Annotated in this window: 212 protein-coding genes, 1 tRNA gene, 1 other RNA gene and 3 pseudogenes (2 of these 217 cut by a window edge); 130 read left to right on the top strand and 87 right to left on the bottom strand. The window is 50.8% G+C overall.

Translation table 11 applies throughout. The annotated features are described in order from the left end of the window. From GFB57_RS22745 to GFB57_RS22650, 20 genes are all read left to right on the top strand, one after another. Positions 1 to 314 carry the 3' end of a hypothetical protein gene (locus GFB57_RS22745; protein WP_003031363.1) on the top strand. 364 nt of this gene lie to the left of the window's left edge, so 314 of the gene's 678 nt are visible here — the last part of the coding sequence; the start codon falls outside the window, past its left edge; its stop codon occupies positions 312 to 314. 58 nt (positions 315 to 372) lie between these two features. Next, entirely contained in the window at positions 373 to 2,865 is a 2,493-nt protein-coding gene (locus GFB57_RS22740; protein ID WP_008324497.1) for a CS1-pili formation C-terminal domain-containing protein, read from the top strand. A 4-nt stretch (positions 2,866 to 2,869) separates the two neighbouring features. Beyond that, on the top strand, positions 2,870 to 4,486 hold the full coding sequence (locus GFB57_RS22735; protein ID WP_008324500.1) for a hypothetical protein: 1,617 nt from the start codon (positions 2,870 to 2,872) through the stop codon (positions 4,484 to 4,486). Then, positions 4,483 to 5,178 carry a fimbria/pilus periplasmic chaperone gene (locus tag GFB57_RS22730; RefSeq protein WP_003031358.1) on the top strand — a complete coding sequence of 232 codons (696 nt, stop codon included), beginning with the start codon at positions 4,483 to 4,485 and terminating at the stop codon, positions 5,176 to 5,178. Before GFB57_RS22735 ends, GFB57_RS22730 begins: the two co-directional genes overlap by 4 nt. Before the next feature lie 144 nt (positions 5,179 to 5,322). Then, the gene (locus GFB57_RS22725; protein ID WP_003031356.1) at positions 5,323 to 6,054 is read left to right on the top strand and encodes a winged helix-turn-helix domain-containing protein; all 732 of its coding nucleotides are present in this window, start codon (positions 5,323 to 5,325) and stop codon (positions 6,052 to 6,054) included. Next, entirely contained in the window at positions 6,029 to 6,502 is a 474-nt protein-coding gene (locus GFB57_RS22720) for a hypothetical protein (protein ID WP_003031354.1), read from the top strand. The genes GFB57_RS22725 and GFB57_RS22720 overlap by 26 nt, the downstream gene beginning before the upstream one ends. 341 nt (positions 6,503 to 6,843) lie before the next feature. Next, positions 6,844 to 8,292 (top strand): EAL domain-containing protein, encoded by a 1,449-nt coding sequence (locus tag GFB57_RS22715; protein ID WP_003031352.1) that lies wholly within the window; start codon positions 6,844 to 6,846, stop codon positions 8,290 to 8,292. A 192-nt stretch (positions 8,293 to 8,484) separates the two neighbouring features. Continuing rightward, positions 8,485 to 8,949, top strand: a complete 465-nt coding sequence (locus GFB57_RS22710; RefSeq protein ID WP_003843778.1) for an isoprenylcysteine carboxylmethyltransferase family protein — start codon at positions 8,485 to 8,487, stop codon at positions 8,947 to 8,949. Between the two features lie 164 nt (positions 8,950 to 9,113). Further along, a tRNA-Thr gene (locus GFB57_RS22705) sits at positions 9,114 to 9,189 on the top strand. Positions 9,190 to 9,364: 175 nt separating this feature from the next. Further along, on the top strand, positions 9,365 to 10,579 hold the full coding sequence (locus GFB57_RS22700) for an integrase arm-type DNA-binding domain-containing protein (RefSeq protein ID WP_003029571.1): 1,215 nt from the start codon (positions 9,365 to 9,367) through the stop codon (positions 10,577 to 10,579). Positions 10,580 to 10,905: 326 nt separating this feature from the next. Continuing rightward, the gene (locus tag GFB57_RS22695; protein ID WP_003029568.1) at positions 10,906 to 11,106 is read left to right on the top strand and encodes an AlpA family transcriptional regulator; all 201 of its coding nucleotides are present in this window, start codon (positions 10,906 to 10,908) and stop codon (positions 11,104 to 11,106) included. Positions 11,107 to 11,228: 122 nt separating this feature from the next. Next, positions 11,229 to 11,504 carry a hypothetical protein gene (locus tag GFB57_RS22690; RefSeq protein ID WP_003029566.1) on the top strand — a complete coding sequence of 92 codons (276 nt, stop codon included), beginning with the start codon at positions 11,229 to 11,231 and terminating at the stop codon, positions 11,502 to 11,504. 1,291 nt (positions 11,505 to 12,795) lie between these two features. Beyond that, positions 12,796 to 13,083 (top strand): hypothetical protein, encoded by a 288-nt coding sequence (locus tag GFB57_RS22685; RefSeq protein WP_043085804.1) that lies wholly within the window; start codon positions 12,796 to 12,798, stop codon positions 13,081 to 13,083. An 11-nt stretch (positions 13,084 to 13,094) separates the two neighbouring features. Beyond that, positions 13,095 to 13,370 carry a hypothetical protein gene (locus GFB57_RS22680; RefSeq protein ID WP_071883434.1) on the top strand — a complete coding sequence of 92 codons (276 nt, stop codon included), beginning with the start codon at positions 13,095 to 13,097 and terminating at the stop codon, positions 13,368 to 13,370. A 496-nt stretch (positions 13,371 to 13,866) separates the two neighbouring features. Then, the gene (locus GFB57_RS22675) at positions 13,867 to 14,241 is read left to right on the top strand and encodes a hypothetical protein (RefSeq protein WP_048231822.1); all 375 of its coding nucleotides are present in this window, start codon (positions 13,867 to 13,869) and stop codon (positions 14,239 to 14,241) included. After that, the gene (locus tag GFB57_RS22670; protein ID WP_020231151.1) at positions 14,238 to 14,414 is read left to right on the top strand and encodes a hypothetical protein; all 177 of its coding nucleotides are present in this window, start codon (positions 14,238 to 14,240) and stop codon (positions 14,412 to 14,414) included. The genes GFB57_RS22675 and GFB57_RS22670 overlap by 4 nt, the downstream gene beginning before the upstream one ends. Beyond that, a complete protein-coding gene (locus tag GFB57_RS22665; RefSeq protein ID WP_048231821.1) occupies positions 14,411 to 14,704 on the top strand; it encodes a hypothetical protein in 294 nt (97 codons plus the stop codon). Before GFB57_RS22670 ends, GFB57_RS22665 begins: the two co-directional genes overlap by 4 nt. After that, complete coding sequence (gene mobC, locus GFB57_RS22660) at positions 14,671 to 15,060, top strand: plasmid mobilization relaxosome protein MobC (RefSeq protein WP_045138452.1); 390 nt, start codon at positions 14,671 to 14,673, stop codon at positions 15,058 to 15,060. The genes GFB57_RS22665 and mobC overlap by 34 nt, the downstream gene beginning before the upstream one ends. Beyond that, positions 15,041 to 16,516 carry a relaxase/mobilization nuclease domain-containing protein gene (locus GFB57_RS22655; protein ID WP_048231820.1) on the top strand — a complete coding sequence of 492 codons (1,476 nt, stop codon included), beginning with the start codon at positions 15,041 to 15,043 and terminating at the stop codon, positions 16,514 to 16,516. The genes mobC and GFB57_RS22655 overlap by 20 nt, the downstream gene beginning before the upstream one ends. Before the next feature lie 300 nt (positions 16,517 to 16,816). Next, on the top strand, positions 16,817 to 18,976 hold the full coding sequence (locus tag GFB57_RS22650; RefSeq protein WP_290366917.1) for an SEC-C metal-binding domain-containing protein: 2,160 nt from the start codon (positions 16,817 to 16,819) through the stop codon (positions 18,974 to 18,976). A gap of 146 nt (positions 18,977 to 19,122) precedes the next feature. Here GFB57_RS22650 and GFB57_RS22645 read toward each other — a convergent pair whose 3' ends face one another. After that, positions 19,123 to 19,776: an AbiV family abortive infection protein gene (locus GFB57_RS22645; RefSeq protein ID WP_048231818.1), complete on the bottom strand. Its 654-nt coding sequence runs from the start codon at positions 19,774 to 19,776 to the stop codon at positions 19,123 to 19,125. A 620-nt stretch (positions 19,777 to 20,396) separates the two neighbouring features. Here GFB57_RS22645 and GFB57_RS22640 point away from each other — a divergent pair. Further along, positions 20,397 to 21,875: a hypothetical protein gene (locus GFB57_RS22640; RefSeq protein WP_008321031.1), complete on the top strand. Its 1,479-nt coding sequence runs from the start codon at positions 20,397 to 20,399 to the stop codon at positions 21,873 to 21,875. Positions 21,876 to 22,040: 165 nt separating this feature from the next. Here the strand turns inward: GFB57_RS22640 and GFB57_RS22635 are convergent, their stop codons facing one another. The 4 genes from GFB57_RS22635 to GFB57_RS22620 all read right to left on the bottom strand — a co-directional run bounded on the left by GFB57_RS22635 (position 22,041) and on the right by GFB57_RS22620 (position 26,461). After that, the gene (locus GFB57_RS22635; protein ID WP_003838744.1) at positions 22,041 to 23,222 is read right to left on the bottom strand and encodes a MalY/PatB family protein; all 1,182 of its coding nucleotides are present in this window, start codon (positions 23,220 to 23,222) and stop codon (positions 22,041 to 22,043) included. A 12-nt stretch (positions 23,223 to 23,234) separates the two neighbouring features. After that, entirely contained in the window at positions 23,235 to 24,686 is a 1,452-nt protein-coding gene (nhaC, locus tag GFB57_RS22630) for a Na+/H+ antiporter NhaC (RefSeq protein WP_003838742.1), read from the bottom strand. 153 nt (positions 24,687 to 24,839) lie between these two features. Beyond that, positions 24,840 to 25,844, bottom strand: a complete 1,005-nt coding sequence (locus GFB57_RS22625) for a LacI family DNA-binding transcriptional regulator (RefSeq protein ID WP_003838740.1) — start codon at positions 25,842 to 25,844, stop codon at positions 24,840 to 24,842. A 167-nt stretch (positions 25,845 to 26,011) separates the two neighbouring features. After that, the gene (locus GFB57_RS22620; RefSeq protein ID WP_003838738.1) at positions 26,012 to 26,461 is read right to left on the bottom strand and encodes a GNAT family N-acetyltransferase; all 450 of its coding nucleotides are present in this window, start codon (positions 26,459 to 26,461) and stop codon (positions 26,012 to 26,014) included. Positions 26,462 to 26,584: 123 nt separating this feature from the next. Here GFB57_RS22620 and GFB57_RS22615 point away from each other — a divergent pair, with 123 nt between their 5' ends. Together GFB57_RS22615 and GFB57_RS22610 are read left to right on the top strand one after the other, a co-directional pair. Continuing rightward, on the top strand, positions 26,585 to 28,054 hold the full coding sequence (locus GFB57_RS22615) for a PLP-dependent aminotransferase family protein (protein WP_290366916.1): 1,470 nt from the start codon (positions 26,585 to 26,587) through the stop codon (positions 28,052 to 28,054). Positions 28,055 to 28,246: 192 nt separating this feature from the next. Continuing rightward, positions 28,247 to 28,960, top strand: a complete 714-nt coding sequence (locus GFB57_RS22610) for a GNAT family protein (RefSeq protein ID WP_008321024.1) — start codon at positions 28,247 to 28,249, stop codon at positions 28,958 to 28,960. 52 nt (positions 28,961 to 29,012) lie between these two features. Here the strand turns inward: GFB57_RS22610 and cbdX are convergent, their stop codons facing one another. From cbdX to puuD, 13 genes and pseudogenes are all read right to left on the bottom strand, one after another. After that, positions 29,013 to 29,102, bottom strand: a complete 90-nt coding sequence (cbdX, locus tag GFB57_RS22605) for a cytochrome bd-II oxidase subunit CbdX (protein WP_003838732.1) — start codon at positions 29,100 to 29,102, stop codon at positions 29,013 to 29,015. A 13-nt stretch (positions 29,103 to 29,115) separates the two neighbouring features. Next, positions 29,116 to 30,252 (bottom strand): cytochrome d ubiquinol oxidase subunit II, encoded by a 1,137-nt coding sequence (gene appB, locus GFB57_RS22600; RefSeq protein WP_003838730.1) that lies wholly within the window; start codon positions 30,250 to 30,252, stop codon positions 29,116 to 29,118. 11 nt (positions 30,253 to 30,263) lie between these two features. Further along, positions 30,264 to 31,806: pseudogene (gene appC / locus GFB57_RS22595) on the bottom strand (cytochrome bd-II oxidase subunit 1). Positions 31,807 to 31,894: 88 nt separating this feature from the next. Then, positions 31,895 to 32,752 (bottom strand): hydrogenase expression/formation protein, encoded by an 858-nt coding sequence (locus GFB57_RS22590; protein WP_008321017.1) that lies wholly within the window; start codon positions 32,750 to 32,752, stop codon positions 31,895 to 31,897. Next, positions 32,749 to 33,153, bottom strand: coding sequence for a hydrogenase-1 operon protein HyaE (gene hyaE / locus GFB57_RS22585; protein ID WP_008321015.1), 405 nt, complete (start codon positions 33,151 to 33,153; stop codon positions 32,749 to 32,751). The genes GFB57_RS22590 and hyaE overlap by 4 nt, the downstream gene beginning before the upstream one ends. Positions 33,154 to 33,158: 5 nt before the next feature. Next, the gene (gene hyaD, locus GFB57_RS22580; protein ID WP_003838722.1) at positions 33,159 to 33,740 is read right to left on the bottom strand and encodes a hydrogenase 1 maturation protease; all 582 of its coding nucleotides are present in this window, start codon (positions 33,738 to 33,740) and stop codon (positions 33,159 to 33,161) included. Then, entirely contained in the window at positions 33,737 to 34,471 is a 735-nt protein-coding gene (hyaC, locus tag GFB57_RS22575; protein WP_008321013.1) for a Ni/Fe-hydrogenase b-type cytochrome subunit, read from the bottom strand. Before hyaC ends, hyaD begins: the two co-directional genes overlap by 4 nt. Before the next feature lie 18 nt (positions 34,472 to 34,489). Beyond that, a complete protein-coding gene (gene hyaB / locus GFB57_RS22570; RefSeq protein WP_008321012.1) occupies positions 34,490 to 36,283 on the bottom strand; it encodes a Ni/Fe-hydrogenase large subunit in 1,794 nt (597 codons plus the stop codon). Next, entirely contained in the window at positions 36,280 to 37,407 is a 1,128-nt protein-coding gene (gene hyaA / locus GFB57_RS22565) for a hydrogenase 1 small subunit (protein ID WP_071524462.1), read from the bottom strand. The genes hyaB and hyaA overlap by 4 nt, the downstream gene beginning before the upstream one ends. Positions 37,408 to 37,617: 210 nt before the next feature. Then, on the bottom strand, positions 37,618 to 38,898 hold the full coding sequence (locus tag GFB57_RS22560) for an FAD-binding oxidoreductase (RefSeq protein WP_046669776.1): 1,281 nt from the start codon (positions 38,896 to 38,898) through the stop codon (positions 37,618 to 37,620). Positions 38,899 to 38,900: 2 nt separating this feature from the next. Next, positions 38,901 to 40,388 carry an aldehyde dehydrogenase PuuC gene (gene puuC, locus GFB57_RS22555; protein ID WP_008321006.1) on the bottom strand — a complete coding sequence of 496 codons (1,488 nt, stop codon included), beginning with the start codon at positions 40,386 to 40,388 and terminating at the stop codon, positions 38,901 to 38,903. 138 nt (positions 40,389 to 40,526) lie between these two features. After that, positions 40,527 to 41,084, bottom strand: coding sequence for an HTH-type transcriptional regulator PuuR (gene puuR / locus GFB57_RS22550; protein ID WP_003830877.1), 558 nt, complete (start codon positions 41,082 to 41,084; stop codon positions 40,527 to 40,529). A gap of 25 nt (positions 41,085 to 41,109) precedes the next feature. Beyond that, entirely contained in the window at positions 41,110 to 41,874 is a 765-nt protein-coding gene (gene puuD, locus GFB57_RS22545; RefSeq protein WP_003838709.1) for a gamma-glutamyl-gamma-aminobutyrate hydrolase, read from the bottom strand. Between the two features lie 212 nt (positions 41,875 to 42,086). Here puuD and GFB57_RS22540 point away from each other — a divergent pair, with 212 nt between their 5' ends. Together GFB57_RS22540 and GFB57_RS22535 are read left to right on the top strand one after the other, a co-directional pair. After that, positions 42,087 to 43,505: a glutamine synthetase family protein gene (locus GFB57_RS22540; protein WP_008321000.1), complete on the top strand. Its 1,419-nt coding sequence runs from the start codon at positions 42,087 to 42,089 to the stop codon at positions 43,503 to 43,505. 343 nt (positions 43,506 to 43,848) lie between these two features. Further along, positions 43,849 to 45,237, top strand: a complete 1,389-nt coding sequence (locus GFB57_RS22535; protein WP_003838705.1) for an APC family permease — start codon at positions 43,849 to 43,851, stop codon at positions 45,235 to 45,237. A gap of 172 nt (positions 45,238 to 45,409) precedes the next feature. Here GFB57_RS22535 and GFB57_RS22530 read toward each other — a convergent pair whose 3' ends face one another. Together GFB57_RS22530 and GFB57_RS22525 are read right to left on the bottom strand one after the other, a co-directional pair. Continuing rightward, on the bottom strand, positions 45,410 to 47,632 hold the full coding sequence (locus GFB57_RS22530; RefSeq protein ID WP_048219570.1) for an EAL domain-containing protein: 2,223 nt from the start codon (positions 47,630 to 47,632) through the stop codon (positions 45,410 to 45,412). A gap of 504 nt (positions 47,633 to 48,136) precedes the next feature. Next, positions 48,137 to 49,249 carry an agmatine deiminase family protein gene (locus GFB57_RS22525; protein ID WP_008320995.1) on the bottom strand — a complete coding sequence of 371 codons (1,113 nt, stop codon included), beginning with the start codon at positions 49,247 to 49,249 and terminating at the stop codon, positions 48,137 to 48,139. Positions 49,250 to 49,652: 403 nt separating this feature from the next. On the opposite strand from GFB57_RS22525, the gene GFB57_RS22520 reads away from it, so the two are divergent. Further along, positions 49,653 to 50,216 (top strand): DJ-1/PfpI family protein, encoded by a 564-nt coding sequence (locus tag GFB57_RS22520; RefSeq protein WP_008320993.1) that lies wholly within the window; start codon positions 49,653 to 49,655, stop codon positions 50,214 to 50,216. 56 nt (positions 50,217 to 50,272) lie between these two features. On the opposite strand, the gene GFB57_RS22515 is transcribed toward GFB57_RS22520, so the two are convergent. After that, the gene (locus GFB57_RS22515; protein ID WP_003021251.1) at positions 50,273 to 51,019 is read right to left on the bottom strand and encodes a class I SAM-dependent methyltransferase; all 747 of its coding nucleotides are present in this window, start codon (positions 51,017 to 51,019) and stop codon (positions 50,273 to 50,275) included. A gap of 10 nt (positions 51,020 to 51,029) precedes the next feature. After that, positions 51,030 to 51,287 (bottom strand): YjhX family toxin, encoded by a 258-nt coding sequence (locus GFB57_RS22510; RefSeq protein WP_003021255.1) that lies wholly within the window; start codon positions 51,285 to 51,287, stop codon positions 51,030 to 51,032. A 1,317-nt stretch (positions 51,288 to 52,604) separates the two neighbouring features. Between GFB57_RS22510 and pepT the strand changes: the two genes are divergently transcribed. The 4 genes from pepT (at position 52,605) to GFB57_RS22490 (ending at position 56,504) form a co-directional block, all read left to right on the top strand. Next, positions 52,605 to 53,861, top strand: coding sequence for a peptidase T (gene pepT / locus GFB57_RS22505; protein WP_003021259.1), 1,257 nt, complete (start codon positions 52,605 to 52,607; stop codon positions 53,859 to 53,861). Beyond that, positions 53,858 to 55,219: a C4-dicarboxylate transporter DcuC gene (gene dcuC, locus GFB57_RS22500; RefSeq protein WP_003021260.1), complete on the top strand. Its 1,362-nt coding sequence runs from the start codon at positions 53,858 to 53,860 to the stop codon at positions 55,217 to 55,219. The genes pepT and dcuC overlap by 4 nt, the downstream gene beginning before the upstream one ends. A gap of 322 nt (positions 55,220 to 55,541) precedes the next feature. Further along, positions 55,542 to 56,171, top strand: coding sequence for a DUF2913 family protein (locus GFB57_RS22495; protein WP_008320988.1), 630 nt, complete (start codon positions 55,542 to 55,544; stop codon positions 56,169 to 56,171). A gap of 96 nt (positions 56,172 to 56,267) precedes the next feature. Continuing rightward, positions 56,268 to 56,504, top strand: coding sequence for a hypothetical protein (locus tag GFB57_RS22490; protein ID WP_003021266.1), 237 nt, complete (start codon positions 56,268 to 56,270; stop codon positions 56,502 to 56,504). Positions 56,505 to 56,605: 101 nt separating this feature from the next. On the opposite strand, the gene GFB57_RS22485 is transcribed toward GFB57_RS22490, so the two are convergent. Beyond that, positions 56,606 to 57,235 carry a LysE family translocator gene (locus GFB57_RS22485; RefSeq protein WP_003021269.1) on the bottom strand — a complete coding sequence of 210 codons (630 nt, stop codon included), beginning with the start codon at positions 57,233 to 57,235 and terminating at the stop codon, positions 56,606 to 56,608. 109 nt (positions 57,236 to 57,344) lie between these two features. On the opposite strand from GFB57_RS22485, the gene GFB57_RS22480 reads away from it, so the two are divergent. The 3 genes from GFB57_RS22480 (at position 57,345) to foxA (ending at position 61,588) form a co-directional block, all read left to right on the top strand. Next, positions 57,345 to 58,250, top strand: coding sequence for a LysR substrate-binding domain-containing protein (locus GFB57_RS22480; RefSeq protein WP_003021270.1), 906 nt, complete (start codon positions 57,345 to 57,347; stop codon positions 58,248 to 58,250). Positions 58,251 to 58,374: 124 nt separating this feature from the next. Next, a complete protein-coding gene (locus tag GFB57_RS22475) occupies positions 58,375 to 59,358 on the top strand; it encodes a helix-turn-helix transcriptional regulator (RefSeq protein ID WP_290366915.1) in 984 nt (327 codons plus the stop codon). A 121-nt stretch (positions 59,359 to 59,479) separates the two neighbouring features. Continuing rightward, the gene (gene foxA, locus GFB57_RS22470) at positions 59,480 to 61,588 is read left to right on the top strand and encodes a ferrioxamine B receptor FoxA (protein ID WP_085952509.1); all 2,109 of its coding nucleotides are present in this window, start codon (positions 59,480 to 59,482) and stop codon (positions 61,586 to 61,588) included. A 99-nt stretch (positions 61,589 to 61,687) separates the two neighbouring features. Here foxA and GFB57_RS22465 read toward each other — a convergent pair whose 3' ends face one another. Together GFB57_RS22465 and GFB57_RS22460 are read right to left on the bottom strand one after the other, a co-directional pair. Then, positions 61,688 to 62,236 carry a hypothetical protein gene (locus tag GFB57_RS22465; protein WP_008320983.1) on the bottom strand — a complete coding sequence of 183 codons (549 nt, stop codon included), beginning with the start codon at positions 62,234 to 62,236 and terminating at the stop codon, positions 61,688 to 61,690. A 138-nt stretch (positions 62,237 to 62,374) separates the two neighbouring features. Further along, the gene (locus GFB57_RS22460; RefSeq protein WP_003021283.1) at positions 62,375 to 64,537 is read right to left on the bottom strand and encodes a TonB-dependent siderophore receptor; all 2,163 of its coding nucleotides are present in this window, start codon (positions 64,535 to 64,537) and stop codon (positions 62,375 to 62,377) included. A gap of 446 nt (positions 64,538 to 64,983) precedes the next feature. On the opposite strand from GFB57_RS22460, the gene GFB57_RS22455 reads away from it, so the two are divergent. Genes GFB57_RS22455 through GFB57_RS22435 form a run of 5 tightly spaced genes read left to right on the top strand, consistent with a single transcriptional unit; the run spans position 64,984 to position 69,729 of the window. Next, entirely contained in the window at positions 64,984 to 65,811 is an 828-nt protein-coding gene (locus GFB57_RS22455) for an ABC transporter ATP-binding protein (protein ID WP_003021286.1), read from the top strand. Further along, positions 65,808 to 66,821 (top strand): iron ABC transporter permease, encoded by a 1,014-nt coding sequence (locus tag GFB57_RS22450; RefSeq protein ID WP_003021289.1) that lies wholly within the window; start codon positions 65,808 to 65,810, stop codon positions 66,819 to 66,821. The genes GFB57_RS22455 and GFB57_RS22450 overlap by 4 nt, the downstream gene beginning before the upstream one ends. Further along, positions 66,818 to 67,870 carry an iron ABC transporter permease gene (locus GFB57_RS22445; RefSeq protein WP_003021292.1) on the top strand — a complete coding sequence of 351 codons (1,053 nt, stop codon included), beginning with the start codon at positions 66,818 to 66,820 and terminating at the stop codon, positions 67,868 to 67,870. Before GFB57_RS22450 ends, GFB57_RS22445 begins: the two co-directional genes overlap by 4 nt. A gap of 15 nt (positions 67,871 to 67,885) precedes the next feature. Then, the gene (locus GFB57_RS22440) at positions 67,886 to 68,833 is read left to right on the top strand and encodes an ABC transporter substrate-binding protein (protein WP_003021295.1); all 948 of its coding nucleotides are present in this window, start codon (positions 67,886 to 67,888) and stop codon (positions 68,831 to 68,833) included. Positions 68,834 to 68,835: 2 nt separating this feature from the next. Further along, positions 68,836 to 69,729 (top strand): MurR/RpiR family transcriptional regulator, encoded by an 894-nt coding sequence (locus tag GFB57_RS22435; RefSeq protein ID WP_003021298.1) that lies wholly within the window; start codon positions 68,836 to 68,838, stop codon positions 69,727 to 69,729. 73 nt (positions 69,730 to 69,802) lie between these two features. On the opposite strand, the gene GFB57_RS22430 is transcribed toward GFB57_RS22435, so the two are convergent. The 3 genes from GFB57_RS22430 to GFB57_RS22420 all read right to left on the bottom strand — a co-directional run bounded on the left by GFB57_RS22430 (position 69,803) and on the right by GFB57_RS22420 (position 73,220). Then, positions 69,803 to 70,900: a 4Fe-4S binding protein gene (locus GFB57_RS22430; RefSeq protein WP_003021301.1), complete on the bottom strand. Its 1,098-nt coding sequence runs from the start codon at positions 70,898 to 70,900 to the stop codon at positions 69,803 to 69,805. A 219-nt stretch (positions 70,901 to 71,119) separates the two neighbouring features. Next, positions 71,120 to 72,508, bottom strand: coding sequence for a diguanylate cyclase (locus tag GFB57_RS22425; protein ID WP_003021304.1), 1,389 nt, complete (start codon positions 72,506 to 72,508; stop codon positions 71,120 to 71,122). Positions 72,509 to 72,587: 79 nt separating this feature from the next. Further along, on the bottom strand, positions 72,588 to 73,220 hold the full coding sequence (locus GFB57_RS22420) for a LysE family transporter (protein WP_003021307.1): 633 nt from the start codon (positions 73,218 to 73,220) through the stop codon (positions 72,588 to 72,590). A gap of 266 nt (positions 73,221 to 73,486) precedes the next feature. On the opposite strand from GFB57_RS22420, the gene yahO reads away from it, so the two are divergent. After that, positions 73,487 to 73,762: a DUF1471 family periplasmic protein YahO gene (yahO, locus tag GFB57_RS22415; protein WP_003021310.1), complete on the top strand. Its 276-nt coding sequence runs from the start codon at positions 73,487 to 73,489 to the stop codon at positions 73,760 to 73,762. Positions 73,763 to 73,794: 32 nt separating this feature from the next. Here the strand turns inward: yahO and prpR are convergent, their stop codons facing one another. Then, positions 73,795 to 75,405 carry a propionate catabolism operon regulatory protein PrpR gene (prpR, locus tag GFB57_RS22410; protein ID WP_003021313.1) on the bottom strand — a complete coding sequence of 537 codons (1,611 nt, stop codon included), beginning with the start codon at positions 75,403 to 75,405 and terminating at the stop codon, positions 73,795 to 73,797. Between the two features lie 252 nt (positions 75,406 to 75,657). On the opposite strand from prpR, the gene prpB reads away from it, so the two are divergent. From prpB to prpE, 4 genes are all read left to right on the top strand, one after another. After that, positions 75,658 to 76,539: a methylisocitrate lyase gene (gene prpB / locus GFB57_RS22405; RefSeq protein ID WP_003021316.1), complete on the top strand. Its 882-nt coding sequence runs from the start codon at positions 75,658 to 75,660 to the stop codon at positions 76,537 to 76,539. Positions 76,540 to 76,619: 80 nt separating this feature from the next. Then, entirely contained in the window at positions 76,620 to 77,789 is a 1,170-nt protein-coding gene (gene prpC, locus GFB57_RS22400) for a 2-methylcitrate synthase (RefSeq protein ID WP_003021319.1), read from the top strand. Positions 77,790 to 77,829: 40 nt separating this feature from the next. Then, positions 77,830 to 79,281, top strand: coding sequence for a bifunctional 2-methylcitrate dehydratase/aconitate hydratase (locus GFB57_RS22395; RefSeq protein WP_003021322.1), 1,452 nt, complete (start codon positions 77,830 to 77,832; stop codon positions 79,279 to 79,281). Between the two features lie 40 nt (positions 79,282 to 79,321). After that, positions 79,322 to 81,208, top strand: coding sequence for a propionate--CoA ligase (prpE, locus tag GFB57_RS22390; protein WP_003021327.1), 1,887 nt, complete (start codon positions 79,322 to 79,324; stop codon positions 81,206 to 81,208). A 90-nt stretch (positions 81,209 to 81,298) separates the two neighbouring features. Here the strand turns inward: prpE and lacA are convergent, their stop codons facing one another. The 4 genes from lacA to GFB57_RS22370 all read right to left on the bottom strand — a co-directional run bounded on the left by lacA (position 81,299) and on the right by GFB57_RS22370 (position 87,531). Continuing rightward, the gene (gene lacA / locus GFB57_RS22385; protein ID WP_003021330.1) at positions 81,299 to 81,910 is read right to left on the bottom strand and encodes a galactoside O-acetyltransferase; all 612 of its coding nucleotides are present in this window, start codon (positions 81,908 to 81,910) and stop codon (positions 81,299 to 81,301) included. Positions 81,911 to 81,938: 28 nt separating this feature from the next. After that, entirely contained in the window at positions 81,939 to 83,192 is a 1,254-nt protein-coding gene (locus tag GFB57_RS22380; RefSeq protein WP_003021333.1) for an MFS transporter, read from the bottom strand. Positions 83,193 to 83,243: 51 nt separating this feature from the next. Then, complete coding sequence (locus tag GFB57_RS22375; protein ID WP_003021337.1) at positions 83,244 to 86,327, bottom strand: beta-galactosidase; 3,084 nt, start codon at positions 86,325 to 86,327, stop codon at positions 83,244 to 83,246. A gap of 121 nt (positions 86,328 to 86,448) precedes the next feature. After that, positions 86,449 to 87,531 (bottom strand): LacI family DNA-binding transcriptional regulator, encoded by a 1,083-nt coding sequence (locus GFB57_RS22370; RefSeq protein WP_003021340.1) that lies wholly within the window; start codon positions 87,529 to 87,531, stop codon positions 86,449 to 86,451. A 110-nt stretch (positions 87,532 to 87,641) separates the two neighbouring features. On the opposite strand from GFB57_RS22370, the gene GFB57_RS22365 reads away from it, so the two are divergent. After that, a complete protein-coding gene (locus GFB57_RS22365; protein ID WP_003021343.1) occupies positions 87,642 to 88,304 on the top strand; it encodes a class I SAM-dependent methyltransferase in 663 nt (220 codons plus the stop codon). On the opposite strand, the gene GFB57_RS22360 is transcribed toward GFB57_RS22365, so the two are convergent. Together GFB57_RS22360 and GFB57_RS22355 are read right to left on the bottom strand one after the other, a co-directional pair. Beyond that, positions 88,301 to 89,251, bottom strand: a complete 951-nt coding sequence (locus tag GFB57_RS22360) for a helix-turn-helix domain-containing protein (RefSeq protein WP_003021344.1) — start codon at positions 89,249 to 89,251, stop codon at positions 88,301 to 88,303. The two genes, GFB57_RS22365 and GFB57_RS22360, sit on opposite strands and share 4 nt — an antisense overlap. 18 nt (positions 89,252 to 89,269) lie before the next feature. Next, entirely contained in the window at positions 89,270 to 90,046 is a 777-nt protein-coding gene (locus tag GFB57_RS22355) for an MBL fold metallo-hydrolase (protein WP_003021347.1), read from the bottom strand. A gap of 377 nt (positions 90,047 to 90,423) precedes the next feature. Here GFB57_RS22355 and GFB57_RS22350 point away from each other — a divergent pair, with 377 nt between their 5' ends. Both GFB57_RS22350 and GFB57_RS22345 read left to right on the top strand, forming a co-directional pair. Continuing rightward, positions 90,424 to 90,669, top strand: coding sequence for a YmjA family protein (locus GFB57_RS22350; RefSeq protein ID WP_003021350.1), 246 nt, complete (start codon positions 90,424 to 90,426; stop codon positions 90,667 to 90,669). 86 nt (positions 90,670 to 90,755) lie between these two features. After that, complete coding sequence (locus GFB57_RS22345) at positions 90,756 to 91,232, top strand: cold shock domain-containing protein (protein ID WP_003021353.1); 477 nt, start codon at positions 90,756 to 90,758, stop codon at positions 91,230 to 91,232. Between the two features lie 126 nt (positions 91,233 to 91,358). Here the strand turns inward: GFB57_RS22345 and GFB57_RS22340 are convergent, their stop codons facing one another. Both GFB57_RS22340 and GFB57_RS22335 read right to left on the bottom strand, forming a co-directional pair. Next, positions 91,359 to 91,667 carry a putative quinol monooxygenase gene (locus GFB57_RS22340; RefSeq protein WP_003021356.1) on the bottom strand — a complete coding sequence of 103 codons (309 nt, stop codon included), beginning with the start codon at positions 91,665 to 91,667 and terminating at the stop codon, positions 91,359 to 91,361. Between the two features lie 134 nt (positions 91,668 to 91,801). Continuing rightward, positions 91,802 to 92,614 carry a DNA-binding transcriptional regulator gene (locus GFB57_RS22335; RefSeq protein WP_003838640.1) on the bottom strand — a complete coding sequence of 271 codons (813 nt, stop codon included), beginning with the start codon at positions 92,612 to 92,614 and terminating at the stop codon, positions 91,802 to 91,804. Between the two features lie 191 nt (positions 92,615 to 92,805). Between GFB57_RS22335 and GFB57_RS22330 the strand changes: the two genes are divergently transcribed. From GFB57_RS22330 to mmuM, 9 genes are all read left to right on the top strand, one after another. Continuing rightward, a complete protein-coding gene (locus GFB57_RS22330; RefSeq protein ID WP_003021363.1) occupies positions 92,806 to 94,470 on the top strand; it encodes a bifunctional 3-(3-hydroxy-phenyl)propionate/3-hydroxycinnamic acid hydroxylase in 1,665 nt (554 codons plus the stop codon). 1 nt (position 94,471) lies between these two features. Beyond that, on the top strand, positions 94,472 to 95,416 hold the full coding sequence (mhpB, locus tag GFB57_RS22325; protein WP_003021366.1) for a 2,3-dihydroxyphenylpropionate/2,3-dihydroxicinnamic acid 1,2-dioxygenase: 945 nt from the start codon (positions 94,472 to 94,474) through the stop codon (positions 95,414 to 95,416). Positions 95,417 to 95,444: 28 nt separating this feature from the next. Beyond that, a complete protein-coding gene (mhpC, locus tag GFB57_RS22320; protein WP_016149676.1) occupies positions 95,445 to 96,311 on the top strand; it encodes a 2-hydroxy-6-oxonona-2,4-dienedioate hydrolase in 867 nt (288 codons plus the stop codon). A 9-nt stretch (positions 96,312 to 96,320) separates the two neighbouring features. Further along, positions 96,321 to 97,130: a 2-keto-4-pentenoate hydratase gene (mhpD, locus tag GFB57_RS22315; protein WP_086503754.1), complete on the top strand. Its 810-nt coding sequence runs from the start codon at positions 96,321 to 96,323 to the stop codon at positions 97,128 to 97,130. Continuing rightward, the gene (gene mhpF / locus GFB57_RS22310) at positions 97,127 to 98,077 is read left to right on the top strand and encodes an acetaldehyde dehydrogenase (RefSeq protein ID WP_003021377.1); all 951 of its coding nucleotides are present in this window, start codon (positions 97,127 to 97,129) and stop codon (positions 98,075 to 98,077) included. The genes mhpD and mhpF overlap by 4 nt, the downstream gene beginning before the upstream one ends. After that, positions 98,074 to 99,087, top strand: a complete 1,014-nt coding sequence (mhpE, locus tag GFB57_RS22305; protein WP_003021379.1) for a 4-hydroxy-2-oxovalerate aldolase — start codon at positions 98,074 to 98,076, stop codon at positions 99,085 to 99,087. The genes mhpF and mhpE overlap by 4 nt, the downstream gene beginning before the upstream one ends. A gap of 68 nt (positions 99,088 to 99,155) precedes the next feature. Continuing rightward, the gene (mhpT, locus tag GFB57_RS22300; RefSeq protein ID WP_008320943.1) at positions 99,156 to 100,370 is read left to right on the top strand and encodes a 3-(3-hydroxy-phenyl)propionate transporter MhpT; all 1,215 of its coding nucleotides are present in this window, start codon (positions 99,156 to 99,158) and stop codon (positions 100,368 to 100,370) included. Between the two features lie 274 nt (positions 100,371 to 100,644). After that, positions 100,645 to 102,048 (top strand): S-methylmethionine permease, encoded by a 1,404-nt coding sequence (gene mmuP, locus GFB57_RS22295; RefSeq protein ID WP_003021384.1) that lies wholly within the window; start codon positions 100,645 to 100,647, stop codon positions 102,046 to 102,048. Beyond that, positions 102,035 to 102,967, top strand: a complete 933-nt coding sequence (gene mmuM / locus GFB57_RS22290) for a homocysteine S-methyltransferase (RefSeq protein ID WP_003021387.1) — start codon at positions 102,035 to 102,037, stop codon at positions 102,965 to 102,967. The genes mmuP and mmuM overlap by 14 nt, the downstream gene beginning before the upstream one ends. Before the next feature lie 108 nt (positions 102,968 to 103,075). Here the strand turns inward: mmuM and fbpC are convergent, their stop codons facing one another. The 6 genes from fbpC to GFB57_RS22260 form a co-directional block, all read right to left on the bottom strand. Continuing rightward, the gene (gene fbpC / locus GFB57_RS22285) at positions 103,076 to 104,122 is read right to left on the bottom strand and encodes a ferric ABC transporter ATP-binding protein (RefSeq protein ID WP_003021390.1); all 1,047 of its coding nucleotides are present in this window, start codon (positions 104,120 to 104,122) and stop codon (positions 103,076 to 103,078) included. Positions 104,123 to 104,133: 11 nt separating this feature from the next. Next, positions 104,134 to 106,212: an ABC transporter permease subunit gene (locus tag GFB57_RS22280; RefSeq protein WP_003021393.1), complete on the bottom strand. Its 2,079-nt coding sequence runs from the start codon at positions 106,210 to 106,212 to the stop codon at positions 104,134 to 104,136. A 69-nt stretch (positions 106,213 to 106,281) separates the two neighbouring features. After that, positions 106,282 to 107,313 carry an ABC transporter substrate-binding protein gene (locus GFB57_RS22275; RefSeq protein ID WP_003021397.1) on the bottom strand — a complete coding sequence of 344 codons (1,032 nt, stop codon included), beginning with the start codon at positions 107,311 to 107,313 and terminating at the stop codon, positions 106,282 to 106,284. Next, on the bottom strand, positions 107,310 to 108,614 hold the full coding sequence (gene uhpC, locus GFB57_RS22270; RefSeq protein ID WP_003021400.1) for an MFS transporter family glucose-6-phosphate receptor UhpC: 1,305 nt from the start codon (positions 108,612 to 108,614) through the stop codon (positions 107,310 to 107,312). Before uhpC ends, GFB57_RS22275 begins: the two co-directional genes overlap by 4 nt. Positions 108,615 to 108,699: 85 nt before the next feature. Further along, positions 108,700 to 110,241, bottom strand: coding sequence for an MASE1 domain-containing protein (locus GFB57_RS22265; protein WP_003021403.1), 1,542 nt, complete (start codon positions 110,239 to 110,241; stop codon positions 108,700 to 108,702). Then, positions 110,241 to 110,870, bottom strand: coding sequence for a response regulator transcription factor (locus GFB57_RS22260; RefSeq protein WP_003021406.1), 630 nt, complete (start codon positions 110,868 to 110,870; stop codon positions 110,241 to 110,243). Before GFB57_RS22260 ends, GFB57_RS22265 begins: the two co-directional genes overlap by 1 nt. Before the next feature lie 335 nt (positions 110,871 to 111,205). Here GFB57_RS22260 and tauA point away from each other — a divergent pair, with 335 nt between their 5' ends. Genes tauA through tauD form a run of 4 tightly spaced genes read left to right on the top strand, consistent with a single transcriptional unit; the run spans position 111,206 to position 114,622 of the window. Continuing rightward, positions 111,206 to 112,168, top strand: coding sequence for a taurine ABC transporter substrate-binding protein (tauA, locus tag GFB57_RS22255; protein ID WP_290366914.1), 963 nt, complete (start codon positions 111,206 to 111,208; stop codon positions 112,166 to 112,168). 14 nt (positions 112,169 to 112,182) lie between these two features. After that, positions 112,183 to 112,950: a taurine ABC transporter ATP-binding subunit gene (gene tauB / locus GFB57_RS22250; RefSeq protein ID WP_003021412.1), complete on the top strand. Its 768-nt coding sequence runs from the start codon at positions 112,183 to 112,185 to the stop codon at positions 112,948 to 112,950. Then, the gene (gene tauC, locus GFB57_RS22245; RefSeq protein WP_003021414.1) at positions 112,947 to 113,777 is read left to right on the top strand and encodes a taurine ABC transporter permease TauC; all 831 of its coding nucleotides are present in this window, start codon (positions 112,947 to 112,949) and stop codon (positions 113,775 to 113,777) included. The genes tauB and tauC overlap by 4 nt, the downstream gene beginning before the upstream one ends. Next, positions 113,774 to 114,622 (top strand): taurine dioxygenase, encoded by an 849-nt coding sequence (tauD, locus tag GFB57_RS22240; protein WP_003021417.1) that lies wholly within the window; start codon positions 113,774 to 113,776, stop codon positions 114,620 to 114,622. The genes tauC and tauD overlap by 4 nt, the downstream gene beginning before the upstream one ends. 59 nt (positions 114,623 to 114,681) lie before the next feature. Here tauD and hemB read toward each other — a convergent pair whose 3' ends face one another. Next, complete coding sequence (gene hemB / locus GFB57_RS22235) at positions 114,682 to 115,656, bottom strand: porphobilinogen synthase (RefSeq protein ID WP_003021420.1); 975 nt, start codon at positions 115,654 to 115,656, stop codon at positions 114,682 to 114,684. A gap of 508 nt (positions 115,657 to 116,164) precedes the next feature. Between hemB and ehaB the strand changes: the two genes are divergently transcribed. Continuing rightward, positions 116,165 to 119,089, top strand: a complete 2,925-nt coding sequence (gene ehaB, locus GFB57_RS22230; RefSeq protein WP_003021423.1) for an autotransporter adhesin EhaB — start codon at positions 116,165 to 116,167, stop codon at positions 119,087 to 119,089. Positions 119,090 to 119,178: 89 nt separating this feature from the next. After that, on the top strand, positions 119,179 to 119,802 hold the full coding sequence (gene iprA / locus GFB57_RS22225; RefSeq protein WP_290366913.1) for a hydrogen peroxide resistance inhibitor IprA: 624 nt from the start codon (positions 119,179 to 119,181) through the stop codon (positions 119,800 to 119,802). Position 119,803: 1 nt separating this feature from the next. Here iprA and ampH read toward each other — a convergent pair whose 3' ends face one another. Beyond that, on the bottom strand, positions 119,804 to 120,961 hold the full coding sequence (gene ampH / locus GFB57_RS22220) for a D-alanyl-D-alanine-carboxypeptidase/endopeptidase AmpH (protein WP_003021428.1): 1,158 nt from the start codon (positions 120,959 to 120,961) through the stop codon (positions 119,804 to 119,806). Positions 120,962 to 121,345: 384 nt separating this feature from the next. Between ampH and sbmA the strand changes: the two genes are divergently transcribed. Together sbmA and GFB57_RS22210 are read left to right on the top strand one after the other, a co-directional pair. Then, entirely contained in the window at positions 121,346 to 122,566 is a 1,221-nt protein-coding gene (gene sbmA, locus GFB57_RS22215) for a peptide antibiotic transporter SbmA (protein ID WP_003021430.1), read from the top strand. 15 nt (positions 122,567 to 122,581) lie between these two features. After that, positions 122,582 to 123,685 carry a DUF1615 domain-containing protein gene (locus GFB57_RS22210; RefSeq protein ID WP_008320928.1) on the top strand — a complete coding sequence of 368 codons (1,104 nt, stop codon included), beginning with the start codon at positions 122,582 to 122,584 and terminating at the stop codon, positions 123,683 to 123,685. On the opposite strand, the gene GFB57_RS22205 is transcribed toward GFB57_RS22210, so the two are convergent. Beyond that, positions 123,670 to 123,993, bottom strand: a complete 324-nt coding sequence (locus tag GFB57_RS22205) for a DUF2755 family protein (RefSeq protein ID WP_003021437.1) — start codon at positions 123,991 to 123,993, stop codon at positions 123,670 to 123,672. The two genes, GFB57_RS22210 and GFB57_RS22205, sit on opposite strands and share 16 nt — an antisense overlap. 263 nt (positions 123,994 to 124,256) lie before the next feature. Between GFB57_RS22205 and GFB57_RS22200 the strand changes: the two genes are divergently transcribed. After that, positions 124,257 to 124,475 carry a DUF2754 domain-containing protein gene (locus GFB57_RS22200; protein ID WP_003021440.1) on the top strand — a complete coding sequence of 73 codons (219 nt, stop codon included), beginning with the start codon at positions 124,257 to 124,259 and terminating at the stop codon, positions 124,473 to 124,475. 23 nt (positions 124,476 to 124,498) lie between these two features. Here the strand turns inward: GFB57_RS22200 and ddlA are convergent, their stop codons facing one another. Next, entirely contained in the window at positions 124,499 to 125,593 is a 1,095-nt protein-coding gene (gene ddlA / locus GFB57_RS22195; protein WP_003021442.1) for a D-alanine--D-alanine ligase, read from the bottom strand. A 301-nt stretch (positions 125,594 to 125,894) separates the two neighbouring features. On the opposite strand from ddlA, the gene GFB57_RS22190 reads away from it, so the two are divergent. From GFB57_RS22190 to adrA, 5 genes are all read left to right on the top strand, one after another. Continuing rightward, complete coding sequence (locus tag GFB57_RS22190; protein WP_003021445.1) at positions 125,895 to 127,091, top strand: multidrug efflux MFS transporter; 1,197 nt, start codon at positions 125,895 to 125,897, stop codon at positions 127,089 to 127,091. A gap of 248 nt (positions 127,092 to 127,339) precedes the next feature. Beyond that, on the top strand, positions 127,340 to 127,582 hold the full coding sequence (locus GFB57_RS22185; protein WP_003021448.1) for a sigma-S stabilization anti-adapter protein IraP: 243 nt from the start codon (positions 127,340 to 127,342) through the stop codon (positions 127,580 to 127,582). Between the two features lie 104 nt (positions 127,583 to 127,686). After that, entirely contained in the window at positions 127,687 to 129,102 is a 1,416-nt protein-coding gene (gene phoA / locus GFB57_RS22180) for an alkaline phosphatase (protein ID WP_003021451.1), read from the top strand. 97 nt (positions 129,103 to 129,199) lie between these two features. Beyond that, positions 129,200 to 129,520: a phosphate starvation-inducible protein PsiF gene (gene psiF, locus GFB57_RS22175; RefSeq protein ID WP_003021454.1), complete on the top strand. Its 321-nt coding sequence runs from the start codon at positions 129,200 to 129,202 to the stop codon at positions 129,518 to 129,520. A 91-nt stretch (positions 129,521 to 129,611) separates the two neighbouring features. Continuing rightward, positions 129,612 to 130,727: a diguanylate cyclase AdrA gene (adrA, locus tag GFB57_RS22170; RefSeq protein WP_085951537.1), complete on the top strand. Its 1,116-nt coding sequence runs from the start codon at positions 129,612 to 129,614 to the stop codon at positions 130,725 to 130,727. Positions 130,728 to 130,744: 17 nt separating this feature from the next. On the opposite strand, the gene proC is transcribed toward adrA, so the two are convergent. Continuing rightward, positions 130,745 to 131,554, bottom strand: coding sequence for a pyrroline-5-carboxylate reductase (gene proC, locus GFB57_RS22165; protein WP_003021462.1), 810 nt, complete (start codon positions 131,552 to 131,554; stop codon positions 130,745 to 130,747). Between the two features lie 189 nt (positions 131,555 to 131,743). Here proC and GFB57_RS22160 point away from each other — a divergent pair, with 189 nt between their 5' ends. The 5 genes from GFB57_RS22160 to ppnP all read left to right on the top strand — a co-directional run bounded on the left by GFB57_RS22160 (position 131,744) and on the right by ppnP (position 134,429). Further along, positions 131,744 to 132,199, top strand: a complete 456-nt coding sequence (locus GFB57_RS22160) for a YaiI/YqxD family protein (RefSeq protein ID WP_003021467.1) — start codon at positions 131,744 to 131,746, stop codon at positions 132,197 to 132,199. A 186-nt stretch (positions 132,200 to 132,385) separates the two neighbouring features. Then, complete coding sequence (gene aroL / locus GFB57_RS22155) at positions 132,386 to 132,931, top strand: shikimate kinase AroL (RefSeq protein WP_003021470.1); 546 nt, start codon at positions 132,386 to 132,388, stop codon at positions 132,929 to 132,931. 26 nt (positions 132,932 to 132,957) lie between these two features. Further along, positions 132,958 to 133,149 (top strand): protein YaiA, encoded by a 192-nt coding sequence (yaiA, locus tag GFB57_RS22150; RefSeq protein ID WP_003021472.1) that lies wholly within the window; start codon positions 132,958 to 132,960, stop codon positions 133,147 to 133,149. A gap of 246 nt (positions 133,150 to 133,395) precedes the next feature. Continuing rightward, the gene (locus GFB57_RS22145; protein ID WP_290366912.1) at positions 133,396 to 134,073 is read left to right on the top strand and encodes an AroM family protein; all 678 of its coding nucleotides are present in this window, start codon (positions 133,396 to 133,398) and stop codon (positions 134,071 to 134,073) included. Between the two features lie 71 nt (positions 134,074 to 134,144). Beyond that, entirely contained in the window at positions 134,145 to 134,429 is a 285-nt protein-coding gene (gene ppnP, locus GFB57_RS22140) for a pyrimidine/purine nucleoside phosphorylase (RefSeq protein WP_003021477.1), read from the top strand. 49 nt (positions 134,430 to 134,478) lie between these two features. Here the strand turns inward: ppnP and rdgC are convergent, their stop codons facing one another. Beyond that, on the bottom strand, positions 134,479 to 135,390 hold the full coding sequence (gene rdgC / locus GFB57_RS22135; protein ID WP_003021479.1) for a recombination-associated protein RdgC: 912 nt from the start codon (positions 135,388 to 135,390) through the stop codon (positions 134,479 to 134,481). Between the two features lie 91 nt (positions 135,391 to 135,481). On the opposite strand from rdgC, the gene mak reads away from it, so the two are divergent. Continuing rightward, positions 135,482 to 136,390 (top strand): fructokinase, encoded by a 909-nt coding sequence (gene mak, locus GFB57_RS22130; protein ID WP_003021482.1) that lies wholly within the window; start codon positions 135,482 to 135,484, stop codon positions 136,388 to 136,390. Between the two features lie 7 nt (positions 136,391 to 136,397). Here the strand turns inward: mak and araJ are convergent, their stop codons facing one another. The 3 genes from araJ to sbcD all read right to left on the bottom strand — a co-directional run bounded on the left by araJ (position 136,398) and on the right by sbcD (position 142,105). Then, entirely contained in the window at positions 136,398 to 137,570 is a 1,173-nt protein-coding gene (gene araJ / locus GFB57_RS22125; protein ID WP_003021486.1) for an MFS transporter AraJ, read from the bottom strand. Between the two features lie 192 nt (positions 137,571 to 137,762). After that, positions 137,763 to 140,906 (bottom strand): exonuclease subunit SbcC, encoded by a 3,144-nt coding sequence (sbcC, locus tag GFB57_RS22120; RefSeq protein ID WP_008320904.1) that lies wholly within the window; start codon positions 140,904 to 140,906, stop codon positions 137,763 to 137,765. Next, positions 140,903 to 142,105: an exonuclease subunit SbcD gene (gene sbcD, locus GFB57_RS22115; RefSeq protein WP_003021493.1), complete on the bottom strand. Its 1,203-nt coding sequence runs from the start codon at positions 142,103 to 142,105 to the stop codon at positions 140,903 to 140,905. The genes sbcC and sbcD overlap by 4 nt, the downstream gene beginning before the upstream one ends. A 190-nt stretch (positions 142,106 to 142,295) precedes the next feature. Here sbcD and phoB point away from each other — a divergent pair, with 190 nt between their 5' ends. From phoB to malZ, 5 genes are all read left to right on the top strand, one after another. Then, positions 142,296 to 142,985: a phosphate response regulator transcription factor PhoB gene (gene phoB / locus GFB57_RS22110; RefSeq protein ID WP_003021496.1), complete on the top strand. Its 690-nt coding sequence runs from the start codon at positions 142,296 to 142,298 to the stop codon at positions 142,983 to 142,985. A 50-nt stretch (positions 142,986 to 143,035) separates the two neighbouring features. Further along, the gene (gene phoR, locus GFB57_RS22105) at positions 143,036 to 144,331 is read left to right on the top strand and encodes a phosphate regulon sensor histidine kinase PhoR (protein WP_003021498.1); all 1,296 of its coding nucleotides are present in this window, start codon (positions 143,036 to 143,038) and stop codon (positions 144,329 to 144,331) included. Between the two features lie 405 nt (positions 144,332 to 144,736). Next, the gene (brnQ, locus tag GFB57_RS22100) at positions 144,737 to 146,056 is read left to right on the top strand and encodes a branched-chain amino acid transporter carrier protein BrnQ (RefSeq protein WP_003021501.1); all 1,320 of its coding nucleotides are present in this window, start codon (positions 144,737 to 144,739) and stop codon (positions 146,054 to 146,056) included. An 81-nt stretch (positions 146,057 to 146,137) separates the two neighbouring features. Beyond that, the gene (proY, locus tag GFB57_RS22095; protein WP_003021504.1) at positions 146,138 to 147,511 is read left to right on the top strand and encodes a proline-specific permease ProY; all 1,374 of its coding nucleotides are present in this window, start codon (positions 146,138 to 146,140) and stop codon (positions 147,509 to 147,511) included. 138 nt (positions 147,512 to 147,649) lie between these two features. Then, the gene (gene malZ, locus GFB57_RS22090; protein WP_008320900.1) at positions 147,650 to 149,467 is read left to right on the top strand and encodes a maltodextrin glucosidase; all 1,818 of its coding nucleotides are present in this window, start codon (positions 147,650 to 147,652) and stop codon (positions 149,465 to 149,467) included. Here the strand turns inward: malZ and GFB57_RS22085 are convergent. Further along, on the bottom strand, positions 149,461 to 150,363 hold the full coding sequence (locus GFB57_RS22085; RefSeq protein ID WP_003021510.1) for a LysR family transcriptional regulator: 903 nt from the start codon (positions 150,361 to 150,363) through the stop codon (positions 149,461 to 149,463). The genes malZ and GFB57_RS22085 overlap by 7 nt on opposite strands. Before the next feature lie 273 nt (positions 150,364 to 150,636). Here GFB57_RS22085 and GFB57_RS22080 point away from each other — a divergent pair. From GFB57_RS22080 to GFB57_RS22070, 3 genes and pseudogenes are all read left to right on the top strand, one after another. After that, a pseudogene (locus GFB57_RS22080) lies at positions 150,637 to 151,279 on the top strand (hydrolase). A 165-nt stretch (positions 151,280 to 151,444) separates the two neighbouring features. Continuing rightward, positions 151,445 to 151,990, top strand: a complete 546-nt coding sequence (locus GFB57_RS22075; protein ID WP_003021516.1) for an antibiotic biosynthesis monooxygenase — start codon at positions 151,445 to 151,447, stop codon at positions 151,988 to 151,990. 21 nt (positions 151,991 to 152,011) lie between these two features. Further along, a complete protein-coding gene (locus GFB57_RS22070) occupies positions 152,012 to 153,880 on the top strand; it encodes an amidohydrolase (RefSeq protein WP_003021520.1) in 1,869 nt (622 codons plus the stop codon). 121 nt (positions 153,881 to 154,001) lie between these two features. On the opposite strand, the gene GFB57_RS22065 is transcribed toward GFB57_RS22070, so the two are convergent. Together GFB57_RS22065 and acpH are read right to left on the bottom strand one after the other, a co-directional pair. Next, positions 154,002 to 154,604: a peroxiredoxin gene (locus GFB57_RS22065; protein ID WP_003021524.1), complete on the bottom strand. Its 603-nt coding sequence runs from the start codon at positions 154,602 to 154,604 to the stop codon at positions 154,002 to 154,004. Between the two features lie 167 nt (positions 154,605 to 154,771). Beyond that, positions 154,772 to 155,353 carry an ACP phosphodiesterase gene (gene acpH / locus GFB57_RS22060; RefSeq protein ID WP_003021527.1) on the bottom strand — a complete coding sequence of 194 codons (582 nt, stop codon included), beginning with the start codon at positions 155,351 to 155,353 and terminating at the stop codon, positions 154,772 to 154,774. 90 nt (positions 155,354 to 155,443) lie between these two features. Between acpH and queA the strand changes: the two genes are divergently transcribed. The 7 genes from queA (at position 155,444) to GFB57_RS22025 (ending at position 162,160) form a co-directional block, all read left to right on the top strand. Further along, a complete protein-coding gene (gene queA, locus GFB57_RS22055) occupies positions 155,444 to 156,514 on the top strand; it encodes a tRNA preQ1(34) S-adenosylmethionine ribosyltransferase-isomerase QueA (protein ID WP_003021529.1) in 1,071 nt (356 codons plus the stop codon). A 55-nt stretch (positions 156,515 to 156,569) separates the two neighbouring features. Further along, entirely contained in the window at positions 156,570 to 157,697 is a 1,128-nt protein-coding gene (gene tgt, locus GFB57_RS22050; RefSeq protein ID WP_003021535.1) for a tRNA guanosine(34) transglycosylase Tgt, read from the top strand. 22 nt (positions 157,698 to 157,719) lie between these two features. Next, positions 157,720 to 158,052: a preprotein translocase subunit YajC gene (gene yajC, locus GFB57_RS22045; protein ID WP_003021544.1), complete on the top strand. Its 333-nt coding sequence runs from the start codon at positions 157,720 to 157,722 to the stop codon at positions 158,050 to 158,052. Positions 158,053 to 158,079: 27 nt separating this feature from the next. After that, the gene (gene secD / locus GFB57_RS22040; protein WP_003021547.1) at positions 158,080 to 159,927 is read left to right on the top strand and encodes a protein translocase subunit SecD; all 1,848 of its coding nucleotides are present in this window, start codon (positions 158,080 to 158,082) and stop codon (positions 159,925 to 159,927) included. Between the two features lie 10 nt (positions 159,928 to 159,937). Next, positions 159,938 to 160,909 carry a protein translocase subunit SecF gene (gene secF, locus GFB57_RS22035; RefSeq protein WP_003021550.1) on the top strand — a complete coding sequence of 324 codons (972 nt, stop codon included), beginning with the start codon at positions 159,938 to 159,940 and terminating at the stop codon, positions 160,907 to 160,909. A gap of 169 nt (positions 160,910 to 161,078) precedes the next feature. Next, positions 161,079 to 161,444 carry a VOC family protein gene (locus GFB57_RS22030; protein WP_003021554.1) on the top strand — a complete coding sequence of 122 codons (366 nt, stop codon included), beginning with the start codon at positions 161,079 to 161,081 and terminating at the stop codon, positions 161,442 to 161,444. A 23-nt stretch (positions 161,445 to 161,467) separates the two neighbouring features. Further along, complete coding sequence (locus GFB57_RS22025; RefSeq protein WP_003021558.1) at positions 161,468 to 162,160, top strand: YafY family protein; 693 nt, start codon at positions 161,468 to 161,470, stop codon at positions 162,158 to 162,160. Between the two features lie 45 nt (positions 162,161 to 162,205). Here GFB57_RS22025 and GFB57_RS22020 read toward each other — a convergent pair whose 3' ends face one another. Both GFB57_RS22020 and GFB57_RS22015 read right to left on the bottom strand, forming a co-directional pair. Then, a complete protein-coding gene (locus GFB57_RS22020) occupies positions 162,206 to 163,069 on the bottom strand; it encodes a nucleoside-specific channel-forming protein Tsx (protein WP_003021561.1) in 864 nt (287 codons plus the stop codon). Between the two features lie 298 nt (positions 163,070 to 163,367). Beyond that, on the bottom strand, positions 163,368 to 163,907 hold the full coding sequence (locus GFB57_RS22015; protein WP_003021567.1) for a DUF3251 domain-containing protein: 540 nt from the start codon (positions 163,905 to 163,907) through the stop codon (positions 163,368 to 163,370). 153 nt (positions 163,908 to 164,060) lie between these two features. Between GFB57_RS22015 and nrdR the strand changes: the two genes are divergently transcribed. The 6 genes from nrdR to pgpA all read left to right on the top strand — a co-directional run bounded on the left by nrdR (position 164,061) and on the right by pgpA (position 168,168). Further along, a complete protein-coding gene (nrdR, locus tag GFB57_RS22010) occupies positions 164,061 to 164,510 on the top strand; it encodes a transcriptional regulator NrdR (RefSeq protein ID WP_003021571.1) in 450 nt (149 codons plus the stop codon). Positions 164,511 to 164,513: 3 nt separating this feature from the next. After that, positions 164,514 to 165,617 carry a bifunctional diaminohydroxyphosphoribosylaminopyrimidine deaminase/5-amino-6-(5-phosphoribosylamino)uracil reductase RibD gene (gene ribD / locus GFB57_RS22005; protein ID WP_003021573.1) on the top strand — a complete coding sequence of 368 codons (1,104 nt, stop codon included), beginning with the start codon at positions 164,514 to 164,516 and terminating at the stop codon, positions 165,615 to 165,617. Positions 165,618 to 165,707: 90 nt separating this feature from the next. Continuing rightward, positions 165,708 to 166,178: a 6,7-dimethyl-8-ribityllumazine synthase gene (gene ribE, locus GFB57_RS22000; RefSeq protein ID WP_003021575.1), complete on the top strand. Its 471-nt coding sequence runs from the start codon at positions 165,708 to 165,710 to the stop codon at positions 166,176 to 166,178. A 19-nt stretch (positions 166,179 to 166,197) separates the two neighbouring features. Then, on the top strand, positions 166,198 to 166,617 hold the full coding sequence (nusB, locus tag GFB57_RS21995) for a transcription antitermination factor NusB (protein ID WP_000801129.1): 420 nt from the start codon (positions 166,198 to 166,200) through the stop codon (positions 166,615 to 166,617). A gap of 77 nt (positions 166,618 to 166,694) precedes the next feature. After that, the gene (gene thiL / locus GFB57_RS21990; RefSeq protein ID WP_003021577.1) at positions 166,695 to 167,672 is read left to right on the top strand and encodes a thiamine-phosphate kinase; all 978 of its coding nucleotides are present in this window, start codon (positions 166,695 to 166,697) and stop codon (positions 167,670 to 167,672) included. Then, a complete protein-coding gene (gene pgpA, locus GFB57_RS21985) occupies positions 167,650 to 168,168 on the top strand; it encodes a phosphatidylglycerophosphatase A (protein WP_003021578.1) in 519 nt (172 codons plus the stop codon). The genes thiL and pgpA overlap by 23 nt, the downstream gene beginning before the upstream one ends. 69 nt (positions 168,169 to 168,237) lie before the next feature. Here the strand turns inward: pgpA and yajO are convergent, their stop codons facing one another. Genes yajO through xseB form a run of 4 tightly spaced genes read right to left on the bottom strand, consistent with a single transcriptional unit; the run spans position 168,238 to position 172,298 of the window. Next, a complete protein-coding gene (gene yajO / locus GFB57_RS21980; RefSeq protein ID WP_003021580.1) occupies positions 168,238 to 169,212 on the bottom strand; it encodes a 1-deoxyxylulose-5-phosphate synthase YajO in 975 nt (324 codons plus the stop codon). Between the two features lie 56 nt (positions 169,213 to 169,268). Further along, a complete protein-coding gene (gene dxs / locus GFB57_RS21975; RefSeq protein WP_003021581.1) occupies positions 169,269 to 171,131 on the bottom strand; it encodes a 1-deoxy-D-xylulose-5-phosphate synthase in 1,863 nt (620 codons plus the stop codon). Positions 171,132 to 171,155: 24 nt separating this feature from the next. Continuing rightward, the gene (ispA, locus tag GFB57_RS21970) at positions 171,156 to 172,055 is read right to left on the bottom strand and encodes a (2E,6E)-farnesyl diphosphate synthase (protein ID WP_003021584.1); all 900 of its coding nucleotides are present in this window, start codon (positions 172,053 to 172,055) and stop codon (positions 171,156 to 171,158) included. Next, complete coding sequence (xseB, locus tag GFB57_RS21965; protein ID WP_003021586.1) at positions 172,056 to 172,298, bottom strand: exodeoxyribonuclease VII small subunit; 243 nt, start codon at positions 172,296 to 172,298, stop codon at positions 172,056 to 172,058. A 196-nt stretch (positions 172,299 to 172,494) separates the two neighbouring features. Here xseB and thiI point away from each other — a divergent pair, with 196 nt between their 5' ends. Continuing rightward, positions 172,495 to 173,943 carry a tRNA uracil 4-sulfurtransferase ThiI gene (gene thiI / locus GFB57_RS21960; protein ID WP_003021587.1) on the top strand — a complete coding sequence of 483 codons (1,449 nt, stop codon included), beginning with the start codon at positions 172,495 to 172,497 and terminating at the stop codon, positions 173,941 to 173,943. A 65-nt stretch (positions 173,944 to 174,008) separates the two neighbouring features. On the opposite strand, the gene GFB57_RS21955 is transcribed toward thiI, so the two are convergent. The 3 genes from GFB57_RS21955 to panE are packed head-to-tail and all read right to left on the bottom strand — an operon-like array spanning position 174,009 to position 176,588. Further along, on the bottom strand, positions 174,009 to 175,091 hold the full coding sequence (locus GFB57_RS21955) for a hypothetical protein (RefSeq protein WP_008320751.1): 1,083 nt from the start codon (positions 175,089 to 175,091) through the stop codon (positions 174,009 to 174,011). A gap of 32 nt (positions 175,092 to 175,123) precedes the next feature. Then, the gene (gene yajL / locus GFB57_RS21950; protein ID WP_003021591.1) at positions 175,124 to 175,714 is read right to left on the bottom strand and encodes a protein deglycase YajL; all 591 of its coding nucleotides are present in this window, start codon (positions 175,712 to 175,714) and stop codon (positions 175,124 to 175,126) included. Beyond that, positions 175,677 to 176,588: a 2-dehydropantoate 2-reductase gene (gene panE, locus GFB57_RS21945; protein ID WP_290366911.1), complete on the bottom strand. Its 912-nt coding sequence runs from the start codon at positions 176,586 to 176,588 to the stop codon at positions 175,677 to 175,679. The genes yajL and panE overlap by 38 nt, the downstream gene beginning before the upstream one ends. Before the next feature lie 174 nt (positions 176,589 to 176,762). Between panE and GFB57_RS21940 the strand changes: the two genes are divergently transcribed. Further along, the gene (locus GFB57_RS21940) at positions 176,763 to 177,254 is read left to right on the top strand and encodes a YajQ family cyclic di-GMP-binding protein (RefSeq protein WP_003021595.1); all 492 of its coding nucleotides are present in this window, start codon (positions 176,763 to 176,765) and stop codon (positions 177,252 to 177,254) included. A gap of 80 nt (positions 177,255 to 177,334) precedes the next feature. Here the strand turns inward: GFB57_RS21940 and GFB57_RS21935 are convergent, their stop codons facing one another. Beyond that, entirely contained in the window at positions 177,335 to 178,699 is a 1,365-nt protein-coding gene (locus GFB57_RS21935; RefSeq protein WP_003021596.1) for an MFS transporter, read from the bottom strand. 182 nt (positions 178,700 to 178,881) lie between these two features. Here GFB57_RS21935 and tssD point away from each other — a divergent pair, with 182 nt between their 5' ends. From tssD to GFB57_RS21920, 3 genes are read left to right on the top strand one after another with little or no spacing between them, the layout of a single operon-like run. Then, a complete protein-coding gene (gene tssD / locus GFB57_RS21930; protein WP_003021598.1) occupies positions 178,882 to 179,364 on the top strand; it encodes a type VI secretion system tube protein TssD in 483 nt (160 codons plus the stop codon). Positions 179,365 to 179,375: 11 nt separating this feature from the next. Next, positions 179,376 to 179,825 (top strand): STM2901 family protein, encoded by a 450-nt coding sequence (locus GFB57_RS21925; protein ID WP_003021601.1) that lies wholly within the window; start codon positions 179,376 to 179,378, stop codon positions 179,823 to 179,825. Beyond that, entirely contained in the window at positions 179,825 to 180,184 is a 360-nt protein-coding gene (locus tag GFB57_RS21920) for a DUF1493 family protein (protein WP_003021603.1), read from the top strand. Before GFB57_RS21925 ends, GFB57_RS21920 begins: the two co-directional genes overlap by 1 nt. A 63-nt stretch (positions 180,185 to 180,247) precedes the next feature. Here GFB57_RS21920 and cyoE read toward each other — a convergent pair whose 3' ends face one another. From cyoE to GFB57_RS21885, 7 genes are all read right to left on the bottom strand, one after another. Then, the gene (gene cyoE, locus GFB57_RS21915) at positions 180,248 to 181,138 is read right to left on the bottom strand and encodes a heme o synthase (RefSeq protein WP_003835956.1); all 891 of its coding nucleotides are present in this window, start codon (positions 181,136 to 181,138) and stop codon (positions 180,248 to 180,250) included. 11 nt (positions 181,139 to 181,149) lie between these two features. Next, a complete protein-coding gene (locus tag GFB57_RS21910) occupies positions 181,150 to 181,479 on the bottom strand; it encodes a cytochrome o ubiquinol oxidase subunit IV (protein ID WP_003021607.1) in 330 nt (109 codons plus the stop codon). Continuing rightward, positions 181,479 to 182,093, bottom strand: coding sequence for a cytochrome o ubiquinol oxidase subunit III (locus tag GFB57_RS21905; RefSeq protein WP_003021608.1), 615 nt, complete (start codon positions 182,091 to 182,093; stop codon positions 181,479 to 181,481). Before GFB57_RS21905 ends, GFB57_RS21910 begins: the two co-directional genes overlap by 1 nt. After that, complete coding sequence (gene cyoB, locus GFB57_RS21900; RefSeq protein ID WP_003021610.1) at positions 182,083 to 184,074, bottom strand: cytochrome o ubiquinol oxidase subunit I; 1,992 nt, start codon at positions 184,072 to 184,074, stop codon at positions 182,083 to 182,085. The genes GFB57_RS21905 and cyoB overlap by 11 nt, the downstream gene beginning before the upstream one ends. 19 nt (positions 184,075 to 184,093) lie before the next feature. After that, positions 184,094 to 185,041, bottom strand: coding sequence for a cytochrome o ubiquinol oxidase subunit II (gene cyoA / locus GFB57_RS21895; RefSeq protein WP_003021613.1), 948 nt, complete (start codon positions 185,039 to 185,041; stop codon positions 184,094 to 184,096). A gap of 458 nt (positions 185,042 to 185,499) precedes the next feature. Further along, positions 185,500 to 186,975, bottom strand: a complete 1,476-nt coding sequence (ampG, locus tag GFB57_RS21890; protein ID WP_003021615.1) for a muropeptide MFS transporter AmpG — start codon at positions 186,973 to 186,975, stop codon at positions 185,500 to 185,502. Positions 186,976 to 187,019: 44 nt separating this feature from the next. Beyond that, positions 187,020 to 187,598 carry a lipoprotein gene (locus GFB57_RS21885; RefSeq protein WP_003021617.1) on the bottom strand — a complete coding sequence of 193 codons (579 nt, stop codon included), beginning with the start codon at positions 187,596 to 187,598 and terminating at the stop codon, positions 187,020 to 187,022. A gap of 305 nt (positions 187,599 to 187,903) precedes the next feature. Here GFB57_RS21885 and bolA point away from each other — a divergent pair, with 305 nt between their 5' ends. The 9 genes from bolA to fadM all read left to right on the top strand — a co-directional run bounded on the left by bolA (position 187,904) and on the right by fadM (position 198,319). Then, the gene (gene bolA / locus GFB57_RS21880) at positions 187,904 to 188,221 is read left to right on the top strand and encodes a transcriptional regulator BolA (protein WP_003021619.1); all 318 of its coding nucleotides are present in this window, start codon (positions 187,904 to 187,906) and stop codon (positions 188,219 to 188,221) included. Positions 188,222 to 188,564: 343 nt separating this feature from the next. Further along, positions 188,565 to 189,863 (top strand): trigger factor, encoded by a 1,299-nt coding sequence (gene tig / locus GFB57_RS21875; RefSeq protein ID WP_003021622.1) that lies wholly within the window; start codon positions 188,565 to 188,567, stop codon positions 189,861 to 189,863. Positions 189,864 to 190,110: 247 nt separating this feature from the next. Continuing rightward, entirely contained in the window at positions 190,111 to 190,734 is a 624-nt protein-coding gene (gene clpP / locus GFB57_RS21870; RefSeq protein ID WP_003021624.1) for an ATP-dependent Clp endopeptidase proteolytic subunit ClpP, read from the top strand. 126 nt (positions 190,735 to 190,860) lie between these two features. Continuing rightward, positions 190,861 to 192,135, top strand: coding sequence for an ATP-dependent protease ATP-binding subunit ClpX (gene clpX, locus GFB57_RS21865; RefSeq protein ID WP_003831013.1), 1,275 nt, complete (start codon positions 190,861 to 190,863; stop codon positions 192,133 to 192,135). A gap of 184 nt (positions 192,136 to 192,319) precedes the next feature. Beyond that, positions 192,320 to 194,674 carry an endopeptidase La gene (gene lon / locus GFB57_RS21860; protein WP_290366910.1) on the top strand — a complete coding sequence of 785 codons (2,355 nt, stop codon included), beginning with the start codon at positions 192,320 to 192,322 and terminating at the stop codon, positions 194,672 to 194,674. 190 nt (positions 194,675 to 194,864) lie between these two features. Next, positions 194,865 to 195,155: a nucleoid-associated protein HU-beta gene (hupB, locus tag GFB57_RS21855; protein ID WP_219352570.1), complete on the top strand. Its 291-nt coding sequence runs from the start codon at positions 194,865 to 194,867 to the stop codon at positions 195,153 to 195,155. A gap of 267 nt (positions 195,156 to 195,422) precedes the next feature. Then, positions 195,423 to 197,297, top strand: coding sequence for a peptidylprolyl isomerase (gene ppiD, locus GFB57_RS21850; RefSeq protein WP_003021631.1), 1,875 nt, complete (start codon positions 195,423 to 195,425; stop codon positions 197,295 to 197,297). 146 nt (positions 197,298 to 197,443) lie between these two features. After that, entirely contained in the window at positions 197,444 to 197,818 is a 375-nt protein-coding gene (locus tag GFB57_RS21845; protein ID WP_003021633.1) for a helix-hairpin-helix domain-containing protein, read from the top strand. Between the two features lie 102 nt (positions 197,819 to 197,920). Further along, a complete protein-coding gene (gene fadM, locus GFB57_RS21840) occupies positions 197,921 to 198,319 on the top strand; it encodes a long-chain acyl-CoA thioesterase FadM (protein ID WP_003021636.1) in 399 nt (132 codons plus the stop codon). 117 nt (positions 198,320 to 198,436) lie between these two features. Here the strand turns inward: fadM and queC are convergent, their stop codons facing one another. Beyond that, on the bottom strand, positions 198,437 to 199,132 hold the full coding sequence (gene queC / locus GFB57_RS21835; RefSeq protein ID WP_003021638.1) for a 7-cyano-7-deazaguanine synthase QueC: 696 nt from the start codon (positions 199,130 to 199,132) through the stop codon (positions 198,437 to 198,439). 65 nt (positions 199,133 to 199,197) lie between these two features. After that, positions 199,198 to 200,898 (bottom strand): SgrR family transcriptional regulator, encoded by a 1,701-nt coding sequence (locus GFB57_RS21830; RefSeq protein ID WP_003021640.1) that lies wholly within the window; start codon positions 200,896 to 200,898, stop codon positions 199,198 to 199,200. A gap of 226 nt (positions 200,899 to 201,124) precedes the next feature. On the opposite strand from GFB57_RS21830, the gene cof reads away from it, so the two are divergent. Next, positions 201,125 to 201,943, top strand: a complete 819-nt coding sequence (gene cof, locus GFB57_RS21825; protein ID WP_003021643.1) for an HMP-PP phosphatase — start codon at positions 201,125 to 201,127, stop codon at positions 201,941 to 201,943. Positions 201,944 to 201,994: 51 nt separating this feature from the next. On the opposite strand, the gene GFB57_RS21820 is transcribed toward cof, so the two are convergent. Continuing rightward, complete coding sequence (locus GFB57_RS21820; protein ID WP_008320733.1) at positions 201,995 to 203,050, bottom strand: PLP-dependent cysteine synthase family protein; 1,056 nt, start codon at positions 203,048 to 203,050, stop codon at positions 201,995 to 201,997. A 116-nt stretch (positions 203,051 to 203,166) separates the two neighbouring features. Between GFB57_RS21820 and GFB57_RS21815 the strand changes: the two genes are divergently transcribed. From GFB57_RS21815 to amtB, 5 genes are all read left to right on the top strand, one after another. Further along, positions 203,167 to 203,625, top strand: a complete 459-nt coding sequence (locus GFB57_RS21815; RefSeq protein WP_003021649.1) for an Lrp/AsnC family transcriptional regulator — start codon at positions 203,167 to 203,169, stop codon at positions 203,623 to 203,625. A 44-nt stretch (positions 203,626 to 203,669) separates the two neighbouring features. Continuing rightward, positions 203,670 to 205,442, top strand: coding sequence for a SmdA family multidrug ABC transporter permease/ATP-binding protein (locus GFB57_RS21810; protein ID WP_003021651.1), 1,773 nt, complete (start codon positions 203,670 to 203,672; stop codon positions 205,440 to 205,442). Further along, a complete protein-coding gene (locus GFB57_RS21805; protein ID WP_003021654.1) occupies positions 205,435 to 207,213 on the top strand; it encodes a SmdB family multidrug efflux ABC transporter permease/ATP-binding protein in 1,779 nt (592 codons plus the stop codon). The genes GFB57_RS21810 and GFB57_RS21805 overlap by 8 nt, the downstream gene beginning before the upstream one ends. Before the next feature lie 256 nt (positions 207,214 to 207,469). Beyond that, on the top strand, positions 207,470 to 207,808 hold the full coding sequence (gene glnK, locus GFB57_RS21800) for a P-II family nitrogen regulator (protein ID WP_003021657.1): 339 nt from the start codon (positions 207,470 to 207,472) through the stop codon (positions 207,806 to 207,808). A gap of 31 nt (positions 207,809 to 207,839) precedes the next feature. After that, positions 207,840 to 209,126: an ammonium transporter AmtB gene (gene amtB, locus GFB57_RS21795; RefSeq protein ID WP_003835936.1), complete on the top strand. Its 1,287-nt coding sequence runs from the start codon at positions 207,840 to 207,842 to the stop codon at positions 209,124 to 209,126. A gap of 50 nt (positions 209,127 to 209,176) precedes the next feature. Here amtB and tesB read toward each other — a convergent pair whose 3' ends face one another. After that, positions 209,177 to 210,037 carry an acyl-CoA thioesterase II gene (gene tesB, locus GFB57_RS21790; RefSeq protein WP_003021663.1) on the bottom strand — a complete coding sequence of 287 codons (861 nt, stop codon included), beginning with the start codon at positions 210,035 to 210,037 and terminating at the stop codon, positions 209,177 to 209,179. A gap of 212 nt (positions 210,038 to 210,249) precedes the next feature. Between tesB and GFB57_RS21785 the strand changes: the two genes are divergently transcribed. After that, positions 210,250 to 210,819: a YbaY family lipoprotein gene (locus GFB57_RS21785; RefSeq protein WP_003021666.1), complete on the top strand. Its 570-nt coding sequence runs from the start codon at positions 210,250 to 210,252 to the stop codon at positions 210,817 to 210,819. 31 nt (positions 210,820 to 210,850) lie between these two features. Here the strand turns inward: GFB57_RS21785 and GFB57_RS21780 are convergent. Then, positions 210,851 to 211,174: pseudogene (locus GFB57_RS21780) on the bottom strand (MGMT family protein); the annotation flags it as partial. A 150-nt stretch (positions 211,175 to 211,324) separates the two neighbouring features. Here GFB57_RS21780 and ffs point away from each other — a divergent pair. From ffs to GFB57_RS21760, 4 genes are all read left to right on the top strand, one after another. Then, positions 211,325 to 211,421, top strand: an RNA gene (ffs, locus tag GFB57_RS21775) — signal recognition particle sRNA small type. A 225-nt stretch (positions 211,422 to 211,646) separates the two neighbouring features. Then, positions 211,647 to 212,621, top strand: a complete 975-nt coding sequence (locus GFB57_RS21770; RefSeq protein WP_233591806.1) for a site-specific integrase — start codon at positions 211,647 to 211,649, stop codon at positions 212,619 to 212,621. Positions 212,622 to 212,813: 192 nt separating this feature from the next. Beyond that, entirely contained in the window at positions 212,814 to 214,529 is a 1,716-nt protein-coding gene (locus tag GFB57_RS21765) for a retron Ec67 family RNA-directed DNA polymerase/endonuclease (protein WP_290366909.1), read from the top strand. A gap of 15 nt (positions 214,530 to 214,544) precedes the next feature. Beyond that, a complete protein-coding gene (locus GFB57_RS21760) occupies positions 214,545 to 215,030 on the top strand; it encodes a hypothetical protein (protein WP_148741991.1) in 486 nt (161 codons plus the stop codon). A 113-nt stretch (positions 215,031 to 215,143) separates the two neighbouring features. Here GFB57_RS21760 and GFB57_RS21755 read toward each other — a convergent pair whose 3' ends face one another. Together GFB57_RS21755 and GFB57_RS21750 are read right to left on the bottom strand one after the other, a co-directional pair. After that, entirely contained in the window at positions 215,144 to 215,719 is a 576-nt protein-coding gene (locus GFB57_RS21755; protein ID WP_148741992.1) for a recombinase family protein, read from the bottom strand. Between the two features lie 239 nt (positions 215,720 to 215,958). Continuing rightward, positions 215,959 to 216,309, bottom strand: a complete 351-nt coding sequence (locus tag GFB57_RS21750; protein ID WP_290366908.1) for a hypothetical protein — start codon at positions 216,307 to 216,309, stop codon at positions 215,959 to 215,961. 186 nt (positions 216,310 to 216,495) lie between these two features. On the opposite strand from GFB57_RS21750, the gene GFB57_RS21745 reads away from it, so the two are divergent. Then, positions 216,496 to 216,702, top strand: a complete 207-nt coding sequence (locus tag GFB57_RS21745) for a hypothetical protein (RefSeq protein WP_032104252.1) — start codon at positions 216,496 to 216,498, stop codon at positions 216,700 to 216,702. A 768-nt stretch (positions 216,703 to 217,470) separates the two neighbouring features. Here the strand turns inward: GFB57_RS21745 and GFB57_RS21740 are convergent. Then, positions 217,471 to 218,004: a hypothetical protein gene (locus tag GFB57_RS21740; RefSeq protein ID WP_290366907.1), complete on the bottom strand. Its 534-nt coding sequence runs from the start codon at positions 218,002 to 218,004 to the stop codon at positions 217,471 to 217,473. A 261-nt stretch (positions 218,005 to 218,265) separates the two neighbouring features. Here GFB57_RS21740 and GFB57_RS21735 point away from each other — a divergent pair, with 261 nt between their 5' ends. The 4 genes from GFB57_RS21735 to GFB57_RS21720 all read left to right on the top strand — a co-directional run bounded on the left by GFB57_RS21735 (position 218,266) and on the right by GFB57_RS21720 (position 220,985). Then, positions 218,266 to 218,469 (top strand): hypothetical protein, encoded by a 204-nt coding sequence (locus GFB57_RS21735; RefSeq protein ID WP_032623932.1) that lies wholly within the window; start codon positions 218,266 to 218,268, stop codon positions 218,467 to 218,469. A 104-nt stretch (positions 218,470 to 218,573) separates the two neighbouring features. Then, a complete protein-coding gene (locus GFB57_RS21730) occupies positions 218,574 to 220,034 on the top strand; it encodes a DEAD/DEAH box helicase family protein (protein WP_290366906.1) in 1,461 nt (486 codons plus the stop codon). A 484-nt stretch (positions 220,035 to 220,518) separates the two neighbouring features. After that, positions 220,519 to 220,770: a hypothetical protein gene (locus GFB57_RS21725; RefSeq protein ID WP_003021699.1), complete on the top strand. Its 252-nt coding sequence runs from the start codon at positions 220,519 to 220,521 to the stop codon at positions 220,768 to 220,770. Further along, a complete protein-coding gene (locus tag GFB57_RS21720) occupies positions 220,767 to 220,985 on the top strand; it encodes a hypothetical protein (protein ID WP_003021701.1) in 219 nt (72 codons plus the stop codon). Before GFB57_RS21725 ends, GFB57_RS21720 begins: the two co-directional genes overlap by 4 nt. 59 nt (positions 220,986 to 221,044) lie before the next feature. Here the strand turns inward: GFB57_RS21720 and GFB57_RS21715 are convergent, their stop codons facing one another. Beyond that, positions 221,045 to 222,472, bottom strand: coding sequence for a PLP-dependent aminotransferase family protein (locus GFB57_RS21715; RefSeq protein ID WP_003021704.1), 1,428 nt, complete (start codon positions 222,470 to 222,472; stop codon positions 221,045 to 221,047). A gap of 87 nt (positions 222,473 to 222,559) precedes the next feature. Between GFB57_RS21715 and GFB57_RS21710 the strand changes: the two genes are divergently transcribed. Together GFB57_RS21710 and GFB57_RS21705 are read left to right on the top strand one after the other, a co-directional pair. Beyond that, on the top strand, positions 222,560 to 223,189 hold the full coding sequence (locus GFB57_RS21710) for a membrane protein (protein ID WP_003021707.1): 630 nt from the start codon (positions 222,560 to 222,562) through the stop codon (positions 223,187 to 223,189). Positions 223,190 to 223,253: 64 nt separating this feature from the next. Further along, positions 223,254 to 223,607, top strand: a complete 354-nt coding sequence (locus tag GFB57_RS21705; RefSeq protein WP_003831033.1) for a DUF1428 family protein — start codon at positions 223,254 to 223,256, stop codon at positions 223,605 to 223,607. Positions 223,608 to 223,658: 51 nt separating this feature from the next. On the opposite strand, the gene GFB57_RS21700 is transcribed toward GFB57_RS21705, so the two are convergent. After that, the gene (locus GFB57_RS21700; RefSeq protein WP_003835927.1) at positions 223,659 to 225,212 is read right to left on the bottom strand and encodes an EAL domain-containing protein; all 1,554 of its coding nucleotides are present in this window, start codon (positions 225,210 to 225,212) and stop codon (positions 223,659 to 223,661) included. Between the two features lie 188 nt (positions 225,213 to 225,400). Between GFB57_RS21700 and GFB57_RS21695 the strand changes: the two genes are divergently transcribed. Then, a complete protein-coding gene (locus GFB57_RS21695; RefSeq protein ID WP_003021719.1) occupies positions 225,401 to 225,661 on the top strand; it encodes a type B 50S ribosomal protein L31 in 261 nt (86 codons plus the stop codon). Position 225,662: 1 nt separating this feature from the next. Further along, positions 225,663 to 225,803, top strand: coding sequence for a type B 50S ribosomal protein L36 (ykgO, locus tag GFB57_RS21690; RefSeq protein WP_005125190.1), 141 nt, complete (start codon positions 225,663 to 225,665; stop codon positions 225,801 to 225,803). Positions 225,804 to 225,881: 78 nt separating this feature from the next. On the opposite strand, the gene GFB57_RS21685 is transcribed toward ykgO, so the two are convergent. The 5 genes from GFB57_RS21685 to acrB form a co-directional block, all read right to left on the bottom strand. Further along, on the bottom strand, positions 225,882 to 226,352 hold the full coding sequence (locus tag GFB57_RS21685; RefSeq protein ID WP_003021724.1) for a YlaC family protein: 471 nt from the start codon (positions 226,350 to 226,352) through the stop codon (positions 225,882 to 225,884). 116 nt (positions 226,353 to 226,468) lie between these two features. Beyond that, positions 226,469 to 227,020, bottom strand: a complete 552-nt coding sequence (maa, locus tag GFB57_RS21680; RefSeq protein WP_003021728.1) for a maltose O-acetyltransferase — start codon at positions 227,018 to 227,020, stop codon at positions 226,469 to 226,471. 306 nt (positions 227,021 to 227,326) lie between these two features. Then, on the bottom strand, positions 227,327 to 227,545 hold the full coding sequence (locus GFB57_RS21675) for an HHA domain-containing protein (RefSeq protein ID WP_002892050.1): 219 nt from the start codon (positions 227,543 to 227,545) through the stop codon (positions 227,327 to 227,329). Between the two features lie 27 nt (positions 227,546 to 227,572). After that, a complete protein-coding gene (tomB, locus tag GFB57_RS21670) occupies positions 227,573 to 227,947 on the bottom strand; it encodes an Hha toxicity modulator TomB (RefSeq protein ID WP_003021733.1) in 375 nt (124 codons plus the stop codon). Positions 227,948 to 228,434: 487 nt separating this feature from the next. Further along, positions 228,435 to 230,686, bottom strand: the 3' portion of a protein-coding gene (acrB, locus tag GFB57_RS21665) for an efflux RND transporter permease AcrB (RefSeq protein ID WP_003021736.1). 898 nt of this gene lie beyond the right edge of the window; the window shows 2,252 of its 3,150 coding nt (coding positions 899-3,150); its start codon lies off the right edge, out of view; the stop codon is at positions 228,435 to 228,437.

The following is a 230,686-nucleotide window of genomic DNA, read 5'->3' as shown; positions in this document are numbered from 1 at the left end:
CGGAAACCCGGGCGAATAAAATGGCGGTAGCAACAGCGTCGGCAGAAATTGGCACTATTCTGGTGGTCGCGCCGCGAAAAGAACGTTTTGAATATAGCCGAAATGGCGATGTTATTACCAATACTGGCAATGTTTCGTTTCGTGTGATCGCCTATGGCGCCTGTAAGGATAAGGCTCGCGATCAGGGACGAGGTTGTCGCGAACGCTATTACATTATGCCAGGTACAAAAATAAAACTGCAGTTCACCGACATTAGTAATAGCCGCTCACGCATTGGTATCTGGCACGGTAAGCAGTTTATTACAGTGAAGTGATGGTCAATAGCAGCCATCTGTACGGGATAAATAAAAATACCGGATTGTAAGGATGCATATGACAACAAAATATATTGTCGGCGGTAGCATTTGTCTTTTTCTTGCGCTGACACCAGGAACTTCACATGCAGCCCCAGTAAAAGTGGGTAATTACGTTATTCCCAGCGCTTTCGCCCGTTCACTGGAGCAGGGAATGACGGTGCCGGTATATATTCGTTACAACGAGACTGACGAGAAAAGTCAGCAAAAAATTGCCGATGCGATGATTTCGCTTGTTGATGGCAATATTACAGTTAAAGCCCTGACTCTTGCTGAATTGCCTAATAATGCCGTGTTATCTGGAAAAACTCGTGCGTTGGTAGAAAAAATTCGTGATGTGAAATTTCACGATAACACCAATATCGAGCTATCGGACAATGCACGCCTGCAACTCAACGTCTCTTCATTTCACCTGGAGATGATAGTCAGCAAAGATGCGTTAACTGAAGCGATTGTCGCACGCAGTAGCCTGCTTGGACCTTCCAGCGTGGAGTCTCTCTCTAACGTCCTGAATTATAACTTTGGTACCTACTACAACGATTATCATAATGGCAGCAGTACCCGCAGCTATCTGACGGTGGACAATACAACATCGCTGCGTGAGCACCATATCAATATTAACGGTTCGTTTTACGGCATCGGCGACAGCAACGGCACCAGTAAACTCTATCGTGCGATGTATGAGCGTGATTATGACGGGTATCGACTGGCGCTCGGGATGCTCGACACCTGGAACGTGCAGTCTATTGCTAGTTTGAATGCGTTGAATGGTGGGAAAATTTACGGTGTGAGCTACGGAAACAAAGGAAGTACGGTTGTTGAGAATACCGCGCTTTCACTCACGCCGATTACCGTATTTTTGCCAGCCGCTGGCGAGGTTCATGTCTTCCGTGATGGGCGTTTGCTCAGCGTGCAGAACTTTAATATGGGCAGCTATGAAATTGATACCAGTCGCTTTCCGTATGGTGTTTATGACGTCACGGTAGATATCGTGGTCAATGGCCGGACAATTAATAGTCGTATTAGCAGGGTTAATAAAATCTTTGCCCGCCAACAAGCCGCCGGGATTGATCAGCTTTCGTGGCAACTGTTTGGTGGCTCACTGGATTATGACCGTGTGAGTTACAAGCGAAATCATTATCAAGATTTGGGCAACGAGCAGACCTGGATTGCCGGGGGGGCCGCATCGGTGACGCTGGCGATATTATCGGGGCTGGGCCTGAAATCCACGCTCTACGGTTTTGACAACAATGCGGTTAATGAAACGGATGTCACGCTCAATGTGAATGAATACGTAAGTATTGGCAATCAGACGCTAGTGGCGAACGATTCGTCATGGCGAAATATCAGTAACATCAACCTTAATGTCCCTGAGGGATACGGTTCCCTATGGGCATCTCGTGAAGACAGTAAAATTGGCGATCGTCTGCCTTTACAGGAGCGTGATAATTATTCCATTGGCGGGACTCTTAACCTCGGAAAGTTTATTCCTCATGGCGGCTCGCTCACCGTGAGTCAGACGGAGAATCGCTACTCGGGAAATAAATATCGTAATCTGGACTACAGCACGACCCTTTATTCAGGCAGGTATGCCACGGTTGGGTTGCGTGCAGGTATTCAGCGTTATTACTACAACAATCGGAATGACGATGGGCGACAGGAACGTTATGTCAGTCTGGATTTATCGTTGCCGTTGGCGACCTGGTTGAGCATGGGCGTCTCCCGGGATCGTTATGGCAGTACTCAGGGTAATCTCAGCGCGCGTAAGCAGTATGCTGAGGGCCCGATTAAATCGGTCGGATTGTCGGCATCAACGCGTCTGAGTGGCGAACAATATTACGACAATAATTATTCGGTAAACGGCAATTTGAGTTATGACACGAAATATAACGCCGGCACCGTATCGGTAACGCGTTCTGCTGACAACTCCACCAATATGAACTTCTCTTCTCAAGGTTCTCTGGCGTGGGCAGGTAAAGATTTCGGCCTGAGTAAAGAGCGGCAGCGGTCCGGCATCATTGTGAAAACAGATTTGACCGGTGAAGGGAAACTAGCTGCGAAGATTAATAACCGCAATTATCTTCTCAGCGGTAAATCAAATTTCATTGCACTGCCGCCCTATGCTCAGTACAAGCTGGAAATCCTCAATGATAAAAACTCTGAGGACAGCTTCGATATTGTTTCAGGACGCAAACAGGAGCTGACGCTATATCCGGGTAACGTGGGTGTTATCAATCCTGAAGTGAAAAGCATGGTCACTGTATTCGGGCGCATTCGTTATCCCGATGGACAATTGGCTGCAAATACCGATATCCATAACCACATCGGTAAAACGCGTACGGATGAAAAGGGTGAGTTTGCTATCGATATCGATAAAAAGTATCCGGTCATCACTTTAATTTCAGCCAATGGCAGCATATGCGAAGCCGATCTTGATTTGGAAAAAGCACGCGGCGCAGCGTGGGTTGGCGATGTGAAATGTGCAACGCAAACCACGATGGCGCAGAGGTAATAAAATGAAAGTATTAATTAAATTAGCTACTGTAATCTGTGCCGTAGGGAGTTTTTCACCTGTGCCTGCTTTGGCGTTGAATGCAATCTCTTCCGGCTCAGTCAGCAATAACTATTTGTTTATCGAAAATGCCATTGATAGTGAATACTTTATTACCCCATCGGCACTTGATCCGCGTTTCAGCGGGTCAAACACGTGGATAAAATACGGTACCTCTCAGGTGAGTCTCGGGTATTTAGGTTTTGTCGGCTGGACTGCGCCTGGAAATTATTATCAGGACATGTGGATTGATAACTCCCCGATTAACGGGCCTTTCCGGGGAATCCGTTGTTATAGTGGCACCCAATGCCCATCAACCGGGTTTATTGCCGGATTGGGCACTGACAAAAACGGTTTTTATCATGCGCAGGTCGGCTCTGTCGCAGGCGTTATTGGTGGCGCCTACGGATTCGCTTCCCTGACCGATACTGCTTATGAGTACTTTCGCAATGTGCCTACCGGTAGCAGCGAAACCTACGTGTTCAACCGCTGTTATACTTCTGTAAATTATGATTATTCTTCCGGGCAACGGTGCAAAGACCAATCGACAGGATCATGGAATTACGTCAATTACACGTTAACTAAACGCGGTCATCTGTCACTTGTCTCGACTAACGCATTTCAGGAGCTTTGGGTTGCCAGCGACGGTACGCCGAGCATCACCAAAGACTCTGGTTATTGCGAACTTGGCGTGGTAGGCGGTACTGACGGTGTGATTTGCAAAATGGTGAGTTATAACCTGCAACAAACGGCCAATCTGACCGCCTCCTTGACGTTTCGCGCTTTTGTCGATACGGCGATGCTTGGTTTTACGCCCGGAGCGGCCACCGTGAGATACTCCGGGAATGGTTCAAACTGGTATAACTATGGTACTTCAACTGCTTATTACAACGTTTTTACGACCTCCGGAGAATACATTTATATTTTTCTGTCAAAAGCATTTTTGAAGAATCTTGTCGATTCAGGGATCAGCATTACTAACAGTCAGCCCTTTACCTTCGGCTTTTATAATGGCTTAACACCAGAGTCAGGACACTACCAGTTTACCCCTTCGCTACAGCTCAATATTGTGCCGAAGGAGTATGGGATCAGTATCGTCTCTTCGGACAACACAGCTTCTGCGAGCGGTAGTGGCACGATTGGCGATGCCGCTCCTATAGAAATGGAGTACACCGTAACCGTCTCAGGTCCCCGTCAAGCAGACAGTATTACCGCGCAAGTTATTGGGGAAAGTACGACGATAAACAGTGTCCCTTACTGTCTGTTTACGTCTGCGCAAGGCGGGCTGTCCGTCCCCATTCCCGCTTTTCTGCAGTACAACAGTCAGTCGGGGGGCGTGGTGCAAAAACGAAATAGCTGCAGTGAAGCGGCAGTCAGTATGAGAGATGCGCAGTGGCAACAGACGCCCTGGGACGCAAATAACAATGACGATGGAAGCTATTATGCTACTGATTTGAAATTGCTTTTCCCAATGAATGATTCACGTTCGATGTTAACCGTTTCCGGCGCTGACTGGGAAGGTGTCGTCAGCGCCAGTGGAGAGATAAAAGTCACGGCGAATTGGGTGGGAGTGACGCCATGAACCGCCGTCGTCTGGCGCTTAGATGGGTATTTATTCTACTTTCCGGTCTGACAGCATTCTCTACACAGGCAGTCTACCTGGAGTCGACCATTTATGAGATGCCATCGGATAAAGCATTTATCAGTAAACGAATCTATAACGATAGCCAGAAACAGAATTTATACAGTATCGGCGCAGTAAAAATTGATAAGCCGGGACCGGGAGGTGAAAACAGAAGTGCTATTGCTGAAGGCGAACTTCTGTTTACTCCGCTGAATTTTTCACTGGCTCCGCAGGCGAGTGAGTTTTTTAAGATTTTCTACCGCGGGCCGCAGGATGATAAAGAACGCTATTACCGAATTCTGTTTCGTGAAATGCCGATCACGCTGTTTACCGAACGTAATCAAGGGAAAGGCGGGCAGGCTCTCCCGGTGATCGCTATGGACACCATATTGGTTGTTCGCCCGAGAAACATAAATCTGGCCTACACCATTGATGAGGCTAACGGAACACTGAAAAACACTGGGAATACTTTTTTTAAAATCATCGTACACCAAGGGTGCAATTCAACCGATGATGAAGCCACCATGCGTTATGTGTTGCCGGGTGAAACCTGGCGTAGTAGTGAGCTCAAAACAAAAAACCGAAAGTTTATCGTAGCGTTGCAGAAATACATCCCAGTAGGTCAGGGGTGCTTCAAACTCAATCAATAGTAAGCATTGAGTCTGATCCGATATGTCATGGTTAGATATCGAACCTATACTGTAACTATCTTTATACAATGCAGTATTCAGCTCAGCACAGATGAAACTTTGGTCATTTGTACTCCATGTCACGGTATTCAAGAGTCAGGTAGTATGAAAAGTATAATTAATGATCAGGTTGAGTACGATTCCACCAGAAAAAGCCTGAAACATCGCGATACTACAATAATCCTTTCGGCATCTACAGCGAGACTACTTGAGCTATTCATTGCCCATAAAAATCAACAACTCCATCGTGAGTTTATCATTGAAGAAGTATGGAAAAAGCATGGCATGGCCCCATCGGGTCATAGCCTTAATAAAAGTATCAGTATATTGCGAAAAGCATTTAGTGAGTTGGGGGCCGATAATCCCATTGAAACATTGCCCCGGCAGGGATTTTTGTTCCATGCTTCGGTCAATGATGAACAGTCATCTTTCAGTGGAGATGTACCTGTTCGTTCGGTAACAGAAACGGTGAACTCACCCGCAACACCGAAACGCAAAAATATTGTTCTGTTCATTTTATTGTTTGCCTTTCTTGGGAGCTCTGTTTTGATATTGCCAGCTCTTACTTCAGGTGCCACGAATTTTATCTATATCAGGGCAATAGGTGATTGTGAACTTTATACTGCCGATGACAATAATGCTGATAAAACGAAAGCGTTTTTATCTTCTGATATGTGGCGAAAAATAAATGCGACTTGTCATGATGGCAAGAAAACAATTGTTTTTTATGATGATAATAATTTATCGGCAGGTAATGATCTTAAAGAGAATTTTTTGGGGATCTGTACGCTGGATAAAGGAGGGGCTGCCCGTGAATGCGAAAATTATCTTTATTAGCGGGGCGATCTTTCTTGCGGTGATAACAGCATACTTTTTTTATCTCCATCAAGAACCTGAGACGCTGACCTGCTCTGCCAAGAATTACCTGCATCTGGAGGCGCAAACTCAGGGCGTAAAAATTGAAGGTGAAGTTCTGTTGGTTTTTCGTATTTCTTCCGCTACCGAAGGGCGGGTATCCCAGATAGGGAGCCTTAATATTCAGGGTAAGCACTATGCTGTAGATCGTAATGTTGTCCTGAATTTTATTGGCAAAGACCGTGACGGATATCTGCAGACTCGTCGCTTGGCTATTGTCAAAAATAAAAATGACAATGTTCCCGATGACATTACCGAACTGCTTATGTCTCAACAGGATATTTTCTATTATAAGGTCATCCGTATCGCAGGAAATGTCTATGCAATAAGAGATCTGCGACGTACGCTCATGGTTTGTCGGGCAGCATAAATCAAGGTAATGTGTTAGTATTTTGATTTTTGTGGTTGTATATTTTGTTGTTTCTTGCATTCGTGGTTTTTTGTTTTGCCTTGTAGTGAAAATGAGTAAAAGGATTTGTACTGATGAAAATTAGGAATTTTCCTTTTTTGATATTTAAAATGGATTTACCATTTAATGGGAATACGCATATGGATAATTGTGATTATAAACTCTGAAATTACGTGATATGGCTTATGGATAAAGTTAATTCACGAACCGCCTTATAATTGCTGGAGGCTGAAGGTGTTGTATATTCTCTCGTGTATATAACGAGGGACCTGCTATGCCATAAATTTAAGTTGGTGGTAACTATGAATACGAAAAAGGTTTTTCTGCTCAGTTATGATATTTTTCTTTTCTCAGGGATAAAAGCGTGGCTGCCAAATCTGGTACTGGTTGATGCGCGATCATTTATTTCTGGTACACAGTCAGTTATTCCACGATACCCGTCCTGTTTGCTGGTGATCGATAACCGGTTACCATTGCTACTGGTCAGGAAATGGTTTCAGAGAAATAGCACGCAGTTTATCAACATCAACTGTATTGTTCTTCGGATGAATGAAACTCGTTCTATTAATCGAGGGTACGAGGAGTATGCTTTCATTAATGGACGAGAATTATCTGATCAATTGATTTCTCAGCTAAGAGCCAATTTAATGGCACCCAATGAGGTTGTGGAGGTCACTAAAGGTTCGACGATTTTTAATTTTCATTTGACTGAATTTGAAGAGGAAATGTTGTATTCATCATTCACAAAAGAAAAATTGCACGACTTTTGTATTGCTAACTCACTAACAACTAAGTCAGTTTATCGATATCGGGAGCGGATAACCGCTCGTCTGGGATTTTCTCATTTTAATGAAACTATCATTTTTTTAACCAGGAATAATTTATTGCATGAAGGCTACCCGACAAACAGTCATTCTGGTGAGAATGTAATTTATGGCGATGCATATGATGTTTCAGATTCTGGCCGACTGAGTATGGCAATAAGGAATGAAGAAATCATTCCTTATTTTCAGCCCATCGTAAATATCAATGGGGACGTCTGTGGTGTTGAGGTTTTAGCTCGGTGGCCACAAGGCCATAATTATGCGATTTCTCAGCGTGAGTTTATACCTCTGGCTGAAAAAAGTGGCTTAATGAATGAGTTAACGAGTTATTTAATGACCACCGTCGCGCGTAATCTGGTCGACGGAAGCGAGGATATTAATAAAACGCTATTCGTCTCCTTTAATGTCAGTCCATCAGGTTTAAGTAATCCTGTTTTTTATTGGGAATGCCTTAACTTTATGGAGATAACGCAAAGACTACCGATAAAATTAATGATTGAAATAACCGAAAATCAGACTCTAACTATCACTCCAGCTCTCAAAGAGCTGATACGATCGTTGCGAAACAGAGGGGTGCTGTTTGCTTTAGATGATTTTGGCACGGGATACGCTAATCTCTGCTATCTCAATGAGTTAGACCTGGATTTAATCAAAATTGATAAAACGTTCATCAAGGCTATTAAAGAAGTTGAGCAACATATCCCTATGCTCGAGTCAATCATTCATCTTTCCGGACTCCTGGGGTTACGCATGGTGGCGGAAGGCGTTGAATATGGCTATCAGCAGCAATGGTTGCGGAAAAATAATGTGGATTACCTGCAGGGTTATCAATTTTTACCGCCAGTGATGTTTGATGATTTTATGCGTTTTTACAAGCAGTCTGTAGGGCTGTTTGAATCAGCGTCGGATTCAACTTTTTCAGCGTAAACTTGTCGGGAACATCAGGGGCGGATGCCTCTGATGCCGGTTTTTTTGCCGAGGTTAGTACTACAGATCCTGCCTGTCTGGTGAGGACGATAGCCTGTTCTGAGTGAAACATTGTTTGTTTATGTGTCTTTTACAGGGTATTTATAGCGGTATCAGCGTTAATCAAACCGCTTCCGAGGTTAGTCTATAGCCATGCGTCATTTCCTGACAAAATTAAGAGTCTGGCTTCCACCACCACTCATCTTAATATTATTCCTCATCGCGGATGCGTTGACGGCGATCCCGCGTTTCACATTTGGCGCGGCGACTATTGTAATAAGTGCATTGTTGGCTAGCGCCAGTTTGGCGATGATACTGCATACCGCGTGGCAGATGCGGAAGAAACGTACGACGCTAAACCCACTGCATGCAGAGAAATCGACCACGCTTGTTACTGGCGGATGTTATGCCTGGAGCCGCAATCCAATCTATCTTGGAATGAGTGGACTCCAGTTAGCTTTTGCTCTCTACGTCGGTAGCCTGATTGGAATATTGGTTGCACCACTGTTTATGCTGGCGGTTGCCAGATTGCACATTGATTTTGAAGAGGAACAACTGCGAAAACATTTCGGGCTGGAATGGAAACACTATGAGCAGCGTGTTCGCCGCTGGTTATAGAGTTCCCTTGCCGCGTACAGGATGCCTGTGACGACACGATTCGTGCGTAATTGAATCCGGATGATGCAAAAATAGGCGTTTGATTCGCAAGGCCATTGACGCGTCGCCCGGTTAGTTTTAACCTTCTACCCCGTGCTCACATTCGTGGACATGTCCTTTTCAGGGCCGATATAGCTCAGTTGGTAGAGCAGCGCATTCGTAATGCGAAGGTCGTAGGTTCGACTCCTATTATCGGCACCATCCTACCTATTTTAACGTCTCCCCAAGTCTACTCAAACACCCTTTAAACCCTTATAATACGCGGTGTCACGGCCCTTATTGTCTCTGCTCGTCTACTCACGTTCACAGAAATCTACGGTGAGTTGGGGGTATCAATGGGGGTATTCGCTGTTCGGTCTAAAGGAGATACCCCCAGATGAAGCTCAATGCCAGACAGGTCGAGACTGCCAAGCCCAAAGAGAAACCCTACAAGATGGCTGATGGTGGTGGCCTCTACTTATTGGTTAAAACCAACGGGTCACGCTACTGGCGTTTGAAGTATCGTATCGATGGAAAGGAAAAGTTATTGGCTCTGGGGGTATATCCCGATGTGTCTTTGGCTGATGCCAGAGCAAAACGTGATGACGCTCGAAAAGGTATCGCTGGGGGTATCGATCCCTTAGAGCTTAAGAAAGAACATAAAGCTGAACGTGAAGCGCAGGTCAAAAACACCTTTCAGCAAATTGCGCTCGAATGGCACAGCATGAAAGTGAAAAAATGGTCAGTGGGGTATGCCTCTGACATTCTCGAAGCTTTCAATAAAGATATTTTTCCTTTTCTTGGTCAACGGCCTGTTGCGGACATTAAGCCATTAGAGCTTCTTAATGTGCTTAAAAAAATTGAAGCCAGAGGTGCAACAGAGAAAGCAAAGAAAGTGCGCCAACGATGTGGTGAAGTGTTTCGCTATGCCATCGTGACAGGCAGAGCCGAGTATAATCCCGCGCCTGACCTCACCAGTGCCATGCAGGGGCATGAATCTACACATTACCCGTTCTTGACCACCGAAGAGCTTCCTGCCTTTTTTAAAGCCCTTGCTGGCTACTCTGGTAGTGAATTGATGGTGCTGGCAGCGAGATTGTTGATCCTTACTGGCCTAAGAACGGGTGAATTGCGTGGTGCCTTATGGTCGGAAATCGATTCCGAGAAAGCGCTATGGGAAATTTCTGCTGAACGCATGAAAATGCGCCGTCCTCATATCATCCCGCTATCTACCCAAGCGTTAGACATTATCGAACAGATCAGAGCAATGACGGGGCAATTTCCTTTACTGTTTCCGGGCCGCAATGACCCAAGTAAGACCATGAGCGAAGCCAGTATCAATCAGGTATTTAAGCGAATTGGCTATACAGGCCGGGTTACGGGTCACGGCTTCCGTCATACCATGAGCACCGTTCTTCATGAACAGGGCTATAACACCGCATGGATTGAAACCCAACTGGCGCATGTTGATAAGAATGCTATCCGTGGCACCTACAACCATGCGCAATACCTCGATGGTAGACGTGAGATGCTGCAATGGTATGCCGACTACATGGTAAGCCTTGAGAACGGAAGCAATGTGGTGCAGGGAGCGTTTGATCGGCGTGGGTAAGGATAACTGCTGATGAAAGAAGGGTTATGTCTTAACGGGCATAGCCCTTTTTCTTGGCTAATGCAGATAAGAATTAAGTCAGAATTTAAACTGATGTTTGTTAACTAATTGATTAATATAAAAATTATAAAATACCTTAAAACAGGAAAATAAATAGCACTTATTGCTAAATCGCTCTACACCCCGCCCAGTGACAGCTCTCCCGTCATTTCATCTGTTTTTGTATGAAAAACACTCAATCCGAGTTCAATTCTGATTTTCCGAGGGTTGAACGTCATAAGCGATCTGCAGATACTACATTCATCAAAACAACAACGGAGAAATATATGACAACAAGAAGATTTATTCGCCTACCGGAAGTGATGGATAAAACAGGATTTAGTAAAGCATGGATCTATAAACTTATTAGTAAAGGTGATTTTCCTAAGCCGATTAAGGTTGGAATAAGAGCTAGCGCTTTTGTAGAAAGTGAGATCGATGAATGGATTGAACAAATGATCTTTTCATCACGCAATGCGGCAGCTTAATAATATATGGGTAGTATGTAAAAGCAATATAAACATATATTTATAAAATATAACAATCCCTATTAAATAATACATGAAAGTGTAGGGGGATATTTACTTAACGATTAAATAAGGAACCAAAAATGAAAAAAGAAAATAAATGTAATAGTCAGAACTCAGCAGAACTTACAGCATTGTTAGAATACTCTCGCTTTACCAAGAAAGTGCTTGCGAAGCCTGCTAATGAAGTATTCGATCTATTTACTGACAAGTATTATATGGAAACTGTTTACGATGATATTATTGATAAAACGAAGAAAAGTATTGATCAAAGTCAGCATAGATTCATAGATTTTGAAGAGGTTAGAATAAATATAATGTGCATGCATACAAAAGCCATTATGATTTGTTATATGTGAAAATAAAATAGCTCAAAATGGATTGTTTAGCGTTTAGAGATTTTATATGAGTAATATAGATATCATAAGCAAAAGGTCAGAGATATATCTGACCTTTATTAGGTTTGCTATCATTAATCAATAATGATTTTGTGAAATATTTTCTTTATTTCTATTGACTATTAAAATATAAGTTTTATAAAAAGTAAAGATACAAAAAAAGCCAGATGATAAATCTGACTTTTTAAGGACTAAAAAAGTTTTCGCTGACTTTTTTAAGTCTTGTAATCAGTTAGAGGAATAACGCGATTACAAATATAATAAAGTATTAAATAATCTTTTCATATTTGTCAAATCTAAATCTGAGCTTTTTACAAGTCTTTTAAATACCACTACCAGAATCTTTAATGTCCTCGAAAGCAATCAAATTATAAACCTTTGTATCAGGTCTGCATATGTGGAGCAATTGAGCGCGAGTCGCTAATAAGAGATGTCCGTATGTTTTGTTGGTTGTAGGTATAGAAGGGGAAGCGACGTAATACCAACCCGAAGCGAAGTTCTAAACAGATAAGTGAAGTTGTATATGGAATAGCTATGAGAAAGCCCTACCTTTGTTGACAGCATAAATAGGGGATAACAATACATTAATCTGCATGAACGAATCTGGGGGTGTCGTAGGGTGTCCTACATTGGAAACGATGTAGAGCTTTAAGCCAGATCAACTTGGGTGAAGTCATATTTTTCATCTTGGTTTTCGCCAATCTTGATACATTTTCAACAAAATAAGTTGAAAATTTCAGGAGGCGAAGCCTTGGATGAAGTCCCCTTTTCGGGGGCGAACACAAGGCAGTATATAACTCTCAGTAAGGTTGTTTATGTTTATAGCAAAGGTGCCTTGTTTTATGGCACCAATAAAATATAAAGTAGAACTAGATCTAAAAAATATATAGGGCGAAGCCTAATAAAGTAAAAAGAAAACCATATCTAAAAAAATAAAAAAAAACAGTCTCGCGCCAGATATCCCACCATAGAACTTTTCCCGTTGTTATCCCTTCAAGATCCAAATCCTAAACAGAAATCGATCGTTATAAAAGATCGATATGTACATATCGATAGGTTTTATCAATCAAAAGGTGCTTAATCGATCGTTATTAATTGTTTTTAACGATCGATATTTATCATATGATAGTCTATGGCTATCAGCGTCCATTTTTTCGATCGGTACAAACGATATGACTAGACATAAAAATAATTGAATTCTAAGGCGTTTACAGATCAATCGTAGGTCTGTGCTATTGGTGAAGGAAAAGGTATGCGTAAATTTATGTTAGTGGCAGGTCTTGTCGTCCTGCTGGCAGGGTGCGGTGATGATGGCATCTATGGCAACTACACCAATCAACAGTATGGCGTCAGGCTTGATATTCAGAAAGACGTCATCAAGTTCAGGAATGGCGTTTTTACTGTTAAAAACTGGGATGAAAGCCAAAAACCTATTTATATCGCTAGAACTCAAAACAAAGATCTAGGTTCATGGACTTTTAAAATAGAAAAAGTCAAAGGCGGTGTAGTTTACCAAGGTGCGGTTTTTAAGAAAGATTAAAGGATTAGGAAATGGAAAACAATACCATTCAATGCCCCTACTGTCTAAAAGAAAGTCAGAAAGGGGTTCGCGTATGCACGGGATGTCAAGCAACTATATTATACGGTGCTCCTCCGGGTTGGTGCGTATTTTTAGTTATATTAGGGACTTTAACATTGTCGATTTTGATCGGGTTGAATGCAGGTATAGTTGCATTTAATATAAGTTTGTTTGTCATTGGGATTTTTGGATTTATTATTAGCAAGTTGGCTTTCTCTGAACGGATTTCTTTTAGACGAAGAATGTAAAACTGCCCTGTCTTTCAAGGTGATGGCTCGCAGTGCGAACCATCACATATCTAAAGTTTATTTTCTTCATTGCGTCATCAAGTAATAAATCGGAACCCACTGACATAAAAGCTGTCAGCGGGACCCCGCGATCTATTACTTGACGATTTGACCCCTGTTGCAAATTTACGCAAAGCTACCAGAAAGGCAATATATTATTCATCCTATCTTTTATTTGCATTTTATTCGATGTGCAGTGTATTTATTTATGTAGCCGCTATTGACAAGTATTTTAGATCGGTTATCTATTTAAATATAAGTGTAGTTCAGCTTTGATTTTTTGTTTTTCGGAAACTGAGGCAAGGTGTAATCCCGTAGCCGGTATTATACCCAACCTTTCAGGTTGCCCCCTCTCACTTCGTTCGGAGGGTTGTTAAAAGCTCTACCCTTCCGCCTATTCCCCTTGTCAAAGGGGAGGCGGTAAACCATACAGTTTAATATTATAGGAGTATTTAAAATGAATGATGATTTAGGTTTTATAAATAACATAGATGGGAAGATTTTATTTGAGCATTATCAATATTTAACTAATGCCATACTGGGTAATGATGACACAAAAAAAGAATTTGTGAAATATGAACATTATGACTTGGATTATTTAAGGTATTATCTTGAAGCGAGTATCTATTTTTTAGGTGAGGCAAGAGATGAAGCAAATAGAGATGTTGAAATAAAAGATTTAAACGAAGCAGTGGAGATAATAAATAAATTATCAAATAGGGCTAAGGTTGCTTTAGCTGAACATATTATATTGTGGTTTGAAGATATTTCATTGGTAGGTTCTTATAATACACTATTTAGATTTTTAGGCAGGGAGAAAAGAATATTATGATGATTATGTCTGTAGCAATGGTAATACTTTGTATTATGTTGGGAGGTTTTATGATCCGTAGCTGTACTGGAAAAACAAACTCTTCAAGCGAAGCAAAGCAAGCAATATCAGAAGTTAGAAAAATGATAGATAAAAAAGCACTGATTAAATACAAAAGGAATAATAGAACATGAATGTAGAAAACTTAATGAATAGTATGACTATAGAATATAAGCTCGAAATACTGGCAAGATTTTTTTATTACATAGAACAAAACAAAGAGATACCATTTAATGAAATCAATAGTGATGAGCGAGATTTATGTTATTTTGTGGCTCATAGATATATACAAGAGAATAAAGCTGATGAGCTTATTGAAGCATTAATTATTGAAAATGATAACGACTACATAAGAGCAACAGATGATTACATTATTATGAGGAATAAAAAATGCCAACAACAGACAGAAAACGAGGGCGTATAAATTTAAATGCTGACGAACGCCGAGACATATCGATACAGTTCAGAGTAAACAAAGAAGAGTTCGAATATTTAAAGTCATTGGTTGAAGCATCCGGCCTTGAACGAGGCCATTATATAAGAAGAGAAATATTAAAAGCTGAACCGGTGGTAAAAAGAAAAATGCCGGAAGTAAATCAGAAGACTTATATACAACTGTCAGCCATAGGCAATAATATAAACCAAGCAACAAAGAAACTAAATGGTAATGAGTATTTTGATAAAAATGAAGTTGATAAAGTTATGTTTAATATAAAGCAAGTTAGCAGAAGGATATTAGAAATAAACAAGGATCTAAATTATGAAGGGATACGTAGCTAAATCAGGTAAATCATTTAAAAACAGAGTTAAGTATATATTAAAAGATGATCATGATTTCATTTGTAGCAATATGGCAAGTGATTATAATAATGTTAGTGATTTAACTGATGAGTTTAAAACTGTAAGCAGTTTTAGGCAAGATATAAAAAAACCAGTGTTTCATGCGTTTTTATCTCTTCCAAAAGATGAAAAATTAACAGATGAAAAATGGCAGGAGATAGCAAAAGACTATTTGAAAGAAATGAATATCGATATAGAAAAACATCAATATATTTGTGTGCGCCATAAAGATACAGATCAAGACCATATTCATATTGTAGCAAATAGGGTTGGCTTAGATGGTTCTGTATGGCACGGTCAGCACTCAGCATTTAATACAATAGCAGCTTGTGAACGTTTAGAAGTAAAGCACAGCTTAACCATTACACAAAGTCTCAAAGGCCGAAAATCAGACATATCAGCACCAACCAAAGCAGAGATCGAGCAAGCCTTGAGGACAGGTGAGAAACCAGCCCGTTTAGTGATACAGAACGCACTACAAGCGGCTTTAGTCGATAAGCCTGATTTGTCTACGTTCTTGGAACGTCTGCAGGCTGTAGGCATTGAGCCGGCCTTTAACGTTGCTTCTACTGGCAACGTCGCCGGAGTGTCATTTGGTATCAAAAATAATGAAAAAAATATTTTCTTCAAGGGATCATCTCTTGGTAAAAAATTCAGTTGGAACACAATTAAGGCAAAGGTGAAATATGACAAAAATAGAGATGATGAACTCGTTAGAAGATTCTCAGCAAGAAAAACAGATGACGAAAATAGTATTAGACGATCACCTACTGAATCAGATTTCAATGACAGTAGAGCCGTTGACGGAATCGATGATGATATTATCCGAATCAGTCAGCACAGCACTAAATCAGACGCAACAGACATTAACAAGGGTGAACAACTCATTAGAAACAACAACCACAGCTTTAAACTCAGCGAAAAATATAATAGACCAACAGGCCCAAAAGTTAGAAGAACAACACAAAAAGCTGCACAAATACTCAACAGAGTTAAAAAACAACACAATAAAGAACCAATCAAAACTTATAATAAAAGTGGCCTCGGTGGTAGGAGTAATACATATATTGGTGGCTCTATCAGTAGGATACTTTATCATGCAGAAACAGCAACAACAGCTACCCATCAATTTAGACTCAAAGGCCGTAGCAATTTCAATAGTAGAGCAGTTAAGATCGAAGAGGTAAGAGAACGTTTAGGTATAAAAAAAACTGTTATTCAGCCAAGGAATAAAGAAAAAGTGATTGAAGAAAAAATAATGAAAAAACCGTCATATATAGTGGACTATGAAAATAGATTTAAATCTAAATTAAAAGGAAATCTAAAAAATGGATATCTAGAACAAAAAAATCAGGACAAGTTTATACTTTTAAATCAAAGAGGTTTTAAATCATGAGTTAATCTGCATTTAGTATCATCAAGAAATTATCATATGCATTAACTTTAAATGTTTGTGGTCATTTCTAAAATTACATTTTACCGCACATTCATCGATGATGAATTAAAGGAATAAGTATTCCTTTAAAAAAAATTTGTCTAATTAATTACTTTCTATGAGTATATATCAATATAGTCTAATTTAGTTGTCATTTTAAACTTGACTAAATTTATCAAAAGTTACATAGTTTCTTGAAAAAACCACGCCCCTGCTGTTTATAATCGTTGGCATTGCTGAATAAAATATTTGGAGACAATAATGAATAGTGAGCAAGCGAAATTTTTAGAGTTAGAAGAACTTTGTAAACAAGACGGTTTTATTCATGCGTATTCATATTTATGCCTAAGAGACTGTACAATAGGTTTTAAAGGAGGATTGGAAACTGATGATTTGAACCATCTGACTTCATCTGACCGATTGATTAAAACTGAGTTATCACTACTGCATGGGTTGATGCTCAAGTCCGGTTATAATGCAGTAGAAATAAGCAGCGATAAGCTAACTCAATATGTTGATTCTGCTGAGCAAATTTTAAAAGATATTCATGAGGCCATAAAAACTTCAGGAATGAAAAATTTCTCTCTTGAGAATCCGAAACTTTCATTTGAAAGTTTTTTTACGGAAAAAGATGTTGTTCGTGAGTTTATATTTTATAGTGCTGAACAGGCATTTGAGTTTCAATTTGCATCATTCGCAAGAGAACGTTATATAGAAGATGAAGTATGGCTCCGTGATCATGTTGGTTTCGATATGAATGATGCTTATACAATATATCGAGCTATTAATGAAATGCTTAATGAAAATCTTAACTCCATTGCATCACGTAGCGAATTAATAAGTCATAAAGAATCCCGCCTTCAGTTTCATGAAATAAATGTTGATGAGCTAACTCGTTTATCTAAACAGTCAAAGGAAATAGTAATTTCTTTTTTGACTATTTTTAGTACAAGTTCAAACGATGATAACAAATCGTTTAGCTCAATAGATGATTTTAATATTATTAATGCAAAGCCTATTGTATATCTAAATGAAAAATATTATTTATTCCAGTTAACATCACTTGCTCAATCAATGTATGAAAGCCCAATATTTTGGATGCGTGAAGATAAATCGTATCGCAAGTTTGCTGATGAGCATAGAGGAAATTTCACTGAGGCATTCACATATAATAAATTAGTATCTGTTTTTGGAAGAGAAAACGTCTATGTAAATATTGATATTTTTAAAAATGCGGCAGAGAAAATTGGTGAGATCGATATACTCGTTAAATTCGGGAGTAAATATTTAATCGTACAAGCAAAATCTAAAGGTATGACGCTTTCCTCAAGAAAAGGACATGCTGAGATTGTTAAAGATGATTTCACTAAGGGATTTCAGAACGCTTATGATCAGGCGATAGAATGCTCCAATGCTCTTATGGAAGCGGGGGTTCACTTTAAGGATGCAAGTGGAAATTTGGTAGAATTTAAAGATCGGCCTACATCTTGCTACCCAGTTTGTATAACATCTGAGAGTTATCCGTCCTTAGCTTTTCAGTGTCGACTTCATCTTAAATATGAGAAAACAGAACATTTAAAAGCACCATATATTATGGATGTTTTTTTCTTAGATATTCTTACTGAGTTTCTTTCGGAGCCTTTATTTTTCTTGAGTTTTGTTGATCGCCGTACTGGTTATCATGACGCTCTAATGGCGAGCACAGAAATTGTTCTTCTATCCATGCATCTAAAATATAATTTATGGATTGAGAATGATATGACCTTTATGCATCTAGCGGATGATATTGCTTCTGACTTAGATGCTGCTTTTATGGTAAGAAGATTAGCACTGCCCGGTAGTGGAACACCAAAAGGCATTTTGCAAAAATATACATCAGGATTCTTTGGTAGGCTTCTTTTTAAAATTCAACGACTGGCTAATGATGATTTAACAGATCTGGGCCTGACCCTTTTAAAAGGAAATGGTAAGTTTGTCGATATGCTTAATGAGGCAGTAGGTAGGATACAATACTTAACCATACAGGATAACCTTACTCATGATTTTACTATTCAGCTAGAAAATGGGGTTGGTGGTCTAACCGTTCATACATTAGCTGGTGATTTAGAATCAGCTCAAAATAAATTGATGGCCCATGTTAATGCAAAAAAATATTTAGCAAAGCAAAATCAATGGTTTGGGGTTTTGGTTGAGGCTGATCGACTTGGTATGGTGGCTTCGATATGTAAGTTATCCTTTCCTTGGCAAAAAGATACAAAAATGGATCTTGCAGTTAAAGAAGCAAAAATGGATAAGCCAATGATTTATGATTCGAAGGAATTAAGGGGAAAATTTAAAGTTAAGCTTGGAAGAAATGATAAGTGTTTATGTGGAAGCGGTAAAAAATATAAAAAATGCTGTCTTATAAAAAATAATCTATGATGTTAGAATTACTCTTGATATAATTTGTAGGTTTGATAGGTGTTTTTGTATGGACAATAAAAGGGCAGATAATTATATCTGTCCATGTCTCGCTATTTATTCCGATAAGCCGTATGTATTTTTCAACCAAAATTCGAAAGTGTTTATTATTTTTGTGGAAAATTTTTATTTCTCCACCCTTCGTTTTTTATTCCACTTTTGTGTGGCCATGTTAATAGGTTGTTGTAAATTTTGTAATCGAATACATCGTCCATGTTTTTTCCTCCTTCAAAGTAGAATTCATCTTCTTCAATTCTTTTACATATTTTTATTAACTCATCATTGATTATTGAAATAATTTCCTTTGCATCTCCTTGTTTTATTCTCCAAGGAGTGGATATTCTACTGTCTGTATCTATTTTCCCCTTGCTACGAGATAGTCCAACATATATAGAGTTTTGTTTTTTTTCTTCCAGTTTTCTACTTTGTATTAATGATATAAATTTTGGTGAATAATCATTTGTTTCTCTTGCTACAAAATTCCATTGTTTTTTAGGATGTTGATATAGGAGCTTAAGCCATTCCTGCTCAAAATCTGCTTTTGGATAGCCTTCATTTGTTTCAGATGTCCAGATATAGTGATCCACCCAGTTAGCCTTTGAAAACTCTTCAAGAGCTAACACGGAAAGCTGAAATGCGCTGGGATATGATCCATTTCTATAAAGTAAAATAGAGTCAAAATGAAGTCGTATAGTATTTCTTAACGATTCGGTGGCTATTTTGTTGAGCTTATATTTTGAGATACCATCTTCTTTCTTCATAGAAACTCCATTCCATAGGTTAACTCGCTATACAAACATATATTATCATAGAGTATGGAACTTCCCCACCATCCGCTATAGCGAGTGATGTTCAAAAGGAACTATCATTAAATAATAATCTCACATCATGAACACAAAAAATCTATTGGGGGTATCTTCGGGGGTATCACCAAAGATGAAACATATAATTTTCATTAATAATCAACAAATTAATGCATAGGTGTTGTTCCTATTATCGCACCACCTTTTCTCGTAAAATCATCAAGTTACTATTGCAGTGTTTTGCTTTGTTCAGCACTAATGTGCATTTTGCGCGTTGCGGATGTGACAAAATTGAGGCAACTGATGATCAATATATTTGTTTCAATGAGTTGAACAATGCAAAGTGGGAGCTTTGTAAGACGTGCAATCGCAGGTCCTCGCCATTCTGTGAGCGGAGATTTTAGCTCCGAATTACATGAAAACCACAATTTTACTTAGGGATGGGGTGATTTTACATGAATAAGAACATTTACCTAGAAAAAACAAGCGACTAACATAAACTTATTGGCAGAAATCCTTGTCATCTTGCGCTGTATTTTTTAATCTATCTTCAATATCTACCAGAAGATAGGCCCCTCATGAAATTCCAGGACATTGCTACTTTTTCCGGAAGTATTATCACCTTTTTGGGATTGCCAGCACTGATTTTTTTTAATTTTCCCTCCTTTTTGTTTTTTCTGAATGAATGGAAGATTCCTTTCATATGTGGTTCTGTTGCCATTCTAATAACTATATTAATTTATCATCTAAAAAAAAGAAGTTATCCCAACAAGTCGAGTTGTTTCTCATTGCTTGTGTTGTTTTTTGCAATGGGTTGTGCGATTTTCTACCAACCATATCCTGAATTTGCACAGATAAGCATTTCTGGCTTCTATAATGAAAAAGATGGGGGGTGGAACAGTAGTAATACAGATGAAAATGCTTATGACATCACTCACCAGATGGAGGAGACATGGAAAAGGGCCACATCTAAAGAGAATCCTTCATTCCAATTTGTGCCCCCGTTTGCGGTTGAGAACTGGCAATTTCCGACATTGTTTTTGACTCATCGTTCTAAACAGCAAATAATTAATTTGGCTGAAGCGAATTCTCGCTCAGTCGTAACGTTGGTAGGGTTTACACGTGATAATAAAATAGAGAAAATCCACTATAGTTTGAACGGGAAGTTGTTATCACCCAATGCGCATAGCATTAATTTAGAGAGTAGATGGTTTAATCAGATTTTTGATAAAATTATTTCGCAATCACAGTTAACTGATGCTCAAAAGCGAGAGATAATAGCTAAGATCCTCTTCATTGATACAAATGCCCGTACACTAAGTGCCCGAAAAGATGAAATGGACGCTATTGGTATGGCTAACCTGGTCGTTAAGATAAGGAGTGAGGTCATTGATTTAAAAGGGAGATATCCTTTTATAGACGATGAGCTCAACTTTTTGATGGCTGGTCTGACAGCTTCTTTCGTAGATGTTTATAGTGCAGAATTATCTGATGACGTCGCTGCTGGGTTTTTAGTGCATGCACTCAGCTTTCATCCTTATTATCCTTATCCAGATAAGGAGAGTTTTCAACGCGCTTATGTCAAAAATAGTTATGATAAATGGAAACTAACTAATGACGCTGAAAATGATGTGACTTTATTGAGCCACCTTGCGCAGTTGACATATTTTATCGAAGATACTAAGGAAAAAGAAAAGATCATTGATGAATTTAAAAATCAGGTTTTTCTTCAAAACCAATCGCCTACGATTTTTTATTCAATGTTAGAAATGATCAAAACCAGTAATTCACTGCTTGATATACCAGTTAAACAAATTCATGAAATTAAAGAAATAGAAGATTATACGGATGATTTTCTTTATCAACATCCAGGCATGGATGATGAATTCATTGAGTTAAAAAGCGCATTGTTATACGGTGTATGCCATACTTGGTATGTTAATCATAATCGAAAAAAAGATGCTTCAAGGTTATTGAGGAAATTCACAAATATTGTGGATAATAATCCTAATGTGTTGCATTTTTTAATGAAAATGAAACAAGAAGATAGTGAATGAAAATAATAGTGCCTGAATCCTCGTTTTAGCTTGTAATAGCAAAAACGCGCTTAGACGCCCCTGTCTGTTGGTGGCTAACTGGTACTATATCACTTGGTTTTTCATTAAAATGGCTGATAATATCGAGCGGCCCTGCGCCAGGGCCGATTCGTTTACTGAGCAGATTTAGCAAGATGTAAATGCAATACGCTTCAACCCCTCTACCGCTTTTTCGAGGTAGGCGCGTGGACATCCCATGTTCAGGCGGATAAAACCTTTTCCAGCAGGACCAAAGCTATTTCCCATTGAAGGCGCAATACCGGCAACATCAAGCATTACCCATTTGAGCTGCTCATCATCCAGTCCAAGCGCTTTGCAATCTATCCACAGTAGATAAGTTGCCTGGGAAGGAACAACCCGAGCCCACGGGAGATGTTCATCAATTTGTTGAATAAACCAGCGTCGATTTTCAGCCAGATAGCCAAGTAACTCGTCTAACCATGGTGCACCATGTTGCCATGCTGCCGTACTCGCTTCGACGGATAGCGCATTGAATACATCCAGCCCATGTGCATCCAGACGGCGTAAAAAGTGTTCACGCAATGCCGGTGCCGGTATCAGAAAATTAGCAATACGCAATGTCGACAAACCAAACGTTTTACTGGCTGAAGTGGCTGAAATTACACGCGAATGCCAGCGTTCTCCCAGATGCAGAACTGAAGTAAATTGTTCTCCAGGAAGCAATAAATCTGCCCATATTTCATCAGACAGCAACGTCACATCATAGGTTTCGCACAGCGTAAGTAGCTGTTCCAGCTCCTGAACAGACCAACAACGGCCGGTTGGGTTATGCGGATTACATAAAATCATCAACGGTGGACGTTCAGTCCGGAATAACATTTCCAGGTGAGCAAAATCCATTTGATAACCGGTAGCCGGGTCCTCATACAACGGATTTTCCAGCAACTGTCTGCCGTTCAAAGAGATAATTTTAGCGAATGAGCCATAATAAGGCCCCTGAACGACTACGCCTTCACCGGGTTGGCTCAGCATTTGTACGAGTAGCGATAATCCCGGAACAACACCTTCAATACTGCAGATCCACTCTTGCTTGATTTCCAGCTGATGCCGGGTTGAGAGCCATGAGATTAATGAATCAAAGTAGCTTTGTGGCCGTTCGCTGTAACCAAAAATACCGTGCCCGACGCGGTGAGTTAAAGCCTCCTGAACAGCGGGCGGGCAAGTAAAGTCAAAATCAGACACCCACATTGGCAACAGTTGATGTGTATCCTCGCCGAAATATCGCGCCATAAAGTCCCATTTCAGCGATGCGGTATCGTGGCGATCGATAATCTTATTAAAATCCATTACATGCTCTCCCTATTCTGTTGCCGTAATATTTTTTTCTGTTTCTGTCACTGATGGCGCCTTCGCAATACCGATTCCCGTGAAGCCGTAAATCAAGGCGAAGAAGATTGCGGCATAGCACTGAATCGCCCATGGCAATAAATCCAGTGTGCTCACTCCTAATGTTGTGGCCATATAAACTCCGGCGGCGGTCCATGGCAACAACGGCTCAATGACGGTGCCAGCGTCTTCAATTGTGCGGGACAGATTTTTGGTATCCAGTCCCATGCGGCGGTATGCGTCTTTAAATAATTCAGCTGGAACCAGAAGAGCCAGCTTGCCGTCGCTTGTCGCTCCGGTAACAAGAAGGGTGGTACCAATGGTTGCCGCAATTAACTGACCGACGCTGTGAATGACCGTCAGTAAGCGGTTAATGATAATGTTGAGTGCGCCCGTTAACGTTAAGGCACCGGCAAAAGAAAATGCGCAAAATACCAGAAGAATAGTGCTCATCATTGAGAACATTCCGCCACGGTTCAGCAGGCGCGGAACATCAGCAATAATGCCCTCACTCCCTTGCGGGAACATAGTAATGTTGAACCCATCTATAAAGGCATCCAGCCCCTGCTTGATGCTGAGTCCTTGCATGACAACGCCCAGAATCAGGGCTAATACGCATGCGCTCAGCATTAAAGGAATGACCGGCTTTTTACGAATCGCGCCCCACAACACAATAACCGGTGGCAAAATCAGAATGATATTGAAGTGGTATAGCGACTCCAGAGCGTTGACAATATCGGTAACCCGTTGCGGCGTGGCGACCTCGCCGAGCATATTGCTGTGGCCCGCAATAAGATAAACCACAGCGGCAAGCAGAAAGCTGGGAATAGTGGTCCACAATAAGTGCTGGATATGCTCGAAAAGGGTGGTATCTGCGACAATGGCCGCAAAGTTGGTGGAGTCTGACAGCGGCGATATCTTGTCACCGAAGTAAGCGCCAGAAACAACGGCACCTGCCGCTGCTGCCAATGAGACATCCAGTCCTGCGGCAACCCCCATCAGCGCTACGCCAACCGTTCCGGCGGAACCCCAGGAGGTTCCGGTACACACCGATACGACGCTGGTCAAAAAGAACGCGGCGATGAGAATGTATTCGGGGCTGATGAGTTTAAGTCCCCAGTACACCATGTAAGGGATGGTGCCGCTGAACATCCATGTACCAATCAGGCCGCCAACACAGATAAGAATCATGATAACCGGCATTGCTTTGGCGAGTTTATCCACCACCGAATTAATGATGTCTTCCCAGCAATACCCTTGCCACCAGGCCATGCCCGCGGCGACTGCAGCAGAACAAAGCAATAAAGGCTCAATACGTAGCCCCATGATGCCGTAGCCAATAATTAACAGCAGTAGCATGGCTAAAATAGGGATCACTGCCAGTCCAAATGAGAGTGCTTTTTTCTGATTTTGAGAGGCATTCATTCATGAATCTCCAGTCTGTAAGGTCGCTCAAGAGTAGAGAACACTCTTTTGTCTGACTGTGATCGTTCATTGGCCCTCATGTAAGCGATTACATGAGGGCGCTAAATTTGAAGTTGATCACAACTCAGGGGCTTGACGATTTACGCATTGATTTCAGAGAGAGGGGGGAAGAACAGAATCGCGGATCACCAGCTCTGCAGTGAAACTATTCACGCTGGGACGCTGAGTTGCGCCCTTAAAAAGCTGTATCGCCAGTTGCGAAGCGCAGCGAGCCATGCGCTCAACGGGATAATGCATTGTTGTGAGTGCAGGGTAGAGATAGCGGGCCATCACCACATCATCAAATCCAACGATCGAAAGCTGTTGCGGAAGTGTAATTCCCTGCTGATGGAGGATGCGCATAATCCCGGCGGCCATCACATCATTAAACGTCACCGCTGCGGTGAAAGGAATGCCGCAATTAAGCAGCTGATGTGCAGCGCGTTCGCCACCTTCTTCATTAAAGGGCACGCTAATCACCCAATTTTTATCTGGCGTAATACCATATTCAGCCAGCGCCTGGCGATAACCTTCCAGCCGCTCACGGCGATCGATAATCGGTAAGTCACTTGTCACGCAGGCAATACAACGGTGTCCTTGCTCCAGGAGGTGTAGCGTGGCTGTTTTAGCTGCTTGACTATTTTCCAGCCACACGCAGCGATTGGCCATCCCGGCAATATAGCGATTTACGACCACCATGGCAGGAAAATGAGCGGCATATCGCAACAGTTCCTTTTCAGACAGTCTACTGGCATGGACCACAATAGCTTCACAGCCCTGGTTTATCAGGAAATCGAGTCCTGATTTTTCCATTCCTTCATCGTGGCCACCGCTGCATACCATCAGCCGAAATTGCTGCTGGCGTGATACTTCTTCTACGCCTCGTGCAAGCCTGGCAAAAAAGGGATCGGCAAGATTGCCGGTCAATAACCCGAGCATGTCACCGCTACGTTTCGCTAATGCAATAGCGGCGGCATTGCGATGATAGTTCAGTTCGCGCATGGCTTTTTCAACACGCTCACGCGTCACGGGTTCAACCCATGCGGTTTGATTAATAACACGTGAAACTGTTGCGGTGGACACTCCCGCTAACTCTGCAACATCCTTTATCGTTGCCATGCTGGCTCTTTACCTTTTTAATTCTTAAGAATTTGCTTATCGCTGGTTTTATTCCTTATCTTATTCAGGTTGGGGGGATTTGTCACCGATACATCCTCTGAGTAGATATACTCAGAGGCTTATTTTTAGTGTTTAATTATTCAATACTATCCTGCGTATTATTACACTTACATGCGATATTCGATCATTCCGCTCTTTTTGGCCACCCAGTCATACAGACGTTGCCCACGGAGGTTGGTTTCATGCGTATGCCAGTATAATCTTGACGCGTGATGTTTTTTGGCTTGTTGTTGGACATATTCGATAAGTTGTTTACCGATGTGTTGGCCGCGTACATCTTCGCTAACAAATAAATCTTCGAGATAGCAATAGTTTGATTCTGCCCAGGTTGAGCGGTGAAAGAGATAATGAACCAGTCCCACTATTTTCCCATCATATTTTGCAACAGCACAATAAACAGGTTCGCTCGGGGTAAAGAATCGCTCCCACGTTAATTTTGTTACTTCATCTGAAATTATAGTGCGGTAAAATGTTTGATAGTTTATCCATAAAGGAAGCCAGCTGGCGTAGTCTTTTTGTTCTGCACTTTCAATAGTAACGGCATTCATGTTAATCATATATATCCTGATATTTTATACGAGTAATGTGTTAGTATGATGATACTAAGAATTTTATAAACTCTCGTAAAGAGACACTTTCGATATATTGATAGGATCCACTTTAGTATAAAGGTTAATACAATGAAGAAAAACAATGCGCCTTTATTTCAAGTATTTGTTTTAGGAAAAGGTGCGGTTAAGGAGCAGGTTTACCAAATCCTCCGCGATCACATCCTCGAAGGGCGATTGCCGCCAGGAACAAAAATGCCGTCAACCAGGGCGTTGTCCGAAATGATGTCAATTTCACGAAACTCAGCGATCGCCGGTTATGACCGGCTATTAGATGAAGGGTATATCCTGACTCGTAAAGGGTCTGGAACATATGTCTCACATAATATTCCGGATCGGAGTATCAGCAATAGCTATCCAGAGATGGCGTTGGGGGACGTCGTATCACCTGATGATCAGGTTCACAGCCGAAATAATCCTGCTCGCGATTTATGGTCAAATGAGTATGAAGGGCGCTGCATGAACCGTCTATTTGCGGTTGGTGTCGGGTGTACGGATCTCTTCCCGCATGCGTTATGGGGAAAGCTACTGCAACGAGTCTGGAGACAATCCCGGCATCAACTGGGAGCTCACACTCATCCTTGCGGGTACCTTCCTTTGAGAAAAGCGATTTGCCGCTACATTAAAACAACGCGTGGAGTGAACTGTAACGAAGATCAAATAATCATCGTAAATGGTATTCAGCAGGCATTGAACATTACTGCACGAGCATTGCTGTCGGCAGGAAATGACGTTTGGCTGGACGACCCGGGTTACAAAGGCGCCCGCGGAACCTACATGTCTGTTGGTGCTATGGTGAGGCCGGTACCGGTAGATAGCGAAGGAATGAACGTCCGCTATGGTATTGATCATTTTCCTGACGCCAGGCTGGCCTATGTCGTCCCGTCGGATCAATATCCATTAAGTGGAACGTTGAGTTTATCCCGGCGTTTTGAGTTGCTGGAATGGGCGAAGTCGAATCAGGCATGGATATTTGAAGATGATTATAATAGTGAGTTCCGTTATGCCGACCGTTCTTTACAAGCTCTGCAAGGATTAGATCAGAATCAACGCGTAATCTATGCCGGAACATTTTCTAAAATGATGTACCCGGAATTCCGTTTAGGTTTTTTAGTTGTTCCGCCGGGTTTACAAGAACAGATTATGGTGACCAAATATTATTCCGATCTCGGCACCAGCTATCTTGAACAAGCAGTGATGGCAAATTTTATTGAGGAGGGGCACTATGCCAGTCATGTGCGTCGAATTCGCAAAGCATGCTATGAAAGAAGAACAGCGTTGGTCAATGCTATTCAATACTATCTTGCTGATAAAATGATTATTCAACCTTCAGACTCAGGCGTTCATATCGTATGTTGGTTGCAAAATGGGATGACTGGGAGTGAAGTTGAAGAGAAAGCCAGATTACTAGGGATGGGAATACTATCACTAAGTCGTTATTACCAGAGCGATGTCTCACGACAGGGGATTTTGATTGGTTTTGCAAATCATCCGGTAGAGGCAATTGTTGATGGGATTCGCCGTCTGGCTCAGGTTATTTAACTTATAATTTATTCAGCTCTTAGCATTAATGCAGTAAATACGTTTCTTTTGCTACGTGTAAAAATATTGTGCCTGTTTTTTGTACTATTAAATAGTGTGGATCTGTTAAAAACACGCATTGTGGTTCTTTTGGACTGCCCTGTTTGATCATACTCTGCGCTGGTTTAGCCCTGTTTTGTAAGAGGTATGGATATGTCGGGCATCTTTAATCAATTTCATCAACCCGTTGGTATGACTTTGTCTGACTGGAAAGGCGCACCCTTTCCACAGGCTCAGCAAATTACAGGTCGCTATTGTAAGCTTGAACGTATTAACGCCGAACGCCATGCAAAAGAGTTGTATGAAGCGTACTGCGAAGCAAACGATTGTCGTGACTGGACATATCTGGCGGTCGGGCCTTTTGAGACCTTCGATACCTTCCTGGATTATGTAAAAAAGATGGAAGAACAGACCGATCCGATGCATTTTGCTGTGATCGATTTAACCAGTATGAAACCTGTTGGTACGTTTGCACTGATGCGGATTGATACCTCAAATGGCGTGATCGAGGTTGGCCATGTTTCCTACTCCGTACGCATGAAACGTTCGCGAATCTCAACAGAAGTCATCTCATTGCTTTTAAAGTACGTTTTTGAGGATCTGGCCTATCGCCGTTTTGAATGGAAATGCGATGCTCTCAATGCTCCTTCCCGTGGGGCGGCGGAGCGATTTGGCTTCAGTTTTGAAGGCATATTTCGTCAGGCTGTCGTCACGCGGGGGCGTAATCGAGATACCGCATGGTACTCAATCATTGACGGTGAGTATCCGTCACTTCGACCGGCCTACGATATGTGGCTCGATGAGCGTAATTTCGATAACCAGGGACGGCAAATTAGGCGTCTTGGCGAGCTGATGGAAAGGGGATAAAAAAGCTCCCCGAATAAACCGGGGAGCCAGAAAGCGTAGCGCCCGTGTAGAATTATCTCTGCCGCGACTCAAGCCAGACCAGCGCCAGCGTGGAGAGTCCGCACATCAGCAGAATGCCGACAAACCAAAACAGATACCACATCGTACAGTCCTCCTTAATAAAGTTCGTGGTTGTGGCGGCGGATCGTTTCTACATTGATGCGCCCGAGCATTTTGTAATAACTCCACACGGTATAAAGCAGAACGATCGGTAGAAAAATCAGCACAATAACCAGCATGATACTGAGTGTCATCTGGCTGGAGGTGCTGTCCCACACCGTCAGGCTGGAGAGCGGATACGCGCTTGAAGGCATCACAAACGGAAACAGGGTGATTCCAGCGGTGAAGATCACGCAGGCCTGGCCCAGTGAAGCAAACAAAAATCCCCATACGGCCCGACGTTGTCCGCAGGCATAGATCGCGAGCATCGGGAAAATCATGCCAAGCAGCGGAATAATTAACAGCAGTGGTGACTGATAAAAGTGCGCCATCCACGCGCCCGGCGAGGTAGTTACTGCTTTTAATAGCGGGTTGGAAGGACCATTAGGATCCTGGCTTAGCAACACATAGCCATCGATCCCCGTCCATAGCCAGTAACCGGCTAACAGAAAGCAGAGCACGACCAGCATCGCGCTGCGGCGGGTAGCAGACAGCGCACGTTGGTGAAGAATGCCGTCGGTCTTCAACTGGAGCCACACGCCTCCTTGCAGAATAACCAGCATCAGGCTTAATGCGCCGCACAGCAGGGCAAAGGGTGAGAGTAACTGCCAGAAGGTGCCCAGGTATTGCACATGAAGCTGTGGTGTGAAGATAAAAGGCACGCCCAAAAACAAGTTACCGAATGCAACGCCGAAGATAACTGGAGGGACCAGACTGCCAATCACCAACCCGGTATCCCACATGGCGCGCCAGCGTGCATTGGCTATTTTTCCACGATAATCAAAGGCCAACGGGCGAAAGAAAAGGGCGCACAACACCAGAATCATCGCCACATAAAACCCTGAAAATGCCGCGGCATAGACCCGCGGCCAGGCCGCGAATAATGCACCGCCCGCCAGAATGAGCCACACCTGGTTACCTTCCCAGTGCGCTCCGACGCTATTGATTAGTACCCGACGCTCATCATCGTTACGCGCGATCAGCGGCAACAGGCAGCCAACCCCCATATCAAACCCGTCGGTGACCATAAATGCCACCAGGATGATGCCAATCAGCAGCCACCAGATGAGCCGTAACGTTTCATAATCCAACATGATTATCTCCTTTATCCCTGTTGTTGCGCTGGTTGTTGGTTATGCATTGCATCCGGGCCAAGGCGCGTATTTCTGCATCAGGTAGACTTCGGCAATTAAAAACAAGGTGTAAAGCGTGAGAATTAGCCCCATGGAGAAGGCCAGTTGGCCTGCGCTTAACGCGGAGTGGGCGTACCAGGTCGGCAAAATATCCTGAATCGCCCACGGCTGGCGGCCAAACTCCGTCATAAACCAGCCGGCTTCAATGGCAATCCACGGTAGCGGCAGGCTCCACAGCGTCATGTGCAGTACCCAGCGATGCTGGTCGATACGCCAGCGTAAGGTCTGTATCAGGGCAATCGCCATCACCAGCAGCAGAAGTGAACCGCATGCAATCATGATGCGAAAACTCCAGAATACCGGTGCTACTTGCGGGATCGCACCGCGTTGCGCGGCCTGATATTGCTCCGGAGTGACATGGTTCATATCAGGCGCGTAGTTCGCCAGCAGGATGCCGTAACCCAGATCTTTCTCCACAGCGTGAAAAGCGTTCAGTACCTGAGGCGTGCGGTTACCTTTGGCGATTTCCTGCATCAGCAGCCACGCTTCCCGACCTCGTTGCAGGCGGGGGAGAGCATCCTCCATCAGATTTTTCAGCCCCGGAACCGGCGTGTCTAAAGAGTGCGTGGCCAGGATGCCCAGCAGAGCCGGTATCTTCACAGCAAAGGCGTTACGTTCTTGCTCCTGCTGCGGCCAGGCGATGACATGAAAGGGCGCGGGTGCCGGTTCGGTTTGCCATTCGCCTTCCATTGCCGCCAGTTTTACCGGCTGGCGTTGGGCAACCTCATAGGCTGAGCTGTCACCCAGTTGTAGAGTGCCGAGGATAGCCAGCGTGCCAAAAACGGAACCCACCGCGAAGGAACGCCGGGCGAACTCGCGATTGCGACCGCGCAGCAAATACCAGGCGCTGATGGACATAACAAACATGGCGCCGGTGACATAACCGGACATCACGGTATGCACAAATTTCACCTGGCTGATGGGGTTAAAGACCAGCTCGCTAAAGCTGCTCATCTCCATACGTAGGGTATCAATATTAAAGTGAGCGCCGGTTGGATATTGCATCCAGCCGTTGGCGTTGAGGATCCACAGGGCCGAGATATTGGAACCAAACGCGACCAGCCAGGTGACCATCAGGTGTTGGTATTTGGTTAAGCGTTGCCAGCCGAAGAAGAACAGACCAACGAACGTGGATTCGAGGAAGAAGGCCAGCAGGGCTTCCATTGCCAGAGGCGCGCCAAAAATATCGCCCACATAGTTAGAATAGAGCGACCAGTTAGTACCGAACTGAAACTCCATGGTCAGGCCGGTTGCCACGCCGAGCGCAAAGTTAATCCCGAATAACTTGCCCCAGAAACGCGTCATGTCGCGGTAGACTGTTTTGCCCGTCACCACATAAATGGTTTCCATGATGGCCAGCATAAAAATTAGCCCCAGCGTCAGGGGAACAAACAGAAAATGGTACAGCGCGGTCAGCGCAAACTGCCAACGCGATAAGTCAATGACGTCCCACATGCGAACTCCATCAGGCATTAGAGAGTGAATAGATAAGGAAGAAAACGCCAGACCCGCAGCATAAAAGCATGCGGGCCGGGAGAGGGGGTCAGGCCGGTGGACCGGATGCCAGCCAGCCGCAGACTTCATCTAGGCGCTGGAGCGAGTCGCGAAGATCTTCCGGCGCAGCCTGCACCAGTTCCGGTAATGGACAGATCTCATAACTTTCGAGCAGAAGCCCTTTCAGGGTATCCAGACAGCGCACATGCCAGACATGGCGCAGCGCCGTGGCGTCGATTTGGCTCTCGCCGTAGCCGATAGTGCGGATCTGGATGTGTCCTTCGCCACATAACCGAGCAAGAAACAGGCGATCCGCATCGCTAATCGGAAGTTGGGTGAGGTTAATGCTATGGGGTTGCAAGGCCGGATCGCGCACGTGCGCCAGCAGTTCCTGAGCCAGCGTCAGGCCATTCATTAGCCCGTCCACCGGCGGGGGCAACAGGCTGTCGTCCGGCAGTGTATTGAACGTTGCCGCCAGCCACAGTGCCCGCGGCGCGCTGCCTGCTTCCAGATGCTCCTCCCACTGCCCGTTGTCATTCTGACAACGCACCCGCCAGATACCGCAGAAAATCGACTCCTGGATCTCGCATGCTCTGCCGTCAGCATGCTGGATGCGCACTGAAACTTCGCCTTCGCCGAGCAGCGTATTCAAAAACGTGAGATCGTCTGCGTTGAGCGCGGATAAATCCCATCCCAGCACGTCCTGTTTGGCGGGAATGCGCCTCCTGAGCTGCTGGCGCACATCGGCTAACAATGCCATCACCGCCGGACTGTGCGGGCAGTTTTCCAGTGATGCCATGCTGGGGTCGCTGTTGACCTGGCAGGTGAGGGGTAAGGGATTCATGCTGAAGCTGTCATCGTCCGGCTGCGTTCCCGGCCCCAGCAGATGAAAAAAAGTGTCGCTCATCGTTCAGACTCCGGCGGCGTGCGTGGTTCAACTAAGGGGCGCATCAGGTTGAGCAGATCGGCCCACGGGTGGATGCCGCTGAGAATGCCGCTCAGTTCGCCGTGGATAAACACCAGTGTGGCCGGGAAGCGGAATACGCCATAACGATCGCCAATCGCCTCGCTATGCTCGAGATCCGCCATGGCGATGTGCCAGTCAAACTGAGGAAACTCGCGGAGCAACTCGGCAATCATCACCGGATTATCGCTGACTTCCGGTGTACGGCGGGGATCGCTACTGAGTAACACCACACCGTCGCGAACGTGGGTTATCCAGTCATCCAGTTCGGGCGCGGTTAGCGGCTGCCAGCCTCGTGCCAGCATACGTTGCCATAGAGCAGGAAAAGGGTTGTCATTCAACATGTTGCTTATCTCTCCAGCGTTACGCGATACTGGCGAATATGCACGCCTTCATAGTTTTCCATCGACAGGCATTCATAGTTCAGGCAACGCGTTTCATCGTTGGTCTGTGGCACAATCCCCCACGCAGCCAGTTGCGTAAGTGCGGCCTGCTCCGCCGCCGGAAGCTGAGCACGCGCGATGTCGGTCAGGCTGCCGCCATAGTCGTCCAGCTGTACCGGTTGAAGTCCTACAAGGGCGATGTGCGGGGGCAGATGGCCGCGAATGTCCGCCAGCGCCAGCACTTCGGAGAAGCTGTTCTGATGCAGACTCATTTTTTTGGCGCTGAGGTAACTGGGGACTTTTTCACCGGCGTAGGTTTGCAGGGTGCCCGGCGCGAGACCGTAGTCGATGGCGTCCAACAGCAGCAGATGACTGGCCTGCTCAACGTAGCCCAGCAGATTCAGCCCCTGCGTGCCGCCGTCGACGATCTCAACGTATTCCGGCCAGTGATAATGGGCGTACAGGCGTTCGGCGACGCGAATACCAAAGCCTTCGTCTGCCCACAGCAGGTTGCCTAGACCCATCACGATGACGTGTGGTTCGCTCATGACGCCTCCTTGTCGTGCTGACGTCGGGTAAATTTGTGGCTACGGTAGCCATTGACCATGGTGGAGATGACGGTATCGTCAGACATGATGTCCTCACGAATCGCCATATACACATGGCCTACGATGAAGGCGGCGATGAACCACATCCCCAACCGATGCCAGCTGTGGATATCGAGAGAGTTCCCGCCGGTCCAGTAGAAAAACTCCGTCACATAGCGGAAAGGGGTAAAAATGGCGTACTGGCTATGTTCGCTGTATAAGGCAAAACCGGTGAGGATCATAAAAACGGAGAGCAGGAAATAACCGCACATCGCCACCTGCGCGATGGGGTTATGACCGATATCATCTCCCGGTTTTTTTTCCAGAAACAGATACCAGCGCACGACCGAAAACGCGCCTCGCCACCAGCTGCGCCGCCAGACCGGCACGATAAAAAGTTCTCGTGAATAGCGATTACCGACGAAGGCCCAGTAAATGCGCATCAGCAGGATCACCGTGAACACCATGGCGGCGGAGAAATGTATCAGCCGGATGTCGCCCATATAGAACAGATAAGTGGCCTCACCGCTGACCGACGGCAGCGGTCGGCCAATGAAGTATCCGGTCACCATCAACACCAACATGCAGCCGACCGTCAGCCAGTGCCACAAGCGCACAGGCGCTTCAAACACATAGTGGCTGATAGCGGTATCACGCGCCTCCCCGACGCGTGGGGATGTTTTTCCAGTCATCGTTCCGTTCCTTAACGCTTAGCGAACCTGGACGGCGATAAGTTCGCTGCCGTCGTCGCCGAGTACGTGGGTTGAACATGCCAGGCAGGGGTCGAAGCTGTGCAAGGTGCGCAGGATCTCCAGCGGTTGATCCGGTATCGCCATTTGGGTGCCCATCAGCGCCGCCTCGTAAGCACCAATTTGTCCCTTCGGATCGCGCGGGCTGGCATTCCAGGTGGTCGGCACCACACACTGATAGAGATCGATTTTCCCGTCGCGAATCGATGCCCAGTGACCTAACGCGCCGCGCGGTGCTTCGGTAAAACCGATCCCGCGGCACTGCTGTGGCCAGCTTTCAGGCTCCCATTTTTCGGTGTTTGCGGTCGCCAGATTACCGTTTTTCAGGTTGGTCATTAGCTTGTCGAAGAAATATTGCAGTTTGCTCACGGCCCACTGGGCTTCGTGCGCGCGGCACAGAATACGCCCCAGCGTCGACTGCATACCCGAAAGCGGCAGCTTGAGGGCAGACATCATGCGATCGACGGATTCAATCGTGGCGGCATCCCCTTTGTGATAGGCAATCAGCGTGCGCGCCAGTGGTCCAACTTCCATGGCGTGTCCGCGCCAGCGCGGGGCTTTAATCCACGAATAGCGTTCCTGTTCGTTGAGCTGTTTGATATCAATATCGCTGCCTTTGACATCGCCCGGGTTATACCAGGGTTCAGTAATCCCTTCGAACGGGTGACGACCTAATTGATCGTCCGGATAACGGTACCAGGCATGATCGACAAACTCCTGAATTTGTTGCTGATCGGCCAGATCCACTGGCAGCACGTTTTTAAAATCACCGTTAATCACCGCGCCGCCTGGCATCAACAGGCTCTTCGCGCTGAAGTCATTGGCGATATCCGGGAACGCGCCGTAGCTCAAGACGCACTTATCAGAAAGCCCGGTGCCAATCTGGCTCCAGGACTTATTGAACTGACCGATAGCCAGCGCGTCAGGCACCATGACGTTGTTGATGAAATCAGCGGTGCGGGTGATGATCGACTGCACCAGGTTCAGGCGTTCCATATCGACTGCGCCAACCGCGCCGCGCTGATCGATATTAATCGCGCACGGCATACCGCCGACAATCCAGTTAGGATGCGGGTTCTTACCGCCAAACACCGTATGGATTTTGATGATCTCGCGCTGAAAATCGAGTGCTTCCAGATAATGGGCAAAGCCCATCAGGTTAGCCTCAGGCGACAGTTTGTACTGCGGATGACCCCAATAACCGTTGCGGAAAATCCCCAGTTGACCGCCGTCGACAAATTTCTTCAGGCGATTTTGGACGTCAAAAAAGTAGCCAGGGGAGGACTTCGGCCAGGCAGAAAGGCTTTGCGCCAGCTGTGATGTGGCGCGCGGGTCTGCTTTCAGGGCATTCAGCACGTCAATCCAATCCATTCCGGCTAACTGGTAAAAGTGCACCAGATGGTCGTGGCACCACAGCGTCGCCAGCATAATATTGCGAATGATGTTGGCGTTGTCGGGCACCTTGATGCCAATGGCATCTTCAATGGCATACACCGATGCCAGGGCATGTACGCCGGTGCATACTCCGCAAATACGTTCGACAAATGCCCAGGCATCGCGAGGGTCGCGCCCCTGCAGAATGATCTCCAGTCCGCGGAACATGGTGCCGCAGGAAACCGCGTTGGTGATGATATTCTGCTCATCAATGTTCACTTCACAACGCATATGGCCTTCAATGCGGGTTATGGGGTCCACAACCAGGCGGCGACCCGCATTGTTTAACGTATATCCCTGGGTTTGATACGAGTTGCTCATGCCTGGTTATCCTCTTTGTCCGGCTGCGGTTGTTCGGCTTTAGTTAACTGCTGTTTGTGGCGGTTATGTTGATTGACGGCGCTGGCGACTGCGTGGACGCCGACACCAGCCGCCACTACGCCAAGCGCGGTGAGGCCCACGGTGTCAGCGGTAGAATGCGTTCCCATCTGTGGAATATCGACCACGCGGCTGTAGAACGAACCGCGATCCCAGAAGCCGTTCTCCGAACATCCCAGACAACCGTGACCGGACTGGATGGGGAAGGAAACGCCGCCATTCCAGCGGGTGGTGGAACAGGCGTTATAGGTGGTTGGCCCCTTGCAGCCCATTTTGTACAGGCAATAGCCTTTGCGGGCAGCGTCATCGTCCCAACTTTCAACGAACTCCCCGGCGTCAAAGTGGGCGCGGCGGTAGCATTTGTCATGAATACGCTGACCATAAAACATCAGCGGACGCCCCAGACGATCGAGTTCCGGCAGCCTTCCAAAGGTCACCATGTAGGTAATGATGGCGCTCATGACGTCTGGAATCGGCGGGCAACCGGGCACTTTCACGATAGGCTTATCGGTAATCACTTTATCGATCGGTGTTGCCTGAGTTGGGTTAGGCCGGGCAGCCTGCACGCAGCCCCAGGAGGCGCAGGTGCCCCAGGCGATAATCGCGCTGGCACCGGCGGCGGCTCTTTTAAGCTTTTCAATAAACGGTCGCCCGCCACTAATGCAGAACATCCCTTGTTCTCCCAGCGGAGGATTACCTTCGACGGCCAGAATGTATCGGCCGTGGTAGCGGCTTAGAATGTCTTCAAAGACCTCTTCGGCCTGTGTTCCGGCGGCGGCCATCAGTGTGTCGTCGTAATCAAGGGAAATCAGAGAGAGGATGACGTCTTTGGCGAGTGGGTGAGAGGAGCGGATAAATGATTCGGTACAGCAGGTGCATTCCAGACCGTGGATCCAGACGACCGGGATCCGGGGTTTGTTTTCCAGCGCCCAGGCGATTCTGGGCGTCATTCCAGCTCCCAACCCTAGCGATGTTGCCGCGAGGCTACAATATTTAAGAAAACTGCGTCTGCTCACGCCCTTGCGGCGCATCGCCTGATAAAAGGTCTCCTCGTTATTCGTATTCATAACACGCGTTTCTTCCCCCGTTGAGTTCTGGCGCACGCCGCCAGCGATAATCTAAAAAAGCCTATCCGATTAGCGGGGAGAAACAATGCAAAGTGTGTGGTTATGTCCTATTGCGATATTTTCGTGCCTGTTATCTGTTTTTCGCTTATTCGGCAATAAAAAAACGCACAGGGGGGACCGCCCTGTGCGTCGGGTTTATCGCGGAAGAACTTAAACCCCAAGGCGATCACGTAAGCTGTAATAGGCCGCGCCCATGGCGGTAAACGGAATGCGCAGGCTGCGGCCTCCCGGGAACGGGTAATGCGGCAGTTTGGCGAAAGCGTCAAAACGCTCGGCATCCCCGCGCAGCAGTTCCGAAATCAGCCGTCCTGCCAGGTGGGTACAAGTCACGCCGTGGCCGCTGTAGCCCTGCATATAGTAAATGTTGGTATCAAGACGGCCGAACTGCGGCATGCGCGACAGCGTTAACAGGAAATTACCGGTCCAGCGGTAATCAATTTTTACCCCCTGCAATTGCGGGAAGGTCTTCAGCAGTTTCGGCATCACCAGACGCTCAATATCGTCCGGATCGCGAGCGCCGTAGACTACACCGCCGCCGTACAGCAGGCGGTTATCGCCGGTCAGACGGTAGTAATCCAGCAGGTAGTTACAATCTTCAACGCAGTAGTTTTTCGGGATCAGCGAGCGCGCCATCTCCGCCGACAGCGGTTCGGTGGTTAACACCTGCGTGCCACACGGCATGCTGCTTTTTGCCAGCGCAGGTTCCAGTTTGTCGCCGAGGTAGGCGTTGCCCGCGACAATCACAAAACGTGCCGTAACCTGACCTTTTTCGGTGCTGACCACTGCCGGGCTGGTGTGCTGAATACGGGTGACTGGCGACTGTTCGAACACGCGCCCGCCGTTCAGACGAATGGCGTTAGCCTCGCCAATCGCCAGGTTTAGCGGATGAATATGACCACCGCTGTGGTCGAGTAGCGCGCCGACATAACGATCGCTGCTGACTTCGCGGCGAATTTCGCTGCTATCCAACAGTTCAAGCTGCGTATTGCCGTAGCGTTCCCAGTTCGATTTCTGCTCCTCCAGCGTTTCCATCTGTTTGTGGTTCAGGGCCACAAACAGCCCGCCAGGACGATAGTCGCAGTCGATCTGATAACGTTTGATACGTTCGCGAATGATATTGCCGCCTTCAAACATCATACTGCCAAGCATTTTAGCGGCGTCCGGGCCGTAGGTGCGTTCAATGACGTCGATATCGCGACTGTAGGAGTTCACCAACTGGCCACCGTTGCGCCCGCTGGCTCCGAAGCCAATTCGTGCGGATTCCAGTAGCACCACGTCGTAACCCATTTCTGATAAATGCAGGGCGGAGGAGAGTCCGGTATAACCACCGCCCACGACGCAAACATCACAGCTTACCGATTCGCTAAGGGTCGGGAACGGTTCGTATTGATTGGCGCTTGCGGCGTAATAACTGCTGGTATGTTCAGTCATGATTAAGACTCCAGGGAGATCCAGATGGTTTTTAATTCGCTAAATTTTTCCAGCGCATGCAGGGATTTATCGCGTCCGTTACCGCTTTGCTTATAGCCGCCGAATGGCACGGTCATATCACCGTCGTTGTAGTTATTCACGAAGACCGAACCGGCCTTCAGGCGGCGACTCATGCGGTGCGCGCGCGACAAATCGCGGGTCCAGACCGCGGCGCCCAGACCGTAGTCGCTGTCGTTGGCCAGCGCCAGAGCTTCGGCTTCACTGCTAAAACGGATGATGACCAGTACTGGCCCGAAAATCTCATCGCGGCTGACGTGGGCTTGCGGCGCGGTGTCGACAAAAATAGTCGGGCCGATGGCCGCCGGGTGTACGTGGCTGCGGCCATCCAGCGCCAGCGTGCCTTGCGCTTCACCGTCGCGAATAAAACTGTGTACGGTGTCGGCATGCGTGTTGTCGATAAGCGTGCCCATCGTGGTTTCCGGATCCAGCGGGTTGCCCGGCTGCCAGTTTTTCGCCTGCTCTTTTAAAAGCGCGATAAACTCGTCGGCAATACTTTCTTCCAGCAGCAGACGCGTACCGGCGATACAAACCTGGCCCTGGTTATAGAAAATACCTGCCGCTGCATTAGCGGCGGCTTTCGGCAGATCCGGGCAGTCGGCAAATACGATGTTGGCACTTTTACCGCCGGCCTCCAGCCAGACGCGTTTCATGTTGCTGTCGCCAGCATCTTTGAGCAGTTGCTTGCCGGTGCGGGTCGAACCGGTAAAGGTGATCACATCAACATCCGGATGCAGCGACAGTGCCTGGCCCGCCTCGTGACCGTACCCGCTCACAACGCTGAGCACGCCATCGGGCAAACCTGCTTTTTTAGCCAGTGCGGCCAGGCGAATCGCGGTCAGCGGTGATTTTTCGGAAGGCTTGAGGATCACGCTGTTACCCGCAGCCAGAGTCGGGCCGAGTTTCCAGCAGGCCAGCAGCAGGGGAAAATTCCACGGCACGATGGCCGCAATCACGCCCACCGGTTCGCGGACAATCAGCGCTAAATCGTTCACCGAGGTAGTGGCAACTTCACCATAGACTTTATCTATCGCCTCGGCGTACCAACGGATGGCGCGTGCCGCGCCGGGAATATCATCACGCAGGCTATGGCGAATCGGTTTACCGGTGTCGAGCGTTTCCAGTAGCGCCAGCTCCTCGTGATGCTGCTCCATTAAATCGGCGAGTTTGTGCAGCACCGCTTTGCGCTCTGCGGGTGATGCCTGCGACCAGTCCCCGCGTTCAAACACGGTGCGGGCTGCGGTGACCGCGCGGTCAACATCCGCTTTTTTGCCGCGGGCGACTTTGGCGAGCGGGCGTTGTCCTGCCGGATCCTGGGTAATAAAGGTTTCGTTATCGGTGGCGGCACAATATTCGCCGTTAATAAATAAACGGGTTTCCGGTGAATAATGGCTGGCTTTTTCACGCCAATATTTAAGATTCTGAAAGTTCATAGCTACTCCTTTTATATCAATAAGATAAAGTTCGTTGCTGATCTTTTTCAGGCAAAATCAGGCTGCACGATGCCCCAGGGATGTACCCTGTTAATGCGCGTTATTTAAGAAGGCCTGAGAAACTCAGGCCGCTACTTATTAGAACGTGGTGGGAGTGTGGGCACTGATGATGCGGCAGATCCCCGCCGAGGTGTTGCTGAAGCTGTGTGGTATGCCGGTGTTAATGGCATAGCTTTGCCCTGCAACAAGAGGATACGTTTGACCGTTGATGGTCAGTATCACTTCACCTTCCAGTATTGTGCCAATCTCTTCACCCTGATGTTTAATTCTCTCCCCGGTTGTCGTGCCTGGCTGATAGGTTTCAAACATCATTGCCAGCGTACGATTCGGATTTCCGTTGTGTACCAGCTTCATGGATACTCCCTGACTCCCGATCTCAATCAAATCATCCTGATTGATAACCACCTGCGGTTCGTCAGGCTTTTCCGGTTCCGCGAAGAACTCGGAGAGCGACAGCCCATATACTTTCAATAGCTTTTGCAGCGTACTGATGGCAGGACTGACTTTATCCTGCTCTATGGTGCTGATGGCGCTATGCGTTAACCCAGACAGTTCGGCGGCACGACGCTGCGAAAGACCCAATTGCTGGCGGATCTCTGACAAACGTTTACCCGGCGCCAGGCCGTCATCGCTCATAATTGCATTTCCTTAACTGTAGTGGTCAGAGTCGCTGTTTTTCAGCGAGGTGGTTCTGACAAGCGGTGATAAAACCTTCAAGTAACAAACGCGACAGGGCGTATTCGCTACTGTTCCATTCCGGGTGCCACTGCACGCCGAGCGCGAAAGGATGGTCATGGACGCTGGCAGCTTCCACTAATCCATCCTGCGAGCGTGCTTCCACGCGCAGCTGCGGGCCAAGGGTTTTTGCGCCCTGACCATGCAAGGAGTTAACCCAAAACGTGCTGCAACCTGGTATTAACTGAGATAGCAATCCTCCCTGTTGAACCTGGACTTCATGAGATGGCGCATATTGCTGCTCCACCGGGAGTTCCGCATCTTCACGATGTTCCAGGAACTGTGAGTGATCGCACAGGCGACGATACAGAGTCCCGCCAGTGGCGACAACTAATTCCTGTAAGCCCCGGCAGATGGCGAAAATGGGAATGCGCCTTTCGAGCCCGGCGGTAATTAGCGCCATGCTCAGAAGATCACGCCCGGGATCGGCGTCAGACTCATCGCCATTTTCACCATAGAGGTGCGGCTGCACATTGCTTGGGCTTCCTGGCAGGAAGATACCATCCAGTTTCGGTAACAGCGCGTTCAGCAATTCGGGTTCCGCGAGCGCATGGGGCAGCGCTATCGGTAATCCACCGGCATTTAATACCGCATTCAGGTACTTTTCTTGCAGAGTCTGGGTCTCATGACCCTTAAGCCTGTTCCTACACATCACTACACCAATAACTGGCTTGTCAAATATATTGCCCATGATCGACCTCACGTTTTGGAATAAATTATTGCCAAACGGTTCCTTGTTGTGCAATTCCGTTCATTATTTTCTCAATCTAGCAGCGGAATAACCTTCTAGCAAACTTAATTTAACATTTGACAAACAATTTGTTTGCATCCAGAGTCGAATGGTGGACATTATATTTAACAGTCTAATCACAGAGCAGCTTACCAGGCCAACGGCGGTGAATCATGGAAACCAATATCGTAGAAGTTGAGAATTTTGTTCAGCATTCTGAAGAGAGACGAAGTAGCGCGTTTGCGCGCGAAGTTAAGCAGTATCTGGAACGCTATCCTAATACGCAGTATGTGGATGTGCTGTTAACCGACCTTAATGGTTGTTTTCGCGGTAAGCGCCTTCCGGTTGCTGGATTGCATAAGTTAGAGAAAGGCTGCTATTTCCCGGCATCTGTTTTCGCGATGGATATTCTTGGCAATGTGGTCGAAGAGGCGGGATTAGGCCAGGAGCTTGGCGAACCGGATCGGACTTGTGTACCGGTGGCAGGCACGTTAACCCCTTCGGCCGCCGATCCTGAATTTATTGCACAGATGATGCTGACGATGCTGGATGAAGATGGCGCTCCCTTTGACGTTGAGCCGCGGAACGTACTGAACCGACTCTGGCAGAAACTTCGCCAGCGCGGTCTGTTCCCCGTCGTAGCGGTAGAGCTGGAGTTCTATTTACTCGATCGTAAGCGCGATCCCGAAGGTTATCTGCAGCCGCCGTGCGCGCCGGGTACGGACGATCGCAATACCCAAAGTCAGGTTTACTCGGTTGATAACCTGAACCATTTTGCTGATGTGTTAAACGATATCGATGAACTGGCCCGTTTACAGCTGATCCCGGCTGACGGCGCAGTGGCTGAAGCCTCCCCTGGGCAGTTTGAAATCAACCTCTACCATACCGATAACGTGCTCGACGCCTGCGATGACGCGCTGGCGTTGAAACGTCTGGTACGGCTGGTGGCGGAGAAACATAAGATGCATGCCACGTTTATGGCAAAGCCTTATGAGGAGCATGCCGGTAGCGGGATGCATATCCACATCAGCATTATGAATAATAAAGGCGAGAACGTGCTGGCCGATGCGAATGGCGATGATTCCATGTTACTTAAGCGTGCGCTTGCCGGGATGATTGATCTGATGCCAGCATCAATGGCGCTGCTGGCGCCGAATGTGAACTCTTATCGCCGCTTCCAGCCGGGTATGTATGTGCCGACTCAGGCTTCCTGGGGGCATAACAACCGTACGGTGGCGCTGCGTATTCCCTGCGGCGATCGTGATAACCATCGGGTTGAATATCGCGTGGCAGGGGCGGATGCCAACCCGTATCTGGTGATGTCGACCATCCTGGCGGGGATCCTTCACGGTCTGGATAACGATCTGCCGCTGCAGGAAGAGGTGGAAGGCAACGGACTGGAGCAGGAAGGGCTACCGTTTCCTATCCGCCAGAGCGATGCGCTGTGGGAGTTTATGCAAAACGACAGTCTGCGTGAATTATTGGGTGAGCGTTTTAGCCACGTGTATCACGCCTGTAAAAACGATGAATTAATCCAGTTTGAACGTCTTATCACCGACACTGAAATTGAGTGGATGTTGAAAAACGCCTGACAGTCGTACAGGTCATTTAAAAAGAAGTCGCATCATGCGGGCTGAGCGGAGCCAGCCCGTCAAAATTGCAGGAATACCTGCCATTTCCCGGATGTCGCGTAATGGAGCGCGGGCGACAACGGGTCTTCAGATAACCGACAGAGTTTGTGACGAGGAAATGTGATGATGCCAATGTTTAAAAACCAGCCCCGCGTGAGCATCCATGGCTCCCGCAGTAAGTACGGACCGCATCTGTGCCGTGCAACATTGACGCCTTTCTTATGGCTTTCTACCCCGATACGACCCAGGTCTGCTGTTCCCACATTTCGAACGCAGATCTGGGCTCGTCGCGGGGAGGAAAGCTATGTCGACTAATTCTTCTGTGGATCTTGCAGCCCAGCCGGGCAAAGCACAGCTGCGTAAATCTCTCAAGCTGTGGCAGGTAGTGGTGATGGGGCTGGCCTATCTCACGCCGATGACAGTGTTTGACACCTTTGGCATTGTTTCGGGTATCAGCAATGGCCATGTTCCAGCCTCCTACCTGCTGGCCCTGGCAGGCGTACTGTTTACCGCCATCAGTTACGGAAAGCTGGTGCGCCAGTTTCCACAGGCCGGTTCGGCCTATACCTATGCGCAAAAAGCGATTAATCCGCATGTGGGGTTTATGGTCGGCTGGTCTTCACTGCTTGACTACCTTTTCCTGCCGATGATTAACGTACTATTGGCGAAAATTTACCTTTCCGCGCTATTCCCGGGGGTTGCGCCATGGATTTGGGTGGTGCTGTTCGTGGCGATCCTTACCGCGGCCAATTTGAAAAGCGTTAACCTGGTGGCGAACTTCAATGCCCTGTTCGTCCTGGTGCAGGTGGCGATCATCGTGGTGTTTATTTTCCTCGTGGTGCAGGGGCTGCACAAAGGCGAAGGGGTCGGGACCGTCTGGTCGTTGCAACCGTTTATCAGTCAGAATGCGCATTTGATTCCGATTATCACCGGGGCGACCATTGTCTGCTTCTCGTTTCTCGGCTTTGACGCGGTAACGACCCTCTCTGAAGAGACGCCAGATGCTGCGCGCACCATTCCAAAAGCCATTTTTCTTACCGCGCTGTACGGTGGACTGATCTTCATTGCCGCTTCGTTCTTTATGCAACTGTTCTTCCCGGACATTAGCCGATTCAAAGACCCGGATGCGGCGCTGCCGGAGATTGCGCTGTACGTCGGCGGCAAGTTGTTCCAGTCTATTTTTCTGTGCACCACCTTTGTGAATACGCTGGCGTCAGGTCTGGCGTCGCATGCCAGCGTTTCTCGCCTGCTGTATGTGATGGGCCGCGATAACGTCTTCCCGGAGAAGTACTTTGGTTATGTCCATCCCAAATGGCGTACTCCCGCGTTGAACGTCATCATGGTCGGGATTGTGGCGCTGTCGGCCCTGTTTTTTGATCTGGTGACCGCTACGGCGCTGATTAACTTTGGCGCGCTGGTGGCCTTTACCTTCGTTAATCTGTCCGTGTTTAACCACTTCTGGCGTCGTGAAGGACGTAAGCATACCTGGCAGGAAAAGTTGCACTATCTGGTATTGCCAATGGTCGGTGCCGCCACGGTAGCCGTACTGTGGGTGAATCTGGAAGTGACATCGCTGACGCTGGGACTGGTATGGGCCGGCGTCGGGCTGGTGTATCTCGCGTACCTGACCGGACGCTTTCGTAAACCGCCTCCGCAGTTTGACGCCGCGAAATCTGAGCGCGCCTGGGAGTGATGGAAACGGAATCGATCGACGTGTTTGGTTGAGTTGGGTTAAAAATGAAATACGGTATGTCGCGGCAAACGGTCGCGGCATACCTGATTTAAATGATGTACCACTTGCTTTAGGGAATAAAAAAACCGGCACGGGAGCCGGTAAGTGGAACAATGTAGGAATATAATTATTATTATAATTCAGCCAACTCAATAGGAACGGGTTTCCCTATATGGTATCCCTGTAACCAACCAATACCCATCGTAATTAGCATCTTTTCAATTTCCTCATTTTCAACAAACTCAGCTACTACTTCCATGTTTTTGAGTTTTGCTACTTCGCAGAAGGATCTGACGGCGCATCGACTAAATTCATCGGTCAGTATATTACGGATGAAGGAGCCATCAATTTTCAGAATATCTGCGTCTAATGTTCTGAGTCGTGAATAGCTTGACGCCCCTGTGCCAAAATCATCAATAGCAATTTTAGAACCGGCTTTACGTAATGCTCTCAGAACATCAGTGACATTAGCGTTGTCAATGATATCTGATTCAATGACTTCAAAAATTATACGTTTAGGTGCGATGGAATATTTTCTAAACAATGTGAAAACATTATCAAGAAAATCAATTTTATTAAGCGAGTCAGGTGTCAGATTAATGGAGAAATGACTGTTCGGGTCAGATTTCTGCCGTGACTGTATAAAACGAAATGTTTGCTCAATAACAGTGATATCCAGTGCAGGAAGTAATCCTGCCTCGCGAGCAACCGGTAGGATGGTGTCTGGAAAGATTAACTTACCATCAACCATTTTTATCCGAATAAGTATCTCGTGATAACGTGTCAGTCCCGTAGTTGAAACGATAGGCTGAACAACCAGCATCGTTGATACGATGGGTTGAGCCATAAGCTCAAACGATTTTCTGTCAATTGCTTTTTGCAACATATGACGAATGACAGCCTGACTGACAATTTTATCACCTGGCACCTGCGGGCTGAGTAACAACGGTTGTCCCTGCATTAACGAGATGTAGCTTTGGGTATTAAGATGTTTAATTGCTTGTGATAAATTTTTAATCAGGTTTTTCTCGGTGGTATATGCCACACCACAAGATAGTCCCAATTGGTAATCCTTCCAGATAAAACGAAAAGAGTTTAGGTCTTTGTAAAGAGCAGGAATGTCAGGGACAGTATTAAGGCGAAGAATTATTCCATGACCTGGTGCGTAATAAATGTTACCTGTATCCTTAATCAATTTACGTACATATGCGCTTAGCGCTTTTACAAATTCAAAACGGAATTCTATTCCATGAGTTTGCTCCAGCGTATTCAACTCTGTACAACGGATGTAACACAAGCACTCTGTTGCGTGTTTACGGATGTCCATTTGCAGGGCCTGAAAGTTAGGCAGTCCGGTATTAGGCTCTGATCTAAAAAGTTGTTTGAGGCGGCGGAGATATTTTCGGTTACGGACCACAAGTACACCGGTAACAACAATCGTAAGAGAAAAGACAAACACTATCGTGGAGGAAATCACGAGACTATGTAAATAATTATTATAGTTATCCGGCGAAATATAACTGTTTATATAATATCCCAACAGGATGAGCATTGTTACCCATACAGGGGATATAAAAGCATGGCCAATGCAGATCACTCCCCACAGCATTACTGGAAGTAACCACAGTAATGAATAGTCTGTAAATATAAGAATATCTTCTCTGATGACGATCAAAGCGGACATAATGCAGAGTAACAGCACCAGCCATAATACTTGATACAGAATAGGAGGGCCGGATTTTATCAGCGTCTTCACTTGTCTGATGTATAAAATGCACCATGCAGGGTTTTGAACGCTTCTAAGCAACAGATAACAAAAAGGGATGCCAGTCAGGCAAGAGTTCATCAACCACTGTAAGTTAATTAGTGTTTGTAGTGTAAAAAGGTTTGTGATCGGTACAGAGGCAGTGTTCGACTGGAGCCAGTGATCAATCGAGATGAATAGTAAGGCGTTGCAACACACGAGCCAGACAATACGCAGGGTTGTAAGCTGGCTACGACCAAAGCTAACCGCGCCTCGTTTACCTGTCGAGAAAAAGTAGAGTGTCTGGCTAATGAGAGCAGCCAGTAGCTGAGCCGTTAGCGTGAATACCGAAGATAAAGAGTAAGAGTAAAGGGCATACAAGAAAAAGGCACCCAAAATTGGCAGCGCCTTTTGCCGGTATAAAACCAGCAGTGCAGAAATAAGAGGTAAAGTGAGATCGTAAAAATGCAGGGTTATACCCGCAACATCCTCTTGCTTACTGAGATGACCAGCGATCAGCTGTAATGCAAAAAACGCGATGCCTACACAAAAATAGTCTCTAAATGTATTAATAAAATTTATATTTTCAGTTTTTCTTAGCAATATCATCATTCGCAATTCTCAGTGAGTTATCACCGTTCTCGATTTAAGTCATCTACTTAAAACAGGTTAGACTGGAGGTTTGAAATGTGTATTTTTGGATGTTTTCGCTAATTGAAAACCATTCTAAAATATGTTATGTAAATTTTTTAAAGGTAACCCTCGATAATTTCCGTGTGTTTCACAACGCAGGGAAGAACAATCTTTATGGCTGTGCTGATAATAAAAATTCCGTCAGTAGCCATTATTTAAGACAGAATAGACGATCGATAAAAACGATCAATATAAATCTTTTGATAGATTTTATCGATAGGTTTGGCAGATCATAAATACCACGAAAGATCGATAAAAGCTATTAAAATGTTATTTTTTAATGGTGTTTATTTCATAAATGTTAATTGAGCACTTTGTTTATTAAAAATTAACCTATGCAGGCATCCTTCTAAAGGAATTATTATAATATTGGCGGGAAAGTGAGTTTCCCCACCTTCCCACAATACACTCAATTGTTAATCATTAACGAGGTTGCTGCTGTGTCGCGCAGTGAATGCCGCCGCCGCCAGCCGCAATGCCATCAATATTCAGTTGTATAATTTCACGATCGATAAACAGCTCCTGCAAAATAGCATGGGTATTACGATCGGTGCGCTTATCGCCAAATTGTGGTGCAATGACGGCATCATTACACAGATAAAAATTGATATACCCTGCGGCAAAATCATCACTCGCATAAGTCTGGCGGATGGTAGAAGGTCCTTCCAGCGTGACGACCTTCAACCGTCGGCCTTTGGCATCCGTGGCGGCTCGTAATATGTCCAGATGACGTCGGGTGATCGCGTAATCAAAGGACGACGGATCCTGCTCAAGACCTGTCACCACCGTACCCGGATGCGTGAACCTGGCATAAAAATCTGTATGGCCGTCGGTAATATCCTTGCCGGCAATACCCGGCAACCAGATGATTTTCTCCAGACCTAGCAGTCGCTTAAGTTCTTCTTCGCATTCGGCTTTGCTGACGCCGGGATTACGGTTGGAGTTAAGCACGCAGCTCTCGGTAATAATCGCCGTGCCTTCGCCGTCTACCTCAATACCGCCACCTTCCAGAGTCAGCGCCGAGCGGATGAACTCGGTATGAACGTAATCAGTAACGAATTCAGCCACATCGGCATCACGTTCGTGCTCTTGCTTATTGCCCCAGCCGTTAAAATTAAATCCCACACCGCCGAGCGCACCGCTGGAGCTTTTCACAAACACCGGCCCGGTGTCGCGGATCCACAGATCGTCTATCGGGTGAACCAGAAGATTGACCGACGGTCCGCACAGACGCGCGGCGAGTTCGCCGTCTTCTTCGCGTACCAACATATTTACGGGTTCAAATGCGGCGATGGTTTTAGCAACTAGCGCCAGGTTTTCCTGCACCACCGGTAGCAGATGAGGCTCCCAGATCTCCGCACTGGCACCAAACGCCATCCAGGTTGCCGCATGCGGTGCGCCTTCATCCGGCATTTGCCAGCGGCGGTCCTCTGTTGCGCGGGCAAATTGGCTAAAACTGATGCCTGTCATACCGGCGAGTAGCATACTCGTTGAAGTCACCAGACCTTGCCAGACGAACGAACGTCTTGTCATCATAGGATTAACCTTTGCGTATATTTATCTGATATTGGATGAATAAAATAATAATAGATAATTAATGTTCTGCGTATTTTAAATATTGAATAACAAATGAATTGATTGCGGATAAGTTTCATGCGGAATATATCACAGGAGATATTCGTTGCAATCTCTTCGTTTTATATTATGAGTGAAATTGACTACTATTAAAATTTCTCAACTATATATTTATATATAATTTATATTTATCAGCATGAACATGTGTCACACCGTTGGCTCTGAAGCCCCGTCTGACGGGCCTTGCCGCGGATTGTGATCTGGCCGATTGTTCTGTTGTATTTATTAATGCCATGAACCGTGTGGACTATAGTAAAGATGGCCGTTATTTCTCATCATTAATAACCGTGAGTGGGGGATGTGAATGAAGAAGATACTGATGCTGGTCGGAGATTATGTCGAAGATTATGAAACAATGGTGCCTTTTCAGGCTTTGCAAATGCTTGGGCATCGTGTGGATGCCGTCTGTCCGGAGAAAAGTCAGGGTGACTACGTTCAAACCGCCATTCACGATTTTGATGGGGCGCAGACATACAGTGAAAAGCCGGGGCATCGTTTTACGTTGAATGCGAATTTTGCCGAGGCGCGGGCCGCCGATTACGACGCTCTGTTGATCCCCGGCGGGCGTGCTCCGGAATATCTTCGACTGAATCCAGATGTCATTAAGCTGGTGCAAGATTTCAACACTGCCGATAAGCCTATCGCTGCGGTTTGTCATGGGCCCCAACTATTAGCGGCGGCGGGAGTGTTAGAAAACCGGACCTGTAGCGCTTATCCGGCCTGTGCGCCTGAGGTCCGTCTGAGCGGTGGACATTATGCCGATATTGGCATTGATCAGGCCCACGTTGATGGCAATCTGGTGACGGCACCAGCATGGCCCGCGCATCCGCAATGGTTAGCTAAATTTGTTGAAGTATTAATGAAGTAAGCGACGATGAGATGAAAAAGTCGGTATAACCAGCCTGGCTATACCGACAGGAGATATTACCTCCGCATGAGTGCGAACACGCCCCACCCGATATATTCCCGGGTGAAGGTAACGTGGCGTGCTGGTGAACTTCTCAGTTGCTCTCTGACTTCGACGGCAAACTCATCGTCCGGATTTGCCTTCAGCCACCGGCGCATCGTCAACCATTTTGCCGCCTCGTATCTGTCCCAACCCTCCTGGTCCGCCAGTACCATTTCAACCACGTCATAACCGAGCTGGTCGAAAGACGAAACGCGTTCTGGCAGAGAGAGGAAATCAGTCACTGAGGTCGCGCCGCAAGACTTAGCGATCTCCTCCGTTGCGGGTATCTGACGCCAGTACGGTTCGCCGATGAGCAGCATCCCGCCTGATTTGAGACTTTGTTCCAGCTGTTTGACCGTTCCGGCAACGCCGCCGGCAATCCAGGTTGCACCAATGCAGGCGGCAATATCGAATTTTTCTTCGGCGATATAACCTGTTGCATCGGCATGAATAAAACGCACGTGCTCAGTGACGCCCAATTCACTTGCCCGCAGGGTGGCTTGCTCGCTGAATAACTGGCTCATATCGATACCAACACCGGAAATTCCATGATCGCGTGCCCAGGTGCACAACATCTCGCCAGAGCCGCTGCCGAGATCCAGGATGCGGGTTCCTGGGGCCATCCGTAAAACCTGACCTAACGTTGCATATTTCTGCGCGGTGAATGGATTATGAATGCGATGTGCGCTTTCGCTGATTGTAAAAATCTTCGGGATATCCATCTCTCTCTCCTTAGCGATTATCCAGTTGGGCGCGAACGTTGTTCAGCCCAGTGGTATTGATGCGGTAGGGCTGACCATTGACGGATTTGATCAGTTTTTTCGTTCTGAGCTTTTTGAATACATCGAGCGTGCAGTCGCAGAGCAGTAACCCTTCGCGGCTATAGCATTCGACGGAAGTGACACGACCTGATGCATCACGGACGTGAGCAATACGGCCACCTTTGGCGAGTACGTGTAAGGTACGTTGTTCCTGACGGGATAAATTCATACTGGAAAACCTGTTTAATCATCATGTGCAAAACGTGCAAACACACAGTGGTGTCCGCATTCGATTTCGGCGCATTGATAACCAGTCCGGCCTGAAAAGGTCGGTAAGCTGATTATCTGATGATTACATTCTCCAGCATCAAAGCCTCGGGTTGAGTTGATAGATATTTACCTGCTGAATCATACCAGCCTGGACAAGTAGGGGAATCGTCCTGTCGGGAAAATGTGATCTATGACTAAGAATTGCGTTTAGCTTATTTTATAATTTTTTAACTCTCAGCTAGCTGAGCGGTGTATGAATGTATTAAATTTATTGAATTTTCAGACATCGTCAGTAGCGGTATTGGTCGTAATGATGTGTAGTTGGTCTCACTTGCGCCACACTATAGATTAGTGATATTTAATATTTTCTTATCTTAATTTTGTTTTATTTGATAAACAGGTCTTTATTATAAAAAGAATTTTTAATGGTGTTTGTGTTTAATTCCATTTAGGAATTTTCTTAACGTCATGAAGTGTGTATACTCAATCCTGCAAGAAGCTCTTCTGTTATCATCAAAACTATAAAAATGTCCTTAACACCCGTATTACCTCTGCCCTGTATCTCTTCTCAGGGGAGAGGTTTTTTTTCTGTATATTATTTTGATAGTCATCATAAATAGATAATTTAATATTATTGTTCTTGTTGCTTTACATTAGTGATGACGACAGATTTTTTTCTGTGAATCATACGTTACTATTGAAATAGTAACGCTATGAATCTATTTTATAGTGAATAGTGTAATTTTATATTTATTTATAGCGGTATTATATAATTTTTCTTATAACTGCCTGTTTTTCAGCGTTATGTTAATTCTCGCTTTTGAAATAATTGTGATTTTGTTCACGGATTTTAGTGCGTTAAGTGGCTATTTGTAGAGAGGTGCAAACGGTTGCATTTTGCTGTTACAGCATTCGTTCATTAAAAAATATAGCGATGGTATATCTTGTGTCGGTATTGGGTGCAAGAATCTAAATGATTTTTATTATCTCTTGGATATACGAATACCGTTTATGACTTCTGTTAGCTTAACACCATGGAAAATGCAGTAAAAACAGACAGGGAATATGATTTTATCAATCAAAATGGAGCTTTTAATCACTGGCGTAATTACTGGCTTTTTATCTTCCTTTTTATAAATCGTTGTCGTAATGCCCATAAAGTCAGCATTCTGGGATGAGTGCTGATTTTATTTTGTTCTCAGATTATTCAACCCACGCTGTATGCAGGTCTTCTCTTGCAGTACCTCGTAAATGATACATTAAAGGATCTCCTGGAATGGATATTGTTGAACGCTTTATTAACTACACGAAAATCAATACCACGACCTCAAGGGAAAATGGTGCTAATGGGATAATGCCTTCTTCACCTGGTCAAATGGAACTGGCAAAACTGCTGGCAGTAGAACTTGAAGCATTAGGAATGGAAAACATTGAGGTCAGGGATACCGCTATTGTGACAGCGACATTACCTGCAAATACGGACGACGCGATCCCTGTCGTTTCCTTTTTTGGTCATCTCGATACCAGTGCGGAACAGACTGCGGACACAAAAGCACAACGTCTTCACTACAGCGGTGGGGATTTGTGTCTGAACCAGGAGCTAAAAATTTATCTGCGCGAAAGTGAATTTCCAGAACTGAAAAATTATATCGGTGATGACCTGCTGGTGACGGATGGTACCAGTCTGTTGGGGGCAGATGATAAAGCCGCTATCGCCGCGATTATGAATGCCCTGGAGTACCTTGTCGCACATCCGGAGATTAAGCATGGGCCGGTGAAGGTCGGTTTTGTTCCTGATGAAGAGCAGGGATTACGAGGTGCAAAAGCATTTGATGTTGCGGCGTTTGGGGCTGATTTTGGCTATACCCTGGACTGCTGCGGCATTGGAGAATTTGTCTATGAGAACTGGAACGCGGGTGATGCGGAAATCATCTTTACCGGCCAGTCCGCACACCCTATGTCGGCCAAAGGTAAGCTGAAGAACTCTCTGCTGATGGCGCATAAGTTTATTGCGATGCTGCCCGGAGGAGAGGCGCCTGAGTATACGGAAGGACGCGAAGGGTATTACTGGGTAAAACAACTTCAGGGTAACAGTGCCCGTACGGTACTTAAGCTGGATATCCGGGATTTTACCGAAGAGGGGTATAAGGCGCGTATGGCATATATCCGCCAGCTGGCCGTCAGCACCTGCGCGCTGTGGGGAGAAAACAGCGTGGTCTGCCATTTAACCGATCGCTATGCCAATGTGTTCAATAGCTTGCAGGGCGATGCTCACTACCCGATTGATATTGCGTTACGCGCGTATCAGAAGTGTGGCATTACCCCGCAACCTGTCGCCATGCGTGGTGGATATGATGGCGCAGTGTTATCGCAGAAAGGACTACCTTGCCCGAATATTTTTACCGGTGCCCATAACTTTCATTCGATTTATGAATACCTGCCGGTGCGTTCACTGCGGGCCGCCAGCGATGTCGTGGTAGCGGTCATTGAGGAAACCTTTGCTGAGTTCGCGCAGGGGAGAGCTCAGTCATGATTCAGGTGTTAATTGCCCTACTGGTGATCGTGGTGGTCGCGCGTCTGATCCTGAAAGGTTATCGCGCTGAACCCGTGTTGTTCATTGCTGGCCTGGTGTTGATGATTTGTACGGCGTTAACCGGATGGGGTTCTGTATTACCGAAGGGGGTTGCCAGTACGGGGATTTCATTTCTCGATCCTTTCGAGGTGATGCGCGATCTCTTTAGTACGCGTGCCGCCGATCTCGGCCTGATGATCATGGCGCTCATGGGATTTGCGCATTACATGGATCATATCGGGGCAAATGAAGCGGTTGTGCGGGTTGTGACGAAACCTTTGCGCGCGCTGCGTTCGCCCTATGTGCTTCTATTTTTCTCCTATCTGCTCGCCAGCCTCCTGCAGTTGGCCATTCCATCCGCCACCGGGCTAGCCGTATTGCTGATGGGGACGATGTTCCCCATTATGCTGGGGTTAGGGCTTTCTGCGGCCTCAGCCGCTGGGGTTATTGCCACATCGCTTGGTGTGGCATATACCCCGACGGCCATCGATGCTATCAGGGGATCTAAAGCGGTCAATATGGATGTGGTGGAATACATTGTTTACCACCAGGGACCCGCAGCGCTGGCAACCGTGCTGGTCGTCGGCGTCTGCCATTTCTTCTGGCAGCGGCATTGCGACCGTAAAGCGGGGACGCTTCCAAGAGAAATCGGTAGCGCTGAGGTGACTGATTCAGGAAAAGCCCCGGCTTTTTATGCGCTGCTCCCGATGCTTCCGATACTGATGGCGGTGGGATCATCGGAAATGTTTGTCAGTGGTATTAACCTGAATATTATCACCATTGTGCTCATTTCGATGGCTGTCTGTATGTTGATTGAATGGCTGCGGGTGCGTGATTTAAAGTCAGTATGCGAAGGATTCAGCCATTTCCTTAAAGGCATGGGCACTGCCTTTACCGGGGTAGTTGGGCTGCTGGTTGCGGCAGGTGTTTTTGCTCACGGGATTAAAGTTATTGGTGCCATTGATCAATTAATCCTGATGGCGGAGCACGTGGGATTACCCCCATTTGCTATGGCGGTGGTGTTTGCGCTGGTGACGCTGGCGGCAGCAATTATTATGGGATCGGGTAATGCGCCATTCCTTGCTTTCGTTGAGCTGATCCCGCAAATCGCGGCAAGTATGGGCGCTAACGCTGTTGCCATGATCCTGCCGATGCAGCAGGCATCACATATGGGGCGGGCAATTTCACCGGTTTCCGGCGTGGTGATTGCCGTTTCCAGTGGGGCGAAAATAACGCCATTTGATGTGGTTAAACGTACCGCCGTACCGCTGATTGTGGGCTTTGTAACTCATACCCTGATCATCGGTATTTTCTATTAACTTCGTTTGTAACAAGCAAACTTCCGGCCTGCTAAATGTCCGGTAGTTTGCTTTTTCTGATTACAGCTCTCATCACCGCAGATGATATTGATTACTGGTGATTATTATTAACTTTTATCTTTATCGCATTATTCTTATTGGACATTGTTGAGCTATTCTGGATTAATGATTAATAAGTATGATGTATTGTATTTGCACGTTTATTACATAGGGATAAGTTAACCTGGATCATATTTTGGCGATTTTAGTTGTAGTAATTTTTTAATAGAGTAATACAAGAATAACGTGGAATAACAATGACGATTTATTTGGGCAGGTTTAAGTGGTAAGGGATTCTGGAAGAGTTAGTACATTACGACATCATTATCAGGATGATCTGGAAACATTTACCTGGAGTGCGTTAGTTGCAATTGGTATCGCAATAAAGGATCATAAGATCTACTCCAAAATGTCAGAGCATCTATTCATTATGCATTGGCTGGCTATTGCCAAAAAAAGAAAAATATTTTCGAAGAGCATTGTCAGTGAGCTTCAGTGGCTAATTGATGAGGGGAAGAAAAAAAGCATCAATGCACAACTTAAATTTAAAATAGAATATTTGTACGCCACGTCGAGTGGTGACGTGACAATGCAAAACGACTATTTTAAATTTACTCATACGATTGAAATATTGAGAAATAATGGATGGGAGAGCTTTCTGCTCACTCCAGAGAAGTGGCAAGGACTTCATGAAAGTATTAAGGTCAGAAAAGGTGACTTTATCTTTATGGATGATGCCCGGCTTCAGGAGTGCTTTGGCGTGCAGGGCGAGATTGTCAAACCTTTCTGTATTCGAGTGTACGGCGATGTTGAGTTTGCAAAGTTAACGTTCATCAAACATAACCTGCCGGTTGAATTTGTGAAACACATTTCGAATGAGTTTCATTATTTCAATTTTCTTTCTGTTAAGTAATGCTTAATTGATATAGAGGAAAAATTTCTGTTTGTTCAAAGAGTAGTGATCTACTTGTGAAAGTATCGGATATATACCACGCGCAAAGGATAGCGAATGTTTACTCGAAAGTTAGTGATTACAACCGAATGGATAAGGTTGTCGGATACGTCAGACAATATGTCCATTTCTTTTCGGGGCATTCTTGAGATCGGTGAAAGCACAGTTGTGCCAGATGACAATACACCTCTACTTCGTTTAGAAAATGACATGGCACCTATCGCCGTTGATGCGTTATCATGGGTGAGGGTGCCAGTTGAACGCCATGAAAATGTTATCGTCTATATTTTCTGAATCCGGGCTTATTAATCCATTAATAATATTAATGTCGATTTGTTCTTATTTTGTCCTTCCCGGTGCAAGATGAGATGTCTGGCTGAACAATTTGTTGAGGATCACATCACGGGTGAGAGCATTTGTAGTGCGTGTACATTATAAATAATGCCAAACACCGCCACCGCGAGCAGAAAAAGAGAGGAGATAAAACCGCTGCATCTGGCAAAGCGCGCTGGTATCCAGCGTTTGAAAACCACGATGTAAAAAGACAGCACCGTCACATCAAAAATAACCCACACCAGCGTTAGCGTCAGAATGCTGGTGGTGAAATCTTGCGTAATGGCAATGAACTGGGGGAAAAACGCTACGAAAAACAAAATGTCTTTTGGGTTGGCGACCCCGGTCAGAAATCCGTGGATAAGCCCGCTGTTATCGCGTTTTCGTGCACCCAGTCCGGGGTTTGAGGCCCTGGCCCGCAGGCCGTTAATCGCCATCACTCCGATATACAACGATCCCACAAGACCCAGTACGCCAAGCCATATCGCAGAGATTGAAACCACGCCAGCTAGCATCAGTGCAGCCAGAGCAATCAGTACTAAAGAAGCGCCGTTAGTGCCAATCAGCGTGAGAAAAGCCCGGCGATAGCCGTGCTGCGCCGCGGTGGTGGTAATCAGCGCCACGACAGGACCCGGCGTTAACAACAGGGTTACTACGCTGAGGCTATAGGCAGCCAGTAAAGTGAAATTCATACCTGATTATCCTGATGATATTTTCCACCAGTATTCCGTTTACGTAACGCATTGAAAAACGAATAAAACTGCGCTCTACTGTGAGTAAAACTCAACATAGAAACTCACGATGACGCTACCTCCGTTGTATGCCCTGAGGGCTTTTGAAGCCGCAGCCCGTCTGGGATCGTTCAGCAAAGCCGCTATTCAACTTAACGTGACGCCGGGCGCGGTAAGCCGTCATATTCGCACGCTGGAGGCATGGTTTGGCTGTGAGCTATTTATCCGCAGCGGCCCGCGTATCGAGATAACACCTTCTGGCCAAGGGTTAGCGCAGCAGTTGACGGCTGGGTTTCAGAGTCTGGAACACGCGTGTCAAGCCTTTCGCAGCAGTAGTCATGAGCTACGGCTGAAAGCGCCGTCTACGTTGACAATGCGCTGGCTTCTGGATGTGCTGCGTCTTTTCCGTGAAGCGCATCCGACTCCGGTGATCGAAATTTCCAGCGTCTGGATGGATACCGATTCGGTATCCTTCAGTCGTGAACCGTATGACTGTGCGATCCTGTTAGGGAATGGCCATTTTGGTGACGATACCGACAGCCGGTTGCTGTTTCAGGAGTGGCTTATCCCAGTGTGTTCACCCGCACTGCTGGTGCAGGCGCAGCGCGATCTTTCTGCCTGTGAACTGATTCATCCCTCAGCGGATCGCCGAGACTGGCGTCGGTGGCTGCAACGCACTGGGAAGTTTCCGGCGTTGAATCTTGCGCGAGGCAAAGTGTTCGACACCCTGGAGCAGGGTAGTCTTGCCGCGATGAGTGGTCATGGCGTGTCTGTTGCCGACCTGCTGCTAAGCCTGGCGGCCATTCAGGCAGGGATGTTGGCGTTACCGTTTAAAGATGCTGTGGCGACTGGCGAGGGGTATTACCTTGTCTGGCCAAAGGCTTCAACACGGCTCAGAAATATTGAGCTGCTGTATCGCTGGTTAAAAGAGGCTGCGCCGTGTGCCTCCTCGGCAGATCTAAACTGGCTGGATTAAGCGGTTTATTTTGCTGACTACCCATACTGATAATGGTTCTCATTATTATTGTCGTATTGTGCAGGTAATGGTAATGTTGCTTCAGTTATAAACCGCTAATTCCATTTCCTGTGCAGAAGACAGCATGAACAACACCACCGCCCTGAATGCCTCCGGACGCGTCGCTCGCACTTTCTCCGTAAGCGAGTTTATGGATTTTGGTGAGCGCTACGGGATCGATTACCGCTTTCCCCTGTTGGTACAAAGACCGGATTTGCCGTCTGGCAGCCCTGTTCTGCAAGGTGAAATTGAGGAGATGACTCTCCCCTGCGGGATGTGCGTGACGCACTCCGACGTACAGGTATTGCAACCCTACGAAACCACCTCTCGCCACGACAGTCCTCTGTATATGCTGGTGGTTCTGGAAGGCTGCGTGATCCTGACGCTTAACGGACAGGAGCATGTGGTGCGCTCCGGCATGGCGTTTAGCTCACGCCTGAGTGAGCACCAGACGATGCGTGCCCGTCATCATGCTGATTGTAAACTCCGGACATTATCGCTCGGTTTATATCCCGACGGCGCGTATCGCACGGGGTTGCTTGAATCGTTGATGCGCGAGTGGGAAAGGTGCCAGACGCCGACGCTTATCTGGCAGGTACCGGGGTTTTTACTCAGCGGACTGCAGTACGCGCAGCAGAGTACGATTAGCCATGTTTCTCGTCAGCTGATGCTGGAAGGGCTGATATTACAACTGTTCGGTCATGGTCTCAGCATGTGTCAGGTCGAGAGCGGTAAACGTCTTGCGACGAGCGGTGAGCAGCAGCGGCTGGAGGTCGTTCGCCGACTGCTGGAGGAGAGTCCCGAAAATGACTACACCCTTAATGAACTGGCCCAACGCGCGGCGATGAGCCCCAGCAGCCTGCGCAGTAAGTTCCGTGCAGCCTATGGCTGTTCGGTATTCGACTACCTGCGCGATTGCCGTCTGGAACATGCGCGCGGCTATCTACTGGAAGGATATAGCGTACAGCAGGCGGCCTGGATGTCGGGTTATCAGCACGCCACCAACTTTTCTACCGCTTTTCGTCGCCGTTACGGCTTTTCGCCCGGCGAGTTGCTCAAACCTTGCTAATCCATATTTGCGTTTTACGCACGTGATTTCCTGACAATTTGGCACTGCGCATAGGCAACCTGGCATCCGGCATAGCTATCTCCGTCAGCAAAAAGGTAATAATTCTCACTTACAATTAGACATGCCTTTGGAGATATTCATGTTCGCGAAGACTCGCTTGGCGCTGCTGGTGGGATGGGTGACCGGCAGCGTGGCTTTTCCTCTGCTGGCGCAGGAAACAACAAAAAACGATACGGTGGTTGTCACCTCGCAGATGCAGAGCGGGGCCACGAAGCTTGCCACGCCGGATATTGAAACGCCGCAGTCGGTATCGATCGTTACCCGTGAACAGTTTGAAGAGCAAGGCGCAACCAGCGTGCGCCAGGCTGTCAGCTATACGCCGGGGGTGTACAGCAATCAGATTGGCGCCTCCAACCGCTTCGACTACATCGTGCTGCGTGGCTTTTCTGACGGGAGCCTGGATAACGTCTATCTCGATGGTCTGAAGATGATGGGCGACACCAACTCACACAGCTCGCTGGTGGTTGATCCGTGGTTCCTCGAAGATATCGAAGTCGTACGTGGCCCGGCTTCCGTACTGTATGGCCGTTCCTCCCCGGGCGGTATTGTGGCGCTGACCTCACGCAAGCCGTCGTTTGATGCGGGCGGTGAAGTGAAGCTGTTTGCCGGCAACAATAACCAGCGCGGCGCGGCGTTTGACGTCACCGGGGCGCTGGATGATAACGATCGAGTGGCGGCGCGATTGAGCGGGATGACGCGTTACGCAGACTCGCAGTTTGGTCCATTGAAGGAAGAACGTTACGCGCTGATGCCCAGCCTGACCTGGCGTATCACCGACCAGACGCGTCTGGATCTGATGGCCTATCTGCACCGTGACCCGGAAGGCGGAAGCCACTCCGGTCTGCCGTATGACGGCACCGTGGTTCCGCATTACGGGCAAAAGATCTCCAATACCTTTTACGAAGGCGAGGATGATTATGACAAATACGATCGCCGTGAAAACATGGTGGGCTACAACATTGAGCATATGTTTGATAGCGGTTGGTCGGTGCGGCAAAAGCTGCGCTATCTGCATACCGACGTTGAGCTGAACCAGGTGTATGCGGCGGGCTGGTTGAATGAAACCGAGCTTAATCGCGGCTACTCCGGCTCCGATGAAAAAATGTCGGCGATTACGCTGGATAACCAGCTCGACGGCAGCTTTGATACCTGGCAGGTAAACCACCGTTTGCTGGTGGGGATCGACTATCAGGATCGCAGCAACAATACTACCGGTTACTACGGCGCTTTCCCCCCGATTGACGCCTTTAATCCGGTGTACGGCGCGAAGCCTGATTACATCGACATGTATGCGCGTGAGAAACACAAGCTGCGACAGACGGGTTACTATTTGCAGGATCAGATGTCATGGGATCGCTGGCGTATTACGCTCGGTGGTCGCTACGATCAGGTCAGCGTTTCTAACATTGATAAGATCAAGGATACTCGCAGCGATCTGGATAAAAACAACTTCAGCACCCGCGCCGCGTTGCTCTATTTGTTCGATAACGGCTTTGCGCCGTACGTGAGTTACTCCACTGCCTTTACGCCCACCAGTTTTGCCGATGAGAACGGTAATCTGCTGGACCCGATGAAAGGCAAGCAGTGGGAAGCCGGGCTGAAATATGAGCCGGAAGGACTTAACAGTCAGTTCAGCGCGTCGGTGTTCCGTATCAATCAGACGAATATAGCCACTAAAGAAGAGCCGACCGATCCATACCGCTCGATTGGGGAAATTGAATCTGAAGGGGTGGAGCTGGAGGCAATTAGCCAACTGACGGATAGCTTCCGTTTGCAGGCGGCGTATACCTATACCGACATTCGCTATAAGAAAAGTAGCCCGGAAGAGCAGGGCAAGCGCGCAGTGTACGCCCCGCGTAACCAGGCCAGTGCCTGGCTGAGCTACGATGTAAAAAGTGGTCCGCTGGACGGTCTGACGTTGGGTTCAGGCGTGCGCTACGTTAACGGTATTACCAGCGATCGCCTGAACACTCACACCCTGCCGTCATACACACTGGTGGATATGGTGATTGGTTACGACTTAACGAATATCGGTATTAATGGGTTGAGCGCGCAGCTGAACGTTAACAACCTGACCGACAAGCGCTACGTTGCGGCCTGTAACTCGCTCTCATACTGCTACTTCGGCGCCGAGCGCAGCATTGTCGGCAGTGTGTCCTGGAAATTCTGATGTTTTAGCCGGATGCAGCGCTGGCGCCTTATCCGGCCTGGTGCAGCGTGCAAATTGTATGCCTGATGAGCGCAGCGCATCAGGCATAGTGGATTGCGGTTATTGTGTAAAACCGTTTTGCATACAAATCTGCGCGCTGGTTCTCAGAGTAAAGGCGACTTTGTCTGGGTACTGACTGTAATAGTTATGCTCTTCTTCCAGCCCTTTTGCCTGCGCCAGACGTACCGTTTCCAGCGAGCAGGTACGGTAGATCAGGTCTTTATTCATATTGGTCTGCTTCTCGCGCTGTTTATCTGCGGAAAGCGCCAGCCAGTTTTCGGACAGTGAGTAATCGTAGACCACCCGATTTCCTTTCGCCTGTACGTTCTCAATGGTAATAAATTCGTCGATTTTCAGTCTTGGCTGCCCACGCATTTTTTTCTTATCTTCTGCGGCGGCGTATTGGGCCAGCGCATGAATATCCATACTGGCTATTTTCTGTTTATAAGCATCTACATAGGCGGTAGGTTGCTGATAATGCTGAGCGTAAGCGTTTCTTAATTCCCCGTCACTCATCGTACAACCTGCCAGAAACAGAGGTAATAGCAGTGCCAGTTTTATTTTAGTCATGATGTTATCCCGTTCATTATTTTGATCCCAGTCGCCCATAACAAAATAGAAAAATTATTACGGATGATATTTAAGGTTGTATAAACGAGAGCACGATGGCACAAGTTCAATTGTCTTAAAATGGCAGGACAGACGGGAAACCCTGCCAGAATTGGCAGGGTTAATGGATGAAGAGGATCAGAATTCCATTTTCACCGTGAACTGCACTTCTCGTGGGTCGCCAATCTGATTACCCAGATTATTGGTGGCAATGGATGAAGTGTAATAGGTCTTATCAAACAGGTTTTTCACATTGAGCTGCAATGTGACCGGATACTGCAGCTTCATTTTATAAGCGGCAAAGGCATCGGCGACAAAATAGCCCGGCAGATAATAGTCTGCGCCATTGGTTGCGGAACGGCGGCTCACCCCATGACCCCCACCGCCAATCGTCAGGATATTGCCCATAAAGGCATTCTGAATATCGTAGGTGAGGAATAATGAGCCGGTATGCTTCGGTACATTAGGCAGCGACTTACCTTTGTAATCAGGATCTTCCGTCACTTTCGCGGCGGTATAACCGTAACTGGCGATGATATTGGTGTTGGTGGTCAACGAACCGGCGACATCCACTTCCACACCTTGTGAACGCACGCGACCCGCAGTTTTCGCCACAGTTTCGCCATTGATCATTTCGTTGTACAGCACATTGCGTTTATCAATATCAAACAGGGCAATATTGGCGGTGATACCGTCAAAGATATCGAATTTTGCCCCCACTTCATAAGCCGTTGAGGTTTCAGGTGGCAATTCGCCAATATAACTGGCGATAGAATATTGCGGCATGAAGGATCGCGACACGTTACCGAACAGCGATACCGACGGCGTCAGTTTGTACACCATACCGAATTTGGGCACCCACTGTTGGTCGGTACTGTCGGTGTTGACGTTGAACGGACGGCCTTTGCCAGCGTATTCGGTGTAGTACTGATAACGCATCCCGGCGACGGCGATCCATTTATCGGTCAGGTACAGCGCGTCCTGCACATACGCAGAATAGCTCTCTTGTTGAATAGTCTGATCGCTATCAGCGGCAGAAACGTTAGTACATTTACCCAACGTACCGTAGACAGGATTATAAATATTGAACCCTTTTACGTTCTTGCAGCGGATCATGTCGGTGCGTAGCAGATCGTAGTTCTCATAAGAGATGCCGGTGAGGATCTCGTTATAAAAGCCAGCGATATCGACGTTGCCCTGTAAATCGGCACGTGTGGCGTGCATGCGCTGGGTGGAACCTTGAGTGGCATCAACACGGCGGGTCAGATTTCCGCTTGCAGAATCATAAGCCATCACGCGAGCCTGATTATCGCTGTATTTATCCTGACTAAAGCTGTAGTCGAATTTCGCTGTCCATTCGCTGTTGAAACGGTATTCGGCATTCAGCTGCGCCAGATCCGATTCGCCATCGGTGATATTAAACGGCTCATCAAAACGGGTTTTGCGATCCACATTCACCGCGTGTTTGGTGTTGAGATCGAAAATGGTGCCGCGATCGAACGGGGCTTTATAGTCGCGATGTGAATAGAGCACGTTGACGGTGGCCTTGTCGCCAAACCAGGTAAGGGACGGGGAGATGAAGCTGCTCTGATAGGTGCCGAAGTTACGCCAGTAATCCTCATGCTGATATTCGCCAATCAGGCGATAGGCTAACTGAGTGCCTTCAATCGGCCCGGTCACGTCAAACTGCCCTGTGCCGCCGCCAAAGCTGCTGGAGGTTACTGAAATCGACCCGCCAAACTGCGTTTCCGGACGTTTGGTGACGACATTAATCAGGCCGCCGGGATCGAGAATCCCATACAGGGTTGAGGCCGGGCCTTTCAGCACCTCCACGCGTGAGGTGGCGGCGTTAAAGCTGCGCGGCAACACGGTTTTCAGACCATTGGTCATCACCGAGCCGTCACGGTTTGCGCCGAAGCCACGGCGGACAAACGCATCCTGTGTGCCACCTAATGTGTTGGTTTGCACGACGTTACTAACGTTATACAGCGCTTCGTCCAGCGTCGTGACATGCTGATCTTCCAGAACTTTATCGCTGACAGTGTTCACCACTTGTGGGATATCCAACAATGGCATGGATGTCAGCGTCGCGGTGGACGAACTCAGCGGTTGATAACCCGATGTTACGGCCTGATCGGCAGACGATGCATCTGCCCGAACGGTGATGGTATCTTCTCCTTTAGGCGGAGTCGTCTCTTTCTCCGCTGCAAATACCGCAGGTGTTGTTGTCATGCCCAGAAAGAGAGCAGAGCACAATGCCCGCCCTTTCATCCCCGAAAAGTAAGTCGTTAACTCAGCCATTATTTTATTTATTCCGCAAAAGACCCTGCCAAAAATGGGCAGGGAAACAAGTTGATTCAATTCATTGCCCGGCTTGCCAGCCCTGCATTTATCCATCTGTAAGCCAGCGTTACTGGCGTCAGACGTGTAATTGAGAATCATTCAATCATGGGTGTTTGTAGTAGTAAACGTAAAAATGAAAAAGAAACTACAAGCGATTTGACGCAATTTAACCGTCGTTTTTTTAAGGGTATTTAATTTTCAATGTATTGAAAAAGAATGGTTTTTATTGATTTTTTAGCGTTTTTTATTTGTGCTTTAGTTGTTGGCGACAGGTGATGTAACTACAGGGTGTAATTGCTTGACTACTACAGTGCAAGCCAGCAAGATCACAAAGAGAATGAGTTTTATTTTTATTTAGAGAGTTACGCATGCAGGCTTTGCCATGCGGCGGCGCAGGAGTGAACATGCCACAGCATGTGGAAAATACCGCCCACAGAACGGGCATTGAACTACAACAGCTTTCTGCGGGTTATCGCCATAACACCATTGTCCACGATATCTGTCTCACTATTCCGCAAGGCAAAATGACGGTACTGGTGGGGGCGAACGGCTCGGGTAAATCAACGTTGTTAAGCACTATCGCCCGTATGTTGAAACCGCACGGCGGCAGCGTATTGCTGGATGGCAAAGCCATTTATCAACAGCCTACCAAAGCGGTTTCACGCCAGCTCGGCATCCTGCCGCAATCCCCATTGGTGCCCGAAGGACTTACCGTTTTCGAACTGGTATCGCGTGGGCGTTTTCCCTGGCAGAACATGCTTTCGCAATGGACGGACGATGACGAACGCGCCGTGGAGCAGGCACTCCAGTTAACCGGAACTGCTGATTTTGCGCATTTGCCGGTAGAGAGCCTTTCCGGTGGGCAACGTCAGCGCTGCTGGATTGCGATGGCGCTGGCACAGCAAACGCCGGTCATCTTGTTGGATGAGCCGACTACGTTTCTCGATCTGCGCTATCAGGTGGAGATCCTCGAACTGTTGCATTCACTGACTCGCCATCATGGCCGTACTGTGGTTGTGGTCCTGCATGACCTGAATTTTGCCGTGAATTACGGGGACATGCTGGTGTTCCTCAAACAGGGGACGTTGCAGGGCGTCGTGCATGATGGCGAAAACTGCACGCCCGAGTTGATTAAGCACGTGTTTGACGTCGACGTGCAGATGTCGGTGAATCCTCTCACCGGCAAACCGTTCTTTATGCCGTTCCGCGCGCCGGGCGGGCAAGAGCAATGACGGTCATGGCAAGCACACTGGCTCGTCGCCGTGGCCGGATTATGCTGGCGTTCCCCGTGTTAACGCTGCTGTTGTGTGTTCTGGCAGTGGTGCATCTGGGTGTGGGCGCACGCACTATCAGCCCGCAGACCGTCGTGCAGGCGCTGTTCCACTTTGACGCGAAAAATTTCGACCACCGGATTATTGTCTCCTTACGTCTACTGCGCATGACGGCGGCGATGCTGGTCGGCGCGGCGTTAGGTGTTGCGGGGGTTCTGTTGCAGGCGTTGATTCGTAATCCGCTGGGAGAACCGCATATTCTGGGGCTGAATGCCGGTGCGGCGTTTGTCGTTGTGTTGTGCACCGCGCTTGGCGTGACGGGGGTAAGCCAGCCATTGCTGGCGGCAGGCGGTGCTGCGGCACTCTTTTCGTTGGTGATGGCGCTTGCATCTGCCGGGCGCGGTGGCTTAACGCCGCTGAAGGTCACGCTGTGCGGCGTGGCGCTGTCGGCTATGGTGTCATCGCTTACTGCGGCCATCCTGATTCTGGATGAACAAACCCTGTTGGCAATGCGCACCTGGCTGGTGGGTGATCTCGCGGGTCTGCGTTGGGAAAGTGTCAAAAGTGCCGTTCCCCCGTCGCTTGCCGGTATGGTGCTGGCGATCGCTATCGCGCCGGGCCTGAATATTCTGGCTCTCGGCGACCGTATGGCCTGTGGGTTAGGGGTGAACATTCTGCGCATACGCTTGCTGGCGATGATCGCCATTGCGCTGTTGTGCGGTGCGGCAGTTTCTGTCGTGGGGCCGCTGGGATTTATCGGCCTGTTAGTGCCTAACGTTACCCGCCGTCTGGTAACAAAAGATATTCGTCAGATGCTACCGACGTCGGCATTGCTGGGCGCGGCGCTGCTGCTGCTGGCGGATATTGCCGCCCGCACGGTGCTGGCTCCGCAGGAGCTGGCTACAGGGATCATGACCGCCCTGGTGGGCGCACCGGCGTTTATTTTCATTGCGTCGAGGTTTTTGAAATGAACGATATGCTGCAACGTGCAGGGCTTCGTGCATGGCGGGTGGGTGGATTTTCTCGTGTCATTCGTCCCAAAACCGTGCTGTACAGCCTCAGCCTGACGGTGCTGGCAATCGCATTACTGCTGTTTGGCGTGATGCAGGGGTCGCTCCCGGTTCCGGCTTCCGCTATCGGACGGGCGGTGTTTGACCCTCAGGCGTTGACGGCTCAGCAACAGTATGTCGTTTGGGATGTACGACTGCCTCGACTGCTGATGGCGCTTCTGTGCGGGGCGATGCTCGGATTGGCAGGGGCGGCGATGCAATCTATCACCCGCAACGGGTTGGCCGATCCCGGGCTCATCGGTGTCAAAGAAGGGAGTTGCGTGGTGGTACTGGCCCTGGTGCTGCTTTTCCCGTCAGCAAGTCTGGTTTGGCGGCCCCTGGTGGGAATGGCCGGCGGCGCACTGGTCGCCACACTGGTGATGCTGCTGGCCCGTGATTTCTCCCGGCCTCGCTTTGTGTTGATAGGCATTGGCGTGTCGTGGTTCTTTGCCGCGGGAATGGGCGTATTTATGACCACCGCCGATGTCCGTGACGTACAGACTGCACTGGTCTGGCTGGCGGGGAGCCTTCATGCCGCCACCTGGCCACTGCTGCTGGTGGCACTGGTCTGGACGTTGCCTGCGGCCATCATCTTATTTGCCACGGCGCGCGCTTCGGATGTGGCGCTACTTGGCAATGCGACGGCAACGGGGCTAGGAGTCCATTTACCCCGACTGGCGTTGTTGCGTTTTCTCGCGCCGGTTGTACTCACCGCCGCCAGTGTTGCCTGCGTGGGCAGCCTCGGTTTTGTCGGGTTGATGGCGCCACACATGGCACGATTCTGGCTGCGTGGCGGACAAACAGCGCTGCTGTGGGGAAGTGCGTTGATCGGTGCGTTGCTGGTGCTGGTCACCGATACCGTGGGTCGTCTGGCGTTTGCACCACTGCAAATCCCCGCCGGGATCGTCATTGCCCTGGTCGGTGGACCGTTCTTTTTGCTGTTGCTCTGGCGTCGCCGGGATCGTTTGTAATTGTTAAGAGGGTATATGCGTTTAATCTTTTCATTGCTGCTGCTGGTCGGCTGCACCGTCCAGGCGGCGGAGCCTGTTCAGTCATTTACTGACGATCTCGGGCGAGTGGTGAACGTGCCGCTGCATCCGCAGCGTATTGTGTCATTGCACGATCTCGACATCACTATTCCGCTGATCGAACTTGGCGTGCCTCCGGTGGCCAGTCATGGCCGAACGCGCCCGGATGGCAGCCATTTTTTACGCTCCGGCGTGCTGCTGACCGGCGTGGATTTTGATAATTCGAACATGACGTATATCGGTACGGCAGACATTGATATTGAAGCCATTGTGGCGGCAAAACCGGATTTAATTATCACCGAACCCAGCCGTAACACGCCGATTGAGCAACTGGAAAAAATAGCGCCGACGGTCAGCATCGATCATCTTGATGGCGGTGCGCCGGAAATCTACCGCAAGCTGGCGCAGCTTACCGGTACGCAGAACCGGCTGGCATTGCTGGAACGGCGCTACCGTGAAGAAATAGCCCAGCTCAAGCGGACGGTCGATACGCAGCACATCTCTGTGGCGGTAATACAGGCCAATCAGGGCAAAATCAATGCGTTGCACACCTATCATTCCCTGGGGCGAGTTTTACGCGATGCTGGTTTCACTTTCCCGAAGATTATCGACAGTATTCCGCCGGGTGGGCGCATTGATGTCAGTGCGGAACGTCTGCCTGAACTGGATGCCGATTTTGTCTTCGCGACCTGGCGTGGCGATACCGGCGGTAAACCGCAGGATGAAATCGCGGCGATGGATGCGGTGATGCCTGGCTGGTGTGAGTTCCTGACCGCCTGCCAGCGCGGACATTACGTTTTACTCTCCCGTGAAGAGGCGATATCTAATTCCTATGCCTCGCTCAGTCTGATGGTGGCGCAGGTGCAAACGCACATCGCCGGACGATGGCTACCGGAGGCTAAATAACCATGCTGACGGCGAAAAAAGCCAAAAACCGTATTGATGTCTATGGTGACCGTTTTCGCGCCCGGGCGCATTTACTCTCGCCACGTATGCAGGCCGTGGCGCGTTATATCAACGAAAACCGCGAAGTGGTGCTGGAGTTTACAGCGATAGAAATCGCTGCCGCCACGCAAACATCTGACGCGACGGTGGTCAGGGCAATTCAGGCGCTGGGGTTTGCCGGGTTGCGCGATTTAAAGCAGACCATTGAACACTGGTTTGGCCCTGGCGTGACCTCAGAAGAGAAGATGACCACCACGGTGAATACGCTCTCTTGCGATGTTAATTCCAGTATTGATTTTGTCTTGCAGGGGCATCAGCGTACCTGTGAAGCGCTTTCTACACCGCAAAACCGCTATGCAATTGCCCAGGCGGTGGCATTACTGGTAGAAGCCCGTCAGGTGGGAATTTTTGGTATTGGCGCATCCGGCGTATTGGCGGATTATACCGTTCGTCTGCTCAGCCGTATTGGCCTGCCTGCGGTAGCATTTAATCGCACCGGGATTAACCTCGCGGAGCAACTGATTGCATTGCAGCGTGGAGATGTGCTGATCATGATGGCGCAGAAATCTCCGCACCGGGAAGGGCTGACGACCATTCGCGAGGCCAGGCGGTTGGGGGTCCCGGTTATTTTACTGACGAACGCGCTGGACTCCCGTTTTAGTAAAGAAGCGGATGTGGTGATTAACGTGCCTCGCGGCGGCGAGAATGGGAAAATGCCGCTCCACGGTACGGTGCTGGTGTGTCTGGAAATGATTGTGCTGTCTGTCGCTTCCACTGCGCCGCAGCGATCAATTAAATCCGTGAAGCGGATTAACGAACTGTATCGGGGCATTGGTAAATCCGGGGCGAAGAAATAAACCGGTGATATCCGCTGTGTAGGCCGGGTAGGGTGTTGTCGCCACCCGGCATAAATGAAGACAGTTCAAACCATTAATGGCCGATCATTCTGGCCTTCGGGATCAACTGGAAATACATATGATCCGGCACCGGCGTCTGCCAGACGTTGGCGTACACCGCATAACCTACGGCGGCAAACAGAATACCAAGCACCAGTAGCGCCATGGCAACACCTGACATCGTCCTCTGACGCCATAACGATTTACCACCGTTGCCTTGTGCGCCAGGCGGAGTCTGCAGTGAAAAGCTCAGCGTTGAGGCTACCGGGCAGGATTCAACGCAGGTCATGCAGCCAGTGCATTCCACGGTACGCACCTTAATCAGTCTGTCGACCGGGATATTCGACGGGCAGTTTTTCGCGCATTTTCCGCAGTCGATGCAACTGTCTGCGTTACGGCGGATTTTAAACGGCGAGAATAGCGAGAACAGGCCGAGCAGCGCGCCATAAGGGCACAGATAGCGGCACCAGGCATTGCGAATAAACAGGCTCAGGACGTTGATAACGACAACAAAGATGAGCGTAGCGGGGCCAATATGGCGAAAGAAATCGAGCATCTTCACGTCGATAATCATGCCATAGGCCGACATTAGAAAATACTGAATCCCCTGTGCAGGCATCGACAGGGCAATATATAAAAAGAAACTCAGCAACAGATACTTCAGACTGAGCAGCGGGATATCCAGCCAGCGCGGCAGCGTGAAGTTGCGACCAAAGACTTTTTTCCCCAGATTGCCGAGCAGTTCGGACAGTGTGCCCACCGGACATAACCACGAACAGAAGGCTTTTTTTAACAACAGACTAATCAGGATAAACGCAACTAACAGTAGCATGGAGGCGGCATGGATGGGAGGAAGAAAACCAGTTTCCAGCGTATAGCGGATATTCATCAAACCCGCGATCGGTAGCCATCCCTCAATACCACCAGGCCTTGGAATATAGACGCTGGTGCCGGCGGTTTCGAAATAGCGGACCCAGTAATAGAACGTTACGCCAATATAAATATTAATAGTCAGCAGGAGAAACTGGGTGGCTTTTCGCCAGCTGCTGGCATTGCGCCAGTCATTCCACGGCAGTTTGCCTCCGATCGTGCCAGGACGGCGCTGCCAGCGCGTTCTCTTCTTCCCATTCATGATTTTATACTATCCCTCATATTTCCCCTTCTGCATTCAGAAGGCGTTATCACCGGGATATGCTAGCGCCATTTAGATTTGGTGTATTTGATTTGCATCTTATTACGTGGCTGTTATTTTCATCATGCAAATATACTTGAATAAAAATAACAGCTCGATATTTATCGCAAGCCAGATAAATACCCTGAACGGGGTATTTATTTCTCTGCAAGGCAATGGTTATTCCTGATAAATCTCAACGCGGTCGCGACCATTACTTTTTGCCAGATAAAGTGCGCGATCGGCTTTATCAACCAGCTGTTTGTAGTCGGGATGATAATCATATTCGGCAATACCGATACTGACGGTAATAGAAAACGTTTCTGTCGCAGAGGCTGCCATGCGCATCCCTGCAATTTTCATGCGCAGCGTTTCCAGAATAATACTGGCCTGCGATTCATCTGACTCGACGAGCAGAATCATAAATTCTTCACCACCGTAGCGGAACACGTAATCGCTGCTACGGATATGATCATGAATGACCGCTGCGACATTTTTGAGCGTCAGATCGCCGGTATTATGCCCGAAGTTATCGTTAATTTGCTTGAAGTAGTCGATATCCAGCATCGCCAGGCTAAAAGGCTTACGCGCATGTAACGCTAGCGAGATTTCACGTCGCATGATGGTCGGAATAAAGCGGCGATTAAGCAACTGGGTCAACGAATCTTTACCATTTTCCTGCTTAACCAGCGCCTCAAACATTGAAGCGAGCAGGAAATGGATTTTTGCCGACAGCTGGCGAACATCCTGTAATAAGCTCATCCGCTCGGGTTCTGTCGGCTGATGCTGAGGTGACAGGGTTGTCGTCAGACGGGTGTCGATCTCTGCAATCAGTGATTCCATTTCTTTGAGCAAATTGCTGTTGCCAAGAATATGTTTTCCCTTATGTGAGAACCACATACCAAAATCAGAGTTCGCAAGAAACACCATTTCACCGAAAGGCATTCCGGTGGCAATGTTATAGATAAACTGGTTTTCCCAGTCGGTAAACGAACGGATTTGCCGTTCGCGCTCGACGTTAACGTCATCGTAAATAGTCTGCAGACGATACTGTTCCTGTGTATGCAGGGAGTTTTGGTAGCTTGGGGAATAGGAGACGGTCATGGCCTCCAGTGCAGTATCCATTGCCAGACTGCTAAAACAGATAGCCCTGCTCAGCAGGGAAGACGAGTCGTCAGCTTTGGTTTTCAACACCCGATACAGCTCATCTTTGAGCTTACGCGCACCGCGGTTCACCAGATCGATGGGCAGACCGATACGGGCATGCACTACGCCAATTTTGCGTTGTTTGGCCAGCAACTGTGAGAGATCTTCGTGCGCGCTGCCGAGCACGCTGCGTAACCAGTCAAACATACTGCCGCTGAGGCGGGTACTGACCTGTTCCGTATTGAGGAACAATGCACTTTGGGCATGGGAGAGCATATAGTCATAAAAAACGGTCACTAAATGGTGGATCTCTTCATCGCTTAACGATGTGAGGAGCGTGTGAACGTCAGGCGATGTTTGTCGTATCAGTGCCTGCCATTCTGTAAGGAGTAATGTGTCGTTTTCCGGTTCAATCTGTTCCATCTCGCTGCCACTCAACGTGCGATTAAAAATTCTGGCAGTATTACGGACAATTACCTCACGATGGTCAAGTTAAACTCTCTTATCGATGGCTAATACCCTCATAAATAAGCCTGAGCGCGAAGACACCTATTATTGCGCCAATGACTCGGCTGGCAACGCGTTGGATGCGGCCATATGCACGGCGTACAGCGGGTAACGAAAATGCCTGGCTGAGAAAAATACGCCAGATAACGGAAGACAATACAATACCTGCCCAGGCCATCAGCCTGGCCCACGTAGGTGTGTCTGCGCTTAAGGTGACCGAGAAGATACTAATAAAAAACAGTACGGTTTGCGGGTTCGATAAATCCGTTAGTAATCCTCGGCGGAAAAATACATACCAGGGGGCGGAAATCGGCTGCTGTAGCGTGGGCATTTGCGGCGTGGCCTGATGGCGGATGCTGTTCCAGGCAAACCACAGCAGATAGGCGCCGCCGACAATCTTAATCAATGAAAATATCTCTTCACACTGGGTGATTAGCGTTGCCATACCAAAAAGCCCAAGGCCGGAGTAAAACGCATCACCTAAGGCGACCCCCAGACCGGTCATCACACCTGCGCGTCGTCCGGATGCCAGGCTAGTTTGTACCACTACGAACAGATTTGCGCCGGGGTTAAAAAAGGTTAAAACAAACAGGCTGACGGTGAGTGCAACGGCGTGCAAAGGTTCCATAGACAACATTTCCATTAGTAGGCGCTTGAGTGACAGTTAACACTATAATTTTAGTGTGTCTATCATTCTGCGTATTCACTCACACTGCGCGTTGAAAACGCAGCGCCACTGCGTTTTGCGTAATTAACGATTCGCAAAATCTCTTTATATTTCCGCCTACTCTGGATCTTTTTGTCAGCCTGAACTACTTATTAATCATCCTTGACTCGCATGTCGAATGTTCAGGGGGCGATGATGGCATATATAACAAAATCTGGAGTTTTTATATGAAAACTGGAATTAAAGTACTTATTGGTGCGTTAGCTTTTGTCGTGACCAACGCATATGCCGCGGAGTTTATGACAAAGCTTGAGTTTGAAAAGGTTGAGTCGCAGTACACAAAAATAGGTGATATCTCAACGAGTAATGAAGTTTCTGTCGCAGATGCCAAAGAAGAACTGCTGAAGAAAGCCGAAGAGAAAGGTGCCGATGTTGTGGTATTAACTTCCGGTCAAACGGATAATAAAATCCATGGCACAGCCAATATCTACAAGAAAAAATAATACGCTGCTGTAAAAATCACGATTCCCGTCGGTCATTGTACCGGCGGGTTTTCTTTTAATCGGCGCCAGAACGTGGTTCTGCTAATTCCGAGATAGCGTGCCGCCGCGGTTTTATCACCATTGAATTGTGCCAACACCTGCTGCGGCGTCAGCAATGATGATGATTGTGGTGAGTCTGCAACAATGGCCAGTTCTGGTAATAGCTGTTGTAAAAAATCCACATTCAGCTCCGGCTGCGGCTCGACGCTTAAAAATAGCGCCAGGCGCTCCATCATATTACGCAGTTCGCGGATATTCCCCGGCCAGCCATAATTCAGTAACGTCGGCTGACTTAAACTCAGCCCCTTGCGTACTGGCTCAGAAAACGGCACATCCAGTTCTGCCAGCGACTGTTTTAAAAAACCTTCCGCCAGCGGCAGGATATCGGGCAACCGCTCGCGTAGCGGCGGCAGCTTGAGGCGTAAAATGCTCAGGCGATAAAACAGATCGGTACGAAACTCCCCCTGTTTCATCTCCTGCTCCAGATTACAGTGTGTGGCGCTAATCACCCGGACATCGACCGGAATAGGCTGATGCCCACCGACTCGGGTGACCTCTTTTTCTTCCAGTACGCGCAGCAGCCGGGTTTGTAACGGCAGCGGCATCTCGCCTATCTCATCAAGAAAAAGGGTTCCGCCATGAGCAATTTCAAACAGGCCCGCGCGTCCTCCCCGACGAGAGCCGGTAAAGGCGCCATCTTCATAGCCGAACAGCTCCGCTTCCAGCAATGATTCGGTGATTGCTCCGCAGTTGACGGCAACAAACGGCGGCGAGGGTTTACCGCGCCGATTCTCCTGACGAGTGAAAAACTCACGGTGAATGGCCTGTGCCGCCAACTCTTTGCCCGTACCGGTTTCACCCTGAATTAGCACCGGCGCACGCGAGCGGGCGTAGAGCATAATGGTGTGTCGCACCTGTTCCATCTGCGCAGAGTGACCGCGCATATCACCGAGCGCGTAGCGGGTGCGCAACGTATCGCCAGAAGCATACTGACCGTTTCTACGCAGCGTCAGGCGGGTCATATCAAGCGCATCGACAAATGCCTGGCGCACGGTGGCCGCCGAATAGATAAAGATGCCGGTCATACCTGCTTCTTCTGCCAGATCGGTAATCAATCCCGCACCAACTACCGCCTGCGTGCCGCCGGCCTTCAGCTCGTTGATTTGCCCGCGGGCATCTTCCTCGGTGATATAGCTGCGCTGTTCAAGCTGCAAATTAAAGGTTTTTTGAAAGGCGAGAAGCGCAGGAATGGCTTCCTGATAGGTAATGACGCCAATCGACGAGGTGAGCTTTCCTGCTTTTGCCAGCGCCTGTAGCACGTCAAATCCGCTGGGTTTAATCAGGATCACCGGGATCGATAAACGGCTTTTCAGATACGCCCCGTTGGAGCCAGCCGCAATAATGGCATCACAACGCTCGGTGGCCAGCTTCTTGCGGATATACGCCACCGCTTTTTCGAAACCAAGCTGAATGGGGGTGATGGTCGCCAGGTGGTCGAACTCCAGGCTGATGTCGCGAAACAGTTCGAACAGACGCGTGACCGAAACCGTCCAGATAACCGGTTTGTCGTCGTTCACCCGCGGTGGAAGATGCGTATCAGCCATAACCAACCCAAAAAGTAAGGAACTGAGTATTAGGGTTTAGTTGTGTTTCATAAATGTTGCAATGAAACGTGAAGGAACGTTTCATGAAACGATAGCTGACACGCTTTTGTGCATCAAAGATACAGTAATTTATATTAAAATATTGTTTTTTAAGGGAAATGTATAAATTAATTAAAAATTAAGGTCTTTGGCATACCCCTTGCTTTAAGTAAATCAATGAATGCTAACAAGTTGATAACAAGAGGACGGGATATGTCTCTACACTCCCCAGGGCTGGCGTTTCGCGCCGCGCTCAGCAAAGAAAATCCATTACAAATCGTGGGCACCATCAACGCCAATCACGCTCTGCTGGCCCAACGTGCCGGGTATCAGGCGATTTATCTCTCCGGCGGCGGCGTCGCTGCGGGGTCACTGGGGCTGCCGGATCTTGGTATTTCAACCCTTGATGATGTGCTGACTGATATTCGTCGCATTACGGATGTTTGCCCGCTGCCCTTGCTGGTGGATGCGGATATCGGGTTTGGATCGTCAGCCTTCAACGTGGCGCGTACCGTGAAGTCGATTTCCAAAGCGGGTGCTGCAGCGCTGCATATTGAAGATCAGATCGGCGCTAAGCGCTGCGGCCATCGCCCGAACAAAGCGATCGTCTCTAAAGAAGAGATGGTCGACAGGATCCGCGCCGCGGTGGATGCACGTACCGATCCCAACTTTGTCATCATGGCGCGGACCGATGCGCTGGCGGTGGAAGGGTTAGAGGCAGCCATCGATCGTGCCCAGGCGTACGTCGAAGCAGGCGCGGACATGCTGTTTCCGGAAGCCATCACCGAGCTTGCGATGTACCGCCAGTTTGCCGACGCGGTGCAGGTGCCGATCCTTGCCAACATTACCGAATTTGGCGCTACGCCGCTGTTCACCACCGATGAACTGCGCAGTGCAAACGTCGCGATGGCGCTGTATCCGCTGTCGGCTTTCCGCGCTATGAACCGCGCTGCGGAAAAGGTTTACAACGTGCTGCGTCAGGAAGGAACGCAAAAGAGCGTGATCGACATTATGCAGACGCGTAACGAGCTGTACGAAAGCATCAATTACTATCAGTTCGAAGAGAAACTCGACGCGTTGTATAGCAAAAAGTAACCGTCGTAGGCCGGATAAGGCACAGCCGCCATCCGGCAATAAATTTGTACCCTACATATTATAAAAATGACGAGGACAACATGAGCGACACAACGATCCTGCAAAATAGTACCCATGTCATTAAACCTAAAAAATCGGTTGCGCTGTCAGGCGTTGCCGCCGGAAATACCGCGCTGTGTACCGTAGGCAAAAGCGGTAACGACCTGCACTATCGCGGCTACGATATTCTCGACCTGGCGCAGCAGTGCGAATTTGAAGAAGTCGCGCATCTGCTGATCCACGGGAAATTACCCACCCGCGATGAACTCTCCGCCTATAAAAGCAAACTCAAAGCGCTGCGCGGACTGCCCGCTAACGTACGCACCGTGCTGGAAGCTTTGCCTGCCGCCTCGCATCCGATGGATGTGATGCGCACCGGCGTCTCCGCGCTGGGCTGTACGCTGCCGGAAAAAGAAGGTCATACCGTCTCCGGCGCGCGCGATATTGCCGACAAGCTACTGGCATCGCTCAGTTCAATCCTTTTGTACTGGTATCACTACAGCCATAACGGCGAGCGTATTCAGCCGGAAACTGACGATGATTCCATTGGCGGTCACTTCCTGCACCTGCTGCATGGCGAAAAGCCTTCGCGAAGCTGGGAAAAAGCGATGCATATTTCGCTGGTGCTGTACGCCGAGCACGAATTTAACGCCTCCACCTTTACCGGCCGCGTGATTGCCGGGACCGGTTCCGATATGTATTCCGCGATTATCGGCGCGATTGGCGCACTGCGTGGACCGAAACACGGCGGAGCGAATGAAGTGTCGCTGGAGATCCAACAGCGCTACGAAACGCCGGACGAAGCCGAAGCGGATATCCGTAAACGCGTGGAAAACAAAGAAGTGGTGATTGGCTTTGGTCATCCGGTTTACACCATCGCTGATCCGCGCCATCAGGTGATCAAGCGCGTGGCGAAACAGCTTTCTCAGGAAGGTGGTTCGCTGAAAATGTACAACATCGCTGACCGTCTGGAAGACGTAATGTGGGAAACAAAAAAGATGTTCCCCAACCTCGACTGGTTCTCGGCGGTCTCTTACAACATGATGGGCGTTCCCACCGAAATGTTCACCCCGCTGTTTGTCATCGCCCGCGTCACCGGCTGGGCGGCGCACATTATCGAACAGCGTCAGGACAACAAAATTATCCGTCCTTCCGCCAACTATACCGGCCCGGAAGATCGCGAATTTGTCCCGATTGAAAAACGTTGCTAATTCAAAAACCTCTAAAGATAAAAAACAGGAAATGTACCCTATGTCCGCACATATTTCGAACGTCCGCCCCGAATTTGACCGTGAAATCGTTGATATCGTTGATTACGTCATGAACTACGAGATCACCTCGAAGGTGGCGTATGACACTGCGCATTATTGCCTGCTTGATACCTTAGGCTGCGGCCTCGAAGCGCTGGAATATCCGGCCTGTAAAAAACTGCTGGGGCCGGTCGTCCCAGGTACAGTGGTACCGAACGGCGTGCGCGTACCTGGCACCCAGTTCCAGCTCGACCCGGTGCAGGCGGCGTTTAACATCGGTGCGATGATCCGCTGGCTGGACTTCAACGATACCTGGCTTGCCGCTGAGTGGGGTCATCCTTCTGATAACCTCGGCGGTATTCTGGCCACGGCTGACTGGCTGTCGCGTAATGCGGTGGCGGTGGGGAAAGCGCCGTTGACCATGAAAACGGTGCTGACCGGGATGATCAAAGCTCATGAGATTCAGGGCTGTATCGCGCTGGAAAACTCGTTTAACCGTGTTGGTCTCGATCACGTCCTGCTGGTAAAAGTGGCCTCCACGGCGGTAGTAGCTGAGATGCTTGGCCTGAACCGGGATGAAATTCTCAACGCCGTGTCGCTGGCGTGGGTCGACGGCCAGTCGCTGCGTACTTATCGCCATGCGCCAAATACCGGCACGCGTAAATCCTGGGCCGCAGGCGATGCGACCTCGCGCGCGGTACGTCTGGCATTGATGGCGAAAACCGGTGAGATGGGGTATCCGTCTGCGCTGACGGCGAAAACCTGGGGCTTTTACGACGTCTCTTTCAAAGGCGAATCGTTCCGCTTCCAGCGCCCGTACGGCTCTTATGTGATGGAAAACGTGCTGTTTAAAATCTCCTTCCCGGCCGAGTTCCACTCGCAGACCGCGGTAGAAGCGGCCATGACTCTGTACGAGCGGTTACAGGCCGCAGGTAAGACCGCTGCCGATATCGAAAAAGTGACCATTCGTACGCACGAAGCCTGTATCCGCATCATCGATAAAAAAGGCCCGCTGAATAACCCGGCGGACAGGGATCACTGTATCCAGTATATGGTGGCCATTCCGCTGCTGTTCGGGCGCTTAACGGCGGCAGATTACGAAGACGGCGTGGCGCAGGACAAACGCATTGACGAACTGCGCGAGAAGATCAACTGCTTCGAAGATCCGGCCTTTACCGCCGATTACCACGACCCTGAAAAACGCGCCATCGCCAACGCCATCACTCTGGAATTCACCGACGGCTCACGCTTTGAAGAAGTGGTAGTGGAATACCCAATCGGCCATGCGCGTCGTCGTACTGACGGCATGCCGAAGCTGGTCGAGAAGTTCAAAATCAACCTGGCGCGTCAGTTCCCGACCCGTCAGCAGCAGCGCATCCTGGATGTCTCCCTGGACAGAACTCGCCTGGAGCAGATGCCGGTCAATGAGTATATGGATCTCTTCATTATTTAAACCAGCGTGCAGCAAGGCGTAAGTTCAACAGGAGAGCATTATGTCTTATAGCGAGTTTTATCAACGTTCTATAACGCAACCGGAGTCGTTCTGGGCCGAGCAGGCCCAGCGTATTGACTGGCAGCAGCCGTATACGCAGGTACTGGACCACAGCAACCCGCCGTTTGCCCGCTGGTTTTGCGGCGGCACGACCAATCTGTGCCATAACGCCATCGACCGCTGGCTGGAGAAACAGCCTGACGCGCTGGCGCTGATTGCTGTGTCATCAGAAACTGAAGAAGAACGCACGTTTACCTTTCGTCAGTTGTATGACGAAGTGAACGTCGCGGCGGCGATGCTATTGTCGCTGGGCGTACAGCGTGGCGATCGGGTGCTGGTGTATATGCCGATGATCGCCGAGGCGCACATTACGCTGCTGGCCTGCGCACGCATTGGGGCAATTCATTCGGTGGTGTTCGGTGGTTTCGCCTCGCACAGCGTGGCGGCGCGCATCGACGACGCCAGACCGGTGGTTATCGTCTCGGCGGATGCCGGGGCGCGCGGGGGCAAGATCCTGCCGTATAAAAAGCTGCTCGATGATGCGATCGAACAGGCGCAGCACCGACCGCGTCATGTGGTGCTGGTCGACCGCGGTCTGGCGAAAATGGCGCGGGTCGAGGGGCGAGACCTCGACTTTGCCGCCCTGCGCCAACAGCATCTCGGCGCGAGGGTACCAGTTGTCTGGCTGGAATCGAACGAAACCTCCTGCATTCTCTACACCTCCGGGACAACCGGTAAACCGAAAGGCGTCCAGCGCGACGTTGGCGGCTATGCGGTCGCGCTGGCGACCTCGATGGACACCATTTTCGGCGGTAAAGCGGGCGGCGTGTTCTTCTGCGCGTCGGATATCGGCTGGGTAGTTGGGCATTCGTATATCGTGTATGCCCCGCTGCTGGCGGGGATGGCGACGGTGGTTTACGAAGGTCTGCCAACGTATCCGGACTGTGGTGTATGGTGGAAAATTGTTGAGAAGTATCAGGTCTGCCGGATGTTCTCCGCCCCGACCGCCATCCGCGTGCTGAAGAAATTCCCGACCGCGCAAATCCGTAATCACGATCTCTCCTCGCTGGAGGTGCTGTATCTGGCGGGGGAACCGCTGGACGAACCAACCGCCAGTTGGGTAACGGAAACGCTGGGTGTCCCGGTTATCGATAACTACTGGCAGACCGAATCTGGTTGGCCGATTATGGCAATTGCCCGCGGGCTGGACGACAGGCCGTCGCGTCTGGGCAGTCCCGGCGTGCCGATGTACGGCTACAACGTACAACTGCTCAATGAGGTGACCGGTGAACCTTGTGCGGCGAATGAGAAGGGCATGCTGGTGATTGAAGGGCCGCTGCCGCCGGGCTGTATCCAGACTATCTGGGGGGATGACGCGCGGTTTGTGAATACCTACTGGTCGCTGTTTTCTCACCAGGTGTACGCCACCTTTGACTGGGGCATTCGTGACGCTGACGGCTATTACTTCATTCTGGGGCGTACGGATGACGTGATAAACGTGGCAGGGCACCGGTTGGGGACGCGCGAGATCGAGGAGAGTATTTCCAGCTATCCGAACGTTGCGGAAGTGGCGGTAGTCGGCGTGAAGGACGCGCTGAAGGGGCAGGTAGCGGTCGCGTTTGTTATTCCGAAACAGAGCGACAGCCTTGAAGATCGCGACATCGCACATTCGGAAGAGAAGGCGATTATGGCGCTGGTGGACAGCCAGATTGGCAACTTTGGCCGTCCGGCACACGTCTGGTTTGTGTCGCAGTTGCCGAAAACACGTTCCGGTAAAATGCTCAGACGGACGATCCAGGCGATCTGCGAAGGCCGCGATCCCGGCGATCTGACGACCATTGACGATCCCGCGTCGCTGCAGCAAATCCGTCAGGCGATCGAGGAATAGCGGTTATAACCAGGCCCGGTGGCGCGATGCTCACCGGGCCTGGTCGCCGGATAAGCCGCAATGCGGCACCATCCGGCGTTATGCCCAGTATCAAAGAGCATCTTCTAATTTATAGTTTTTATAATAATATTGCTTATCTCTGTCATTTATCTCGCGGATAACCCGACAGGGAACTCCCACAGCCACGACATTTGCCGGAATGTCTTTTGTGACGACACTCCCTGCGCCAATCACGGAATTATCGCCAATCGTTACGCCTGGATTGATGACCACATTACTGCCAATCCATACGTTATTGCCGATGGTGACCGGAAAGGAAAACATCTCTCCGGATTTCCTTAATTCATGATGAACAGGGTGACCTGTTACCGAGATAGTGACGTTTGGCGCAATTAATACGTTATCGCCAATGGTGACCGTGTAATCATCCACAATGGTAAAGTTAAAATTGGCGTAGAAGTTTTTGCCAATGTGAATATTGCTGCCGTAAGAGAAATAAATGGGAGGCTCGATCCACGCATTCTCTCCCACGGTGGCAAACATTTCACGAATCAGTTTTTCCCTCTTTTTAATCTCCGATGGACGCGTGTGGTTAAATTCATACATTAACTCCTTTCCGCGCAGTCTCTCTTCCGGCAGCCCCTCGCACATATCAGTAAACAGCTTGCCTGCTTTCATTCTGTCTCTCATAGACATGCTCATCGAAGATATTCCTTCTTGTTATTTGTCTTCAGACTTGTTTACTTGCCGGGGTGAAAACGCGGGAAAACGGCCCCGGTCCACTTAGGGTAAATACGGAAATCAACGTGAAGCTCAGCGCAATAATCCCCAGCACCAGATAAGCTCCCTGGAAACCAATACTTTCATACATTTTCCCGGCCAGAACTGACATGAAAATCATTGCTAACTGTTTGAAGAAGCAGAAACACACCAGATAAATCGTCGCCGAGAAACGCACTTCAAACTGACTGGTGATGTATTTGAAGCAACCGACGATCAGGAACGGTATCTCAAACATATGCAACGTTTTGAGAATAACGACTTCCAGCGCAGTAGTGGCGAATGAGGAGCCAATAATCCTTACCGACATAATCGTACCTGCCAGCAGCAGGGCGTTCTTCCCGCCGATGCGATTCACAATCAGCGGCGCAAAGAACATGATTGAGGCGTTGAGTAATTCTCCCATTGTCGTGACGTAGCCAAACACGCGGGTGCCCTGTTCGCCGGTGGCAAAGAACGAGGTAAAGAAGTTGGCGAACTGCTGGTCAAACACATCGTAAGTACAGGAAACGCCAACTACGTACAGGGAAAGGAACCAAAGTTTTGGTTGTTTAAATAACTCCAGCGCCAGCTTCAGGCTGAATGCCGAGTTATTGGCGCCTACCGCATCCGCGACTTTTGCAGAAGAGGGGGCATCTGTTTTTGAAAATAACAGCAGCAATGCCAAAATGACCGCGCAGCCGGAGCCTAACCAAAAGACAAATTGGTTATTGATGGTGAACATAATGCCGGCAATCGAGGCGCACAGCGCCCAGCCCACGCAACCAAACATGCGCGCGCGACCAAATTCAAAGTTGCTTCGGCGGCTGGCTTTTTCAATATAGGCTTCAATCGCCGGAGCGCCGGCATTGTAAATAAAGCCAAGGTAAATCCCACCGACAATTGAACCCAGTAAAATATTAACTTGTAATAACGGACCAAAAACGTAAATAAAGAACGGGGCAAACATTACCAGCATGCCGGTAATTACCCACAGCAGATGTTTACGCAGGCCAAGCTTGTCGGAGAGCAGTCCGAAAATTGGCTGGAATAACAAAGAAAACAGTGAGATACAGGCGAAGATGATGCCGGTATCGCCTTTGCTGATATGGTTTACCTCGTGTAACCAGATGGGGAAGAAGGGGAAATACGCACCCATAATAAAAAAGTAAAAGAAGAAGAAAAAGCCGAACATCCAAAAGTTAGTGTTTTTTAAATAATACATAACAGACTTCCTATAAATGCGGGCAGGTTTGGGCCTGCCCAACTTATATTATTATTTTTGGCCCCAGATGAACTGGAAGTGGTAGCGTCCGGCGCTCAGCAGAAATTCCGGCGACACGGAAGGGCTCCACGAATCATCGCCGCCAATGCCCATATGGAAGCCATCAATATTGAGCCAGGTGCCCGCCTCAGGCTGCAGCAAATGGCGGTGGCTGGTTGCCATCAGTTGCTGCTGGCTAAAGCGGCTGATGTTGAACAGGAAGTCCCCACGCCACTGGTGCGCGCCGTAGTGCAGTTCGCGCGTGCCGCAGCGCAGACCGTTTTCACTTGGGAAAACATACGGGGTGTACATCTCATCAAGCGACAGATCCCAGCGATCAAAACAGGCGGCGCCCAGACGGTCCGGGTAGTTCTCATGTGGACCGAGACCTAACCAGTTCACTCGCTCTGAGATCTGCACTAACTGGCAGCTCAGGCCGATGCGGGCCGGATGCGGCGTACCGCTGGCAACGTCGACATCCACCGTTATCTGCATTTCACCCTTGCCGTCAATGCGGTAGCTTTTTCGGCTGATGAACAGCGTTTCGCCCTGATACTGCCACGCATGTTCAGTGGTGATCAGTACCGCATCGCTCAGCGTATTGGCAGCACAGTGTAGTAACGTTGCTTCAGCCTGATAGTGACCGGCGGCCTTCCAGCGTTCGACCCAGGCGTTCGGGTCGATGCGGGTTGACTCGCTCACGCCGATGTCGTTGTCCAGCGGGGCGCGGGTGAACTGGTCAGTAAGCGGAGTTAACAGTTGGGCTGAATCGCCAATCCAGTACTGTGTCAGCAGGCCAGACTGACGGTCGAATTGCCAGCGCTTGTTGTCGTTCTCAACAGTAAAGACGTTTTCGCTCACATTGAGCTGTGGCGCGGTGCGGGCAGACGGCAGTTGCGTCAGGCTGAGCTTCTCTTGAAGCTTCCATTGCTGCCAGGCGCTGATGTGCCCGGCGTCTGACCACGCGGTTGCCTGAGGTTGTTCTACGCGTACCGTCAGCCACAGCTGACCTGCGGTTTCCGGCATCGGGACATCTGGCAGGGTAATCACCTGGCGACCCTGTGGAGCGATATCCAGAACGATTTCTCCGGCGGCCAGCGGGTTGCCGTCCTGGGCAATAGACCAGTGCAGAACTTCGTTATCGCTGCGGCGGAACAGATATTCGCTGGTCACTTCAATCTGGCGTTTAGCGCCCGGCAGTAACGTGAACTGGAAAAACTGCTGTTCATGTTTGGCCTCGTATAACGCCGGGTGTGGGGTGCGATCGGCGAACACCAGCCCGTTCATGCAAAACTGACGATCGTTAGGTGTGTCGCCAAAATCGCCACCGTAGGCTGACCATGCTTTGCCGTTCTCATCATATTTGGTCAGCGACTGATCCACCCAGTCCCAGACAAATCCGCCCTGCAGGCGCGGATACTGACGGAACGCTTGCCAGTATTTGGCAAAGCCACCGAAACTGTTGCCCATGGCGTGGGCATATTCACAAAGGATCAGCGGACGCTGTTCGCCGGGCATCGACAGCCACTTTTTAATCGACCATTTTGGGACGGCGGGGAAGGGCTGATCCTGATCGACGCGGGCGTACATCGGGCAAATTATATCGGTCGCTGCGGTATTTGCGCCGCCGCCTTCATATTGTACCGGGCGTGACGGGTCTTCTGATTTTATCCAGCGGTAGAGCGCGTCGTGATTGACGCCATGGCCGGATTCATTGCCCAGAGACCAGATGATAATGCTCGGATGGTTGCGATCGCGCTGCACCATGCGCGTGACGCGCTGGCTCATGGCAGGCAACCATGCGGGATCGTCGGTGAGGCGATTCATCGGCACCATGCCGTGGGTTTCAATATTGGCTTCGTCGACGACATACAAGCCGTAGCGATCGCACAGGGTGTACCACAGCGGGTGATTTGGGTAATGGGAGCAGCGCACGGCGTTGAAGTTATTCTGCTTCATCAGGATGATGTCTTGCACCATCGTCGCCTCATCCATCACCTGGCCGTTGATCGGATGGTGCTCATGACGGTTGGTACCGCGAATCAACAGCGGCTTACCATTGAGTAACAGCAGTCCGTTTTCAATGCAAACCTGACGAAAGCCGACGTCACAGGCCTCCGCTTCTATCAGCGCTCCGTCCGCGGTGCGCAACTGCACAACGGCGCGGTACAGATTGGGCGTTTCGGCACTCCATAGAGCCGGTTTTTTGACGTTCAGACACAGAGTCACCCGGTCATGATAAGCACCGCGTTCATCAATAATCTCACTGCCGAGTGGGGAATTCGTTTCGGCTGTGAGCGTTTCCCCCTCCCACAATTGCAGGGCTACGCGTAAATCTTCGCTCGCGTTGCCCGCTACTCTGACTTCCACTGCCAGCGTGGCGCGGCTGAAGTCGTCGTTAAACCGGGTATTAATGCGCAGGTCGCGAATTTGCGTTGTGGGCTTATGCAGCAAAGATACGTCGCGAAAAATACCGCTCATGCGCCACATATCCTGGTCTTCCAGATAGCTGCCATCGCTCCAGCGCAGCACCATCACCGCCAGACGGTTTTCGCCGTGCTGCAGATAATCGCTAAGATCGAATTCAGATGGCAGGCGGCTGTCCTGTCCGTAGCCGACCCAGCGGCCGTTGCACCACAAATGAAATGCGGAGTTCACGCCGTCAAAAATAATGCGCGTCTGACCCTCATCTAACCAGATATCGTCAATATAAAATGTGAGCGAGTAACATCCTGTCGGGTTCTGTGCCGGAACGTACGGAGGGTTAACCGGGATTGGGTAGGTGACGTTGGTATAAATTGGCGCATCGTAACCGTCCATCTGCCAGTTCGAGGGGACGTTGACAGTATCAGCTTGTGGCAGATCGCTTGTCAACCAGCTTTCCGGCACAGCCTCCGGCGCGGCAAACCAGGCAAATTGCCACTGGCCATTCAGCGAGCGTAACTGACTCGAACGCTGATTCGTACGTGCGTCATCTGCTGAACGCCAGCTACAGAACGGTGGATGCGCCTCCAGGCGGTTGAGCTGCGTGACGCCGGGATTTTCCCAGTCACGGCGGGCCAGAACAGCGGAGAGTGAATCTGTGTTCAGGTTCATAACGGTATCCTGTTTGAATTTGTTATACGCTCACAATTTCAATCAAAATACGGATAAGCGATCCCAACTGTAAAGGCTGGGGCGTTCAATGAGTGAACTGACTCACACAATTGTTGTGCGTTCACAATTTGGGTGCGAGCTGAGAAACTTGCCGCGCGAGCTGGATCAATGAATCGGCCAGCGCCTGGGGTGAGGTGGTTTGGGTGTTGGGGGGCAGAACCGTTTTGCGCTTAACCAGGGTGACGGGCAGCAGTTGATTGCCCACGGTTGATTCGCCACGGGGAAGTTGCAGCAGCCTGTCGACGCTGGTTTCACCCAATAACGGAAAATCTTGCCTGATGGTGGTCAGCGGTGGAATGTAGCAGGCGCTGTCTTCGGTATCATCGTAGCCAATCACCGAGATATCTACCGCCACCCGCAGACCGAACTCGCTGATTGCGCGCATCGCGCCCAGCGCCATTTGATCGTTAGCGACCAGCATGGCGGTAGGGAGGTTACCGTTATTCAGCATATGCATCGTTTGCTGAAAACCAGACATCGCACTCCAGTCGCCTTCCAGCTCCACAACGGGTTGTAGCTGGTAATGTTCCAGATACTTGTGCCAGCCCGCACGGCGAAGCCTTGCCGAAACGGAAGTGTGCGGCCCGCTCAGCAGGGCGATACGCTGATGTCCGTACTGCACCAGATGTTCAACGCCGAGGCGCGCGCCGTCGTCATGCGAGAAAATCACGCTTTTAATTGGCGTCAGGTCAGAGACATCGAGAAACAGCACCGGCACAGTACCGCAGGCGGCGGCCACGGCAATGGCGTCTTCTTCATCCAGTGGATAGTTGATGATAAGCCCGGTTACGCGCTGAGAAAGCAGGTTGTGGACCGCGGCTTTACATGCCTCAACGCCGCTGCGCTCGACCATGGCGATCACCACGCTGGCACCGGACTGGTCGGCACGGGATTTTATGGCGGCAACGATTTGTGAGGGGGCATGCAGGGCAAGGTTCGCCGTCACAACGCCAATCAGCGGCGTCTGTTTGCCAGCCAGCTGCTGTGCGACGCGGTTAGGGATGTAATTGAGTTCCGCCATCGCGGCCTCAACTTTTTGTCGGGTTTTTGCGGAAACGTGGCTGGCCTGATTAACGACGCGCGAGACGGTCTGGTAAGAGACACCTGCATGGTCTGCCACATCGTATAGCGTTACCGGTTTCACGTTTATCACCCCTGTCATGACGTTATCTGCGCGCTATGATGCCACAGCGGGATGGTTTTGGGGGATTTACGCATAGGTTCTGCGAGGCGCATTCCAGGGTTGCGGATCGTGTGCTGGAGGATTTATCGTCGTTCTTCTTAACAGAAGAAAAAAGTGAGGACATTGTGAGCGACTCTGCGGCAAATAATATTCTGTCCATCTACCGACGTCATGCGGATGCCTTTGCCAGCCAGCGCTCGCGCACCTTGTTCGAGAAAAGCTGGCTCGATAAATTCATTTCCGTGATGGGCGGGCAGGGCAGCATTGTGGATATTGGCTGCGGCAACGGTCAGCCGATTGCCGGTTATTTTATCCAGCAAGGTTTTCAGCTTACCGGCGTTGATGGTTCCCCGGCGATGCTGGCGCGGGCCCGAAACACTTTTCCCGTACAGCGCTGGCTGGAGCAGGATATGCGCGAACTGGCACTCAATGAGACTTTCGATGGTCTGATCGCCTGGGACAGTTTTTTCCATTTAACTCAGCAGGACCAGCAAAAGATGTTCCCGATTTTTGACCGCCTCAGCCATCCCGGCAGCGCGCTGATGTTTACCAGCGGTACGGACAATGGCATCGCGATGGGGCAATTTGAGGGTGAGCCGCTGTTTCACGCCAGCCTCGCGCCGGACGAATACCGCGCATTGCTGTTAGCGCATGGTTTTGCGGTAGTCGAGGTGGTGATGGAAGACCCGCACTGCGCCGGGCACACCGTCTGGCTGGCGCAAAAAAGAGGCTAATCGCCGCGAAAGGTTTTACGCCATTCAGACGGGCTAACACCAAAGTGGGATTTAAAATGCTGGCGCCAGGTGACGGGCGACTGAAAACCAACCTGTTCTGCAATGCGTTCAACGGGTAACTGGCTGGACTCCAGCAGCGTCTGGCTACGGCGCAGGCGCTCGGCAATCAACCATTCGGCTACGCTTGACCCGGTGGCCTTCATAAAATGACGAGTGAGGGTACGACGGCTCATCATCACTCGCTGCGCCAGCTCGTCGAGATTATGCGGTTCGTGGAGATGCTGGCGCAAATAGTCGAGCAGGGCGTTGATGCGCTGATCCTGGGTATTTTTCGCTACCGGTTGTTCGATAAACTGTGCCTGACCGCCCTCGCGATGTGGCGGTACAATCATCCGTCGGGCAATCTGATTCGCCACCGTGCTGCCAAAACGCTGGCGGATGACGTACAGGCAGCAATCCAGCGCGGCGGCGGTCCCTGCCGAGGTAATAATACCGTCGTCATCCACGTACAGCGCGTTGATATCCAGATGGGCTGCCGGAAAGCGCGCCTGAAAATCTTGTTCGAATTCCCAGTGCGTAGCCGCCCGTTTGCCATCCAGCAGACCAGCATAGCCGAGAACAAACGCGCCCAGACATAACCCAACAATTTGCGCGCCGTTTTGTCGTGCGCGGTTGAGCGCATCAAGCAGGCTTTGTGGTGGTCGATGTGCCGTGGTGCCCCACCAGGGGATCACTACGATGTCGGCGGCCTCCACCGCTTCATAGCCGTAGGCTGCGGTAATGGCGAAGCCATCCTGCGAGGAAACGATGCCCGGCTGTTCGGCGCACAGTTGCACCTCAAAGCGCTTTTTCGCCGCCACTTTGTCACTGAAAATAATGCACGGCACTGAGAAGTGAAACGGGCTGAAATCTTCCACGGCAACAATGGCGACGTTAAGCGGTTGCATACGATTCCTCTGTGGAGTTTAAAACGTCAGGATTTCGCCATCTTCCGGCACGTTAACGAATTGCGCAATCTGGTTGTCGCGGGCGTACTCTTTCAAGGCCGCGCGGGTCAACAGACAGTGATTAATCGCCTCCATGTGGGTCGCCAAAATTTGTGCCTCGGGTAGTACGAAGTGGGTTTTTAGCACATCTTCTGCGCCCATTATAATTGGGCCAAACCCGATAACGTGGGCAAAGCCTGCGTTCAGAATGACCACGCCTGGCTGAAAAGTCCGCATGTTGGTTTCCACCTCGTCGCGCCAGATGGTGTCCCCTACCAGATACAGCGTTTTTTCCGCCGGATGCTGGAAGATAACCCCGCAGGCATCACCCAGACGCTCAGCCATTTGCGGGATGGCGTACGCGCGATCCGAACCGTGCTGGCCGCCGGTTTTACGCAGGGTGATATCACCAAGCGCGGTGTTTTGCGTCAGTACGGTCAGTTGCGTGAAACCTTGTCCCCGCAGTACCTGCGCATCGCGATCGTTTTGCACATAAATCGGTTTGTCTTTCGGCACGACACGAGCCGCTGCTTCATCCCAGTGGTCTTCATGCAGATGGGTCACGATCAGCGCATCAACGTTGAGCAGCGTGTCGATATCGACAGGCAGATCAACGGTCGGGTTGCGGATCTCGGCGCGAGCCGTTCCGGCAAAGCCCGGATAAGTACCTTTATCCGCCAGCATCGGATCAATCAGAAAAGTTTTACCGCCAAAGGCGATGTGCTGCGTGGCGTTACGGATTTGCGTGATGTTCATGATGTTTGCTCCACGTGTTGGATCAGTGGTGTCATCGTAGAGTGTTGTCCAGAAGATGAATGTGGGCAAATGGGCGACTAGCGATGGGATTGGGCCAATAGCGGATTACAGATATCAATTATGTAATTAAAGTAATTTAATATTTCCTTTGTAGCTCGTTATTTAATTCGCAGCCATTATATCGAAATGAATAAGAGTGCTGTTACTTAAATACGGAAAAATTTATTAAATACGAAGTGGTGCCAGAAAACATTATTGATATATGTAATGCATAGTGACCAATAAAACAGATCGCGAACCATGAAATAAGAATGCTATCATTCACATCAGACGCGGCAGGCAACTGCTGGCACACGCATATCCCCCCGGAGCAACTGATGAACAACGACATTCCGCTTAAATATTATGATATTGCCGACGAGTACGCGACCGAGGCCGCAAAGCCGGTGAGCGACACAGAACGTGACGCGCTGGCGCACTACTTCCAGCAGTTGATTACCCGTTTGATGAACAACGAAGAGATCAGCGAAGAAGCGCAGCAGGAGATGGCAACCGTGGCCGGTGTCGACGCTCAGCGTATCGATGATATCGCGGAGTTCCTCAATCGTTGGGGTAACGAGTAGCCAAAGGTATGGCCTGTGTTTTACACTGCGCGCAAATTGAGTAGGTATACTCTACGAGTAATAGGTTTAATCAGGCGGAAACAGCAATGAACGGAACAATCACAACGTGGTTTAAAGATAAAGGCTTTGGATTTATCAAAGATGAAAACGGCGACAATCGCTATTTTCATGTGATTAAGGTTGCTAATCCTGAGCTGATCAAGAAAGACGCGGCGGTGACTTTTGAGCCCACCACCAATAACAAAGGCTTGTCTGCCTACGCGGTAAAAGTCATACCAGACAGCAAGTACATCTATATCGCAGGCGAGCGTCTGAAGCTCACCTCGATCAAGTCATTCCTGGTCTACAGTGAAGAAGTCCCTGTAGAGACCCGTATCGACAAAGAAAATGCAGTGCTGTCTGTCGGCGTGCTGATGAACAGCATCCGACCAAAATCAGACGTGAAGCCTGGTGAAATGCGCACGCTGAAAAAGCTGGCTATCACCACCTTCCAGGGCACGACGCTGATTTTCTCTGAAGATGAAATCGACATTGACGAGACGGTGAAACTGCTTAAGGTCTGAAGCCCTTCAGAGTCAATGAATGCCGAAACGCTGCTCTTTTCAGAGCGGGTTTCGGTTTTTTTATGGGTATTTTTTGTCAGAAGGGAATATCTATTTGAGCCAAATAGCAAACCCCATTCTGGGTATTTATTCTGACGATATTGTCGGATTTATCACGTTATCCATCAGTATGTAACGTGCTTCCTGGCGCGTGTATTGATCAATTAACGGCACAAGTCGTCGGAAATGCTCACTGGCACAATGTTCATCGAGAGCCGCGTGGTTTGGCCATTCTTCGATAAAAATAAAATGACCCGGATCTTTTTCATCAATATAGAGGTCGTAAGCAATACAATGCGGTTCTTTCTTCGTTGCCGATATTAGCTCACGATACAACGGGAGAACGGTTTCAATAAACTCCAGTTTGATGAAATCTTCGGCAATGACCTTTAACACGCAGCCTCCTGGCAGAAAACGAATGCACACTATGTAATGAAGATTTTTTTGGGCAAGACGTCACAAAGTTATATCGGCCGGTTAGTGAATTATGCCAGCTATCAATCAGATGATCCGCATAACTGTGATCTACTTCACCTCCCGGCCACCAAAATCTCCTGCGACTCGACGCCGTCCTCAATCTGTTTCGCCACCTTTTGTAAGGCCGGAAGATGCTTTTCCGCGGCCTGTTCGATGGTCATGGCGCTTGCCATATACACCAGATTCAGGCAGCCGATCACTCGCTGTTCGCTACGGATGGGGACGGCGATAGAAGCGATTTTCTCCTCCTGATCCCAGCCGCGAAAGTTCTGGCCAAAACCGTCTTTTCGCGCCCGGGTTAAAATGGCATTGAGCTTCAGCGGTTCGCGCGCAAGCTGGAACTCTTCTCCTGGTCGGGAGGCCAGCATTTCAATCAGTTCCTGACGTTCATTCTCCGGACAGAATGCCAGCCAGGTCAGGCCGGATGCGGTTTTCAGCAATGGCAAACGACGCCCGACCATCGCCCGGTGAAACGACAGGCGGCTGAAGCGGTGGGTTGTTTCACGTACCACCATCGCGTCCACATCCAGCGTGGAAACGTCGGTCGGCCAGATGACCTCGCGCAGCAAATCCCCCAGCAGCGGGGCGGCGAGTGCGGAAATCCACTGCTCGTCACGAAACCCCTCGCTGAGCTGGCGGACTTTAATGGTTAAGCGAAAGCTGTCATCGGACAGGCTGCGCCGAACGTAACCCTCATCTTGCAGGGTTTCCAGCAGCCGTCTGACCGTGGTGCGATGCAGGCCGCTTAACTCAGCAAGTAAGCCAACACTGGCCCCACCATCGAGCCGGTTTAACATATTTAATAACATTAATCCGCGCGTTAATCCGCGTACGGTTTTGTACTCAGTGCTCTCGTCATTTTTCATATTCATTGACAAATCTACAGGTAAAACAACGTTGTGCACTTAGTGCACATCCAGGCATGTTTTGATTGTAGCGCAAAAACTCACTCCTATACTGACCGCACAACAAAAAATTATTCACATATTTTTAACAAAACAAGTTGCGCCTCACCAGGGTCCGCAATTGCGTTTTGTCCGAGTCGTGAGGTTCTGAAATGACAACAAAAAACCCGGATATCCAACCCGCTGTGCAGCACACCGTGCAGGTGGCGATTGCCGGTGCCGGCCCGGTGGGGCTAATGATGGCCAACTATCTTGGCCAGATGGGCATTGAGGTATTGGTAGTGGAGAAGCTCGACACGCTGATCGACTATCCCCGAGCCATTGGCATTGACGATGAAGCGTTGCGCACCATGCAGTCTGTGGGGCTGGTCGAGCGCGTTTTGCCGCACACCACGCCGTGGCACGCGATGCGCTTTCTCACGCCGAAAGGCCGCTGCTTTGCTGATATCCAGCCGATGACTGACGAATTTGGCTGGTCGCGCCGTAACGCGTTTATTCAGCCACAGGTGGACGCAGTGATGCTGGAAGGGCTGTCGCGTTTTCCCAATGTGCGCTGCCTGTTCTCCCGCGAACTGGAGGCCCTCAGCCAGCAAAACGGCGAAGTGACGCTGAATCTGAAAACGCCGGACGGTCAACGTGAAACGGTGAAGGCCCAGTGGCTGGTGGCCTGCGACGGCGGCGGCAGCAACGTCAGACGCTCGCTGAACGTGCCGTTTGAAGGCAAAACCGCGCCGAATCAGTGGATTGTGGTGGATATCGCCAACGATCCGCTCAGCACACCGCATGTGTATCTGTGCTGCGATCCGGTGCGCCCATACGTCTCCGCCGCGCTGCCGCATGCAGTGCGCCGTTTCGAATTTATGGTGATGCCGGGGGAAACCGAAGCGCAGCTCAGTGAACCGCAGAATATGCGTCAGCTCTTGAGCAAAGTGCTGCCGAACCCGGACAACGTCGAACTGATCCGCCAGCGCGTGTATACCCATAACGCCCGTCTGGCCGAACGTTTTCGCATTGACCGCGTGCTGCTGGCGGGCGATGCGGCGCACATTATGCCGGTCTGGCAGGGGCAGGGGTACAACAGCGGCATGCGCGATGCTTTCAATCTGGCGTGGAAACTGGCGCTGGTCATTAAGGGCAAAGCCGGTGATGAGCTGCTGGATACCTACCAGCAGGAACGCCGCGACCACGCCAAAGCGATGATCGATCTCTCCGTGACCGCTGGCAACGTGCTGGCGCCGCCAAAACGCTGGCACGGCGCGGTGCGCGACGGGGTTTCCTGGCTGCTGAATTATATTCCGCCGGTCAAACGCTACTTCCTCGAAATGCGCTTTAAGCCGATGCCGCAATACCATGTTGGAGCACTGGTGCGTGAGGGTGACGCGAGAACGTCTCCGGTCGGCAAGATGTTTATCCAGCCGAAGGTGACGCTGGAATCGGGCGAAGTGACGCTGCTCGACAACGTTATTGGACCGAATTTCGCGGTGATTGGCTGGGGCTGTAACCCGCTATGGGGCATGAGCGAGTCGCAGATCCAACAGTGGCAGGCGCTGGGGACGCGTTTTATCCAGGTCGTGCCGGATACGCAGATACATACCGATCAGGATAACCACGACGGCGTTACCCGCATTGGTGATACGCAAAACCGCCTGCGCGCGTGGTTTGCCCAACACAACGCCGCGCTGGTGGTAATGCGCCCGGACCGCTTCGTGGCCGCCATCGCCATTCCGCAAACCCTGGGCAGCACCCTGAATAAACTGGCGTCGGTGATGACACTTACCCGCGCTACTGCCGATATTCCTGTTGAAAAGGTTGCCTGATATGCACGCTTATCTTCACTGTCTTTCCCACTCGCCGCTGGTGGGCTATGTCGACCCGGCGCAGACCGTGCTCGACGAGGTTAACGGCGTGATCGCCAGCGCCCGGGCGCGTATTGCGGCGTTCGACCCGGAACTGGTAGTGCTGTTTGCCCCCGATCACTACAACGGTTTTTTCTACGACGTGATGCCGCCGTTCTGCTTAGGCGTGGGAGCTACGGCGATCGGCGATTTCGGCAGCGCAGCGGGAGAACTGCCAGTGCCGACAGATCTCGCTGAAGCCTGCGCCCACGCGGTGATGAAAAGCGGCATTGATCTTGCCGTGTCCTACAACATGCAGGTCGATCACGGCTTCGCGCAGCCGCTGGAGTTTTTGCTCGGCGGTCTGGATAAGGTGCCGGTGCTGCCGGTGTTTATTAACGGCGTCGCCACGCCGCTGCCGGGCTTTCAGCGTACCCGCATGCTCGGTGAAGCGATTGGCCGTTTCGCCAGCTCGCTGAATAAGCGCGTGCTGTTTTTAGGCTCCGGTGGTCTATCGCATCAACCGCCGGTCCCGGAGCTGGCGAAGGCTGATGCCCATATGCGTGACCGCCTGCTCGGCAGCGGCAAACAGTTACCTGAAAACGAGCGCGAGCTGCGCCAGCAGCGGGTGATCAGCGCCGCCGAGAAGTTCGTGGCCGATCAAAACACGCTGCACCCGCTTAACCCCGTCTGGGATAACCGCTTTATGACCCTGCTTGAGCAGGGGCGTTTGCAGGAGTTGGACGCGGTCAGTAACGAAGAGCTGTCCGTGATGGCGGGCAAATCAACGCACGAAGTGAAAACCTGGGTTGCCGCCTTTGCCGCCATTTCTGCCTTTGGTAGTTGGCGCAGCGAAGGTCGTTATTACCGCCCGATCCCGGAGTGGATCGCCGGATTCGGCTCCCTGAGCGCTACCACACAGAACTGAAACAGAACTGAATATGCAGGAGAACATCATGACTTACCAACCGCAAACCGAAGCCGCTACCAGTCGTTTTCTGGAGGTGCAGGAAGCAGGCGAAACACTACGCGTGCATTTCAATGACTGTGGACAGGGCGAAGAGACCGTCGTGCTGCTGCACGGCTCCGGTCCTGGCGCGACGGGCTGGGCAAACTTCAGCCGCAATATTGATCCGCTGGTACAGGCCGGATACCGGGTGATCCTGCTGGATTGTCCAGGCTGGGGCAAAAGCGATGGGATCGTTAACCGCGGTTCGCGATCTGATCTCAACGCTCGCATTCTGAAAAGCGTGGTCGATCAATTGGATATTCAAACAGTCCACCTGCTGGGTAACTCGATGGGCGGTCACAGTGCTGTGGCGTTTACCCTGAGCTGGCCGGAGCGCGTGGGCAAACTGGTGTTAATGGGCGGCGGAACGGGCGGCATGAGTCTGTTTACCCCGATGCCGACCGAAGGTATCAAGCGCCTGAATCAGCTGTACCGCGAGCCGACCATCGAGAACCTGAAGCTGATGATGGAGATCTTTGTCTTCGACACCAGCGACCTGACCGAGGCATTGTTTGAGGCACGCCTGAATAACATGCTGTCGCGTCGCGATCACCTGGAAAACTTTGTCCAGAGTCTGGAGGCCAACCCGAAACAGTTCCCGGATTTCAGCCCGCGTCTGGGTGAAATCAAAGCCCAGACCCTGATTGTCTGGGGACGCAATGACCGCTTTGTGCCGATGGATGCCGGTCTGCGCCTGCTCTCCGGAATTGCCGGTTCTGAGCTGCATATCTACCGCGACTGCGGACACTGGGCGCAGTGGGAGCATGCGGATGCCTTTAACCAACTGGTGCTGAACTTCCTCGCACGCCCTTAAGGAACGGACATGACGAATCATAATCTTGAGCAGTTGGCCGCCGATTTACGTCAGGCTGAAGAAAAAGGGGAAGCTATCGCCCCACTGCGTGAATTGATTGGTGTGGACAACGGCGAAGCGGCCTACGCCATTCAACGCATCAACGTGCAGTATGAAGTGGCGCGCGGGCGTCGCGTGGTCGGGCGCAAAGTAGGGCTGACACACCCGAAAGTGCAGCAGCAGCTTGGCGTCGATCAGCCGGACTTCGGTACGCTGTTTGCCGACATGTGCTACGGCGATAACGACAACATTGCGTTTGAGCGCGTGCTGCAACCGCGTATTGAAGCGGAAATCGCGCTGGTGCTGAACCGCGATCTGCCCAATGCCGACACTACCTTTGACGAGCTGTATAACGCCATCGAGTGGGTGCTACCCGCGCTGGAAGTGGTCGGCAGCCGTATCCGTGACTGGTCAATCAAGTTTGTTGATACCGTGGCGGATAACGCCTCCTGCGGGGTGTATGTGGTCGGCGGCCCGGCACAGCGTCCGGCAGGATTAGATCTGAAAAACTGCGCGATGAAAATGACGCGCAACAACGAAGAGGTTTCCAGCGGACGCGGCAGCGAATGCCTGGGACATCCGATCAACGCCGCCGTCTGGCTGGCGCGCAAAATGGCCAGCCTCGGCGAGCCGCTACGTGCCGGAGATATCATTCTCACCGGGGCGTTAGGCCCGATGGTGGCGGTGAATGCGGGCGATCGTTTCGAGGCCCATATCGATGGTATTGGTTCAGTTGCCGCCACCTTTTCAGCGGCGGTTACAAAAGGAAGTCAGTCATGAGTAAGCGTAAAGTCGCCATTATCGGCTCCGGCAACATCGGTACCGATTTGATGATAAAAATTCTGCGTCACGGCGTACATCTGGAAATGGCGGTGATGGTCGGTATCGATCCAGATTCTGATGGTCTGGCGCGTGCCCGACGCATGGGCGTTGCCACCACCCATGAAGGGGTGACAGGGCTTATCGCCATGCCGGAATTCGCCGACATCGACATTGTTTTTGATGCCACCAGCGCAGGCGCGCATGTGAAGAACGACGCCGCGCTGCGCGCCGTTAAACCAGCGATCCGCCTGATCGACCTGACCCCCGCGGCAATCGGCCCGTACTGCGTGCCTGTGGTGAATCTGGAGGCCAACGTTGATCAGCAGAACGTTAATATGGTGACCTGCGGCGGGCAGGCGACTATCCCGATGGTGGCGGCAGTTTCTCGCGTGGCAAAAGTCCATTACGCCGAAATTATCGCCTCGATCGCCAGTAAATCTGCGGGTCCTGGCACGCGCGCTAATATCGATGAGTTTACCGAAACCACCTCGAAGGCGATTGAAGTGGTTGGCGGGGCGGCAAAAGGTAAAGCGATTATCGTCCTTAACCCGGCCGAGCCGCCGCTGATGATGCGCGACACGGTGTATGTGCTGAGCGAAGCGGCCTCTGAGGTTGAAGTTGAAGCATCGATTAATGAGATGGCGGCGGCGGTGCAGGCGTACGTGCCGGGCTATCGTCTGAAACAGCGTGTCCAGTTTGAAGTCATCCCGCAGGATAAACCGGTCAATCTGCCGGGCATCGGTCAGTTCTTCGGGCTGAAAACCGCGGTGTATCTGGAAGTGGAAGGCGCGGCGCACTATTTACCTGCCTATGCGGGCAACCTCGACATTATGACCTCCAGCGCGCTGGCGACCGCTGAGAAAATGGCGCAGTCCCTCACTCGTCAGGCAGGAGAAGCAGCATGAACGGTAAAAAACTCTATATCTCTGACGTGACCCTGCGCGACGGCATGCACGCCATTCGTCATCAATATTCGCTGGAAAACGTGCGCCAGATTGCCAAAGCGCTGGACGACGCGAGGGTGGATTCCATTGAGGTGGCGCACGGCGACGGTCTGCAGGGTTCCAGTTTTAACTATGGCTTTGGTGCGCACAGCGACCTGGAGTGGATTGAAGCGGCGGCGGACGTGGTCAAGCACGCCAAGATCGCCACGCTGCTGTTGCCGGGCATCGGCACGATTCATGACCTGAAAAATGCGTATCAGGCTGGGGCGCGCGTCGTGCGCGTGGCGACCCACTGCACCGAAGCGGACGTGTCGGCCCAGCATATTCAGTATGCGCGTGAACTGGGCATGGACACCGTCGGCTTTCTGATGATGAGTCATATGACCACGCCGGAAAACCTCGCACAGCAAGCGAAACTGATGGAAAACTACGGTGCGACCTGTATCTATGTGGTCGATTCAGGCGGGGCGATGAACATGTCTGATATCCGTGACCGCTTCCGCGCCCTGAAAGCGGTGCTGAAGCCGGAAACAGAAACCGGGATGCACGCCCACCACAACCTGAGCCTTGGCGTGGCGAACTCGATTGCTGCGGTAGAAGAGGGTTGTGATCGTATCGATGCCAGTCTGGCCGGTATGGGCGCAGGCGCAGGCAACGCGCCGCTGGAGGTATTTATCGCCGCGGCGGATAAGCTTGGCTGGCAGCACGGCACCGATCTGTATGCGCTGATGGACGCCGCCGACGATCTGGTGCGTCCGCTGCAGGACCGCCCGGTGAGGGTGGACCGCGAAACGCTGGCGCTGGGCTATGCCGGCGTGTACTCCAGCTTCCTGCGCCACTGCGAAGTGGCGGCGGCGCGTTATGGCCTGAGCGCGGTAGATATTCTGGTTGAACTGGGCAAACGCCGGATGGTGGGCGGCCAGGAAGATATGATCGTCGACGTGGCGTTGGATCTGCGCAACAGAAAATAAAAATGATTACGCGGCTGGCAACGTATCAGCCGCGATTCACCTGCATCGTGATTTCAGAGGTACATCTTATGACTACCCGTACCCCCGCATCCTCATCCCGCCTGACGTTGACCGTCGGGCTGTGTTTTTTAGTCGCCCTGATGGAAGGGCTGGATTTACAGGCCGCCGGGATCGCTGCCGTCGGTATCGCCCATGCGTTTGCATTGGATAAAATGCAGATGGGCTGGATCTTCAGCGCGGGCATTCTTGGGCTGCTGCCCGGCGCGCTGGTGGGCGGCATGCTGGCCGATCGCTATGGCCGCAAACGCATTCTTATTGCCTCCGTGGCGCTGTTCGGCCTGTTCTCACTGGCAACAGCGATATCCTGGGATTTCTCATCGCTGGTGTTTGCTCGCCTGATGACTGGTGTTGGGTTGGGTGCGGCGTTGCCGAATCTGATCGCGCTGACTTCTGAGGCGGCGGGCCCGCGTTTTCGTGGTACGGCGGTGAGCCTGATGTACTGCGGTGTGCCGATTGGCGCGGCGCTGGCGGCAGCGCTCGGGTTTAGCGGTCTGGCCTCTGCCTGGCAAACCGTGTTCTGGGTCGGCGGGGTGATCCCGCTGCTGCTGGTTCCGCTGTTAATGCGCTGGCTGCCGGAATCACAGGTTTATACCCAACAAACGCAGGTGGCTGCCGCGCCGCTGCGCGCTCTGTTTGCGCCAACCACCGCGACAGCCACGCTGCTGCTGTGGCTGTGCTATTTCTTCACCCTGCTGGTGGTGTATATGCTGATCAACTGGCTGCCGATGCTGCTGGTCGAGCAGGGCTTTCAGCCCTCGCAGGCAGCAGGAGTGATGTTTGCTCTGCAAATCGGCGCGGCCAGCGGGACGTTAATTCTCGGGGCGTTGATGGACAAACTGCGTCCGGTGGTGATGTCACTTTTGATCTACACCGGGATGCTGGCATCACTGCTGGCGCTGGGCACGGTATCGTCATTGAGCGGCATGCTGATGGCGGGATTTGTGGCGGGGATGTTTGCCACCGGTGGGCAAAGCGTGTTGTATGCGCTGGCACCGTTGTTTTACAGCACGCAGATCCGCGCCACCGGCGTGGGAACCGCCGTCGCCGTCGGTCGTCTGGGCGCGATGAGTGGTCCGTTGCTGGCAGGAAAAATGTTAGCGCTCGGCACCGGAACGGTAGGGGTGATGGCGGCTTCTGCGCCGGGGATATTGCTGGCAGGGCTGGCGGTATTTATTCTGATGAGCCGCAAATCGCAGATGCCGATCCCTGCCAGCGGTGCTTAAGCGCTCATTCGGTAGTATGAGCTGGGAGATACGGTTCCCACTTCCGGGTGAACGCCAGTCGGTGAGGACGTTGCCAGAGTTTACATAAAGCCTGGCAACGGAGGCGTTATGAGCTGGCGGCCCTTTTTGTATTTGATTATTAATCCCCATCCGATATTAAGCGCCCGGCGCGGGCATCTGCGCCTGGTGCAGGGTTGACTTTGCATTCTGTTAACAAACGCGGTATAACAAACCTTCTTTGGGTGTTTAGATGTCCATACGTTTAGAAGGCTATATGCAAACAACACAACAAAATGCGCCACTGAAGCGCACAATGAAAACGCGTCACCTGATAATGCTCTCCTTAGGCGGCGTGATTGGCACAGGGTTATTCTTCAATACCGGGTACATCATCTCCACTACCGGGGCGGCGGGAACGCTGCTGGCTTATCTGATTGGCGCGCTGGTGGTCTGGTTGGTTATGCAGTGTCTGGGCGAGCTGTCGGTCGCGATGCCGGAGACCGGGGCGTTTCACGTCTATGCTGCGCGTTATCTCGGCCCCGCAACGGGATATACCGTGGCCTGGCTCTACTGGCTGACCTGGACTGTAGCGCTGGGTTCGAGTTTTACCGCCGCCGGATTCTGTATGCAGTACTGGTTTCCACAGGTGCCGGTTTGGGTCTGGTGTGTGGTGTTCTGCGCGATTATTTTTGGCCTGAACGTCATCTCCACGCGCTTTTTTGCCGAAGGGGAGTTCTGGTTCTTGCTGGTAAAAGTGGTCACTATCATCGCCTTTATCATCCTCGGCGGGGCGGCGATTTTTGGTTTTATCCCGATGCAGGATGGCTCACCCGCGCCTGGACTGAGTAATATCACGGCGGAAGGCTGGTTCCCACACGGTGGCTTACCGATCCTGATGACGATGGTGGCGGTGAATTTTGCTTTTTCGGGAACTGAGTTTATCGGTATTGCCGCCGGAGAAACAGAAAACCCGCGCAAGGTCATTCCGGTAGCGATTCGTACCACTATCGCGCGACTGATTATTTTCTTTATCGGCACCGTGTTTGTGCTGGCGGCGCTGATCCCGATGCAGCAGGCGGGCGTGGAGAAAAGCCCGTTTGTGCTGGTGTTTGAGAAGGTGGGGATTCCTTACGCCGCCGATATTTTTAACTTCGTGATCCTGACGGCTATTCTATCCGCGGCGAACTCCGGGCTGTATGCCTCCGGGCGCATGCTGTGGTCGCTGTCAAATGAACGTACGCTACCGGCCTGTTTTGCGCGAGTAACGAAAAATGGCGTGCCGCTGACGGCGCTGTCGGTCAGTATGCTCGGTGGTGTGCTGGCGCTGTTTTCCAGCGTGGTGGCCCCGGATACGGTATTTGTCGCGCTGTCGGCAATCTCCGGATTTGCGGTGGTGGCGGTGTGGCTGAGCATTTGTGCTTCACACTTCGTCTTTCGCCGCCGTCATCTGCAGCAGGGTAAGGCATTGAGTGAATTGCATTATCGCGCGCCGTGGTATCCGCTGGTGCCGGTACTGGGATTTGTGCTGTGTCTGGTGGCTTGTGTCGGGCTGGCATTCGATCCAGCGCAGAGAATTGCGCTGTGGTGCGGGTTACCGTTTGTGGCAGTGTGTTATGGTGCTTATTTCCTTACTCAACCGCGTAAAGCCAAACAGGAGCCCGAACATGTCGCAGAATAATCCGTTAAGCGCCATCCTCGATAAACAGGATTTCCTGCTGCTCGATGGTGCGATGGCGACGGAGCTGGAAGCGCGTGGCTGTAACTTAGCTGATAGCCTGTGGTCAGCCAAAGTGCTGGTCGAAAATCCGGAGCTTATCCGCGAAGTCCATCTCGATTACTACCGGGCGGGGGCGCAGTGCGCGATCACCGCCAGCTATCAGGCTACGCCGGCGGGCTTTGCCGCGCGAGATCTGGATGAAGCGCAGTCGAAAGCGCTGATTGGCAAAAGCGTGGAGCTGGCGCGTAAAGCCCGTGAAGCGTATCTGGCAGAGAACCCGCAGGCGGGCACGCTGCTGGTAGCAGGATCGGTCGGGCCTTACGGCGCGTATCTGGCGGATGGTTCTGAATACCGTGGTGATTACCAACGTAGCGCTGAAGAGTTTCAGGCGTTTCACCGCCCGCGCGTGGAAGCCTTGCTGGATGCCGGGGCCGATCTTCTGGCCTGTGAAACCCTGCCAAATTTTGCCGAAATTAGCGCGCTGGCTGAGTTATTGACCGCATATCCGCGTGCGCGGGCGTGGTTCTCATTTACCCTGCGCGACAGCGAGCACCTGAGCGACGGTACGCCGCTGCGTGACGTGGTTGCGTTGCTGGCGGATTATCCGCAGGTGGTGGCGCTAGGTATTAACTGCATTGCGCTGGAAAACACCACCGCTGCGTTGCAGCATTTACACAGTTTAACGGCGCTGCCGCTGGTAGTGTATCCGAACTCGGGCGAGCAGTATGATGCCGTGAGCAAAACCTGGCATCATCACGGTGAGCATTGTGCGCATCTGGCGGATTATCTGCCGCAGTGGCAGGCCACTGGCGCACGGTTGGTTGGCGGGTGCTGTCGCACCACGCCTGCGGATATTGCCGCGCTAAAAGCGCGAAGCTGAGAGTTTATCGGGCTTACATCGTTCAATGTAGGCCCGATAAGCGCAGCGCATCAGGTATTGCCGGATGGTGGCACAAGCGCCTTATCCGGCCTACAAAGCCACAAAACGTTATGCCGCATCCGCCAGAACAAACATGCCGTACGGATGGATTTCGAGATAATACTGCTCGCCTACGTCCGGCTGTAAACGCGTAGCGTTGACCTGCAATAAGATCTCCTGCCCGTGCCATTCCACCGTGACTTCATACTGGGGGCCCATATAGGCCACGTGGCGGATCACGCAGCGCTGACTCTCTTCGCCGCGATCGCTAAGCGTGATCGCTTCCGGGCGCACGCCGACCATGCCTTCGCCTTGCGTATCAAAGTGCAGCGGGCGCGGCAGGTGGTAGCCGTAGATATCAACGTATTGGTCACCGAAGGTGGCCGGGAACAGGTTGGCGTCACCCATAAAACTTGCCATAAAGCGCGAGGCGGGCTGGCGGTATAGATCCTGCGGTGAACCGATCTGCATGATGTGCCCCTTGTTCATCACCAGCACGGTATCGGAAACCGCAAAGGCTTCGCTCTGATCGTGGGTGACGTACAGCGAGGTGATATCAAACTGCTTTTGCAGTTCGCGGATCTTGTCGCGCATGCTGCGACGCAGGTTGGCGTCGAGGTTACTCAACGGCTCATCAAACAGCAGCACTTTCGGCTTGAGGATCAACGCGCGGGCCAGCGCTACGCGCTGCTGCTGACCGCCGGAGATCTGATCAACATAGCGCTCTTCGAATCCTTCCAGATCGACCATCGCCAGTGCCTCTTTGACACGGGTTTTCACCTCAGCGCGGGATACGCCGAGCATCTTCAGGCCGTAACCAACGTTCTCTCCCAGCGACATATGCGGGAACAGGGCATAGGACTGAAACACCATACAGATATCACGCTGCTGAATTGAGCGATGGGTGACGTCTTCGCCATCAATGAAAATCTGCCCTTCGCTCGGTTTTTCCAGCCCGGCGACCAGGCGCAAAATGGTGGTTTTGCCACAACCGGACGGGCCGAGCAGCGTCACCATTTGCCCCTGTGGGATGGTGAGGTTGATATTGTCGATTACCGTATTACTGCCAAATCGTTTGGTGACGTTGCGCAGTTCAACGAAATTTTTCTGAGTCATAGTGCGCTCCATTACGCCTGGTTTTTGGCTTTTGAACGGGAGGTACGTGATTCACCGATCAGCCAGTCAAAGATGAAAATAATCGCCAGCATCACCACGATCAGAATGGAACCGTAGGCAATCGCCACACCGTATTCGCCATCTTCCACGCGGTTCAGGATGTAGGCCGTCGCTACACGGGTATCCGGCGTGACGAGGAATACAATGGCGCTGACGGTGGTAATGGCGCGCACAAAGCTGTAAATCAGCGCCGAAAGGATCGCCGGGCGTAGCAGCGGCAGCAGGATATGCGTAATGGTACGCAGCGAACCGGCGCGCAGGCTGAGCGAGGCTTCATCCAGTGATTTATCGATCTGGCCTAAGCCCGCGATACCCGCCCGAATACCGACCGGGACGTTACGCATTACCATCGAGATAATGACAATCGCCGCCGTACCAGTGAGGTAAACCGGGGCGCTGTTAAAGGCCAGAATGTACGATACGCCCGCGACGGTGCCTGGAACGGCAAAGCACAGCATAGTGGTGAACTCGATGGTCTTTTTGCCCTTAAACTGCTGGCGCACGACTACCCAGGCGATCAGCAGGCCGAAGATGGCGGTGATCGGCGCGGCAATACCGGCGTAGAGCAGGGTGTCGAGCAGTGAAGGCCATGCGCCGTCGCTCATCCCCTGACCGAACAGTTTGGTAAAGTTCGCTAACGTCAGGGTGTAGTCCACGCCCCAGTTAACGGTGAAACTGCCGTAGAAAATGCTGCCGTACAACAGGGCGTTAAAGGCAATCCACACCGCCAGCAGCGCGACCACGCTCCATACCAGCGTCACAGGTAACGGCTGCACGTCGCCCCGGTAGGATTTACCGGAAACGGTGACGTATGAGCGTTTACCAATCCACATATATTGCACGCAGAACACCAGCAGCGAGAACAGCAGCAGGAAGGCACCCAGCGTACTGGCTGCCTGGTAGTCGAGCTGCGAACCGGTGATGTAGAAGTAGATTTGCGTTGCCAGCACGTCGAAGTTTCCGCCGAGCACCAGCGGGTTACTGAAGTCAGCCAGCGATTGCACCACCACAATCAAAAAGGCGTTGGCCAGTGCTGGTTTCAGTAGCGGGACAAACACGCCGTTAAAGGTCTGCCAGCGGCTGGCACGCAGGGTGTATGACGCTTCTTCCAGCGACGGATGAATGGTTTTGATTGCTCCGTCGAGGATCATAAACGCCATCGGAGTGAAGGCCAGCACCTGCGCCAGCCAGATGCCGGTAAAACCGTACAGCCAGTTGGTGTTGGTTAAGCCAAACCATTCGACCATAAATTCGGTGATGTAGCCGGAGCGTCCCATCATCAGCGTGACGCCTAAACCCACGACAAACGGCGGGGTGACGATCGGCAAAATCGAGAAGATACGTCCGATTATGGCGCTGCGTCTGGCGATCCGGGTAGTATAGATAGCCAGTACCAGACCAAAGAAGGTACAGCCGACGCCGACGGCAATCGACAGCATAATCGAGTTGAGGATCACCTGAATGATATGTGCCTGCGACAGCACATTCATAAACGCCAGCGGGGCAAATTCCCCGGCGTCGTTGGTGAACATCGGAATAAAAATAGCGATACTCGGCCAGACGATAAAAATACCGATTAGCGCGACAATCGCGGTGAGCGAACCGATGACGAAACGGTCGCCGCCCAGCCATTCCAGACGGGTGAGCGCCAGGGTCATGATCGCGCCAAGTGCCACAAACAACACAATGGTGGCATAGCCTAAGCCGCGCCCCTCAAGAGTCGCGCTGGCGACGATAAACACCATACAGAAAAAAGCCCAGCCCGCATCAAGATAATGGCGGCCGCGCTGTTCGCGCCTGGCCTCATGGAACGGACGCACCAGTAGCAGGCTCGGCAGCAGATACCATAACCAACTGATATTGAACTGTGACCAGCCGTAGGCGGCGAGTATTTCCTCGCCTGTCGACTCCAGCAGACCGTAGTCCAGGCTCCAGCTTGGCAACAGGGCAAACGCCAGCCAGCCAAGCAAAACCCAAAGAAATATCGCATCCCGTTTTTTCACAGGATGGAGTGCAAGTGTGTGTGACATAGCGGTTCCGGTATTCCAGGCCGGATGCGGTATTTACGCCGCACCCGGCAAATGATCGCCGATGTAGGTTTATTTACCCATCTTCACTTCGCTGACCCACTTATTGATCAACGCTTTACGCACGTCGGTCGAGCCGTACTTATCCATGTCGTAATTGATAAGTTTCAGGTCGTCGAGCTTCAGCGAGTTAGGAGACGTCTCGGCGGTGGTGTTGGTCAGGATCTGATAGGACTTACCTTTCTTCCACGCCAGTTCCTGGGCATCTTTTGACAGTACCCAGTCAACGAACAGTTTGGCGTTATCGAGGTTGCGCGCGCCTTTCAGAATGCTAACGCCGCCGATCTCATAGCCAGTACCTTCGCACGGTGAAATTAGCTCCAGCGGTGCGCCCTGTTCTTTTTCCAGCGAGTAGTCGTGCAGGAAGCCAATGCCAATCGCCGTTTCGCCACGGGCGGCGTTACGCGCTGGGGCAATGCCTGATTTAGTGTATTGAGAGACGTTGGCGTTGAGCTGTTTCAGGTAGTCAAAGGCCTGATCTTCACCCCACAGCTGGGCAAAAGTCGCCAGCGCGGTATAGGCGGTACCGGAGCTTTGCGGGTCAGCAATCTGGATTTCACCTTTGTATTCCGGTTTGGTCAGATCCTTCCAGCATTTTGGCACCGGCAGGTTTTTCTCTTTCAGGCGCTGGGTATTGACGCCAAAGCCCAGAATACCGACGTAAACCGCCGAGGAGAGATTGCCTTTCACCTTCGCGGGATCGCGGAATTTCTCCATGATCTGTTCGAGATTGGGTGATTTATACGGCTGCAGCAGGCCCATTTCCCCGGCCTGGGACTGCGGATCCAGCGTACCGCCGTACCAGACATCCGCCTGCGGATTTTTCTTCTCGGCATCCACTTTCGCCAGCGTACTGCCCGAGCCGTTGCGAATGAATGAGGTTTTCACATCATATTTTTCACCGAAGGCTTTGGTTTCGGTTTCGCACATCTCGTTAGTGGCGCTGCAATACACCACCAGACGGCCCTGCGCCTGAGCTGCGTTGCTGAAGGCTGCCAGCGTCAGAGCAGAGGCAATTAGTGTAGAGGTAAGCGTCAGTTTCATTGTTTTATCCTTTGACTGAGAGAAGGGGTAATGCCTGCAATGAGCAGTGGCATCAGCAATAAACCCATAAAGACAGCGGCGACCGAGAGCAAACTGAACATTCCCGACCAGCCGTAGTGTTCTATGACCAGCGACAGCGGCCAACCCGCCAGCGCGGCCCCCAGATAGGCAAACAGCCCGAGAAAACCGGTAATTGAACCTGCTGCCGCCTTGTGTCCGCACTCCACTGCCGCGAGGCCAATTAGCATCTGTGGGCCAAACACAAAAAAGCCCACCGTAAAGAAACACATTGCCAGTAGCGCGTAGTGGTGCACCGGCGCCAGCCACAGCGCGGCGACGGAGACCATCAGCCCCAGCGTGAACAGCAAAATCATCGGCGCACGCTGACCGCTGAACAGCAGATCCGATCCCCATCCGGCAAACAGCGCCCCCAGCAAACCGCCAACTTCAAACAGCATCACCGTGGCATTGGCGCTGAGCAGATTCACGCCGTGGCTTTCCGTCAGCCAGATGTTGCCCCAGTCGTTGAGCGCAATGCGGATCAAATAGACCAATACATACGACACGCCGAGCAGCCAGATCATCGGGTTTTTCAGCATGGTGGTACGTAACATTTGCCACAGCCCCATCGGCGGACTTTGCTGTTCCTGACGCAGCTCCAGCGGGTCATGCCGCCATTCCCCAACCGTCGGTAATCCCTCTTCCCGGGGCGTGCCTTTCAGTTGCAGAGTGAGCCAAATGCCTAACGCCATGCTGATAATCCCCGGTGCCAGCATCGCTGCCTGCCAGCCCCACCAGTGGGCGGCAAAGGCGCTAATCAGCGGGATAACTGCCCCACCAATGTTGATCGACATATTCCAGCAGCCCCACCAGAATCCGCGTTCGTTGCGCGAGTACCAGTGGGTCAGTAGTCGGGCGCAGGGCGGCCAGCCCCAACCCTGGAAAAACCCGTTCAGCGTCCAGACCACCAGCAGCAGCGTCAGCGATTCACCAAAGGCGAACAGCACATTCAAAACACCGGTGGCGAAAAGGCCAATGCCCATAAATGCGCGTTGTCCGTGGCTGTCGTGCCACAGTCCGGCGGTAAATTTCGACAGGCCATAGGTCAGGTAAAACAGCGACCCCAGCAGGCCGATATCGCCTTTATCCAGACCGAGGTCCGTTTGTAGCGCCGGGAGGACGTAGTTAACGCTTTTGCGCGTCAGATAAAACGCGGCATAGCCAATGACCATACACATCAGCAGTCGGGGGCGTAGCGCCCGGTATTGTTGATCTGTTTCGCTGGCTGAGCGTGTATGCATGGCAGTCTCCGTTTGTGCTGACTATAGGAAAGTGAAAGCAAAAGAGGATGAGAGAAAGTCCAGAGTGGCTAAGACTTTTTCCTGGTTAGCGGCTGATTTGTTGCAAATTTGTGGGCAGGTTAACAATTACCCGTGTGCCGTTGCTTGATTCGAGCGTCAGTTCACCGCCAAGGGCGCTCACCCGCTCACGCATTCCCTGGATACCGAAACCGGGAATTTTTTCTGGCAGAATACCCACGCCATTGTCAGCGACGTCCAGAAACAAGCTATGTTCCTGCTGGCGCAGCGTAATCGACACATCGCTGGCATCGGCATGTTTACAGACGTTATTGAGTAACTCCTGCAACAGGCGATACAGCGTGAAGCGCACCGTTTCGTTTTCTGGCGTATTCTCTAGCTGATAATCAAAGCGACAGCGAATGCCCCGTTCAGCAAAAGCAAATTCATTCACCAGATGATGTAGTGCATCTTTAAAAGACAGTTCATCGAGCGCGGGTGGACGCAGCTGGCGCAGCAACTGGCGGGTGGAGTGGTGAATACGCCGGGCCAGGTCGTTGATCTGATTTGCCGCTTCAAGCGTTTGCTCGCGACCCGGTGCGCGTTTGACCAGTTGTGATTGAATTTGAATGGCGGTGATGTTCTGACCAATTTCGTCGTGCAGTTCCCGCGCCAGGCTTTTGCGCGTGTTTTCTTCGGTGCGGATCAGCTGTTCGGTCAGCACGCGACGCGCCGCCAGTTCAGTTTCCAGACGCTGGCGATAATGGTGCAGGTTTTGCGCCAGATGCTGCTGGCGGCTGATGGCGATCCCCAGCCCTATGCCGAGCAGCGCCTGGGTGGCGAGGAAAATCTCCAGCTCCAGTAAATTACTGAACCCGACGCCGATTTGCCGGGCGATGGTGATCATCATACTGCCGAGCAATCCGGACAACACGCCGCCCTGCCAGCCAAATTTCCACGCCATCACCACGTTCGGTAAGAACACCACGATCAGCAACAGGCGCTCGATCTCCGGCGACAACACCATCTGGGTGCCGATGCCAATAATAAAAAACAGGCTGCACCAGATGATAAGCGAGGTGCGCAGCGGGGGATTGGTGGTATCCAGCCCGAGCAAATGATAGCGGTGCTGCTGGCGCAAAAATTCATAGATCAGATAGACAAACGGCGTCAGCAGCACGCCGCCGGTAAACGACGCCAGGCCAATTAACGTTGCCGGACTTTGGATAAACGGTGAAAGCAGGGCGGTATTGAGCAATGAGGTGAGCGTCACCGCGGCCAGCAGCAGCGTTAAGCGCTGCCAGTAAAGGGGGAAACGGTGCCAGTATGACTGGCCGATGATCGCCGGAATCAGGCTAATTAACGGCGCAGCCAGCAGGATATAGCCATTCAATAATTGCTCACTGTGCAGCCAGAACAACATCAGCACCGGCGGCAGTACCAGCGCGGGCCAGTAACGGCGAGAAAGCAGGATGAGCAGCGCGAGATAGACGCCGTGCGGCAGGAATAGCGCCGCCTGCTGGCCGTTGTGGGTCAGGTAAAACCCCAGCGTCCACAGCATCAACCAGCCTGATCCCCAGGCCAGCAGAATAAACAGAGAAATAACCCAATGCCGAAGGCTACGCGACATTAATGTCCCGTTAATAGCTGGTGGTCGAGGGCAAAATGCACCAGATCGATGGTGCTGTGGCATTGCAGTTTGCCCAGCACGTTTGCCCGATGAACGTGTACCGTCTTGTGGCTGAGGTCGAGCTTGAAGGCGATCTCTTTTACGCTGTCGCCTTTGACCAACAGCTCAAACACTTCGCGCTCGCGTGGGGTCAGTACTTCCAGTACCTGCGCGGGCTGTTCGCCGCCGCGTAGCGCCCGCAGCGCATCGGCGCACAGGTAATGCCCGCCCATACCGACCGATCGTACCGCCTGCACCAGCTCCTCTGGTCCGCAGCGTTTGGTCAGGTAGCCACTGGCGCCGGCATCCAGCGCACTTTGCACAAACGTGGGTGAGTCATAGATGCTGAGAATGATGGCGCGAAAACCGGGCTTCTGTGCCCGCAGTCGTTTTAACAGGCTCAGACCATTTTCATCCGGCATGGCGATATCCATCACCGCAACGTTGACGTCATCATGCAGAAGTGCAGGCCAGGCCTCCGCTGCGCTGCTGTACTGACCGGTAACGTTGAGATCGTCTTCGAGACTGAGTAATTGCGCAAAGCCGGAACGCACCACCACATGGTCATCCACCAGCACAACATGAATCATGATTTTACTCTCTTGCCTGATAATGGCGTCTATGATGCCGGTCAGCGCCGCGCTGGCAATCATCCAGGTGTAGTTATGTAACGAATGTAACAAAATCGCAATAATTTGCCGGGTGTTGTAGGCCGGATAAGGCGCTTGCGCCGCCATCCGGCAACAGTGCCTGATGGCGCTGCGCTTATCAGGCCTACGAATTCCATCTGTAATGAGCGAAATCGCTAACTATTGCCGCTTTTTTTCTAAAAACGCTTTGTTCTTAGCCAGAATTTTTAATTCCTTTATCAAATTGTGCCGCAACGAAATACTGCCTCCATAACAAGACAGGGGAGCAGACAATCATGGCTATTTCATCGCGTAACGCACTTCTCGGTGCACTGGCATTCATCGCATTTCAGGCGCAGGCGGTGAACGTAACCGTCGCTTATCAGACCTCCGCCGAACCCGCCAAAGTGGCGCAGGCGGATAATACTTTTGCCAAAGAGAGCGGCGCTACCGTTGACTGGCGCAAATTCGACAGCGGCGCGAGCATCGTCCGGGCGCTAGCCTCCGGCGACGTGCAGATCGGTAATCTTGGCTCCAGCCCGCTGGCGGTCGCCGCCAGTCAGCAAGTACCCATTGAAGTTTTTCTGCTGGCGTCAAAGCTTGGTAACTCCGAGGCACTAGTGGTGAAGAAAAACATCAGTAAACCGGAAGATTTGATTGGCAAACGCATTGCGGTGCCGTTTATCTCCACCACCCATTACAGCCTGCTGGCGGCGTTGAAACACTGGGGGATTAAACCCGGTCAGGTGGAGATTGTGAACCTGCAACCACCTGCGATTATTGCCGCATGGCAGCGCGGGGATATTGACGGCGCGTACGTCTGGGCTCCTGCGGTCAATGCGCTGGAAAAAGACGGCAAGGTGTTAACCGACTCATCGCAGGTTGGTGAGTGGGGCGCACCGACGCTGGACGTGTGGGTGGTACGCAAAGATTTTGCCGAGAAGCATCCTGAGGTGGTGAAAGCCTTTGCCAAAAGCGCTATCGATGCGCAGCAACCTTATATCGCTAATCCCGATGAGTGGCTGAAGCAGCCGGAGAATATCAGCAAATTGTCGCGTTTAAGCGGCGTGCCGGAAGCGGATGTGCCGGGACTGGTGAAAGGTAACACTTACCTGACGCTGCAACAGCAGACTGCCGAACTGACCGGACCGGTGAACAAAGCCATTATCGACACCGCGCAGTTCCTCAAAGAGCAGGGCAAAGTCCCCGCTGTCGCGACGGATTACAGTCAGTACGTGACCGATCGCTTCGTGCAATAAATAAGGAGGCGCTGATGCTGCAAATCTCTCATCTTGCCGCCAGCTACGGTGGAAAACCGGCGCTGGAGGATATCAACCTGACGCTCGATAGCGGTGAGCTGCTGGTGGTACTCGGACCTTCCGGTTGCGGGAAAACCACATTGTTAAATCTGATTGCCGGATTTGTGCCGTATCAGCATGGCAGCATCACGCTGGCGGGTAACAGGGTTGACGGTCCGGGGGCAGATCGCGGGGTCGTATTCCAGAATGAAGGTCTGCTGCCCTGGCGTAATGTGCAGGACAACGTGGCTTTTGGTCTGCAGCTGGCGGGGGTGGATAAACTACAGCGTCAGCGTATTGCCCTGGAGATGTTGCAGAAAGTCGGGCTGGAGGACGCGGGCAAACGCTTTATCTGGCAGCTTTCCGGCGGACAGCGGCAGCGCGTCGGCATTGCGCGGGCGCTGGCGGCCAATCCTCAGTTGTTGTTGCTGGATGAACCTTTTGGCGCGCTCGACGCCTTTACTCGTGAGCAGATGCAAACCCTGCTGCTGAAGCTGTGGCATGAGACTGGCAAACAGGTGCTGTTGATTACGCACGATATTGAAGAAGCAGTGTTTATGGCGACAGAGCTGGTATTGCTGTCGCCAGGCCCAGGCCGGGTACTGGAGCGTCTGCCGCTGAATTTCGCCCGTCGCTTTGTGGCTGGAGAGTCGAGTCGCAGCATTAAGTCCGATCCGCAGTTTATCGCCATGCGCGAGTACGTGTTAGGTCGAGTCTTTGAGCAACGGGAGGCATTTTCATGAGCGTGGTGATTAATGATAAACCCCGTCGCCAGCGCGCGCTCAACTGGCGCTGGCCGTTCTCGCGGCAGATTACCTTAAGCCTTGGTACGTTGGCCGTCATTTTGGCGTTGTGGTGGACGGTGGCGGCGCTGCAGTTAGTCAGCCCGCTGTTTTTACCGCCACCGGGACAGGTTTTACAAAAGCTGATCGTTATTGCCGGTCCGCAGGGATTTATGGATGCCACCCTGTGGCAGCATCTGGCGGCGAGTCTGACACGTATTGTTATCGCGCTGCTGGCGGCGGTGCTGCTGGGCGTTCCGGTTGGAATCGCTATGGGGCTGAGTCCGACGATGCGCGGCATTCTCGATCCGATCATTGAGCTGTATCGTCCGGTTCCGCCCCTGGCCTATCTGCCGCTGATGGTCATTTGGTTTGGCATTGGCGAAACCTCCAAGATCTTGCTTATCTATCTGGCGATTTTCGCCCCTGTAGCGATGTCGGCGCTGGCGGGAGTGAAAAGTGCGCAGCAGGTGAGAGTGCGCGCCGCGCAATCGCTGGGAGCCAGCCGTGCGCAGGTGCTGTGGTTTGTTATTTTGCCGGGGGCATTACCTGAGATCCTCACCGGATTACGTATCGGACTTGGGGTGGGCTGGTCGACGCTGGTGGCGGCAGAGCTGATTGCCGCCACGCGAGGCTTAGGATTTATGGTCCAATCTGCCGGTGAGTTTCTGGCAACGGATGTAGTGCTGGCGGGGATCGCGGTGATTGCCGTTATCGCGTTTATTTTAGAACTGGGTCTGCGCGCGCTTCAGCGCCGCCTGACGCCCTGGCATGGAGAAGTACAATGAGTGAACGTCTGAGCATAACCCCGCTGGGGCCGTATATTGGCGCACAAATTTCCGGCGCGGATTTGGCGCGTCCGCTGAGCGATAATCAGTTTGAACAGCTTTATCACGCGGTATTGCGCCACCAGGTGGTGTTTCTGCGCGAGCAGGTGATTACGCCGCAACAACAGCGGGCGCTGGCGCTGCGTTTTGGCGATCTGCATATTCACCCGGTCTATCCGCATGCCGAAGGAGTAGAAGAAATTATCGTGCTGGATACCCATAACGATAATCCGCCGGATAACGACAACTGGCACACCGATGTCACCTTTATCGACACGCCGCCTGCCGGGGCGATTTTAGCGGCGAAAGAGCTGCCATCAACCGGGGGCGACACCTTGTGGACTAGTGGGATTGCCGCTTATGAAGCATTGTCTGAGCCGTTCCGTCAGTTGCTGAGTGGCCTGCGGGCAGAGCATGATTTCCGTAAATCATTTCAGGAATATAAATATCGCAAGACCCCAGAGGAGCACCTGCGCTGGCTGGAGGCCGTCGCTAAACATCCACCGTTGCTGCATCCAGTGGTACGCACGCATCCGGTGAGCGGGAAGCAGGCGCTGTTCGTGAATGAAGGATTTACCACACGAATTGTCGATGTCACGGAAAAAGAGAGCGAGGCGTTACTGAGCTTTTTGTTCGCGCATATCACCAAACCGGAGTTTCAGGTGCGCTGGCGCTGGCAGCCCAACGATGTGGCGATTTGGGATAATCGCGTGACGCAGCATTATGCGAATGCGGATTATCTGCCGCAGCGGCGCATTATGCATCGGGCAACGATTCTGGGAGATAAGCCATTTTATCGGGCGTGATGATTACCGGAGACGCTTCACTTGCCGGGCCTACGACCTGTAGGCCCGGTTAGGCGTTATTAACGCAGAATTTTTTTCTCAGCCAGATCCAGTGCGAAGTAGCTGAAGATCAGATCCGCGCCAGCGCGTTTGATCGACCCTAAGCTTTCCAGCACCACTTTCTCTTCATCTATAGCCCCCGCCAGCGCCGCGAATTTGATCATCGCGTATTCACCGCTGACCTGATAAGCGCCAATCGGCAGCTCGGTGCGTTCGCGGATATCGCGCAGAATATCGAGGTACGCGCCAGCCGGTTTGACCATCAGGCAGTCTGCGCCCTGGGCTTCATCCAGCAGCGATTCGCGAATCGCTTCCCGACGGTTCATCGGGTTCATCTGATAGGTTTTACGATCGCCTTTCAGCGCGGTGCCCGCGGCTTCACGGAATGGGCCGTAAAAAGATGAGGCAAACTTAGTGGAGTAGGACATGATAGCGGTATCGGTGAAGCCCGCGGCGTCCAGCGCCTGGCGAATCGCCTGTACCTGACCATCCATTGCGGCGGAAGGCGCGATGAAGTCCGCACCCGCTGCGGCGGCAACCACCGCTTGCTTGCCGAGGTTGGTAAGGGTTAAATCGTTATCCACGCCGTGATCGCATAACACGCCGCAGTGGCCGTGTGAGGTGTATTCGCAGAAGCAGGTGTCGGACATGACGATCATTTCCGGCACGGTCTGTTTGCAGATACGCGACATGCGCGCCACCAGGCCGTCTTCTTTCCAGGCATCGCTACCGGTGTCATCCGTATGGTGGGAAATGCCGAAAGTCATCACCGAGCGGATGCCAGCATTAGCAATGCGTTCAATTTCGCGCGCCAGGTGCTTCTCTGGAATACGCATCACGCCTGGCATGGCGTCGATAGCTTTGTAATCGTCGAGTTCTTCTTCAACAAAGATCGGCAACACCAGGTCATTTAAGCTGAGTGTTGTCTCTTCAAACATAGCGCGCAGCGCGGGAGATTTGCGCAGGCGGCGAGGGCGTTGGATTAGGTCTGTCATGGTATGCCTGATGTTTGTGGAATCGAAGGCCGTAGTATACCCGAACCTGAGGGCGTGTGGTTTACGAAAGTTGGCGTTATATCTGGATTTACTGTAACGAAGGGATGAATCATTAGCGCAATTTATTCACAAGCATAGCAATTTATTCATATTCATTATTTTGTTTATTGTTTTTTTATTATTTTAAATATCTATGCGTTTGCTTTTATAGCGTGGTGTATAGATTGTGTTTATTTATTGTCTATTTATTTGTTTGCGTTCTGATTCATTAGTGAATTATATGCTTTGAATGTTGGCTCTCTTTTAATTGATTGAAACTATTGGTTTTTATATTTATTAGATGACGTGACTTGAATTTATTATGTTGTCCGGTTTCGGACAATGGGCAAAGAATAATTGAACCTTTCCTTAATGAAACCGCATAATCGTCCCTGCGAAACATAAAATGTTTTCTTTGCATTGATAATTGATGGATCAACTATATTACGTCCCTGAGGAGGGATGACAAATGCACATTTGGAAAAAGAAACTTGTAGTATCACAATTAGCATTAGCCTGCACTTTGGCAATCACTTCTCAGGCGAATGCTTCTACTGATATCTCTGGGACCGCCTACACAACGTTTACCCATTATAATGATGCATCTTATGCTGATGGCGTCTATTACGATGGATATGTCGGGTGGAACAATTACGACACCGATAGTATTTATAACGGTGATATTTATCCGGTAATCAATAACGCTACTGTCAACGGCGTTATTTCTACTTATTATCTGGATGATGGGCTGTCTACTAACACCAATAACAACAGCCTGACGATTAAAAACAGTACCATTCATGGTATGGTGACATCCGAATGTATGACCACGGATTGTTCTAACCGTACAGGTACCGACTACTACTACGATCGCCTGGCGATGAACGTTATCAACTCAACGATTGATGACAACTACGAACATTATACCTACAACGGTACGTATAATGACGTGGCTGACACGCACGTTGTCGACGTTTATAACCTGGGGACGGCTATCACGCTGGATCAAGAAGTTGATCTGTCTATCTCCAACAACTCTCACGTTGCGGGTATTACGCTGACTCAGGGTTATGAGTGGGAAGATATTGACGATAATACCGTTAGTACCGGCGTAAATAGCGGCGAAGTGTTTAACAACACCATTGTTGTTACCGATTCTACCTTGACCTCTGGCTCATGGTCTGATGAAGGTACCTCCGGTTGGTTTGGCAACACCAGCAATGCGAGCGACTACAACGGTAACGGCTGGAACGCTAATGATATCGCATTAGCGGTTATTGCTCATCCGAATGCTGATAACGCGATGCAGACCACTGCCACGTTTGATAACGCTACGCTGATGGGCGATGTGCTGTTCTCCAGCAACTTTGACGAGAACTTCTTCCCGAACGGCGCAGATACTTACCGTGATACCGATGCCGATCTGGATACCAACGGATGGGATGGTACTGACCGTCTGGATCTGACTCTGAACAACGGCAGTAAGTGGGTTGGCGCGGCCATGTCCGTACATCAGGTTGATGTTGATGGTGACGGCGTTTACGATAACTATGCTGCAGGTACTGAAGTCACTGCAACGCTGATCGACATCGCTGCCAACAGCCTGTGGCCCTCTTCAACCTATGGTATCGATAGCGACACAACCTCTTATGACGAAAATGGTCATGTGGTTGGCAACTCTGTTTACCAGAGCGGTCTGTTCAACGTCACGCTGAACGGCGCTTCACAGTGGGATACCACCAAAACGTCTCTGATCGACACCCTGAGCATCAACAGCGGTTCCGTCGTTAACGTGGGTGATTCTACCCTGATCTCCGACACAATTGGCCTGACCGGTGGTTCTGCACTGAACATCAACGAAGATGGTCATGTTGCGACCGATACCCTGTCTATTGATAACAGTACCGTCACAATTGCTGATGATGTTGCTGCTGGCTGGGGTGTAGGTAGTGCTGCGCTGTATGCCAACACCATCAATGTTACCAACAACGGTGTTCTGGATGTGGGCAACAGCACAGGTGATGCACTGCAGGTTGATACGCTGAATCTGACCAGCTACACCGACGCTTACAACCATGTTAATGCGGGTGTTTTCGACATCAACAGCACTAACTATGTACTGAATGCTGACCTGACCAACGATCGTACCAACGATACTACCCAGGCTAACTACGGTTATGGCGTGATCGCGATGAACTCTGATGGTCATCTGACTATCAACGGTAACGGCGATTCCGACACCTCAGGCGATCAGTCTGAAGTTGATAACTACGGTGACCATGTCGCGGCAGCAACCGGTAACTATAAAGTGCGTATCGACAACGCGACCGGCGCAGGCTCTGTTGCTGATTACAAAGGTAACGAGCTGATCTACGTTAACGACACGAACAGCAACGCGACCTTCTCTGCAGCCAACAAAGCTGACCTCGGTGCTTACACCTATCAGGCACAGCAGCAGGGTAACACCGTTGTTCTGCAGCAGATGGAACTGACAGACTACGCGAACATGGCGCTGAGCATCCCGTCTGCTAACACCAATATCTGGAACCTGGAACAAGATACCGTTGGTACTCGTCTGACTAACGCACGTCATGGTCTGGTTGATAACGGTGGTGCATGGGTAAGCTACTTCGGTGGTAGCTTCGATGCAGATAACGGCACCATTAACTACGATCAGGATGTTAACGGCATCATGGTTGGTGTTGATTCCAAAATTGATGGTAACAACGCTAAGTGGATTGTCGGTGCTGCAGCAGGCTTCGCGAAAGGTGATATGAGCGACCGTACCGGTCAGGTGGATCAGGATAGCCAGACTGCCTACATCTACTCTTCTGCTCGCTTTGACAACAACATCTTTGTTGACGGTAACTTAAGCTACTCCCACTTTAACAACGATCTGTCTGCTAACATGAGCAATGGTCAGTATGTTGATGGCAGCACCTCTTCTGATGCCTGGGGCTTTGGCTTGAAACTGGGTTATGACCTGAAGCTGGGTGACGCAGGCTACGTAACGCCATACGGCAGCGTATCCGGTCTGTTCCAGTCTGGTGATGATTATAAGCTGAGCAACGACATGAAAGTTGACGGTCAGTCTTATGACAGCATGCGCTATGAACTCGGTGTAGATGCAGGTTATACCTTCGCCTACAGCGAAGATCAGGCGCTGACCCCGTACTTCAAACTGGCCTACGTTTACGACGACTCTAACAACGATTCTGACGTAAACGGCGATTCTATCGACAACGGTGTAGAAGGTTCTGCGGTACGTGTTGGATTGGGTACTCAGTTCAGCTTTACCAAAAACTTCAGCGCCTACACCGATGCTAACTACCTCGGTGGTGGTGATGTAGATCAAGACTGGTCTGCAAATGTTGGCGTTAAATATACCTGGTAAGACATCTCTCGTTGTTAAAGAAAAGATAATCTAACTCAGAAAAATGCCCGTCACGGATTTGACGGGCATTTATTGCAAGGAATGCCCAGATGTTGTCTGCAAATAAACCGCTTGTGGAATTTGGTAAGCTTGATAAATGTTTGTCGAAATATGGCAAACACTTTGAGTGTGATAACGATAAAAAAATAATTTATTCCAGTGATATGAACAGTGACGATACCTTTATCATTTTAAATGGTGTAATTTCCCTGAGGCGAGGGGAGAATGTGCTGGTCGGTATTGCACAGGCGCCATTTATTATGGGGCTTTCAGATGGCGTGATGAAAACAGATATACAATACAGATTAATCACGGAAAGCGATTGTACGGGATACCATCTACCTGCCTCACAAACAATTAATATAATTGAAGAGTGCCAGCTTTGGAGTGAAGCTTTTTGTTGGTTGGCATGGCAAAATTCCATGCTTGAATTGCGAGATCTGCAGTTGATCGGCAATAACTCCTACGATCAGATTCGCGCGACGCTGATATCCATGATGAAATGGGACGACGTACTGCGTTCGCGTATCGGCGTCATGAACTATATTCACCAACGCACGCGAATTTCCCGCTCGGTTGTCGCTGAGGTTCTCGCGGCTTTGCGTAAAGGTGGTTACATTGAAATGAATAAAGGCAAACTGGTGAGCATTAACCGTTTGCCTTTTGAGTATTAACTCAGGATGCGGGAATAACCTGCGGTTTGTTCCCGCTCAACTCTGCAACCAGATCGTTGATACCGTCACTCATATTGGTAAAACGGGTTAGCGGAGAACGGGTCACCACGATAAACGCCCCGACGTTTTGTTGTGGGATCATCGCCATATAGGTGATGAAACCACCACCGCCGCCGGTTTTTTGAATAATTCCCGGTCGGCCATTCTTCGGCGCCATGTAGACCCAGCCCAAACCAAGCGCATCGGCTCTGCCTGGAACATCCATTCCCACCACTTTAGTTAACTGCGTACGCTGATAAATCAGCGTCTGCATCCGGTCGGCCTGCTGGCTACGATGATAAAAGTCAGAAGAGAGATACTGCTGCATCCAGCGCATCATATCGCCGGGCGTAGAATAGACACCGCCGCTGCCCATTGCCGCCAGCGTATTGTTACAGGGGCTGGCGCCTTTTTCCGCGACCATCAGGCGTCGGCATTGATCGGGGGACGGGGTAAAGGTGGTGTCTTTCATCCCCAGCGGACGGGTGATTTTTTCTTCAAACAGCTGCGGATAAGGCTTACCAGAGGCCGCTCCCAGCGCATCGGCCAGCAGGTCAAACGCCAGGTTGGAATAAGATGCCTGTGAACCCGGTGCGGCTTTCAACGTGGCAGTAGAGAGATAGCTCCAGCGCTGCTCGCGGGTTGGCCAGACAAACACCGGGCGCTTTGCCGCGCCGCCAGGCTGCTCGCGCGGCAGCGCGCTGGTATGCGTCGCCAGATTCACCAGCGTAATCGGCGTGCCCTGATAAGTCGGCACGCGTGCACCTGGAGGTGCATATTTACTCAATGGATCGTTGAGTTTGACCGTGCCCTGATCGAGCAATTTCACCAGCATTTCGCTGGTCATTAATTTAGTGATTGAGGCAATTCGAATCACGGAATCAAGCTGTGGATGGACGTTGTTACCGGGACGCGTTTCGCCAAAGCTGCGAAATACGCGCTGATTACCATCAATCACCACGAGCGCCATCCCCGTAGCACCACTGCCGTAAAATATATGGTCGGCATAACGATCGACGATATCGGAGGCGAAAACCGGATCGGTTATAGGCTGTGCCGCCTGGACTGATGTCAATGACGCCGCACACAGCGCGGCAGAAAAAAGCAGACTACGTTTCAACGGTGGTGTCCATGAGTTAGATAAAGTGAAAAAGGATGTCGTGCGTATGCGTATTTATACTACTCATCGGCGTATTGCAAAGCGCTTATCAACCAATGATAGTGGGAAAAACGTAACGATGAGTAAACGTAGGAGTTTCCTGGATTGCGGATGTTCGCTTTTGTGATCTCACGCTGTGATAATCTGCACATACTGGAACGTTGTCGAGTGTGAAAACCACAGAAACAATTCTTCATAACCGAGGTGCGAACTAAGTGCCTCGGTTTTGGTCACAATTGTCGGTTTCAGCTTGTGTTTTTGGGCGTAAGCCGTCTGGCCTCCGCACTCCACGGTGGCAAATGCACAGCAGTCGTCATAACGATAAGAAGTTAGCAGGAGAGCACTATGTTTAAGTCTTTTTTCCCAAAGCCGGGGCCGTTCTTTATTTCGGCATTTATTTGGGCACTAGTCGCCGTTGTATTCTGGCAAGCAGGTGGGGGAGCCTGGGTTGCACATATTACCGGCGCGTCGGGAGACGTACCTATTAGCGCAGCGCGTTTCTGGTCGTTGGATTATCTGATTTTTTATGCGTACTACATTCTTTGTGTCGGGGTGTTCGCGCTGTTCTGGTTTCTCTACAGCCCACACCGCTGGCAGTACTGGTCTATTCTGGGCACATCGCTGATTATTTTTGTGACCTGGTTTCTGGTTGAAGTCGGCGTCGCTGTCAACGCCTGGTACGCGCCATTTTATGACCTAATTCAAACTGCGCTCAGCGCACCACACAAGGTGAAGATTGAGCAGTTCTATCATGAAGTTGGCATTTTTCTCGGCATTGCTCTGATAGCCGTGGTCATTGGCGTGATGAACAACTTCTTCGTCAGCCACTACGTGTTCCGCTGGCGTACCGCGATGAACGAACACTATATGGCGCACTGGCAGCATTTGCGTCACATCGAAGGCGCAGCGCAGCGTGTGCAGGAAGACACCATGCGTTTTGCTTCTACGCTGGAAGATATGGGCGTCAGTTTTATCAACGCGATTATGACGCTGATTGCCTTCCTGCCTGTACTGGTTACGCTCTCTGCCCATGTTCCTGACCTGCCGATTGTTGGACATGTGCCTTATGGCCTGGTGATTGCCGCGATTGTCTGGTCGCTGATGGGAACCGGTTTGCTGGCCGTGGTCGGGATAAAACTTCCTGGGCTGGAGTTTAAAAACCAGCGCGTGGAAGCGGCCTATCGTAAAGAACTGGTCTATGGCGAAGATGATGGCAACCGTGCGACGCCACCGACGGTGCGTGAACTGTTTCATGCGGTACGCCAAAATTACTTCCGTCTCTATTTTCACTATATGTACTTCAATATCGCCCGTATTCTTTACCTGCAGGTTGATAACGTTTTCGGCTTGTTCCTGCTGTTTCCGTCGATTGTTGCCGGTACGATTACGCTCGGCCTGATGACGCAAATCACCAACGTGTTTGGCCAGGTGCGCGGCTCGTTCCAGTATCTGATTAACTCCTGGACAACGTTAGTGGAACTGATGTCTATTTATAAGCGTCTGCGCAGCTTTGAACGAGAGCTTGATGGTCAGGACATTCAGGAAGTTACCCATACGCTGAGTTAATAATAAGGAGATGTTATGTCGACGGTTTCCCGTCTTTACCCCTTGTCTGGTCTGGCAGCACTGGTGCTGGTGGGGTGTAGTAGCCAACCCGCGCAGCCGCTAAAAAAGGGGGAGAAAGCCGTCGATGTGGCGAGCGTGGTGCGCCAGAAAATGCCCGCCAGCGTGAAAGACCGGGACGCATGGGCGCAGGATTTGGCAAAGACTTTTGAAAGCCAGAAGCTGGCACCGACGGTTGAAAATATCTGTTCGGTGCTGGCGGTCGCGCAACAGGAGTCAAATTATCAGGCGGATCCAGCCGTGCCGAACTTAAGTAAAATCGCCTGGAAAGAGATCGATCGTCGTGCCGAGCGTATGCACATCCCGCTATTTGTGGTGCATACCGCGCTGAAGATTAACTCGCCAACGGGGAAAAGCTACAGCGAGCGCCTGGATACGGTGAAGACGGAAAAACAGCTTAGCGCGATCTTTGATGATTTTATCAACATGGTACCGATGGGGCAGACGTTATTTGGTTCGCTTAATCCGGTGCATACCGGTGGGCCGATGCAGGTTAGCATCGCCTTTGCTGAGCAGCATGCCAGCGGCTACCCGTGGAAAATGGCGGGAACCGTGCGCCAGGAAGTATTTAGCCGCCGCGGTGGGCTGTGGTTCGGTACGTATCATCTGCTTAACTACCCGGCGAATTACAGTGCGCCAATTTTCCGCTTCGCCGATTTCAATGCCGGGTGGTATGCCAGCCGCAATGCAGCTTTCCAGAATGCGGTCAGTAAAGCCAGCGGCGTGAAGCTGGCGATGGACGGTGATTTAATTCTCTATGGCAGCAGCGAGCCGGGCAAAACGGAGCTGGCGGTACGTAAACTGGCCGGGAAGCTGGACATGAGCGAGAGTGAGATCCGCCGTCAGCTGCAAAAAGGCGACAGCCTGGCCTTTGAAGAGACCGCGCTGTACGAGAAGATTTATAAGCTGGCGGAAGCGAAGGCCGGGAAAACGCTTCCCCGTGAAATGCTGCCTGGCATTCAACTGGAAAGCCCGAAGATCACACGTAATCTGACTACCGCGTGGTTTGCTAAACGCGTGGACGATCGTCGGGCGAAATGTATGGGTCAGTCATCGTTATGATGACGGCGGCGCCAGCGCGCGAATGCCGCGATGGCGCCAAGAATCAGGCTTCCGGCGAGAAAAGGGACCAGCCCAAAAAGGGTTCCGACGCCCAGGCCGATTTCAACTCGCGGGCGCCCTGTCTCTTGCATTTGCAACTGCATCAACTGCTCATAGATGCCGGGAGCGTGGGCCAACAGATTTAAAATCTGCGCGCCTGCCCAGAAGCAAAACAGCACAAATACGGCATACGCAATGTTGCCGGGCAGGGAGGAGGGATCCCGATGCTTGCCCTTAAAAAGGGATTTTGAGAGCGTAAAATCAGCCATAAAGACCTCCGGAAATAACCTGCTTTTTTGACGTAATGCCTGTAACTGAAAGTGAGTCTGACAGGTGATCGGCAATGTCAATATCAGAATGATGGTAATTTCAGGTAGAGATTATTCCTGGATTTCGGTTTTTTGCTTAACGTCACAATTACGCAACCTTAAGTGAAATTAATTTACATTTCAGAAATTCCGCACAGGCCACAGACGTGTATGAGGAAATGTGCGAGGATGCGTTTTCATGTTGTATATCCACCGGAGCCGTTATGAACCTGCCTGTTAAAATCCGCCGAGACTGGCACTATTATGCCTTCGCTATTGGGCTTATCTTTATTCTCAACGGCGTGGTGGGCTTACTCGGTTTTGAAGCGCAGGGGTGGCAAACCTATGCGGTGGGGCTGGTGACCTGGGTGATTAGCTTTTGGCTGGCCGGATTAATCATCCGTCGCCGCGTTGAAGATGATGAAGTAAAGGATGCCCAATAGCTATATCAGGCATCCTGGCGGGTTTACATACTGGTTTTCAGCGCGCTATCCGCAGCATGGCGTTCCAGCGCCAGTTCGATCAGGCGAGTGATCAAATCGGTATAGCCTAAACCGCTCGCCTGCCACAGCTTCGGATACATACTGATGTTGGTAAAGCCTGGCAGCGTGTTGATCTCATTGATCACAACGTTGTTTTCAGCAGTTAAGAAAACGTCCACGCGCGCCATGCCGGCACAGCCCAGTGTCTGGTAGGCCTGAATGGCGATTTCGCGGATCTTATCGTTAATCTCTGGTGCAATTGCTGCCGGAACGACAACTGTGGCACCGTTATCGTCAATGTATTTAGTGTCGTAAGCGTAAAAATCGCTGTTCAGCACAATCTCTCCACAAGTACTGGCCTGCGGATGATCGTTGCCCAGTACAGCACATTCGATCTCGCGGCCTTTGATCCCTTGCTCCACCACGACTTTATGATCGAATTCAAATGCCAGCGCGACGGCCTGATCGTATTGGGCTTCGCTGGTTACTTTGCTGACGCCAACGGACGATCCCTGGTTGGCCGGTTTTACAAACAACGGCAGACCCAGGCGGGATTCCACTTCGCTAAAGCTGATGCTGTTGCGATTGGCGCGAGTTAGCGTGATAAATGGCGCGATGTTTAATCCGGCATCACGCAGCAGACGTTTGGTCACGTCTTTATCCATACAGGCCGCAGAACCCAGCACATCAGAACCTACGAACGGTAGGTTTGCCACGCGCAGCATGCCCTGCAGAGAGCCATCTTCACCCAGAGTGCCATGTACGATCGGGAAAATAACATCGACCGTCGGCAGCGGTTGACCGTTTTGTGCATCGATCAACTGGTGCGCTTGTTTACCCGGTACCTGCGCCAGGCTGGTCTCAGAAGGTCGCAATGCAATATGCGCCGGGTCGTCTGAATTGAGCAGATAATTACTGGCATCGCTGACGTGCCATTGCCCTTGTTTATCAATACCTAACAGCACAACGTCAAAGCGAGTCTTGTCGATGGCATCGACAATATTTTTTGCCGATTGCAATGACACTTCATGTTCCGCTGATTTACCACCAAATACGATTCCTACCCGCAACTTTGCCATCTTAAAAACCCATTCCATGAATGCAAAGCACATACATTACCACGACAAAACGCAGGTTTCCTCGGCTTCTGGCAGATTGTTTTGGCTGACGACAGGGGAATAGAACACAACAAACAAGCGGCCCGCACGCGAAGCATAATCCCCTGCTTATATTATGGGTTTGATGTGAGCTGTATCACAAATATGATGAGCGGGAAGATAAAATACTAAACTGTGATTTATCGCACCAGTGGACCCTTATTCAGCTAAGTAATTTGTTAAGCTGCTCGCAGTTTTCAGCTACTTATCGTTATGAGTCCTTATGGAATCCTGGAGAGTTAACCTTATTTCCGTTTGGTTCGGGTGCTTTTTTACCGGACTGGCGATTAGCCAAATCTTGCCTTTTTTACCACTCTATATCTCCCAACTGGGCGTGACCTCACATGAAGCGCTCTCAATGTGGTCCGGATTAACGTTCAGCGTCACCTTCCTGATTTCAGCTATTGTCTCTCCAATGTGGGGCAGTTTAGCCGACCGCAAAGGACGCAAGCTAATGCTGCTGCGGGCCTCACTGGGTATGGCCATTGCGATTTTGCTACAGGCATTTGCTACTAACGTCTGGCAGCTTTTTCTGCTGCGCGGGGTGATGGGGTTAACCTCCGGTTATATTCCTAATGCGATGGCGCTGGTCGCGTCACAGGTTCCGCGTGAACGCAGCGGCTGGGCGCTGAGTACGCTGTCGACGGCGCAAATCAGCGGTGTCATTGGTGGACCGTTAATGGGGGGCTTTATTGCCGATCACGTTGGCTTACGGGCGGTATTCTGTATTACCGCCGCTTTGCTGGTGGTGAGTTTTCTGGTCACACTGTTTTTGATCAAAGAGGGCGTTCGTCCGACGATTAAAAAAAGTGAACGTCTGAGTGGGAAGGCCGTATTTGCCTCGCTTTCACATCCGGCGCTGGTGATCAGCCTGTTTTTTACCACCATGGTGATTCAACTGTGTAACGGTTCAATTGGGCCAATTCTGGCGCTGTTTATTAAATCAATGGTCCCAGATAGTTCGAATATTGCCTTTCTCAGCGGGCTGATAGCCTCTGTACCGGGCATTTCTGCTCTGATTTCCGCGCCTCGACTTGGTAAATTAGGCGACCGTATTGGTACTGAGCGGATTTTAATGGCGACGTTAATCTTCGCGGTGGTGCTGTTTTTCGCTATGTCGTGGGTCACCACGCCGTTGCAATTGGGAGTTCTCCGTTTTCTGCTTGGCTTTGCCGACGGTGCGATGTTGCCGGCGGTGCAGACGTTGTTAGTGAAATACTCCAGCGACCAGATAACCGGGCGCATCTTTGGTTATAACCAGTCATTTATGTATCTCGGCAACGTCGCCGGGCCATTAATGGGGGCGACGGTTTCGGCAATGGCGGGGTTCCGTTGGGTGTTCATTGCTACAGCAAGCATTGTGCTTATCAATATCTGGCAATTGGCTATTGCGTTGCGACGTCGGCGCGGGGGGCGTTGAGTTCCTGATTAACAACGCTGCCTGTCAGCGTTGTTAATCTATAATTGTGTATTATATATTTGTGTGATTATTAATTTTCTTACCTTTTTATATTGAATCATTCTGCGTCAAGACGCATTTACCCTTATTTTGTGTTGTGATTGTTTTCGCAAATCGTTTTATTACTTATAAAAATACAACTTTCATCCTCTAGGCAGTCGTGAGCCTTAATGATAACGTGACCCATATTTTGTTAAGGGAATAGGCAAATGAAAAACCTCGTCACTGAGTTGTTACTTAAACTCGCGCAAAAAGAAGAAGAGTCGCAAGATCTGGCGGTACAGGTCGAAACGTTAGAGCGGGTAATCATCGAAATGCTGCGCAATATGGCGTGGAACGATCGGCAAATATTTATTCGTCAAATTGAGGGGGCGCTGGCTGATGTAAACCGCATGCCCGCGTTTCTGACGAACATACATAACGCTTGCGAGATCGTACCAAAAGCGTTTTGAACCATCTGTGGCGGGGCACCCACAAATTATCATAAAAGTGTCACATCAAATACTTATAGTCGCTTTGTTTTAATTTTACCGTATTTATACATGGAGAATATAAAGTGAAACAAAGCGCACTCGCTATTGCCCTGTTACCTTTGCTGTTTACCCCGGTTATTAATGCAGAAACATCTACTGTAGCGGTTTTGGATAATCGTGCCGCTCAAGGTGATATCTCCACGCCGGGTGGCGCTCGCCGATTGTCTGCCGACCAAACCGCGGCTCTGCGCGAATCCCTGAACGACAAACCGGCCAAAAATATTATTTTACTGATTGGCGATGGGATGGGTGATTCCGAAATAACGGCAGCGCGAAATTATGCTGAAGGCGCGGGCGGCTTTTTTAAAGGTATTGATGCTTTACCGTTGACCGGACAATACACCCATTATGCGTTGGATAAGAAAACCGGCAAGCCCGATTATGTGACAGATTCTGCAGCATCGGCGACGGCGTGGACGACCGGTGTTAAAACTTACAATGGTGCTCTGGGCGTTGATATTCATGAGAAAGATCACGCTACTATTCTGGAAATGGCCAAAGCGGCGGGTCTGGCGACAGGCAACGTTTCCACGGCTGAATTGCAGGATGCCACGCCGGCCGCGCTGGTTGCCCATGTCACTTCGCGTAAATGCTATGGCCCGAGCGTGACGGCTGAAAAATGCCCAACGAACGCGCTGGAAAAAGGCGGTAAAGGGTCGATTACCGAACAATTATTGAATGCCCGTGCGGATGTTACGTTAGGTGGCGGGGCAAAGACTTTTACTGAAACCGCTACGGCAGGTGAGTGGCAGGGTAAAACGCTGCGTGAACAAGCACAGGCCCGTGGTTACCAGATGGTGAGTGATACCGCGACGCTGGCGGCGATTACCGAAGCGAATCAGGATAAACCGCTGTTGGGTCTGTTCTCTGACGGTAATATGCCAGTGCGTTGGGAAGGCCCGAAAGCGTCTTATCACGGAAATCTGGATAAGCCGGTAGTGACCTGCACGCCAAATCCAAAACGTAACGACAGCGTGCCGACTCTGGCACAGATGACGGATAAAGCGATTGAGCTGTTAAGCAAAAATGAGAAAGGCTTCTTCCTGCAAGTGGAAGGCGCGTCAATCGACAAACAAGATCACGCCGCTAACCCGTGTGGACAAATTGGTGAAACTGTCGATCTGGATGAAGCGGTGCAGCGTGCGCTTGCTTTTGCGAAGAAAGATGGCAACACCCTGGTCGTGGTAACCGCTGACCACGCGCATGCCAGCCAGATAGTCGCACCGGATACTAAAGCACCCGGTTTAACGCAAGCGCTGAACACCAAAGATGGCGCGGTGATGGTCATTAGCTATGGCAACTCTGAAGAAGAGTCCCAGGAGCACACCGGCAGCCAACTGCGTATTGCAGCCTATGGCCCTCATGCGGCGAATGTGGTTGGCCTGACCGATCAAACCGACCTGTTCTACACCATGAAAGCGGCGTTAGGACTGAAATAACCCGACGCCCGGCGGCAATACTTTTGCCGTCGGGTGGTATTTTTATCGTTAGCAGCCAAACTTACCTGTGTGTCGTCGTTCAGAAAAGGATGGAGCTATGAAAATTACATTATTAATGACGTTGCTTTTTGGTCTTATTTTTTTAACTACCGTCGGTGCTGCCGAGAAGACATTAACCCCGCAACAACAACGTATGACCACCTGCAATCAGCAGGCAACGGCGCAAACCTTAAAAGGGGATGCGCGTAAGACGTATATGAGTGATTGCCTGAAAAACAGTAAATCTGGGCCTGAGGAAAAGAGTCTGACGCCGCAGCAGCAGAAAATGCGTGAATGCAACGTCAAGGCGACGGAGCAGTCTCTGAAAGGCGATGATCGTAATAAGTTTATGAGCGCTTGCCTGAAAAAATCTGCTTAGCACTTCCGGGTGAGCAGATAAAATCGCTCACCCGAAATATCATACTTCCGCCGCCAGACCCCTTCCTATAATTTGGGAAATTTGTTTCAGAATATTCCCAAATACGATGAATGATGAAAATTTTTATCAAAAGAAGGTCGTCCCGAATGAAGCATTTATATTGCTTCATCAAAATGACCACCAACGTTCCGGTCTGCGATTTGCCCGACGAATCAGGCTGCCGCGAGCGGTGGGACTGGGGGGAATGTTTTTCCCTATCGCGTCGGTATTAGTTTCTCAGCCAATAACCGGAGGCTGGTGGCTTTTGCTGGTGGGATGGGCATTTGTCTGGCCACATCTGGCATGGCAACTGGCAAGTAAAGCTGTCGATCCACTGCATAGCGAATATACCAACTTAAAAGCCGATGCCATCCTCGCCGGGATGTGGATGGGGATTATGGGGATAAACTTGCTGCCATCCACGGCGCTGTTGATGATTATCTGTATCAACCTGATGGGCGCAGGAGGTATGCGAGTCTTCATCGCAGGCGCCGTGTTGATGGTGGTTTCCTGCCTGGTGACGTTACAGTTAACGGATATCCCCGTGGCTTTTAGCAGTACGCAGCTGAGCGTGCTGCTGTCACTGCCAGTGTTAGTGGTTTACCCGTTGCTGTTTGCCTGGGTGAGTTATAAGACGCTCATCCGGCTGGCAGAACATAAACGTCGCTTACAGGTTATGAGTACGCGAGATGGGATGACCGGTGTGTATAACCGACGTCATTGGGAACTGTTGCTGCGTAATGAGTTTGATAATTGCCGCCGCCATCAGCGTGATGCCACGCTCCTTATCATCGATATCGACCATTTTAAGAGTATCAATGATACCTGGGGCCATGATGTAGGGGATCAGGCCATTGTTGCACTGACCCGCCAGTTACAGATGACCTTACGCGGTAGCGATGTGATTGGGCGTTTTGGCGGTGATGAGTTTGCGGTAATCATGTGTGGCACGTCGGCGAGCAGCGCGATTGCAGCGATGTCTCGTGTTCACGAACGGCTTACCCAACTGCGTTTATCTTGCGCGCCGCAGGTTGACCTGCGCATTAGCGTGGGCGTTGCGCCGCTGACATCTGAAACTGAACACTATAGAGAATGGTTAAAATCAGCAGATATGGCGCTCTATAAAGCAAAGAATTCCGGACGTAACCGCACTGAAGCGGCGGCATGACGTCCGGCGGTGTTAACTCAGGAGCGGCTGAGTTTTTCCGACTGCTCCATGCACTTAATCATCGCTTCAATTACTGATGAACGGAAACCGCGTTCTTCCAGGACGCGTACCGCCTCAATGGTGGTTCCACCTGGTGAGCACACCATATCCTTTAATTCGCCAGGGTGTTTACCCGTTTCCAGCACCATCTTCGCCGAACCCATTACCGCTTGTGCCGCAAATTTATAAGCCTGCGCACGGGGCATCCCCCCCTGAACGGCGGCATCTGCCATTGCTTCGATAAACATAAATACATAGGCCGGTGCTGAACCGCTGACACCAACGACCGGATGAATCATTGCCTCCGCAATGACTTCAGCTTCGCCAAAGCAGCGGAAGATATTCAGCACGTCAGCCGTATCTTCCGGCGTGACTAAGGCGTTTGGCGTGACGGAGGTCATTCCGGCGTTCACCAGCGACGGCGTGTTTGGCATTGCGCGAATGATTTTACGGTCGTGACCCAGCGCGCGGGCAAGCTGATCGAGGGTGACGCCTGCGGCAATTGAGACGACCAGGGAGTCTTTGTTCAGGCTGGAGGTAATTTCGCTCAGCACCTTAATCATAATGCCTGGCTTTACGGCCCCAAAAACAATATCAGCGATCTGCGCGACTTCTTGTGCAGACTGCGCCGCATTAATGCCGTACTGGTCGTGTAGCGCGGCGACCTTATCGGGGGAAGGGGTATAGACCCAGATTTGTCCGGGGAGAACCTGACCGCTGGCGATCATGCCGCCAAGAATGGCTTTGCCCATATTACCGCAGCCGATAAAACCAATTTTCTTGTCCATCTTGTTACTCCCTATGGATGATATTCATTGTTTTATACCCTAATTACTTCAAGTAACTTGAATTATTTGGGGTAAATCTGGGAAAGCTAAGCTTAGCGCGGAATGAATATGTTCAGAAGGAGAAACAGCACTTTGCCTGAAAGTAAAAGCACGCGACAATGTGCGGCAGCACAACAGTGGGGAGAAGTTATGACAATATGGGTGGATGCCGATGCGTGTCCGAATGTGATTAAAGACATTTTGTACCGCGCTTCTGAGCGCATGCAAATGCCGCTTGTTTTGGTGGCCAACCAAAGCCTGCGCGTCCCGCCTTCGCGTTTCATCAGCACATTACGTGTGCCTGCGGGCTTTGACGTGGCTGATAACGAGATTGTGCGTCAGTGCAGCGCTGGTGATTTAGTGATAACGGCCGATATTCCGCTGGCGGCTGAAGTGATTGAAAAAGGTGCGGCGGCGCTTAACCCGCGTGGCGAACGTTATACCGAAGCCACGATCCGCGAGCGTCTGATGATGCGTGATTTTATGGATACGCTACGCGCTAGCGGTATTCAGACCGGGGGGCCGGACAGCCTTTCGTCCCGTGACAGACAGCATTTTGCGGCTGAACTTGATAAATGGTGGCTGGAAGTTCAGCGTAGAAAATAGTATGTGTAATTTATTATTTACACTTTATTCGTTGTGAATTCTTGTTATAGTAGGGATTAACTCATCTCGCCATTCTTTATGTAATTTTTTCTTTACGATTTTGGCGGCGTACTAGTTTGATGATATGATTATATTTTTAACCGCATCAGATCCCGCTTGTTGGCGGCTCTCTGGGGAAATTCTGTGATGACGCAACCTCTTTTTCTTGTTGGCCCCCGGGGGTGTGGTAAGACGACAACCGGTATGGCGCTGGCAAAGGCTATTGATTTCCAGTTCGTTGATACCGATCGCTGGTTGCAATCGCACGTGCAAATGACCGTGGCGGAAATCGTCGAAAGAGAAGGATGGGAAGGGTTTCGTGCCCAGGAAACGATCGCTCTGCAGGCTGTCACAGCACCAGCAACGGTTGTTGCGACTGGCGGCGGTATCATTCTTACCGAATTTAACCGCCACTACATGCGCAGCCACGGCGTGGTTATCTATTTAAGCGCACCGGTATCGGTACTGGTTGATCGTCTGGAGGCGACGCCTGAAGAAGGATTACGACCTACCTTAACCGGCAAGCCGTTGACTGAAGAAGTGCAGGAAGTGCTCGCCCAGCGAGATGTTTTGTATCGCGAAGCCGCGCACTATATCGTTGATGCCACCAATGCGCCTGCGCAGGTGGTGGAAGACATTCTTGGGAGACTGGCGCAGGCAGCGCCACGGTTGCAGGGCGGTGTCTATACTTAATGTTCATCCAGTGAAAAGGAAGAACTATGCCGACACAACCACCTTACCCACGTCAAGCGACCATTGTTACGGTTGAAAAAGGGACGCCAGGCCAGACGGTAACCTGGTATCAACTTCGTGCCGATCACCCTAAACCGAATTCGTTGATCAGTGAACATCCTTCGGCTCAGGAAGCGATGGATGCTAAAAAACGCTACGAAGACCCCGATAAAACCTGATATGAAGACCGCCCTGGCACGAGTCTTAAAAGTGCCAGTCCGGGCGTGCATCACATTTTTTTAAATTTCGCTGTATACAGTAAAAATTGAAAATTAAACAATAACAATCCAGTACTGGAATGATCTGGAATCTTTACACAATACACCGCCGATCTACTGCTACGCTTTTGAGCATTTGTAGCACAGGTTAGCGTCCGGCACGTGTCCGGGATTTCACGGCAAAGTAAGAAAACGGTGGAGCAACAAATGAGTACGTCGTTGGCTATCCTCACGATTGGCGTTGTGACGATGTGTGAGGTGTTACCGCTCCTGACGGAATATATTGATGAACAGCACATTACTCACCACAGCCTGCTGGGGCAGATGCAGCGAGAAGATGTGATGGCTGAGTACGGAGCTTCACCCGGTGATGAGCTGTTATTAACGCTGCTTAGCGACCATCAGCTTGCACATGTCTCGCGCCTGAAGGTAGAACGCTCGCTACAAAGTATCGTGGAGGTGCTGGATAATCAGGGCTTTGACGTGATCCTGCTGATGAGTACCGCTTCAATCACCCGTCTGACCGCCCGCAATAGCATCTTGTTGGAACCCATACGCATTATTCCCCCGTTAGTGGCTTCGATTGTCGAAGGGCATCAGGTTGGGGTCATAGTACCTGTTGCTGAATTGCTCAAAGCCCAGACACAAAAGTGGCAGGTGTTACAAACGCCGCCAGTGTATGCCGTAGCGAATCCAGTAGAAGGTTCTGAACAACAGCTGATTGATGCCGGGAAATATCTCCTTGAGCAAGGCGCTGATGTTCTCATGCTGGACTGCCTGGGTTTTCATCAACGCCATCGTGATTTACTGCAAAAGTCGCTGGATGTCCCGGTTTTGCTGTCCAATGTGTTGATTGCCCGACTAGCTTCGGAATTGCTGGCGTAATTTTGCGTGACAGGTGGAACGTCAGCCCCCTATATTGGTTCCTAACTTAATCACGAGATAGGGCCAGTTGTATGCTTCAAAGTAATGAATACTTTTCCGGCAAAGTAAAATCGATCGGTTTTACCAGCAGCAGTACTGGCCGCGCCAGTGTAGGCGTGATGGCTGAAGGTGAATATACCTTTGGTACTGCGGCGCCTGAAGAGATGACGGTGGTTAGTGGCGCACTGAACGTGCTGCTGCCGGGGGAAACCGAGTGGAAAGTATATGCCGCAGGAGACGTGTTTAACGTACCGGGCAACAGTGAGTTTCATCTGCAGGTAGCAGAGCCAACATCCTATCTTTGCCGCTATTTGTAAGCGTAAAAATGACGAATGGCGATATTGTGTCGCCATTCGCTAAACAGGGCTAACGTTGCGCTTCGCCGCCTAATCCTTCCACCAGACTTTTAATCAGCGCCGCCAGTTCACCTGTCATCAGGATGAAATCGGCATCAAAACGTTGAGCATAATCTTCACGGTCGATATCTTCGTTCTGATCGCGCAGCTCGTCGCTGAACTTCAGACGCTTAATGGAGCCGTCGTCACACATAACGAACTGAATACGCTGCTGCCAGTCGAGGGCCAACTTGGTGACCAGTTTGCCCGCCTCAATATGCACGGCGATTTCGTCGCAGACCAGATCCTGTTTTTTCGCGCGGATCACACCGCCGTCTTCAAGGATCGCTTTCAGTTCAGCTTCATCCAGTAACTGGAATCCTTGTGCTGTTGTGCCGGAGCGAACCCATTCGGTCAGCGTCAGCTCAATAGGGTTTTCCATCGTCAGCGGAACGACCGGCAGCGAGCCGAGGCTTTTACGCAGCAGCGCCAGCGTATCTTCCGCTTTCTTCGCGCTTGCACAGTCGACCATGATCAGATCGTTGACGGTGTCGATCCACATCATTGTCTGGCTGAAGCGGCTAAAGGCGCGCGGCAGCAATGAGTGCAGAACTTCATCTTTCAGTGAGTCTTTTTCGGTCTTCTTGAGTTTGCGACCTTGCTCAGCTTCCAGTTTGAATATTTTGGCTTCCAGCGCCTGTTTGATAACCGGCGACGGCAGAATTTTTTCTTCTTTGCGGGCGCAGATAATAATTTGGCCATTGGCGGTATGCGTTAATGCATCGCTGTGCGATCCCATCGGCGGAACCCAGCCCATTTTTGCCATATCCTGGCTACCGCAAGGGGTGAACGTCATTGATGCCAGCTGTTTTTCCATCTCTTCGGCACGCAAAGAAACATCGCGGCTAAGACGGTAAACCATTAAATTTTTGAACCACAGCATGATAATTTCCACGGCCTTGTCGTTAAATCCAGCGGGCATGATAGCGAATTGTCGCTATGCTTGCATTGTTAATCGGGAAGAGGAGCAAACAGTGCGTATAGGTATCGATTTGGGCGGTACGAAAACGGAAGTTATTGCACTTGGCGATGCGGGCGAACAGCTTTTTCGCCATCGCCTGCCCACGCCGCGTGATGATTATCGGCAAACGATAGAAACCATCGCCATGCTGGTGGAGATGGCGGAAAACGCCACCGGGCAGACGGGAACCGTTGGAATGGGCATTCCCGGTTCAATCTCGCCCTACACCGGGGTGGTAAAGAATGCCAACTCGACCTGGCTTAACGGGCAACCTTTTGACAAAGACCTGAGTGCGCGTCTGAATCGCGAAGTGCGGTTGGCAAATGATGCCAACTGTCTGGCGGTTTCTGAAGCGGTGGATGGTGCGGCGGCGGGGGCGCAAACCGTGTTTGCGGTGATTATAGGCACCGGATGTGGCGCAGGCGTGGCGCTGAATGGTCGGGCACACACCGGCGGTAACGGTACCGCAGGGGAGTGGGGGCATAATCCGCTGCCGTGGATGGACGAAGATGAGCTGCGTTTTCGACAGGAAGTACCTTGTTATTGCGGCAAACAAGGCTGCATTGAAACCTTCATTTCCGGGACCGGTTTTGCCACCGACTACCAGCGCCTGAGCGGTAAGCCGCTCAAAGGCAGTGAAATTATCAGCCTTGTTAATGCGCAGGATACTCTTGCGGAGCAAGCGTTGAGCCGCTATGAGCTTCGTCTGGCGAAATCACTGGCACATGTGGTGAATATTCTCGATCCGGACGTCATTGTGCTGGGTGGCGGAATGAGCAATGTCGATCGACTGTATCAAAACGTTCCGACGTTGATGAAGCAATTTGTTTTTGGCGGCGAGTGTGAAACGCCTCTACGCCAGGCGTTGCACGGTGACTCCAGCGGCGTGCGCGGTGCGGCCTGGCTGTGGCCGCACGTATAAACGGTTGTTATGTCGCGGGTGCAACCTGTTGTTGCACGCCGCGCTTCAGGCGACCATAGAGCAGCAGCGAGGACATCGCAGAAAACGACAGCAGTGCAGCCGGCAGCGTCACGTAGTTGTAGGTAAATCCCAGCGTCAGCATCATGCCACCGCAGTACGCGCCAATCGCGCTGCCGAGATTGAAGGCAATTTGCCCGCCAGCCGCGCCCAGTAGTTCTCCCCCTTTAGCATTTTGCAGCAGCAAAATTTGCAACGGCGCCGACAGAGCAAACAGACCCGCGCAGCAAATGAAAGCGAAGGTCAGCGACGCGGCTTTGATGCCGCCAAAGGCAAAGAGCAGCAGCAGAGCCAGCACAATGACGAAGTCGGTTATTACCGCAATTCGCAGCGGCGTATAACGGCCTGACAGCCTACCGCTTAGCAGATTTCCCAACACCATTCCCAATCCCACCAGCATCATGATGAAGGTCATTAGCGCCTCGGAGAAGCCGGAGATATACATCATGTACGGTTTGACGTAGCTGAACCAGGCGAAAACCCCGGCGTTCCCAAACATGGTGGCGGAAAAAATGAACCACGGGGCGGGGCTTTTCAAAAAGTGAAATTGTTCGCGCAGTTTCCCTTTTGCCTCATCGCTAATGTTGGGGACCCAAAAAGCGACCGAGACTATTACGGCGATATTAAAGACGGCTATCAGCAGAAACGTGTAGCGCCAGCTAAATTCCTGGCTTAGCCAGGTGCCGACGGGAATGCCAACCAGATTGGCAACGGTCATCCCCGAAATCATGCCCGCGACGGCGGCAGTGACTTTTCCCGGACGGGCCAGCTTCGACAGGATAATCGCGCCCACGCCGAAAAATGCGCCATGAGGGAAGCCGGAAACCAGCCTGCCCACCGCCAGCATAAAATACGAGGAAGAGAGGGTGAAGATGGCGTTGCCAATCACGCACAGGGTGACCAGAAACAGCAAAATATGTTTGAGCGAAAAGCGATTGGAAAAGAGCGCAATAATGGGCGCGCCCAGCACTACGCCAAAGGCGTAAAACGAAATCATATGGCCAGCGGCAGGAATGGAAATTCCCACGTCCCGCGCCAGCTCAGTGAGGACACCCATGACGCCAAACTCGGCCATGCCCAGCCCAAATGTTCCGAGCGCTAAAGAGAAAATGACTTTTTTCATACCACCTGCCAACAAGAAAGACGCAGGATATGCGTCATAGCGACGAATGTTCGCCGCCAATAGCGATAGCTTGCGGATAAGTGAAGTGGAATGCCATTTCATATCCGTCCCTGAGTATGCAATATTGTGCTACCTAGCGTGCCGGATAGCGTTAGCGCTTATCCGGCCTGTGACACCACATCCGCTGGCCGATTACTCCACCGCAAACATTTTGTCGAGTTTGCTGTAGCCCAGACCGTTGATTTTTTTCACTTTGATCTGTACCGGAATGCGCTCTTTCATCGCTTCAACGTGGCTGATGACGCCAATGGTTTTACCGGTAGCGTTGAGCGCATCCAGCGCGTCTAGGGCGGTATCCAGCGTTTCGCTGTCCAGCGTGCCGAAACCTTCGTCGAGGAACAGGGAGTCAATCCGCGTTTTGTGGCTGACCAGATCAGATAATGCCAGCGCCAGCGCCAGACTCACGAGGAAGCTCTCGCCGCCGGAAAGCGTACGCGTATCACGTACGGCATCGGCCTGCCAGGTATCAACCACTTCCAGCTCTAACGCTTCGCTGGCCTTGCGCTGCAACAAATAGCGACCGTGCAGACGGGTTAACTGGTTGTTGGCAAGCCAGACGAGGTTATCCAGCGTCAGCCCCTGGGCAAATTTGCGGAACTTATCTCCCTCTTTCGAGCCGATCAGCGCATTCAAATACCCCCAGTCTTCGACCTGCTGCGCGACTTTTTCAATCTCCTGCATCAGCGCCTGCTGCTGCTGGCGGTTTTCAGCATCTTGTTTGAGCTGCTGGCGAATTTCGCCCTGACGAGTAGTATTATCGCGTAGCAGTTGGGTGAGCTGCGCCAGCGCGTCGTGCAGATGCTGCGCCGTCAGCGTGAGATCCACTTCTGTTGGTTGCTGCTGTTGATGAGCCGCCAGTGCCTGCTGGGCCTGATTAACCAGCGTTTGCGCCTGCTGTCGCTGGCCTTCCAGTGATTGCTTCAACTGCTCCAGGCGATTAAAGGTCTCTTCGTCCAGCAGGGCGGCAATAAAGGCGTCGCGATCGGCAAAGATGCTGGCCTTTAATACGGCATCAAACTGCGCCTGGATTTCCGCGGCGCGCTGAACGTCCTGCGCCTCCTGCTGTTGCAAGGTTTGCCACTGTCCCTGTAAAGAGAGGCAATCGTCGTGCACCTGACGCCAGTTTTCCAGCGACAAATCCTCAATGTTTTCAGAAAGCGCCTCGGTTTCAGGCAGCGTTTCCAGCAGCGGCGCAAGCTGGGCAATCCGGGCCTGTAACTCGGTCAGTTCATTCTGACGCTGTTGCCACATTCGTGCTTCGTTCGCCCGTTCGCTTAGCCATGAGGCGACGTCATCCTCAGGCGGAAGGGCCAGACCATAACGGGAAAGCTCGGCGGTTAGCGTCGCCTGGCGCTGGTCAATATGCAACTGGAGCTGGGTAATCTGCTCGGTATGCGCGGTGATTTGCGCCTGCAAGGTATGACGCAGGCTCAACTGGTGAAGCTGTTGTTCGTACTCTTCCTGAGCGGCCAGCCACGGGGCAATGTCATCCTGCGGTTGCAGCGTGACGTTGAGGCTGGCGGTGACGGTCAGCCATTCTTGAGTAAGTGCTTGCTCCTCCTGAGAAAGCGTCTGTGCTTCGCGTTCATCCCGCTGAAGTTGCTGGGTTATCGCCTCAAGCTGGCCGCGTAACGTTGAACCCTCATCGGCCAGTGTTTTGACCTCTTTTTCCAGTGCCTCACGCCGCGTCTGATTCACGCTCAGTTCGAGCGTTTGATAGCGTTCAATCGCCGGATGTGCGGTGGAGCCGCATAGCGGACAAGGCATGCCGGATTGCAACAATGCCCGTTGGCTTTCCAGATCTTTGATGCGGGCTTCTTGCTCGCAAATGACTCTCACATCAGTAAGTTGCTGATTTTTATCTTTATAGCGCTGACGTTTTTCGGCAAGCACCGCGTTGCGCTGGGTCAACTCTTGTTGACGCTGTACAAGCGTGGCGCGTAACTGTGCCAGTTGTTTTTGCTTTGGGGTGATTTGCCCGTGTAAATTGCTCAGCCGCTGGCGTAACGGGCGAAGCTGCACATGTTGCGCTAGCGCATCCGTTACCTCCTGCGGCGAAAGGGTCAGCGCGGGAAGCGTTAGTGCATTGAGCTTACGCGTGTCGTTCTCTCGCAGCTGCTGCCATTGGCGTAGCTGGGTGCTGGCGTCGGACTGTTGAGCCAGCAGCGCTTTCCATCCTGCCAGTTCGCTACTCCATAAGCGGAAGCGATCATGCTCATTAAGCCAGTCGGTTAACGTCTGTTGTTCGGCTAGCATCAAGGTCGACTGCATTTGCGCCTGCTGACGAATACGCCCGCGCAGCGTTAAGCTGCTTTGTAAGCGAGCATTCACTTCCTGAATCTTCTGGCGCGTACGCTCGATAGTAGCCGTTTGTTCCTGAATTCGCTCCCAGTGCGGGCGTAACGCCCTGGCCGGCAGTGCCAGACTCAGTGCCGCCAACTGCGGCTGCGCGTCTTCTTGCGCCTGAAGCGCTGCCTGTAATGCATGCTGGTGATGGTTTATATCCGTTTGTAGCTCATTTTGCCGAATGAGCCAGTTGAGGTGCTGTTGCTGGGTTTGTTGGCTGGTAAGGTATTGTTTTTCTTCGTCAGTAAGTACCTGCAAACTTTCTGTCAGAGATTGCACCTGCTCTGGCGCTAACAGCGCCACGCCGCTGGCCTGGGCCTGCAGTTTTTCCAGCTCCGTACGCGCTGATTTGTGCTTTTCAAACACCATGGCGGAGATTTGACCGTAGATCTCAGTACCGGTTAACTCTTCGAGCAGCTCGGCGCGCTCTTTTGGTTTGGCATTGAGAAATGCGGCAAACTGGCCCTGAGAGAGCAGCATGGAACGGGTAAAACGACCGTAATCCAGCCCGGTAAGCTCGGCGGTCATCTCCAGCTTGTCTTTGACTTTATCGGCGAGGATTTTACCGTCGGCGCAGCGGGCCAGCTCTACGCGCGGGACTTGCAGGTTGCCCTCAGGCTGGTTGCGTGCCCGGTTCTGGCTCCAGAATGCGCGGTAGGCTTCGCCCCGCACCTCAAATTCCACCTCGGCCAGACACTCCGCTGTGTCGCGGGTCATCAGGTCGTTTTGCGACTGTGACACAGTATTCAGGCGCGGCGTTTCGTGGTACAGCGCAAGGCAAATTGCGTCCAGCAGGGTGGTTTTCCCCGCGCCTGTGGGCCCGGTGATGGCGAACAGCCCGTTGCTGGCAAAAGGTTCTGCCGTGAAATCGACTTTCCATTCTCCCTTCAGGGAGTTGAGGTTTTTCAGGCGCAGGCTGAGAATTTTCATGCTTCAGCCTCCCCGGCAAGCGTCTGTACGGTTGCGCTAAACAGCTGATTAAGCCGCTCGCGCTGCGGTTCTTCGAGTTCTTCCAGCGCCAGGCGGCGGTCAAAAACCTCCGCCACGCTCAGCTCGCTTAATGTTTCACGACGTTCATTGGCCATAATACGTTCGCGCTGTTCCCGACTGCGGCGCACCAATAACACCTCTACCGGTAAATCTTCGGTCAAGGCCTGGATTTTACGCTGCATATCATGCAGATAGTCATCGGTGGTAATTTCAATATCCAGCCACACAGGCGGCTCTTGCTGTACGTTGCGCCACTGCTCAAGCTGGGCGGTAATGGCGGCGAGATCGCCTTTCAGTACCGCAAGCGGCTGGGTGACCGGTACGGTGAGATTCTCGACGGCGTTGAGTTTCCCTGCTTCAAAGCTCACCAGATGCACGCATTTGCTTTTGCCGCACTCGTCAAAACTGAGCGCAATCGGCGAGCCGCAGTAGCGAATATGCTCCGTGCCACCGATAACCTGCGCCCGGTGAATATGGCCCAGCGCGATGTAGTCCGCCGGAGGGAAGTTTTGTGCAGGGAAGGCGTCCAGCGTACCGATATAAATGTCACGGACGGCGTCACTTTTACTGGCGCCGACGGTGGTCAAATGCCCGGTCGCGATGATGGGCAGATTCTGATCACCACGCAGCGTGCGGGCATCCTGATACTGCTGCTGGTAATAGTCGGTGATGGCTGACAGCAAATGTTGCTGTTTTTCTTGCCCGGTTAGCCCGGCCTGGCTGGTAATGATGTCGCGTGGACGTAAAAAAGGAACCGGGCACAGAATTGCCCCCGGCGTGCCGTCACGTTGCGGCAGAATCTGCGGCGCATGGCCGGCGCTGGCAACGACCGTGGTGTTGAGAAACGCCAGTATATCGCGGGATTCATTGAGTGTGGCGACGGAGTCGTGGTTGCCTGCCAGCACCACCAGATGACACCCGGTTTGCTGTAAATTAACGACAAAACGGTTATACAGCTCACGGGCGTAGCTTGGCGGTGAGCCGGTATCGAAAATATCACCCGCCACAATAATGGCATCCACCTGATGGGATTGTGCCGTTTCCAGCAGCCAGTCGAGAAAGGCCTGATGTTCAGCGGCGCGGCTCTTGCTGTAGAAATTTTGGCCCAGATGCCAGTCAGACGTGTGAAGGATGCGCATAAGAGTTCCATGACGATAAAACAGTGGTGGGGATTATAACCTTTCAAGGACGGTAATATCTTGTCTCCGGGCTGTCATATTTCGCCGGGCTGCGTTAAACCTAGGCTATCTTTTCATAAATCTGTCATAAAACTGACGCATAATGGCACCGTATTGATGGCAAACGATTTAATTATAAACAGGGCAAATCATGGCGAGACGTATTCTGGTCGTAGAAGATGAAGCTCCAATTCGTGAAATGGTCTGCTTCGTGCTCGAGCAAAACGGTTTTCAACCCGTAGAAGCCGAAGACTATGACAGTGCTGTGAACCAACTCAATGAACCCTGGCCGGATCTCGTCCTGCTTGACTGGATGCTTCCCGGCGGCTCGGGTCTGCAATTTATTAAACATCTCAAGCGCGAAGCCATGACGCGGGATATCCCCGTGATGATGCTGACGGCGAGAGGTGAAGAGGAAGACCGCGTCCGGGGTCTGGAAACCGGTGCGGATGATTATATTACCAAGCCGTTTTCTCCCAAGGAGCTGGTGGCGCGTATTAAAGCGGTTCTGCGTCGTATTTCACCGATGGCGGTGGAAGAGGTTATTGAGATGCAGGGGCTAAGCCTTGATCCGACCTCGCATCGCGTGATGACCGGCGAGGATCCGCTGGATATGGGGCCGACTGAATTCAAACTGTTGCACTTCTTTATGACCCACCCTGAGCGCGTCTACAGCCGGGAACAACTCCTTAATCATGTCTGGGGAACCAATGTCTACGTGGAAGACCGGACAGTGGATGTGCATATCCGCCGCTTACGTAAAGCACTGGAGCACAGCGGACACGATCGAATGGTGCAGACAGTTCGCGGGACGGGATATCGTTTTTCGACCCGCTTCTGACTGACAAGAATCAGGGCCTGATGGATTAGGCCGTTTATGGAGTAAGACGTTTGCTAGAACGATTGTCATGGAAAAGGTTGGTACTGGAGCTGATCCTGTGCTGCATACCGGCATTTATCCTTAGCGCTTTTTTCGGTTACCTGCCCTGGTTTTTACTGGCGTCGGTAACGGGCCTGCTTATCTGGCATTTCTGGAATCTATTACGTTTGTCCTGGTGGCTATGGGTCGACAGAAGCATGACGCCGCCGCCGGGGCGAGGCAGTTGGGAACCGTTGTTATATGGGCTGCATCAAATGCAGCTGCGCAACAAAAAGCGCCGTCGAGAACTGGGTAACCTGATCAAACGTTTTCGCAGCGGGGCGGAATCACTACCCGACGCGGTGGTGTTGACCACCGAAGAAGGCGGTATCTTCTGGTGTAACGGACTGGCTCAGCAGGTTCTGGGACTGCGCTGGCCGGATGATAGCGGGCAAAATATTCTTAACCTGTTGCGATACCCGGAATTCACACAATATCTGAAAACGCGCGACTTTAGCCGGCCTATCAATCTGGTGCTCAATACCGGACGGCATCTGGAAATTCGCGTGATGCCCTACACGGATAAGCAACTGCTGATGGTGGCGCGCGACGTTACCCAGATGCACCAACTGGAAGGTTCACGGCGAAACTTTTTCGCCAACGCCAGCCATGAGCTGCGCACACCGCTGACGGTGCTGCAAGGTTATCTGGAAATGATGCAGGAGCATCCGCTGGAAGGGACAACGCGCGAAAAAGCGCTGCATACCATGCGCGAACAAACGTACCGTATGGAAGGCCTGGTGAAGCAGCTGCTGACGCTGTCAAAAATTGAAGCTGCTCCGACGTTGCAACTGAATGAGAAAGTCGATGTGCCCATGATGCTGCGCGTGATCGAGCACGAAGCGCAAACCCTGAGCCAGCATAAACATACTTTTACCTTTGATGTCGATAACAGCCTGAACGTGCGGGGCAACGAGGAGCAGTTGCGTAGCGCTATCTCGAATCTCGTGTACAACGCGGTGAACCACACACCAGCGGGAACGCACATTACCGTACGCTGGCAGCATGTGGTCTCGGGGGCGGAATTTTGTGTGGAAGACAACGGTCCAGGCATTGCCGCCGAGCATATTCCACGTTTGACCGAGCGTTTTTATCGGGTAGATAAGGCGCGATCGCGGCAAACGGGCGGTAGCGGGTTGGGCCTTGCCATCGTGAAACATGCGCTGCATCATCACGACAGCCGTTTGAATATCGAAAGCGAACCAGGCAAAGGGACGCGATTTAGTTTCGTGATCCCGGAACGTTTGATTGCCAAAAGTAACGGTTAAAGCACATTCGTAAGATTATCTTTCCAAAAGCCAGCACAAGCTGGCTTTTTCTATGCGGTCAATATATGACTCCTGAATTTTACGACGTTTGATTGTTTTTTGTTCGAACTATTACCCATACCTTTTTCCATGAAATGGTGTTTTGTGCTAACCCCATTTTTCATATCGTTATATTGTTCTGGTTTTTGGATCCCACCTTGCTTTAAAACGTTATAAGCGTTTAAATTGCGCTCCAGGTGCTGTCATACCGACTGCATTTACGCGGTAAATCGAAAAACTATTCTTCGCCGCGCCAGGTCGGGAGTGTTTCCCGCTGGAATTGAGCAAAAATGCCGCTGTATTGTCCCCCAGGGAAAGGCAAAAATTTACTATTTTCAACACCACATCCACAGGCAGTAAGACTTTATGACCCATCAGTTAAAATCGCGCGATATTATCGCTTTGGGATTTATGACATTTGCACTGTTCGTTGGTGCAGGTAACATCATCTTCCCCCCAATGGTTGGTTTGCAGGCAGGTGAACACGTCTGGACTGCGGCTTTTGGCTTTTTGATTACCGCCGTTGGCCTGCCGGTACTTACCGTTGTCGCGCTGGCGAAAGTCGGTGGTGGTGTGGACCGACTGAGCACACCTATCGGTAAAGTTGCTGGTCTGCTACTGGCGACTGTTTGCTATCTGGCCGTTGGGCCGTTATTTGCTACCCCGCGTACCGCGACGGTCTCTTTCGAAGTCGGGATTGCACCGCTGACCGGTGACTCTGCGCTGCCGCTGTTTATCTATAGCGTTATCTATTTCGCGATTGTGATTCTGGTTTCGCTGTATCCGGGCAAACTGCTGGATACGGTGGGTAATTTCCTGGCGCCGCTGAAAATCCTGGCGCTGGTTGTTCTGTCTGTCGCCGCAATCGTCTGGCCAGCAGGCCCGATCAGTAATGCGATGGAAGCCTACCAAACTGCGGCATTTTCTAATGGTTTCGTGAACGGGTATCTGACCATGGATACGCTGGGCGCGATGGTGTTTGGTATTGTTATCGTTAACGCCGCTCGCTCGCGTGGTGTTACTGAAGCACGTCTGCTGACCCGTTACACCGTTTGGGCGGGTTTAATGGCGGGTGTGGGCTTAACGCTGCTGTATCTCGCGCTGTTCCGTCTGGGTTCAGATAGCGCGATTCTGGTCGATCAGTCTGCTAACGGCGCGGCGATTCTGCATGCGTATGTTCAGCACACCTTTGGCGGTGCAGGAAGCTTCCTGCTGGCGGCGCTGATTTTCATCGCCTGTCTGGTCACCGCGGTTGGCTTGACCTGTGCGTGCGCAGAGTTCTTTGCCCAGTACGTTCCACTGTCTTATCGTACGCTGGTATTTATCCTCGGCGGCTTCTCGATGGTGGTTTCTAACCTGGGTCTGAGCCATCTGATTCAGATCTCTATTCCGGTGCTGACGGCTATCTATCCGCCATGTATCGCACTGGTTGTATTAAGCTTTACCCGCTCATGGTGGCATAATTCTTCCCGCGTCATTGCACCTGCGATGTTTATCAGCCTGATTTTTGGTATCCTTGATGGCATTAAAGCTTCTGCAATTGGCGACGTGTTACCGGCCTGGACCCAGCGTTTACCGCTGGCGGAGCAGGGGCTGGCGTGGTTGATGCCAACAGTCGTGATGGTGGTCCTGGCAGTTATCTGGGATCGCGCCGCGGGTCGACAAGTGACCTCCAGCGCACACTAATATCACTGACAATAAGTTTTAACCACGGGGCTATTAACATGGCCCCGTGGTTTTTTTATTGTGTTAACAGGTTAGGAATCGATGGAAAGTAATAACAAGCTAAAGCGTGGGCTGAGCACCCGGCACATCCGCTTTATGGCATTAGGTTCAGCAATTGGTACCGGGCTGTTCTATGGCTCTGCCGATGCCATCAAAATGGCGGGGCCAAGCGTGTTGCTGGCCTATATTATCGGCGGCGTAGCGGCGTATATTATTATGCGCGCGCTGGGCGAAATGTCTGTTCATAACCCTGCAGCCAGCTCCTTCTCGCGCTATGCGCAGGAAAACCTCGGACCGCTGGCAGGCTATATCACCGGCTGGACCTATTGTTTTGAAATCCTGATTGTCGCCATTGCCGATGTGACTGCCTTTGGTATTTACATGGGCGTCTGGTTCCCGGCCGTACCGCACTGGATTTGGGTACTCAGCGTAGTGCTGATTATCTGCGCCATCAACCTGATGAGCGTGAAGGTGTTTGGCGAGCTGGAGTTCTGGTTCTCGTTCTTCAAAGTCGCCACCATTATCATCATGATTGTCGCTGGTTTCGGTATCATCATTTGGGGGATTGGCAACGGCGGGCAACCGACCGGTATCCATAACTTATGGAGCAACGGTGGCTTCTTCAGCAACGGCTGGCTCGGCATGGTGATGTCGCTGCAAATGGTGATGTTCGCTTACGGCGGGATTGAGATTATCGGGATTACCGCAGGCGAAGCCAAAGACCCGGAAAAATCTATTCCGCGCGCTATCAATTCCGTACCAATGCGTATCCTGGTGTTTTATGTGGGGACGTTGTTCGTCATTATGTCTATCTACCCGTGGAACCAGGTGGGTACCGACGGTAGCCCGTTCGTTATGACGTTCCAGCATATGGGCATTACCTTTGCTGCCGGGATCCTCAACTTTGTGGTTCTGACTGCGTCGCTGTCGGCAATTAACTCTGACGTCTTCGGTGTGGGACGTATGCTACACGGCATGGCGGAACAGGGCAGTGCCCCAAAAATGTTTGCCAAGACGTCGCGTCGTGGCGTGCCGTGGGTTACGGTGATGGTGATGACCATCGCGCTGCTGTTTGCGGTTTATCTTAACTACATCATGCCGGAAAACGTCTTCCTGGTGATCGCCTCTTTGGCAACGTTCGCCACGGTTTGGGTGTGGATTATGATCCTGCTGTCGCAGATTGCTTTCCGTCGTCGTCTGCCGCCAGAAGAGGTCAAAGCGCTGAAATTTAAAGTACCGGGTGGGGTAACGACGACCGTTGTTGGTCTGATTTTCCTGGTCTTTATCATCGCGCTTATCGGCTATCATCCGGATACCCGCATTTCGCTGTACGTCGGCTTTGCGTGGATTGTCCTGCTGCTGGTCGGCTGGGGATTCAAGCGCCGTCGCGAGCGCCAACTGGCTGAAGCACAGTAATATTTTTGCCGGGTAGCTTTGCGTTACCCGGCAATTTTCTCCTCCCCCGAACTCCTCCCCCAATAAACGTTAAGATGATGAGTGATCCTGCACTTCGCTATGGCAAGGTGACGTCATTATCATCAAAGGGGATACGTGATGTTGAACGCCTGGCACCTTCCGGTTGCCCCATTTGTTAAGCAAAACAAAGATCAACTGACGATTACATTATGGCTGGCGGGGGAAAATCCACCCCAGCGGGTGACGCTACGCGCAGAAAACGATAACGAAGAGATTTCGCTGGCTATGCACAAGCAGCGCAGCCAGCCGCAGCCGGGTGTGACCGCGTGGCGAGCGGCGATTGATCTCTCCAGCGGGCAGCCTCGTCGACGCTATAGCTTTAAATTACTTTGGCTCGATCGTCAGTTGTGGTTCACCCCACAGGGATTCAGCCGTTTTCCGCCTGCGCGTCTGGAGCAGTTTGCCGTCGATGTGCCGGATAACGGTCCGCAGTGGGTCGCTGACCAGGTCTTTTACCAAATATTCCCGGACCGTTTTGCCCGCAGCCAGTCGCGTGAAGCGGGCCAGGATAACGTCTATTACCATCACGCGGCCGGGCACGACATCGTGCGGCGCGAATGGGACGAACCGCTTACGGCTCAGGCCGGTGGCTCCACGTTCTATGGCGGTGATTTGGACGGCATCAGCGAAAAGCTACCGTACCTGAAAACGTTAGGGGTCACGGCGCTGTACCTGAATCCTGTGTTTACCGCGCCGAGCGTGCATAAATACGATACCGAAGATTACCGTCATGTTGATCCGCAATTTGGCGGCGACACTGCGCTGCTGCGCCTGCGGCACAACACCCAACAGCAGGGCATGCGCTTGATTCTGGACGGTGTTTTTAACCATAGCGGCGATTCGCACGCCTGGTTTGACCGGCATAGTAGGGGAACGGATGGGGCGTGCCATAACCCAGAATCCCCCTGGCGCGACTGGTATCATTTCTCAGCCGACGGCGTTGCGCTCGACTGGCTGGGGTATTCCAGCCTGCCCAAGCTGGACTTTTCTTCGGAAAGCCTGGTAAATGAAATTTATCGCGGCGAAGACAGTATCGTCCGTCACTGGCTGAAAGCGCCGTGGAGTATGGACGGCTGGCGTCTTGATGTGGTGCACATGCTGGGAGAGGCAGGAGGCGCACGTAACAACCTACAACACGTGGCCGGCATTACGCAGGCGGCTAAAGAAACCCAGCCAGAGGCGTATGTGGTGGGTGAACATTTTGGCGATGCGCGCCAGTGGTTGCAGGCCGACGCGGAAGATGCCGCCATGAACTATCGCGGCTTTACTTTCCCTCTCTGGGGATTCCTCGCCAATACCGATATTTCATACGACCCACAATCCATTGACGCCCAGACCTGTATGGCGTGGATGGATAACTACCGCGCGGGGTTGTCGCATCAACAGCAATTGCGCATGTTTAACCAGCTCGACAGCCACGATACCGCTCGCTTTAAGTCTCTGCTCGGTAAAGACGTCGCACGTTTACCGCTGGCGGTGGTGTGGCTATTTACCTGGCCTGGCGTGCCCTGTATTTACTACGGCGACGAAGTGGGGCTGGATGGCAAAAACGATCCGTTTTGCCGCAAACCTTTCCCATGGCAGCCTGAAAAACAGGACGCTAACCTGCTGGCGTTGTACCAGCGGCTGGCAAAATTACGCCACCAGAGCCAGGCGCTACGCCACGGTGGTTGTCAGGTGATTTACGCCGAGGATAACGTGGTGGTGTTTGTACGGGTGCTAAACCGCCAGCGCGTGTTAGTGGCGATTAACCGTGGCCAGGCTTGTGAAGTGGTCCTGCCAGCCTCGCCATTACTGAGCGTGAGTCATTGGCAGCACAAAGAAGGCAAAGGTGTGCTTGCCGACGATATCCTGACGTTGCCGGCGATTTCCGCCTCGGTATGGTCAGGTCATTGATATAAGTGCGCAATCGCCGGGCTTGCCAGCAGCGCGTCTCGCCACCAGCGCTGCGCCAGCCCATCACGGTTATTACGCCATGCCATATAGGCCACGTCTTTTTGGCGAAATGAGATAACCGTTTTTTCCACCAGCTCGCCCGTAGCAAGCCACGGGCTGGCAATATGGCGGGGGAGAAATCCGCAGCCCATGCCGGCTCGCAGTAGCATCACTTTACTGTGGAAGTCATCGACACGGATCTGCGCCTGCTCCTCCATCAGATTAGTTTGTAACGGATGGCAGAAGCGGGCGCTGTCGCTGATAATAATCGCCCGATGCAGGCACAACTGCTCGTTGGTCAGGCCATCAGGTGCTGCGGCCAGCGGATGCTCAGGCGCAACGACAAACACATTGTCCAATGTACCGAGCATTTTGTAGGACCAGGCCGCTGACGTTGGTGGTTCATTAATCGCCCCCAGAATAATATCTGCTCCATTATGGGTCAGTTCTTCCCAGGAACCCGCCAGCGTATGATGGGTAAAACTGAGGCGGGTTTGCTTATTCAGCGCGTGAAATTCATCGATAATGGGTAACAGCGAGGCGAAAGGAAAGGAGTCGTCCAGCGCAATCGCCAGCTCTTTTTCCCAGCCTGAACTCAGCTGTACCGCCTGTTTTTCGAGATCTTTTGCCGCACTTAGCAATAAACGTCCCTTTTCCAGCATCATCTGTCCGGTGTCGGTAAATTTAGCCCGGTGTCCGGAACGGTCAAGCAACTCGATATTCAGGTCGCTTTCCAGCTTTTGAATCATATAGCTGAGTGCCGCAGGCGTTTTAAACAGCGATTCGGCCGCCGCGGCAAATGAACCCTGTTTGTCGAGTGCGTCGAGAATAAGCAAAACATCCAGATTAATGCGCATAAGCAGAAAAGATCCTGAAAATTAAACCCTTCTGTTGTACCGAATGAAGAAAAACAATGCCAGTGAATAAATTAGATGAATCATGCGCATTTTTTTGATGTTGTTTAGGATATATCTCAACACAGAATTAATAGTTTCACAGGATGGTAAGTTTTCTTTAATAACTCGTTAGAAATTTCCCGCTATACTCAACAAGCTTTCTGATTCAGGATCCTGCTGCTGACGGCAGATACAGACCGTTGCCTTTTAACTTATTGATTAAGAAGGTGTGATATGTCTATTCGGGAACTGATTGACCCTCAAAACTCTACGCTTATTTTTATTGATCATCAGCCGCAAATGTCATTTGGTGTAGCGAATATCGATCGCCAGACTTTAAAAAATAATACCGTGGCATTAGCGAAAGCCGGGAAAAATATTCAATGTTCCGGTGATTTATACTTCTGTTGAAACGAAAAGTTTTAGCGGATATATCTGGCCAGAATTGTTAGCGGTTCATCCTGATGTAAAACCCATTGAACGCACCTCGATGAACTCCTGGGAAGATGCGGCGTTTGTGAAGGCCGTGGAAGCGACTGGGCGTAAAAAACTGATTATCTCCGCGCTGTGGACCGAAGTATGCCTGACTTTCCCGGCACTGATGGCGCTGGAAGCGGGTTACGAAGTATATGTGGTGACCGACACTTCCGGCGGCACGTCCGTGGATGCCCATGAGCGTTCTATCGACCGCATGGTACAGGCAGGTGCCGTACCTGTAACCTGGCAACAGGTTCTTCTCGAGTACCAGCGCGACTGGTCTCGCAAAGAAACCTACGACGCCGTCATGGATCTGGTACGTGAGCACAGCGGTGCCTACGGTATGGGCGTGGATTATGCCTATACCATGGTGCATGGCGCGCCAGAACGTAAAGCCTAAATACACGCCATCCTTCATACTGCATCTTTGTTGGCTTCGCTTGCGTACCCCGGTCACTTACTTATGTAAGCTCCCGGGGAACCACAACCTCGATGCACCATGAATGGTTTTGTGTATTGCTTTCCTGGCCTAAGCGGCCTGTTTCCTCTCAACAAGGAACCCTTCATGGCGCAGAACAAACATGTGACGTTGGTGATTACCCACACCCTGCTGCCTGAGCAGGCGCAGCGGTATGAGCAGTGGCTGGGGAAAATCATGCCGGTAGCGGCCGAGTTTCCCGGTCATCTCGGAGCGAACGTGATTCGCCCTGCGGATGGCGACAACCTGTGGAATATCATCATTCGCTTCGACACGCTTGAGCATCTGTATAACTGGACCCAGTCTGATACACGCCGCGTGTTGGTGGAAGAGATCGTCCCACTGCTGGCGGAAGGTGATAAAACCGAAATTCGTACCGAAGCGGCATTCTGGTTTACGCCGCCAGCGCCACATGTACGCCAGCCCAAACGCTGGAAACAGTTTCTGATAACCCTGCTGGTGATATTTCCTAGCACCAATCTGGTGCCGTGGTTGACCGGCATTGTGCTGCCTGCAATGAAGGGCTCGTTACTCCTGCATCTCATCAATGATGCCTGTGTGGTTGCGCTGGTGGTCTGGTTCTGGATGCCCATCGTAACCCGTCTGTTTGCCGGATGGCTGAAAAAAGCCTGACCGGTATCTCAGGAGATTGTTATGTCTCAAACTGCCACACTGATTCTGACTCACGGAAAAATTCATACTCTCGATAGGCAACGCCCGCAGGTCGAGGCGGTGGCGATTGCCAACGGAAAGATCCTGGCGACCGGTAGCCACGAGCGGGTAATGAGCTTTGCTGCCGAAGGGACGCAGGTTGTCGATCTGCAAGGACATACGGTGATCCCGGGCCTGAACGATTCGCACCTGCACCTTATTCGTGGTGGACTGAATTACAACCTGGAATTACGTTGGGAAGGCGTGCCGTCGCTGGCGGACGCCCTACGTATGCTCAAAGACCAGGCGGACAGAACGCCGTCGCCGCAATGGGTACGCGTGGTGGGCGGCTGGAGCGAATTCCAGTTTGCCGAACGTCGCATGCCAACCCTGGAAGAACTGAATGAAGCTGCTCCGGATACCCCGGTTTTTGTTCTGCATCTCTATGACCGGGCTTTGCTGAACCGCGCTGCGCTGAAAGCCGTCGGCTACACCAAAGCGACGCCGGATCCGGCGGGCGGTGAGATTGTGCGTGATAGCAACGGCAACCCGACCGGGATGTTGATCGCTAAACCAAACGCCATGATCCTTTATTCGACGCTGGCAAAAGGACCAAAACTGCCGCTGGAAATGCAGGTTAACTCGACCCGCCAGTTTATGCGTGAACTGAACCGTCTGGGACTTACCAGTGCCATCGATGCGGGCGGCGGCTTCCAGAACTATCCGGAAGATTACGAGATTATTGAGCAGTTACACGCCAACAAGCAGATGACGGTGCGTATTGCCTACAACCTGTTTACCCAGCGTCCAAAACAGGAACTGGAAGACTTTGAACGTTGGACCGATATGCTCAAACCGGGGCAGGGGACCGACTTCTACCGCGCCAATGGGGCCGGGGAAATGCTGGTCTTTTCGGCAGCGGATTTTGAAGATTTTCTCCAGCCGCGCCCGGACCTGCCGGAGGGTATGGAAGATGAGCTGGAGCGCGTGGTGCGACACCTGGTGGAGCACCGCTGGCCGTTCCGCCTGCACGCCACCTACGATGAATCTATCAGCCGCATGCTGGACGTGTTTGAGAAGGTGAATCGTGATATCCCGTTCAATGGCCTGCACTGGTTCTTCGATCATGCCGAAACCATTACTGAACGGAATATCGAGCGCGTTAAAGCGCTGGGCGGCGGGATTGCTGTTCAGCACCGAATGGCGTTCCAGGGCGAATATTTTGTCGATCGTTATGGCAAAGATGCGGTCAAACACACGCCGCCGGTGGCGAAAATGCTGGCGGCTGAAGTTCCGGTAGGGCTGGGGACTGACGCCACCCGTGTGGCTAGCTACAACCCGTGGACCGCGCTCTATTGGCTGGTTTCGGGCCGCACCGTTGGCGGTATGGCGATGTACGATGATAACAACCGCTTGCCGCGCGACGTGGCGCTGGAACTGTGGACCGCTGGCAGCGCCTGGTTCTCCAGCGAGCAGGGTAAGAAAGGGCGAATCGAGAAAGATCAACTGGCCGACCTGGTGGTGCTGTCTAAAGATTACTTCAACGTGGCGGAAGAAGAGATCAAAGGCATTGAGTCAGTGATGACCATTGTCGATGGCAAAGTCGTGTATGCGGCAGGGCATTTCACCCCGCTGGCACCGCCAGCCATCCCGGTTGTGCCGGACTGGTCGCCGGTGGTGAAGGTGCCGGGGCACTATCGCTCAGCGCCGCCTGCTGCGGCAAAAATTGGCGCAATGGTGCAGATGCATCAGTGCTGTGGTAGCTGTGGCGTACACGGTCATCAGCATGATATTGCGCGTCAATCAGGCATTCCGGTGTCAGATGACCGGGCTTTCTGGGGCGCGCTTGGCTGTTCCTGCTTCGCGTTTTAATTGTGGTTTGGATAAGCGTATTGTCGCTGGTGATACTTACAGAGAGTGACGCAATCACCTACCTGACCTACGAACAATAAAAAAGGCCCGCACTAGCGGGCCTTTTGTCGATTCATGCCAATTACAGGCTGGAAACGTTCTCGGTCAGGTATTTTGCTACGCCGTCCGGAGACGCGTTCATACCTTCTTTACCTTTTTCCCACTGTGCCGGGCATACGTCGCCGTGCTCTTCGTGGAACTGCAGCGCGTCAACCATGCGCAGCATTTCGTCGATGTTGCGGCCCAGCGGCAGATCGTTAACCACCTGGTGGCGAACAACGCCGTTAGCGTCGATCAGGAAAGAACCGCGCAGAGCAACGCCAGCTTCCGGGTGCTCGATGCCGTAGGCTTTCTGGATTTCGCGTTTAATGTCAGCAACCATTGCGTATTTCACTGCACCGATGCCGCCTTTGTCGACAGGGGTGTTACGCCATGCGTTGTGGACAAATTCAGAGTCGAAGGAAACGCCAACAACTTCAACGCCGCGCTTCTGGAATTCTTCGTAACGTTTGTCGAATGCGATCAGTTCAGACGGGCAAACGAAGGTGAAGTCCATCGGCCAGAAGAACAGAACGGTAGTTTTACCGTTGGTATGCTGTTTGAAGTTGAAGTTTTCAACGATCTCACCGCTACCCAGTACCGCAGCTGCTGTGAAATCCGGAGCCTGACGAGTTACCAGTACCATATAATTCTCCTGCAATGTTAAGGGGTTTTGGAACGCAACGCGGGCCAGTATAGAGAGTGTTCGTGAATAAGACAAAGAGGCGCTGGCAATCAATGAGACAGGTTTTGTCTATCAATCTTTTGCCGGATGACGGCTACGGCTTATCCGGCGGGGAATGCGGGTTGCAATCAAAGGGTTTTACGCCGCGCCTGGTCCATCATTTGCGGATAAAACTGCCAGAATCGTTCTTCTAACGCATCGTAATGCGTATTGAGGTCATACCATGAGTCGCGTAGGGCATCGAGCCGTGGACGGCGGCTGGCCATGCCGTTCAGGACGTTCTGGATAAAATCCATGTCCCGGTAGCGCTCAAGCCATTTCTCTGACCATATATAGTTATTCAGATTGATAAAGCGTGGCGGCGATTCCGGCAAAATAGTGGTTACCTGGGTACGGGCATAGCGCACAAAGTCCGTCAGCGGTAAGTCAGGGGAGATCTCCGACCAGTGGCGCGACAGAAAATGATCCCACATGACATCCAGCGTAATCGGCGCGACGCGGCGCGTTTCGCTACGAAACCATTCTTTGGCTTCACGCACCTGCGGCAGGTTATCTGTCATCACGTCGATACGACGATGCATGAAGATGCCTTCTACCACATCAGGCGAGTAGTGCGTTTCCGGATTACCCCGGACAAAATCGGCCAGCAGATTGCCGGAAAGCGAACTGTCGGCAAGGTGAGCGAGATGCAAATGTGCAAGAAAATTCATAGTTAAATGTTTATCCAGAGGGGTAAAGGTTGCAGGGAGAACGCCCCGGCACTAGACTACCCGCCTCTTATTTTAGTCTGAGTCAGTGTCATGCGCGTTACCGATTTCACCTTTGAACTACCCGAATCCCTGATTGCCCACTATCCGCAAGCTGAGCGCAGTAGCTGTCGCTTGCTGTCTTTGGACGGGCCGACGGGCGCGCTGACGCACGGTACTTTCACCGATTTGCTCGATAAGCTCAACCCTGGCGATTTGCTGGTCTTTAACAACACCCGCGTCATTCCTGCGCGTCTGTTTGGTCGTAAAGCCAGCGGCGGTAAAATTGAAGTGCTGGTCGAGCGTATGCTGGATGACAAACGTATTCTGGCGCATATTCGTGCCTCGAAAGCGCCGAAACCGGGCGCCGAGCTGCTGCTGGGCGATGACGAAAGCATTAAAGCAACGATGGTGGCGCGCCATGACGCGCTGTTTGAAGTTGAGTTTAACGACGAACGCAGCGTGCTGGATATCCTCAACGCGATTGGCCATATGCCGTTGCCGCCGTATATCGACCGTCCGGATGAAGACGCCGACCGCGAGCTGTACCAGACCGTGTACAGCGAAAAACCGGGTGCCGTCGCTGCGCCGACCGCGGGTCTGCATTTTGACGATCCGCTGCTGGCTAAACTGCGCGATAAAGGCATTGAAATGGCGTTCGTCACCCTGCACGTTGGAGCGGGTACTTTCCAGCCGGTGCGCGTAGACACTATTGAAGACCACATTATGCACTCCGAATATGCGGAAGTGCCGCAGGATGTGGTGGATGCGGTGCTGGCGGCGAAAGCGCGCGGTAACCGCGTGATTGCGGTGGGCACCACCTCCGTACGTTCACTGGAAAGTGCGGCGCAGGCGGCCAAAAACGATCTAATCGAGCCGTTCTTCGGCGATACACAAATCTTTATTTATCCAGGCTATAAATATCAGGTGATTGATGCTCTGGTCACCAACTTCCACCTGCCGGAATCGACATTGATTATGCTGGTTTCCGCATTTGCTGGTTATAAAAACACCATGCACGCCTATCATGAAGCGGTAAAAGCGGAATATCGCTTTTTTAGTTACGGGGATGCGATGTTTATCACGTACAATCCGCAGGCTATTTCTGAGCGTGTCGGGGAATAAGTTTCCGGCATGAGTGTTTAAAACGTCGGACTGTTTTTCTGACGCAGGAGTGAAGATGAAATTTGAACTGGATACCACAGACGGTCGCGCTCGCCGCGGCCGCCTGGTTTTTGATCGTGGCGTAGTAGAAACGCCTGCTTTTATGCCGGTCGGTACTTACGGCACAGTAAAAGGCATGACGCCGGAAGAAGTTGAAGCGACCGGCGCACAGATCATCCTCGGCAACACTTTCCACCTGTGGCTGCGCCCGGGGCAGGAAATCATGAAACTGCACGGCGATCTGCACGATTTTATGCAGTGGAAAGGGCCGATCCTCACCGATTCCGGCGGCTTCCAGGTGTTCAGCCTGGGCGATATCCGGAAGATAACCGAACAAGGCGTGCATTTCCGTAACCCGATCAACGGCGATCCGATTTTCCTCGATCCCGAGAAGTCGATGGAGATTCAATACGATCTCGGTTCCGATATCGTGATGATCTTCGACGAATGTACACCGTATCCGGCCGACTGGGACTATGCTAAACGCTCGATGGAGATGTCTCTGCGTTGGGCGAAGCGCAGCCGTGACCGTTTTGATAGCCTCGGCAACAAAAATGCGCTTTTTGGCATCATTCAGGGCAGTGTTTACGAAGATTTACGTGATATCTCCGTCAAAGGTCTGGTAGATATCGGCTTTGATGGCTACGCTGTCGGCGGTTTGGCTGTCGGTGAGCCGAAGGAAGATATGCACCGCATTCTGGAACATGTTTGCCCGCAGATTCCGGCAGATAAACCGCGTTACCTGATGGGCGTCGGTAAACCAGAAGATCTGGTTGAAGGCGTGCGTCGCGGTATCGATATGTTTGACTGTGTGATGCCAACGCGAAATGCCCGTAATGGTCATTTGTTTGTGACTGACGGCGTGGTAAAAATTCGTAACGCGAAACATAAAAGCGACACCAGTCCGCTCGATGCTGAGTGTGATTGCTACACCTGTCGCAATTATTCGCGCGCTTACTTGCATCATCTCGACCGTTGCAACGAAATATTGGGCGCGCGTCTCAACACGATTCATAACCTTCGCTACTACCAGCGTTTGATGGCGGGTTTACGCAAGGCTATTGAAGAGGGTAAATTAGAGAGCTTCGTGACCGATTTTTACCAACGTCAGGGTAGACCAGTTCCACCTGTGAACGTTGATTAATTTTAATAATGAGGGAATTTGAATGAGCTTTTTTATTTCTGATGCGGTAGCGGCAACAGGTGCTCCGGCGCAGGGCAGCCCGATGTCTCTGATTCTGATGCTGGTGGTGTTTGGTCTGATTTTCTACTTCATGATCCTGCGCCCGCAGCAAAAGCGTACCAAAGAACACAAAAATCTGATGAACTCCATTGCTAAAGGCGATGAAGTGCTGACTAACGGTGGTCTGGTGGGTCGCGTGACCAAAGTAGCAGAATCTGGCTACATCGCTATCGCGCTGAACGACACCACTGAAGTGGTTATTAAACGTGATTTCGTAGCTGCCGTTCTGCCGAAAGGCACCATGAAGGCGCTGTAATTTATTGTTTTCCCAAAGGGAACTGCCGTGTTAAACCGTTATCCTTTGTGGAAGTATGTCATGCTGATCGTCGTGATTGTCGTCGGTCTGCTCTATGCGCTTCCCAACCTGTATGGTGAGGATCCGGCTGTTCAAATCACTGGCGTGCGCGGTGCCGCCGCCAGTGAGCAAACGCTGATCCAGGTCCAGAAAACGTTACAAGAAGATAAAATCACACCTAAGTCTGTGGCTCTGGAAGAGGGTGCTATTCTCGCGCGCTTCGACTCCACTGATACCCAACTGCGCGCACGTGAAGTATTAATGGGCGTACTGGGCGATCAGTACGTCGTGGCGCTTAACCTTGCTCCGGCAACCCCGCGCTGGCTGGCTGCCATTCATGCAGAACCGATGAAACTCGGCCTTGACCTGCGTGGCGGTGTTCACTTCCTGATGGAAGTGGATATGGATACCGCGCTGAGTAAGTTGCAGGAACAAAATATCGATAGCCTGCGCAGCGATCTGCGTGAAAAAGGCATTCCTTATACTACCGTTCGCAAAGAAGATAACTACGGTCTGAGCATCACTTTCCGTGATAGCAGCGCCCGTGATGAAGCTATCTCTTACTTGAGCAAACGTCACCAGGATCTGGTTATTTCCAGCCAGGGCAGCAATGCACTGCGTGCTGTAATGACCGATGCGCGCCTGAGCGAAGCCCGTGAGTACGCGGTACAGCAGAACATCAACATTCTGCGTAATCGTGTTAACCAACTGGGTGTTGCTGAGCCGGTGGTACAACGTCAGGGCGCTGACCGCATCGTGGTCGAACTGCCGGGTATTCAGGATACCGCGCGTGCGAAAGAAATTCTGGGCGCAACCGCGACGCTGGAGTTCCGTCTGGTAAACACCAACGTTGACCAGTCCGCTGCAGCATCGGGTCGTGTTCCGGGTGATTCGGAAGTGAAACAGTCTCGTGAAGGTCAGCCTGTTGTGCTGTACAAGCGCGTGATCCTGACCGGTGACCATATCACCGATTCCACTTCCAGCCAGGACGAATATAATCAGCCGCAGGTTAACATCTCGCTGGATAGCGCGGGTGGTAACATCATGTCCAACTTCACCAAGGACAACATCGGTAAGCCGATGGCGACCCTGTTCGTGGAGTACAAAGACAGCGGTAAGAAAGATGCTAACGGTCGTGCAGTACTGGTGAAACAGGAAGAGGTGATTAACATTGCCAATATCCAGTCTCGCCTGGGTAACAGCTTCCGTATCACCGGTATCAACAACCCGAACGAAGCGCGTCAGCTTTCTCTGCTGTTACGTGCCGGTGCGTTGATTGCGCCGATTCAGATTGTGGAAGAACGTACCATCGGCCCAACCCTGGGTATGCAGAACATTAAACAGGGTCTGGAAGCGTGTCTGGCCGGTCTGGTGGTGTCTATCCTGTTCATGATCTTCTTCTATAAGAAGTTCGGTCTGATTGCGACCAGTGCGCTGATTGCTAACCTGGTATTGATTGTCGGTATTATGTCGTTGCTGCCGGGCGCTACGCTAAGTATGCCGGGGATTGCGGGGATTGTCTTAACCCTTGCCGTCGCGGTCGATGCGAACGTACTGATCAACGAACGTATCAAAGAAGAGTTGAGTAACGGGCGTTCGGTGCAGCAGGCCATCAACGAAGGTTATGCGGGCGCATTTAGCTCCATCTTTGATGCGAACATTACGACGCTGATCAAGGTCATCATCCTGTACGCAGTTGGCACCGGGGCAATTAAAGGGTTCGCGATTACTACCGGTATTGGTGTGGCGACGTCGATGTTTACCGCGATTGTCGGTACACGTGCCATCGTAAACCTGTTGTATGGCGGCAAGCGCGTCAAAAAGCTGTCAATCTGAGGAGTGCGAAGTGGCACAGGAATATACTGTTGAACAATTAAACCACGGCCGTAAAGTCTGGGACTTTATGCGCTGGGACTACTGGGCTTTCGGCATTTCAGGTTTCCTGCTGATTGCGGCCATCGTGGTGATGGGCGTACGCGGGTTTAACTGGGGGCTCGATTTCACCGGTGGTACGGTTATTGAAATCACGCTGGAAAAACCGGCCGATATGGACGTGATGCGCGATGCGCTGGAGAAAGCGGGCTTCGTTGATCCGCTTCTGCAGAACTTCGGCAGCAGCCACGACATTATGGTACGTATGCCGCCAACTGAAGGTGCAGACGGCGGTCAGGTGCTGGGCAGCAAAGTGTTGAGTGTGATTAACGAATCCACCAACCAAAACGCCGCGGTGAAGCGAATTGAATTCGTGGGTCCGAGCGTGGGGGCTGATCTGGCGCAAACCGGTGCGATGGCGCTGATGGCGGCGCTGATCTCCATCCTGGTGTACGTCGGTTTCCGCTTTGAGTGGCGACTGGCGGCGGGGGTGGTTATCGCTCTGGCGCACGACGTGATTATCACACTTGGGATCCTGTCGTTGTTCCATATCGAGATTGACCTGACTATCGTCGCATCACTGATGTCGGTAATCGGTTACTCGCTGAACGATAGTATCGTTGTATCTGACCGTATTCGTGAAAACTTCCGCAAAATTCGTCGCGGTACGCCTTACGAAATCTTTAACGTGTCACTGACTCAAACGCTGCACCGTACGTTGATTACGTCCGGTACAACGTTGATGGTTATTCTGATGCTGTTCCTGTTCGGTGGTCCGGTACTGGAAGGCTTCTCGCTGACGATGCTGATCGGTGTTTCCATCGGTACCGCATCTTCTATCTACGTGGCATCGGCGCTGGCGCTGAAGCTGGGTATGAAGCGTGAGCACATGCTGCAGCAGAAGGTCGAGAAAGAAGGGGCGGATCAACCGTCGATTCTTCCTTAACCATTAAGAGTGAAGATACTGGAATCCCGATCGTAAGGTCGGGATTTTTTTTTGCCTGTGAATTAGCGACAGGCAATTATCTTTTCCTGTCGCCACACTACTGACAGTATGCTGTCAGTAACCCTGTCTTATAGTCCTTCTGAGATTACCCATATAGGCAGGAGGAAGTATGAGCAACGTAATTAATTGGTTTGAAATCCCTGTAGCACAAATGGATCGCGCCATCGCTTTTTATGAACCAGTGATGCAGGTTTCTTTGCGTCGGGAAAATATGGACTGCGCTGAGCTGGCCGTATTTCCGCATCAGGATCCCGCTCCCGGCGGGGCGCTGGCTAAATTTGACGGTATTACTCCTTCAGCGCAGGGCGCTATTATTTATCTGCATACGGACGATTTGGCGGCAACGCTTGAACGCGTCGCCACTGCTGGCGGTCAGTGTGTGTTTGGCCCACTCGAACTGGGGCAGGATATTGGTACGATTGCGCTATTTACTGACAGCGAAGGCAATCGTGTTGGTTTACATCAACCCGCGTAATATTTTCAGCACTGAGGATTAAAATGAGCAGACGCGCCGACCGCTTGTTTCAGATTGTACAAATCCTGCGTGGCAGGCGAGTGACAACGGCGGCGCTGCTGGCAGAACGTCTTGAAGTTTCTGAACGGACGATTTATCGCGATATCCGCGATCTCTCTTTATCCGGCGTGCCCATTGAAGGCGAAGTGGGCAGTGGATACCGCTTAATGGCGGGGTTTGATTTGCCGCCGTTGATGTTAACCCAGCACGAATCAGAAGCGTTGATGGTAGCGATTCGGTTGCTGAAAACATGGGGCGGGGATTCACTCTCACAGGCGCTGGAATCAGCACAGGAAAAAGTGTTGGCGATATTGCCGCCAGAGAGTCGGCGCAGAGCCGAGCAAACGCGGATTTTCGCGCCAGATTTTGGTAATCAGCCGCATTCACGCAGTGCGTTCGATCTCATACATCGCGCGGTTTCAGCTCAGCAGGTGCTGGCGCTGCATTATCGCGATGAGTCCGGGAACCTCTCGTGGCGCGACGTTCAGCCGCTGGGATTATTTTTCTGGGGCGAGCACTGGCTGCTGGTTGGCTGGTGCGAGAAGCGTGATGATTATCGTTGTTTTCGCGTTGATCGATGTCTGAAGATCACGCCACTCGACAGGCACTTTCGCGAATCTGCGGATCGTTCGCTAAGTGACTTTTTACGTAAAGTACGCTGTGAAGACCAGCCATAAAAAAGCCAGCGGTTAAGCTGGCTTGTTTGCGATAAATTGTCTGGATTAGAAGTTGTAACCTACGACCAGGTAACCACCCCAACCGGTAGATTTCGCGCTGAAGTCGCCTTCGCCCCAGTTCAGAGTATCCCCACCTTTCCACTGACCGCCGTTATGGAAGTAACGCGCTACGACAGAGTAGTGCCAGTGATCGTAGTTCAGCGCCAGGACGTGGCTGGAAGCGATAGAGTTGCTGGTGCGGTTCGGGTCATCACCCAAATCTGAGCCCCAGTCGAAGTTGGTGAAGCCGATGTAGGTCAGCTGGCCGCCCCAAACCTGGGTGATCGGCACAAAGTATTTCACTTTGAAACGGTAGCCATCCCACTCGTTTTCGTTGGATGCGCCATAGTTTTGCCACTGGTATTTAGCATAGACGTTCAGGGACAAACCCATCGGCAGACCGGTATCGATATCGGTACCCAGACCCATATACCAGGTGCTCTGGCGGCTGGCTTTGTTATCACCCATGTCGTAGATGTAGTTGTTGGCGAAATACCATTCTTTGAACGGACCAAAGCTCAGGTCAGCACCGGTCAGTTTATCGATGGAGAAACGCGGTTCGATTTCCATAAACAACGGGGAACCGTCAGACCAGATACCTTTATCGTTGCCGTTACCCCAGTCGAAGGTTTTCGGAATATCGATGTAGCCATAGAAATCAAACCAGTCTTTTTTGGCAAATGCTTCGTATTCCAGATACACGTCGTTGTTCAGTTTCGGAGAGAAACGGGTGTGATAGCTACCCACCACGTTAACGCTCTGGTGCCACCAGTCGGACAGATATTGCGGTTTGTCATTTTCTGCTGCGTTGGCAGTAAAAGACGAGGAGAGCGCCAGCACTGCACCGGCTGCAAGTAATGTTTTTTTCATATGTATGCCACTGTTTGAAATCCCTTTCGGGAGTGAAAAATGCGCAATTTGCGTTTCTAAATATTTCGTAATTCTTCGGAGCCTATTATAAAAATCATTGTTCACAAAAATATGTCTTGTTTCACAGTTCTATCATTTACGTAATCGATTGCGTTCACGTTTGCGTACTTTAGGCGGCGAATTGTACTGGCTCTCATGAATGTTGCCAAGTTTTACCAGAAATATCGGTTATGTCAGGGGAGTAACAAAATGGAGCGGAGTGATGTTGCGGAACGCACAAAACGTTCCGCAAAAAAGTTTATTGGCTAACAGGCTGGATGTCGTGGATGCGAACAAATCCTAACTGATCTGGAGTGAGGCCATTTATCTGCAACGGAATGTCTACGTCGCTGGGAGCAAGAATACTCGCCGGAGCGTTGACCAACTGGTTGTGAACGTTCACTTCCTGATAATTGTCCGTGGTGCCCTGAATTTGCCCGTACTCGACGGTGGCGCTAAAGGCGGGTAAAGGCGTGTTGGATTCACCCTGAATCCGTAGCGTCAGGCGCGTACCATCCGCGTTCGGTGCAATGTTTACCAGCGACATGCGTAAAGTGCCAATCTGGCTGTCCAGCCGTGCCGGAGTTTTGGAACCCGGTAGCAGATAGACGCCGCTGGTTGATTTTGCATTCAACATATTTTGTTGCGTAATTTTTACTGTTTCCTGATTAAGCTGCGCCATCTCTTTATTCAATGTGCTAACGCTTTGATGCATCTGGCGTACTTCGCTTTGCTGTGCGCAGGCACTAAGACTAAAGAGACTTCCCACCAGGAGAATTCTTAGGTAACGTCTTGTCATTGTGATTACTTCCTTCATTGTCGCGATAGCATAATGGTAGTGTGGACTGAGCACGAAGGCATCGATCCTTTGTCTCAAAAGCGCAGTGCCTTTGTTGTCACGGCAGTTCAGGGTAAAATAGATTCTGTTAACCACTGAGGTACAGGACGCCGTATGCATTGCCCATTCTGTTTCGCCGTAGACACTAAGGTAATTGACTCTCGTCTTGTAGGCGAGGGCTCCTCGGTACGCCGCCGTCGGCAGTGTCTGGTCTGTAACGAACGTTTCACCACTTTTGAAGTGGCTGAACTTGTCATGCCGCGCGTTGTGAAAAGCAACGACGTGCGTGAACCCTTTAATGAAGAAAAGCTGCGTAGCGGCATGCTCAGAGCGCTTGAGAAACGGCCTGTTAGCGCGGATGACGTCGAAATGGCGTTAAACCATATCAAATCACAGCTGCGTGCGACTGGTGAGCGTGAGGTGCCGAGCAAGATGATTGGCAACCTGGTGATGGAGCAGTTGAAAAAGCTCGATAAAGTCGCCTACATCCGCTTTGCCTCTGTCTACCGGAGTTTCGAAGACATCAAAGAATTTGGCGAAGAGATTGCTCGCCTACAGGACTAAGCCATGCAGGATGAATTGTACATGGCGCGTGCGCTGAAGCTTGCTGCGCGCGGACGTTTTACCACTCACCCCAACCCCAACGTGGGCTGCGTGATTGTGAAGGATGGGGAGATCGTCGGTGAAGGATATCACCACCGTGCGGGCGAACCGCATGCCGAAGTTCATGCTCTGCGGATGGCTGGAGAAAAAGCGCAAGGGGCAACGGCCTATGTGACGCTTGAACCCTGTAGTCATCATGGTCGCACGCCGCCGTGTTGCGATGCGCTGATTGCGGCGGGTGTATCGCGTGTGGTTGCGGCGATGCAGGATCCCAATCCGCAGGTCGCAGGACGTGGGCTCTACCGTTTGCAGCAGGCGGGCATCGACGTCAGCCACGGGCTGATGATGAGCGAAGTTGAGCAACTGAATAAAGGCTTTCTCAAGCGCATGCGTACGGGATTCCCGTATCTGCAGCTTAAGCTTGGCGCGTCGCTTGATGGCCGTACGGCGATGGCCAGCGGTGAAAGCCAGTGGATTACCTCACCACAGGCGCGCCGCGATGTGCAACGCTTGCGCGCGCAAAGCCATGCCATTTTAACCAGCAGTGCTACGGTGCTGGCAGACGACCCTCAGCTTACCGTGCGTTGGTCGGAGCTTGGGGAGTCAACTCAGGCGAGTTACCCGCAGGAAGAGTTGCGCCAACCAATCCGCATTGTTCTGGATAGCCAGAATCAGGTCACGCCGGAGCACCGTATTGTCCAACAGCCTGGAGAAACCTGGATTGTCCGGACTGAAGACGACCCCCGTAGCTGGCCGGAGACGGTTCGTAGCCTGAAGGTGCCGGAACATAACGGGCATCTGGATCTGGTGGTGCTGATGATGCAACTGGGCAAACAGCAAATTAACAGTATTTGGGTTGAGGCAGGCCCAACGCTCGCGGGGGCATTATTACAGGCCGGTTTGGTCGATGAGCTAATCGTGTATGTTGCGCCTAAACTGTTAGGCAGCGATGCGCGTGGATTATGTGTGCTTCCAGGCCTTGAGAAACTGGCTGACGCACCCCATTTCAAATTCAATGAGATACGCCAGGTGGGCCCGGACGTTTGCCTGCATTTAACGACTGCGTGAGGCTTTCTGATTTAGAGGAAGCAGCGCACAGAATATTATGATAAAATCCGCCCCCCTTACGGGGCCATAAATCGAACCCGAAGGAAGAATATGAACATTATTGAAGCTAACGTTGCTACCCCGGACGCTCGCGTCGCCATCACCATTGCGCGTTTCAACAACTTTATCAATGACAGCCTGCTGGAAGGGGCTATCGACGCCCTGAAACGTATTGGCCAGGTTAAAGATGAAAACATTACCGTTGTTTGGGTTCCAGGTGCATATGAGCTGCCGCTGGCCGCTGACGCACTGGCAAAAACCGGTAAATACGACGCGGTGATTGCGCTCGGTACGGTGATCCGTGGCGGTACCGCGCACTTCGAATATGTGGCTGGCGGTGCAAGTAATGGCCTGGCGCATGTCGCTCAGGACAGTGGCATTCCGGTAGCCTTCGGTGTTCTGACCACCGAAAGTATTGAACAAGCCATCGAACGTGCTGGCACTAAAGCCGGCAACAAAGGCGCAGAAGCAGCACTGACTGCGCTTGAAATGATTAATGTATTGAAAGCCATTAAGGCCTGATTTTTGTAAGGGGAAATCCGTGAAACCTGCTGCTCGTCGCCGCGCCCGTGAGTGTGCCGTCCAGGCGCTCTACTCCTGGCAGTTGTCCCAGAACGACATCGCTGATGTTGAATACCAGTTCCTGGCGGAACAGGACGTTAAAGATGTCGACGTTCTGTATTTCCGCGAACTGCTGTCCGGGGTGGCGACTAACAGCGCGTACCTGGATGGATTAATGAAGCCTTACCTGTCTCGTCTGTTAGAAGAGCTGGGTCAGGTAGAAAAAGCCGTACTGCGTATTGCGCTGTTTGAACTGTCTAAACGTAGTGATGTGCCGTACAAAGTGGCCATCAACGAAGCGATTGAACTGGCGAAAACCTTCGGCGCTGAAGATAGCCATAAATTCGTGAACGGCGTACTGGATAAAGCAGCACCTGTGATTCGCCCCAACAAAAAGTAATCCCGAGGCCGGCTGGATGGTGGAACCTGTTTCCGCTGTCCCCGGCTTTTTCTTTTTTTTCTGCTGAGGCATAACGTATGGCATGCGGCGAGTTTTCCCTGATTGCCCGTTATTTTGACCGCGTAAGAACGTCTCGTCTTGATGTCGAAACCGGTATTGGTGACGACTGCGCACTCCTGAATATCCCTGAAAAACAGACGCTGGCGATCAGTACCGATACGCTGGTGGCAGGCAATCACTTCCTCCCCGACATTGATCCCACCGATCTCGCCTGGAAAGCACTGGCGGTGAATTTGAGCGATCTGGCGGCGATGGGGGCCGATCCTGCGTGGTTGACGCTGGCACTCACGTTACCTGACGTTGATGAAGCCTGGCTTGAAGCCTTCAGCGATGGCCTGTTTGAACTCCTTAATTACTATGATATGCAGCTGATTGGCGGTGACACCACGCGTGGGCCACTGTCGATGACGTTGGGTATCCATGGCTACGTCCCCATTGGGCGGGCCTTAAAACGCTCTGGTGCGAAGCCGGGGGACTGGATTTATGTTACCGGTACGCCGGGAGACAGCGCGGCGGGGCTGGCGATTTTACAGAATCGGTTGCAGGTTGGAGATGCAAAAGACGCACACTATCTGCTTAAACGCCATCTGCGTCCCACGCCGCGTATTTTACAGGGACAAGCCCTGCGCGATCTGGCCAGTGCGGCTATCGATATCTCCGATGGCCTGATTTCCGATCTGGGGCATATCGTTAATGCCAGCGGCTGTGGCGCGCGGGTTAACGTCGATGCGCTGCCTTACTCCACGGCATTCGCCCGGCATGTTGAGCCGGAACAGGCCCTACGCTGGGCGCTCTCGGGCGGTGAAGATTATGAGTTATGCTTTACCGTACCGGAAATTAACCGTGGTGCGCTGGACGTGGCGCTGGGAAATCTCGGCGCAGCGTTTACCTGCATTGGGCAGATGAGCGCAGACGTGGAAGGCATTCACTTTACGCGCGATGGAAAATTCGTCACGTTTGACTGGAAAGGATATGACCATTTTGCCGCGCCTTAAAAAAGATGTCGCCAAAAGCCGCCTGAGTATGCGCAATCCGTGGCACCTGTTAGCCACCGGTTTTGGCAGCGGGCTGAGCCCAATTGTTCCTGGCACGATGGGATCGCTGGCGGCGATCCCTTTTTGGTATTTAATGACCTTTCTACCGTGGCAGCTGTATTCACTGGTGGTGATGTTATCTATCTGTATCGGCGTTTATCTGTGCCATCAAACGGCGAAAGATATGGGTGTGCACGATCACGGTAGCATTGTCTGGGACGAGTTTGTCGGGATGTGGATTACCCTGATGGCGCTGCCGACCAATGACTGGCAGTGGGTTGCCGCCGGATTTGTGATTTTCCGTATTCTGGATATGTGGAAGCCGTGGCCGATTCGTTGGTTCGATCGCAACGTGCATGGCGGGACGGGGATCATGATCGACGATATTGTGGCCGGAATACTCTCTGCCGGAATTTTGTATTTTATCGGTCATCACTGGCCGGTAGGTATCATTTAACCCTTTTGGGGGCTGTTGTAGGCCGGATGCGCTATGATTATCCGGCCTACAATTAGCCATCGCCAATACTTATTTAAATCCCACCACCGGATGCTGTTTGTACGGTGTTTCCAGCTCGGCAATCTGCTGCGGCTTCAGCGTTAAATCCACCGCATTGAGCAACTCATCCAGCTGTTCCTCGCGCGATGTACCGATAATCGGCGCTGCCACACCCGGTTTGCTCAGCAGCCAGGCCAGCGCAACCTGCGCGCGCGTTACGCCCAGTTCCTCACTGACGCCGGTCAGCCGTGCGGCAATTTGCGCGTCGTTTTCATCGCTCTCGTTGTACAAATTTTTACCGACTTCATCGGAAACCAGACGTGCTGTCGTTTCTCCCCATGGGCGCGTCAGGCGTCCACGTGCCAGTGGACTCCAGGGGATCACTGCCACGCCTTCCTCGTAGCACAGTGGCAGCATTTCGCGTTCTTCTTCGCGGTAGATCAGATTGTAGTGATCCTGCATGCTAACGAACTGCGCCCAGCCGTGTTGCTTCTGTAAGGCCAGCGCCTGAGCAAATTGCGAAGCGTGCATGGAGGAGGCGCCGATATAGCGCGCTTTACCGGCTTTCACGACGTCGTTTAGAGCCTCAAGGGTTTCTTCAATAGGTGTGTTGTAATCCCAGCGGTGAATTTGCAGGATGTCGACATAGTCCATACCCAGACGTCTGAGGCTGTCGTCGATTGAGCGCAGGATTTGTGCGCGGGATAATCCTTCTGCTAAATCATCAACCTGGTGAAAAACCTTGGTAGCGACCACGACATCTTCGCGGCGGGCGAAATCACGCAGCGCGCGACCGACAATCTCTTCGCTACTGCCAGCGGAGTAGCTGTTGGCGGTATCGAAAAAGTTAATGCCGCCCTCAAGGGCGTGTTTGATTATCGGGCGGCTGCTTTCTTCAGGTAGCGTCCAGGCGTGATTGCCGCGATTAGGCTCGCCAAACGTCATGCAGCCCAGGCAAAGGCGGGAGACCCGTAGGTCGGTTTTTCCTAAGATGTTGTATTTCATCAATCCACTCCTGCTTAGCTCGTGATGAATTAAGCATAGCAGGAGCGGGGAGAGGATTATGCCAGCCAGGCCTTGATTTTGGCCTCAATTCCGACGGCATTCAGACCCAGATCGGCGCGAGCTTCATCCTGAGTTCCCTGCGGGATGAAGAAGTCTGGTAGGCCAATGTTCAGCACCGGGACGGGCTTACGATGGGCCATCAGCACTTCGTTTACACCGCTGCCAGCACCACCCATAATGGCGTTCTCTTCAATGGTAACCAGCACCTCGTGTTGGGCAGCCATTTCAAGGATCAACGTTTCATCCAGGGGTTTCACAAAACGCATATCGACCAGCGTGGCGTTCATCGACTCTGCGACCTGAGCGGCTTCCGGCATCAGGGTACCGAAGTTGAGAATTGCCACTTTCTCCCCGTGACGTCTCACTATACCTTTCCCGATAGGCAGTTGTTCCAGCGGGGTCAACTCTACGCCCACCGCGTTACCTCGCGGATAACGCACGACCGTTGGACCGTCGTTGTAGTGATAGCCGGTGAACAGCATCTGGCGGCATTCGTTTTCATCACTCGGGGTCATAATGACCATTTCCGGGATGCAGCGCAGGAAGGAAAGATCGAACGCCCCTTGATGGGTTTGTCCATCTGCGCCAACAATTCCTGCCCGGTCAACGGCGAACAGGACCGGCAGTTTCTGGATGGCGACATCATGCAGCACCTGATCGTAGGCGCGCTGCAGGAAGGTCGAGTAAATAGCCACGACCGGCTTATAGCCGCCAATCGCCAGACCGGCAGCAAACGTCACCGCGTGCTGTTCGGCGATCGCCACATCGAAGTAGCGGTCCGGAAACTTACGTGAAAATTCCACCATACCGGAGCCTTCGCGCATCGCCGGGGTGATTGCCATCAGCTTATTGTCTTTCGCCGCGGTTTCGCACAGCCAGTCACCGAAGATTTTTGAATAGCTCGGCAGGCCGCCGCTGCTTTTCGGCAGGCATCCGCTGGACGGATCGAATTTTGGTACCGCGTGGAAGGTGATTGGATCTTTTTCTGCTGGCTCGTAACCACGACCTTTTTTGGTCATGATGTGCAGGAACTGCGGGCCTTTCAGATCGCGCATGTTCTTCAGTGTGGTGATAAGCCCCAGCACGTCGTGACCGTCCACCGGACCGATATAGTTAAAGCCCAGTTCTTCAAACAGCGTACCCGGCACAACCATGCCTTTAATGTGTTCTTCGGTACGTTTGAGCAGCTCTTTAATCGGCGGCACGCCGGAGAAGACTTTTTTCCCGCCTTCGCGCAGCGAGGAGTAGAGTTTGCCAGAGAGTAGTTGCGCCAGATGATTGTTCAGCGCGCCAACGTTCTCTGAAATCGACATTTCATTGTCGTTGAGGATAACCAGCATGTCGGGCTTAATATCGCCTGCGTGGTTCATCGCTTCAAACGCCATCCCGGCGGTGATAGCGCCGTCGCCAATCACACATACGGTACGACGTTCTTTGCCTTCTTTCTCAGCGGCAACCGCAATACCGATACCTGCGCTAATGGAGGTTGAAGAGTGCCCAACGCTCAGTACGTCATACTCGCTCTCACCGCGCCACGGGAACGGATGCAAACCGCCTTTCTGACGAATGGTGCCGATTTTATCACGGCGTCCGGTCAGTATTTTGTGCGGGTAAGCCTGATGTCCTACATCCCAGATTAACTGGTCAAACGGGGTATTGTAGACATAGTGCAGCGCGACGGTGAGTTCCACCGTGCCCAGACCAGAGGCGAAGTGCCCGCTGGAACGGCTTACGCTGTCGAGCAAATAGCGGCGCAGTTCGTCGCAAAGCTTTGGCAGGCTCTCTTTTGGCAGCAGACGTAACTCCTGGGTGGAGTCGACCAGCGCCAGGGTCGGGTATTTGGCTATATCAAAACTCATCGCAAGCTCATGGGATATGTTGGTTTATTTATCACGCTGGATTATGTAGTCCGCTAGCGCTTCCAGTGCCGAGGTATCGAGTGACTGTGCGGCCAGCAAACTTAGCGACTGGCGGGCATCCTCGATTAAATCCCGGGCTTTATTCTGGGCTTGCTCAAGACCCAGAAGTGCAGGATAGGTACTTTTGCCAAGCTGCTGGTCAGCACCCTGACGTTTACCCAATGTTGCAGTATCGCCTACCACATCCAGGATGTCATCCTGAACCTGGAAGGCCAGACCGATGCTTTCTGCGTATTTGTCGAGTATTGCCAGGCATTCTCGCCCTTTATCGCCTGCGCTTAATGCTCCCAGACGTACGGCGGCGCGAATCAATGCCCCGGTTTTATGGCGGTGAATACGCTCCAGCGCATCCAGCTCAACCTGATGACCTTCAGCTTCCAGATCCAGTGCCTGACCGCCGCACATACCGGCGATACCACTGGCCTGAGCCAGTTCAGAGATCATCGCGATGCGGTCACGGTCAGATACTTCCGGCATTGGAGCGTCGCTGATAATGGAGAATGCCAGCGTTTGCAGCGCATCTCCGGCCAGGATCGCGTTTGCCTCACCAAATTTTACGTGGCAAGTCGGCAGACCGCGGCGCAGGTCATCGTCGTCCATCGCGGGTAAATCATCGTGCATCAGCGAATAGGCGTGAATGCATTCGACGGCGGCAGCGGGAGCATCAAGCGTACTCAGGCTGACACCAAACATCTGACCGGTCGCATACACCAGGAACGGGCGCAGGCGTTTACCGCCTAATAATGCGCCATATTGCATGGTTTCGACCACGGGAGTGTTCTGAAAGGGCAGTGGCGCGATAAAACGGCTCAGTGCCTGGTTGGCCTGCTCAACGCAAGCCTGTAGCTGCTGCGTAAAATCCATTTACTCATTATCCGGTGTAAAAGGCGTAAGGGCCGCGTCTTCAGTATCTGACAGCAGGATTTGTACGCGCTGTTCAGCCTGTTGCAATTTGACCTGTCCTTGACGCGCCAACTGTACGCCGCGTTCGAATTCGTTCAACGCTTCTTCTAACGGCAGGTCGCCGCCTTCCAGACGGGTAACAATTTGTTCCAGCTCGCTCAGCGCGGTTTCAAAACTGGCGGGCGCTTCATTTTTCTTCGGCATAATGAATGTCTGACTCTCTGTATTGGCAGCACAAGACTATGGTAACGGACTCGCACTGATAAGCAAATAACGCGCAATGTGCACAGTAGCCGCGTGATGGTGATATACTTGCGCGCCTGGATGCAGTCGCGGGTATGGGCTGCTGTATTTTTTTCCATTACAAGTCATTCAGACTTGCCTAAGAACCATTGCCGCCATGAAGTTTATCATTAAATTGTTCCCAGAAATCACCATCAAAAGCCAATCTGTGCGTTTGCGCTTTATAAAAATTCTGACAGGGAACATTCGTAACGTTTTAAAGCACTATGATGAAGACCTTGCTGTTGTCCGTCACTGGGATCACGTTGAGGTTCGCGCTAAAGATGAAAGCCAGCGCCTGGACATTCGCGACGCGCTGACCCGTATTCCGGGGATCCACCACATTCTCGAAGTAGAAGACGTGCCGTTTACCGATATGCACGATATTTTCGAGAAAGCACTGGTGCAGTATCGCGATCAACTGGAAGGTAAAACCTTCTGCGTACGCGTTAAGCGTCGTGGTAAGCATGAGTTTAGCTCCATTGAGGTGGAACGTTATGTTGGCGGTGGACTGAACCAGCATATTGAATCCGCGCGCGTGAAGCTGACGAAGCCGGACGTGACGGTTAATCTTGAAATCGAAAACGACCGTCTGTTGCTGGTTAAAGGCCGCTATGAAGGTATTGGCGGTTTCCCAATTGGTACGCAGGAAGACGTACTGTCGCTGATCTCCGGTGGTTTCGACTCCGGCGTGTCAAGCTACATGCTGATGCGTCGCGGCTGCCGCGTGCACTACTGCTTCTTCAACCTTGGCGGGGCAGCGCATGAAATCGGTGTTCGCCAGGTGGCGCATTACCTGTGGAATCGCTTCGGTAGTTCGCATCGCGTGCGTTTTGTTGCTATCAACTTTGAACCGGTGGTCGGTGAGATCCTGGAGAAAGTTGATGACGGCCAGATGGGCGTGGTTCTCAAGCGTATGATGGTTCGCGCGGCGTCGAAAGTCGCTGAGCGCTACGGCGTACAGGCGCTGGTAACCGGTGAAGCACTGGGCCAGGTGTCCAGTCAGACGCTGACTAACCTGCGTTTGATCGATAACGTATCAGACACCCTGATCCTGCGCCCACTTATCTCCCATGATAAAGAGCACATCATTAATCTGGCGCGTGAAATTGGCACCGAGGATTTTGCTCGTACCATGCCGGAGTACTGCGGTGTAATTTCAAAAAGTCCGACGGTGAAAGCGGTTAAAGCGAAGATTGAGGCCGAAGAAGAAAACTTCGATTTCTCTATCCTCGATAAAGTGGTTGAAGAAGCGAACAATATTGATATTCGCGATATCGCCCAGCAGACGCAGCAAACTGTGGTAGAAGTGGAAACCGTGAGCGGTTTCGGCCCGAACGATGTGATCCTGGATATCCGTTCTGTGGATGAACAGGATGATAAACCACTGAAGGTTGATGGCGTGGACGTCGTTTCTCTGCCGTTCTACAAGCTGAGCACCAAATTCGGCGATCTGGACCAGAGTAAAACCTGGCTGCTGTGGTGTGAACGCGGGGTGATGAGCCGCCTGCAGGCACTGTATCTGCGCGAGCAGGGCTTTGAAAACGTGAAGGTGTATCGCCCGTAATTGAGTAAACACTGTGTTGTAGGCCGGATAAGGCGGTTACGCCGCCATCCGGCAATGCAACGATATTATTCAAAACGCACAGGAAGCGTCTTCCCGTTCGACTCCCAGACGCCCTGATAAACCCCGTCTTTTAACTCCAGCGTTATCTTCTCTTGCGCTTGTTCAGCAGCAGATGTCTTCAGTTCATAATGTTGATTGTTGGCCGTATCGCATTTGCCGGTTAATTCAATCGGTGCGCCAAATTTCTGGTAAAAGTAAGCCCCGTCAAAAAAATCACCGTATTTGCAGTCCACCTTCAACACAATACGCATGCTTTTTCCCAGCGTGCCGTACATTACTTTGCCGTCAATGCCGGGCGCTGGCGAAACCGGTGTTGTACTCTTTGCTCCAGTCAGATACTGGCCGTACGGCGTGAGCCGATTTTGCAGTTCCGCGGTTGGGATTTTAGTGGTGAAATCACCCAACTCGTCGAGTGCGCGGCTGGCGTGGTTGCTACAGCGCCCGTTCAGGAAAGCCAGATGGTCTTTTTGCAGGGAGAATTTGTCGATGTAGTACAAACCGTCGGTGTAGGTTGCGCACGATGCGTAGAATTCGATGTAGTTGAAAACTTCACCTTTCTCTTCTTTTATTTGTTCTGGTGTTTGCGAATTATGCGCCGTAACAAAGGTATCAATCTGGCCACGGATATCTTTTCTGATACGGGTGTTTAATTCACCCATCGTGGAGCGGGAGAAAAGATCGTTAAGGGTAATGGCTGCGCCGCTGGCTAAATCAAAGCTGATCGGCACATTGAACGACTCGCAATATGCCCCGCAGCCTTCGACAAACATGTTCAGAGTTAGAACTTTGGCGTCGCGATACTCAACCGTGTAGTCAAGGTTTGCGGTGGGGTTTCTCTCTGATTTCGCAAACTGGTTCACTGTTGTTTGTGGATTATTACCCGGTAGCTGATTGATAAAGCTTGCGAAAATATAATCGTTAATACGTTTCGCAACCTTGGGGTTATCCGTCGAGGAAAACCATGGCACGCGATATTGCATTTCAGTGCTTCCGGGATAGCGATACTCAATACTCTTTATGTCGAGTTGCGTCGCAGTGGCATAACCGGAAAGGAGCAGTAAAGCCACTCCACTTAGATATCCTTTCATTATGATTCCTTATAAGGGAGTGGCCTGAAGATTTATTCGTAGTAGTTATAGATTCCCGCTGCCATCACCAGTTGTGACGCAACTTCGTAAGCCTTTTCACGACTGACCAGAAGATCAATGATTTTCAAACCGAAATCGATTGAGGTTCCCGGTCCCTGGCTGGTTAACAAGTTGACGCGTGGATCCCACACGACACGCTTGTCCTGCCATTGATCCGCGGGGATCTTGTCTTTCAGCGCCGGGTAGCCGGTCATGTTACCGATGGGAAAAATGTCGTGTGGGACGAGGACGGTCGCGGCAGCGGCACAGATTGCCGCGACAATGCGTCCGGAGCGATGAAACTGCTTCACGGTTTCGACCAGCAGAGGGCTGTCGCGAAAACACTCGGCGCCTTTAATACCGCCCGGCAGTACGATAATGTCGAAATCGCCGTCAGCAACTTCGACTAATGGCGCATCCGCCAGCAGTTTCACACCGCGCGAGCACACGATCGTCAGGTTGCCATCGCTGGCGACGCTGGCGGTTGTGACCTTAATTCCGCCGCGAACCAGTAGATCGATAGTAGTAACCGCTTCGGTTTCTTCACTACCAGGGGCGAGACATACCAGTGCTTGAGCGCTCATACTCACTTTCCTTTCTTTTAACCATTTCAAACAGGCGGGCATTTTCCGGAACGGCGATGCCGTGCGCGCGTGCACGTTTTAACAAATAACCGGTAATGTAGTCGATCTCGGTATGACGCATGGCGCGAATGTCCTGCAGCATAGATGAGATATTTTCCGCCGTACTGTCAATCACTTGCTCGACATAATAGCGTAAATCATCCGCTGATGTGTGGTGGCCTTCGCGTTCGATCACCGCTGCCACTTCCTCACAGATGAGCGCTATTTTTTCGGGATGATGGCGTAGCTCACCGTTTGGGCAATCCCATAATGCGGTCAGCGGGTTAATGACGCAGTTGACGGCCAGCTTGCGCCACAGCTCGGCGCGAATGGTGTTGTGCCAGGCGACGTCCGGCAGCACCTCTTGCAGGGTTTCAGCCGGATAGCTGAAATCGCCGTCTTGCTCACGCGCCGGCCCAATACGCGTTGTTCCCTGAGCGACATGAATGATGACGTTCCCGTCACGGCGTGCTGCGTGGGTGGTGGTTCCCATCAGCAAGGGTTGCTTAATGTTATGTAACTCTTCAATCGTCCCCATGCCGTTGTGAATAAGCAGAATGGGCGTGGTTTCAGGCAGAATTGCAGACAGGCCTTTTACCGCATCAGAAACTTGCCAGGCCTTCAGAGTGACCAGCAGCAGGTCGCTTTTTGCCAAAAAGTCGGGGTCGTTTGCCGTCAGGGATTCATTAAAAACTGAGCCATCCGTGTCGATCAGGTTTACGCTGCAGTAGGGTTGCGGTACGCGCAGCCACCCTTGCACCTCATGTCCATGTTTGCACAGCGCTGTAAGCCATAGCTGTCCTAACGCTCCACATCCCAGTACGGTAATTTTCATTCTTCCTCCTCACCTGCAACAGCACCAGGTGTTAATCCATATCGACCGCACCCTATTATTGTTCGCAGATGTCGCTACCACGTACAATGAAAGGATACAGCCTAGTATAGCGCTGTCTGTTGAGTAACTTTGCAGGTATTATGCTTCGCATCAAAAATGAAGGGAGAGGAAAAGATGCCATCTTTCGATATTGTCTCTGAAGTTGATCTTCAGGAAGCCCGTAACGCGGTGGATAACGCCAGCCGTGAAGTCGAGTCACGCTTTGATTTTCGTGGCGTTGAAGCCACTTTTGAGCTGAATGAGTCAAATAAGACGATTAAGGTGATGAGCGAGTCTGATTTTCAGGTTAATCAGCTGCTGGATATTTTGCGTGCCAAGCTGCTGAAACGCGGTATTGAAGGCACCTCGCTGGACGTACCAGAAACTTTCGTGCACAGCGGTAAAACCTGGTTTGTTGAAGCTAAGCTGAAGCAGGGCATTGAAAGCGCGGTGCAAAAGAAAATCGTTAAGCTGATCAAAGACAGCAAGCTGAAGGTGCAGGCGCAGATTCAGGGTGAAGAAATTCGTGTGACCGGTAAGGCGCGCGACGATCTGCAATCCGTCATGGCGCTGGTTCGCGGCGGCGATCTCGGTCAACCGTTCCAGTTCAAGAACTTCCGCGATTAAGTCGTAATGCCTGATCCGGCCTACAGGTAGCACACGCTATTGGTAGGCCGGATCAGACGATAGTCGCCATCCGGCAATCATCACGCCTGGCTGATGGTCTGCTCAACCTCAAATCGATTGGTGACTTTGCTGTCGATTTTCACGTAGGCCGAATGCTCTTTCGCCACGATTAACACTTCGCTTATCCCTTCTTTTGCCAGCAGGCGCTGCTTTAACGTGTCATCTGCGGCAATTTCTGGTGGAATTTCCACACGCAGGCTGCTGACGTACGGTGGCTCTTTCATTGTGCTTGCCACAATCAACCAAACTGCCGCCAGCAGCGCACCGGCCAGAAATACGGCCTGACCATCAAACATTTCAACCACCCAACCGCCGAGCGAACCGCCAATCGCCACGCCAAGAAACTGGCTGGTGGAGTAAACACCCATTGCCGTGCCTTTGTAACCCGCAGGCGATTCTTTGCTGATAAGCGAGGGGAGGAGGGCTTCCATCAGGTTAAAGGCGAGGAAGAAGATCTGCACGCCCGCAATCAGCCCCCAGAAACGCACGTTAGCGCTCCACAAAACGATCTCTGCGATAAGGATCAGGAACACGCAGGCGAGGAATACGCGTTTCATCCGGCGCTTTACTTCGGCGTAAATGATGAACGGCACCACGGAAACAAAGGACAGCAGCATCGTCACCAGATAAATTTTCCAGTGTTCTGCGGCGGGGAAACCGGCTTTCGCCAGTTGTCCTGGTAACGCGACGAAAGTGGACATCAGCAAAATATGCAGGCACATGATGCCAAAGTTAAGCTTCAGCAGTTTGGGCTCCGCCAGCACTTTGCTGAAGCTATCTTTTACCATGCCCGACTCGCGGTTTAGTACGTGGCTGGTGCTATTGGGAACGACCCAAATGGTCAGCACGATACCCGTGGTGGCAAGGGCGGCAATCATCCAGAACAGCGCGTGTAGCCCCAGCGCATGGGTAACGATTGGCCCTAGCACCATCGCAATGGCAAAGGTGATACCAAAGCTGACGCCGATAAACGCCATCGCTTTGGTGCGGTTTTGCTCGCGGGTTAAGTCGGAAAGCAGCGCCATCACGGCGGCAGCAATCGCGCCAGAGCCTTGTAGGGCGCGGCCTAGAATAATTCCCCAGATTGAATCGGAAAGGGCGGCAATTACGCTGCCGAGAACAAATACCGCCAGCCCACCGACAATAAGCGGCTTACGGCCGATGCGGTCAGAGAGCAAACCAAAGGGGATCTGGAAGACGGCCTGCGCCAGGCCATAAATGCCGATGGCAAGGCCTATCAGCGCTTCACTGGCGCCCTGTAGCGCCATGCCGTATGTGGTCAGAACCGGTAGAACCATAAACATGCCAAGCATGCGCAACGAGAATACGGTCCCTAAACCCCAGGTGGCGCGCAACTCACCGGGCGTCATTTTGTAATCGTTCATTCCCACCTCTGTATTAATTTCGCGCCTAGTGTAAAGCGGGGAAGGAATGGGGTAAACCTCTACGATATGTGGAATTGTGTAGCGCGGAAACTTAAATAGTTACAGCTGCAACTAATTTACTTGCGATAATTACAGGTGTAGTCTTTTTGTGGTTATTTCTAATGGAAAGAGGGAAAAGGAAAATGGCGATTCCAGGCAATATGTGGATTTATGACGATGGTGGCGCGCTGATTAAGGGCGGGTGTGACGTAAAGGGAAGAGAATACAGTATTGAATTTAAAGGTTTTCATCACAATCTCTCTATTCCAACTGATAATGCAACGGGTAAACCAACAGGCACACGCCAACATTCACCGATGATGATCGTCAAAGAGTTTGACTACTCGAGTCCCTATTTATACAAAGCGGTCGCTTCTGGTCAGAATCTTAAGTCTGCAGAGATTCGTTGGTACAAAATCAATGATGCCGGTCAGGAAGTGGAGTATTTCAACATGCTGCTCGAGGGCGTGCGGATTGTCTCGGTCTCTCCGACGATGGCTGGGCCAGAAGACAAAAACAACAATCACCTTGAAACCATAGAGTTACGCTACGAAAAAATCACATGGAAGCATTGCGACGGGAACATTATCTATACCGACGCATGGAATGACCGGCAGACGGCATAATGGGTGATTGAATGGACACAACTGAAGAAGCGAATGGAACCTATTGGTATCATGGTCACAGCAATCTGTCAGCTGGGGAATTGTTAGATCTCATCTTTCTGGAACAATTTTGTGATGAGTTAGGAATTGGCATTGAATCGGGAGCCGCGATTCTGGCTGGTCAACCTTGGTTGAACACAAGACAGAAACCTTCTGGGGCTATTGAAGGAACAAGTGTTGTTTCCAAATACGGGAGAATGCTTCTGAGAGATGCGCGGGTACCATTTGGTATTAAAGTCCCCACTCCGGTGGGGTTCAGGATACAAAGAACCAACAAACTCGCTGCTGTGATTGCTCGTTATGTACCTTGGTTTGGGTGGATTGGTCTTATAAATGCGCTTGTGCAAGTCTCCAGAAAGACGCAGACAAAATACAATCTGATTGCTAGGCCCAAAGATCGTATTCAGTGGACATCATTCTAATGAGCATTCAAGACGATGTGTTAAGGCTGTTCAGGGAAGAAATACCTGGGTATTTGGATGAAAACTGGAAAGAGGTTCCTTTAGAACTTGATTCAGATTTGTTTGGTGCCCCCGGTGATGATCTCTACTGGGCTCTGGATCGATATGAGAAAGAGTTCAAAGTCGATTTATCATGTGTGAACTGGAAACCTTATTATCCATGGCACAATCTACCGCTATTCACGAGATGGTTCAAGGCTAACCGGGAAGAAGTGGAAGCAACGCGCATACCGTTAACCGTAAGGATGTTTGCTGAGTCGGCTGAAGCGGGGAAATGGCTGTTTGAGGTCTGGGATGATAAACAAAAAGACGAGACCTAATGCTCTCCAAACTGCATAGTAATAAAAAAGGGTGCCGAAGCACCCTTTTCGTATCAGCAGATTTTACCAGACGTAAGTCAGCAGGTTCTGCGAGTTTGGCACCATAAAGTCGACGGACATCATCACGGAAAGCGCGGTAATGGCGATGATGGAGAAGCCGAACAGCTTGCGCGCCCAGACTTTGTCATCTTCCACTTTATAACCGCGCAGTGCCATGCCCAACCACCAGACGCTCACCGCCGCAGCAACAATCAGGTATTTATAACCTGCATAGCCGCCCAGGGTTAGCATCAGCGTGGCGATAGCAAATGCGATGATATACAGCGTGATATGGTTTTTCGCGACTGAAATGCCTTTCACCACCGGCAGTACTGGGATGTTGGCAGCCTGATAATCCTTAAAGCGGAAAATCGCAATCGCGTAAGAGTGCGGCATCTGCCACAGGCTGAAAATAGCCAGCAGAATCAGCGCACCGCTATCGAACTCACCGGTTACGGCGCAGTAGCCAATCACCGGCGGCGCAGCGCCGGAGAGTGAGCCAATCAGCGTGCCATAAACGGAATGGCGCTTCATGTACAGGCTATAGACGCCCACATAGACCACGAAGCCCATTACCCCCAGCCAGCAGGCCAGAGGGTTCGCGCCAAACCACAGTAGCATAAAGCCAGCAATACCCAGCAGGGTGGCGTATACCAGTGAGACCGCAGGGGAAATCAGACCTTTAACCAGCACGCGGTTTTTGGTCCTCTCCATCTTCCTGTCGATATCCCTGTCGATGTAGTTGTTAAATACACAACCCGACGCCACAACCAGTGACACCCCAACCAGCGTGTAGATAAACAGGGGATAATCAATGCTGCCTTTCGAGGCCAGCAGGAACCCCCCAATCACCGAGATCAGGTTGCCAAAGATGATGCCTGGTTTCGTTACTTGCAGGTATTGCTTAAACATCATAATCGCCGCTCTTAGTGCATCATCATGTTGTAGTTAAGGTTCCACATAATCCAGATGGAGCCCACAACCAGGATGGCGATGATTAGCACAGTAAAGACAAAGGCCGTCATGTTCCAACCTTCATCAGATTTGCTATTCATGTGCAGGAAGCACACCAGGTGCACCAGAATCTGTACCACTGCCATTGCCAGAATAGTTCCCAGAATGACGGCCGGAGAGGCAGAACCTGTCATCACCATCCAGAACGGAATGACCGTCAGGATGATCGACAGGATAAAACCTGTCATGTAGGTTTTTACGCTGCCATGGGATGCGCCGCCGCTCTCGTTAGCATGACTCATTACATCGCCCCCATCAGATAAACAACAGTGAACACACAGATCCATACCACATCCAGGAAGTGCCAGAACAGGCTCAGGCACATGATGCGGGTACGGTTAGTACTGGTCAGGCCGCGACGAGCGACTTGCACCATCAGAACCGCCATCCAGATAAGACCGGAGGTGACGTGCAGACCGTGCGTGCCTACCAGCGCGAAGAACGCAGACAGGAAACCGCTGCGATCCGGGCCCATGCCGTTAACAATCAGGTGATGGAATTCATAGAGTTCCATCCCGATAAATCCGGCACCGAACAAGAAGGTCAACGCCAGCCAGGAGATAACCTGGCTCTTGTTGTTCTTGTACATGGCAATCGCTGCCATGCCGTAAGTAATGGAGCTGAATAACAGCAGGAATGTTTCAACCAGAACGAACGGCAGTTCAAAAATGTCCTTACCTGTCGGGCCACCTGCGGTGCCGTTCACCAGAACGGCATAGGTTGCAAACAGAATAGAGAACAGAATGCAGTCGCTCATCAGGTAGATCCAGAATCCGAAGATTTTGGTCTGGCCTGCATCGTGGTGCCCGTGTTCGTGCGCGTGGGCAGTCGCGTGCGTTAAAGTATCAGTTGCCATTTTTCAGCCCTGCCTTAGTAATCTCATCGAAATGCTGGTTTTCCAGTTTTTCGACTTCCGGGACCGGCACGTAGTAATCCACGTCTTCATCAAAGCTTTTCACAATCCAGCTGATGATCATGCCTGCGAAGCTTGCAATCGCCAGCCACCAGATATGCCAGATCATGGCGAAACCAAACAGTGTTGCGAAGGCGGTAATGACGATACCGGCACCGCTGTTCTTCGGCATATGAATTTCTTCATAGTGCGCAGGCTGCTTGTACGCTTCACCTTTTTCTTTCATTTCCCAGAAGGCATCACGCTCGTGAACGTGCGGCACAACGGCAAAGTTATAGAACGGAGGCGGGGAAGAGGTTGCCCACTCCAGCGTACGACCACCCCATGGGTCACCGGTCAGGTCACGGTTCTGCTCGCGGTCGCGAATAGAGACGTAAATCTGAATCAGCTGGCACAGGATACCCAGTGCAATCAGCGCGGCACCGCAGGCGGCAACGACCAGCATCGGATGGAACTGCGGGTCAATCTGCTGGCTGAGGCGACGGGTCATACCCATGAAGCCCAGCACGTACAGCGGCATAAATGCCACGAAGAAGCCGATGATCCAGAACCAGAATGCGCGTTTACCCCAGGTTTCGTTCAGCGTGAAGCCAAACGCTTTTGGCCACCAGTAGGTCATACCTGCGAAGCAGCCAAATACGACGCCGCCGATGATAACGTTATGGAAGTGCGCAATCAGGAACAGACTGTTGTGCAGTACGAAGTCCGCACCCGGAACCGCCAGCAGTACGCCGGTCATGCCGCCAACTGAGAAGGTCACGATAAAGCCAATCGTCCACAGCATCGCTGAGTGGAATACGATACGGCCCTGATACATGGTGAACAGCCAGTTGAAGATCTTCACCCCGGTCGGGATGGCGATAATCATGGTGGTAATACCGAAGAAGGCGTTTACGTTAGCGCCTGCACCCATGGTGAAGAAGTGGTGCAGCCAAACAACGAACGACAGAACGGTGATACACACGGTTGCCCACACCAGCGAGGTGTAACCAAACAGACGTTTACGTGAGAAGGTTGCCGCGATTTCGGAGAACACCCCGAAGACCGGCAGAACCAGGATGTACACTTCCGGATGGCCCCAGGCCCAAATCAGGTTGATGTACATCATCATGTTGCCGCCCATATCGTTGGTAAAGAAATGGGTGCCCAGATAGCGATCCAGGGTCAGCAACGCGACGGTAACCGTCAGGATTGGGAAAGAGGCGATAATCAGGATGTTCGCGCACAGAGACGCCCAGCTAAATACCGGCATCTTGAACATGGTCATTCCTGGTGCACGCATCTTAATGATGGTCACAAAGAAGTTGATACCGGTCAGGGTTGTACCAATACCGGACAACTGGACTGCCCATATCCAATAATCGACCCCGACGCTTGGACTGTACTCTATTCCCGAGAGCGGCGGATACGCCAGCCAACCGGTCTGTGCGAATTCACCTACGCCCAGAGACAGGTTAACCAGGATTACGCCGACAACGGTGAACCAGAAGCTCAGGTTGTTCAGGAACGGGAATGCAACGTCACGTGCGCCGATCTGCAGCGGAACCACCAGGTTCATCAGACCGATAACAAATGGCATTGCCACGAAGAAGATCATAATCACGCCGTGAGCCGTGAAGATCTGGTCGTAGTGGTGAGGAGGCAGGAAGCCCGCTTCACCTGCAGAAGCCAGCGCTTGCTGACTACGCATCATGATGGCGTCGGCAAAGCCACGAATCAACATGACGATTGCGACGATGACATACATGATGCCAAGGCGTTTGTGGTCAACCGAAGTCAGCCACTCTTTCCACAGGTAGGTCCACTTACCGAAGTAAGTGATTAGGCCCAGTAAGGCCGCACCACCGATGATAATGGCAGCGATCGTAACCATGACAATGGGTTCATGGAACGGCACTGCATCCAGCGTCAATTTTCCGAACATCGTATTCTTCCTCGGCCCCTTAGTGAGCGGATTCCGCGTGGCTCATGTCCATGCCTTCCATGCCTTCGTGTGCGTTGTGCTCACCTTCGGGTTGGGTCATGTCCATGCTCTTACCGTGAGCCATAAATTTGTTAATAACATCTTTAAACAAATCGGGTTTCACGTTGGAGAAGTATTCCACCTGGTTGTATTCGCTTGGCACAGCCACTTTCTCGAACGCAGCCATGTCGCTCATGGTGTTCGTGGACTGTTTAGCTTTAGCAACCCATTGGTCGAATTCGGCGCGGTCCTTTGTTGCGATAGCCTTGAACTTCATACCAGAGAAGCCTGGTCCGCTATAGCTTGCGGAGATACCATCATAAGTACCGACTTCGTTGGCGATCAGATGCAGTCGAGTCTGCATACCGGCCATGGCATAAATCTGGCTACCCAGACGCGGGATAAAGAAGGAGTTCATCACGGAGTTGGATGTCACTTTGAACTCAACCGGAGTATTCGCCGGGAAGGCGATTTCATTCACGGTAGCGATACCCTGTTCCGGATAGATGAAGAACCATTTCCAGTCCATGGAAACCACTTCGATGGTAATGGGCTTCTCGTCATGCGCCAGCGGTTTGCTTGGCTCAAGAGCGTGAGTGGTTTTCCAGGTCAGAACGGCAAGGAAAATGATGATTAAGATCGGCACCGTCCAGACCACAGCTTCCACTTTATTGGAGTGTGACCAGTTCGGGCTGTACTTCGCATCTTTATTGCTTGCACGATACTTCCAGGCAAAACCAACAGCCATCAAGATGGCAGGAATAACGACAATCAACATCAGGCCAAATGCCGTCAGTATCAGTGAACGTTGTTCCAGTCCAATCTGTCCTTTAGGGTCAAGCAGCGCAGAATTACAGCCACTGAGTAACGCAGTGCCTGCAATTAATGACAACCATCCCAAACTTTTATTGTATTTCCTGAGTCTCATTTAACGACCTCAATTCCACGGGACCGGGTGGCGTTTAAAGTGTGAGGGCATTTTACGGGAAGGTTACATTACTGTAAACATCCTTGGATCTGTGTTACTGGGTTCTGCCGTGCATGTCACATATGTTGCAATATATGTCGCTTTGACTTTAAGAACCTGTTGCAACATCACGTTATAACGAAAGCAGGCAGGTGGGGGGCAGGCTGAGGGCAATTGGTATAACCAATACGAAAATAAAACAATTGTTTAACAATTGATTATCAATAAAAAGACAAATTGGGAACAAAAAATAAATCTGTAGTGGCTGAATCGAGTAAGGAAAATAAAATATATAAAAGGCGTCAATAATTTCCAAATTCTTTGGCGCACAAAATAACAAATATTATTTTTATCAATTGTTGTTTATTTAGCCGTTATAATTACGCAAGGTGATTACAACGGCTTATTAATACGGTTTTTTACGCCAGACGGTTTTTGCGCAGAGCCAGATAATCCAGCAATCCACCAAAAATCACCCCGCAGACCGCGACCGCCACCGAGACTTCAAGCAGTTCCGGCAGGAAGGAGAAGTTGGTGTAATCCAGCGCGTTCATGGTTAACAGTAGCAGCCAAACCAGCAGCAAGCAGCAACCCACTACCAACGTCATTAATGCCAGACTGTACGCTCCACGAAATTCCGTACGCGGAATAAAGCTTTCATTTTGCCAGCTATGTTCCAGGGTCTGGCGACATACCAGCAGCAGTATGAGGCCGGGGATCGCGGCAAACACGGAGAACAGATAAAACGTCGGCCAGCCGTGTGCTTCGACAAACCAACCCGCTACCGGGCCAACATAAACGCGACCAACGGCTGAAAGCGCGGAGAGCAGGGCGAACTGGGTCGCTGAGAAGGACTTATTGCACAGCGTCATTAATAAAGCGACAAACGCCGCTGTGCCCATTCCGCCACACAGGTTTTCAAAGAAGACGGCGGCCGCCATACTGAACATGTGTTTGTCAGTGATGGACAATAGCCAGTAGCCTGCATTTGACGCCCCTTGCAGAATGCCAAATATCAGCAATGCGCGGAACAGCGAAAGGCGCTGCATCAGGATCCCGCCGTACAATGCACCAACGATGGTTGCCAGAAGCCCGAGCGTTTTATTCACCACACCAACCTCACCCGCATCAAATCCAACGCCGCGGATCAAAAAGGTGGTGGTCAGGCTCATGGCGAAGGCATCCCCGAGCTTATACAGCACAATAAGCAGCAGGATAAGCCAGGCGTTGTTACGACCAAAGAAGTCGCGCAGCGGAGCCGCAACCGCCTGTTCCAGCGTTTTAGGTACCGGAATGGTATCAGTCGGTTCAGGTGCTAACAGGGTGGCGATGATACAAGGAATCAACAGCGCTGCCATCAGCCAGTACATCCCTTGCCAGCCCAGCCAGCGATCGGCCATCCACAGGGCCAGTCCGCCTGAAACCAGCATCCCTAATCGATAGCCCAGCACGCTGATAGCCGCGCCGGTGCCGCGCTCTTCTGCGGGCAACACGTCGGTTTTCCAGGCATCAAAGACGATATCCTGCGAGGCCGAGCAAAAAGCGATCACTACTGCGAGTGCGGCCATCCAGCGTAACTGTGTGCCAGGCTCCAGAAAGCCCATCGCGGCGATAGAAATTAACAACAGCACCTGGGTCGCCAGCAGCCAGCCGCGACGTCGACCTAAAAACGGTGGCGTGTAACGGTCCATCAACGGGGACCAGAGAAACTTAAATACGTAGGCCTGACCTACCAGGGAAAAGAAACCGATGGTTTTAAGATCGATATTCTCGACCGTCATCCACGCCTGAAGCGTACCGGAGGTGAGTGCGAGCGGTAAACCGGAGGCGAACCCCAGAATAAGCAGGATAGCTGAGCGTGGTTGCTGAAAAATACGTAAGTAATGACTGGACATGGGCTTCTATAGGCCCGACGAACGCCGGGCCATATGGGCAGAAATTAACGAGCGTTCTGCTTGATGAAATCGTGAACGCTGGTGTCCTGAGACATATCAGCGATGGTGTCGGTCAGCACGCTGTTAACGGCGTCAGCGATATTTTTGTTAGAGGCCTGCAGTGCGCCTTCAACAGAATAGCTTGCGCGGTAGTTTTTGGTCATCTTGTTGCCGTTAGCAGCGGTCGCAATGATGGCGATATCTGCTTTGGTGGCAATGTTATAGCGCACGCTACCCTGAGACACGTCAGCGTACAGCTGGCTAACAATGATTTGCAGGTTTACAGCGCCGTTTGGTCCAATCATATAACCGCGTGCGGTCATCTGTTTTTCCAGTACTTCTTGCAGCAGGAAGCGCAGATCGCGGGACGCAGTCAGCGTAACCAGCTGGTTGTCGCGGGTGACTTTTGCCAGCGCTTGATCCTGACGCTGGTCGGCACCGTTGATGCTAACGGTCACGCCCATCAGGCTTGGGTCCTGCTGTGGCAGGGTAATTTTCGGGGAGACTTCAATAGTGGTCGGCGGCGTTGCGCATCCAGCTAACATGAACATCGCGACTAACGGGAAGAGGATTTTTTTAAACATGCCAGGGCTCTCAGCGAATCTAAATTGTATGGTTAGAGAAAATTCCCGCCATCATAACATCGCCAACGATGAGGGGAAGTGGGTAACGCATGTAAATTCATTGTGTTGTCCGTTTTATGACTTTGTGGAGACCATAAACGGACTTTTTGCAATAAAACGAAGTGAGGATTCAGTGAACTTCATCCGTTTGGCTGAGAAAATCAGACAAGCGCTAATTTTTTGTTGCTAAGGTGTAATGAAAACGGTAAAAGCGGCTAGTATTTAAAGGGATGGGTGACATCTCAGCGTTGTCGGAGGAAAATTTCATGATGATTCGTGAGCAAATAGAAGAAAAATTAAGGGCAGCGTTCGAACCCGTGTTCCTCGAAGTTGTGGATGAAAGCTATCGTCACAATGTCCCGGCTGGTTCTGAAAGCCACTTTAAGGTTGTGCTGGTTAGCGATCGCTTTACAGGTGAACGTTTTCTTAATCGTCATCGGATGATTTACAGCACGTTAACGGCGGAGCTTTCCACAACCGTTCACGCTCTTGCCCTGCATACCTACACCATTAAGGAGTGGGAAGCGTTGCAGGATACGATTTTTGCATCGCCTCCGTGTCGTGGGGCGGGAAGCATCGCGTAAAACGGATTTGCAACAACCGACGCTTTTCCAGTATGTTGCTACAGATTATGTGAAAACGGCCTGCGGGCCGTTTTGTTTTGTCTGAATTCTGGGGCAGTCGTACAGTATTCAGACAAAAATTAGCCGGGAATTGTGAAAAAAGCCGCAGCAACGCGCGATAACCGTTCTCGACTCATAAAAGTGATGCCGCTATAATGCGCGTCTTATTTTTCGGAATGTCTTCGGGATGATTCTGACGACAGGGAATGTGATTGCTTATGAGAACATCCCAGTTCCGCGAAGCCAACAACCTGTGCTTGCGGAGAAGAGTTGACCGAGCACTGTGATTTTTTGAGGTAACAAGATGCAAGTTTCAGTTGAAACCACTCAAGGCCTTGGCCGCCGTGTAACGATTACTATCGCTGCTGACAGCATCGAGACCGCTGTGAAAAGCGAGCTGGTCAACGTAGCGAAGAAAGTGCGTATTGACGGTTTCCGCAAAGGAAAAGTACCGATGAATGTTGTTGCTCAGCGTTATGGCGCATCTGTTCGCCAGGACGTTCTGGGCGACCTGATGAGCCGCAACTTCGTTGACGCGATCATCAAAGAAAAAATCAATCCGGCTGGCGCACCGAACTACGTTCCGGGCGAATACAAACTGGGTGAAGATTTTACTTACGCGGTAGAGTTCGAAGTTTACCCAGAAGTTGAGCTGACTGGTCTGGAAGCAATCGAAGTTGAAAAACCGGTTGTTGAAGTCACCGACGCTGACGTTGACGTGATGCTGGATACCCTGCGTAAGCAGCAGGCTACCTGGAAAGACAAAGACGGCGCTGCTGATGCAGAAGATCGTGTAACCATCGACTTCACCGGTTCTGTAGACGGCGAAGAGTTCGAAGGCGGCAAAGCGTCTGACTTCGTACTGGCGATGGGCCAGGGTCGTATGATCCCAGGCTTTGAAGAAGGCGTTAAAGGCCACAAAGCTGGCGAAGAGTTCACTATCGACGTGACTTTCCCGGAAGAGTACCACGCTGAAAACCTGAAAGGTAAAGCCGCTAAGTTCGTTATCAACCTGAAGAAAGTTGAAGAACGCGAACTGCCGGAACTGACTGAAGAATTCATCAAACGTTTCGGCGTTGAAGATGGTTCCGTAGCAGGTCTGCGCGCTGAAGTACGCAAAAACATGGAACGCGAGCTGAAAGGCGCTGTGCGTAACCGCGTTAAGTCTCAGGCGATCGAAGGTCTGGTAAAAGCTAACGACATCGACGTTCCGGCTGCGCTGATCGACAGCGAAATCGACGTTCTGCGTCGTCAGGCTGCACAGCGTTTCGGCGGCAACGAGAAACAAGCTCTGGAACTGCCGCGTGAACTGTTCGAAGAACAGGCTAAGCGTCGCGTAGTTGTTGGTCTGCTGCTGGGCGAAGTGATTCGCACCAACGAACTGAAAGCTGACGAAGATCGCGTTAAAGGCCTGATCGAAGAGATGGCTTCTGCTTACGAAGATCCGAAAGAAGTGGTTGAGTTCTACAGCAAAAATAAAGAGCTGATGGACAACATGCGTAACGTCGCTCTGGAAGAGCAGGCTGTTGAAGCCGTTCTGGCGAAAGCGAAAGTGACTGAAAAAGCCACTTCCTTCAACGAGCTGATGAACCAGCAGGCGTAATTCGTCGCTTTTTTAGCTCGAATTTCGTACGCAAGCCCGTCACCTTTTGGTGGCGGGTTTTTTTTTGTCACGCATTTTGCATGGGAAGAGTGCGAAAACAGCGTTTCAGTGTTAGCGTTACAACAAAAGATTGTTATGCTTGAATTATGGCGATGTCGTACCCATTACTGAGGGACTAGCTGATAATCCGTCCATAAGGTTACAATCAGCACAGCAGGTTTTTTCAAATTTTATCCAGGAGACGGAAATGTCATACAGCGGCGAACGAGATAACTTTGCACCCCATATGGCGCTGGTGCCGATGGTCATTGAACAGACCTCACGTGGTGAGCGCTCTTTTGATATCTATTCTCGTCTACTTAAGGAACGCGTCATTTTTCTGACCGGCCAGGTCGAAGACCATATGGCTAACCTGATCGTGGCGCAGATGCTGTTCCTGGAAGCAGAAAACCCAGAAAAAGATATCTACCTGTACATCAACTCCCCTGGTGGAGTGATCACTGCCGGGATGTCTATCTATGACACCATGCAGTTTATTAAGCCGGACGTCAGCACCATTTGTATGGGCCAGGCGGCCTCAATGGGGGCGTTCCTGCTGACCGCCGGGGCGAAAGGCAAACGTTTTTGCCTGCCTAACTCTCGCGTCATGATCCACCAGCCTCTGGGCGGTTACCAGGGCCAGGCAACGGATATTGAAATTCATGCCCGTGAAATCCTGAAGGTAAAAGGGCGCATGAACGAACTTATGGCGCATCATACGGGTCAATCTCTTGAGCAGATTGAACGTGATACCGAGCGCGATCGCTTCCTCTCCGCTTCTGAAGCGGTAGAGTACGGTCTGGTCGACTCGATTTTGACCCATCGTAATTAATGCCCAGTGCGCAGGTGTGCCGCTATAATTACCTGGAGCGGCACAACGCTGACTAGCGTCTTGCGCCTGAGAATGGCATTTGCGTCGTCGTGTGCGGCACAAAGAACAAAGAAGAGGTTTTGACCCATGACAGATAAACGCAAAGATGGCTCGGGCAAATTGTTGTACTGCTCTTTTTGCGGCAAAAGCCAGCATGAAGTGCGTAAGCTGATTGCCGGTCCATCCGTGTATATCTGCGACGAATGTGTTGATTTATGCAACGACATCATTCGCGAAGAGATTAAGGAAGTAGCACCGCACCGTGAACGCAGTGCGCTGCCGACGCCACATGAAATTCGCAACCACCTGGACGATTACGTTATCGGTCAGGAGCAGGCGAAGAAAGTGCTGGCGGTCGCGGTATACAACCATTACAAACGTCTGCGCAACGGCGACACCAGCAATGGTGTTGAGTTGGGCAAAAGTAACATCCTGCTGATTGGCCCGACGGGTTCCGGTAAAACGCTGCTGGCTGAAACGCTGGCGCGCCTGCTGGATGTGCCGTTCACTATGGCCGACGCCACCACGCTGACCGAAGCCGGTTATGTGGGTGAAGATGTTGAAAATATTATTCAGAAACTGTTGCAGAAGTGCGATTACGACGTGCAGAAAGCACAGCGTGGGATCGTCTATATCGATGAAATCGACAAGATTTCTCGTAAGTCTGATAACCCGTCCATTACCCGTGACGTTTCTGGCGAAGGCGTACAGCAGGCGCTGTTGAAACTGATCGAAGGTACGGTTGCTGCCGTTCCGCCGCAGGGTGGTCGTAAACATCCTCAGCAGGAATTCCTGCAGGTTGATACCTCCAAGATCCTGTTTATCTGCGGTGGTGCCTTTGCCGGTCTGGATAAAGTGATTGCTAACCGTGTTGAAACTGGCTCCGGCATTGGTTTTGGCGCAACGGTAAAAGCACAGTCTGATAAAGCCAGCGAAGGTGAACTGCTGTCGCAGGTCGAACCGGAAGATCTGATCAAATTTGGTCTGATCCCTGAGTTCATCGGTCGTCTGCCGGTTGTGGCAACCCTGAGCGAACTGAGTGAAGAAGCGCTGATTCAGATCCTCAAAGAGCCGAAAAATGCCCTGACCAAGCAGTATCAGGCGTTGTTCAATCTTGAAGGTGTTGATCTGGAGTTCCGTGAGGAAGCGCTGGATGCGATTGCCAAGAAAGCGATGGCGCGTAAAACCGGTGCCCGTGGTCTGCGTTCTATCGTCGAAGCCGCGCTGCTCGACACCATGTACGATCTGCCTTCGATGGAAGACGTCGAAAAAGTGGTGATCGACGAGTCGGTGATTGGCGGCCAGAGCAAGCCATTGCTGATTTACGGTAAGCCGGAAGCACAACAGGCATCTGGCGAATAATTCATCAATTCATACAGACATTTAATTAAAAAGGGGGGATTTTATCTCCCCTTTTATTTTTCCGTAAACATGGCGTTGAATGTGTGGGAAACATCCCCATATACTGACATACATGTTAAAGGTGGTGTGAAGCACAGTCGTACCACCTGATTACCTGGCGGAAACTAAACTAAGAGAGAGCTCTATGAATCCTGAGCGTTCTGAACGCATTGAAATCCCCGTATTGCCGTTGCGCGATGTGGTGGTTTATCCGCACATGGTCATACCCTTATTTGTAGGGCGGGAAAAATCTATCCGTTGTCTGGAAGCGGCTATGGACCATGATAAAAAAATCATGCTGGTCGCACAGAAAGAAGCGTCAACGGATGAGCCGGGTGTAAACGATCTTTTCACCGTCGGGACCGTGGCCTCTATTTTGCAGATGCTGAAACTGCCTGACGGCACCGTAAAAGTGCTGGTCGAGGGGTTACAGCGTGCGCGTATTTCAGCGCTGTCTGACAACGGCGAGCATTTCTCTGCGAAAGCAGAGTACCTTGACTCGCCTGCTATTGATGAGCGCGAACAGGAAGTGCTGGTGCGTACTGCTATCAGCCAGTTTGAAGGCTACATCAAGCTGAACAAGAAAATCCCACCAGAAGTGCTGACGTCGCTGAACAGCATCGACGATCCTGCACGTCTGGCGGACACCATCGCAGCGCACATGCCGCTGAAGCTGGCTGACAAACAGTCCGTGCTGGAGATGTCCGACGTTAACGAACGTCTGGAATATCTGATGGCGATGATGGAGTCTGAAATCGATCTGCTGCAGGTTGAGAAACGCATTCGCAACCGCGTGAAAAAGCAGATGGAAAAATCCCAGCGTGAGTACTATCTGAACGAGCAGATGAAAGCTATTCAGAAAGAACTCGGCGAGATGGACGATGCGCCGGACGAAAACGAAGCGCTGAAGCGTAAGATCGACGCGGCGAAAATGCCGAAAGAGGCAAAAGAGAAAGCAGAAGCGGAACTGCAGAAGCTGAAAATGATGTCTCCGATGTCGGCGGAAGCGACCGTAGTGCGTGGCTACATCGACTGGATGGTTCAGGTACCGTGGAATGCGCGTAGCAAGGTCAAAAAAGACCTGCGTCAGGCGCAGGAAATCCTCGATACCGACCATTACGGTCTGGAACGCGTCAAAGATCGTATCCTTGAGTATCTCGCGGTCCAAAGCCGTGTGAACAAAATCAAGGGGCCGATCCTGTGTCTGGTTGGGCCGCCGGGGGTAGGTAAAACTTCTCTGGGGCAGTCCATCGCCAAGGCGACCGGGCGTAAATACATCCGTATGGCGCTGGGCGGCGTGCGTGATGAGGCTGAAATTCGCGGTCACCGCCGGACCTATATCGGTTCTATGCCGGGTAAACTGATCCAGAAAATGGCTAAAGTGGGCGTTAAAAACCCGCTGTTCCTGCTTGATGAGATCGACAAAATGTCTTCCGACATGCGTGGCGATCCGGCTTCCGCACTGCTTGAGGTGCTGGATCCAGAGCAGAACGTGGCGTTCAGCGATCACTACCTGGAAGTGGACTACGATCTCAGCGACGTGATGTTCGTTGCGACCTCTAACTCCATGAATATTCCGGCGCCGTTGCTGGATCGTATGGAAGTGATCCGTCTGTCCGGTTATACCGAAGACGAGAAGCTGAATATTGCAAAACGTCACCTGTTGCCGAAACAGATTGAGCGTAACGCGCTGAAAAAAGGTGAGCTGACGGTCGACGATAGCGCCATTGTAGGCATTATTCGTTACTACACCCGTGAAGCGGGCGTGCGTAGTCTGGAGCGCGAAATCTCCAAACTGTGCCGCAAAGCGGTGAAACAGCTGCTGCTTGATAAGTCACTGAAACATATTGAGATCAACGGTGATAACCTGCACGACTATCTGGGCGTACAGCGCTTTGATTATGGCCGTGCGGACAACGAAAACCGCGTTGGTCAGGTAACCGGCCTGGCGTGGACGGAAGTGGGCGGCGATCTGCTGACCATCGAAACCGCCTGCGTACCGGGTAAAGGTAAGCTGACCTACACCGGTTCTCTGGGTGAAGTCATGCAGGAATCCATTCAGGCTGCACTGACCGTTGTGCGTGCGCGTGCGGAAAAACTGGGTATTAATCCGGATTTTTACGAAAAATGCGACATTCACGTTCACGTACCTGAAGGAGCGACGCCGAAAGATGGCCCAAGTGCGGGTATTGCGATGTGTACCGCGCTGGTTTCTTGTCTTACCGGTAACCCGGTTCGCGCCGACGTGGCGATGACCGGCGAGATCACCCTGCGTGGTCAGGTTCTGCCAATCGGTGGTTTGAAAGAAAAACTGCTGGCGGCACACCGTGGCGGTATTAAAACGGTCTTAATTCCTGATGAGAACAAACGTGACCTGGAAGAGATTCCGGATAACGTAATTGCCGATCTGGACATCCATCCGGTGAAACGCATTGAGGAAGTTCTGGCTCTTGCGTTGCAAAATGAACCCTCTGGAATGCAGGTTGTGACGGCAAAATAGTGACCTCGCGCAAAGAGCATTAATAAAAACAGGGCTGGCAGGCCATTTCGGGCTTGCCAGCCTTTTTTTGTATAGCTAATTTAGATGACGGATTAGGCTTGCCATCATTAACGGGTGTTGTAAGGGCATGGCAGGCCTGATATAACTGCTGCGCGGTCGCACTTTGAAGGATTCAGGTGCGATATAAATTATAAAGAGGAAGAGAAGAGTGAATAAATCTCAACTGATCGACAAAATTGCTGCAGGGGCTGATATCTCTAAAGCTGCGGCTGGACGTGCGTTAGATGCAATTATTGCTTCTGTTACCGAATCTCTGAAAGAAGGTGATGACGTAGCGCTGGTAGGTTTTGGTACTTTTGCCGTTAAAGAGCGTGCTGCCCGTACTGGTCGCAACCCGCAAACAGGTAAAGAGATCACCATTGCCGCGGCTAAAGTACCGGGCTTCCGTGCAGGTAAAGCACTGAAAGACGCGGTAAACTAAGTGATTTCCCCTTTGGGGATGTGACGAAGTACAAGGGCGCATCGACTGATGTGCCTTTTTTATTTGTAATTCCGGTACTTTCTACGTGTTGTGGGCTGACAATTACCCCTGTTTCTTGTCACAATAGGCCTTTGTGCGCAGCGTTCAGGAAACGCTATGCTGCGTGAAGCATATATACTCATAATCCTTGCCGCCGTTGTTGTGTCAACGCGCAGGCGGCTTTAGAGATAACGCGTATAGTCATCTACAGCGGAGTGTGGTTACACCATGATGGACAGCTTACGCACGGCTGCTAACAGTCTCGTGCTCAAGATTATTTTCGGTATCATTATCGTGTCGTTCATTTTGACCGGCGTGAGTGGTTACCTGATTGGCGGGGGCAATAACTTCGCCGCCAAAGTGAATGGCCAGGAGATCAGCCGCGGGCAGTTCGAGAATGCGTTCAACAGCGAACGTAACCGCATGCAGCAACAGCTGGGCGATCAATACTCCGAGCTGGCCGCGAACGAAGGTTACATGAAAACGCTGCGTCAGCAGGTGCTGAATCGTCTTATTGACGAAGCGCTGCTGGATCAGTATTCCCGCGAGCTTAAGCTCAACATCAGCGACGATCAGATTAAACAGGCTATTTTTGCCACGCCTGCTTTCCAGGTCGACGGTAAATTTGATAACAACCGCTATAACGCAATTGTTAATCAGATGGGCATGACCGCAGATCAGTACGCTCAGGCATTACGTAATCAGCTTACTACCCAGCAGCTGATTAATGGCGTTGCCGGTACAGACTTTATGCTGAAAGGCGAAACGGACGAACTGGCGGCGCTGGTCGCACAGCAGCGGATCGTGCGCGAGGCGACGATTGACGTTAACGCACTGGCCGCGAAGCAGTCTGTTACCGAGCAGGAAGTTGCCAGCTACTACGAGCAGAATAAAAACAACTTTATGACGCCGGAACAGTTCCGTGTGAGCTACATCAAGCTGGATGCTGCTGCTATGCAGGAGACGGCCAGCGATGCTGATATTCAGTCTTACTATGACCAGCATCAGGATCAGTTCACTCAGCCGCAGCGTAACCGCTATAGCATCATTCAGACCAAAACTGAAGATGAAGCCAAAGCGGTACTGGACGAGCTGAATAAAGGCGGTGATTTTGCTGCGCTGGCGAAAGAAAAATCTGCCGATATCATCTCTGCCCGTAAAGGCGGCGATATGGGATGGCTGGAAGATTCCACCACCCCGGATGAGCTGAAAAATGCCGGTCTGAAAGAAAAAGGCCAACTGTCTGGCGTAATTAAGTCTTCCGTTGGTTTCCTCGTTGCGCGTCTTGACGACGTACAGCCTGCACAGGTTAAACCGCTGAGCGAAGCCCGTGACGACATTGCGGCAAAAGTGAAGCAGGAAAAAGCGCTGGATGCCTACTATGCGCTGCAACAGAAAGTCAGCGATGCGGCCAGCAACGATAACGAATCTCTGGCGGGTGCAGAGCAGGCAGCAGGTATGAAAGCGGTTGAAACGGGCTGGTTCAGCCGTGATAGCCTGCCGGAAGAACTGAATTTCAAACCAGTCGCTGACATCATTTTCAATGGTGGTCTGGTAGGCGAGAACGGTACACCTGGCAGTAACTCCGATATCATCACCGTAGATGGCGATCGCGCGTTCGTGCTGCGTATTGCAGAGCACAAAGCCGAAGCCGTGAAGCCACTGGCTGAAGTGAAAGAGCAGGTAACTGCGCTCGTTAAGCACAATAAAGCAGAGCAGCAGGCGAAGCTTGATGCCGATAAACTGCTGGCGGATCTGAAAGCCGGTAAAGGCGATGAAGCGATGAAAGCTGCGGGTCTGAGCTTTGGCGAGGCAAAAACGCTGAGCCGTACGGGTCAGGATCCGTTGAGCCAGGCTGCCTTTGGTCTGAGCCTGCCGGCGAAAGACAAGCCGAGCTACGGCGTAGCGAACGACATGCAGGGTAACGTTGTTCTGTTGGCGCTGGACGAGGTGAAAGCCGGTTCTATGCCTGAAGCGCAGAAGAAAGCGATGGTTCAGGGGATCACTCAGAACAACGCGCAGATTGTCTTCGAAGCGCTGATGAGCAACCTGCGTAAAGCCGCAAAAATTAAAATCGGTGATGCGCTGGAACAGCAGCAATAACCGAGGCAGTTCGCAAAAAATTGCAAAAAGTTGTATCTACCAAAGGCCGCTTTCGCGGCCTTTTCCATTTCTGATATTTGCCATTTGTCTGCCGTTCTGCACCTCGCTATCGTGATTCCACTGTTAACAAACAAGGAGAAAACAGTATGAAACATGGAATCAAAGCCCTGCTTATCACTCTTTCATTGACCTGCGCCGGTATGGCCCAAACTGCATTGGCGGCTGAGCCTGTCGCCAAAAGCCAGGCGACACAAACCAAAGCGGAAAACTCAGGGGCGGCACAAAGCAAAGCCACACTGCCCGCTAAAGCAAGCGACGATGAAGGCACCAGGGTAAGCATCAACAGCGCTTCTGCGGAGGATTTAGCGCGAGTCATGAATGGCGTAGGTCTGAAGAAAGCGCAAGCGATTGTGAGCTATCGTGAGGAGTACGGACCGTTTAAAACGGTGGAGGATTTAAAGCAGGTACCGGGTATGGGCAGTTCGCTGGTGGAGCGTAATTTGGCAGTTTTAACACTTTAATAACTTGCACAGCGCTGAAAATTTGCCAGACTAGAGAGGTCATACCAGTTATGGCCTCACTACCCTGAATATATTCCTATAAAAACGTAAGGTTCCTGCGCTATGCAAACACAAATCAAAGTCCGTGGTTTTCATCTTGATGTCTATCAGCACGTCAACAACGCCCGCTATCTCGAGTTTTTGGAAGAAGCTCGCTGGGATGGTCTGGAAAACAGCGACAGCTTTCAATGGATGACTGCACACAACATCGCTTTTGTGGTCGTGAATATAAATATTAACTACCGTCGCCCAGCGGTGCTAAGCGACCTGCTGACCATCACTAGTCAGGTGCAACAGCTAAATGGCAAAAGCGGGGTGTTAAACCAGACAATTACCCTGGAACCGGAAGGGCAGGTAGTGGCCGACGCGTTGATTACCTTCGTCTGTATTGATTTGAAAACGCAAAAAGCGCTGCCGCTGGAAGGGGAGTTACGCGAAAAACTGGAGCAGATGGTGCAGTAGCTCAACGTTGCCTGATGGCGCTTCGCTTATCAGGCCTACGGGCGATATTGTGTACGATGAATGCTGTCGGTAGGCCGGATAAGGCGTTTACGCCGCCATCCGGCACTATTCACTCAATTATTTCAGGCCGGTTTTCTGCTTCATTGCCGCCATCACTGCCGGTTTATCCGCCAGATAATGGTTCAGGCCGTTGGCACGCAGATTACACGCCGCACAGTGACCGCAACCGTCACCTTTGATGCCGTTATAGCAGGTTAGTGTTTCTTCGCGTACCAGGTCCAGCTTGCCCCAGTAATCAGCCAGCGCCCAGGTTTCGGCTTTATCGATCCACATCAGTGGGGTTTCAAAGCGAATATCTTTCGCCATCCCCAGGCTTACGGCATGGTTCAGGGCTTTGACGAACTCATCGCGACAGTCCGGGTATCCAGAGAAATCCGTTTCACAAACGCCGGTAATGACTGCCTCTGCCTGCACCTGGTACGCGTAAATTGCTGCCAGCGTTAAGAACAGAATATTGCGTCCTGGCACAAAGGTATTGGGAATGCCGTTCGCATCCGGTTCGTAATCGGGTACCGGAATATTATCGCGGGTCAGGCTGCTGACAGCCAGTTCACTGAGCAGCGTGACATCAAGCACTTTGTGCGCGCGTGCGCCAAGTTTTAAGGCCAGGTCACGTGCGACATCAATCTCAGCGCGATGGCGCTGACCATAATCAAAGGTCACGCAGTGCACTTCATCATACTGATGCAGCGCTTGCGCCAGACAAGTCGTGGAGTCCTGACCTCCACTGAATACAACAACGGCACGTTTCATGGCTTTTCCTGACAAAATAACGAAGCCCTTATGGTAGCGCCTGGGCGTGTCGCCGACCAGCTTCTTCACGCTGAAGGAGGTGGCAGCCAGGCTTCGGTAAACTCAAACCAGCCACGAGGATTCAGGCGTACGCCGTTCACCCCTGGTGGCGCGCTGATGCGATAGTGATAATTGAACAGAGGCGTCAGGGTAGCGTCATGCATTAGCGTGGCGAAAACTTGTTGTAAAGCCGCGTGGCGATCGTCCTCATCGGCCTGGATTTGTAGGGCATCCAGGGTCGTTTGCAAATGTGTGTATGCTGGTGCATTCAATACATGTGACCAGAGCTGATCGCAGCGCAACCACTGTTCGAGAGTATATTCAGGTGCTTCACCAATCAGCCTGTCGCCCATCATCAGGTCGGCCTGGGCTAGGGGATGATTGCCATCCCAGTTTTTAGCATTATGAAAAATAAGCGTTAATTCACAGCCGAGCAGAGCCAACGCATGGCAAAGCTGTTCAGCCATAGCGTGAAGTTCTACCGGTAGATGATAAGCCAGCGTCAGCTTTTCCGGTAATGCTACCTCGTCGAGTTCATCCCATTGCGGGATACTCCATCCGGGCAGCAGTGCATTGCTTGGCGTGATCAGATTTTCATCCACTTCAAGCGTTTGTAGCAGGGAAGAACGGTGGATAATATCGACCAGTCGACGAGCCTGCTGCGTATTCAGGCGCGCGCTTTTTCTTAGCGTGAGATAGCAAAAACCAAGGCTGATCCCGCTGCTTACCTGGCTTAGCATAGGTAACTCTTCGGGTTTACCAATCGCAATTTGCACCGGATGGCGGCAGCTGGTGCCCAAATCCTGGGAGAAGAGCTGCGGGGTTATCCAGTATTCAATGGCTTTTAGCAGCGGATGACTCAGATGGTAGTGATCGTGACTCTCGATACGCACCAGCTCAGGAGTAAACAGTGTCAACCGGAACGGGCCGGTACCCACAAACGGGTGCTCAGGATGCGCCAGGTGACTGCTGTAGCTCGCCAGACGGTGCGCCAGCCAGAAGTCGGGACGATGCAGAATAAAGGTCAGACACTGGGGATGCGTCACTTCAATGCGCTTTACGCTGATAAACAGCTTATTCAGCGCAGGTAATTCTAACAGCTTCAGCAACTGTTGATGTAGTTGCGTGCTGCTTACCGTATCGCCGTTATGCCAATGCAGGGTGGAACGAATATAGAAATCCCAGCGCAGGCCGTCAGCGGAGATATTCCAGTGGTGGGCTAAGTCTCCACAGGGACGTTGCGTAGTGCTGTCAAATCGGGTCAGGCCAGAGAAAACTTGTCCAGCAAGGTGTTGCTCCGCGCGGCCGGGGAGAAATCCAGGGTGCAAAGGGTCAAGCGGGCGGTAATAGGGGATACGCAGGGTTGGCGTGTCGTTTTGCCATTGGCCGCCCATAAACGGTTGTAGCAACGTTCTTAATTCTCCCGGTGCTAACTGAGCTAGTTCCAGCACGCTAAGCTGTTCTCCCTTTTGCAGCGCCTGTTCCATCATGGTGTTGCGCAGGGAATCCGGCGTCACCAAAAAGCGTAATTGCCCGCGTTTCCCACGCCCAGACTGGGCGTGCCACTCCAGCCAGCCAGCATCCTGCGCTTGCTTCAGCAGGGTTCGCACGTGGCGCTCACTGCAAAAACAGCGTTCGGCCAGTTCCCCGACGGTCACCGACTGCGGTTCGCCGTTCGAAGGCTGCCACAGGCGTTGGTATTGGTTCAGGCGATTCAACAATCTCATATACACTTCATCCTTCAAGCTGCCTCTTTGTTGGCTGCGTTTATTCACCCCAGTCACATACTGAAATGTATGCTCCTGGGCGTTCATTCACTTGCCGCCTTGATGCAACTTGAATGATTTTCTGTAATAAACCCGGAACAATTCATTTTATCTATTCACTATTACTTCCGTATATCTCAGGTGATACTGAATCACAAGTTAACCGCGTCACAGTGTGGAGAAAGAAATGGCTCGTCTGGCTGCATTTGATATGGATGGCACCCTGTTGATGCCGAATCACCATTTAGGTGACGAAACGCTTTCAACGCTGGCGCGCTTGCGTGAACGCGATATCACTCTGACATTTGCCACTGGCCGCCATGTGCTGGAAATGCGCCACATTTTGGGTTCTATCTCACTGGACGCCTTTTTGATCACCGGTAACGGCACGCGCATTCACTCTCTTGAGGGCGATGTGTTGCACCGTCAGGATCTGGATCCGAATGTTGCAGATATCGTGTTACATCAGAAATGGGATACCACCGCCAGCATGCATGTCTTTAATGACAACGGTTGGTTTACCGGACAAGAGATCCCCTCGCTGCTACAGGCGCATGTGTATAGCGGATTTCGCTACCAGATCGTCGATGTGAAACGTATTCCGGCTCATCAGGTAACGAAGATCTGTTTCTGCGGCGATCATGAGTCTCTGATCCAGTTGCGCATTCAACTGAATGAAGCGCTGGGAGAACAGGCGAATCTCTGTTTCTCCGCGGTTGATTGCCTTGAGGTACTACCGCTGGGCTGTAACAAAGGATCCGCGCTGGCGGTATTGAGTGACCACTTAGGATATTCAATGTCCGAGTGTATGGCGTTTGGCGATGCTATGAACGATCGCGAAATGTTAGGCAGCGTTGGGCGCGGCCTGATTATGGGTAACGCAATGCCGCAACTGATGGCTGAACTGCCTCATTTATCGGTGATTGGACATTGCCGTAATCAGGCGGTGTCACACTTTTTGACGCATTGGCTGGACAATCCGCATCTACCTTATTCCCCCGAATGAGAGATCCCTTCCAGCAAGCCAGACTTCGCGTCTGGCTTTTTTTTTGTCTGCTTAATGTGTATTCAGCAACTGGGCAAGTTCCACTTTCCACGGCGTTAAATCACCGATGTGCGCGTCAACCCATTGCGGGTTGTAGTAGGTTTCCAGATAGCGTTCACCGCTGTCGCAGAGCAGCGTCACCAGTGAACCGGTTTCTCCGGTGTTGCGCATGCGCGCGGCAAGTTGCAGCGTTCCCCACATGTTGGTGCCGGTTGAGGCACCGACTTTACGACCCAACTGCGTTTCCAGCCAGTGCGCGGTAGCCACGCTGGCGGCATCCGGCACGCGCAGCATTTCATCGACCACATCAGGAATGAAAGAGGGTTCTACGCGTGGACGCCCGATACCTTCAATTTTGCTTCCTACCGGGCTGCGCAATGTCGCATCGCGATCCTGCCAGAAGGGCATAAAAACCGAATTCTCCGGATCCACTACCATCAGGCGAGTATCGTAGCCCTGACAGCGGATATAGCGGCCAATGGTTGCTGAGGTGCCGCCGGTGCCGGCGCTCATCACGATATGGCGGGGAACGGGGTTGGGCTCGCACTGCATCTGACGAAAGATGCTGTCGGCAATATTATTATTGCCACGCCAGTCGGTGGCGCGCTCAGCATAAGTGAACTGGTCCATGTAATGACCGTTCAGCTCACGCGCCAATTGTTCAGAGGCCGCGTAGATTTCGCAGGCGCTTTGCACGAAATGACAGCGACCGCCGTAAAATTCAATCTGTTCAACTTTACGTTTCGCTGTACAGGAAGGCATGACAGCAATAAACGGCAGCCCTAACAGTCGAGCGAAATAGGCCTCAGATACCGCCGTTGAACCGGACGATGATTCAATGATGGTGGTGCCTTCTTTGATCCAGCCATTGCACAGTCCGTACAGAAACAGTGAGCGCGCCAGACGATGCTTCAGGCTCCCGGTCGGATGCGTGCTCTCATCTTTTAAATAGATCTGAATGCCCGGAAATGCCGGTAGCGACAGACGAATGAGATGCGTATCTGCAGAACGCTGATAATCCGCGTTGATTTCATTGATGGCGTTTTTAACCCAGGAGCTATTCATCATTAATAGATATCCGTTTGTCATTTTGTGCCCAGAATAGCGAAAAGCACGGAAAAAATTGTTGCCATTTAGCCTTTAAAATAGAATGTAAGTAGAAAATTCTTCTCTGTGGAGTGGATATGCTAGACAAAATTGACCGTAAGCTGCTTGGCTTACTGCAACAGGACTGCACCCTTTCTTTGCAGGCGTTAGCAGATGCCGTTAATCTGACTACCACTCCCTGTTGGAAACGCCTCAAACGGCTCGAGGATGACGGTGTTCTGCTGGGTAGAGTCGCCTTGCTGGATCCGGAAAAACTGGGGCTGGGCTTAACCGCGTTTGTGCTGATCAAAACTCAGCATCACAGCAGCGAATGGTATTGCCGCTTTGTCACTGAAGTGACCGGAATGCCCGAGGTTCTGGGGTTCTGGCGTATGGCAGGGGAGTATGATTACCTGATGCGAGTGCAGGTCGCTGATATGAAAAGCTACGATGAATTTTATAAGCGCCTGGTGAACAGCGTACCGGGCCTGTCTGACGTCACCTCCAGCTTTGCCATGGAACAGATTAAATACACAACTGCTCTCCCTATTGAATAATTCTCCCGGCGCTTATTGCCGGAAATTTTGTCAGGACATAACGCGTGCGATTATTTGCTCAATTAAGCTGGTACTTCCGCCGGGAGTGGCGTCGCTACCTCGGAGCGGTGGCCCTGCTTATCATCATCGCTATCCTTCAGCTTATTCCGCCGAAAGTGGTGGGGATCATTGTGGATGGCGTAACGACACAACGCTTCACCACCGAGCGGCTGCTGATGTGGGTGGGAACCATTGCTCTGATCGCCGTGGTGGTTTATTTACTGCGCTATGTCTGGCGCGTGCTGCTGTTTGGCGCATCCTACCAACTGGCGGTTGAGCTGCGGGAAGATTATTACCGTCAGTTGAGTCGTCAGCATCCAGAGTTTTATCTGCGTCACCGCACGGGCGATCTGATGGCGCGTGCAACTAACGATGTTGACCGCGTGGTATTCGCCGCCGGGGAAGGCGTACTGACGCTGGTAGATTCGCTGGTCATGGGATGTGCGGTGCTGATCGTGATGTCAACGCAGATAAGCTGGCAACTAACGTTGATTGCGCTGCTGCCGATGCCGGTGATGGCGATAATGATCAAACGTTACGGTGATCGACTCCATAACCGCTTTAAGCTGGCGCAGGCGGCGTTTTCCAGCCTCAACGATCGTACTCAGGAAAGCCTGACCAGTATTCGTATGATCAAGGCCTTTGGTCTGGAGGATCGGCAGTCGGCATTATTTGCCGCTGATGCTGAAGATACAGGTAAGAAAAACCTGCGCGTGGCGCGCATTGACGCCCGCTTTGATCCCACGATTTATATCGCCATTGGGATGGCTAACCTGCTGGCGATTGCCGGGGGAAGCTGGATGGTGGTTCACGGTTCGCTGACGCTCGGCCAGCTCACCAGCTTTATGATGTATCTCGGTCTGATGATTTGGCCGATGCTGGCGCTGGCATGGATGTTTAACATCGTCGAGCGTGGCAGCGCCGCGTATAGCCGAATTCGCGCCATGCTGGCAGAAGCGCCGGTAGTGGATGACGGTACTGAACTGGTGCCGGAAGGACGCGGCGAGCTGGCGGTGGCGATTCGCGAATTTTGTTACCCGCAAACCACCCACCCGGCGCTGGAAAATGTGAATTTTCAGCTTAAACCAGGGGAGATGCTGGGCATCTGTGGTCCGACCGGCGCGGGGAAAAGTACGGTGCTGTCGCTGATCCAACGTCATTTTGATATCACCCAAGGCGATGTACGCTTTCATGATATCCCACTAACGCGCTTACAGCTGGATAGCTGGCGCAGCCGGCTGGCGGTTGTCAGCCAGACGCCATTCCTGTTTTCCGATACCGTCGGCAATAACATCGCCTTAGGACGCCCGCAGGCCACCCAGGCAGAGATCGAGCATGTGGCGCGCCTTGCCAGCGTTCATGAGGATATTTTACGTCTTCCTCAGGGCTATGACACCGAAGTGGGCGAACGCGGGGTGATGCTGTCTGGTGGACAAAAACAGCGTATTTCTATCGCCCGGGCGCTACTGCTGAACGCTGAAATCCTGATTCTGGATGATGCGTTGTCGGCGGTAGATGGTCGTACCGAGCATCAGATCCTGCATAACCTGCGTCAGTGGGGCGAAGGCAGAACCGTGATTATCAGCGCCCACCGTTTATCGGCTCTGACGGAAGCCAACGAGATTATCGTGATGCAGCATGGGCATATTGCCCAGCGCGGTGAGCATGAATCTTTAGTGCAACAGCCCGGCTGGTATCGCGATATGTACCGCTATCAGCAACTGGAAGCTGCGCTGTCTGATGCGCCAGAAATAAACGAGGAGGCGGCTAATGCGTAGTTTTGGGCAACTATGGCCGACCCTGAAAAGATTGCTGGCGTATGGTTCACCATGGCGAAAACAGCTGGCGATTGCGGTAGTTATGCTGTGGGTGGCGGCTGCGGCGGAAGTCAGCGGTCCGCTGTTGATTAGCTATTTTATTGATAACATGGTGGCGAAGAACAATCTGCCGTTGGCGATGGTTGTCGGGCTGGTTGCGGCCTATGTCGGTCTGCAACTGCTGGCGGCAGGCCTGCATTACGCGCAGTCGTTGTTGTTTAACCAGGCGGCGGTTGGCGTAGTACAACAGTTACGCACTGACGTAATGGACGCTGCGTTGCGCCAGCCGCTCAGCGCCTTTGATACTCAGCCCGTCGGGCAGCTTATCTCACGTGTGACCAATGACACCGAAGTTATTCGCGACCTGTACGTGACGGTGGTCGCAACGGTCCTGCGCAGCGCGGCCTTAATCGGCGCCATGCTGGTGGCGATGTTCAGCCTCGAGTGGCGTATGGCGCTGGTGGCGATGGCTATTTTCCCGGCGGTGATGGTGGTGATGGTGATTTATCAACGCTACAGCACCCCGATTGTGCGTCGGGTGCGCGCTTATCTGGCGGATATTAACGATGGCTTTAACGAAGTCATCAACGGCATGAGCGTTATCCAGCAGTTCCGCCAGCAGGCGCGATTTGGCGAGAGAATGGGGGAGGCCAGCCGCTCGCACTATATGGCGCGTATGCAAACCCTGCGACTGGATGGCTTTTTGCTGCGCCCGCTACTGAGCCTTTTCTCGGCGCTGATCCTCTGCGGTTTGCTGATGCTGTTCAGCTTTACCTCTGGCAGCTCCATTGAGGTTGGCGTGCTGTACGCGTTTATCAGCTACCTCGGCCGTTTGAACGAGCCGCTGATCGAGCTGACCACCCAGCAATCAATGCTGCAGCAGGCGGTTGTCGCCGGTGAGCGAGTGTTCGAGCTGATGGACGGACCACGTCAGCGCTATGGTGACGATGATCGACCGCTGAAGAGTGGGGATATTGAGGTGGATAACGTTTCATTTGCCTATCGTGACGACAATCTGGTGCTGCAAAATATCAGTCTGTCCGTGCCTTCGCGCAGCTTTGTTGCTTTGGTCGGACACACCGGTAGCGGCAAAAGTACGCTGGCCAGTCTGCTGATGGGTTACTACCCGTTGACGCAGGGCGAAATCCGCCTTGACGGACGTCCGCTGTCTTCTCTGAGCCACAGTGCGTTACGTCAGGGCATCGCGATGGTGCAGCAGGATCCGGTGGTGATGGCGGATACCTTCCTGGCAAACGTCACGCTGGGTCGTGATATCTCAGAAGAGCGGGTATGGCAGGCTCTGGAGACTGTGCAACTGGCAGCACTGGCGCGGGGGCTGAGCGAGGGGATCCATACCCGGCTGGGCGAGCAGGGCAATAATCTCTCCGTTGGGCAGAAACAGCTGCTGGCGCTGGCGCGGGTATTGGTGGAAACGCCGCAGGTACTGATCCTCGATGAAGCCACGGCCAGTATTGATTCCGGTACTGAACAGGCCATTCAGCACGCGCTGGCGGCGGTACGTGAACACACCACGCTGGTGGTGATTGCGCATCGGTTATCGACGATTGTCGATGCGGATACCATTCTGGTGCTGCATCGCGGGCAGGCGGTTGAGCGTGGTACGCACCAGCAACTACTGGCGGCGCAAGGCCGTTACTGGCAGATGTATCAGCTGCAACTGGCGGGGGAAGAGCTGGCGGCCAGCGCACATGAGGATTCGGTTATCGCCTGATGGCACTGAGCTTATCAGGCCTACGGTCAACGCGGTTTTGTAGGCCGGATAAGGCGTTTACGCCGCCATCCGGCAATCAACAATCTGGTGCAAAAATGTAACGCACTATGCACCGTCATAGTGCGTTTTTTCTTTTTCTCCCCCGGCAATACCCTGCAAGCCTGAATTATTCCGCGTTTTTCATTCCTGGCACACCCCTTGCAATATTCCTCTCGTGTATCTGCAGCCACTACTGAATTCTGACTGGAGGGGATCTATGAAGCTGGTTACCGTGGTAATCAAACCGTTCAAACTGGAAGACGTCCGTGAAGCACTGTCGTCTATTGGTATTCAGGGGCTGACCGTCACCGAAGTGAAGGGCTTTGGCCGACAGAAAGGTCATGCTGAGCTGTACCGTGGGGCTGAATATAGCGTCAATTTTCTGCCAAAGGTGAAGATTGATGTGGCGATTGCCGACGACCAACTGGATGGCGTGATTGATGTCATCAGTAAAGCGGCATACACCGGAAAAATTGGCGACGGCAAAATCTTCGTCGCCGAGCTGCAACGTGTGATTCGTATTCGTACCGGCGAAGCCGACGAAGCCGCACTGTAACTTCTGGCACACAGTGATAGGAAACCAAAAAATGAAGATAGCAACGATGAAAACAGGTATTGCTTCACTGGCGCTACTGCCGGGACTGGCAATGGCGGCACCGGCGGTTGCGGATAAAGCAGATAACGCTTTTATGATGATCTGTACCGCGCTGGTGCTGTTTATGACTATCCCTGGCATTGCGTTGTTCTACGGCGGTTTGATTCGCGGTAAGAACGTGCTGTCGATGCTGACTCAGGTGACGGTGACATTCGCTCTGGTTTGTATTCTATGGGTGGTTTATGGCTACTCACTGGCCTTTGGCGAAGGGAATAATTTCTTCGGCAACTTCAACTGGGTATTGCTGAAGAACATCGCGCTGACGGCGGTCACGGGGAGCTTCTACCAGTACATTCACGTTGCTTTTCAGGGTTCTTTCGCCTGCATCACCGTTGGGCTAATTGTCGGGGCGCTGGCTGAACGTATTCGCTTCTCTGCGGTGCTGATTTTTGTAGTGGTATGGTTAACGTTGTCGTACATCCCCATTGCCCATATGGTCTGGGGCGGCGGCTTGCTGGCTTCCCACGGTGCGTTGGATTTTGCCGGCGGAACAGTCGTGCATATCAACGCGGCGATTGCCGGTCTGGTTGGTGCGTATCTGATTGGCAAACGCGTCGGTTTTGGCAAAGAAGCCTTTAAACCGCATAACCTGCCGATGGTCTTCACCGGTACCGCTATTCTCTATATTGGTTGGTTTGGCTTTAACGCCGGTTCAGCGGGAACGGCGAATGAGATTGCCGCACTGGCCTTCGTCAATACCGTGGTCGCCACCGCCGCAGCCATCCTCGGATGGATCTTCGGTGAATGGGCGCTGCGTGGCAAACCGTCCCTGCTGGGCGCGTGTTCTGGTGCTATTGCGGGTCTGGTGGGGGTAACACCGGCATGTGGCTATATTGGTGTCGGCGGCGCGCTGATTATTGGTGTCGTTGCGGGACTGGCTGGCCTGTGGGGTGTGACCATCCTGAAGCGTATTCTGCGCGTGGACGATCCGTGTGATGTGTTTGGCGTGCACGGCGTGTGCGGCATTGTCGGCTGCATCCTGACCGGGGTGTTCGCTGCCAGCTCTCTGGGCGGCGTGGGCTTTGCCGAGGGCGTGACCATGGGGCATCAGCTGCTGGTGCAACTGGAAAGCGTGGCGATTACCATCGTCTGGTCCGGTGTGGTGGCTTTCATTGGCTATAAGCTGGCGGATATGACGGTGGGTCTGCGTGTACCGGAAGAGCAGGAACGCGAAGGTCTGGATGTGAACAGCCACGGCGAGAACGCTTACAACGCTTGATGTTTCAATCTGCCGGATGGCAACGCTTTTGCGCCGCCATCCGGTAATTCTCAATTACGATTACGCATTACCCCTTCCTGCACGGTAGAGGCGACCAGCACGCCGTCCTGCGTATAAAACTCCCCGCGTACAAAACCCCGGGCACCGGAGGCCGAAGTACTCTCGACGTTATACAACAACCACTCATTGATATTGAACGGACGGTGGAACCACATGGAGTGGTCAATGGTGGCGATCTGAATCCCTTTTTCCAGAAAACCAATTCCGTACGGCTGCAGCGCAACAGGCAGGAAGTTCAGATCTGAAGCATAACCCAGCAGATATTGATGGACGCGCAGATCGTCCTGTAGCTCGCCGTTTGCGCGGATCCAAACCTGGCGCGTCGGAGGTGCGACGTGACCTTTTAAGGGGTTATGAAATTCAACCGGGCGCACTTCCAATGGACGATCGTTGATAAATTTTTCTTTCAACAGCGGCGGCAGCAAATGCGCCACTGAGCGGGCAATTTCTGTTTCTGATTTAAGCTCATCGGGACTCGGCGCATCCGGCATGGTTTTCTGATGTTCAAATCCATCTTCCGGCGCCTGGAAAGAGGCTGTCATGTAAAAAATAGGTTTACCATTCTGGATTGCGGCAACGCGGCGCGCGCTGAAGCTGTTACCATCACGCAGGACTTCTACATCATAGATGATGGGCTTTTGGCTATCGCCGGGGCGCAAAAAGTAGCTGTGAAAGGAGTGGACCAGACGCTCTTCTGGTACGGTTTCCTTTGCGGCATACAGCGCCTGACCGACAACCTGTCCCCCAAAAACCTGACGTAACCCTAAGTCTTCACTTTGGCCCCGAAAGAGTCCTTCTTCAATTTTTTCCAGATTTAACAATGTCAGCAAATTTTTCAGCGCCAGACTCATACGTGCTCTCCAGGTTATATCGATCTCGCAGCGAGGTAGGCAGAGTATAACGCAATTTTGAAAGTGGTCCGATGGGTGCAATTGTCTGAATTAAAGGCCTATTACAAGCAAAAACAGCTGTCTTGTGCCACACTTAATCACGTTATGTTTTTGTTAACCACTCTTCTGGCGAGGAAAGTTCTCGCTGGTGCATAGATGAAAAGGAGAATTTAATGAAACTCGTGCACATGGTAAGTGGTTTAGCGGTTGCGGTCGCTCTGGCAGCCTGCGCCGATAAAAGCGCGGATATTCAGACACCTGCGCCAAGCCCTAATACGTCAATTGCTGACACACAGTCTAAAATTCAGCAGCCTAATGTCTCCGGTACAGTATGGATCCGCCAGAAAGTGGCCTTGCCACCTGATGCGGTGCTGACCGTAACGCTGTCAGATGCTTCACTGGCCGATGCACCGTCAAAAGTGCTGTCGCAAAAAGCGGTCCGTACTGAGGGTAAACAGGCGCCATTCAGCTTCGTATTACCGTTTAACCCGGCTGATATTCAACCTAACGCCCGTATTCTGCTAAGTGCGGCAATTACGGTTAATGACAAACTGGTCTTCATTACTGATACCGTGCAGACGGTCATTAATCAGGGGGGGACAAAAGCTGACCTGACGCTGGTCCCTGTACAGCAAACGGCAGTACCGGTTCAGGCGAGCGGTGGGGCTGCCACCACGGTGCCGTCAACGTCACCAACCCAGGTGAATCCGTCTTCTGCCGTCCCTGCTCCCACACAGTACTAAGGCAGTCGTAACCCTCTCCGCCCAGAGAGGGTTAGTACACCCAGCGATAGCGCTGTAAATCGATCTGTCCGCTTCCTGAAACCACTATTCCTTCAGCCAGCAACGCCTGACGCTGCCGTTGCAGGTCGGGGCCTGTCAGCGAAATGGCACCATGACGATTAACCACCCGATGCCAGGGCAGAGTGCTGCCTTCGGGGAGACGCTTAAGCACGCCGCCTACCTGGCGCGCAGCACGCGGCGAACCGGCAAGCCTTGCAACATCGCCATAGGTGGTGACGAAACCTTCGGGGATTGACGCGACGATTTGCCAGACGCGTTGGGGGAAAGTGTCTTGTATATCCATCATTTATTCCTGCGCTAATCCTCCAGCATAATGCTGAACGGCGAAGGAGTGAAGCCGCATTGCACAAGAAAACAGCATCCGATGCTGGATGGGTTGCAATTACAGGGTGCAGCAGTGATAATGCGCCTGCGCGTTGGTTAACAACGCTCTCAATGGGGGCTCTGTTGGTTCTCCCGCAACACTACTCTGTTTACCAGGTCAGGTCCGGAAGGAAGCAGCCAAGGCAGATGACGTGTGTGCCGGGATGTAGCTGGCAGGGCCCCCACCCATTTGTGCTAACGCTATGATTTTTATAGCTAAAAATCTCATTTCTTTGCATTGATTTACTGGTGGTACAACTTTTGTGTATCACTTAGAAGGCTAATCAATGTCACATCTGATGTTATCCCGTCACGGGATCTGGTACTACCGCAGAGTTTATTCAACACCTCGGAGACGGCGCGAGATTCGTATTTCTCTGCGCACACGTTCAAAGCGCGAAGCTATGAAACGTGCAGAGCAATACATCACCTCACAGCCTTTCGCCTGTGTTCCCCAGGCCATCCCGGCACACTCATCTTCTGCCCTGGCTGCACCTGCACTGGTGAACGAGAAGAAACCATTATTTCCGAACCTGAAAAGTGAGCTTGAGAAGTACGCCAACGCCAAAACGGGGTCTGTGGGTGAGCGCGAGATTTTGACGATCAACAGGTGTGTGAATGCGTACCTGGCTGCTACGAAAGAACCATTTAGCAAAAGAAGTGCAGCGGCGTTTGTTGATGGTCTGGAAGGCTCAGCATCGACCAGAAACCGTTACATCAAGAAGAACTCGGCGTTTTTCAAATGGCTTGCGACTCGTACAGATGAAGACATTCGAAACCCATTTGAGGGAATGGGAGTGAAGGAAACAACCGCACCGATGGATCGCCGTCCTGCGTACACGTTCAACGATCTGAAACGCTTGCACATTGCTTTACATGGCGTGAAGGATTGGAAGCGGTGGATCATTCTGATTGGTCGCTATTCGGGGATGAGGCAGAATGAGATCTGCCAGCTTTACCACAATGACGTGATGAAAGTTGACGGGGTTTGGTGCTTCCGTGTTGATAACCTGAATCCTAATCAGACGATAAAAACGGATAGTTCTCGGCGGTTCGTTCCGATCCATTTGCAACTGCTGGCTCTGGGCATACTGGATTTCATCAAACAAAGGAAAGGGCATCTGTTCCCCGAACTAACTTTACACCTCGGCAGCTATGGTCACTATTTTAGCCGCTGGTTCACGAGGTTCAGGGGTAAGCATGGTTTGCCTGAGTATCATTCGTTGCGCCACTACGCCGCCACAACATTTAAACAGAATGGTTTCCCTGAGCAGTTCGCTTCACAAGTTCTCGGTCACTCGAATGCGACGATAACTTATAACCGATACGGGAAAGGCATTAGTGTTTCTCGTCTGATGAAGTTAGTTGAAGTACTGTAAGAAATTCTATTGCCAGTAATGTTGTTATATGCCAATCTAATCAAAGGCATGCAGGTAGATTTTTGGGTTGTGGTTCGCAATCCTTGATTTCAACGGCAGAAGTTCTCGCCGCTATGATTCTCATAGCTAATCAGCTTAGAATGGATCAAATACGCATAGGAGTGCCTGCATGCCGCTAACTTCGGAGCTGGGATGTCGACTAAAATCGAGCTATTAAAACAATGTACCACCAAACCGGATTTTGCCCGTCTGTTAGGTTTAGACCCAGTTTTTTTAACACGTATCGTTTACAGAAAAGATACTGAAAATTTATATTCTAACTTTACCATTCTTAAAAAAGACATGTCTGAAAGGCATATATCATCACCTGACTCTAAATTAAAGGAAATACAAAGGAAAGTAGCGGATTTATTACTGAACTGTATCGAGGATATTCGAGTGCTTACTGAAAGTAAAAATTTACTTTCACATGGCTTTGAGAAGCAGAGAAGTATAATTACCAATGCAGAAAGGCATAAACGTAAAAAATGGGTGTTGAATATAGATCTCTCTAACTTTTTTGACCAATTCAATTATGGGAGAGTAAGAGGTTACTTTATAAAAAATACGCACTTTGCATTAGATGAAAATATTGCCAACATGATTGCTAAAATAGCATGCTATCAAAATAAATTACCGCAAGGAAGTCCTTGCTCACCAGTCATTACAAACTTAATTTTATCATCCATAGATCAACGACTAAACAAAATATGTAAAAACTCAGGATGTTCATACTCAAGATATGCTGATGACATTACTATCTCAACAAATAAGAAAACATTCCCAAGTGAGATCGTTAAGTCTTATGATGCAGAGCATGTTGAATTAAATAAAAATTTCACCAAAGAAATCATGCGGGCTGGATTCTCATTAAATGATAAAAAAACCAGATTACAAGGTCGAACTCAACGCCAAGAGGTCACAGGCCTAACCGTTAATTATAATTTATCCACCGATGTAAACTATTCCAAAAAAGTGAGGGCTATGGTTCATCATCTATTCATGGATGGTAATTATACTCTTATTGACAAAAAGACCCGTAAACCGAGAAATGGGACTATAAACGAAGTTGAGGGCATGCTTGGGTTTATTGACTCTATAGATAAATATAATAATAAGTTAGCGTACAGAGCGAAGGGCGGTTTAAATAAGCGTGAGAAATTATATGCAAACTTTATTTATTACCGTAGTTTTCATTGTAATGAAAAAGTAACAATCCTTACTGAAGGTAAAACGGATGTAACTTATCTAAAGGTCGCACTGCATATGCTGAAGGGAAAATACCCTACATTGATATCCAGTAAAACTGTAAGCCATAAAACTGTAAACGATTATAAATTATCTTTTTTCAAAAACAACAACAAGTCAAATTACTTTTTAGGTCTCGGGGAGGGAAGTTCGCACTTTAAAAATTTTGTCAAAAAATATCAAGGGAAAATTAGTGAATTTAAGGCTGTTGGTGGAAGAAAACCTGTTATTATAATTTCTGATAATGACTCTGGAGCGAATGAGCTAATTTCTCTACTCAATGGTAAAGGGTTTCCTCACATAACATCAGACAAAAATGAGTTGCGTAAAAATAAATGGTTATGGATTACTGAAAATCTTTATATTATATTAACTCCTTTTGATGGGAAAACTGATACTTCAATAGAGGATTTATTCGATACTAAAACATTATCAAGATCTTTGAATGGAAAGACATTTAACAGGACGAATAAAGAGTGTGCTTTGAACGAGTTTGGAAAAGAGTATTTTGCAAAGCATGTTATTTTAAAAGATAGAGACTTAATTGATTTTAATATGTTCTCTTATATATTTGATGCTATTTTGGAAATAATTAAAGAGCATGATTCAAAAGTTTCATAATTTTAAGAGGTTATTATGACTATCTTATCATTATTTTTAGATAAGGCAGGTTTGGTTTTTTCAGCATTAGCATTACTTGTATCAATTTTAAGCTATCGTAATAGCAGAGAAATTAAAATTAAAAACAATAGTAATTCCTTATATCGATTTAAAATTGAAACCTTGGAAAAAGCAAGAGAGTCTGAAATTGCATTCCAGGATATATATGACAAAGTAACCTCATTCGTAAAAGCGCTTGAAAATAATACTGAAGTATCTAATGATGCAAAGCTCGTTGTTTTAAATGAGTTAAGGGAACAAAGAGATACATTTTTTAGGCAATGTGTTCTTGACTCTAAAGCTGCGTGTTCTTATATCATCGATAACTTTGATTCAATGAGCGAAAGTAAATTTATTGAGTATCATCGTGTTTTCACATCTGAATTAGATAGGCTCAAAGCTAACAATAAAAGATTGGACGAAAGGTTTGCAAACTTGCTCGACGGGATGAAATTTAAATGAGTCATAACCTATTGATTATTGTTTTAAAGAGGCGGTTCTGACAGATTGTTGTTGATTTGTTTAAAGCGCTGAACATATTTTATCAAGCTCCCAATATACAATATCCAGAATTCTCAAATATCAGAGTGGTGATTAAACGCTTTTAAACGGTAGAAGGTTGCTTTGCTGATCGCTAACCTATCCTGTACCACTGTTGGTGGTAAACCCTGCGCTAACAATTCTCGTAGCTGTTCAGCGGTTGCTTTAATAGGTCTGCCGCAATGTTTTCCTTCAGACTGAGCACGCTTGATACCTGCTATTCTGCGTTCTGCTATAAGGTCTTTCTCAAGGCTGGCAAGTCCTGCCATCATAGTGAGCATCGCTTTACCAACTGGCGTTGACAGGTCGAACCCTTCACGCAAGCTGACAACTTTCACGCCTTTCGTCTGCAACTTTTCCACGGTGGAAAGAACATCAATCGTGTTACGCCCCAGGCGGTCTATAGCAATCACGATCAACGTATCGCCTTCTCGTACATAACTGAGTAGTTCACCAAACCCAGGACGCTCTCCTGCCTTGATTGCACCACTCACCGCTTCATCACTAAACCAGCGAGTAACGCTATAACCAGCATCGGCTATCTGCTTCTTCTGGTTTTCAACGTTTTGGTCGCTGGTGGAAACTCGCACATATCCGATCACAGTTGTCATGATGTTCTCTAAGTCTCAAAAGGTAGTATCAAAATAATAGCTGTCCCAAAATTAAAGATCAACCTTTTGAGACAAGGCGAAGCCGCATTCTGTCGTTGCGTCGGTGTGGTCTTATAAGGAGATGGTTTTGAGACTGGATTGCAGCGGTTTAGGAATAGAGGCTTAGAACGAGAATATGGGGAGGCTGGAAATTCGGAATGGACATTCAACTTATTGGGCGTGATTGCTCACGCCTTTGTTTAGATCTCAGAGCACAGGCTCAGCGTGTAGAGTGCCGTTTCACCATCGTTGTTAGTTGGGCGCATAACGAAAACAGGATCGCTACCGTTGTCGATGTAAGTGACGGCAATCCCACCATCTGGGGTAGCGTACATCTTCGCAATACTTTTGTCTCCAATGAAACCCAGCCGCCAGGTTTTACCACCCATGCTCACTTTCATGCTTTTGTCCTGAACATCAAGACGAGTCTCGACTGAGGATTTTTGGCTGCCAGAATCGATCTGCCCTTCCTGGATCGCCTTACAGGTGAAAGTTGTTGCGCTTGAGGCGAAGGGGAGGACGAGCAGCGTTGCGAGAATCAATTTTTTCATGGTCTTCCTTTTTCTTGTTGGATTTGGTGACAGGGCGCTGTTAGCGCATTACTTTATCTTACCACTTTTACTAATAAAATCGCTCTTATAAATCAGTGAAATCGATCGATTTGAGTGGCACAATACTATTGTGTAAATAATGAGCGCTAAGCTATTCGACGATAACAAGCAACTGGAGTAAGGCTTATGAAGAAAGCATTATTGGTGATATCGGGACTACTGTTTTCACCGTTGTCGGCAGCAGGGCAGATCACAATGACCGATCCCCAGCAGGAAACGACGGAGAGTGGAAAGACGCTCTGCACATACCAGAACAGCATTTATCTGTTCACCTACGTAACAAAGGGCAAGTGCCCGTATGCGAAGACATTTGATACTGCGGATTCAGAGTGAAGGAAGATTTGAAAAAACTCTTATTTCAAATTTTCAATTGAGAATGAGTTGCTTAACGAATGTATCAAAATTTATTGCCAGTAATTTCACTGAAACCCGTATGGCATCAGGTGTCATGAGAATCGACAAGAATGGGTTAACGTGCTGTAAGAGGGTTGTTGGCAGGTAAATAAAGGTAGAATTAACATAGATTAAACCTATTGATAATCATCATTTATCGGTTAATTGTCGGTTGAAAATCAGGAGGTCTTTTCCAGCTCTGTGGAGTGTTGTTTCATGATGAGCACTGCGAACATGAAAAGTATGCTGCATGAGTAGCATGTAATGCGGAACATGAAAGATATCAATTACAGGAGAGCACCTTTGCACCAGAAGTGATTGTTAAGGCGTGATTCTCCTGTAAAGGTAATCTGCTATGCTCGCGTTGCTCACATTATGAACATTAACACCTAAGAAACCACTAACTACTGCTTAAATAATAAACAGTTATTGATCCCATTTTATGTACTCGTACACCTCGTCCATACATCCATTGTGCAAGATGCCCTTGTACACATGAGTTTATGCAACCATTCCACACTACCGTGTTACATTGTAAGCCTGTACTTTTACCGAAGATGCAAATAACTCTAAAGAGACTTTAGACTTTTCTGCACCTTCTGTATCAGGTTACTTGTGCTAATGGCGCAGCCATAAAATCGGCTTACTTGCATACTAAGCCGGAAATCTCATTGCTAATTTTGTCTCGGTTTCCGCTGCTTTATCTGCTTAGTGGAGTCGGCGGGTGTCCGTAAGGATGTCCATGGTGAGGGTGGTTGGCGCTGCATGCGTGATGGTACACATTGCGAGTATGTGATCTGGTGGGGACATCGTAATCAGGTAGAGTCCCAGTGCACTACCAATAGGGAAACATCCGATCCAGCCAGCCTTTTCCAGACTTTCGATAAGTGTACTGAGTGATTTCTGTGGCATAGCCAGGTCACGAGCGGCGCAACTTAGATCGAAGACGATACCTGTTATCACCTCTCCTTTACCATCTGGTAAGAGTTGAGTCATTTCTTGTACTTCGTTCTCACGCAGGTATTTCCACACTCGTACGTGATCGGTGGTGAACTTCAGGATCTTAGGGTGAATGCTTCTTTTCTGACGGTGCATTACTTCGGTGATGTGCGGAACAAAACTATCAAACATCTGTTCGATGGTGTTCGTTACTTGCGTTGGGGTAGTGTTGGAGTGGGTGGTAAATGTCTCTGTGAAGAGAGCTTCAACTTCGGTTGGGGAAAGTCCCTGGTTATCTGTCATATCGATCCTCCTGTATGTTTTGTAGTCAATAAGTCCTCATGGTTGAGTTGCTATTGTTCATTTTTTAGTTGCCTCGGTTGTTTTGAACGGAAGCGTGAAAGAAAAGGTTGGCAAAACTAACATTTATTTATATTAAATGCAATCTCAGATTGTGCTTTATTTATTAAGGTATTGAAAATGATCAGAAAATTGTTGACTTTGCAACTGATTTGATGTATGATGAATAGTAGATAGTCAACAACCGTAATAATAAGGAGGTGCATGTACCAAACGAAAACTGATGTGCTCGAAGCTCTGCGTAGCGGAAAGCTCCTTCCCAAGATTTGCCAACAATACTCCCACAACAAAAATCTCTCCGATGAACGACGCAAGATGTTCAGGGTGGCCTTGATCAGCTACCGCATTGAGCAGCTTCAGGAGATTTTACGTAACGAGGAACAACCGAATGAACATCCGATTCACTGATGAAACCCACAAGGCGCTTGTTGAACGTGCCAACCGTGAAGACAAGTCAGCCGCCGCGCTGGTAAGTGAATTAATAACAGCAGTCCTAAACCGAGAGGAACCTAATGACCGAAAAGAAACCAGTTGTAAACTTTGTTAATGCGATTTGCGGCTCAGGAAAGAGCCACCGTCTGAAAGAGTACATCCTGAGCTTCAAGAGCGAAGCTGTCCCAGAAAAATTCTTAATCGTAGTACCAACCCACGCTTTAGCCGATCAGTTCAAGCAAGATCTAAATCGTTTGAGAATCCCAAACCATCACATTTTCGTTGAAGGGGCGACTCTCAACCTGAAAAGCACCCTGGCTGATAACTTCCAGACAAATGTGGTGATAACCACCCACGAATGTTTCACCAACTACTGCCACCTCGCTACGTTCAATCCTGAGATGCGCTCTCTACTGGCAGAACACAATGTGGTGGTAGATGAGATACCTGATGGTTGGTTTGGAGCAGAAGCGACGATCCGCCATGCTGACAGGACGGCAGAAAACTTCCCATTCCTGGAATGGCTGGAAGATCGAAACGGGCTGCTGTACCTGCGCGAAGAGCACTACGACAATCTGTACAAGTATTACCATGAGAAGCACGCTAACAGTGACAATCTTAAGAAAGTGCTATACGTGGCCCTCGACGGCGGTGGCGTGATGCATACCGAGTGTGATTCTTCATACAGCTTCTTTGCGTACACTTTTAATCCGATACTGAAGGCCGCAACGTGGGCGAAGAGCTTCACTGTGCTTGGCGCTGGTGTAGATCGCAGTGGGTTTGTATGGATGGCTGAGAACGTTGCTCAAATCGCAGTACAGGAAGCCGGGGAATACCTTCAGCCAGAACCCAAGAGACGCAAGCATAAGAACGTGCCTATCAAGATCGTGGTGGTTCTTTCGGAGGAAATCAGAAGAGCGGGGCAGTCGGAACTCGCCCATGTCTTCAGCAATCACCTGAACGAGATAAAGCGGGTTGTTGGGAAGGATTTTATCTTCGCTACTAACAACGATAAACCCATCTGTGACTTCCAGACCATCGGACTCGCTGAGCTCGGTGATCGCATGGGAGGTGAAGCTGTTTCAATGTCCAGCTACGGAATGAACAGCTACCAGGATGTTCACAGTGCTGTGTTCCTCGGATGTGCAAATCTGGGCGATAAAGATCGTAAGAGATGGGCTGACTATTGCAAACGTATCGGTTGGGATTTTGAAACGGTGATGGAGAAGAAGCGCCAGGCAATGTATTTTGAACGGTGCTACCAGTTTCTTAGTCGAACATCCATTCGCAACACTGATACCGACCACTCTCTCGTGTTTGTCGTTCCCGACATGGCGGCAGCGGAATACCTCAAAACCCATTACTTCCCTGGCTCAACCATCGAATGCCTTGGAATCAAGAAAGCTGGAAAGCAGCATGAAACGCGTTTGAAGGTTCTGGAATACAAGGCGCAAGGACTAACTCAGAAAAAGGCTGCGGAAGAAATGGCGGTGTCTCTGAGGACGGTAGCAACCTACTGGAACCAGGACACTCGCGTATGATCACCGCGCTTTACTGGTATGTGCTGTTCCTGTTTATCTGGGATGTAATCCGCACCTTTGAACGACGTAGAAAAACAGAACGCAAAACTGAATCTCGGAATCCATGAGATCTTGGGTTATGTCACAAAGGAGCTTAACGGCTCCTTTTTACGTGTCTGGGGACGTGATGTGGGTGAAGTGTTGTGATGCGTATCCACTTGATTACTCATTGTGCTGGTGGTACAAATAGTGTGTATCACTTGTTTCTATTGTATTGAAAAATAAGGTTTATAGTTAGCTGGCAGGGCCCCCACCCAATTCTGCCGCCCGGCAATTTTCCTTCTGTTTATCTTCTTTTCTTTGTCATCGTATTGTCATTTTAATGTCATCAAATGCTGTCAATGTGTTTCGGGGATGTTATTTGATGCTTTTGCCGCCGCCATCGCACTGTAACGACAGGGTCTTACATTCGGTGTGTTTTGGCTGACCACAAGGATTTTCTACGATGTCGACCGCTGTATTGAATGTCAAAATTGATGAGGCGCTAAAAGAAAAGCTTCGCCATTACGCTGAAGTGCATAGTGAAAATTTAAGTATCGCGACGGAAAAACTACTGCTGATCGCGTTTTCCGCCGTTGAAGAGGCGGGAGTCTCCGCTGAGGATATCGATAGCCAGCATACGGAAGAATCCGTGGTTGAAGCACTGACTCCTAAAGAAATCAAAGCATTGCGAAGACTACTGAAGAAGAAAAAATGAAACAACAACCGCTCTCAACCGCCTGTAATTATGGCGAAGCCTGTGAAATGCTGCGTTCCGGTTATGTGAAACATGTTCGTCTGAGCTGGAACGTCGGCAGCGATGAGTTCTTCCGTATTGCCTCCGACTGGTGTGATGCCGGGGCAAAAATTAAGAAAGACGGTGAGAATTTCGTGATTTCTCTGAAGGGGTTTCCGGTTCCTCCTCAGCGTTAATATTGCCGGGACATCCTCGTCCATCACGGCATTCAAGGACGAGTCCTTTGACTCGTCGTTTAGATTATTTTACGTATTTTCCCGCTGCTGGACTGCAAACGCAGGTTATCCCAAATGGGTTGCAACACCCGGAAGGCGGCACGCGTTGTGTCATCCGGTAATGTGAAGGGCATACGCAAAAAGCGGTCAAATGCACCATCAAGACCGAAACGCGTACCAGTTCCCAACTGAATGCCTGCGATTTCGGCGCGCGTAGCGAATAGCGTTGCCAGCGTATCGGGCAGTTCAACCCAAAAAGAGAGTCCTCCCTGTGGCTGGGTAAACTGCCACTCCGGGAAATGTGCGTTCATCAGATCCGAGCACAGATCTCGCTGCGATGTGAGTAGCCGTCTTCTGTCAGGAAGAAAGTCGGCGGCATTATCCAGCAGCCAGCTGGTGGCGAGTTGTTCAAGCACCGGGGAGCCTAAATCGAAGGTGTCGCGAGTTTGTACCAGCGCCGCAATGGTTCGCGCCGACGCCCGAATCCAGCCCAGGCGTAATCCTCCCCAAAAGCTTTTCCCGGCAGATCCCAGCAGGATGATCGGCGCATCGCGGTTGAATGCGGCAAGCGGCGGTGGTGGCGGGGCGTCATACCACAGGTTCACCATGGTCTCATCAATCACCAGCGTGGTGCGGGTCCTTTCAGCAATATCTGCCACGACCTGGCGAGTTGCAGCGTCCATGCAACGCCCGGTCGGATTGTGAAAGTCCGGCATCAGATAGGCCATTCTCGGTGCGGTTTGCGCGATGGTGGCGACCAGACCTGCCGTATCCCAACCGTGTTCGGGCAGCGACACACCGACGGGACGACATGATGCGCCTTGAATCGCGGCAATCGCCAGCGGATACGTGGGATGATCGACCACCACGCGATCGCCTGGGCCGGTGAGTAAACGCAGGATCAGCGCCAAGCCACTGACCGCGCCGTTCACGACCATAATCTCATCGGGCTGCGTCGGGAGTCCGCGTTCGCAATAATGTCGGGCGATGGATTCACGCAAAACCGCCAGTCCCTGCGGTAGATACCCGGAGCTCAGCAAATGCTGCGGCATCGCAAACAGCGCTTGTTGGTAAGCATGGTGAATTTCGGGACCGGCACTCAGCGCCGCCGTGGACAAATCCAGCGCTGTACCGGTACTGGTTCGTGTAGGCACATGACGAATGTGTTCCGGCAGGATCACCCGTGAGCCGCTCCCATGACGGCTTTCCAGATATCCCTCTTCACGCAGTTGCGCCATGGCGCTGGCGACGGTGGTTCGGCTCACTTGCAGAACGGCAGCGAGCTCGCGTTCGCCGGGTAAGCGACTATCCAGCGCCAGTCGACCATCAAGGATCAGCAGACGTAACGCTTCTGCCAGCTGTCGCCAGATGGGCGTTCGTGAGGGGGTTTCCTGCCAGTGTCCGAGCAGGCGCTGCAAAGACTGGCTTCCGTAACGGCGTGATGACATAGCAGTCCACTTTTTGAAAACTGGACATTAATCATAGTGCCAATTGCGGTGATGATGAAAGTTATCTGAGAGTGAGAGGGGAAAAGCATGCTGCGTCGTTTACTTCAGCTGTTTATCGGGCTGACGCTGTACGGTGTGTCGACGGCGATGTTTGTCCGTGCCGATTTAGGGGCCGATCCGTGGAACGTGTTTCACCTGGGCGTGGCCAATTTATTGTCGATGAATATTGGCGTGGTGATTATTGCCGTGGGTGTGTTGGTACTGCTGGCGTGGATACCGCTGCGCCAGCGTCCAGGGTTTGGCACGTTGAGCAACGTGATTATGATCGGGCTGGCGGCAGATGCCGCGCTGCTGGTGATTCCGGGATTTGAATCCCTGCTGGCGCGCAGCGGGCTGTTGGTGTCAGCGGTGATCCTGAATGCGTTAGCAACCAGCCTGTACATTGGTGCCGGTTTTGGCGCCGGTCCGCGTGATGGTCTGATGACCGGTATCCACGCACGTACCGGCTGGCCAGTACGACGAATTCGAACCGCAATTGAAGTGTCGGTGCTGCTTATCGGTTGGTTGCTGGGAGGAACCGTGGGGGTTGGTACGGTGCTGTATGCCTTGGCTATCGGACCGCTCATTCAGCTTTGCCTGCCGTGGTTTCGCCATCAGCCGCAGGCACGTATTCGCATCAGGAATACGCCTGGGGCGCGATCGCCTGCTGGCGACTAAACTTAACCTCGACTGACGCGGCTGGAATCGGCTTGCCGCGCAGTACACTTCGGAGGTTTTTCTCATGAAGTATGTTGATGGCTTTGTGGTTGCCGTACCCGCTGAAAACAAGGAGGCGTACATTGCGATGGCGGCAAAAGCAGCTCCGCTTTTCAAGGAGTTCGGTGCATTGCGCGTGGTGGAGTGCTGGGCAGATGATGTCCCTGACGGCAAATTGACCGATTTTCGCATGGCTGTGAAAGCGCAGGATCATGAAGAAGTGGTATTCAGTTGGATTGAATACCCTTCCAAAGAGGTCCGCGACGCGGCGAATCAGAAGATGATGTCCGATCCCCGTATGAAGGAATTCGGTGAATCTATGCCATTTGATGGCAAGCGAATGATCTACGGTGGATTTGCGCCCATTATGGAAGAGTGATGTGACTGGCTGTGCGGCGTGCCGCCAGCCATCTCAACATCAAAAGCCATGTTAAAGCCGTTTTTCTGCCCACAGTATAAATTCCGTTTTCGGCAGCGCTTTGCTGTAAAGCCAGCCTTGACCGTACTGCACTCCGTGCTTGCGTAGCCAGGTTTCCTGATTCTCGGTTTCGATACCTTCCGCCACCATCTCAAGTTTTAACGCTTTTGCTATCTCGATGATATGTGGCGTGACGTTGTTGTACTCCAGTGCATCGACGAACGATTTGTCTATCTTCAGAATGTCTACATCCAGATCCTGCAAATAACTCAGGCTGGAATAGCCGGTACCAAAGTCATCAATATAGATTGAATGACCCGCCTGACGGTATTTGGCAATAAACGGCGCGCTATTTTTTGGGTCAGCAAATTCGCGTTCAGTTAGCTCCAGCGCGATTTGCGCAGGCTTAAGTTGCCAGTGGTTCACCTTCTGGCTTAACAGGGCAGGAAGCGTTTCGGAGGACAGATCGGCTGACTCAAGGTTGATTGATATATGCTGCTCGGGATGCTGACGCAGCCATTTGCCTAAATCTTCAAATACGCTTTCAATAATCAACCGGGTGAGGGACTCTGTCAGCCCGGTTTCATGCGCCAGCGCGACGAAAATTTCAGGTGACAGATAACTCCCATCGGCCTGTTGCCAGCGAGCCAGCGCCTCTGCCCCAACCACTTTCCCAGTTTTGAGCGAGATAATTGGTTGATAGTGGACTTTGATGTCCCGATGCTGGATAGCGTCCTGTAACTGGTGATGGGGAGACTGTAAGCGGCGCAAAATACGCAAAACAAAGGCGGCGGTGAGCAAGCCGATAAGAATACCTGCCGGGAGCCAGATCAGTGCCTGCCGGTGCCAGGTTTTTTGCAATGGTAGGGTAGACGCCCAGGTTACGATCGTGATGCCCAACTCAGGAAAGGGGCGGGCGTTATAAATGCTGCCATCTTTGTTAAAATGAGTAATCGATCGTTCTTGCTGTATATGCTGCAAAACGTCCGATGGCAGATCGGCGCTACTGGCAACTACGACGTTGCGCATGGTGCCAATGATAGTCACTTCAATCGGCCATGAGCCAAATGGGATGACGTCAATGAAAGAACCCGGATCGACCATCACAATATAATGTTCGCTCCCTAATGCTGCCATAAAGCGCTTGATGCCCAAATCATTTTGCGTGGTAAGCCATGCGCGATATCCATCAGGAGTGACTTTCATTGCGGGTGGAAATGCGTCTGCCTGGCTTCTTTTTTCCAGAGATGAGCATTGCGGAACGTTATCTTTGAGGTACAGCACTTCCTGAATATAGCGATAGCTATATGACAAACGACGCATTTCCAGCAGATGCTCATCACTACAAGGCACCCCCTGAAATGCTTCAATATGGCGTAATGCTTTTTTCGCCTGCTCGCCTACGCGTTCCGTACGTAATGCGACTCGTGTTGAGAACATGTCGAGTTCATCGATAAATTTCGTTTCGACCTGACGATGTGCCAGCCACAGGCTTAAACCTACAGGCGCGAGGATGGAAAGGAACAGTACCCCAGTCACCAGGCTTATCAGATGTCGTGTTGTCACAGTGATATCCTTATTTACACAGCGTAGGGAAAGTATATCTGAAACCCCGAAAAGCTATTCGATTGACATCATATATTTACGGCCACTTATCATCCCGTTTAACTCCCTGTAGCGTAAATCAGGTTGTGGTTTGTACAAGAGTGGTGTATTTTGTTGGTTATGTTATAACGTAACAAATCGAGGTTGCCATGAAACCGGATATCCATCCTTTTTACCGTACCGTGGTGTTTCACGATACCAGTGCCAATGAATTCTTTAAGGTCGGTTCGACCATTAAGACTGAGCGTGAAATTGAGTTTGAGGGGGAAATGTACCCGTACGTGACCCTCGATATCTCTTCTAAATCGCATCCGTATTATACCGGGAAACAAAAAACCTTTGATAATGAAGGTAGTGCAGCACGTTTCCAAAAACGTTTTGGTCATTTTATTGGCGTTAAGCGGGGTTAAAATGCAGGTACTCAATTCACTTCGCAGCGCAAAACAGCGCCATCCTGACTGCCAGATAGTAAAACGCAAAGGGCGTTTGTACGTTATCTGCAAAACGAATCCGCGCTTTAAAGCAGTACAGGGGCGTAAAAAGAGACGTTAGTTTCTTTGCCAGCATTTCAGGGATTAAAGTGCGTTGCCTGGGCTGGAACGCACTTTTTTTATCTGCGCTGAGATGCTGTTACTGGGTGGTCTGGGCCCGGGTAAGCGTAAAGACATCGTAAAACGAGAGTTCGCCTTTACGCGATATCATCTTTTGCAGCTGTGCTTTATGTTCGCTATCCACGGACGGTGAGTGCAGGATAGTATCGATGAGCGAGGAGGGGACAAAGCGCGTGTTGTACCATTCTCCGTTATAGCAAACTCTAAAATCCAGAACGTCGATATCTTCAAAGCGGTACCGTGGCGCAACGTCGAAAAAGAAAAAGCCGTTGAGTACAACGAACAGTACCACCAGCAGCCATACTGAATCGACTAACGTTTCTGACTGTAGCATCACCGCCAGCGTGGCAAACCAGGCAACATACATGCCGATAAACAGCCCTGGGTGTTTGCGAATAAAGCTGATGCTAAAGCGCGGTTTGTTGTCGCGCTTCTCGCGAATATTTAAGTCGTCGATTGTTTCAGTAAGCAGGCGCTGTATTTCTGTCATCTCTTGCCTTCGTGATATCTGCAAAATTCAGGAGGGATCGCCCTATTTTAAAAGGGGATACCCTTTGAAGAAAGTAACAGATTAACCGCAATTTAGCATAACAGTTACATTTAAGATCACAGCGTTTTGATGATCCTTGCGGGATTGCCCCCAACTACGGTGTTCGCTGGAACGCTTTTAGTGACTACTGCACCTGATGCCACAACCACGTTATCGCCCAGCGTGACGCCAGGATTGATCACTGCACGGCCACCTATCCAGACATTATTGCCGATAGTCACGGGCTTTCCGAACTCCAGGCCACTGTTGCGCTCGGTAGCATCCAGCGGATGGGTCGCGGTATAGATATGAACGCCAGGTGCCAGCATGCAGTTGTCGCCAATATGAATTGGACAGACGTCGAGCATAACGCAGTCGAAATTAGCGTAAAAGTCTTTACCAAGATAGATGTTATATCCGTAATCACACCGGAAAGAGGGTTCAATATAGGCACCCTCACTCTGACCTAACAGATCATGCAGGATTGCCTGACGCTCATTTTTTTCATCGGGAGCGGTGAGATTGTAACGATAGATCAATTGACGAGCACGTAGTCGGTCACTGCGCAGTGTTTCATCTGCCGGGCGATAGTATTCGCCGGCGATCATTTTTTGCTTTTCATTACGCATTACGATTTCCCTGTGTACTGAAGGTTATTTCAGCACAGTAAAACGTAATGCAAGCAAGGGGAACGTTCCCGCTTCTTTGCTGTGATCATTGTCACGTGATTTGAATTAAATAACCATTGTATACCTTAAATAATTCGAGTTGCAGGAAGGCGGCGACGCAGCGAATCCCTGGGAGCGTACATTAGTACGTGACTAGGGTGAGCGAGGAAAGCCAACGCACATGCAACTTGAAGTATGACAGGTATAAATACGAAAACGGTCAGCCAGACAAATGTGCCGCTATACCTGACTTAACCTTGAGTGCAATTAGCGAATGAATTTCCAAACAGAAGTTGGAATCTTGTCGTAAAGCTTATTCATGGTCAATTCAGCAAGGCGATGATCTGCTGCTGAGTAAAATACAGCCAGTTCGTTGTCGGACAATTCATATTTATTTTTTTCAATAACGCGCTCTAGCGTATCAATTGTCTGGCAACGTCGCAGGCGCATCAAATAATCTGTTTTAGTTAATGGTTTATCGGACATAACTCTTACCTATGATTGTAATAATTTTTAACAAGACAAACTAACAGGATTAGCCCTGGTGGCATTGACAAAACAGCGAAACAGTCGATTACCTGACTTCCGCCATTTCTGCAGATCCTGCGTATTAATACCATAACTGCTGAACAACATAAAAGTGTCATCCAGGTATTCATCTATCTGCGCAATCAGCTTATTGTCCTCATTGTACTTAATTTTATAATTAAGTGCGAAGGTTGCAATATGCTCTATCAGTTCATTGAGCTGCAAGCTGGTTGCAGAGGTAGGGTCATTAACCCAGCCATGGTTACTTTGTTCAAGGTTTGCAAGACAGTCATGATACAGAGTTTCGCAGAGAAATTTAAGCTGCGCGATATCATGTCTTTTGGGTGAGTATTCATCCATAACGCATCCCCTTCTTAGTGGCTTAAACTAACCGAACACCTTTCGGGATGGATACAACAACTACCTGGAACTTGCCCGCGACTCCTGATGATTTAACTATAATCTACTCTAAAAAAGATTTCATCGTCATATCACGAAAAATTACAATTATGTAAAATTATGATGCTACGTCATTTTTACATTTTAACAGATAAATGCCGCTATTCGAAATGGGACAATTTCTTTATTCTTCGGGCAATCATCGGGTTATCTTGTTTAGGTTTAGCAACGAAAGGCAACAACCGACAATGTGAACCAGTGGATAGGATTAATCTTAATATTTATTAAAGTAAATAAGAACTCTCGCTGTTTTTTAAGAATAGCCTTTAAGGCTGCAAGGATTATATCGCTTATTTACCCGATAGAAAATAAACGGAATGGCAATAAGTGATTTTTATGATTTTTTCAGAAAAAAGGCCGCTTGCGCGGCCTTATCTTTAGAGATGTATCAATGATGCTCTACTGAGTGGCTATGCTCAATATCTTCATTTTTGCGGCTAAAGCGGCGGCGTACCACCACAAAGAACACCGGAACAAAGAAGATCGCCAACACGGTTGCCGTCACCATCCCACCCATTACGCCAGTACCAACGGCGTTCTGCGCACCGGAACCTGCGCCGGAGCTGATGACCAGCGGCATTACGCCCAGAATAAAGGCCAGTGACGTCATCAGGATTGGACGTAAACGCATGCGTACTGCGTCCAGCGTCGCCTCTATCAGACCTTTACCCTCTTTATCCATCAAGTCTTTGGCGAATTCGACGATAAGTATCGCGTTCTTCGCCGACAACCCAATGGTTGTGAGCAGGCCTACCTGGAAGTAAACGTCGTTGGTCAGGCCGCGGAACGTTGCTGCCAGCAATGCACCGATAACACCCAGCGGTACAACCAGCATTACGGAGAACGGAATTGACCAGCTCTCGTACAACGCTGCCAGACACAAGAATACGACGATCAGTGAAATAGCATACAGGGCAGGAGCCTGGTTGCCGGACAGTCGTTCCTGGTAGGACATACCAGTCCAGTCATAACCGATACCGGATGGCAGTTTGCTGGCCAGTTGCTCCATCATCGCCATGGCTTCACCGGTACTTTTACCCGGAGCGGCCTGGCCTAAGATTTCCATGGAAGGCAAACCGTTATAGCGTTCCAGACGCGGCGAACCGTATTCCCAACGTGAGGTAGAGAAGGCGGAGAACGGTACCATCTGTCCATCGCTACCGCGGACATACCAGTTGCCAATATCTTCCGGCAACATACGGTATTTCGCTTCAGACATGACGTAAACTTTCTTCACACGACCACGGTCGATGAAGTCATTCACGTAGCTTCCGCCCCATGCTGCACCCAGCGTTGTATTAATATCACTAATGGAAACGCCCAGAGCCTGCGCTTTTTCCTGATCGATATCGATCTTGAACTGCGGCGTATCTTCCAGACCGTTAGGACGAACACCGACCAACAGATCAGGATGCTTCGCGACTTCACCAAACAGTTGGTTACGCGCCTGAGTCAGCTTCTCATGGCCCAGACCCGCCTGGTCAATCAACTGGAAGTCAAAACCGGTTGCGGTCCCTAACTCCACAATCGCTGGCAGGTTAAAGGCAAAGACCATTGCGTCTTTAATCTGCGAGAATGCGCCCATTGCACGCTGAGTAATCGCTTCAACCTTGTTCTCTTCGCCAGGACGTTCACTCCAGTCTTTCAGAGAAACGAACGCGATGCCGGTGTTCTGACCACGACCAGCAAAACCGAAACCGTTAACGGCAAACACCGATTCAACGTTCGCTTTTTCCTTGGTCAGGTAGTAATCCGTCATTTCGTCCAGTACTTTCTGGGTACGCTCTTGCGTCGCACCCGCTGGCAGCTGAGCCATAGACAGGAATACCCCCTGGTCTTCATCTGGCAGGAACGAACTTGGCAGACGAACGAACAGATAGGCCATGCCCACAACGATAATCAGATACAGCGCCAGATAACGACCGGTGCTGCGCAGAATACCGCCCACGCTATCGGTGTAATGATGCGTGCTCTTATCGAACATGCGGTTAAACCAGCCGAAGAAGCCTTTTTTGCCTTCTCCGTGATCGCCTTTAGCAATCGGTTTGAGCATGGTCGCACACAGGGCAGGGGTCAGAATCAATGCCACCAGTACAGACAGCGCCATCGCGGAAACAATGGTGATGGAGAACTGACGGTAAATTGCACCGGTCGACCCTCCGAAGAACGCCATTGGGATAAATACCGCTGACAGCACCATCGCGATACCCACCAATGCGCCCTGAATCTGGCCCATCGATTTTCGCGTTGCTTCCTTCGGCGGTAGTCCTTCCTCAGCCATTACACGTTCAACGTTCTCGACCACCACGATGGCGTCATCCACCAGCAGGCCGATGGCGAGCACCATCCCGAACATCGTCAGGGTATTTATTGAGAAGCCGAAAATCGCCAGGACGGCAAACGTACCCAAGAGTACCACCGGCACGGCGATAGTCGGAATCAGCGTCGCGCGGAAGTTCTGCAGGAACAGATACATTACCAGGAACACGAGGATGATTGCTTCTGCCAGCGTTTTCACTACTTCGTGAATAGAAATTTTCACGAACGGCGTGGTGTCATACGGGTAAACGATCTTCAGACCTGACGGGAAGAACGGTTCCATCTTCTTCAGTTCTTCGCGGATAGCGTTTGCGGTGTCCA

Source organism: Citrobacter sp. S39 (genome assembly GCF_009495675.1).
GTDB classification, from domain to species: domain Bacteria; phylum Pseudomonadota; class Gammaproteobacteria; order Enterobacterales; family Enterobacteriaceae; genus Citrobacter; species Citrobacter freundii.
This window is presented reverse-complemented; position numbering and strand designations above follow the sequence as displayed.

Excerpts from the sequence above, each read along its gene's own strand:
- GFB57_RS22740 (WP_008324497.1), top strand. The coding sequence starts at position 373 with ATGACAACAAAATATATTGTCGGCGGTAGCATTTGTCTTTTTCTTGCG.
- GFB57_RS22735 (WP_008324500.1), top strand. The coding sequence starts at position 2,870 with ATGAAAGTATTAATTAAATTAGCTACTGTAATCTGTGCCGTAGGGAGT.
- GFB57_RS22730 (WP_003031358.1), top strand. The coding sequence starts at position 4,483 with ATGAACCGCCGTCGTCTGGCGCTTAGATGGGTATTTATTCTACTTTCC.
- GFB57_RS22725 (WP_003031356.1), top strand. The coding sequence starts at position 5,323 with ATGAAAAGTATAATTAATGATCAGGTTGAGTACGATTCCACCAGAAAA.
- GFB57_RS22715 (WP_003031352.1), top strand. The coding sequence starts at position 6,844 with ATGAATACGAAAAAGGTTTTTCTGCTCAGTTATGATATTTTTCTTTTC.
- GFB57_RS22710 (WP_003843778.1), top strand. The coding sequence starts at position 8,485 with ATGCGTCATTTCCTGACAAAATTAAGAGTCTGGCTTCCACCACCACTC.
- GFB57_RS22700 (WP_003029571.1), top strand. The coding sequence starts at position 9,365 with ATGAAGCTCAATGCCAGACAGGTCGAGACTGCCAAGCCCAAAGAGAAA.
- GFB57_RS22695 (WP_003029568.1), top strand. The coding sequence starts at position 10,906 with ATGACAACAAGAAGATTTATTCGCCTACCGGAAGTGATGGATAAAACA.
- GFB57_RS22690 (WP_003029566.1), top strand. The coding sequence starts at position 11,229 with ATGAAAAAAGAAAATAAATGTAATAGTCAGAACTCAGCAGAACTTACA.
- GFB57_RS22685 (WP_043085804.1), top strand. The coding sequence starts at position 12,796 with ATGCGTAAATTTATGTTAGTGGCAGGTCTTGTCGTCCTGCTGGCAGGG.
- GFB57_RS22680 (WP_071883434.1), top strand. The coding sequence starts at position 13,095 with ATGGAAAACAATACCATTCAATGCCCCTACTGTCTAAAAGAAAGTCAG.
- GFB57_RS22675 (WP_048231822.1), top strand. The coding sequence starts at position 13,867 with ATGAATGATGATTTAGGTTTTATAAATAACATAGATGGGAAGATTTTA.
- GFB57_RS22670 (WP_020231151.1), top strand. The coding sequence starts at position 14,238 with ATGATGATTATGTCTGTAGCAATGGTAATACTTTGTATTATGTTGGGA.
- GFB57_RS22665 (WP_048231821.1), top strand. The coding sequence starts at position 14,411 with ATGAATGTAGAAAACTTAATGAATAGTATGACTATAGAATATAAGCTC.
- mobC (WP_045138452.1), top strand. The coding sequence starts at position 14,671 with ATGCCAACAACAGACAGAAAACGAGGGCGTATAAATTTAAATGCTGAC.
- GFB57_RS22655 (WP_048231820.1), top strand. The coding sequence starts at position 15,041 with ATGAAGGGATACGTAGCTAAATCAGGTAAATCATTTAAAAACAGAGTT.
- GFB57_RS22650 (WP_290366917.1), top strand. The coding sequence starts at position 16,817 with ATGAATAGTGAGCAAGCGAAATTTTTAGAGTTAGAAGAACTTTGTAAA.
- GFB57_RS22645 (WP_048231818.1), bottom strand. The coding sequence starts at position 19,776 with ATGAAGAAAGAAGATGGTATCTCAAAATATAAGCTCAACAAAATAGCC.
- GFB57_RS22640 (WP_008321031.1), top strand. The coding sequence starts at position 20,397 with ATGAAATTCCAGGACATTGCTACTTTTTCCGGAAGTATTATCACCTTT.
- GFB57_RS22635 (WP_003838744.1), bottom strand. The coding sequence starts at position 23,222 with ATGGATTTTAATAAGATTATCGATCGCCACGATACCGCATCGCTGAAA.
- nhaC (WP_003838742.1), bottom strand. The coding sequence starts at position 24,686 with ATGAATGCCTCTCAAAATCAGAAAAAAGCACTCTCATTTGGACTGGCA.
- GFB57_RS22625 (WP_003838740.1), bottom strand. The coding sequence starts at position 25,844 with ATGGCAACGATAAAGGATGTTGCAGAGTTAGCGGGAGTGTCCACCGCA.
- GFB57_RS22620 (WP_003838738.1), bottom strand. The coding sequence starts at position 26,461 with ATGATTAACATGAATGCCGTTACTATTGAAAGTGCAGAACAAAAAGAC.
- GFB57_RS22615 (WP_290366916.1), top strand. The coding sequence starts at position 26,585 with ATGAAGAAAAACAATGCGCCTTTATTTCAAGTATTTGTTTTAGGAAAA.
- GFB57_RS22610 (WP_008321024.1), top strand. The coding sequence starts at position 28,247 with ATGTCGGGCATCTTTAATCAATTTCATCAACCCGTTGGTATGACTTTG.
- cbdX (WP_003838732.1), bottom strand. The coding sequence starts at position 29,102 with ATGTGGTATCTGTTTTGGTTTGTCGGCATTCTGCTGATGTGCGGACTC.
- appB (WP_003838730.1), bottom strand. The coding sequence starts at position 30,252 with ATGTTGGATTATGAAACGTTACGGCTCATCTGGTGGCTGCTGATTGGC.
- GFB57_RS22590 (WP_008321017.1), bottom strand. The coding sequence starts at position 32,752 with ATGAGCGACACTTTTTTTCATCTGCTGGGGCCGGGAACGCAGCCGGAC.
- hyaE (WP_008321015.1), bottom strand. The coding sequence starts at position 33,153 with ATGTTGAATGACAACCCTTTTCCTGCTCTATGGCAACGTATGCTGGCA.
- hyaD (WP_003838722.1), bottom strand. The coding sequence starts at position 33,740 with ATGAGCGAACCACACGTCATCGTGATGGGTCTAGGCAACCTGCTGTGG.
- hyaC (WP_008321013.1), bottom strand. The coding sequence starts at position 34,471 with ATGACTGGAAAAACATCCCCACGCGTCGGGGAGGCGCGTGATACCGCT.
- hyaB (WP_008321012.1), bottom strand. The coding sequence starts at position 36,283 with ATGAGCAACTCGTATCAAACCCAGGGATATACGTTAAACAATGCGGGT.
- hyaA (WP_071524462.1), bottom strand. The coding sequence starts at position 37,407 with ATGAATACGAATAACGAGGAGACCTTTTATCAGGCGATGCGCCGCAAG.
- GFB57_RS22560 (WP_046669776.1), bottom strand. The coding sequence starts at position 38,898 with ATGACTGAACATACCAGCAGTTATTACGCCGCAAGCGCCAATCAATAC.
- puuC (WP_008321006.1), bottom strand. The coding sequence starts at position 40,388 with ATGAACTTTCAGAATCTTAAATATTGGCGTGAAAAAGCCAGCCATTAT.
- puuR (WP_003830877.1), bottom strand. The coding sequence starts at position 41,084 with ATGAGCGATGACGGCCTGGCGCCGGGTAAACGTTTGTCAGAGATCCGC.
- puuD (WP_003838709.1), bottom strand. The coding sequence starts at position 41,874 with ATGGGCAATATATTTGACAAGCCAGTTATTGGTGTAGTGATGTGTAGG.
- GFB57_RS22540 (WP_008321000.1), top strand. The coding sequence starts at position 42,087 with ATGGAAACCAATATCGTAGAAGTTGAGAATTTTGTTCAGCATTCTGAA.
- GFB57_RS22535 (WP_003838705.1), top strand. The coding sequence starts at position 43,849 with ATGTCGACTAATTCTTCTGTGGATCTTGCAGCCCAGCCGGGCAAAGCA.
- GFB57_RS22530 (WP_048219570.1), bottom strand. The coding sequence starts at position 47,632 with ATGATGATATTGCTAAGAAAAACTGAAAATATAAATTTTATTAATACA.
- GFB57_RS22525 (WP_008320995.1), bottom strand. The coding sequence starts at position 49,249 with ATGATGACAAGACGTTCGTTCGTCTGGCAAGGTCTGGTGACTTCAACG.
- GFB57_RS22520 (WP_008320993.1), top strand. The coding sequence starts at position 49,653 with ATGAAGAAGATACTGATGCTGGTCGGAGATTATGTCGAAGATTATGAA.
- GFB57_RS22515 (WP_003021251.1), bottom strand. The coding sequence starts at position 51,019 with ATGGATATCCCGAAGATTTTTACAATCAGCGAAAGCGCACATCGCATT.
- GFB57_RS22510 (WP_003021255.1), bottom strand. The coding sequence starts at position 51,287 with ATGAATTTATCCCGTCAGGAACAACGTACCTTACACGTACTCGCCAAA.
- pepT (WP_003021259.1), top strand. The coding sequence starts at position 52,605 with ATGGATATTGTTGAACGCTTTATTAACTACACGAAAATCAATACCACG.
- dcuC (WP_003021260.1), top strand. The coding sequence starts at position 53,858 with ATGATTCAGGTGTTAATTGCCCTACTGGTGATCGTGGTGGTCGCGCGT.
- GFB57_RS22490 (WP_003021266.1), top strand. The coding sequence starts at position 56,268 with ATGTTTACTCGAAAGTTAGTGATTACAACCGAATGGATAAGGTTGTCG.
- GFB57_RS22485 (WP_003021269.1), bottom strand. The coding sequence starts at position 57,235 with ATGAATTTCACTTTACTGGCTGCCTATAGCCTCAGCGTAGTAACCCTG.
- GFB57_RS22480 (WP_003021270.1), top strand. The coding sequence starts at position 57,345 with ATGACGCTACCTCCGTTGTATGCCCTGAGGGCTTTTGAAGCCGCAGCC.
- GFB57_RS22475 (WP_290366915.1), top strand. The coding sequence starts at position 58,375 with ATGAACAACACCACCGCCCTGAATGCCTCCGGACGCGTCGCTCGCACT.
- foxA (WP_085952509.1), top strand. The coding sequence starts at position 59,480 with ATGCCTTTGGAGATATTCATGTTCGCGAAGACTCGCTTGGCGCTGCTG.
- GFB57_RS22465 (WP_008320983.1), bottom strand. The coding sequence starts at position 62,236 with ATGGGCGACTGGGATCAAAATAATGAACGGGATAACATCATGACTAAA.
- GFB57_RS22460 (WP_003021283.1), bottom strand. The coding sequence starts at position 64,537 with ATGGCTGAGTTAACGACTTACTTTTCGGGGATGAAAGGGCGGGCATTG.
- GFB57_RS22455 (WP_003021286.1), top strand. The coding sequence starts at position 64,984 with ATGCCACAGCATGTGGAAAATACCGCCCACAGAACGGGCATTGAACTA.
- GFB57_RS22450 (WP_003021289.1), top strand. The coding sequence starts at position 65,808 with ATGACGGTCATGGCAAGCACACTGGCTCGTCGCCGTGGCCGGATTATG.
- GFB57_RS22445 (WP_003021292.1), top strand. The coding sequence starts at position 66,818 with ATGAACGATATGCTGCAACGTGCAGGGCTTCGTGCATGGCGGGTGGGT.
- GFB57_RS22440 (WP_003021295.1), top strand. The coding sequence starts at position 67,886 with ATGCGTTTAATCTTTTCATTGCTGCTGCTGGTCGGCTGCACCGTCCAG.
- GFB57_RS22435 (WP_003021298.1), top strand. The coding sequence starts at position 68,836 with ATGCTGACGGCGAAAAAAGCCAAAAACCGTATTGATGTCTATGGTGAC.
- GFB57_RS22430 (WP_003021301.1), bottom strand. The coding sequence starts at position 70,900 with ATGAATGGGAAGAAGAGAACGCGCTGGCAGCGCCGTCCTGGCACGATC.
- GFB57_RS22425 (WP_003021304.1), bottom strand. The coding sequence starts at position 72,508 with ATGGAACAGATTGAACCGGAAAACGACACATTACTCCTTACAGAATGG.
- GFB57_RS22420 (WP_003021307.1), bottom strand. The coding sequence starts at position 73,220 with ATGGAACCTTTGCACGCCGTTGCACTCACCGTCAGCCTGTTTGTTTTA.
- yahO (WP_003021310.1), top strand. The coding sequence starts at position 73,487 with ATGAAAACTGGAATTAAAGTACTTATTGGTGCGTTAGCTTTTGTCGTG.
- prpR (WP_003021313.1), bottom strand. The coding sequence starts at position 75,405 with ATGGCTGATACGCATCTTCCACCGCGGGTGAACGACGACAAACCGGTT.
- prpB (WP_003021316.1), top strand. The coding sequence starts at position 75,658 with ATGTCTCTACACTCCCCAGGGCTGGCGTTTCGCGCCGCGCTCAGCAAA.
- prpC (WP_003021319.1), top strand. The coding sequence starts at position 76,620 with ATGAGCGACACAACGATCCTGCAAAATAGTACCCATGTCATTAAACCT.
- GFB57_RS22395 (WP_003021322.1), top strand. The coding sequence starts at position 77,830 with ATGTCCGCACATATTTCGAACGTCCGCCCCGAATTTGACCGTGAAATC.
- prpE (WP_003021327.1), top strand. The coding sequence starts at position 79,322 with ATGTCTTATAGCGAGTTTTATCAACGTTCTATAACGCAACCGGAGTCG.
- lacA (WP_003021330.1), bottom strand. The coding sequence starts at position 81,910 with ATGAGCATGTCTATGAGAGACAGAATGAAAGCAGGCAAGCTGTTTACT.
- GFB57_RS22380 (WP_003021333.1), bottom strand. The coding sequence starts at position 83,192 with ATGTATTATTTAAAAAACACTAACTTTTGGATGTTCGGCTTTTTCTTC.
- GFB57_RS22375 (WP_003021337.1), bottom strand. The coding sequence starts at position 86,327 with ATGAACCTGAACACAGATTCACTCTCCGCTGTTCTGGCCCGCCGTGAC.
- GFB57_RS22360 (WP_003021344.1), bottom strand. The coding sequence starts at position 89,251 with ATGCAACCGCTTAACGTCGCCATTGTTGCCGTGGAAGATTTCAGCCCG.
- GFB57_RS22355 (WP_003021347.1), bottom strand. The coding sequence starts at position 90,046 with ATGAACATCACGCAAATCCGTAACGCCACGCAGCACATCGCCTTTGGC.
- GFB57_RS22350 (WP_003021350.1), top strand. The coding sequence starts at position 90,424 with ATGAACAACGACATTCCGCTTAAATATTATGATATTGCCGACGAGTAC.
- GFB57_RS22345 (WP_003021353.1), top strand. The coding sequence starts at position 90,756 with ATGAACGGAACAATCACAACGTGGTTTAAAGATAAAGGCTTTGGATTT.
- GFB57_RS22335 (WP_003838640.1), bottom strand. The coding sequence starts at position 92,614 with ATGAAAAATGACGAGAGCACTGAGTACAAAACCGTACGCGGATTAACG.
- GFB57_RS22330 (WP_003021363.1), top strand. The coding sequence starts at position 92,806 with ATGACAACAAAAAACCCGGATATCCAACCCGCTGTGCAGCACACCGTG.
- mhpB (WP_003021366.1), top strand. The coding sequence starts at position 94,472 with ATGCACGCTTATCTTCACTGTCTTTCCCACTCGCCGCTGGTGGGCTAT.
- mhpC (WP_016149676.1), top strand. The coding sequence starts at position 95,445 with ATGACTTACCAACCGCAAACCGAAGCCGCTACCAGTCGTTTTCTGGAG.
- mhpD (WP_086503754.1), top strand. The coding sequence starts at position 96,321 with ATGACGAATCATAATCTTGAGCAGTTGGCCGCCGATTTACGTCAGGCT.
- mhpF (WP_003021377.1), top strand. The coding sequence starts at position 97,127 with ATGAGTAAGCGTAAAGTCGCCATTATCGGCTCCGGCAACATCGGTACC.
- mhpE (WP_003021379.1), top strand. The coding sequence starts at position 98,074 with ATGAACGGTAAAAAACTCTATATCTCTGACGTGACCCTGCGCGACGGC.
- mhpT (WP_008320943.1), top strand. The coding sequence starts at position 99,156 with ATGACTACCCGTACCCCCGCATCCTCATCCCGCCTGACGTTGACCGTC.
- mmuP (WP_003021384.1), top strand. The coding sequence starts at position 100,645 with ATGCAAACAACACAACAAAATGCGCCACTGAAGCGCACAATGAAAACG.
- mmuM (WP_003021387.1), top strand. The coding sequence starts at position 102,035 with ATGTCGCAGAATAATCCGTTAAGCGCCATCCTCGATAAACAGGATTTC.
- fbpC (WP_003021390.1), bottom strand. The coding sequence starts at position 104,122 with ATGACTCAGAAAAATTTCGTTGAACTGCGCAACGTCACCAAACGATTT.
- GFB57_RS22280 (WP_003021393.1), bottom strand. The coding sequence starts at position 106,212 with ATGTCACACACACTTGCACTCCATCCTGTGAAAAAACGGGATGCGATA.
- GFB57_RS22275 (WP_003021397.1), bottom strand. The coding sequence starts at position 107,313 with ATGAAACTGACGCTTACCTCTACACTAATTGCCTCTGCTCTGACGCTG.
- uhpC (WP_003021400.1), bottom strand. The coding sequence starts at position 108,614 with ATGCATACACGCTCAGCCAGCGAAACAGATCAACAATACCGGGCGCTA.
- GFB57_RS22265 (WP_003021403.1), bottom strand. The coding sequence starts at position 110,241 with ATGTCGCGTAGCCTTCGGCATTGGGTTATTTCTCTGTTTATTCTGCTG.
- GFB57_RS22260 (WP_003021406.1), bottom strand. The coding sequence starts at position 110,870 with ATGATTCATGTTGTGCTGGTGGATGACCATGTGGTGGTGCGTTCCGGC.
- tauA (WP_290366914.1), top strand. The coding sequence starts at position 111,206 with ATGGCTATTTCATCGCGTAACGCACTTCTCGGTGCACTGGCATTCATC.
- tauB (WP_003021412.1), top strand. The coding sequence starts at position 112,183 with ATGCTGCAAATCTCTCATCTTGCCGCCAGCTACGGTGGAAAACCGGCG.
- tauC (WP_003021414.1), top strand. The coding sequence starts at position 112,947 with ATGAGCGTGGTGATTAATGATAAACCCCGTCGCCAGCGCGCGCTCAAC.
- tauD (WP_003021417.1), top strand. The coding sequence starts at position 113,774 with ATGAGTGAACGTCTGAGCATAACCCCGCTGGGGCCGTATATTGGCGCA.
- hemB (WP_003021420.1), bottom strand. The coding sequence starts at position 115,656 with ATGACAGACCTAATCCAACGCCCTCGCCGCCTGCGCAAATCTCCCGCG.
- ehaB (WP_003021423.1), top strand. The coding sequence starts at position 116,165 with ATGCACATTTGGAAAAAGAAACTTGTAGTATCACAATTAGCATTAGCC.
- iprA (WP_290366913.1), top strand. The coding sequence starts at position 119,179 with ATGTTGTCTGCAAATAAACCGCTTGTGGAATTTGGTAAGCTTGATAAA.
- sbmA (WP_003021430.1), top strand. The coding sequence starts at position 121,346 with ATGTTTAAGTCTTTTTTCCCAAAGCCGGGGCCGTTCTTTATTTCGGCA.
- GFB57_RS22210 (WP_008320928.1), top strand. The coding sequence starts at position 122,582 with ATGTCGACGGTTTCCCGTCTTTACCCCTTGTCTGGTCTGGCAGCACTG.
- GFB57_RS22205 (WP_003021437.1), bottom strand. The coding sequence starts at position 123,993 with ATGGCTGATTTTACGCTCTCAAAATCCCTTTTTAAGGGCAAGCATCGG.
- GFB57_RS22200 (WP_003021440.1), top strand. The coding sequence starts at position 124,257 with ATGAACCTGCCTGTTAAAATCCGCCGAGACTGGCACTATTATGCCTTC.
- ddlA (WP_003021442.1), bottom strand. The coding sequence starts at position 125,593 with ATGGCAAAGTTGCGGGTAGGAATCGTATTTGGTGGTAAATCAGCGGAA.
- GFB57_RS22190 (WP_003021445.1), top strand. The coding sequence starts at position 125,895 with ATGGAATCCTGGAGAGTTAACCTTATTTCCGTTTGGTTCGGGTGCTTT.
- GFB57_RS22185 (WP_003021448.1), top strand. The coding sequence starts at position 127,340 with ATGAAAAACCTCGTCACTGAGTTGTTACTTAAACTCGCGCAAAAAGAA.
- psiF (WP_003021454.1), top strand. The coding sequence starts at position 129,200 with ATGAAAATTACATTATTAATGACGTTGCTTTTTGGTCTTATTTTTTTA.
- proC (WP_003021462.1), bottom strand. The coding sequence starts at position 131,554 with ATGGACAAGAAAATTGGTTTTATCGGCTGCGGTAATATGGGCAAAGCC.
- GFB57_RS22160 (WP_003021467.1), top strand. The coding sequence starts at position 131,744 with ATGACAATATGGGTGGATGCCGATGCGTGTCCGAATGTGATTAAAGAC.
- aroL (WP_003021470.1), top strand. The coding sequence starts at position 132,386 with ATGACGCAACCTCTTTTTCTTGTTGGCCCCCGGGGGTGTGGTAAGACG.
- yaiA (WP_003021472.1), top strand. The coding sequence starts at position 132,958 with ATGCCGACACAACCACCTTACCCACGTCAAGCGACCATTGTTACGGTT.
- GFB57_RS22145 (WP_290366912.1), top strand. The coding sequence starts at position 133,396 with ATGAGTACGTCGTTGGCTATCCTCACGATTGGCGTTGTGACGATGTGT.
- ppnP (WP_003021477.1), top strand. The coding sequence starts at position 134,145 with ATGCTTCAAAGTAATGAATACTTTTCCGGCAAAGTAAAATCGATCGGT.
- rdgC (WP_003021479.1), bottom strand. The coding sequence starts at position 135,390 with ATGCTGTGGTTCAAAAATTTAATGGTTTACCGTCTTAGCCGCGATGTT.
- araJ (WP_003021486.1), bottom strand. The coding sequence starts at position 137,570 with ATGAAAAAAGTCATTTTCTCTTTAGCGCTCGGAACATTTGGGCTGGGC.
- sbcC (WP_008320904.1), bottom strand. The coding sequence starts at position 140,906 with ATGAAAATTCTCAGCCTGCGCCTGAAAAACCTCAACTCCCTGAAGGGA.
- sbcD (WP_003021493.1), bottom strand. The coding sequence starts at position 142,105 with ATGCGCATCCTTCACACGTCTGACTGGCATCTGGGCCAAAATTTCTAC.
- phoB (WP_003021496.1), top strand. The coding sequence starts at position 142,296 with ATGGCGAGACGTATTCTGGTCGTAGAAGATGAAGCTCCAATTCGTGAA.
- brnQ (WP_003021501.1), top strand. The coding sequence starts at position 144,737 with ATGACCCATCAGTTAAAATCGCGCGATATTATCGCTTTGGGATTTATG.
- proY (WP_003021504.1), top strand. The coding sequence starts at position 146,138 with ATGGAAAGTAATAACAAGCTAAAGCGTGGGCTGAGCACCCGGCACATC.
- malZ (WP_008320900.1), top strand. The coding sequence starts at position 147,650 with ATGTTGAACGCCTGGCACCTTCCGGTTGCCCCATTTGTTAAGCAAAAC.
- GFB57_RS22085 (WP_003021510.1), bottom strand. The coding sequence starts at position 150,363 with ATGCGCATTAATCTGGATGTTTTGCTTATTCTCGACGCACTCGACAAA.
- GFB57_RS22075 (WP_003021516.1), top strand. The coding sequence starts at position 151,445 with ATGGCGCAGAACAAACATGTGACGTTGGTGATTACCCACACCCTGCTG.
- GFB57_RS22070 (WP_003021520.1), top strand. The coding sequence starts at position 152,012 with ATGTCTCAAACTGCCACACTGATTCTGACTCACGGAAAAATTCATACT.
- GFB57_RS22065 (WP_003021524.1), bottom strand. The coding sequence starts at position 154,604 with ATGGTACTGGTAACTCGTCAGGCTCCGGATTTCACAGCAGCTGCGGTA.
- acpH (WP_003021527.1), bottom strand. The coding sequence starts at position 155,353 with ATGAATTTTCTTGCACATTTGCATCTCGCTCACCTTGCCGACAGTTCG.
- queA (WP_003021529.1), top strand. The coding sequence starts at position 155,444 with ATGCGCGTTACCGATTTCACCTTTGAACTACCCGAATCCCTGATTGCC.
- tgt (WP_003021535.1), top strand. The coding sequence starts at position 156,570 with ATGAAATTTGAACTGGATACCACAGACGGTCGCGCTCGCCGCGGCCGC.
- yajC (WP_003021544.1), top strand. The coding sequence starts at position 157,720 with ATGAGCTTTTTTATTTCTGATGCGGTAGCGGCAACAGGTGCTCCGGCG.
- GFB57_RS22030 (WP_003021554.1), top strand. The coding sequence starts at position 161,079 with ATGAGCAACGTAATTAATTGGTTTGAAATCCCTGTAGCACAAATGGAT.
- GFB57_RS22025 (WP_003021558.1), top strand. The coding sequence starts at position 161,468 with ATGAGCAGACGCGCCGACCGCTTGTTTCAGATTGTACAAATCCTGCGT.
- GFB57_RS22020 (WP_003021561.1), bottom strand. The coding sequence starts at position 163,069 with ATGAAAAAAACATTACTTGCAGCCGGTGCAGTGCTGGCGCTCTCCTCG.
- GFB57_RS22015 (WP_003021567.1), bottom strand. The coding sequence starts at position 163,907 with ATGACAAGACGTTACCTAAGAATTCTCCTGGTGGGAAGTCTCTTTAGT.
- nrdR (WP_003021571.1), top strand. The coding sequence starts at position 164,061 with ATGCATTGCCCATTCTGTTTCGCCGTAGACACTAAGGTAATTGACTCT.
- ribD (WP_003021573.1), top strand. The coding sequence starts at position 164,514 with ATGCAGGATGAATTGTACATGGCGCGTGCGCTGAAGCTTGCTGCGCGC.
- ribE (WP_003021575.1), top strand. The coding sequence starts at position 165,708 with ATGAACATTATTGAAGCTAACGTTGCTACCCCGGACGCTCGCGTCGCC.
- thiL (WP_003021577.1), top strand. The coding sequence starts at position 166,695 with ATGGCATGCGGCGAGTTTTCCCTGATTGCCCGTTATTTTGACCGCGTA.
- pgpA (WP_003021578.1), top strand. The coding sequence starts at position 167,650 with ATGACCATTTTGCCGCGCCTTAAAAAAGATGTCGCCAAAAGCCGCCTG.
- yajO (WP_003021580.1), bottom strand. The coding sequence starts at position 169,212 with ATGAAATACAACATCTTAGGAAAAACCGACCTACGGGTCTCCCGCCTT.
- dxs (WP_003021581.1), bottom strand. The coding sequence starts at position 171,131 with ATGAGTTTTGATATAGCCAAATACCCGACCCTGGCGCTGGTCGACTCC.
- ispA (WP_003021584.1), bottom strand. The coding sequence starts at position 172,055 with ATGGATTTTACGCAGCAGCTACAGGCTTGCGTTGAGCAGGCCAACCAG.
- xseB (WP_003021586.1), bottom strand. The coding sequence starts at position 172,298 with ATGCCGAAGAAAAATGAAGCGCCCGCCAGTTTTGAAACCGCGCTGAGC.
- thiI (WP_003021587.1), top strand. The coding sequence starts at position 172,495 with ATGAAGTTTATCATTAAATTGTTCCCAGAAATCACCATCAAAAGCCAA.
- GFB57_RS21955 (WP_008320751.1), bottom strand. The coding sequence starts at position 175,091 with ATGAAAGGATATCTAAGTGGAGTGGCTTTACTGCTCCTTTCCGGTTAT.
- yajL (WP_003021591.1), bottom strand. The coding sequence starts at position 175,714 with ATGAGCGCTCAAGCACTGGTATGTCTCGCCCCTGGTAGTGAAGAAACC.
- panE (WP_290366911.1), bottom strand. The coding sequence starts at position 176,588 with ATGAAAATTACCGTACTGGGATGTGGAGCGTTAGGACAGCTATGGCTT.
- GFB57_RS21940 (WP_003021595.1), top strand. The coding sequence starts at position 176,763 with ATGCCATCTTTCGATATTGTCTCTGAAGTTGATCTTCAGGAAGCCCGT.
- GFB57_RS21935 (WP_003021596.1), bottom strand. The coding sequence starts at position 178,699 with ATGAACGATTACAAAATGACGCCCGGTGAGTTGCGCGCCACCTGGGGT.
- tssD (WP_003021598.1), top strand. The coding sequence starts at position 178,882 with ATGGCGATTCCAGGCAATATGTGGATTTATGACGATGGTGGCGCGCTG.
- GFB57_RS21925 (WP_003021601.1), top strand. The coding sequence starts at position 179,376 with ATGGACACAACTGAAGAAGCGAATGGAACCTATTGGTATCATGGTCAC.
- GFB57_RS21920 (WP_003021603.1), top strand. The coding sequence starts at position 179,825 with ATGAGCATTCAAGACGATGTGTTAAGGCTGTTCAGGGAAGAAATACCT.
- cyoE (WP_003835956.1), bottom strand. The coding sequence starts at position 181,138 with ATGATGTTTAAGCAATACCTGCAAGTAACGAAACCAGGCATCATCTTT.
- GFB57_RS21910 (WP_003021607.1), bottom strand. The coding sequence starts at position 181,479 with ATGAGTCATGCTAACGAGAGCGGCGGCGCATCCCATGGCAGCGTAAAA.
- GFB57_RS21905 (WP_003021608.1), bottom strand. The coding sequence starts at position 182,093 with ATGGCAACTGATACTTTAACGCACGCGACTGCCCACGCGCACGAACAC.
- cyoB (WP_003021610.1), bottom strand. The coding sequence starts at position 184,074 with ATGTTCGGAAAATTGACGCTGGATGCAGTGCCGTTCCATGAACCCATT.
- cyoA (WP_003021613.1), bottom strand. The coding sequence starts at position 185,041 with ATGAGACTCAGGAAATACAATAAAAGTTTGGGATGGTTGTCATTAATT.
- ampG (WP_003021615.1), bottom strand. The coding sequence starts at position 186,975 with ATGTCCAGTCATTACTTACGTATTTTTCAGCAACCACGCTCAGCTATC.
- GFB57_RS21885 (WP_003021617.1), bottom strand. The coding sequence starts at position 187,598 with ATGTTTAAAAAAATCCTCTTCCCGTTAGTCGCGATGTTCATGTTAGCT.
- bolA (WP_003021619.1), top strand. The coding sequence starts at position 187,904 with ATGATGATTCGTGAGCAAATAGAAGAAAAATTAAGGGCAGCGTTCGAA.
- tig (WP_003021622.1), top strand. The coding sequence starts at position 188,565 with ATGCAAGTTTCAGTTGAAACCACTCAAGGCCTTGGCCGCCGTGTAACG.
- clpP (WP_003021624.1), top strand. The coding sequence starts at position 190,111 with ATGTCATACAGCGGCGAACGAGATAACTTTGCACCCCATATGGCGCTG.
- clpX (WP_003831013.1), top strand. The coding sequence starts at position 190,861 with ATGACAGATAAACGCAAAGATGGCTCGGGCAAATTGTTGTACTGCTCT.
- lon (WP_290366910.1), top strand. The coding sequence starts at position 192,320 with ATGAATCCTGAGCGTTCTGAACGCATTGAAATCCCCGTATTGCCGTTG.
- ppiD (WP_003021631.1), top strand. The coding sequence starts at position 195,423 with ATGATGGACAGCTTACGCACGGCTGCTAACAGTCTCGTGCTCAAGATT.
- GFB57_RS21845 (WP_003021633.1), top strand. The coding sequence starts at position 197,444 with ATGAAACATGGAATCAAAGCCCTGCTTATCACTCTTTCATTGACCTGC.
- fadM (WP_003021636.1), top strand. The coding sequence starts at position 197,921 with ATGCAAACACAAATCAAAGTCCGTGGTTTTCATCTTGATGTCTATCAG.
- queC (WP_003021638.1), bottom strand. The coding sequence starts at position 199,132 with ATGAAACGTGCCGTTGTTGTATTCAGTGGAGGTCAGGACTCCACGACT.
- GFB57_RS21830 (WP_003021640.1), bottom strand. The coding sequence starts at position 200,898 with ATGAGATTGTTGAATCGCCTGAACCAATACCAACGCCTGTGGCAGCCT.
- cof (WP_003021643.1), top strand. The coding sequence starts at position 201,125 with ATGGCTCGTCTGGCTGCATTTGATATGGATGGCACCCTGTTGATGCCG.
- GFB57_RS21820 (WP_008320733.1), bottom strand. The coding sequence starts at position 203,050 with ATGATGAATAGCTCCTGGGTTAAAAACGCCATCAATGAAATCAACGCG.
- GFB57_RS21815 (WP_003021649.1), top strand. The coding sequence starts at position 203,167 with ATGCTAGACAAAATTGACCGTAAGCTGCTTGGCTTACTGCAACAGGAC.
- GFB57_RS21805 (WP_003021654.1), top strand. The coding sequence starts at position 205,435 with ATGCGTAGTTTTGGGCAACTATGGCCGACCCTGAAAAGATTGCTGGCG.
- glnK (WP_003021657.1), top strand. The coding sequence starts at position 207,470 with ATGAAGCTGGTTACCGTGGTAATCAAACCGTTCAAACTGGAAGACGTC.
- amtB (WP_003835936.1), top strand. The coding sequence starts at position 207,840 with ATGAAGATAGCAACGATGAAAACAGGTATTGCTTCACTGGCGCTACTG.
- tesB (WP_003021663.1), bottom strand. The coding sequence starts at position 210,037 with ATGAGTCTGGCGCTGAAAAATTTGCTGACATTGTTAAATCTGGAAAAA.
- GFB57_RS21785 (WP_003021666.1), top strand. The coding sequence starts at position 210,250 with ATGAAACTCGTGCACATGGTAAGTGGTTTAGCGGTTGCGGTCGCTCTG.
- GFB57_RS21770 (WP_233591806.1), top strand. The coding sequence starts at position 211,647 with ATGAAACGTGCAGAGCAATACATCACCTCACAGCCTTTCGCCTGTGTT.
- GFB57_RS21765 (WP_290366909.1), top strand. The coding sequence starts at position 212,814 with ATGTCGACTAAAATCGAGCTATTAAAACAATGTACCACCAAACCGGAT.
- GFB57_RS21760 (WP_148741991.1), top strand. The coding sequence starts at position 214,545 with ATGACTATCTTATCATTATTTTTAGATAAGGCAGGTTTGGTTTTTTCA.
- GFB57_RS21755 (WP_148741992.1), bottom strand. The coding sequence starts at position 215,719 with ATGACAACTGTGATCGGATATGTGCGAGTTTCCACCAGCGACCAAAAC.
- GFB57_RS21750 (WP_290366908.1), bottom strand. The coding sequence starts at position 216,309 with ATGAAAAAATTGATTCTCGCAACGCTGCTCGTCCTCCCCTTCGCCTCA.
- GFB57_RS21745 (WP_032104252.1), top strand. The coding sequence starts at position 216,496 with ATGAAGAAAGCATTATTGGTGATATCGGGACTACTGTTTTCACCGTTG.
- GFB57_RS21740 (WP_290366907.1), bottom strand. The coding sequence starts at position 218,004 with ATGACAGATAACCAGGGACTTTCCCCAACCGAAGTTGAAGCTCTCTTC.
- GFB57_RS21735 (WP_032623932.1), top strand. The coding sequence starts at position 218,266 with ATGTACCAAACGAAAACTGATGTGCTCGAAGCTCTGCGTAGCGGAAAG.
- GFB57_RS21730 (WP_290366906.1), top strand. The coding sequence starts at position 218,574 with ATGACCGAAAAGAAACCAGTTGTAAACTTTGTTAATGCGATTTGCGGC.
- GFB57_RS21725 (WP_003021699.1), top strand. The coding sequence starts at position 220,519 with ATGTCGACCGCTGTATTGAATGTCAAAATTGATGAGGCGCTAAAAGAA.
- GFB57_RS21720 (WP_003021701.1), top strand. The coding sequence starts at position 220,767 with ATGAAACAACAACCGCTCTCAACCGCCTGTAATTATGGCGAAGCCTGT.
- GFB57_RS21715 (WP_003021704.1), bottom strand. The coding sequence starts at position 222,472 with ATGTCATCACGCCGTTACGGAAGCCAGTCTTTGCAGCGCCTGCTCGGA.
- GFB57_RS21710 (WP_003021707.1), top strand. The coding sequence starts at position 222,560 with ATGCTGCGTCGTTTACTTCAGCTGTTTATCGGGCTGACGCTGTACGGT.
- GFB57_RS21705 (WP_003831033.1), top strand. The coding sequence starts at position 223,254 with ATGAAGTATGTTGATGGCTTTGTGGTTGCCGTACCCGCTGAAAACAAG.
- GFB57_RS21695 (WP_003021719.1), top strand. The coding sequence starts at position 225,401 with ATGAAACCGGATATCCATCCTTTTTACCGTACCGTGGTGTTTCACGAT.
- ykgO (WP_005125190.1), top strand. The coding sequence starts at position 225,663 with ATGCAGGTACTCAATTCACTTCGCAGCGCAAAACAGCGCCATCCTGAC.
- GFB57_RS21685 (WP_003021724.1), bottom strand. The coding sequence starts at position 226,352 with ATGACAGAAATACAGCGCCTGCTTACTGAAACAATCGACGACTTAAAT.
- maa (WP_003021728.1), bottom strand. The coding sequence starts at position 227,020 with ATGCGTAATGAAAAGCAAAAAATGATCGCCGGCGAATACTATCGCCCG.
- GFB57_RS21675 (WP_002892050.1), bottom strand. The coding sequence starts at position 227,545 with ATGTCCGATAAACCATTAACTAAAACAGATTATTTGATGCGCCTGCGA.
- tomB (WP_003021733.1), bottom strand. The coding sequence starts at position 227,947 with ATGGATGAATACTCACCCAAAAGACATGATATCGCGCAGCTTAAATTT.